Source organism: Tenuifilum sp. 4138str (assembly GCF_041102575.1).
Taxonomy (GTDB): Bacteria; Bacteroidota; Bacteroidia; order Bacteroidales; family Tenuifilaceae; genus Tenuifilum; species Tenuifilum osseticum.
This window is the reverse complement of record NZ_JBGCUE010000004.1, coordinates 1-230,686: the sequence shown is the minus strand read 5'-3', so window position 1 is coordinate 230,686 and position 230,686 is coordinate 1. Positions and strand designations below refer to the sequence as shown.

At 42.3% G+C, this 230,686-nt stretch carries 164 protein-coding genes, 5 tRNA genes and 1 pseudogene (1 of these 170 cut by a window edge); 74 read left to right on the top strand and 96 right to left on the bottom strand.

The genetic code is table 11. The features are described from left to right. Nucleotides 1–999 carry the 5' portion of an MATE family efflux transporter gene (locus AB6811_RS05950; protein WP_369489525.1) on the bottom strand. The gene continues 441 nt to the left of window position 1, outside the view, so only the first 999 of its 1,440 coding nucleotides appear in the window; its start codon is at nucleotides 997–999; its stop codon lies beyond the left edge, outside the window. A 145-nt stretch (nucleotides 1,000–1,144) separates the two neighbouring features. Between AB6811_RS05950 and AB6811_RS05945 the strand changes: the two genes are divergently transcribed. The 3 genes from AB6811_RS05945 (at nucleotide 1,145) to AB6811_RS05935 (ending at nucleotide 5,973) form a co-directional block, all read left to right on the top strand. Continuing rightward, nucleotides 1,145–1,217: transfer RNA gene (locus tag AB6811_RS05945), tRNA-Met, on the top strand. Nucleotides 1,218–2,197: 980 nt separating this feature from the next. Continuing rightward, on the top strand, nucleotides 2,198–3,322 hold the full coding sequence (locus AB6811_RS05940; protein WP_369489524.1) for a hypothetical protein: 1,125 nt from the start codon (nucleotides 2,198–2,200) through the stop codon (nucleotides 3,320–3,322). A 128-nt stretch (nucleotides 3,323–3,450) separates the two neighbouring features. Continuing rightward, nucleotides 3,451–5,973 (top strand): ATP-binding protein, encoded by a 2,523-nt coding sequence (locus tag AB6811_RS05935; RefSeq protein ID WP_369489523.1) that lies wholly within the window; start codon nucleotides 3,451–3,453, stop codon nucleotides 5,971–5,973. Here AB6811_RS05935 and AB6811_RS05930 read toward each other — a convergent pair. The 8 genes from AB6811_RS05930 to AB6811_RS05895 all read right to left on the bottom strand — a co-directional run bounded on the left by AB6811_RS05930 (nucleotide 5,970) and on the right by AB6811_RS05895 (nucleotide 29,765). Further along, complete coding sequence (locus AB6811_RS05930) at nucleotides 5,970–9,284, bottom strand: SpoIIE family protein phosphatase (protein ID WP_369489522.1); 3,315 nt, start codon at nucleotides 9,282–9,284, stop codon at nucleotides 5,970–5,972. The genes AB6811_RS05935 and AB6811_RS05930 overlap by 4 nt on opposite strands. Before the next feature lie 423 nt (nucleotides 9,285–9,707). Further along, a complete protein-coding gene (locus tag AB6811_RS05925) occupies nucleotides 9,708–12,119 on the bottom strand; it encodes a hypothetical protein (RefSeq protein ID WP_369489521.1) in 2,412 nt (803 codons plus the stop codon). Nucleotides 12,120–12,455: 336 nt separating this feature from the next. Continuing rightward, nucleotides 12,456–15,554 carry a SpoIIE family protein phosphatase gene (locus AB6811_RS05920; protein ID WP_369489520.1) on the bottom strand — a complete coding sequence of 1,033 codons (3,099 nt, stop codon included), beginning with the start codon at nucleotides 15,552–15,554 and terminating at the stop codon, nucleotides 12,456–12,458. Between the two features lie 172 nt (nucleotides 15,555–15,726). Further along, on the bottom strand, nucleotides 15,727–18,942 hold the full coding sequence (locus tag AB6811_RS05915) for a tail fiber domain-containing protein (RefSeq protein ID WP_369489519.1): 3,216 nt from the start codon (nucleotides 18,940–18,942) through the stop codon (nucleotides 15,727–15,729). 158 nt (nucleotides 18,943–19,100) lie between these two features. Then, nucleotides 19,101–21,386: an autotransporter outer membrane beta-barrel domain-containing protein gene (locus tag AB6811_RS05910; protein WP_369489518.1), complete on the bottom strand. Its 2,286-nt coding sequence runs from the start codon at nucleotides 21,384–21,386 to the stop codon at nucleotides 19,101–19,103. 35 nt (nucleotides 21,387–21,421) lie between these two features. Then, nucleotides 21,422–24,514 carry a tail fiber domain-containing protein gene (locus tag AB6811_RS05905; protein ID WP_369489517.1) on the bottom strand — a complete coding sequence of 1,031 codons (3,093 nt, stop codon included), beginning with the start codon at nucleotides 24,512–24,514 and terminating at the stop codon, nucleotides 21,422–21,424. 127 nt (nucleotides 24,515–24,641) lie between these two features. After that, complete coding sequence (locus AB6811_RS05900) at nucleotides 24,642–29,216, bottom strand: tail fiber domain-containing protein (protein WP_369489516.1); 4,575 nt, start codon at nucleotides 29,214–29,216, stop codon at nucleotides 24,642–24,644. 48 nt (nucleotides 29,217–29,264) lie between these two features. After that, a complete protein-coding gene (locus tag AB6811_RS05895) occupies nucleotides 29,265–29,765 on the bottom strand; it encodes a T9SS type A sorting domain-containing protein (protein ID WP_369489515.1) in 501 nt (166 codons plus the stop codon). A 124-nt stretch (nucleotides 29,766–29,889) separates the two neighbouring features. On the opposite strand from AB6811_RS05895, the gene AB6811_RS05890 reads away from it, so the two are divergent. After that, the gene (locus tag AB6811_RS05890) at nucleotides 29,890–30,597 is read left to right on the top strand and encodes a phosphoadenylyl-sulfate reductase (RefSeq protein WP_369489514.1); all 708 of its coding nucleotides are present in this window, start codon (nucleotides 29,890–29,892) and stop codon (nucleotides 30,595–30,597) included. A gap of 26 nt (nucleotides 30,598–30,623) precedes the next feature. Here the strand turns inward: AB6811_RS05890 and AB6811_RS05885 are convergent. The 3 genes from AB6811_RS05885 to AB6811_RS05875 all read right to left on the bottom strand — a co-directional run bounded on the left by AB6811_RS05885 (nucleotide 30,624) and on the right by AB6811_RS05875 (nucleotide 32,227). After that, nucleotides 30,624–30,694: transfer RNA gene (locus tag AB6811_RS05885), tRNA-Cys, on the bottom strand. 54 nt (nucleotides 30,695–30,748) lie between these two features. Next, on the bottom strand, nucleotides 30,749–31,105 hold the full coding sequence (folB, locus tag AB6811_RS05880; protein ID WP_369489513.1) for a dihydroneopterin aldolase: 357 nt from the start codon (nucleotides 31,103–31,105) through the stop codon (nucleotides 30,749–30,751). A gap of 30 nt (nucleotides 31,106–31,135) precedes the next feature. Further along, nucleotides 31,136–32,227, bottom strand: a complete 1,092-nt coding sequence (locus AB6811_RS05875; protein WP_369489595.1) for an SPOR domain-containing protein — start codon at nucleotides 32,225–32,227, stop codon at nucleotides 31,136–31,138. Between the two features lie 452 nt (nucleotides 32,228–32,679). On the opposite strand from AB6811_RS05875, the gene AB6811_RS05870 reads away from it, so the two are divergent. After that, complete coding sequence (locus AB6811_RS05870; protein WP_369489512.1) at nucleotides 32,680–32,928, top strand: hypothetical protein; 249 nt, start codon at nucleotides 32,680–32,682, stop codon at nucleotides 32,926–32,928. Nucleotides 32,929–33,042: 114 nt separating this feature from the next. On the opposite strand, the gene AB6811_RS05865 is transcribed toward AB6811_RS05870, so the two are convergent. The 3 genes from AB6811_RS05865 to metG all read right to left on the bottom strand — a co-directional run bounded on the left by AB6811_RS05865 (nucleotide 33,043) and on the right by metG (nucleotide 38,078). Further along, nucleotides 33,043–34,344, bottom strand: coding sequence for an OmpP1/FadL family transporter (locus tag AB6811_RS05865; protein ID WP_369489511.1), 1,302 nt, complete (start codon nucleotides 34,342–34,344; stop codon nucleotides 33,043–33,045). A gap of 795 nt (nucleotides 34,345–35,139) precedes the next feature. After that, nucleotides 35,140–35,322 carry a hypothetical protein gene (locus AB6811_RS05860; protein WP_369489510.1) on the bottom strand — a complete coding sequence of 61 codons (183 nt, stop codon included), beginning with the start codon at nucleotides 35,320–35,322 and terminating at the stop codon, nucleotides 35,140–35,142. 722 nt (nucleotides 35,323–36,044) lie between these two features. Then, complete coding sequence (gene metG / locus AB6811_RS05855; protein ID WP_369489509.1) at nucleotides 36,045–38,078, bottom strand: methionine--tRNA ligase; 2,034 nt, start codon at nucleotides 38,076–38,078, stop codon at nucleotides 36,045–36,047. A 241-nt stretch (nucleotides 38,079–38,319) separates the two neighbouring features. On the opposite strand from metG, the gene AB6811_RS05850 reads away from it, so the two are divergent. Further along, nucleotides 38,320–39,243, top strand: coding sequence for a S66 peptidase family protein (locus tag AB6811_RS05850; RefSeq protein WP_369489508.1), 924 nt, complete (start codon nucleotides 38,320–38,322; stop codon nucleotides 39,241–39,243). On the opposite strand, the gene AB6811_RS05845 is transcribed toward AB6811_RS05850, so the two are convergent. Continuing rightward, nucleotides 39,235–39,873 carry a hypothetical protein gene (locus AB6811_RS05845; protein WP_369489507.1) on the bottom strand — a complete coding sequence of 213 codons (639 nt, stop codon included), beginning with the start codon at nucleotides 39,871–39,873 and terminating at the stop codon, nucleotides 39,235–39,237. The genes AB6811_RS05850 and AB6811_RS05845 overlap by 9 nt on opposite strands. A 62-nt stretch (nucleotides 39,874–39,935) precedes the next feature. Between AB6811_RS05845 and AB6811_RS05840 the strand changes: the two genes are divergently transcribed. Continuing rightward, nucleotides 39,936–40,313 (top strand): YraN family protein, encoded by a 378-nt coding sequence (locus AB6811_RS05840; RefSeq protein ID WP_369489506.1) that lies wholly within the window; start codon nucleotides 39,936–39,938, stop codon nucleotides 40,311–40,313. Nucleotides 40,314–40,333: 20 nt separating this feature from the next. Then, entirely contained in the window at nucleotides 40,334–40,666 is a 333-nt protein-coding gene (locus tag AB6811_RS05835) for an MmcQ/YjbR family DNA-binding protein (RefSeq protein ID WP_369489505.1), read from the top strand. Nucleotides 40,667–41,008: 342 nt separating this feature from the next. On the opposite strand, the gene AB6811_RS05830 is transcribed toward AB6811_RS05835, so the two are convergent. Continuing rightward, the gene (locus AB6811_RS05830) at nucleotides 41,009–41,185 is read right to left on the bottom strand and encodes a hypothetical protein (RefSeq protein ID WP_369489504.1); all 177 of its coding nucleotides are present in this window, start codon (nucleotides 41,183–41,185) and stop codon (nucleotides 41,009–41,011) included. Between the two features lie 524 nt (nucleotides 41,186–41,709). On the opposite strand from AB6811_RS05830, the gene AB6811_RS05825 reads away from it, so the two are divergent. Continuing rightward, nucleotides 41,710–42,555, top strand: coding sequence for a hypothetical protein (locus AB6811_RS05825; RefSeq protein WP_369489503.1), 846 nt, complete (start codon nucleotides 41,710–41,712; stop codon nucleotides 42,553–42,555). 80 nt (nucleotides 42,556–42,635) lie between these two features. Here the strand turns inward: AB6811_RS05825 and AB6811_RS05820 are convergent, their stop codons facing one another. The 9 genes from AB6811_RS05820 to asnS form a co-directional block, all read right to left on the bottom strand. Continuing rightward, nucleotides 42,636–43,631 carry a DUF4837 family protein gene (locus AB6811_RS05820; protein ID WP_369489502.1) on the bottom strand — a complete coding sequence of 332 codons (996 nt, stop codon included), beginning with the start codon at nucleotides 43,629–43,631 and terminating at the stop codon, nucleotides 42,636–42,638. Nucleotides 43,632–43,697: 66 nt separating this feature from the next. Beyond that, nucleotides 43,698–44,807 (bottom strand): lytic transglycosylase domain-containing protein, encoded by a 1,110-nt coding sequence (locus AB6811_RS05815; RefSeq protein WP_369489501.1) that lies wholly within the window; start codon nucleotides 44,805–44,807, stop codon nucleotides 43,698–43,700. Between the two features lie 105 nt (nucleotides 44,808–44,912). Next, a complete protein-coding gene (locus tag AB6811_RS05810; protein ID WP_369489500.1) occupies nucleotides 44,913–45,086 on the bottom strand; it encodes a Sec-independent protein translocase subunit TatA/TatB in 174 nt (57 codons plus the stop codon). Between the two features lie 11 nt (nucleotides 45,087–45,097). After that, entirely contained in the window at nucleotides 45,098–46,417 is a 1,320-nt protein-coding gene (gene rseP / locus AB6811_RS05805; RefSeq protein ID WP_369489499.1) for an RIP metalloprotease RseP, read from the bottom strand. Continuing rightward, nucleotides 46,402–47,574: a 1-deoxy-D-xylulose-5-phosphate reductoisomerase gene (locus tag AB6811_RS05800; protein WP_369489498.1), complete on the bottom strand. Its 1,173-nt coding sequence runs from the start codon at nucleotides 47,572–47,574 to the stop codon at nucleotides 46,402–46,404. Before AB6811_RS05800 ends, rseP begins: the two co-directional genes overlap by 16 nt. A gap of 8 nt (nucleotides 47,575–47,582) precedes the next feature. Beyond that, on the bottom strand, nucleotides 47,583–48,443 hold the full coding sequence (locus AB6811_RS05795) for a M23 family metallopeptidase (RefSeq protein WP_369489497.1): 861 nt from the start codon (nucleotides 48,441–48,443) through the stop codon (nucleotides 47,583–47,585). Nucleotides 48,444–48,590: 147 nt separating this feature from the next. Continuing rightward, nucleotides 48,591–49,196, bottom strand: coding sequence for a hypothetical protein (locus AB6811_RS05790; RefSeq protein WP_369489496.1), 606 nt, complete (start codon nucleotides 49,194–49,196; stop codon nucleotides 48,591–48,593). Between the two features lie 15 nt (nucleotides 49,197–49,211). Further along, nucleotides 49,212–50,669, bottom strand: a complete 1,458-nt coding sequence (rpoN, locus tag AB6811_RS05785) for an RNA polymerase factor sigma-54 (protein ID WP_369489495.1) — start codon at nucleotides 50,667–50,669, stop codon at nucleotides 49,212–49,214. A 6-nt stretch (nucleotides 50,670–50,675) separates the two neighbouring features. After that, nucleotides 50,676–52,073 carry an asparagine--tRNA ligase gene (gene asnS, locus AB6811_RS05780; protein ID WP_369489494.1) on the bottom strand — a complete coding sequence of 466 codons (1,398 nt, stop codon included), beginning with the start codon at nucleotides 52,071–52,073 and terminating at the stop codon, nucleotides 50,676–50,678. 106 nt (nucleotides 52,074–52,179) lie between these two features. Here asnS and AB6811_RS05775 point away from each other — a divergent pair, with 106 nt between their 5' ends. Beyond that, the gene (locus tag AB6811_RS05775) at nucleotides 52,180–53,667 is read left to right on the top strand and encodes a hypothetical protein (protein ID WP_369489493.1); all 1,488 of its coding nucleotides are present in this window, start codon (nucleotides 52,180–52,182) and stop codon (nucleotides 53,665–53,667) included. A gap of 2 nt (nucleotides 53,668–53,669) precedes the next feature. On the opposite strand, the gene AB6811_RS05770 is transcribed toward AB6811_RS05775, so the two are convergent. Then, on the bottom strand, nucleotides 53,670–54,533 hold the full coding sequence (locus tag AB6811_RS05770; RefSeq protein ID WP_369489492.1) for a universal stress protein: 864 nt from the start codon (nucleotides 54,531–54,533) through the stop codon (nucleotides 53,670–53,672). Between the two features lie 177 nt (nucleotides 54,534–54,710). Between AB6811_RS05770 and AB6811_RS05765 the strand changes: the two genes are divergently transcribed. Continuing rightward, nucleotides 54,711–55,781: a patatin-like phospholipase family protein gene (locus AB6811_RS05765; protein WP_369489491.1), complete on the top strand. Its 1,071-nt coding sequence runs from the start codon at nucleotides 54,711–54,713 to the stop codon at nucleotides 55,779–55,781. Between the two features lie 31 nt (nucleotides 55,782–55,812). Beyond that, nucleotides 55,813–56,802, top strand: coding sequence for a tryptophan--tRNA ligase (gene trpS, locus AB6811_RS05760; protein ID WP_369489490.1), 990 nt, complete (start codon nucleotides 55,813–55,815; stop codon nucleotides 56,800–56,802). Here trpS and AB6811_RS05755 read toward each other — a convergent pair. Next, nucleotides 56,780–57,004 carry a nucleotidyltransferase substrate binding protein gene (locus AB6811_RS05755; RefSeq protein ID WP_369489489.1) on the bottom strand — a complete coding sequence of 75 codons (225 nt, stop codon included), beginning with the start codon at nucleotides 57,002–57,004 and terminating at the stop codon, nucleotides 56,780–56,782. The two genes, trpS and AB6811_RS05755, sit on opposite strands and share 23 nt — an antisense overlap. A gap of 50 nt (nucleotides 57,005–57,054) precedes the next feature. Continuing rightward, entirely contained in the window at nucleotides 57,055–58,524 is a 1,470-nt protein-coding gene (gene cysS, locus AB6811_RS05750) for a cysteine--tRNA ligase (RefSeq protein WP_369489488.1), read from the bottom strand. 342 nt (nucleotides 58,525–58,866) lie between these two features. On the opposite strand from cysS, the gene AB6811_RS05745 reads away from it, so the two are divergent. The 3 genes from AB6811_RS05745 to AB6811_RS05735 are packed head-to-tail and all read left to right on the top strand — an operon-like array spanning nucleotide 58,867 to nucleotide 61,505. Then, on the top strand, nucleotides 58,867–59,970 hold the full coding sequence (locus AB6811_RS05745) for an AI-2E family transporter (RefSeq protein WP_369489487.1): 1,104 nt from the start codon (nucleotides 58,867–58,869) through the stop codon (nucleotides 59,968–59,970). 47 nt (nucleotides 59,971–60,017) lie between these two features. Beyond that, nucleotides 60,018–60,947, top strand: a complete 930-nt coding sequence (locus tag AB6811_RS05740; RefSeq protein WP_369489486.1) for a T9SS type B sorting domain-containing protein — start codon at nucleotides 60,018–60,020, stop codon at nucleotides 60,945–60,947. A 6-nt stretch (nucleotides 60,948–60,953) separates the two neighbouring features. Then, complete coding sequence (locus AB6811_RS05735; protein WP_369489485.1) at nucleotides 60,954–61,505, top strand: hypothetical protein; 552 nt, start codon at nucleotides 60,954–60,956, stop codon at nucleotides 61,503–61,505. Nucleotides 61,506–61,510: 5 nt separating this feature from the next. Here the strand turns inward: AB6811_RS05735 and AB6811_RS05730 are convergent, their stop codons facing one another. The 3 genes from AB6811_RS05730 to AB6811_RS05720 are packed head-to-tail and all read right to left on the bottom strand — an operon-like array spanning nucleotide 61,511 to nucleotide 64,432. After that, on the bottom strand, nucleotides 61,511–62,107 hold the full coding sequence (locus AB6811_RS05730) for a hypothetical protein (RefSeq protein ID WP_369489484.1): 597 nt from the start codon (nucleotides 62,105–62,107) through the stop codon (nucleotides 61,511–61,513). 8 nt (nucleotides 62,108–62,115) lie between these two features. Then, complete coding sequence (locus AB6811_RS05725; protein WP_369489483.1) at nucleotides 62,116–63,465, bottom strand: ABC transporter permease; 1,350 nt, start codon at nucleotides 63,463–63,465, stop codon at nucleotides 62,116–62,118. Nucleotides 63,466–63,490: 25 nt separating this feature from the next. Continuing rightward, nucleotides 63,491–64,432, bottom strand: coding sequence for an ABC transporter ATP-binding protein (locus AB6811_RS05720; RefSeq protein ID WP_369489482.1), 942 nt, complete (start codon nucleotides 64,430–64,432; stop codon nucleotides 63,491–63,493). 914 nt (nucleotides 64,433–65,346) lie between these two features. Here AB6811_RS05720 and AB6811_RS05715 point away from each other — a divergent pair. The 5 genes from AB6811_RS05715 (at nucleotide 65,347) to AB6811_RS05695 (ending at nucleotide 72,337) form a co-directional block, all read left to right on the top strand. Next, a complete protein-coding gene (locus AB6811_RS05715; RefSeq protein WP_369489481.1) occupies nucleotides 65,347–66,228 on the top strand; it encodes a Cbp1 family collagen-binding glycoprotein adhesin in 882 nt (293 codons plus the stop codon). 120 nt (nucleotides 66,229–66,348) lie between these two features. After that, a complete protein-coding gene (gene porW, locus AB6811_RS05710; protein ID WP_369489480.1) occupies nucleotides 66,349–69,027 on the top strand; it encodes a type IX secretion system periplasmic lipoprotein PorW/SprE in 2,679 nt (892 codons plus the stop codon). Between the two features lie 4 nt (nucleotides 69,028–69,031). Then, a complete protein-coding gene (porX, locus tag AB6811_RS05705) occupies nucleotides 69,032–70,582 on the top strand; it encodes a T9SS response regulator signal transducer PorX (protein ID WP_369489479.1) in 1,551 nt (516 codons plus the stop codon). A gap of 1 nt (nucleotide 70,583) precedes the next feature. Continuing rightward, nucleotides 70,584–71,009, top strand: a complete 426-nt coding sequence (gene tsaE, locus AB6811_RS05700) for a tRNA (adenosine(37)-N6)-threonylcarbamoyltransferase complex ATPase subunit type 1 TsaE (protein WP_369489478.1) — start codon at nucleotides 70,584–70,586, stop codon at nucleotides 71,007–71,009. A gap of 113 nt (nucleotides 71,010–71,122) precedes the next feature. Further along, nucleotides 71,123–72,337, top strand: a complete 1,215-nt coding sequence (locus tag AB6811_RS05695; protein WP_369489477.1) for an alanine dehydrogenase — start codon at nucleotides 71,123–71,125, stop codon at nucleotides 72,335–72,337. A 5-nt stretch (nucleotides 72,338–72,342) separates the two neighbouring features. Here AB6811_RS05695 and AB6811_RS05690 read toward each other — a convergent pair whose 3' ends face one another. After that, nucleotides 72,343–73,119, bottom strand: a complete 777-nt coding sequence (locus AB6811_RS05690; RefSeq protein ID WP_369489476.1) for an energy transducer TonB family protein — start codon at nucleotides 73,117–73,119, stop codon at nucleotides 72,343–72,345. Nucleotides 73,120–73,379: 260 nt separating this feature from the next. On the opposite strand from AB6811_RS05690, the gene AB6811_RS05685 reads away from it, so the two are divergent. From AB6811_RS05685 to AB6811_RS05675, 3 genes are read left to right on the top strand one after another with little or no spacing between them, the layout of a single operon-like run. After that, the gene (locus AB6811_RS05685) at nucleotides 73,380–74,180 is read left to right on the top strand and encodes a DNA adenine methylase (protein ID WP_369489475.1); all 801 of its coding nucleotides are present in this window, start codon (nucleotides 73,380–73,382) and stop codon (nucleotides 74,178–74,180) included. 7 nt (nucleotides 74,181–74,187) lie between these two features. After that, nucleotides 74,188–76,206 (top strand): ATP-binding protein, encoded by a 2,019-nt coding sequence (locus AB6811_RS05680; RefSeq protein WP_369489474.1) that lies wholly within the window; start codon nucleotides 74,188–74,190, stop codon nucleotides 76,204–76,206. Then, nucleotides 76,206–77,543, top strand: a complete 1,338-nt coding sequence (locus AB6811_RS05675; protein WP_369489473.1) for a hypothetical protein — start codon at nucleotides 76,206–76,208, stop codon at nucleotides 77,541–77,543. Before AB6811_RS05680 ends, AB6811_RS05675 begins: the two co-directional genes overlap by 1 nt. Before the next feature lie 203 nt (nucleotides 77,544–77,746). Here AB6811_RS05675 and AB6811_RS05670 read toward each other — a convergent pair whose 3' ends face one another. The 9 genes from AB6811_RS05670 to AB6811_RS05630 form a co-directional block, all read right to left on the bottom strand. Beyond that, nucleotides 77,747–79,000 (bottom strand): aminotransferase class V-fold PLP-dependent enzyme, encoded by a 1,254-nt coding sequence (locus AB6811_RS05670; protein WP_369489472.1) that lies wholly within the window; start codon nucleotides 78,998–79,000, stop codon nucleotides 77,747–77,749. A 13-nt stretch (nucleotides 79,001–79,013) separates the two neighbouring features. Then, the gene (locus tag AB6811_RS05665) at nucleotides 79,014–79,373 is read right to left on the bottom strand and encodes a four helix bundle protein (protein WP_369489471.1); all 360 of its coding nucleotides are present in this window, start codon (nucleotides 79,371–79,373) and stop codon (nucleotides 79,014–79,016) included. 120 nt (nucleotides 79,374–79,493) lie between these two features. Next, complete coding sequence (sufD, locus tag AB6811_RS05660; RefSeq protein WP_369489470.1) at nucleotides 79,494–80,861, bottom strand: Fe-S cluster assembly protein SufD; 1,368 nt, start codon at nucleotides 80,859–80,861, stop codon at nucleotides 79,494–79,496. A 27-nt stretch (nucleotides 80,862–80,888) separates the two neighbouring features. Next, nucleotides 80,889–81,641: a Fe-S cluster assembly ATPase SufC gene (gene sufC, locus AB6811_RS05655; protein WP_369489469.1), complete on the bottom strand. Its 753-nt coding sequence runs from the start codon at nucleotides 81,639–81,641 to the stop codon at nucleotides 80,889–80,891. 70 nt (nucleotides 81,642–81,711) lie between these two features. Continuing rightward, nucleotides 81,712–82,122, bottom strand: a complete 411-nt coding sequence (locus tag AB6811_RS05650) for a four helix bundle protein (protein ID WP_369489468.1) — start codon at nucleotides 82,120–82,122, stop codon at nucleotides 81,712–81,714. An 85-nt stretch (nucleotides 82,123–82,207) separates the two neighbouring features. Further along, nucleotides 82,208–83,656 (bottom strand): Fe-S cluster assembly protein SufB, encoded by a 1,449-nt coding sequence (gene sufB, locus AB6811_RS05645; protein WP_369489467.1) that lies wholly within the window; start codon nucleotides 83,654–83,656, stop codon nucleotides 82,208–82,210. A 230-nt stretch (nucleotides 83,657–83,886) separates the two neighbouring features. Further along, on the bottom strand, nucleotides 83,887–84,135 hold the full coding sequence (locus tag AB6811_RS05640; protein WP_369489466.1) for a NifU family protein: 249 nt from the start codon (nucleotides 84,133–84,135) through the stop codon (nucleotides 83,887–83,889). A gap of 20 nt (nucleotides 84,136–84,155) precedes the next feature. Beyond that, entirely contained in the window at nucleotides 84,156–85,262 is a 1,107-nt protein-coding gene (locus AB6811_RS05635) for an Mrp/NBP35 family ATP-binding protein (protein ID WP_369489465.1), read from the bottom strand. A gap of 349 nt (nucleotides 85,263–85,611) precedes the next feature. Continuing rightward, nucleotides 85,612–86,874: a phosphoglycerate kinase gene (locus AB6811_RS05630; protein ID WP_369489464.1), complete on the bottom strand. Its 1,263-nt coding sequence runs from the start codon at nucleotides 86,872–86,874 to the stop codon at nucleotides 85,612–85,614. 181 nt (nucleotides 86,875–87,055) lie between these two features. Between AB6811_RS05630 and holB the strand changes: the two genes are divergently transcribed. From holB to AB6811_RS05600, 6 genes are all read left to right on the top strand, one after another. Beyond that, nucleotides 87,056–88,204, top strand: a complete 1,149-nt coding sequence (holB, locus tag AB6811_RS05625; protein ID WP_369489463.1) for a DNA polymerase III subunit delta' — start codon at nucleotides 87,056–87,058, stop codon at nucleotides 88,202–88,204. A gap of 55 nt (nucleotides 88,205–88,259) precedes the next feature. Next, the gene (locus tag AB6811_RS05620) at nucleotides 88,260–89,420 is read left to right on the top strand and encodes a PSP1 domain-containing protein (protein WP_439655712.1); all 1,161 of its coding nucleotides are present in this window, start codon (nucleotides 88,260–88,262) and stop codon (nucleotides 89,418–89,420) included. Beyond that, complete coding sequence (locus AB6811_RS05615; RefSeq protein WP_369489462.1) at nucleotides 89,407–89,883, top strand: gliding motility lipoprotein GldH; 477 nt, start codon at nucleotides 89,407–89,409, stop codon at nucleotides 89,881–89,883. Before AB6811_RS05620 ends, AB6811_RS05615 begins: the two co-directional genes overlap by 14 nt. Before the next feature lie 14 nt (nucleotides 89,884–89,897). Then, nucleotides 89,898–90,608, top strand: coding sequence for a tRNA (guanosine(46)-N7)-methyltransferase TrmB (gene trmB, locus AB6811_RS05610; protein WP_369489461.1), 711 nt, complete (start codon nucleotides 89,898–89,900; stop codon nucleotides 90,606–90,608). Further along, nucleotides 90,580–90,942: an MGMT family protein gene (locus tag AB6811_RS05605; protein ID WP_369489460.1), complete on the top strand. Its 363-nt coding sequence runs from the start codon at nucleotides 90,580–90,582 to the stop codon at nucleotides 90,940–90,942. The genes trmB and AB6811_RS05605 overlap by 29 nt, the downstream gene beginning before the upstream one ends. Nucleotides 90,943–91,164: 222 nt before the next feature. After that, the gene (locus AB6811_RS05600; RefSeq protein WP_369489459.1) at nucleotides 91,165–92,145 is read left to right on the top strand and encodes a LuxE/PaaK family acyltransferase; all 981 of its coding nucleotides are present in this window, start codon (nucleotides 91,165–91,167) and stop codon (nucleotides 92,143–92,145) included. A gap of 1 nt (nucleotide 92,146) precedes the next feature. Here the strand turns inward: AB6811_RS05600 and AB6811_RS05595 are convergent, their stop codons facing one another. Continuing rightward, nucleotides 92,147–93,295 (bottom strand): C1 family peptidase, encoded by a 1,149-nt coding sequence (locus tag AB6811_RS05595; protein ID WP_369489458.1) that lies wholly within the window; start codon nucleotides 93,293–93,295, stop codon nucleotides 92,147–92,149. 81 nt (nucleotides 93,296–93,376) lie between these two features. Here AB6811_RS05595 and AB6811_RS05590 point away from each other — a divergent pair, with 81 nt between their 5' ends. The 3 genes from AB6811_RS05590 (at nucleotide 93,377) to AB6811_RS05580 (ending at nucleotide 96,142) form a co-directional block, all read left to right on the top strand. Then, entirely contained in the window at nucleotides 93,377–93,679 is a 303-nt protein-coding gene (locus AB6811_RS05590; RefSeq protein ID WP_369489457.1) for a hypothetical protein, read from the top strand. 116 nt (nucleotides 93,680–93,795) lie between these two features. Next, entirely contained in the window at nucleotides 93,796–95,382 is a 1,587-nt protein-coding gene (locus tag AB6811_RS05585; protein WP_369489456.1) for an OmpP1/FadL family transporter, read from the top strand. Between the two features lie 58 nt (nucleotides 95,383–95,440). Further along, nucleotides 95,441–96,142: a tetratricopeptide repeat protein gene (locus AB6811_RS05580; RefSeq protein WP_369489455.1), complete on the top strand. Its 702-nt coding sequence runs from the start codon at nucleotides 95,441–95,443 to the stop codon at nucleotides 96,140–96,142. Between the two features lie 40 nt (nucleotides 96,143–96,182). Here the strand turns inward: AB6811_RS05580 and AB6811_RS05575 are convergent, their stop codons facing one another. Together AB6811_RS05575 and AB6811_RS05570 are read right to left on the bottom strand one after the other, a co-directional pair. Further along, entirely contained in the window at nucleotides 96,183–97,145 is a 963-nt protein-coding gene (locus tag AB6811_RS05575) for an NAD-dependent epimerase/dehydratase family protein (protein WP_369489454.1), read from the bottom strand. Nucleotides 97,146–97,298: 153 nt separating this feature from the next. After that, a tRNA-Ile gene (locus AB6811_RS05570) sits at nucleotides 97,299–97,372 on the bottom strand. An 83-nt stretch (nucleotides 97,373–97,455) separates the two neighbouring features. Between AB6811_RS05570 and AB6811_RS05565 the strand changes: the two genes are divergently transcribed. Beyond that, complete coding sequence (locus tag AB6811_RS05565) at nucleotides 97,456–98,115, top strand: HAD family hydrolase (protein ID WP_369489453.1); 660 nt, start codon at nucleotides 97,456–97,458, stop codon at nucleotides 98,113–98,115. A 998-nt stretch (nucleotides 98,116–99,113) separates the two neighbouring features. After that, on the top strand, nucleotides 99,114–99,335 hold the full coding sequence (locus tag AB6811_RS05560) for a hypothetical protein (protein WP_369489452.1): 222 nt from the start codon (nucleotides 99,114–99,116) through the stop codon (nucleotides 99,333–99,335). A gap of 442 nt (nucleotides 99,336–99,777) precedes the next feature. Here AB6811_RS05560 and AB6811_RS05555 read toward each other — a convergent pair whose 3' ends face one another. Further along, nucleotides 99,778–102,564: an AsmA family protein gene (locus tag AB6811_RS05555; protein WP_369489451.1), complete on the bottom strand. Its 2,787-nt coding sequence runs from the start codon at nucleotides 102,562–102,564 to the stop codon at nucleotides 99,778–99,780. A 191-nt stretch (nucleotides 102,565–102,755) separates the two neighbouring features. Here AB6811_RS05555 and AB6811_RS05550 point away from each other — a divergent pair, with 191 nt between their 5' ends. The 6 genes from AB6811_RS05550 to AB6811_RS05525 are packed head-to-tail and all read left to right on the top strand — an operon-like array spanning nucleotide 102,756 to nucleotide 108,024. Further along, a complete protein-coding gene (locus AB6811_RS05550; RefSeq protein WP_369489450.1) occupies nucleotides 102,756–102,971 on the top strand; it encodes a DUF4492 domain-containing protein in 216 nt (71 codons plus the stop codon). An 8-nt stretch (nucleotides 102,972–102,979) separates the two neighbouring features. After that, the gene (locus AB6811_RS05545; protein WP_369489449.1) at nucleotides 102,980–104,542 is read left to right on the top strand and encodes a cytochrome ubiquinol oxidase subunit I; all 1,563 of its coding nucleotides are present in this window, start codon (nucleotides 102,980–102,982) and stop codon (nucleotides 104,540–104,542) included. A gap of 2 nt (nucleotides 104,543–104,544) precedes the next feature. Then, nucleotides 104,545–105,696 (top strand): cytochrome d ubiquinol oxidase subunit II, encoded by a 1,152-nt coding sequence (locus AB6811_RS05540; RefSeq protein ID WP_369489448.1) that lies wholly within the window; start codon nucleotides 104,545–104,547, stop codon nucleotides 105,694–105,696. 12 nt (nucleotides 105,697–105,708) lie between these two features. After that, nucleotides 105,709–105,831, top strand: coding sequence for a hypothetical protein (locus tag AB6811_RS05535; protein WP_369489447.1), 123 nt, complete (start codon nucleotides 105,709–105,711; stop codon nucleotides 105,829–105,831). A 30-nt stretch (nucleotides 105,832–105,861) separates the two neighbouring features. Then, a complete protein-coding gene (locus tag AB6811_RS05530) occupies nucleotides 105,862–106,863 on the top strand; it encodes a radical SAM protein (RefSeq protein ID WP_369489446.1) in 1,002 nt (333 codons plus the stop codon). Nucleotides 106,864–106,914: 51 nt separating this feature from the next. Then, nucleotides 106,915–108,024 (top strand): chorismate mutase, encoded by a 1,110-nt coding sequence (locus AB6811_RS05525; protein ID WP_369489445.1) that lies wholly within the window; start codon nucleotides 106,915–106,917, stop codon nucleotides 108,022–108,024. A gap of 3 nt (nucleotides 108,025–108,027) precedes the next feature. Here the strand turns inward: AB6811_RS05525 and purS are convergent, their stop codons facing one another. The 9 genes from purS to AB6811_RS05480 all read right to left on the bottom strand — a co-directional run bounded on the left by purS (nucleotide 108,028) and on the right by AB6811_RS05480 (nucleotide 116,528). Beyond that, nucleotides 108,028–108,285 carry a phosphoribosylformylglycinamidine synthase subunit PurS gene (gene purS, locus AB6811_RS05520; RefSeq protein WP_369489444.1) on the bottom strand — a complete coding sequence of 86 codons (258 nt, stop codon included), beginning with the start codon at nucleotides 108,283–108,285 and terminating at the stop codon, nucleotides 108,028–108,030. 47 nt (nucleotides 108,286–108,332) lie between these two features. Then, nucleotides 108,333–109,091, bottom strand: a complete 759-nt coding sequence (pssA, locus tag AB6811_RS05515) for a CDP-diacylglycerol--serine O-phosphatidyltransferase (RefSeq protein ID WP_369489443.1) — start codon at nucleotides 109,089–109,091, stop codon at nucleotides 108,333–108,335. A gap of 24 nt (nucleotides 109,092–109,115) precedes the next feature. Continuing rightward, entirely contained in the window at nucleotides 109,116–109,679 is a 564-nt protein-coding gene (locus AB6811_RS05510) for a phosphatase PAP2 family protein (RefSeq protein ID WP_369489442.1), read from the bottom strand. 2 nt (nucleotides 109,680–109,681) lie between these two features. Further along, nucleotides 109,682–110,674 (bottom strand): GTPase ObgE, encoded by a 993-nt coding sequence (gene obgE, locus AB6811_RS05505; RefSeq protein WP_369489441.1) that lies wholly within the window; start codon nucleotides 110,672–110,674, stop codon nucleotides 109,682–109,684. Nucleotides 110,675–110,934: 260 nt separating this feature from the next. After that, entirely contained in the window at nucleotides 110,935–111,330 is a 396-nt protein-coding gene (locus tag AB6811_RS05500; RefSeq protein ID WP_369489440.1) for a hypothetical protein, read from the bottom strand. 690 nt (nucleotides 111,331–112,020) lie between these two features. Then, nucleotides 112,021–112,782, bottom strand: coding sequence for a PepSY domain-containing protein (locus AB6811_RS05495; protein ID WP_369489439.1), 762 nt, complete (start codon nucleotides 112,780–112,782; stop codon nucleotides 112,021–112,023). Between the two features lie 8 nt (nucleotides 112,783–112,790). After that, on the bottom strand, nucleotides 112,791–115,160 hold the full coding sequence (locus AB6811_RS05490; protein WP_369489438.1) for a TonB-dependent receptor: 2,370 nt from the start codon (nucleotides 115,158–115,160) through the stop codon (nucleotides 112,791–112,793). A gap of 116 nt (nucleotides 115,161–115,276) precedes the next feature. Then, complete coding sequence (locus AB6811_RS05485) at nucleotides 115,277–115,864, bottom strand: LuxR C-terminal-related transcriptional regulator (protein ID WP_369489437.1); 588 nt, start codon at nucleotides 115,862–115,864, stop codon at nucleotides 115,277–115,279. Beyond that, nucleotides 115,857–116,528 carry a hemerythrin domain-containing protein gene (locus AB6811_RS05480; protein ID WP_369489436.1) on the bottom strand — a complete coding sequence of 224 codons (672 nt, stop codon included), beginning with the start codon at nucleotides 116,526–116,528 and terminating at the stop codon, nucleotides 115,857–115,859. Before AB6811_RS05480 ends, AB6811_RS05485 begins: the two co-directional genes overlap by 8 nt. 163 nt (nucleotides 116,529–116,691) lie before the next feature. Between AB6811_RS05480 and AB6811_RS05475 the strand changes: the two genes are divergently transcribed. Continuing rightward, complete coding sequence (locus AB6811_RS05475) at nucleotides 116,692–117,858, top strand: IS4 family transposase (protein ID WP_369489435.1); 1,167 nt, start codon at nucleotides 116,692–116,694, stop codon at nucleotides 117,856–117,858. Nucleotides 117,859–118,531: 673 nt separating this feature from the next. On the opposite strand, the gene AB6811_RS05470 is transcribed toward AB6811_RS05475, so the two are convergent. From AB6811_RS05470 to mtnP, 3 genes are all read right to left on the bottom strand, one after another. Beyond that, complete coding sequence (locus AB6811_RS05470) at nucleotides 118,532–119,107, bottom strand: adenylate kinase (RefSeq protein WP_369489434.1); 576 nt, start codon at nucleotides 119,105–119,107, stop codon at nucleotides 118,532–118,534. A gap of 342 nt (nucleotides 119,108–119,449) precedes the next feature. After that, nucleotides 119,450–119,878: a GNAT family N-acetyltransferase gene (locus AB6811_RS05465; RefSeq protein WP_369489433.1), complete on the bottom strand. Its 429-nt coding sequence runs from the start codon at nucleotides 119,876–119,878 to the stop codon at nucleotides 119,450–119,452. A 5-nt stretch (nucleotides 119,879–119,883) separates the two neighbouring features. Further along, entirely contained in the window at nucleotides 119,884–120,630 is a 747-nt protein-coding gene (gene mtnP / locus AB6811_RS05460; RefSeq protein ID WP_369489432.1) for an S-methyl-5'-thioadenosine phosphorylase, read from the bottom strand. A gap of 410 nt (nucleotides 120,631–121,040) precedes the next feature. Here mtnP and mtnA point away from each other — a divergent pair, with 410 nt between their 5' ends. The 3 genes from mtnA (at nucleotide 121,041) to AB6811_RS05445 (ending at nucleotide 123,537) form a co-directional block, all read left to right on the top strand. After that, complete coding sequence (gene mtnA, locus AB6811_RS05455; protein WP_369489431.1) at nucleotides 121,041–122,135, top strand: S-methyl-5-thioribose-1-phosphate isomerase; 1,095 nt, start codon at nucleotides 121,041–121,043, stop codon at nucleotides 122,133–122,135. 7 nt (nucleotides 122,136–122,142) lie between these two features. Next, nucleotides 122,143–122,658 (top strand): hypothetical protein, encoded by a 516-nt coding sequence (locus tag AB6811_RS05450; protein ID WP_369489430.1) that lies wholly within the window; start codon nucleotides 122,143–122,145, stop codon nucleotides 122,656–122,658. 279 nt (nucleotides 122,659–122,937) lie between these two features. Further along, the gene (locus tag AB6811_RS05445) at nucleotides 122,938–123,537 is read left to right on the top strand and encodes a class II aldolase/adducin family protein (RefSeq protein ID WP_369489429.1); all 600 of its coding nucleotides are present in this window, start codon (nucleotides 122,938–122,940) and stop codon (nucleotides 123,535–123,537) included. Here the strand turns inward: AB6811_RS05445 and AB6811_RS05440 are convergent. From AB6811_RS05440 to AB6811_RS05425, 4 genes are read right to left on the bottom strand one after another with little or no spacing between them, the layout of a single operon-like run. Then, nucleotides 123,534–124,157, bottom strand: a complete 624-nt coding sequence (locus AB6811_RS05440; RefSeq protein WP_369489428.1) for a hypothetical protein — start codon at nucleotides 124,155–124,157, stop codon at nucleotides 123,534–123,536. The two genes, AB6811_RS05445 and AB6811_RS05440, sit on opposite strands and share 4 nt — an antisense overlap. Then, a complete protein-coding gene (locus AB6811_RS05435) occupies nucleotides 124,154–125,155 on the bottom strand; it encodes a GSCFA domain-containing protein (RefSeq protein ID WP_369489427.1) in 1,002 nt (333 codons plus the stop codon). Before AB6811_RS05435 ends, AB6811_RS05440 begins: the two co-directional genes overlap by 4 nt. Beyond that, entirely contained in the window at nucleotides 125,142–125,969 is an 828-nt protein-coding gene (locus AB6811_RS05430) for an alpha/beta hydrolase (protein WP_369489426.1), read from the bottom strand. The genes AB6811_RS05435 and AB6811_RS05430 overlap by 14 nt, the downstream gene beginning before the upstream one ends. Nucleotides 125,970–125,993: 24 nt before the next feature. Further along, complete coding sequence (locus tag AB6811_RS05425; RefSeq protein WP_369489425.1) at nucleotides 125,994–126,452, bottom strand: YybH family protein; 459 nt, start codon at nucleotides 126,450–126,452, stop codon at nucleotides 125,994–125,996. 145 nt (nucleotides 126,453–126,597) lie between these two features. Between AB6811_RS05425 and AB6811_RS05420 the strand changes: the two genes are divergently transcribed. The 9 genes from AB6811_RS05420 to AB6811_RS05380 all read left to right on the top strand — a co-directional run bounded on the left by AB6811_RS05420 (nucleotide 126,598) and on the right by AB6811_RS05380 (nucleotide 144,540). Further along, nucleotides 126,598–128,490, top strand: coding sequence for a methyl-accepting chemotaxis protein (locus tag AB6811_RS05420; RefSeq protein ID WP_369489424.1), 1,893 nt, complete (start codon nucleotides 126,598–126,600; stop codon nucleotides 128,488–128,490). A gap of 10 nt (nucleotides 128,491–128,500) precedes the next feature. Next, nucleotides 128,501–129,388, top strand: coding sequence for an aldo/keto reductase (locus AB6811_RS05415; RefSeq protein ID WP_369489423.1), 888 nt, complete (start codon nucleotides 128,501–128,503; stop codon nucleotides 129,386–129,388). 960 nt (nucleotides 129,389–130,348) lie between these two features. Beyond that, complete coding sequence (locus AB6811_RS05410; protein ID WP_369489422.1) at nucleotides 130,349–130,894, top strand: hypothetical protein; 546 nt, start codon at nucleotides 130,349–130,351, stop codon at nucleotides 130,892–130,894. 60 nt (nucleotides 130,895–130,954) lie between these two features. Continuing rightward, nucleotides 130,955–139,603 (top strand): DUF8696 domain-containing protein, encoded by an 8,649-nt coding sequence (locus AB6811_RS05405; protein ID WP_369489421.1) that lies wholly within the window; start codon nucleotides 130,955–130,957, stop codon nucleotides 139,601–139,603. 21 nt (nucleotides 139,604–139,624) lie between these two features. Beyond that, nucleotides 139,625–140,566, top strand: a complete 942-nt coding sequence (locus AB6811_RS05400; RefSeq protein ID WP_369489420.1) for a PorP/SprF family type IX secretion system membrane protein — start codon at nucleotides 139,625–139,627, stop codon at nucleotides 140,564–140,566. A gap of 106 nt (nucleotides 140,567–140,672) precedes the next feature. Next, a complete protein-coding gene (locus tag AB6811_RS05395; protein ID WP_369489419.1) occupies nucleotides 140,673–141,506 on the top strand; it encodes a DUF4296 domain-containing protein in 834 nt (277 codons plus the stop codon). Continuing rightward, entirely contained in the window at nucleotides 141,503–142,687 is a 1,185-nt protein-coding gene (locus AB6811_RS05390) for an amidohydrolase family protein (protein WP_369489418.1), read from the top strand. The genes AB6811_RS05395 and AB6811_RS05390 overlap by 4 nt, the downstream gene beginning before the upstream one ends. Nucleotides 142,688–142,696: 9 nt before the next feature. Beyond that, complete coding sequence (locus AB6811_RS05385; protein WP_369489417.1) at nucleotides 142,697–143,470, top strand: radical SAM protein; 774 nt, start codon at nucleotides 142,697–142,699, stop codon at nucleotides 143,468–143,470. Next, nucleotides 143,470–144,540 (top strand): glycosyltransferase, encoded by a 1,071-nt coding sequence (locus tag AB6811_RS05380; protein ID WP_369489416.1) that lies wholly within the window; start codon nucleotides 143,470–143,472, stop codon nucleotides 144,538–144,540. The genes AB6811_RS05385 and AB6811_RS05380 overlap by 1 nt, the downstream gene beginning before the upstream one ends. Before the next feature lie 47 nt (nucleotides 144,541–144,587). Here AB6811_RS05380 and fdxA read toward each other — a convergent pair whose 3' ends face one another. The 4 genes from fdxA to AB6811_RS05360 all read right to left on the bottom strand — a co-directional run bounded on the left by fdxA (nucleotide 144,588) and on the right by AB6811_RS05360 (nucleotide 161,309). Then, nucleotides 144,588–144,755 (bottom strand): 4Fe-4S ferredoxin, encoded by a 168-nt coding sequence (gene fdxA, locus AB6811_RS05375; RefSeq protein WP_369489415.1) that lies wholly within the window; start codon nucleotides 144,753–144,755, stop codon nucleotides 144,588–144,590. 117 nt (nucleotides 144,756–144,872) lie between these two features. Then, the gene (locus AB6811_RS05370) at nucleotides 144,873–145,760 is read right to left on the bottom strand and encodes a PorP/SprF family type IX secretion system membrane protein (protein ID WP_369489414.1); all 888 of its coding nucleotides are present in this window, start codon (nucleotides 145,758–145,760) and stop codon (nucleotides 144,873–144,875) included. Between the two features lie 11 nt (nucleotides 145,761–145,771). After that, complete coding sequence (locus AB6811_RS05365; protein WP_369489413.1) at nucleotides 145,772–159,364, bottom strand: Ig-like domain-containing protein; 13,593 nt, start codon at nucleotides 159,362–159,364, stop codon at nucleotides 145,772–145,774. 961 nt (nucleotides 159,365–160,325) lie between these two features. Then, a complete protein-coding gene (locus AB6811_RS05360; protein WP_369489412.1) occupies nucleotides 160,326–161,309 on the bottom strand; it encodes a metal-dependent hydrolase in 984 nt (327 codons plus the stop codon). A gap of 65 nt (nucleotides 161,310–161,374) precedes the next feature. On the opposite strand from AB6811_RS05360, the gene rlmD reads away from it, so the two are divergent. Beyond that, the gene (gene rlmD / locus AB6811_RS05355) at nucleotides 161,375–162,775 is read left to right on the top strand and encodes a 23S rRNA (uracil(1939)-C(5))-methyltransferase RlmD (protein WP_369489411.1); all 1,401 of its coding nucleotides are present in this window, start codon (nucleotides 161,375–161,377) and stop codon (nucleotides 162,773–162,775) included. Nucleotides 162,776–162,929: 154 nt separating this feature from the next. On the opposite strand, the gene AB6811_RS05350 is transcribed toward rlmD, so the two are convergent. Beyond that, entirely contained in the window at nucleotides 162,930–163,946 is a 1,017-nt protein-coding gene (locus AB6811_RS05350) for a hypothetical protein (RefSeq protein ID WP_369489410.1), read from the bottom strand. Nucleotides 163,947–164,085: 139 nt separating this feature from the next. On the opposite strand from AB6811_RS05350, the gene AB6811_RS05345 reads away from it, so the two are divergent. Further along, nucleotides 164,086–164,454, top strand: a complete 369-nt coding sequence (locus tag AB6811_RS05345) for a VanZ family protein (RefSeq protein WP_369489409.1) — start codon at nucleotides 164,086–164,088, stop codon at nucleotides 164,452–164,454. Nucleotides 164,455–164,746: 292 nt separating this feature from the next. Here AB6811_RS05345 and AB6811_RS05340 read toward each other — a convergent pair whose 3' ends face one another. Both AB6811_RS05340 and AB6811_RS05335 read right to left on the bottom strand, forming a co-directional pair. Then, the gene (locus AB6811_RS05340; protein ID WP_369489408.1) at nucleotides 164,747–164,905 is read right to left on the bottom strand and encodes a hypothetical protein; all 159 of its coding nucleotides are present in this window, start codon (nucleotides 164,903–164,905) and stop codon (nucleotides 164,747–164,749) included. Between the two features lie 1,282 nt (nucleotides 164,906–166,187). Beyond that, a tRNA-Ala gene (locus AB6811_RS05335) sits at nucleotides 166,188–166,261 on the bottom strand. Nucleotides 166,262–166,442: 181 nt separating this feature from the next. On the opposite strand from AB6811_RS05335, the gene AB6811_RS05330 reads away from it, so the two are divergent. The 3 genes from AB6811_RS05330 to hflX all read left to right on the top strand — a co-directional run bounded on the left by AB6811_RS05330 (nucleotide 166,443) and on the right by hflX (nucleotide 169,214). Then, entirely contained in the window at nucleotides 166,443–167,129 is a 687-nt protein-coding gene (locus tag AB6811_RS05330) for an energy transducer TonB (RefSeq protein WP_369489407.1), read from the top strand. A 119-nt stretch (nucleotides 167,130–167,248) separates the two neighbouring features. Next, nucleotides 167,249–167,929 carry an energy transducer TonB gene (locus AB6811_RS05325; protein WP_369489406.1) on the top strand — a complete coding sequence of 227 codons (681 nt, stop codon included), beginning with the start codon at nucleotides 167,249–167,251 and terminating at the stop codon, nucleotides 167,927–167,929. Between the two features lie 67 nt (nucleotides 167,930–167,996). Continuing rightward, nucleotides 167,997–169,214, top strand: a complete 1,218-nt coding sequence (hflX, locus tag AB6811_RS05320; protein ID WP_369489405.1) for a GTPase HflX — start codon at nucleotides 167,997–167,999, stop codon at nucleotides 169,212–169,214. On the opposite strand, the gene AB6811_RS05315 is transcribed toward hflX, so the two are convergent. Next, nucleotides 169,195–170,187: an aspartate-semialdehyde dehydrogenase gene (locus AB6811_RS05315; protein WP_369489404.1), complete on the bottom strand. Its 993-nt coding sequence runs from the start codon at nucleotides 170,185–170,187 to the stop codon at nucleotides 169,195–169,197. The genes hflX and AB6811_RS05315 overlap by 20 nt on opposite strands. 72 nt (nucleotides 170,188–170,259) lie before the next feature. On the opposite strand from AB6811_RS05315, the gene AB6811_RS05310 reads away from it, so the two are divergent. Further along, nucleotides 170,260–175,887 carry a lamin tail domain-containing protein gene (locus tag AB6811_RS05310; RefSeq protein WP_369489403.1) on the top strand — a complete coding sequence of 1,876 codons (5,628 nt, stop codon included), beginning with the start codon at nucleotides 170,260–170,262 and terminating at the stop codon, nucleotides 175,885–175,887. A gap of 3 nt (nucleotides 175,888–175,890) precedes the next feature. Here AB6811_RS05310 and AB6811_RS05305 read toward each other — a convergent pair whose 3' ends face one another. Next, the gene (locus tag AB6811_RS05305) at nucleotides 175,891–176,379 is read right to left on the bottom strand and encodes a PD-(D/E)XK nuclease superfamily protein (RefSeq protein ID WP_369489402.1); all 489 of its coding nucleotides are present in this window, start codon (nucleotides 176,377–176,379) and stop codon (nucleotides 175,891–175,893) included. Continuing rightward, nucleotides 176,379–177,368, bottom strand: a complete 990-nt coding sequence (locus AB6811_RS05300; protein ID WP_369489401.1) for a DNA adenine methylase — start codon at nucleotides 177,366–177,368, stop codon at nucleotides 176,379–176,381. Before AB6811_RS05300 ends, AB6811_RS05305 begins: the two co-directional genes overlap by 1 nt. Nucleotides 177,369–177,459: 91 nt before the next feature. Between AB6811_RS05300 and AB6811_RS05295 the strand changes: the two genes are divergently transcribed. From AB6811_RS05295 to AB6811_RS05285, 3 genes are all read left to right on the top strand, one after another. Then, entirely contained in the window at nucleotides 177,460–178,248 is a 789-nt protein-coding gene (locus AB6811_RS05295; RefSeq protein WP_369489400.1) for an alpha/beta fold hydrolase, read from the top strand. 216 nt (nucleotides 178,249–178,464) lie between these two features. After that, a complete protein-coding gene (locus AB6811_RS05290) occupies nucleotides 178,465–178,923 on the top strand; it encodes a deoxycytidylate deaminase (RefSeq protein WP_369489399.1) in 459 nt (152 codons plus the stop codon). Nucleotides 178,924–178,937: 14 nt separating this feature from the next. Next, complete coding sequence (locus AB6811_RS05285; RefSeq protein ID WP_369489398.1) at nucleotides 178,938–180,569, top strand: S41 family peptidase; 1,632 nt, start codon at nucleotides 178,938–178,940, stop codon at nucleotides 180,567–180,569. 700 nt (nucleotides 180,570–181,269) lie between these two features. On the opposite strand, the gene AB6811_RS05280 is transcribed toward AB6811_RS05285, so the two are convergent. The 15 genes and pseudogenes from AB6811_RS05280 to AB6811_RS05210 form a co-directional block, all read right to left on the bottom strand. Continuing rightward, nucleotides 181,270–181,821: a GyrI-like domain-containing protein gene (locus tag AB6811_RS05280; RefSeq protein WP_369489397.1), complete on the bottom strand. Its 552-nt coding sequence runs from the start codon at nucleotides 181,819–181,821 to the stop codon at nucleotides 181,270–181,272. A gap of 5 nt (nucleotides 181,822–181,826) precedes the next feature. Continuing rightward, nucleotides 181,827–182,315 (bottom strand): annotated as a pseudogene (locus tag AB6811_RS05275) (isochorismatase family protein); the annotation flags it as partial. 21 nt (nucleotides 182,316–182,336) lie between these two features. After that, entirely contained in the window at nucleotides 182,337–182,747 is a 411-nt protein-coding gene (locus AB6811_RS05270; RefSeq protein ID WP_369489396.1) for a YybH family protein, read from the bottom strand. Between the two features lie 4 nt (nucleotides 182,748–182,751). Beyond that, nucleotides 182,752–184,221, bottom strand: a complete 1,470-nt coding sequence (locus AB6811_RS05265) for a serine hydrolase domain-containing protein (protein ID WP_369489395.1) — start codon at nucleotides 184,219–184,221, stop codon at nucleotides 182,752–182,754. Between the two features lie 12 nt (nucleotides 184,222–184,233). Further along, on the bottom strand, nucleotides 184,234–186,549 hold the full coding sequence (locus AB6811_RS05260; protein ID WP_369489394.1) for a TonB-dependent receptor: 2,316 nt from the start codon (nucleotides 186,547–186,549) through the stop codon (nucleotides 184,234–184,236). A 129-nt stretch (nucleotides 186,550–186,678) separates the two neighbouring features. Then, nucleotides 186,679–187,857 (bottom strand): hypothetical protein, encoded by a 1,179-nt coding sequence (locus AB6811_RS05255; RefSeq protein WP_369489393.1) that lies wholly within the window; start codon nucleotides 187,855–187,857, stop codon nucleotides 186,679–186,681. Between the two features lie 10 nt (nucleotides 187,858–187,867). Beyond that, nucleotides 187,868–188,293: a nuclear transport factor 2 family protein gene (locus AB6811_RS05250; protein ID WP_369489392.1), complete on the bottom strand. Its 426-nt coding sequence runs from the start codon at nucleotides 188,291–188,293 to the stop codon at nucleotides 187,868–187,870. Nucleotides 188,294–188,356: 63 nt separating this feature from the next. Beyond that, nucleotides 188,357–188,734: a VOC family protein gene (locus AB6811_RS05245; protein WP_369489391.1), complete on the bottom strand. Its 378-nt coding sequence runs from the start codon at nucleotides 188,732–188,734 to the stop codon at nucleotides 188,357–188,359. Between the two features lies 1 nt (nucleotide 188,735). Further along, on the bottom strand, nucleotides 188,736–189,710 hold the full coding sequence (locus AB6811_RS05240) for a TolB family protein (RefSeq protein WP_369489390.1): 975 nt from the start codon (nucleotides 189,708–189,710) through the stop codon (nucleotides 188,736–188,738). Between the two features lies 1 nt (nucleotide 189,711). Continuing rightward, complete coding sequence (locus tag AB6811_RS05235) at nucleotides 189,712–190,473, bottom strand: TolB-like translocation protein (RefSeq protein ID WP_369489389.1); 762 nt, start codon at nucleotides 190,471–190,473, stop codon at nucleotides 189,712–189,714. Nucleotides 190,474–190,932: 459 nt separating this feature from the next. Beyond that, a complete protein-coding gene (locus tag AB6811_RS05230; RefSeq protein ID WP_369489388.1) occupies nucleotides 190,933–191,847 on the bottom strand; it encodes a CPBP family intramembrane glutamic endopeptidase in 915 nt (304 codons plus the stop codon). A gap of 43 nt (nucleotides 191,848–191,890) precedes the next feature. After that, a complete protein-coding gene (locus tag AB6811_RS05225; protein WP_369489387.1) occupies nucleotides 191,891–192,583 on the bottom strand; it encodes a hypothetical protein in 693 nt (230 codons plus the stop codon). A 4-nt stretch (nucleotides 192,584–192,587) separates the two neighbouring features. After that, a complete protein-coding gene (locus AB6811_RS05220; protein ID WP_369489386.1) occupies nucleotides 192,588–193,730 on the bottom strand; it encodes an acyltransferase family protein in 1,143 nt (380 codons plus the stop codon). Nucleotides 193,731–193,794: 64 nt separating this feature from the next. Further along, nucleotides 193,795–194,847 carry a helix-turn-helix domain-containing protein gene (locus AB6811_RS05215; protein ID WP_369489385.1) on the bottom strand — a complete coding sequence of 351 codons (1,053 nt, stop codon included), beginning with the start codon at nucleotides 194,845–194,847 and terminating at the stop codon, nucleotides 193,795–193,797. A gap of 9 nt (nucleotides 194,848–194,856) precedes the next feature. After that, nucleotides 194,857–196,110: a serine hydrolase domain-containing protein gene (locus tag AB6811_RS05210; RefSeq protein ID WP_369489384.1), complete on the bottom strand. Its 1,254-nt coding sequence runs from the start codon at nucleotides 196,108–196,110 to the stop codon at nucleotides 194,857–194,859. 262 nt (nucleotides 196,111–196,372) lie between these two features. On the opposite strand from AB6811_RS05210, the gene AB6811_RS05205 reads away from it, so the two are divergent. Both AB6811_RS05205 and kbl read left to right on the top strand, forming a co-directional pair. After that, nucleotides 196,373–196,927: a DUF3267 domain-containing protein gene (locus AB6811_RS05205; protein ID WP_369489383.1), complete on the top strand. Its 555-nt coding sequence runs from the start codon at nucleotides 196,373–196,375 to the stop codon at nucleotides 196,925–196,927. Between the two features lie 162 nt (nucleotides 196,928–197,089). Continuing rightward, complete coding sequence (kbl, locus tag AB6811_RS05200) at nucleotides 197,090–198,286, top strand: glycine C-acetyltransferase (RefSeq protein ID WP_369489382.1); 1,197 nt, start codon at nucleotides 197,090–197,092, stop codon at nucleotides 198,284–198,286. Between the two features lie 96 nt (nucleotides 198,287–198,382). On the opposite strand, the gene AB6811_RS05195 is transcribed toward kbl, so the two are convergent. The 3 genes from AB6811_RS05195 to AB6811_RS05185 form a co-directional block, all read right to left on the bottom strand. Further along, a complete protein-coding gene (locus AB6811_RS05195; protein WP_369489381.1) occupies nucleotides 198,383–198,997 on the bottom strand; it encodes a deoxynucleoside kinase in 615 nt (204 codons plus the stop codon). 140 nt (nucleotides 198,998–199,137) lie between these two features. Continuing rightward, on the bottom strand, nucleotides 199,138–200,664 hold the full coding sequence (locus tag AB6811_RS05190; RefSeq protein ID WP_369489380.1) for a GH3 auxin-responsive promoter family protein: 1,527 nt from the start codon (nucleotides 200,662–200,664) through the stop codon (nucleotides 199,138–199,140). 54 nt (nucleotides 200,665–200,718) lie between these two features. Further along, entirely contained in the window at nucleotides 200,719–201,663 is a 945-nt protein-coding gene (locus AB6811_RS05185) for a DUF3078 domain-containing protein (protein WP_369489379.1), read from the bottom strand. Nucleotides 201,664–201,759: 96 nt separating this feature from the next. Between AB6811_RS05185 and typA the strand changes: the two genes are divergently transcribed. The 5 genes from typA to AB6811_RS05160 all read left to right on the top strand — a co-directional run bounded on the left by typA (nucleotide 201,760) and on the right by AB6811_RS05160 (nucleotide 206,373). Further along, entirely contained in the window at nucleotides 201,760–203,559 is a 1,800-nt protein-coding gene (gene typA, locus AB6811_RS05180; RefSeq protein WP_369489378.1) for a translational GTPase TypA, read from the top strand. Between the two features lie 87 nt (nucleotides 203,560–203,646). Beyond that, nucleotides 203,647–204,177 (top strand): YceD family protein, encoded by a 531-nt coding sequence (locus AB6811_RS05175; protein WP_369489377.1) that lies wholly within the window; start codon nucleotides 203,647–203,649, stop codon nucleotides 204,175–204,177. A gap of 25 nt (nucleotides 204,178–204,202) precedes the next feature. Continuing rightward, the gene (gene rpmF / locus AB6811_RS05170; protein WP_369489376.1) at nucleotides 204,203–204,388 is read left to right on the top strand and encodes a 50S ribosomal protein L32; all 186 of its coding nucleotides are present in this window, start codon (nucleotides 204,203–204,205) and stop codon (nucleotides 204,386–204,388) included. 27 nt (nucleotides 204,389–204,415) lie between these two features. Beyond that, entirely contained in the window at nucleotides 204,416–205,360 is a 945-nt protein-coding gene (locus AB6811_RS05165; protein WP_369489375.1) for a phosphate acyltransferase, read from the top strand. 2 nt (nucleotides 205,361–205,362) lie between these two features. Beyond that, entirely contained in the window at nucleotides 205,363–206,373 is a 1,011-nt protein-coding gene (locus tag AB6811_RS05160; protein ID WP_369489374.1) for a beta-ketoacyl-ACP synthase III, read from the top strand. Nucleotides 206,374–206,442: 69 nt separating this feature from the next. On the opposite strand, the gene AB6811_RS05155 is transcribed toward AB6811_RS05160, so the two are convergent. From AB6811_RS05155 to AB6811_RS05145, 3 genes are all read right to left on the bottom strand, one after another. Continuing rightward, complete coding sequence (locus AB6811_RS05155) at nucleotides 206,443–206,970, bottom strand: FMN-binding protein (RefSeq protein ID WP_369489373.1); 528 nt, start codon at nucleotides 206,968–206,970, stop codon at nucleotides 206,443–206,445. Nucleotides 206,971–206,979: 9 nt separating this feature from the next. After that, nucleotides 206,980–208,185 (bottom strand): hypothetical protein, encoded by a 1,206-nt coding sequence (locus tag AB6811_RS05150; RefSeq protein WP_369489372.1) that lies wholly within the window; start codon nucleotides 208,183–208,185, stop codon nucleotides 206,980–206,982. A 719-nt stretch (nucleotides 208,186–208,904) separates the two neighbouring features. After that, entirely contained in the window at nucleotides 208,905–211,262 is a 2,358-nt protein-coding gene (locus AB6811_RS05145; RefSeq protein ID WP_369489371.1) for a GAF domain-containing protein, read from the bottom strand. Nucleotides 211,263–211,447: 185 nt separating this feature from the next. Here AB6811_RS05145 and AB6811_RS05140 point away from each other — a divergent pair, with 185 nt between their 5' ends. Both AB6811_RS05140 and AB6811_RS05135 read left to right on the top strand, forming a co-directional pair. After that, entirely contained in the window at nucleotides 211,448–213,739 is a 2,292-nt protein-coding gene (locus AB6811_RS05140; protein WP_369489370.1) for a tetratricopeptide repeat protein, read from the top strand. Nucleotides 213,740–214,207: 468 nt separating this feature from the next. Further along, nucleotides 214,208–216,673 (top strand): tetratricopeptide repeat protein, encoded by a 2,466-nt coding sequence (locus AB6811_RS05135; protein WP_369489369.1) that lies wholly within the window; start codon nucleotides 214,208–214,210, stop codon nucleotides 216,671–216,673. Nucleotides 216,674–216,722: 49 nt separating this feature from the next. Here AB6811_RS05135 and ychF read toward each other — a convergent pair whose 3' ends face one another. After that, complete coding sequence (gene ychF / locus AB6811_RS05130; protein ID WP_369489368.1) at nucleotides 216,723–217,814, bottom strand: redox-regulated ATPase YchF; 1,092 nt, start codon at nucleotides 217,812–217,814, stop codon at nucleotides 216,723–216,725. Between the two features lie 79 nt (nucleotides 217,815–217,893). After that, on the bottom strand, nucleotides 217,894–218,925 hold the full coding sequence (locus AB6811_RS05125; protein ID WP_369489367.1) for an OmpA/MotB family protein: 1,032 nt from the start codon (nucleotides 218,923–218,925) through the stop codon (nucleotides 217,894–217,896). 164 nt (nucleotides 218,926–219,089) lie between these two features. Between AB6811_RS05125 and dxs the strand changes: the two genes are divergently transcribed. The 3 genes from dxs (at nucleotide 219,090) to AB6811_RS05110 (ending at nucleotide 223,183) form a co-directional block, all read left to right on the top strand. Continuing rightward, entirely contained in the window at nucleotides 219,090–221,009 is a 1,920-nt protein-coding gene (gene dxs, locus AB6811_RS05120) for a 1-deoxy-D-xylulose-5-phosphate synthase (protein ID WP_369489366.1), read from the top strand. Nucleotides 221,010–221,075: 66 nt separating this feature from the next. Continuing rightward, a tRNA-Leu gene (locus AB6811_RS05115) sits at nucleotides 221,076–221,162 on the top strand. A gap of 917 nt (nucleotides 221,163–222,079) precedes the next feature. After that, entirely contained in the window at nucleotides 222,080–223,183 is a 1,104-nt protein-coding gene (locus AB6811_RS05110) for an Ldh family oxidoreductase (RefSeq protein ID WP_369489365.1), read from the top strand. Nucleotides 223,184–223,416: 233 nt separating this feature from the next. Here AB6811_RS05110 and AB6811_RS05105 read toward each other — a convergent pair whose 3' ends face one another. Then, the gene (locus AB6811_RS05105) at nucleotides 223,417–229,608 is read right to left on the bottom strand and encodes an SGBP N-terminal domain-containing protein (protein ID WP_369489364.1); all 6,192 of its coding nucleotides are present in this window, start codon (nucleotides 229,606–229,608) and stop codon (nucleotides 223,417–223,419) included. Nucleotides 229,609–230,686 lie beyond the last annotated feature (1,078 nt).

Below are 230,686 nucleotides of genomic sequence, written 5' to 3'. Positions count from 1 at the left end.
TGCTTTAGATGAAACATCGATATGCTCATGGTATAGAACGCTCATTACCGGACGGTTATAAATCATAGATGGAACTGCAACGGTAACAACGGGAACTAGAATTAGGTTAAACGAAAAATTAAGTAATTCCGTAATATCTTCCTGGTTACTCATCATGCGAGAGAAAATTGGAAGCATAAGCGCAGCAAACAGGTATGAGTACATGTTAAATGCATCAAATAATCTAAATGCCTGAGCATAAATGCCTGCCGAAACTGCTCCCTCAGGGCATAAACGTTCCACCATCACTGTATCGAGCCTGCTGTAGAGTGTCATAAGAAGAACCAGCGCGGCAAATGGCAAGCCCTTTTTAATCAGTGTTACTATAGTAATCCTGTCAAACTCCCTATAAATTGCAATACTATATTTCCCTTGAAGCAACCAAATTGCAATAAATATTGCAACTACATAAGCTAAGGTTTGTGATAGTGCAAATACCTCAACTGTTAATTGTATTTTAAGGTTTCCCCATAAAAGTAACGATACCAAAACTATAACAATTGCTTTATCCATAACACTTAACACGCTATCGGCCTTAAAAAGATGTAAGCCATTAAGGTTTGATCGGATAAAAAGTAATAGCGATGCTAAAAATTGGTTAAGTGTTAGCACGGCTAAAAGGACTATATGCCTTTTCCCAAAACCCAATGAAACCCCAATACCCAATGTAACCATAAAATACACCAATGCCAACACTAACTTGATTACCAGTACATTTGCAAACTGTTGCGATATCAACTGTGGGTTGTAGCTGATTTCGCGGTTATTGAAATTGGTTATACCAAGATCGAGTAAAAAATTGAAAAGAAGTGAGAAGTTAAAGAGCGCAAAGTAAAAACCATACTCCTGAGCACCAAGTACAATTTGCACATTGCGGTCAATGGCAAATATCCAAAGCGGTTTTACTACCACATTTAAAAGCAAAAGGAAAATTAAATTGGTGGCAAATAATTTTCTCATTTATAGCAAGTATAGTAGCGCAAGATATTTTAAATGTAGCAAAATGCGATATGCAAAGCTCAAAAACATCTGTTTTTGTTAAAAAAAATTAATAGTTTTTTGTTGATTAGGTGAACTTGACTATATTTGCACACGCAAACTGAATTGCGGGGTGGAGCAGTTGGTAGCTCGTTGGGCTCATAACCCAAAGGTCGCAGGTTCGAGTCCTGCCCCCGCTACAAAGAAGTAAACCCCGCTTTTGGCGGGGTTTTGTATTTTTAACCTTCAATTAACTGCTAAATCTAATTTTTTACCGAATAACCCCCTGTTGATTTTTCACTCGCAGGTTCGTGTTCCCGCTTGGCGGGACTGGCTCTGCACCCGCTACAAAGAAGTAAACCCCGCTTTTGGCGGGGTTTTATGTCATTACTCCCCACTTAACCGATAATCCCATTTTTACCGCATAATCCCCTGTTGATCTATTCACTCGCTGGTTCGAGTTCCCGCTTGGCGGGACTGGCTCTGCCCCCGCTACAAAGAAGTAAACCCCGCCAATGGTGGGGTTTTGATTTTTAATCCTCACTTAACTGCTAAATCCATTTTTTTACCGCATATTCTCCTGTTGATTTATTCGCTCACAGGTTCGAGTTCCCGCTTGGCGGGACTGGCTCTGCCCCCGCTACAAAGAAGGAAACCCCGCCAATGGCGGGGTTTTGTATTTTTAATCTTCACCTAATTGCTAAATCCAATCTTTACCGCATAATCCCCTGTTGATTAATTCACTCGCAGGTTCGAGTTCCCGCTTAGCGCGGGACTGGCTCTGCCCCCGCTACAAAGATGTAAACCCCGCCAATGGCGGGGTTTTATGTTTTAATTAACCACTTAACCTATAATTCCAATTTTTACCGCATTACCCCCTGCTGAATTATTCACTCGCAAGTTCGAGTTCCCGCTTGGCGCGGGACTAGCTCTGCACCCAGTTGTTAATAGGATGAAACTAAACAAAAGGGGAACTCAATTTGATTTAATGCTATGGCTTAGTTCACCAATAAAAGAGGTTCTTAATTAAAGCCTTTGTCTATAAATATTAGCTGTTGATATTCATTTATTTCTGTACTATCAAACAAAAAAGTTATCTTATCAAATTCCAGACCCAATAGATTGACAAAACATAGAATATACATTAACTTGACCAACCAAACTAAACCAACCACAGGCCATGAAAAAAATTCTATTTGCATTTATTTTGCTCGCAAGCCAAACAATACTTGCACAGGAAACTGTAACCATAAAATTTATTAGACCATCAAAGGTTCAAGGGTCAGCTGCAAAAATCCGAATTATCATTAATGATAACGAATATGTTCTTAAAAATGGAGCCGAAACCACGGTAATTATTCCTCACGATTACAGCAAACCTCTACTAGTTGAAGCATCGGCTGGTGGTACTCGTCAATCGTACAGATTGAGAGCTATTCCTAGCGAGAAGTATGTGTTTGAAACAGGTTTTGAGTTCAAAGGGATTTACCTGAAACTCCTTGAGGGGAAAGAGCTTGCAGTAGGAGAAGTGGTACATAAATTAGATACTGCAAAAGCAGGGGGTGAAACCACTCTAAAGGTTGATAAGGATGGGCGAGCAGTGGGGTTTACCATTGAGCGGATTGATGAGTCGGAAGCCATAAGGCAGGAGTGGCTTTCACGGGGCGGAAGAATTAAAAACGAGTCAGTCCTTTTAACAGGAACTTACTTCGGAATGGACCTGAAGGATTTTGACACCCACGTTGATGGTTACGGTGGGGGTATATCGGCCTACCAGAACTGGATTAACCTTAAAATCCCAGAGTTCAAATCGGGAATTTCAACCTGGAACAGTTTCAACTACGGATGGGGCATTGACATGCTACTGTATAGGTACAAATTAAATATGGACCTTTCCCCATCGGGAAGTGTGGATATGTCGGTTCTTACCCTATCGTATCCAATCTCTGCAAACCTAGGTTGGACTTTTGGAATAGGCAAGTTTCTTGACCAAGGAAACTGGAAAGGGGTAGCACTAACCCTCAAGTATAAACCTTCAGTAACGCTAAACATGGTAAGCACTACCTCAACCATTAAAATGCCAGAACCACTAAACACCACCCAAACCGATTACAGCAGCGATACAAATGCAAGCATCAACCTTGGCGGTTTTGGCGTTGACTTTGAATTTTCAAACTTCACCGCAACAATGAATAGGTTAGCCCCCACCCCAAAAACTAAGTTCTCATTCTTTGTATTACCACCAGTTGGCGACACACCGCTATTTGTATCAATAAGTTTAGGTATCTCGTGGTACTCACGGTAGTTTGAGTAAAAAGTATAATAAAGACCGAACATTTGTTCGGTCTTTATTTTTATTACACCCTAAATGTCAAAGGCATAGTCAAAAAAGGGAATAATTTTCTTTAACTTTGGTTGCTAATTACAACCTCAATGCTTCAAGGAATACAAAACAGAAATTACTGGATTAAGCCAAAGGTAATTGGTGGTTTCTTACTGATAATTATTTTTTCCGTTACAGCAATTGTTATGACCTACCAGGCGGTTAGCGATCTAAAAACTACCCGCCAAGGGCTTGGGCTTCCCGGACAAAAAATTACTGTTCTGAACAGGTTGCTTGCATCAATTTATACTGAGGATAGCGATTTTAGGATGTATGTACTGACCTCAAACGACGATTACATTAAAACCTACAACAACAATCACCAAAAAGTTACTGCTGCAATAAAATCGCTTCAAAAACTGGCATACAGTAACCAATCGCAGCTAAACTCAATAAAAAAGATTGAAAAGCTACTTCAGAACAAAAGGGAAATTGAGGGCGAAATACTACAAATGCGACAAAGTATTAATACCAGCATCTTTTACGACAGGGCAATGCAACGAATTGCCCGAGCAGGGTCGGAAACCCAGCGTTACCATGAGGTTTACAAGCAAAAAACAGTAACCCAAGTAAGACGCGATACCGTAATTTACAAAAAGGTAAGCAATGAATCGATGGCCGCCAGGATAAAACGATTCTTCCTGGGACCAGAAAGAATTGACACTATTGCTACCGATACCCTTGTTGAATTTACGTACGATACCATACCTCACATCACCTACATATCGGACTCAATCATTCAACGGCTTTTACTAATTCTGGACAACATAAGGAATGATCAGCAGAACCAACTTAGGCTTATCGACGAAAAGGAGAAAGAACTGCTTAACAGGAATAGAGCCATCCTGAATCAGGTTCAGCTTATTGTAACCAGTATTGAGAAACAGGAACAGGCTGAAGCCGTTAGCCAAGCATTATCGGTACAAGAAGTCTTGACCAAAAATCTCCTAATAATATTCCTGCTTGGAACCATTACGTTTATTGTGCTGGTTATACTTATAGCAATTATAATGAGGGATATATCGCGCAACAGTACATACAATGCTCAACTTATTGAGGCAAAACAGTATGCTGAAAATCTTTTGCGTTTGAAAGAGCAATTTCTGGCAAACATGAGTCACGAAATTCGTTCCCCATTAAGTGCAATTGTAGGAGTTTCGCGTCAACTATCAAAAACTGAACTTAATGGCAAACAAAAGGAGTACGTTGATGTGCTTAATAGCTCATCGAACCACCTGATGGCTGTAATTAACGATATTCTGGACTACTCAAAACTAGCCACTGGTAAACTACGATTAGAAAGCAGAGAGTTCTCGCCACGCGAAGTGGTAAACGATACGGTTAAACTTTTTGAGGCAAGGGCAAATGAAAAAGGGTTACAAATTCTTTCGAATATTGATCAATCGTTACCGCACATTGTTGTTGGCGACGACTTTAGGTTAAGACAGGTACTTATCAACCTGCTTAGTAATGCCATTAAGTTCACTGAACAGGGCAGCATAATAGTATCGGGAGCAGTACTCCGCAAAACCGACGATTCGGTAAAAATTCAATTTACTGTTGCCGATACCGGTATTGGCATCTCTCCTGAAATGCAGTCGCAAGTATTTGAGGAATTCACCCAAGCCGATGGCGGAATATCACGCAAGTTTGGTGGAACAGGGCTGGGTTTAACCATTGTAAAGAAACTTGTTGAGCTACAGGGTGGTGAAATATCGCTTACCAGCGAACCCAATGAAGGTACCATTATAAGGGTGGTAATACCCTACAGTATCAAGGAAACCAGAACTGCCAATGTTGACCAAGAAACCCATTACAGAATAAAAGCTGGCACTTCAATCTTGATCATTGACGACGATGAGGTTAACCGGTTAATAGTTACCGAAATTGCCAAAAACGTTGGTCTAGAGGTTGATGCCATAAGCGATGCAAAAAATTTAATTGATCAGCTTAAAGCAAAGAAGTACGATGCAGTTATAACCGATATTCAAATGCCCGAAGTTTCAGGCTACGAGGTGGTTCAACTAATTGAAAATGCTGGTTATAGCATTCCGGTTTTTGCAATTACTGCAAACGATATGATTGACAATCCTGAACATTTTAGCAGTTTGGGATTCTCCGGATACCTCATAAAACCATTTACTGAAGCAGACCTCATTCGACTGCTTGGCCCTGTAATTGGAGCAACTGGGGTTGTTACGGGCGATAAAAGAGAGAGGGCTGATACTTACAATAAATTCGATATCGAGGAGATATACAGATTCACTGGGGGAAATAAAGAAAGCGTTAAGCTAATTTTAGAGTCGTTACTTGAAAACACCCGAAAAAATGTTGAAGAGCTAAATCAACTCATTAAAAGCAAGAATTTAACTAAGGCTTCAGCGGTAGCCCATAAGATGAAATCGGCTTTTAACCAGTTTAGGGTTTACGACATAGCAAGTATACTTCAACGAATTGAAACGCTCCCCCCCGACAAACACAAGGCAGCCACACTATACTTGGATAGACTAAACCGAAGAGTAAAGAGTTTTACAGTTGAGCTGCAGGAACAAATTGACAACTTATTGAACTAGACATTCCGCACTCCCATAACAACAACATCGTCGATTCTTGGGGTATTACCATGCCAGTTCTTAAGAGTTTCGTCAAGGATTTGGCGCTGTTCACTCATGGGTTTATGATGGATTTCAAGAAGAAGCTCCTTAAAGTGTTTTATCATAAACTTACGGCCATCTTCGCCTCCAAACTGGTCTACATATCCGTCGGAGAAAGTATAAATTACATCCCCCTTTTGGATTTGAATAACATTATTGGTAAACGAAAGTTCACCGCGCAAGTGAATGCCAATAGGCATTTTATCGCCCTTAATATGGGTCAACTCGTTGTTGCGGATCAGAATAAGCGGATTGTTTGCCCCGGCAAACTGAAGGGTTTGGGTTTCCTCATCAATAATGTAAATGGCAATGTCCATCCCATCCTTGCTTCCACCTATTTCACCGGTTTGGTGAAGTGCAGTTATAACCAGGTTTCGTAACTCATTTAGCACTTCATTTGCTTTCAGATCGGTTTTTGTACCAATGATCTGAGTTAGGAAGGATATGCCCAACATGCTCATGAAGCCACCGGGAACTCCATGTCCGGTACAATCGGCAACCACTGAAACCTTTAACTTGCCTACCTGAGTGATGTAGTAGAAATCGCCGCTAACTATGTCACGGGGTAGGTAAAGAATAAAGTTTTCAGGAAAGATTCGGTTAATCTGATCGGTGGGGGTAAGTAAGGCCGATTGAATGCGGCTTGCATACTGAATACTACTGGTTATCTCCTCATTCTGGGCAGCAATTTTTTCCTTTTGCTGTTCTATTTCTTCCTTTTGAGCAACAACCTCGGCCGTTCGTTCGCGAACAATTTGTTCAAGATGTTCTTTTTCAGCAATGAGTCGGCGGGTATTCCATTTAACTATACCCCAAACCAAACAAACTGCAAGAATAAAGTAGAGTATGAATGCCAAAATAGTACGGTACCAGGGCGGGCGAATTTCAAAAGAGTAGGTTGCCTCTAAGCTCTCATCCCCATAAATATTCTTCGCCTTAACATGGAATGTATATTTGCCCTCCCTAAGATTAGTATATGTAGCTTCGGTTCGTTTATCCCACTGGGTCCAAGTGGTTTCGTCTGAACCTTCAAGGTAATGGCTATAAACTATATCCTCCTCACGTTCGAAATATGGAGCAGCGAAAGTAAACACCATGGCATTAAAATGGTAACCCAGTCGTGGCATTTGGTAGGGTTGTTGCTCTAACGATAATTTTCGAACCGCGGAATCCACTTGAGTATAAAAGGCTCCACCGAACAGTAACGAATCCTTTGATACCACTTCGCGAATTACGGCACGGAATGGAGCGTTAAAACTTCGTTTTACATGAGGATTGTAAACGTAAAGTTCTTTTGACATGCCAATCCAAAGGGTTCCGTCAGGATCAGCATATATCGCATCGGCCCACTTATTGGGGAGTCGCTTTAGATCGCGGTTGTCAGTTACCCAGTTCCCAGCAGAATCCTTAACAACTCGTTCAATCCAGTTCTTATTGTTACTATCGTAGCATAGGAAGGCATAACCATTGGAGAACTTTGTGGCTTTATAAATCCCAAATCGCTTTGAAAAAGCGCTACCTACTAAACCTCCCGGCTCAAACAGGTTGTTTTCATAGTTAAAGTGGTATATTCCATTTGAAGTAAGGATATATAGTGAATCGTTAACAGGGAAAAGAATAATATACTGAAGGTTTTCTAGCCCCTTTATGCTCTCCTTGCCAAACTTAGATAATTTGGTAAAACTCTTGTTAACCATATACACACCAGAGTAACCTGTGGCAAGCCAAAGGTTCCCTTTACTGTCTTCAACAATTGAGCGTATTTCAAAATTAATGGAATCGCGAAATAAGTTATCAGTGTGTTTCCATTCGCCGTTTGCCCAGTCTATATATGCAACACCTGAATTTAACCCAATATACAATCTACCAGGTATGCTTTTAGATGGGTATAAAGCAAAACAACTATGTTGAATTTGTTTTGATAATTCAAGGTTTGCATTTAAAGGATTGCTAATACTTATGGCTTTACTTCCCTTTATTTCAAAAACACCATCGGTATAGCTGCCTGCAAGAAGCATTTTGGGTGCATTTGGTGGTGAAAAAATAGTTAACGCCCATACATTTCCATTAATACCATCTACAGGTATAAACTTTGGAACTCCATTGCTGTCGTAAGCCAAATAATAAACCCCGTTGAAAGTAGCAAGATAAATAGTATTATTAAATCTAACAATGTCAACAATAATTTCCGATAAGCCACACTCCTGACCAAATCTTCCTATGGCAGAGTTCAACTCAACCTTGGCAATACCACCATCGTATAGTGTTGCCCAAAGGGGTGCATCGCCATTTTGAAACACTTCGGACACTTGGCCTGCGTGCATTCCCGTTTGTTTGTTAACCAGATTTATGGTTTTTAAGTCCGGGGCTAGCGTAACAACTCCAAAAAAGTCGGATTGAACAACCCCCAAAGCAATATTGCCATCATTAAGTTTAGTTGCGCTGTATGGTATTGCTGACTCGGTGGCCATTCTTTTGGCAAGGAGCGTTGGAGTGTCAACGCTTTCGACCTTACCGTTTGAATAGGTATAAAACCCATTATCAGTAAAAATAAAAATTTTGCTAGAGTCAATTGCTACAATTGAGAATACATTTTTATGAATAAAAGCCTGACCACCGGGGATAACTTCAAGGGTACTGTCGCTTGTAAAAGTCCTTAAACCTTGAAGATAACTGTTAACATAAAACTTATCGTTAGCCTTTAATGTAAAAAAGTTAGCATATTCACTTTGCTTTCCCAATGAAATAGGTTTTATAGTATTACCATCGAAAATAAAAATATTAGAAAGAGAGCAAAAGTAAGTCTTACCTTCATACCAGTATGTTTTGTAAATGTAAGAAAGGCTAGACTGAATGCTATCGGGTATGTTTTTGATAAGTGAATAATATTGTAACCTCCCGTTTGCAGTAGGTTGAAGGTAGCCTAACTCACCTGTTGAACCAACATATATAACCCCATCGGCACCCTTACAAAGCGAACGAACCGACTTGTTTTCAGGCATAGGGATGCTACGCCAGGTTTTGCCATCGTATTCCAGAATGCCATTATCGTTTGTACCAAAGTACATCACACCCCTATCGTCCTGTGCGATACACCAAACCTGCTCGTTTCCACCGTATGTTTCAGGGGTATAGTTTGTAATAAGCGGATTGCCATACTTATTGAATTGCTGGCCACTCGCTTGTAAAACACTTATAAACAAAAGACCAAGAAATAGAAGTTTTTTCATGGCAAACCGCTATACAAAGATTTGATAAATATATTAAAAAAACGTTTAATCAGTCAATATTTTTTACTAAATACTCCAATTTGTTGCTTGAAATGAAAAATCATATTTCAAAGTTGTAAAGATAAGTTTTTTAATCATATCGAAATAAAATCTACCAATTTCACTACTGTCCGATTAAAAAAATCTTTATCCACTACGCGGGAATAGGAGAACTTTACGCTGTTGGCGATGAGGTATTGCTAGAAAAACCAACCTTAACATTTAATATTCCTCATGGAGGATATTGACTAAGTTCGGTATAAACTAACTCTAAAAAATTTTTGCCGAACGGTAGTGATTCTCTATACAGAATCAATCACCTTTAATTGGCATATAGCAAAAAAAATGCCGGTCGTTGGCCGGCATTCACAAAAAAGTAAACGATTACTGCTTTATTAACTTTTTTAAAGTTTCCAGTTCAGCCTTTAAGTTCTCAATTTCCTTTTGCTGCTGAATAATTTGCAACTGAAGGTTTTCAACGGTTTCAACCGTTTCAAACTGCATGCGGGTTAGGTTAATGCCATCCCTTTCCTCCGATGCTTTTGTTAGCCAGGGTAAGTGGCCATTACGAGCAATGAACCGTTCAACGCTCAGGGGATCGAGCCGCTTGGAGTAATCGGGTTTGAATACATAGTCGGGTTTGTTGTAAATATCTGTACCCGTTCCATAATAAAGATCACCAGTTATTCGTGCATCACCCACTACGTGTAGCTGTTTATCGGGATTAATTGTCCCTACTCCAACTCTGGCGTTAAGCGCAATTTCTTTACTATCAAATCTACCGTAAATTAGAGCCTGGGTTGAGTCGACTCCTGAGTTGGAAATATAAAGCCTATTACTTTTAGTCTCAGAGAAACCAGCCCTATAGCCAATAAAAACATTGTAATCGCCTGAATTGTTTTGTCCGGCCTGATGCCCAACGATAACATTAGCAAATCCGTTATTAGTTCCAGTTTGTTGTCCAATAAAAATATTGTAGGAGCCATTGGTTAATCCAGTTCCACTAGTGTAGCCAATACATACATTACTACTAGCAGTAAAAGGACCAGTGTTGAAATTTGCAGCGCTTTGAGTACCAATAAAGGTGTTGTTGTTGCCATTAATATTGTACCCTGTAAAACGCCCAACCATTACATTGCCCGATCCATTAGTATTACCCCTACCAACATTGGAGCCCAAAAAGGTATTATCTCTTCCTGTTTCGTTGGAGGCTCCTGATGCCTGACCCACAAAAGTATTTTCACTTCCTGATGTATTGCTAGAACCTGCCATATCACCGAGAAACGAGTTGTCAGAACCATCAACATTCCTGTAGCCTGACCGATAACCTAGAAATAGGTTTCTGAAACCATTCACATTATAGTAACCACTCTCCAAACCAAAAAATGTATTGCCAAAACCAGAAGTGTTTGAAAAGCCTGAACCGTTTCCGAAAAACATATTTCGGTTTCCATCGGTATTACTTTTACCAGACTCATTACCGATAAAAATATTGCTGTAGCCACTGGTGTTGCTATATCCGGCCATATAGCCTATAAAAATATTCTTAAATCCTGTGGAAGTACTAAACCCTGATTGTTCGCCAATTGCGATATTTTGCACACCGTTCAATGCATTTCCTCCCGCCTTACTCCCTAAGTAAACATTACCACCTCCAAATTGGTGAAGCATTCCTGCCTGATAACCAATGAATGTATTATCGCTTCCGGTATTATTTAAGCCAGTCTGATAACCAAGGAAGGTATTCCAATTCCCGGTGCTGTTTGCTTTCCCGGCCTGAAATCCTAAAAAGGAGTTAAACTGTCCGGTAGTAATGCTTGCCCCAGCTTCGTATCCAATCAGGTAGTTATCCTTGGTTAGCTGGATGAGTTGAGCACTAGTCTTCCCGTTGGTGAGTCCACCCACAGCAAAGCCACCCTTGGCGCCCTTACTCGGATTCTCGTTAATGTAAAACCTAGCAGAATCGGGGTTGACAAACAGCAGGTCCTGCGATACAACCTCCTTAGCTCCGGTCAGCCCTCCCACGGCAAAGCCGCCCTTGGCACCCTTGATGCCGGTGCTCTGCTTAACATATACCCTGGCGCTATCGGGGGTTATACGCAGGTACTCAACCGGCTCTCCCTTTGCGCCTGTCAGGCCGCCCACTGCAAACCCACCCTTGGCCCCTTTGGTTATGGCGCTGTCGGGGATATTTACCCTTACCCCCTCCTGGTATACGCCAAAGAGCACCTCTCCCTTGCTGTTCTTCACCTCAAATATCGGATCATCGGGGTTGGCGGGTTCGTTGCCCACCACCACTAAGTTGCGCGAAAAGCGCAGGTTAATACTATCCGCATAACCAGCCCGAGCCGCCGAATCGGCGAAAAGGGAGATAGTGCTCTCGGCCGAACGATACGACACCCTAGCGCTGTCCGAGAAGATTGTATACGGTACAGGTTGTACTGCTTTAGATCCCATATCGCTATAGTTAACCCCATCGGTACTCACCTCTACATGTAAATGGATGGTTTGGGTTGACCATGGAACATCGCCCAGCCCACCAGATAACACTGTCCCTCCGCCAACGGTTAGGCTTACCACACCCTGGGCGGTAGTCTGTAGTGCGTGGCTCTCGGAGTAGTATGACGTTGAGCCGCTGACATCGGTCAGGCTGAGCCTGAGGGTTACGTTCTGGTTAGCCAGCACCTGCCCGCTGCTGTTGCGGAGCACGGCCTGATAGCTGAAACCGGTGGGAGTTTGCGCTAACGAAAATATCGCAATGCAAACTACAGCAAAAAGTAGGATAAACTTTTTCATATACTTGCAGTTTTTGAAAAGGATTTAACTAATTAAGTGCTAACTCATTTACCTAACTAATAGGCAAGCAAAGGCAATCAAATAACAGTAAAAGCTATTTTCTGGCAAAAACTGATACGTTGGTGAAATAACCTATAAATAGGCAAGCTTTCACAAATGCAAATAAAAGAATGAACTAAAAAGCTATGCTAAATGATAAACTATGCATTAACTACTACTATCAAAACTGAATTATTAAAACTGGCAATTTGAAAGAATAGCAAATTTCAATAAAGCGTATCAGTTATGGTAATAACATCTCAAAGCAATTATGGTTTACCTGCTATAATTAGAAAATCAAACTCTTACCCCAATAACCAAGATATCATCAACCTGGCTTGTGTTTCCCATCCATTTCTTCAGGGTTTCTTCCAGAAACTCTTTTTGTATTGCCATTTCCAGGTGTTGAATATTCAGGAGGAGGTTTTTAAAGTTTTTGGAAAGGAACTTTTTATCGGTTTCGCCGCCGGTTTGATCGGCAAAGCCGTCGGAAAAGATATAAATTGTATCGCCTGGACTTAGATCGATCTCGTGGTTAGTAAATTCAATGTTATCGTTAACATGAATGCCAATGGGCATTTTATCAGCCTTGACTTCTATCAGGTAGTGGGTGTCCGATTCAATAACGCAAGGGGAACTTGAAGGATTCGGAAATTCCTTTCTACGGTACAGGTATAATGGATTGTATGCTCCGGCATACTGAAGTTTCATGATTTTGCGGTTCAGAACACAAAAAGCTATATCCATTCCATCCTTAGCTTCGCCCTCCTTGCCTGTTTGCCTGAGCGATTGCTTAACCTGATTGCGAAGCTCGTTAAGTATTTGGTTCGCGGTAAAACCATTACAACGACTGGCAATTTCATTTAGTAATGCAACACCAAGCATGCTCATAAATGCACCGGGAACCCCATGCCCAGTGCAGTCAGCGGCGGTAATCAGGGTGAAATCACCTATCTGTTTCATCCAGTAAAAATCGCCACTTACAATATCTCGGGGTTTGAATAGGATGAAATGTTCGGGAAGATGAACGGAGATTAATTCAGGCGGAGGAAGAACCGCGGTTTGGATCCGTTTGGCATACTTAATACTATCGGTAATCTCTTCCTTCTGCTTTTCGATTTTTTCTTTTTGTTGACGGATTTCAGCTGTTCGTTCTAGCACTATGCCCTCAAGCCTCTCCTTTTCTTTCTCAAGCCGGCGTATGTTTAGCTTAACAACAATCCAAACAAAAACAGATAAAACTACTAAGTAAAGAATATAAGCAAAAATAGTACGGTACCATGGCGGTTTTATTCTGAAAGAAAATTGGGCCTCCAAACTCTCAATACCAAAAATATTTTTTGCTTTTACCTTAAAGGTATAATTCCCTTCAGGAAGGTTAGTATACTCCTTTTTGGCTTCGTTTGCCCAATTTGACCAGCCCAATTTTTCTGAATCGAAACCCTCCAGGAAATAGCTGTATTGGGTTTCATTCTCTTCAATGAAATAGGGAGCCGAAAAATGAAAGGTAAGCCCATTGTTCCGATATTTCAAAACAGGAATAAGGTGTTGTGGCTGGAAATCCAAAACCTTACCCTTATCTGTAAAGGTGCCTGAAAAAATCAAAGAGTCCTCACCTAAATATACTTTTCGTATTAAAGTCCTACAAGGATCGCTAAAGTTTATGGGAGTTTTGGTGTTAAAGGTAATTAAACCCTCGGAAGTGCCTAGCCAAGTAACTCCATGACTATCGGGAAAAATTGCATTAAATATGCATGGTGGAAGCCTTTTGAAAGGAGTGCTGAGAACTTTAAATTTACTTTCTCCCTGCTTTTCGAGTAAACTTATTTGGTTTGCCCCATTTTTCACAGATACTAACCAGATATTACCCAACAAATCCTCAGCATAATGGGTTAATCCCATTGCAGCGGCTATAAAGGATGAGTCTAAATCTTTTGCAGGGACTAACCTATCAGCATTCTCGTCGTAAAGTAATAGGCTATTTGATGTGACAAAGTACATGTTATTTTCAAAACAAAATGGGTAAAGTGTATGAGGTTCAGTCGTTGCTAGGCTATCAGTAAAATTTGTTATGATGGTACTTTGAGGAGATATCGAAACCTTTATAAGCTCATTCTTTATAGTTGTTAGCCACAGATTACCCCTTTTATCCTCTATGATGTTTGTAACCCTTTCAGTAATTTTATCCAGCTTACTAATTCTATAAAGTTTTCCTCTTTCGAAATTAAAAACAGATAACCCTTTGTTCTCGCCTACGTAAATTTTATTTGGATACTTTTTTGAGGAATAAACCTTAAAAATCATGTCATTTGTTTCTACCCTTGTGGTTTTTTGCCCATTATGAATATAGAAATTATATGCCCCTCCAATAATTAAACTTCCACTACATTCAGTAATGCTCCAGCACTCCCCTTCGGTTTGCTCTATTTTTTTAAAAAAGGGCTGAAAACCATTACTTTCAAGTGTATAAACTCCATTAATTGTTGCAAAGTACAATTTTTGGTTGTACTGAAATATATCAAGGATTTCTTGATTTAAACCCTGATTCTCATTAAAAACCCGGAAAGGGTTATTTATTTCAACCTTAGATATGCCATTGTTTAAGGACATCCATAAGGGCTCACTTACAAAACCCTGTCGGGCTAATAAAACTCCGAGAACTACCTCATCCTGCAAACCTCCAGCCTTGCTATATATCTCTTTAATCTGAAATGAGGAATCAACAACTACTGCTCCACCGTAAAGTGTATTAATAATGAAACCATTATTTAGAATAGAAATACCATACAGGGTTTTGTCGGTGATGATTTTATGTAAACCTGAATAACCTGATTGTTTGGGCCTGTCCGTTATACCTGTAAAGGGGTTGTATAAATAAAGCCCGTTATTACTTGTAGCAATTAGGAGTAAATCGTTTCCATAAGGGAGTACTCCAAACACGTCCTTTTTTGCAAAAAATTTTCCTCCTTTACAGGGTACAAATTTGTCATATTCCAACAACATTAAACCCTCCCAGTAGTCGCCCATAAACAGTTTATTGTTCACCATAAATGATAGAAAACCTCCTTTGGGAAGGTCAATAACACTAATTTTGCCACTATGATACCTAAATATTTTTTTGTTGGAACAAAAAAGGACCCCCGAATTGGTAATGTACACCTTGTTTATGTCTGAAAAACCTTGGCCCTGCGACGGCAATAGATCGGAAAAGGAACTATAATACAATTTACCCAACCCATCGGGTTGGATGCATCCAAATTCATTTTCGGCACCCACATATATTGTGCCTGTTGAGTCAATAGCCAAAGAGCGGGCAATTGCTCCTTTATTTATTCCAATAAGTTCCCAGTTCCGCCCATCGTACTCCAACACGCCATCGTTGTTGGCAAAGTACATTACTCCTCGGGAATCCTTTGCTATTGCCCAATTTTGACTTTTTGCCTTGTAATCCTTTAACGTATAGTTTTTAATAAAAGGCTGCCCTAAGGAATTAACCTGAGAAAAAGAATAGCTTATTGTAAAAGCTAGAAAACAAAAACTATAAACCAACTGCTTCATTTTAAATTCTCTATTTAGCTTGCAACATAAGTAACTTTTCAATGGCATCGAGCCTTGCTTTGAGCTCTTCAATTTCTTTTTCTTTATCACTTAACATTTTTTGCTGCTCCTTAATGGCCTCAACCAACAAGGCAGTAATTGGTGCATACTGCATTGAGTATAACTCTCCAACATCAACCACTTCCGGTAATACCTTAACAACCTCCTGGGCAATAAACCCAATTCGAACTCCCTTCTCACGGTTATCTCTCCATTTGAAGTTAACGCCTCTTAAACTCATCACCTTACTAATAGCATTCGAAATTGTATTAATTTCAGTTTTAAGGCTTACATCAGAGTCATTAAACCAAGCCGTGGTTCCTCCGGCAGATCCATTTGAAAAGAATGTTCTTCCGTGTACGTTGTGAGTATTGTTCCCATTAATTACTATTCTATTCAAAGCAAAATCTCCCCAAATTAAAGGGCTAACTGTTGATGAGTTATCAATATAAAGTTTATTATTGCATGCACCGACATTCTTTGCTGCTTCACAACCAATAAATACATTGCCATAACCAGTCATGGTTTCACCTGCACAAGCACCTATCAAAGTATTATTTCCAGCATTATCTCCTGTGTTTTGTCTGCCAGCCTTATATCCAACATAAGTATTGTTATAACTATTCGTGTTCCAACTACCACACCAACCACCAATAAATGTATTATAAAAACCATTATTATCAACACCCGCCCCCATTCCAATAAGAGTGCACCAACTATATTGGGTTCCATACTTTCCAGCGGCCTGTCCAATTACTACATTTGTTTGTCCTGTTGAATTCATATTGCCAGCTTCTTCTCCAATATATACATTTGAAGATCCGCTTGTTATTTTATTCCCAGCTGAAAAACCTAAAACTACATTATAACTTGCTGTTGTAAGTGTATTTCCCGCTTCATACCCCATTACTGCATTCCTTTTACCCGTTGTAATATTTGGAGCTACGTTATGCCCAATAAGGTAGTTCTCCTTTTTTAAATTCACAAAGTTGGTTTCACCCTTCGATGTTCCCCTACCGCTTACCACAAAAGCACCCCGTTGGTTGCTCTTGGCATCGTCGGGTACAATAACCTGCACCGCATCGGGGTAAACAATAAACACGTTGTTGCCCAACCTATCCTTTACTGCAAACAGGGTATCACTATCGGTAACAGCCTTCACGGTTAATCTTGCGGTTGGAACTGTTTCACCAATTCCCACACGGCCTGAATAATGGTCAATTTTAAAGTATGTTTTTGAACCATCGGCGCTTCGTGTGCTAAATCCTCCATCGGTATCAACGAAAAAGGTTTTATTGGCGCCAACAATATTTCTTAAACGCAATGTTGTACCAGCTCCAGTTCCTTCTTGCTGAAAGGCCCAAGCACGCTCTGTGCCCAAGCGTAATAGGGATACTCCATCGCCAATTGAGGTGATATCGAGTTTGGCTTCAGGGCTTGTAGTGCCAATGCCCACATTGCCAGACGTATTGGCAAATAATACATTTGATCTATATGCAAAATTCCCTCCGTTTGGCACATTAAGTGTACTACCATTACTTCCTACCTGAAATGTTCCATCGGTTCGCATAGTACCAGAATTATGGTAAATACTTTTGTTATTGTAGGTTCTGATCCATGTGGCATCGGTCATATACCAACCTCCACCCCAGGACTGAAAGTATAACCCAGCGTTACCTGAAACTCTTAACCATCCACCATTGGCATAAATGTCACCAATTGTATGAAGTTTATATTCAGGGCTAGTTGTTCCTATGCCCACATTGCCGTCGGCGGCAATTCTCATACGGTTTGAAAAACTGGTGGAGAAATCGATGGGAGCCGCTTCGTAGGTAAGTAGTTCCAAAGGGCCAAGCCCTCTATGCCATATTTGCGATTTAGCATCAACCCCTGTATTGTAGCGAAATATCCTAAGAGCAAAATCAGTATATGTATCATCGCCGTGAAAATCTATTCCTGCATACCTGTTGCCTGTACCCAGTTGATTGACCTCTATCCACCCAGGTATAAGGATGTCTACTTTGGCAGTCCCAATTACATCGAGCTTAGCAGCAGGACTTGTTGTACCAATACCAATGTTTGTACCGTTGTTGAATAGCACGCTGTTGGCCACCCAGCTGGTGCCGTCGTGCCGGAGGGTTTGCCCCGAGATTCCTGGAACCAATGGCCCTTCGGGGCCCGGAGGGCCCTCGGGGGCCTCAAATTCCACCCAATTGGCCGCATCGTCCTTGGGGTGGTTGGCCGTTGGCCCAACGGGGTTCTGGCATATCCACATGGAGTTCGTCCCGGGCGTCGAGGAGGACTCGTCGAACACGTAGTCGCCCCCGGTGTAGGTGGAGTCTGGGCTCCAGTTCCCCCTGAGCGTTAACCCTACCCCGGCTGGTCCCTGAGGGCCCTCCGGCCCCTGGGGGCCGGGTAAACCCTGTGGCCCCTGGGGGCCTGGCTCACCCCTGGCTCCCCGCTGGGCGAGTACCTGCCATGCCGTTCCATCCCAGATGTACGATACGCTATCGGCGGTGTTGTGGTAGGCCTGGTTGGGTGTTGGGTCAGGGGGTTCAACCGGGAAGGACCCCAGCCACTGAACCGAAAGCCCGTTCGCCCCGGGAACACCCTGGGGACCAGCCTCTCCCTGAACGCCCTGGGGGCCCGGTTCACCCCTGGCTCCCCGCTGGGCGAGTACCTGCCATGCCGTTCCATCCCAGATGTATGATACGCTATCGGCGGTGTTGTGGTAGGCCTGGTTGGGCTGCGGGCTCGGCGGCGGGCTGCTCAGGCTGCCCAGCCACTCCATGGCGTTGCCGGCCACCAGCGCGTAGGGAACCGCCTGCAGGGGCTGATTGCCCATGTCGGCAAAGGAAGCACCACCGTCGGTGCTCACCTCCACCCGCAGCCGGACTTCCTGCCCCTGCCACGGTACCGCGCTGTAGGTTCCGGATACCACGGTGCCCCCACCCACGGTAAGGCTCACCACGCCCTGGGCGGTGGTCTGGAGCGCATGGCTCTCGGTGTAGTAAATGGTTGAGCCGCTGGCATCGGTCAGGCTCAGCCTGAGGGTTACGTTCTGGTTGGCCAGCACCTGCCCGCTGCTGTTGCGGAGCACGGCCTGGTAGCTGAACCCGGTGGGTTGCTGCGCTGCGGCGGTGATAGAGGCTACCAAGACCAGCAGCAGGGTGTGTAACTTTTTCATGTATGTGCGATTTTGATTTGCAGTTAAAAAGGCACGCTAAAAGTACAAGTTAGACCTTTCCCTTTTCATTGTCAAATATTTATATCGATTTTTGACAGAAAAGTTAAAAAAATCTGCCCCTTTTTGGGGGCAGACACTGTTGTATTACTTGGCTTTTTTTACTTGGCCTGAAGAAGCGCTTTGAGGGATTCAAGTTCGGCCTTGAATTTTTTTTCCAATTCGCTGTTCGCTCTTTTTAACTCCTCTATCTCTTTTTGCTGCTGAATAATTTGCAGTTGAAGGTTTTCAACAGTTTCAACCGTTTCAAACTGCATGCGGGTTAGGTTAATGCCATCCTTCTCCTCCGATGCTTTTGTTAACCAGGGTAAATGACCGTTTAAGCGTATAAAACGCTCAACCGACAAGGGATCGTAAAATTCTTTGTAATCAGGGTTAAAAACGAAATCAGGCTTTGTATATGTTGATGTTCCTGTTCCGTAGTAAATACTTCCAGTAACACGGGCATCACCCACTACATGAAGTTTTTTGTCAGGAGAAACTGTACCTAGTCCAACGTTCCCAGTAGAAAAATTACCGTATATTAACGGTGGGCTCGACGACGAATTGGCTATGTAAAGTACGTTGGAAACATTACCAGAATAATATCCAGCTTGATATCCAATTAGTACATTATTTGAGCCAGTATTACCTTCACCCGCTTGGTAACCAAGGAATACATTGTTAGACCCGTTGCTACCCTGTCCACTCCTGTAACCTAAAAAAGCATTCTTTTCTCCATCTATATTATCACCCCCAGCCCAGTATCCAATGAAGGTATTGTAGCTTTTAGTGTTATCCATTCCAGCAAACTGTCCAAAATATGAATTTTGCCCACCCGTAAGGTTATTCTGCCCAGCAAAAAAGCCTACAAAGGAGTTTCTTGTTCCTGTAGTATTCTTTTCACCTGCATACTCCCCAATAAATAGGTTTTGACTTGTTGTATTTGAGTATCCAGAATAGTTTCCAATGCAGATATTTTGCGAAGCCCACTGGCCAGAATATCCAGCCTCAAACCCTATGTAAACATTATTATCGCCTCCTGTATTATTCAAACCAGCATAGTTACCCAAAAAAACATTTTTACTACCATATGTATTTTTAACGGCAGTACTGTCGCCAATATAAACATTACTTCTTCCGGATGTATTGGAAAATCCAGTCCTAGTCCCCATAAAAACATTATTGTAGCCTGTTGATGTATTATACCCCGTTTCATACCCAATAAAAACATTTTTAGTACCCGAGGATAGAGAATAACCCGCCGATTCACCAATAAGTACATTTCGTTCACCATTAACAGCATTTGCCCCAGCTTTACTACCAATGTAGACGTTCCCTCCTTTTGAGGTATGCATCATCCCTGCTTGGTACCCAATAAAGGTGTTGTCGCTACCCTGATTATTTAATCCTGCCTGATACCCCAAAAAAGTATTAAGGTTTCCTGTACTGTTGTTTTTCCCAGCCTGATAACCAAGAAAGGAGTTATAGATACCTGAACTCATGCTTGCCCCGGCTTCATAGCCTATCAAATAGTTATCTTTGGTTAGCTGAATGAGCTGAGCACTAGTCTTCCCGTTGGTGAGTCCACCCACGGCAAAGCCACCCTTGGCACCTTTACCCGGGTTCTCGTTAATGTAAAACCTAGCAGAGTCGGGGTTGACAAACAGCAGGTTCTGCGATACAACCTCCTTGGCTCCGGTCAGCCCTCCCACGGCAAAGCCGCCCTTGGCACCCTTGGTGGTAGTTTTCTGCTTAACATATACCCTGGCGCTATCGGGGGTTATACGCAGGTACTCAACCGGCTCTCCCTTTGCGCCGGTCAGGCCGCCCACTGCAAACCCACCCTTGGCGCCTTTGGTTATGGCGCTGTCGGGGATATTTACCCTTACCCCCTCCTGGTACACGCCAAAGAGCACCTCGCCCTTGCTGTTCTTCACCTCAAATATGGGGTCGTCGGGGTTGGCGGGGTCGTTGCCCACCACCACCAGGTTCCTGGTAAACCTCAGGTTGGCGCTATCGGCGTACACGGCCATGGGTACGGGCTGTATCCTCTGGCTGCCCAAACTGCTGAAGGTGCTGCCCCCGTCAGTGCTCAGCTCCACCTTTAGCCTGGTTTCATTACTTCCCCAGGGCACCTCCCCTAAGCTGCCCGATAGGGGCGTTCCCCCGCCCACGGTGAGGCCTACCAGCCCGTAGGGGCCGGTGTTCACGGCATGGCTCTCCGCGTAGTAAGTGGTGGAGCCATCGGGGCTGGTTATGCTCAGCCTGAGGGTCACGTTCTGGTTGGCCAGCACCTGCCCGCTGCTGTTGCGGAGCACGGCCTGGTAGCTGAACCCAACGGGTTGCTGCGCTGCGACAAACGTTACAATAAAAGTAAATAGTGCAGTGTTTATTATGGACTTCATAGCCGTTGACATTTTAAACGTTTTACCCCAAAAAATCATTTCATTAAACCAGACACAATTTCTTTGAGCTGCTGAATCTGCCCTTGCAATTCATTTATTCTCTTCTCCTGTGATTCAATTATAGTTTGTTGTTCTTTTATTGCTTCAAGGAGCAAGGGTGTTACCTTTCCGTAATCAACTGAAAGGAAACCATCTTCGCCTTTTAACACAACCTCTGGAAGAATCTTTTCAATATCCTGAGCAATGAAACCTATTTGGTGTCCCTTTGAAAATTTTCGATCGGGGTACGCACTATAATCCCAGTCATAGTAAACACCTTTTAACCCTTTAACTAGTGTAATTGGGTTTTCAATAGGCGTAATGTTCTTTTTAAAACGAGCATCTGACCATGTGGTTGATCCAGCCACTATTGTAGAGCCATTTGCCCAAATTGTGCCGGCTACTTCAAGGGCATAGGTTGTTGGCATTCGGCCTATCCCTAATCGTTTATTAGTAAAGTCACCACCAATAAGGGGTGAAGCAGTATTTGAGTTGTGTATCATCAGGATATTATCAGCGTTATTGTACGATGCCTGGTTTGAACATACATTAGCACCTATAAAAACATTACCGGTACCTGTATTATGATAACCTGCGCCTACTCCAACAAAAACATTATTATCAGCACCAGCATCAATATTAGTTCCAGCATATGCGCCAATTAATACGTTTCCTGAAGACGATCCAGCGCCGCCAGTACCATAGCCCAAATAGGTATTGTTAACCCCTGTAGGGTTATTGTAAGCCGCCCAATACCCAACATAGGTGTTATTTTGGGAATAAGTAGTATTAGTACCTGTTCCATGACCTATAAAGGTATTTCCATAGCTGTTCCCATCGGTAAGATATTGCCCCGAAAAATTTCCAATAAAGAATTGGTTTGTTGCCGTTTGATTACTTGCTCCCGCAAGGTAGCCAATAGCCAAATTTTGATATGCGGTTGTGTTCGATTTGCCAGCAGAGTGACCAATGAAAATATTCCAATAACCAGATGTATTATTAAGACCCGCATTATATCCAATATAGGTGTTTATACTTCCGGTAGTATTCATCTTTCCAGCTTCGGTTCCAATAAATACATTGTTGCTTGCGGTATTTGAATAACCAGCGAGGTTTCCAAGAAAAACATTGTTTACACCCGTTAAATTTTTATGTCCTGCCTGAGTACCAATAAATATATTTCTTGCTCCAGATGTATTAGCTTTACCGCTACCCTTCCCTAAAAAAACATTGTAACTGTTTGTGTTGCTATAACCGGCTGAGTCGCCAATAAAAACATTACTTGAACCAGTTGAATTACTTTTTCCTGCTTCGTTTCCTATAAAAACGTTACTGCTTCCGCTTGTGTTTGCTTGTCCGGCTAAGTAACCCATAAATGCATTATTTGTCCCTGTTGAGTTATAGCGCCCCGATTCATTACCTAGGAAAACATTATTACTTGCCGAAGTATTTGAGTATCCTGCTCGGAGTCCAATAAAGATATTGCTTGAACCATCGATATTTGCATAACCCGCTTGGTAACCCAAAAAGGTATTGTAAGTACCAGAAGTATTTGCATAACCGGCCCGATAGCCCACAAATAAGTTGTAACTTGCAGTATTTGAGTAGCCAGCATTGAAACCAAGAAAAGTGTTGTAGTTTCCGGAAACATTGCTCAATCCACTACTGGTACCCAAAAAAACATTGTTTGCTCCTGTAGTATTGCTATAACCACTTCCAATTCCAATAAACACATTGCTGGAACCCGTTGTATTTGACCTACCAGCCGTTGTCCCCAAGAATACATTGTAAGCGCCATCGGTGGTGAGGTATCCTGATTCGAAACCGACGAACACATTCTTAAATCCTGTGTTAATAGAAAAACCAGCCGACTCTCCAATAAAAACATTTCGCTCACCGTTTATAGCATTCGATCCCGCTTTGCTCCCAATGTAAACATTCCCTCCCTTGGTGGTATGCGCCATGCCTGCCTGGTAGCCAATAAAAGTATTATCGCTTCCAGTATTATTCAATCCTGCTTGATAACCAAGAAAAGTGTTCAAATTGCCTTCATTGTTCAACCTCCCTGCTTGATACCCTAAAAAGGAATTGTATAACCCTGAGGTAATTGACATACCAGCCTCATAGCCAATAAGGTAGTTATCCTTGGTTAGCTGGATGAGTTGAGCACTAGTTTTCCCGTTGGTGAGTCCACCCACAGCAAAGCCACCCTTGGCGCCCTTACTCGGATTCTCGTTAATGTAAAACCTAGCAGAATCGGGGTTGACAAACAGCAGGTCCTGCGATACAACCTCCTTAGCTCCGGTCAGCCCTCCCACGGCAAAGCCGCCCTTGGCACCCTTGATGCCGGTGCTCTGCTTAACATATACCCTGGCGCTATCGGGGGTTATACGCAGGTACTCAACCGGCTCTCCCTTTGCGCCTGTCAGGCCGCCCACTGCAAACCCACCCTTGGCCCCTTTGGTTATGGCGCTGTCGGGGATATTTACCCTTACCCCCTCCTGGTATACGCCAAAGAGCACCTCTCCCTTGCTGTTCTTCACCTCAAATATGGGATCGTCGGGGTTGGCGGGTTCGTTACCCACTACCACTAAGTTGCGCGAAAAGCGCAGGTTAATACTATCCGCATAACCAGCCCGAGCCGCCGAATCGGCGAAAAGGGAGATAGTGCTCTCGGCCGAACGATACGACACCCTAGCGCTGTCCGAGAAGATTGTATACGGTACAGGTTGTACCGCTTTAGATCCCATATCGCTATAGTTAACCCCATCGGTACTCACCTCTACATGTAAATGGATGGTTTGGGTTGACCATGGAACATCGCCCAGCCCACCAGATAACACTGTCCCTCCGCCAACGGTTAGGCTTACCACACCCTGGGCGGTAGTCTCTAGTGCGTGGCTCTCGGAGTAGTATGACGTTGAGCCGCTGACATTGGTCAGGCTCAGCCTGAGGGTTATGTTCTGGTTGGCCAGCACCTGTCCGCTGCTGTTGCGGAGCACGGCCTGGTAGCTGAACCCAGCGGGTTGCTGTGCTGCAGTAGTTATTGCAACCACCATGAAAAGCAGCAAAACCTTAAGTTTATTCATTATCTTTTCAATTTAGGGTTATAACTAAAAGGCAGGGAAAGTTTAATGTCACAAAAGGGAACGCTTAAAATATCTTATAAAAAAAGATTTAGGGGTGAGCCTTTGCATTGCTCACCCCTTTGATAAATCATTTATTCTGTTTTACTACTTCAATCAAAAGCCTTTGTAATTCATTAATCTGCTCCTGAAGGTTGTTTATTTGCTGTTGCTGTTCTTTAATCGATTCTATTAAAACCGGAACTAACTTAACATAATCGACCGACTTAACCCCATTTTCATCGGTTTGAACTAGCTCAGGAAAAACTTTCTCAACATCTTGAGCTATCACGCCTATCTGGGTTCCAACGGGGAAATTGAATTTTTCAATCCCTTTATTAGACTCTTTGTCGGAAACAATTCCCTTTATTTCCTCATTACTCTTCCATTCAAAGGTAACGCCTGTAATTTTACTAAGCTTTGCCAATGAACCTTTCAATGGAGTAATATTGTTTTTCAATCTCTCATCCGATGGATTTGTGAATGTTCCTGATACATAAACATTTCCGGAAAAATAACCAGCATAGTTGGTAGTTCCATTTGCACCATAGCCATAAACACCGTATCGTGTTCCTGTGCCGGCTACACTTGCTACACCGTATACTCCCATATATCCACCATCGCCTTTTACGCCTATACCCCAACCAGTAGTGTTAAGTTTATGTTCACCTAGTACAGCTGGATCGTCAACTGCATTAGTTCTATCGTCATAAGAAAAAAGTTTGGAGCCGGTTGGATCAACATTAACCCCAACATTTGCATTAAACTTTAATTTTTTATTGTCAAATTCGCCATAGATTAAGGGAGTGCTAGGGTTAACATCGGTGCCAATAACAAGAGCATTAGATACGTTCTGGAATGTCCCATAACCAATTTTGTATCCAATAAAGACATTCTTTGACCCGGTGTTACTCCAACCGGCAGAGGTTCCTAAGTAAATATTCCCTGAACCAGTTGAATTTATTGAACCAGCATTAGTACCAATTATTACATTCTCATTACCTGTTGTTAACGAACTACCTGCTCCACCGCCAATCAATATCTGTTGATGTCCTGTGGTGTTGTTTTTCCCTGTCCACCTACCTATCATAATATTGAAGTAACCTTCAGTATTATTCTCACCAGCCGATGTACCAATGAATATATTTTGGCTTGAGGTATTCTTGAATCCAGCTAAATCGCCAATAGCGATGTTATTTTGGCCGGTTATACAAGAGTAACCTGCTTTATTACCAATGTAAACATTATTATAGCTGTTGTTGAAGCGACCTGCTGCATAGCCAATGAACACATTAGTAGTTGCATAAGTTGATGATGTTGAGTACCCAGTGCTATCGCCAATAAAAACATTGTACTGAAGATTAGTACCTGTGTAACCAGCAGCTTTGCCCAAAATAATGTTACTAACACCAGTTTGATTGGAATAACCTGCATAATCACCTATAGCTATATTAGAATTTCCAGTAGTATTACTCCGTCCACTCTGATTACCTATAAATACGTTGCTATTACCTGTAGTATTAGCTCTACCAGCATAATTGCCAAGAAAAGAGTTGTTAGTGCCAGTGGTATTATATCTGCCGCTTTCGTTACCAATAAATACATTATTACCAGCTGATGTGTTTGACATCCCGGCCCTTAAGCCAATAAAAATATTATTGGAACCATCAACATTTGCATACCCCGACTGGAAGCCCAAAAAGGTATTATAAGTACCTGAAGTGTTTGCTCGACCAGCTTGATAGCCTACAAATAGGTTGTAGCTTGCAGTATTTGAGTAACCCGCATCGTAACCAAGAAAGGTGTTGAAATTTCCGGAAATATTGCTTAAGCCGCTGCTAGTACCCAAAAAAACATTATTGGAACCAGTTGTATTATTAAATCCACTTCCTATACCTACAAATACGTTGCTGGAGCCTGAAGTATTAGCTCTACCCGTTGTTGTTCCTAGAAAAACATTGTAGTTTCCGGTAGAGGTTGAGTATCCCGACTCAAACCCAATAAAGACGTTCTTTAAGCCACTTACAATTGAGTACCCTGCTGACTCACCAATGAAAACGTTACGTTCACCGTTTGTGGCATTGGAACCTGCCTTGCTCCCAATGTAAACATTCCCACCCTTGGTGGTATGCGCCATACCCGCCTGGTAGCCAATAAATGTATTATCGCTTCCAGTATTATTCAACCCTGCCTGGTAACCTAGGAAAGTGTTCCAGTTTCCTGCATTGTTCAGCTTGCCAGTCTGGTACCCCAGAAAAGAGTTGTATAGCCCTGTGGTAATTGACATCCCCGCTTCATATCCAATAAGGTAATTATCCTTAGTTAGTTGAATGAGTTGTGCGGTGCTTTTCCCGTTTGTGAGCCCACCTACAGCAAAACCGCCTTTCGCCCCTTTGGTGGGGTTCTCGTTCAAGTATATCCTGGCCGAGTCGGGGTTGACAAACAGTAGGTCCTGCGATACAACTTCTTTGGCCCCGGTCAGCCCTCCCACGGCAAAACCGCCCTTGGCACCCTTGATGCTGGGGCTCTGCTTAACATATACTCTGGCGCTATCGGGTGTTATACGCAGGTACTCTACCAAACCGCCCTTCGCTCCGGTAAGTCCCCCTACCGCAAAGCCACCCTTGGCTCCTTTAATGGCCTCATCCCTTATATTTATGCGTACCCCTTCCTGGTAAACCCCAAAAATTACCTCGCCATTGCTGTTCTTCACCTCAAATATTGGATCATCGGGGTTTGCTGTTGGGTTACCTACCACTACCAGGCCTTGGGCAAATGTAAGGTTTGGCAGGTTTGTGATGCTGCTTGCACCATTCCACACCGCCATCTGGCCGCTTACGCCGCTTCCTGTCACCCAGCTAGGGGTTTGCCATACCACCCCACTTGTCCCTCTGCTAAGGTACTGCCCCGATGTACCGGAACTATTACCGTAATCAACAAGCAATCCCCGCAATCTCATATTTCCATTAACGTCGAGGCGCTGGGTTGGTGTAGTGGTATTTATACCAATATTTGTAGCGTTGTTATATATCAGGCTACTGGCCGCCCAGGACGTCCCGTCGTGGCGTAGGGTTTGGCCTGTGGTCCCGGCAACCAGGGGACCCGGGGGGCCCTGTTCTCCATCCTGTGCCAGGATTTCCCACGAATCGCCATCCCATATGTATGCTTTTTTGTCGGCAGAGTTGTAGTATGCTTGGTTGGTTGTTGGTGAGGAGGGGGAGGCAGGAAGCGTTCCTAACCACTGTATCGATATACCATCCTGGCCAGCAGGGCCAGTTGGAGCCTCAAACTCTACCCAGTGGTCGGGATCCACTCGGGGCTGAAGGGTAGAAAGGTAAGGTGAGGAGCCCTCTAGAATCCACATGCTGTTTGCAGTCCCGCCAGAGTTCAACGCAAATACGTAATCTCCCGGATCATAGGTAGTCCCGCTTACCCAGTCGCCTCGATTATTTAAACCCGTACCCGCTGGGCCCTGAGGTCCTTCTGGGCCCTGAGGCCCCTGAGCGCCTGGCAAACCGTCCTGGGCAAGTATCTCCCACGAATCGCCGTCCCAGATGTACGATATCTTGCTGGTGGTATTATAGTAGGCCTGGTTTAGCTGAGGGGATCCAGGAGCGCTTGCGAGGCTGCCCAACCACTGGACAGAAATTCCATTTACGCCGGGATCACCTTGAGGGCCTTGTTCTCCTTGCGGCCCCTGTGGCCCAATGGCACCATCCTGAGCTATAATATCCCACCCCACTCCGTTATAAACGTACGATTTCTTTTCGGTGCTGTTGTAATATGCGTGATTTATACCTGGATTAGAGGGTGCATCAGCTAAAGCTCCTAACCAAATCAACGAAATACCATTTGAACCAGGCTGCCCTTGTGGGCCCTGTAATCCCTGAGGCCCTTGGAGGCCAACTGGTCCAACTTCGCCGTCTTGAGCAATAATTTCCCAGGAATCGCCGTCCCAGACATATGATTTTTTTGTAGTAGTGTTATAGTAAGCATTATTTAAATTAGGTGCAATTGGTTCATTATCAAATGAACCCAACCAAACAATCGAAATGCCATCTAACCCAGGTTCTCCCGGTTCGCCCTTTGGCCCCGCAGGCCCTTGATCGCCCTGAGCACCTTGAATCCCGGGCAAACCATCCAGTGCCAGTATTTCCCATGAATCGCCATCCCAAATGAATGAAGCCTTGTTCATAGTATTGTAGTATGCCTCATTTCGCGATGGGAAAGCAGGAGGGTTTGGCAATGAACCAAGCCATTTCATCGATATACCATCGGAAGCAAATAATGCATAAGGAACCGATAACAATCGCTGTATTCCCATGTCGGTAAATCCTGCAGCACCCTCAGGCATTATTTCAACTTTTAAGTAAATATCTCCACTTTCCCATGGAATCTCTGAAAAATTTCCTTGAATAATATCGCCTAAACCAATTGGAACGTTTACAATGCCCAGCCCATTTGTGGCTGAAATCCTACTCTCTGAGTAGTAAACTGTGCTGGCATCATTATTTGTTAGGCTAAATCTAAAAGTTACCTGTTGGTTTGCTAAAACCTCTCCACTAGAGTTTCTTATTACACCTTGGTAATTGAATGCTCTTGGAGATTGCGACATTGCGCCAATGGTTATCAGAAAAGATAACAACACCATGCCAATATTTTTCATGGCTAAAAAGTTTTGGTTAGACTTTTAAAAGGCTATAAAAAGGGTAAGTTACTCCTTTACCAGTTTAACAATCCGATTCAGATTATCCTTCTCCAGCGTTACTTTTAGCAGATAAATGCCTGAACGCATCTCCGATAGATTTAGCTCAGTGGGTACCGATTGCTCAACATTCATAACCTTTGAAATAACCTTGCGTCCAGTTATATCATATAAGTCAAATGTTGCTTTACCGCTCGCATTGGGTATTTCAAATTTAACCTTTACGTAATCCCTTACCGGATTAGGGTATATGGTAATGTCGTTTTGAGTAATTTCAGGTTTATCAACCGATGTGGCAAACAGGTTTCCCTGCTGGAATCCCTGAGTCAAAATAAAATCAGCTGATGTGAGGGTAGTATAGGCAACCTCGCCCAGTGTCCAACTAATTGATAGCCCTGCTGATGAGTTTTCAAAGTATCCACCTCCAGCGGCAATTACCTGCATTGGTACGTCCTGCGACCATGCCGTTAGTGTGAATAGCGATAAAATTAATGTGTAGATTTTCTTCATTTTGTATTATTTTAAATTTGCATAATGAGCAAGTTAGTAAATTATAATACCAAAGTCAATTTTTTTACATTAATTTGAAGTTTTGTGTTTCTAATTTATCGTTTGGAGTGTTAAAATCAAAACAATGAGAGAGAGAGCATTAGTTTTAAACGAAGAGTTCAAAGGGAAAGATGCCCTTCAGGTGCTTACATGGTTCCTGAATGAGTATAAAGGGAGAATTGCTCTGAGTTCCAGCATGGGTGCGGAAGATCAGGTGCTTACCGATATGGTAATGAGGATTGACCCTGAAGTAAAAATTTTCACCCTTGACACGGGACGATTATTCTACGAAACCTACGAACTTATTGAGCGCACCTCGCTGAGGTACAAAAAGAATATTGAAATATACTTTCCATCGCCAGCCGAAGTTGAGAGAATGGTCACCGAAAAGGGAATTAATCTGTTTTACCAAAGTATTGAGAATAGGAAGGAGTGCTGTAGGATTCGCAAAATAGAGCCCTTGAAAAGGGCTTTCAAAGGGTTAGAGGTTTGGATATGTGGTTTGCGCCGCAACCAGTCAGCTACCCGAACCGAAAACCAAATGGTTGAGTGGGACGAGGCTAACGGCCTTATTAAGCTTAACCCGCTTATTGATTGGAGCGAACAGGACGTTTGGGAGTATATTAAAGCTAATGGGGTGCCCTACAACCCCTTGCATGACAAAGGTTTTCCAAGTATTGGCTGCCAACCTTGTACCAGAGCCATTGAACCCGGTGAGGATGTTAGAGCCGGCCGTTGGTGGTGGGAGAACCCCGAGACCAAAGAGTGCGGTTTACACAATCGGAAGAAATAAAAAAAGCCCCTTTGGGGGCTTTTCTGAGGTACCGAGCGGATTCGAACCGCTGTACGTGGTTTTGCAGACCAGTGCCTAACCTCTCGGCCACGGTACCCTTTGGCACTGCAAAGATACAAAAAAAATTAATCCTGCAAATTTTTGTGGGCTTTCAAAACTTGCGTTCAAGCGAAACGCTCACCTTTTCAACTTTTCCTCCGAGTGGTGGGTTTAACTTTGAAACTTTTACCCATACCCTTTCCACGTTTTTGAATTTATTGTGTATAGCTGAAACAATACGCTCCGCAACATGCTCAAGCAGCTTAGATTTTAGCTGCATTTCCTCTTTGATCAGATTGTAAACAACCTGATAATTCACAGTATCATTTAAATTATCGGTAAGTTGAGCCGCTTGTGTTTCGACCTCAATTAAGATGCTTACCTGAAAATGATTCCCTACAACTTGTTCCTCTTTGTAGCATCCATGGTAAGCGTAAAACTCCATGTTCTCAATCTCGATAATTGCCATCGGTTAAGATATTATGTGTGTGGAGTATAACTAAAGGGTTAAAAGCCAGGCTTGTGAGGTTAAGTGCAAACCACGCACTCGCTCCAATTCCCTCAAGGCTCTATCGCGATTAGTAAATTGGTATATTATCACTCTGTAAACATTGTTGCCCGGTAAAATGAATGGTTTATAGCCCAAACGCGATACCTCATCAATTAACTTTTGGGCGTTATCGCGGCTAGCAAAACTGCCAATTACAATATAGAAAGTCTTACTCTCCTCGATAGGTTTATCCTGAAATAAAAGGGCACTTTTTTTATCAATTGGAACTATTACACTTGTGTGTTGTTTCACTTCGCTCCTTGAAACAGCATATATGGAACTATCGGTTGATTGATTTTGAACTGAAGCCGAATCGGATTTGACTACATTTAACGGCTCCTCATGATTGCTAGGTGGATTGCTTTCATCAGGAACAACTACTGCCACTTGCGAAACGTTTTCGGACTTGTTCCCTTCCCAGAATCTTAATTCAGGAATAAAGATAAATGCTGCAACAACACCTATAACCATAACAGCAGCAAATAAACCTGCTGCAAACGACCGCTGAGACTTTTTGGGAGTTGCAGGAATATTTGATGGTGCTGATTCAACATTAACTGTAGGAGTGGATTTATCTTCCTTGCGATAAGTTGGCATGGATGTACCAAAATCCTGATTAGCTTCAACCTTTGCAGTTCCTTGATGGCTAACAACAATATCAACTGGTGGTAGGAATGTTGTTGCTAGAGTATCATCGGCAATCAGTTCAATTCCTCCATCAACCCCAGTTTTGAGTGAACCTATTCCGGGAATAGAAACTGTTTTATTCTGTTTTACGCTATTCAAAAGAGTTTGACAAAACTCTTCAACTCTTCTACTTGCCTCGCTTTTTGAAAGACCATAACTTGCTTCAAGGTAATTCTCAAGTGCCTCATCGTTAAATGTTCGGTTAGGGTCAAAAACAAAGTATTCCTTAGGAGGCAGAAGCGTTTTGCCATCGTTGGCTAGCCGAGCGGATTCGTACTTCCGTACAATACTGCCAAGCCCCGGAAGGCTAACATAATCGTTGGTTTGCAAAATTTTTTGCACTATAGCATTCAATTCCAATGCTGTAGGGTGTTTGGGGTTTAACTAACAAATGTATAAAATTATTTGGGTTAAATCAAAATGGTTGGGTTATGGTTTTCAAAAAAATACGTTCAACTTTTTTAAAATAAAGATAAATGTCGTTTAGCTAAGAAAAATATACATACCTTTTGTCATTCTGAGTGAAGCGAAGGAACCCTAATCGATCCCATGAGATGTTTCGCTTAGCTCAACATGACAATAGTTTCACGAGCAACGAACAACGTTTCCAGCCCCGTAGGGGCTAAACATTTGTAACACCGTGGCTACTCCCACACGTATAGCGATGCACGCAATGCATATGCCAAAGAGCAAGGGTGAGGCTTTGCATCGCAAAGGAAAAACATTGCAAAAAGTGATTTACACGTTCTTTCTTGTCTTGATACAAGAAAGAACCAAAGAAAATCAAGGCTGAAAAGCCCGACCCGATGGGTACCCCGCGTGTGGAACTGCCACGCGATACAATTCGCCACGCCTTCGGCGTGACTCATGTGGTATCGCTTACAAAACCCACCGCCACGTTCCACCCCCGACCCATTGCCGGGTCTGGCTTTTATGCCATTGCTAATATCATTCCTTTGGGGTTGAGGAATTTCATTAACAGAAGGAATGAAAATACAAAGAGATGCTTCGGCGAAGTCTTTCCCGGTAAATCGGGACTCAGCATGACAGCGTAATGTTTCGCTTGCGCGCAACATGACTAATAACCTTAACTAAACAACACTGAAATAAAGATAGAAATAGAGGTTGCCCATTAGGACAACCTCTATTACATAGACTATCTACCCTTCCTAAAACTTGTACCAGAAACCAATTCCCATAGAGTATGATGGTCCGTTTTCATATTTCTGATTAAAAGGAACAACCCATTCGGTTGATTCTACTTTACGCTCTTGTGTAGCCAAACCAACCTGGAACCCTAAGTCGAAACCTAAGTTTTCCTTTAGCTTTAAGCTAGCGCCAGTGTTGAGCCAAATGGTGTTATTCTCAAATTCCATTTCCGATTGATATTGCCTTTTCATCTTATAGGGAGCATATGTACAGCCAACACCCCAGTTGAACTTTTCGGTAAACTGGTACTCAGCAGCAACCCCAAAATCGATACCATTATGGTAGTATTCGGCAACGTTAACTCCATCAACATCCTCATCGAGTGAGAGCATGGAGTATAGTGAAACATTCATGTTATAGTGCAAGGTTAGCTTTTCGTTAGCATTATAGGCCACGCCAAGGTTATATGTTGGGACATAGGTTGATTTCACCGTATCGCCATCGGTAAATAATCCACCACTTTTGTTATCATTAACCCTGGTTTCAAGTTCCATTTCAGTGAAGTAGCGGAAAGTATTTGCTATTAGTAGATTTGGCATAGGTTTTAGGTCAACGCTTCCAATAAAACCAAAACTTTGACCTGTAAAATCTACATCTATTTCAGTCCGTGGAATAGGTACAGCAGATGGTGTAGGGGTATAGGTGATATCCAACCAACCCTCCTGATGGTTCATCTGGCGGGAATACTGAAAAGCGCCACCAACCGATAACCAATCGTTAACACGATAGGCTGCACCTAGCCAACCCCCTACACCATAAGCAGAACCTTTAAAACTAGTTTTAACACCATAATCGGTTACTGCGCCAGGCAGCAATCCACCCATTATACCAGTAATCACATTGAAATAACCCAAACGCTCAAATGTTGGTAATCCATCGTTATAATTGCCGGCGCCACCACCATTGGTGATTCCTGCAAACATAAATAGCGCAAACCTATCCTTTTTATAGGTAAGATTTAGTGCTGGATAAAGAAGCGAACTGGTTTTACTCTTGTACTCTAAATTATTAGCGGTAAAATTACCATTATCGAAAATGCTTTTGGTGGAGTAGAAAGGAATTGTAGAGAACTCAAGGGTAAACCCGTCGTTTCCCCAAACGGTTCCTGCTGGGTTGTAAAAGGGAGCATCGGTTGTGGTTGATGCATTTCGGTTTCCGGTCTTCATTTTGGAAGCACTACCATTATTGGCAGGATTGTAATCGGCCATAGCCACCATGGTTCCAAGCACAAAAATGCTAAGCAATAAAATGTTTCTTTTCATATCAGTTTGGTTTAAGGTTTGATTTTCAAAAAATTCAGTTCAACATGTAGGGCAGGTAGAAATTTCACCCCTAACCCAATTGTTAATGAGCGTTAACAAAAGTTGTTTTTAAATGGTGATTATTCGTTCAAATAAAACTTTGAACCTCCGAAATGTTGTTCTTTTAAATTATGAACAATGCATTGAACAGCTCTTTTTGGCAGGAAAACTCGTTATTGCCACGGTATGTTTGGTACTAGTTAATGACCATTGCTAATTCAATGTTGTTTAGTTAAGGTTATTTGTCATGTTGCGCGCAAGAGAAACATTACGCTGTCTTGCTGAGTCCTGATTTATAGGGATAGACTTCGCCGAAGCATCTCATTGCTCATTTTCCTCAATCTTTCGAAGAGATCCCCCGACTTTGCTCGGGATGACAAAAAACCTATCTTCCTTTCTGCTCACTTGTCATGCTGAGCTAGCCGAAGCATCTCTATCTCCCTTAATTCCTTTTGATTGGTTTTACGACAATCGCTCTTTGCCATGCTTTTCTGTTGCGATGCAACGCTTTCCCCTTACTCTTTGGAAAATGTATTGCGTGCATCGCTATACATGTGGGAATAATCATGGTGTTACAAATATTACGCCCCTACGGGGCTGGAAGCGATGTTCTTTAGTCGTGGGAAATGACCTCACCCCCTCCCCTCTCCTGATAGGAGAGGGGATAAGCATTTAGGAGACCTTTTTGCAGAGTTAAAGTCTCCCCTTTCAGGGGAGATTTAGAGGGGTCGTCTAGGTTAAATATAGAAAACGGCATCATCCCAGCCCTATTTCCTGAGAAGGAATGGGGCCGAAGAAGCAAGCAGTGGCATAAAAGCCTGACCCGGCAATGGGTCGGGGGTGGAACATAGCGGTGGGCTTAGTAAGCGATACCACATGAGTCACGCCACAGGCGTGGCGAATTGTATCGCGTGGCAGTTCCACCCGCGGGGTACCCATCGGGTCGGGCTTTTCAGCCTTGATTTTCTTTGGTTCTTTCTTGAATCAAGACAAGAAAGAACATGAAAATCACTCTTTGCAATGTTTTTCCTTTGCGATGCAACGATTCAATTTCGCTCTTTGGAATATCATAGCGTGCATCGCTTTACATACGGGAGTTCCATAGTGTTACAAATTTTACGCCCCTACGGGGCTGGAAACGGTGTACGTTGTTCGTGTATCGTTGTTCGTAAATGCCATTCTGTGTAACACCATGTTACACTTTGAAATCCTGTGAAACTTATTTAGTTGATGGCTGACAGTTGATGGTTGTTAGTGAGGGTAATGTCATGTTGAACTAAGCGAAACATCTCATGGGAACGATTAGAGATCCTTCGCTGCGCTCAGGATGACAGGCATGTATATGTTTGTTAACTAAACGACATTGATTGCAAATTACCGTGTTTGCCAGAAACTATGAATATCTTTCTCTGCAAGGTTAGTTATGTGTTTAGCTTCGCTCAATTTGACAAGTAACCATATTTAAGATTGATTGAAACACATGAAGGCAAAAGGATCCTTTTCATCAATAGGAGTACGTTACCATTTAACTCGTGAACTATAGCTTTACAGCAATCAATAATTGTTTTTAGGAAATGGTAAACCAATATTGCTAAGCTGTAATGAATAATAACAAAAAGGCCGCCAAAAGTGGCGGCCCTGATAACCATGCATGTTCAGGTTTACTTTACTGTTGAACCATTTGATACCGAATCGGCCGGTATAACCAGCTGTAACCTTCCATCTACATCCTCGGCCATAAGAATCATTCCATGCGACTCAATTCCTCTGATGGTTCTTGGCTCAAGGTTTGCCAGAACTACTACCTGTTTTCCAACCATTTGCTCGGGCGTAAAGAACTCAGCTATGCCCGAAACAATAGTACGGGTATCGACTCCGGTATCAATTTTCAGCTTTAACAACTTTTGTGTTTTCGGTACCCTCTCTGCCTCAAGAACCTTAGCAATGCGAATGTCCATTTTGGAAAACTCATCGTAGGTAACTGAATCTTTCAAGGGGGTTACCTTGATATTTGCCCTCTCGTTAGCCTCTTTAGCTTTCCGTAACTTTTCGAGCTGCCTCTCAATAACGTCGTCTTCAATCTTATCAAACAGAAGCGATGGCTCGTTCAGCTGGTGACCAGGCAACAAAAGATTATCGCCACCTGCCAAATTCCAGTCCTTCCCATTTAGGTTTACCATTGCTCTAATCTTTTCAGCGGTAAATGGAAGGAAAGGCTCTAATAATACTCCAAGGTTAGCAGTAATCTGCATGGAAATGTTCAGTATGGTTGCAACCCTTTGTGGGTTTGTTTTGTAAACCTTCCAGGGTTCAGTGTCGGCAAGATACTTATTACCAAGACGGGCAAGGTTCATTGCCTCCTTCAATGCTTCGCGGAAGCGGAATTCATCAAGGTTTTGCTCTATGGACTGTTTAAGCTTGGGTATCTCGGCCAGGGTTTCGCGGTCGTAATTGTCAAGTTCGGCAATTGCAGGCACCTTTGAATCAAAATACTTCTGTGTAAGAACCATTGCACGGTTTACAAAGTTACCCAGAATTGCAACCAATTCACTGTTATTACGGGTTTGGAAATCCTTCCAGGTGAAATCGTTATCCTTGGTTTCGGGCATGTTGGCGGTAAGAACGTACCTGAGCACATCCTGTTTACCGGGAAACTCATCGAGGTACTCATGAAGCCATACAGCCCAGTTACGCGAGGTAGATATTTTATCGCCCTCAAGGTTAAGGAACTCATTGGCAGGAACGTTATCGGGTAGTATATAGCTACCCTCTGCCTTAAGCATAGCAGGGAAAATGATGCAATGGAAAACAATATTATCCTTTCCGATAAAATGGATTAGCCTGGTTTCAGGATCCTTCCAGTACTTCTCCCAGTTTGGTGTTAACTCCTTTGTTGCAGAAATATATCCAATTGGAGCATCGAACCATACATATAGCACCTTTCCAGTAGCCCCTTCAACCGGCACGGGAACACCCCAATCTAAATCGCGGCTAACGGCACGTGGCTGTAGGCCTTGATCGAGCCAACTCTTGCACTGTCCGTAAACATTTGGTTTCCATTCCTTATGCTCTTCCAGAATCCATTTTTCCAAATCGGGTTGGAAACGGTCTAGTGGTAAGAACCAGTGTTTGGTTTCCTTCATCACAGGCTTTGACCCACTGAGCATGGACCGGGGGTCTTTTAAATCGGTTGGACTAAGGCTTGTGCCGCATTTTTCGCACTGGTCGCCGTAGGCGCGGTCGTTTCCGCAATGTGGACAAGTTCCCATGATATACCTATCGGCCAGGAATTGACCTACCTCCTCATCGTAGTACTGTTCCGTTGATTTCTCAATGAATACACCCTTATCGTATAGCTTCCGGAAAAATTCACTGGCAGTGTCATAGTGCACCTTTGAGGTTGTTCGGGAGTAAATGTCGAAGGCAATGCCAAACCTCTCAAAGGAATCCTTGATGATTGCGTTATACTTATCAACAACAGCTTGGGGTGAGGTGTTTTCCTGACGTGCCTTAATTGTAATAGGTACCCCATGCTCATCGGATCCGCACACCGAGATTACCTCAACTCCTTTAGCTCTTAGGTAGCGGGTAAAAATATCGGATGGTATGTAAACTCCGGCAAGGTGACCTATATGAACAGGTCCATTTGCGTAGGGCAAAGCCGATGTAATCAGGTAACGCTTAAATGAGTTCATCTGTCTTGTATTAAATATCTTAGTATTTCAATGGTGTTTACTAAAAAAGCTGTAGGTGTGACTTTGTAGGCAACCAATGCATATGTATCCATACCCAGCTATTTAGTGCCACAAATCTAATTGATTTTCTTTAAAGAACCGAAAAGTATTTCAAGGTGAATAAGTAAAACCTTAATGACAAAAATGAGATTTATTTCAAAAAATAATCTAACTTTAAAGTCCATTTTTTTACAACAGGTGCATGGAAAACATAACACCCCCATACCTACAACCAGGCGATACAATAGGGATTGTTGCTCCAGCTCGATCAATAACCCGTGATGAGCTACAGCCGGCCATTAGGTTTTTAACATCACAGGGTTTTTTAGTTAAAACAGCACCACACCTTTACTCTAAACACTACCAGTTTGCCGGCACCGATGGCGAGAGAGCTCAGGATTTAATGGAGATGATTGAAGATCAATCCGTGAAAGCTATTCTTTGTGCTCGCGGAGGATACGGCACGGTAAGAATATTGGATTTATTAAACTTACGGAAGCTTCAACATAACCCAAAATGGATTATTGGCTATAGCGACATCACCTTCTTGCACAGCTTAATTACTGGCTGGTTTGGCATTGAAACGCTCCATGCCACCATGCCCATCAATTTCCCCGATTCTGTTCAAGGAAACCAATCGACCATGGCGCTGATTAGCGCTTTAAAAGGTGAGGCCCTGCACTACGAATTAAAACACCATCCCTTAAACCTTCCTGGACATGCCACTGGGGTTCTCATTGGCGGAAACCTTTCCATCCTTTCATCGCTCAGTGGCACAACAAGCGAGATGTCCTATAGCGGTAGAATTCTATTCATTGAAGATGTTGATGAGTACCTCTACCATATTGACCGCATGATTATGCAGCTAAAGCGTTCAGGCAAGCTTAAATCAATTGCCGGGCTTATTGTAGGACACTTTAGCGACATGAAGGATAACAGCGAACCTTTTGGTTCCGATGCCTACGAAATTATTTACAGCGCTGTTAAGGAGTACCGAATACCTGTTTGCTTTGGATTTCCTGCTGGACACGCAGAGCCTAACCTCCCTTTAATTATTGGTAGAACCGTTGAATTAAAGGTTAGCGATGAAGGGGCAAAAGTAGGATTTTACAGGAGTTTAACTTGATATTAGCTCATTAAACCCAACCGGAATAGTAAACAGGGTTTGCGAAATCTGCATGGGTGTAATACTTAAAACCTTTATGCTGCTTCGCAGTTTCCGGAACCGGGTACGGTCAATTACCATCAATGGCAATATCCCTTCGGGTTGTGGTAAACTTACCAATTCTTCAATAGCTGATCCAGCATTGGCCAATGCACTGAAAAGTTTAGGAGCAAAGTCGTACTTTGTTTCCGAGACCCAATATGTTGTTTCAGTTTGAGTGGCTACGTTTTTTACCCTCCTCTGGTAACACCTGATACCATTAATTTCAATATAGTTCTCTGACTTTAGAATACTAACATTTGAAATTGCGGGAGAATTATCTACCTTAACTTTGGAGTACATCCTATTGCTGAATGATACCAGGTAGGTTGATCCACTTTCCACATTGGCAATGTAGGACCGTATCAACTTACCACCTTTACTAAACTCGTTAACACGTATTAAGTTGCCCTTAATGTAAACCTCAACCTCTATGGTATCGTATGCACCCTCGCGAACAATATTGACTTTACCCTCAAAACCGCCTACCTTTGAGTAGGCGTTTGTGGATAGCAGTAAAGTGAAGAATGCTATGTAGCAAATAAACCGCAAGCCCAAAAAAGAGTTGATCAACAAAAATTTATATCGATTTTTGTTAAAAATTGTTTCATAGAATGGTAGAAAAAATTGGTGGCAACAAGGATTTAGGCAGTAAGGGCGAAGAAATTGCTGCGAGTTACTTGGCTGCAAAGGGATATAAAATTTTACACAGGAACTGGCACTTTGGCCACAAGGAACTCGATTTGGTGACACAGCTAAACGACACCCTTGTTATAGTGGAGGTTAAAACCCGAAGTACCCACTACTGGGAGGAGCCCAAGGAATCGGTTAAACGGAAAAAGCAAAGAATGATTGTTGAGGCTGCCGACGAGTATGTCCAAAGGCATAACCTTGATTGTGATGTGCGATTCGATATTGTTTCAATTGTAATCAACCATGGCTTACCACCTGAGATTGAGCATATTGAAGATGCATTTTACCCAACACTATAATCTTCAGCAATTACAGACCCATGAATATTGAACTGATTAGAGAGCATTGCATATCAAAACCAGATGTCACTGAAAGTTTTCCGTTCGACGACGACACCCTGGTTTTCAAGGTGAACGGGAAAATCTTTGCCATGGTTAACCTTAGTGGGGACACACAGCTTAACCTTAAATGCGATCCTGAACTCGCCATAGAGCTGCGTGAAAAATACATGGCTGTTCAACCCGGCTATCACATGAATAAACGCCACTGGAACACTATAGCAATAGATGGGTCAATACCCGATGCATTGATTTTGGATTGGATTGACCATTCCTATAATTGTGTTTGCTTAAACAAGGGGAAACGTAAATAAGGTAGTAGAAAGAAGAAGTGATTCAAGAATAAATTTCCTATATACGTAGTTAAGGATATATCATTTTGAGCGTTAGGGAAAAAGCCCTTTGTCATGCTGAGCCCAGTCGAAACATCTCATTGAACTTACAACTCTTTATTAATTGAGATTCCTCAACCAGCTCGGAATGACAATATCCCTAACACCCTTTGTCATGCTAAGCCATGTCGAAGCATCGCTTTGTACCTTTTACCATTTGATGAAAACCCTCGACTGCGCTCGGGATGACAAAACGCTTACTTTTTCTACTCCGTTGTCATGCTGAGCTAACTGAAGCATCTCATTGTCCCCTCATCCCCTTTATTAATCAATGAGATTCCTTAACGAGTAAGGAATGGTGTAAGCAGAGGCATAAAAGCCTGACCCGGCAATGGGTCGGGGGTGGAACGTGGCGGTGGGCTTAGTAAGCGATACCACATGAGTCACGCCGCAGGCGTGGTGAATTGTATCGCGCAGCAGTTCCACCCGCGGGGCACCCATCGGGTCGGGCTTTTCAGCCTTGATTTTCTTTGGATCTTTCTTGTAACAAGACAAGAAAGAACATGTGAATGGCTCTTTGCAATGCTTTTCCTTTGCGATGCAACGTTTCAGTGTTGCTCTTTGGAATATGTATTGCGTGCATCGCCCAAAATTTTGAATACAACAATACCCAGGGTTAAAACCCTGGGCTGGTTTGATTTGCCCTTTCAGGGCGATTAATGTGCGTGTCCAAAGACGTGTGATAACTGTTGAGTTTTTAAATCTTAAATTTTAAATCTTAAATAAATCGAGATTCCCCGATTAGCTTGGAATGACAAACCGCTGGCATTCACACGCGATGAAACGTTGAGATAAAACAAACTCTAACTTTTTCTATTCCTCATGGAGGATAGACTAAACCAAGGTTAAAGTAATTTCAAAATTTTAGTTGGATAGTAGTGATAATTAATGGAAAAACGGTAAGAGTTAATTTGAAAAGTGTAACTTTGGTATATTATTTGATTATGTAACTAAAAAATTTAGCCATGAAACCAGTAGTTCACCTTTTAACAGTCCTTTTGCTTGCCATATCGGTTAGTGTGCAGGCACAGGAATCGTTTATTGTTACAAGAATAAACGGTGTGGTAACCAACAACAAAACAGGAACTCAGCTTAAAGCTGGCGATGTGCTTCAACCATCGGACAAGGTAACGTTCGACTCGTTTGACTCCTACGTAATATCCATTGGACAAAACATGGGGCGTTACATGATTAAGCTGCATGAGCCACCAGCTCCTGAAACCATTCAACAGCTATCGGCCATGGTTAAGGATATTGCTGTTCCCACCAAGCGCAGAAGCCTTATGGCTGAGCGTTACCGCCCCGATGAAACCACCGTTTCCGACCTCCGTTCCTACTTTGGCAATGACAAGTTCACCATTATTGGCGATAATATTGCTGTTCCAATTAACCCCCAATCCTACCCCATTGATGAAAATAAGTTCGTGGTATTCTACTACCGGGTGAATAACAATCCGGTTTCAAAAAAGATTGGATATGAAAACACAACGCTTTTCATTGAACGCGATAAGCTTGTAAACACAAATGCCGGCGTAATTACCCAAAACGAGATACCTTCGGTTGCAGTTTACCTATACGAAAGGAACACAAAAACCAGCGAGGAGATTACAAAGTTTAATCTGGCCTTTGTTGACAAGGAAACTGTAACCAATGAGTTTATGACCATTATTCCAATCCTTGTAAAACAGAAAATGGGCAAGGATGAAATCAAAAAATACTTAATTGAATACTTCTACGACTTTTATGGTGCTACCGATTCGCGTTCCATAAAAGCCTTTGTTGATGAACTGGTTGATACGGCTATTAAATAAATATTCGCAAAGTAAAGGGGTGCATTATCTGCACCCCTTTTTTTAGTGGTTAAATTAAAAGTAATTTAATTGAAGAAGATTTACTTTTTAATAATCTCCATGGTGTAGAGCAAAGCCTCAACCTGTCGGAGGTAATTACGTTTCTCCTTTGATGGAGCATAAACGTATGCCTCAGCAACAATAACCCTTTGGCGTTCCTCATCAACAGTAATATGGCTGATGAATGGTCCACCCATTGGATGCTTATATACATCCCACAAACCACGCATAACTCCGTAATAACGATTTTTGAACATCATATCGGTAAGTTGCGGAACAATAACGCTGCTGGTAGTCATATACGAGCCCTGAGTTGGACCACTAATGGTTTTAACAAACTCATTGCGCTTAGCCAAAAGGTAGTCAACCGTAAAGGTATTTTTTGCTGTATAGGGGAATGTGTAAAGAATAATGCCCTGGCTTGTAAGCGGAGTTTCATAGGATATCCAAGCAATAGTGTCGTGGTCAAAGTTCAGCCTGTAGCCTTTAGGGAAATACATCGAAACACCATACTTCTTTTCAAGTGCTTCCCTAATGGGCTTTTCTTCATAAGTAATGGCATTCTGTATCACCCTATCGCGTTCAGCCTGCTCAAAAATGCTTACAACTTTATCGCGCTCCTTTAGTAGGAGGTCGTAAATTGATTTATAGCTAGGCCCCGAGATGTAAAGAATGGTTTGAGGTGCAGCCCAAACATCTCTTTTAAGAGACATTTTTGCCTCCTTGGCACCCTTAACTATATCGTTAAAAATTATGTTACGATGTGGCTTAAAGATATCGGTAAACGCTTCGGGTGGAATCATCACCATATCGAACCTAGGCTCGCTTTGAGGCAAAAAGGGAACATCCTCAGTTAAAATATCGCTATACAGCTTACCCAGTGAATCGCCATGAAGTGCTTTTGGCAGTATTACCACAAGCTCATTAGCACTTCCGGTTACATTGGGTAAAAGCGACCGCTCACTCTTGCTCCCCTTTTTGCATGATGGGCTAAGTGCAACTGCAGCCGCAAGTATTATTATCCACCTACTTTTCATAATATTAGTTTTGATTTTCAAGATAAACGCCTATAAACAATATTTATTGCTAACGCCTAAAACCTTTCAGAGATTTTTAGGGTTAACCCAAATAACAATGTTTTGGCCTGCAGTTATTGTGCTATCCAATCCGGGATTCCACCTGTAAATATCCTGGAGGGTGCAACCAAACTGCATTGCTAACTTATGCAGGCTATCGCCATTCTTAACGGTGTAAACCTTACGGGTTAAAGTGCTATCGACAGCTAACGCAGGCAAAACCTTAGGTTTTGATGTGTTCAGGTAAAGTTCCTTTGATTTCCTGATAAATAAACCAGTTTTATCAGCAGGCAACCGTAACACCTGAGGGGAAGGGCCCTCAGGGATATAATCGTAACGATAGGTTGGGTTTAGAAAGCGAATAATATTGATATCAATATCAATGGCTTTAGCCATAAGGTTAAGATCGAGGGGCTTATTTACGCAAACTGTATCGGTTTGGCTTTGAGCTAAAGCTACAGGAGCAGGCGTAATGCCATGTTCATGGTAGTTATTCATTACATAAGCAGCGGCAATAAATGCCGGCACATAGTTTTGCGCCGATTCAGGGAGGAGTGGATAAAGCTTCCAAAAATTCCTTTCGCCGTTAGCTCGCTCAATGGCATTCCTAACGGGCCCAGGTCCAACGTTATAGGCTGCCAGTGCTAAACTCCAGTCGTTAAAAGTTCTGTAAAGGTATTGCAGGTACTGAGCGGCTGCCTCAGTAGATTTCAAGGGGTCCATTCGCTCATCAACAAAGTTGTTTACCTGAAGGTTAAACATCTTGGATGTATTAATTTTAAACTGCCACAACCCTACTGCTCCGGTTGGGGATATTGCCAATGGGTTTAATGCCGATTCAACTACTGCAAGGTACTTTAACTCCAACGGCAACTGGTATTTGCTGAACACATCATCGAAAAGGGGGAAGTAGTAATTGGCTAAGCCAATCATTTTAGAAATTTGCTCACGACGCTCAATTGTAAAAATGTCGATATATCGCCTTACATGGGGATTGTAATCAAAATCAATGGGCGAGTTCCGGCCAATCTCCGCGAGCTGGCACTCAAAGTAAAGGTCAGGTTTTAGCCTGGCTGTGTCGGTTTGATTTGTGGGGACGAAAATGGGAAGATTTTCAATAGCATCAATTAAAGACACTATAGGGTTTTGTCCCCTATTTAATTTAACAGGGTTTGAAAACCCGTTTAAAAAGACAAGTGAGAAAAGTGATAAAAGACACCACCTAAATCGTAAAAACATAAATCATTCCTTTTCTTTATCCTCTTGATTCTCGGCTTCTTTTATACCTTTTTTAAACTCACCTACGCCTCTACCCAGGTTACGCATGAAAATGGGTATTTTGCTTGCGCCAAAAATTACCAGGATAACTATGGCAATAACAAGCAACTCTCCACCCCCAATAAATAATGTTAGCATACAGAACTCTTTTACCTGAAAAGTTTAACAATATCGTTTATGTTGGCATATAAAAGCAAGGCTAAAAGGATTGCCATGCCAACAAGCTGAGCGTATTCAAGGAACTTATCGCCGGGTTTCCGCCCAGTAATAATCTCGTAAAGCAAGAACATTACATGGCCACCATCGAGCGCAGGTATTGGAAGAATGTTCATTATGGCGAGGATAATGGATAGGAATGCAGTTAAGCTCCAGAATGCCTGCCAATCCCAGGTTGAGGGAAAAATTTTACCAATTGTAATAAACCCGCCAACCGATTCGTATGCTTTGGTTTTGGGCGAGAAAATTAGCTTAAGCTGTTTTAAGTAGCTCGAAATGGTTGCAAAACCCTTTTTAACACCGGCAGGAATTGAGTGAAGGAACGAATACTCCCTGTGGCTGAGCTCAAAGAACTTTCCTAAATCGGCAACAGGGTAAACCCCAATAATGCCAGTTTCGGGAACATCAACATTCAGGTCGATAGGGTTTCCGTTGCGCTCAACGGTTACTTTTACATTTTTCCCCTTACTACGCTGCATTTCGGATTTAAACTCATCAAAAAACTGTGCAGGTTGTCCGTTTAAGGCAAGCAGCCTATCGCCTTTTATAAACCCTGCCTTTTCAGCAGGTTCTCCTGACTTAACTTCATCTACTACAAATGGGATGCGCGGGAAAAAAATAATAGGGCTTTTGACAAGCTTAGCCACATAATCCTCATCTATTTTAATGTTCAATGTATCGGTGCCACGTAGAACGGTAACGTCACGATTCTCATTTAGCAGAATATCATGAGCAATTTGCTGAAAGTTTTCAATCTCCTTACCACCTACATACAGTATTTTATCACCATTCCTAAAACCTAACTCTGTGGCTAAGGAATCGCAGGAAACACCGTATTTAAGACTTTTCGTAGGAAGGTAATCTTCGCCCCATGTGTATAGAACTGCGCTATAAATGAACAAGGCCAGAATAACATTGACAAGCACTCCGCCAATCATTATTAGTAAGCGTTGCCATGCAGGTTTAGAGCGGAACTCATAGGGCTGTGGGGGTTGCTCGAGCTGCTCCTTATCCATGGACTCGTCAATCATCCCTGAAATTTTCACATAACCACCCAGCGGTAACCAACCCACTCCGTACTCGGTTTCGCCACGCTTGATTTTAAAAAGCGAGAACCAGGGGTTGAAGAAAAGGTAAAACTTTTCAACTCGGGTTTTAAAAAGCTTTGCAAAAAGAAAGTGCCCTAGCTCATGAAGAATAACCAGGATTGAAAGGCTTAAAAAGAATTGACCAGCTTTTATGAGTATCTCCATTTTATGATGTTTTTATTAATGAGTTCAACTGATTTTATTCGAGTTTCGGAATCGGTTTGAATGTAATCGGCAAAGGTAGGTTGCCCAATAAACGGTATGGCTTGCATAGCACCTTCAACAACCTTTGGGATTGCCATAAAGCTAATCTGCTCCCTCAGAAAAGCATCAACAGCTACCTCGTTGGCAGCGTTAAGCACGCAGGGCATATTACCCCCTGCCCTTAACGATTCGAGAGCCAGGGCAAGGCTTGGAAACCTATTGGTATCGGGTTTTTCAAAGGTAAGGGTGTGACTCATGGAAAAATCCATGCGCGGGAAACCTGAGTTTACTCTCTCAGGGAAGGTGAATGCGTACTGTATGGGTAGTTTCATATCGGGTAAGCCCATTTGGGCTTTTATGGCCCCATCAATGAACTGTACCATTGAATGTACAATTGATTGCGGATGAATAACCACCTTAATTTGCTCCGGGTTAAGGCCGAAAAGCCACTTGGCCTCAATAACCTCAAGTCCCTTGTTCATCAGGCTGGCTGAATCGATAGTTATTTTTTGCCCCATACACCAGTTAGGGTGATTAAGTGCATCGGTCTTGGTAACATGCATGAGTTGCTCCAGGGAATGGTTGCGGAATGGACCACCCGATGCAGTAAGTATTATTTTTTCAATGGGGCTGCGCTCGCCTACCAGGCATTGAAATATGGCGGAGTGTTCGGAATCGACCGGGATTATTGGAACCCTTTTTTGCATTGCCGCTTTAGTAACCAGCTCGCCGGCAACTACCAGGGTCTCCTTATTTGCCAATGCAATGGCCTTGCCTGCCTCAATGGCGCTAAGCGTGGGTTCAAGCCCGGCAAATCCAACCATGGCTGTAAGAACCATATCGACCTCGGACGACACGACCGATTCCACTATTGACTGTTTGCCGGTATATACCTTAATGGGATGATTTGCTAGGGCTTCTTTTACTCTTTGATAATGACTCTGATTTGCAATAATTACGGTGTTTGGCTGAAATTCAATGGCTTGCTGCACTAAGAGCTCCCAGCTGTTTTGGGCTACGAGTAGCTCAACGCAAAATATATCGGGATGCTCCCTAATAACATCGAGCGCTTGAGTACCAATTGAACCGGTAGAACCTAGTATTGCAATTCTTTTCATACCGGCCACTAAAATTTAATATACTTAGCGGGATCAACGGTGGCTCCGTGGTGCCAAAGTTCAAAATGTAGGTGGGGTCCAGTGGTAAGTTCGCCTGAATTACCAATTATTGCTATCACATCGCCTGAATTAACAAATTCACCCTGCCTTTTTAACAGTTTACTGTTATGCTTATATACCGAAAGGAATCCCTCCTCGTGCTGAATGGCAATTGTGTAACCCGTTTCCAACGACCAGGTTGAGAGTATTACGGTTCCCTTTGCAATGGCAAGTACCCCCTCGTTTGGCCCGGCAACCAGATCGACTCCGTAATGATTTTTTGAAGGGTTATACTTGTTAGTGATAATACCCTTAACGGGTGGAATAAAAAAGGGTATATTACTTTTCTTGGTTGTACTTGATCCCACCGACAGGTTAAACATCTCATCCGATTCAATTTGCATACGGAGCAATGAATCCTCCTCTGAAGGGGATAGCTCAACCTTTGCGGTAGGCTTTACCGTATCGATTGCGGTTTGGCGGCCAGTAAGGGGTTCTCCTCCGTTAAGAAGGATATTGATATCCTCATAGTAACGCTGCCATTGGGCTACCACCCTCTCAAGCGAATCGACCTTTAGGGCATTTTTAACATAACCTTTCCGGGTTTGGCTATCGGGGTAACCGGGAATGAACTCCCTTAGGGGTGTAAAGGCAATTAGGACACTCACAAGCGCAATAAGCAGAATAGAAAATCCGCCAAAGAAAACTATTACATTCATTCTGGAAAGACGAAGTTGCCAAACCTCTTCATAGTTCTCCTCATTGAAGATACTCAACCTGTACTTATTCCACAGGTTCTTAAATATTTTAACCTTTTTCTTAGCTGCCACAGGTACAAGGGTTAGATTCTAAAATCACAAAGATAACAAAATGAGTAATTAGTTGTTTGGTGTTTCTTTTTGATGATAAAGGTCAGAATATCAAGAAGCAACCTTCATCAGTAAACAATGCAATGCGTAATAGGTATATCAACTTACCTATTTAAAGAAAATCAAAAAAACCAATGTAAAACCTGTAAGGAACCCAGCGTAAACTTGAGTTGGGTTATGATCGCCTTTAATAAGACGGGCCGAGGCTAAAAGACCTGAAAGCAATATACTCACAATAAAAATTGGTATTGCAGCCTGGTTCCCTTGCAGGGCCGAAGCCAAAAGAAACCCCGAGATGCCCCCTATTCCAGTTAAATGAAGGCTTATCTTCCAAAAGTAAGAAATGGCTGCCGAAACCATCAGTGTATAAATTCCTGCCTGAAGTATTTTGATTAAAACAAATGGAACCTGAAGCCTGGAAAAAAGAAAGATGGTGAAAAGGTAAGGTAAAACTGATATGGCTAGGGGGAAAACCCTATCCCTGCTGGCTTTTAGAGTATAATCGTGAATAATTCTAAGACGATGAAGGAAAACAATTAGTAGTAATGGCAGAAAAATAGTATTTATAGCTACAAACACAGTAAGCATCACCTTAAACCTTACAGGTAGAAAGGCAACAAAGGAGTTGGACGAGAAAATCACTATAAAAATATAGGTGGTAGCCAGTATAGGGTGAAGAATAATTGAAAGTATAAGCGATAGTCGTTGTAGCATTTTAAAAAAAATAGATTAGTTAAGTTCTTTTCTCAGGCGAGCAACCGGAATTCCAAGCTGTTCACGGTACTTGGCAACGGTCCGACGGGCAATAGGGTATCCCTTCCCTTTTAGTATTTCCATTAGCTCCTCATCGGTAAGGGGATTGCGCTTATCCTCATTATCGACACACTCGGCAAGTATTTTTTTAATTTCACGTGTTGAGACCTCCTCGCCGGAATCGGTTTGCATGCCCTCGCTAAAGAAGTGCTTGAGAGGGAATATCCCGAAATGGGTTTGAATGTACTTGCTGTTAGCAACGCGCGATATGGTTGAAATGTCGAGCCCTGTTTTTTCAGCAACATCCTTCAGTATCATGGGCTTAAGCTTACTTTCGTCACCATCGCGAAAATACTCTTTCTGGTAATCGAGTATGGCCTGCATGGTTGTCAGAAGGGTATTCTGGCGCTGTTTCAGCGCATCAATAAACCACTTGGCCGATTCAATCTTTTGCTTTACAAAAGCGATGGCCTCGCGTTCCTGGCTATTGCTAAACTCCTTATTGTAAGAATACGACTCGAGCATATCGGCATATTCTTTGCTTATTCGTAGTTCCGGCACGTTGCGCGAGTTTAGGTTTAACCTAAACTCACCATCCTCGTAATCGAGAATAAAATCGGGGATGATATGCTGTGCCGACTGGTCGTAAGGGTCAGCAAAACTACCGCCGGGTTTGGGATTTAACTTTAAAATTTCATCAATTGCCTGCTTAAGCTTTTCGTCGGATAGATTAAGCTTTGAAGCAATCTTATCGTAATGCTTCTTGATGAACTCGTCAAAGTGGTACTTCAGTATTTTGTAGGCAATTTTAGTTATCTCGTTTTGCTGCTCCTTGGCCTTAATCTGAATAAGTAAACATTCCTGGAGATCGCGTGCACCCACTCCGGGCGGGTCAAATTCTTGAATTACGTAAAGTATTCGTTCCAGCTCATCCTCATTGGTTTCAATACCTAACGAGAAGGCAATATCATCGGCAATTGCGGTTAGCTTACGACGTATATAACCGTCCTCATCGATATTACCAATAAGGTAAAGCCCAAGCTGCTTTTCGCGTTCGGTGAGGTCGGCCATTCCGAGCTGGTTTTCAAGATGCTCGTGAAATGAGACTCCGGTGGAAAAAGGGATTTCCTCCCGCTTATCGTCGGGCGATGCGTTGCTGGAGTATAGCTTGTACGAAGGAATATCGTCATCGTTCATGTAATCCTCAATGGAGAACTCATCGTCGTTACCCTCCTGGTTATCGTCGGGTAAAACAATTTCAGGTTCCGTTTGAGGTTCCGTTTGTTCAACCTCCTCGAGAATGGGATTTTCCTCCAGTTCCTTTTTAATACGCTGCTCAAGCAACATGGTAGGTATCTCCAGCAGCTTTATCATCTGAATTTGCTGCGGCGATAGCTTCTGAAGCAGTTTTTGCTGTAACCGTTGCTTGAGCATAGACTTTTAGAAATCGCAGTTCTTGGGAGTTCTGGGGAAGGGTATTACATCGCGAATATTGGTCATTCCTGTTACAAAGAGCAGCAAGCGCTCAAAGCCAAGCCCAAAACCACTATGCGGAGCTGAGCCAAACTTGCGGGTTTCAAGGTACCACCAAACATCCTTTTCTGGAATATGTAGTTCATGGATACGACTTAGCAACTTATCGTAAACCTCCTCACGCTGGGAACCGCCAATTATCTCACCAATTTTTGGGAACAACACATCCATGGCACGAACGGTTTTGCCATCGTCGTTTTGCTTCATGTAAAAGGCCTTTATCTCCTTGGGGTAATTGGTAAGAATAACGGGTTTTTTGAAGTGTTTCTCAACCAGGTAGCGCTCATGCTCCGACTGTAAATCGGCACCCCAGAATACTGGGAATTCCCACTTCTGGTTAGCTGCTTCCAGTATTTTAATAGCCTCCGTGTACGTTAACCTTTCAAATGGATTTTCAATCACAAACTTAAGCCTGTCGATAAGCTCGTTGTCGTACATCTTGTTGAGGAATTCCAGGTCGTCGGCACAATTCTCAAGGGCATACCTAATTAGGTATTTTAGGAAATCCTCGGCCAAATCCATGTTATCCTGGATGTCGTAGAAAGCCATTTCAGGCTCAATCATCCAGAACTCAGCCAGGTGTCGGGGAGTATTTGAATTTTCGGCACGGAAGGTTGGTCCAAAAGTGTAAACCTCCGATAGGGCTAAAGCGCCCAGTTCGGCCTCAAGCTGTCCCGAAACGGTTAGCTTTGCCTCCTTGCCAAAAAAATCCTCGTTCCAGTCAATCTTTCCATCCTCGGTGCGGGGTAGATTCTCCAAATCGAGGGTGGTTACGCGGAACATAGCCCCAGCCCCTTCGGCATCGGAACCGGTAATGATGGGTGCGTGAATGTAAAAGAAACCCTTGTCGTTAAAGTACTTGTGAATGGCATATGCCATGGCATGCCGGATACGGAGAACTGCTCCAAAGGTATTTGTGCGAGGGCGGAGGTGCGCAATCTCGCGCAGAAACTCCATACTATGGCCTTTCTTCTGGAGCGGATAGGTAGTGGCATCGGCTTCACCTAATACCTCAAGGTAGTTAGCCTGAATCTCCACGCGCTGACCGGAACCTGGCGACTCAACCAGCAATCCCCTCACCGCAATACAAGCCCCGGTGGTAACTCCCTTAAGCTGTTCCTCGGTAAAACGGGTCATATCAAATACAACCTGGATATTATGGATGGTTGAGCCATCGTTTAACGCAACAAAGGCTACATTCTTATTCCCACGCTTGGTACGTACCCATCCCATTGCCGCTACCTCAGCGCCAACAACTCCACTCTCGAGTAGTAGTTTTACTTTTGTTCTTTCACTGTTCCTCATGCCTGTATGATATCTTACTCAAAAACAATACTTTTATACACTGTTTTAACCACACAAAAATAGTAACTTTTATCAGATTTCATGAATCTTAGTAGTTTTCGTTTGTATGAATGAAAAGTTTTTTGAGCGCTGGGGGGCAACAATTGTTGCTACACTCCTATTCCTAATATACATACTTGGAATATCAAACCTGAGTACAATTGATGGTTGGGGTTATGCTGCTGACATTGTAAATAGCAGTAATCTACTTCGTCCACATCACCTGTTATACACCATTACAGGATTTTACTGGGTTAAAATATGGCACGTTTTTCTGCCAAATGCCGAAACCATTTACCTGCTCAAGCTGATGAATACCCTTTGCGCATCGGTTAGCGCTTTCATTTTATTTAAGCTACTCCGACTTGTTAAGGTTGATGCCATTCAAGCCACAATCTATACCATTATTGCGGGGCTAAGCTGGGGATTCCTTCGGTTTTCAATTGAAAACGAAACATACACTATTCCAGTGATGCTGGCAATTTGGGCTAGCTACCTTTTCCTAAAAGCTGAGAATAGCGCCAAAACCTCAAACATGGTTTATTCAGGACTACTGTCGGCATCTGCTTGTCTTTACCACCAAATAATGTTTTTTTGGTGGATTGCCCTTGCAATTGGAACCATAAGGAAATTAAATCGCAGGGATTACAAACCCCTGCTTTTCCTTGCACCAGCAGCAATAGTGCCTGCCGCATACATTCTTGCCATGCTATCAATGGGTATTGAAATCAATTTTACTAGCTTTTTCCGGTTCATATTTAGCGACTATTACACTGGAAACGCATCAATTGAATTGAACTCCACGATTCTTATGGTTGGCATAATCAACCTATTCAGAACATTTTTCCAAATGCATGGGTATATCAACTATCTTCTTGCACATTCGTGGCTTTGGTGGATTCCTCTAGTTGTATCGGGTATTGCATTTGCATTTTTTTCTTTTTGGTTTGTTAGGTATACAAAACCTACCAGACTTGAAAAATTTCATAAAATTCACTTGCTGGCTTTAGTATTACAGGTAGGTTTTGCCTTTATGGCGGGCGGAAACGCTGAGTTTATGGCCATGGTTCCTTTCCTTACAATTATCACTGCAACCGGTTTGACAATAAAACGGAATGCCACTGTTTGGTTTGCCATCTCAGTTTCAGTATGGAACATCTCCTTTGGTGTTCTTCCACAAAAGATTTACCAGGCCGATGGTTCCGAATTGGTTATAAAGTCGATTACCCAAAATACCAATGAACGGAGAGCCTATATCCTTACCGATGCTCCAAAAGTTATCAATAGGCTTGAATATCTGCAAATTCAAAAACCTTTAATCGTTAAGGAGGTTAGCATAGAGCCGCAAAAACTTTATGTCACACTCGATAGCCTACAATTGAAGGGGTATACCATCTACACTGACTGTATAAACCAGCCACGTGTTACCTCAAGGGCTACGTTAATTACAGATGTTAGCCTAGAATGGGATAATCTAGAGGGTTACAAAACAACCACTATCGATTCGTTGGAAATGCTTGGTGGTAAAGTTTATCTCACTAAAATATCAAGGTAAGCCTAGTAGCCGCTACCGTAAGTTTTAAAGCTGCCCATGATAAATATCTCCTTGGGGGTAACGCTAAGAACAGGGATTGGGCTTCTACTCAGCATCTGTTGGGCTTGACTACCAAGAACAAAATCGCTAAGGGCAATGTTTTGCTCGGTCATAATGCTAATAAGGTCGGCATTCACATCAAGGGCATACTCAATGGTAATATCGGTGATATTATCACCACGTAGGCTTGCCTTTTGGAAACGCACCTCGTGCTCCTTTAGGTAGCTGCAAACCTGCTTGGTATAGGCGTTGAGTTTGAGGTCAATTTCATCGGTTTGCATGGTAGCCACTGCAATTACATGCACCTCGGCATCAAAAACCTTAGCAATTTCAGTGGTAATGGGAACTTTCTGACGAGTATCGGCAGTAACGTCGATAGGCAAGATAATTTTTTGGATATCGCGCGGCATGGCACCATGCCTTATGGTTATTACCGGACATTGCGTAGCCGAAATAATCCTAAAAGCATTGCTACCAATAAAAAACTCCTCAAAACCTGAGGCTCCATGAGTAGAGCAAATAATGGCTGAATCCTCAAAAGCATGCGCCTGGTTAACAACCTCGCGGTAAATTTTGCCCTTTTTAATGATATAGGATAGATTGGCGCTGTTTGACATCTTGGTAGAATATTCCTCCACCAAAGCTTCCAGCTTTTTTTCAATCTTTTTATTCTCCTCCTCGAACTGCCCTGGTGTTAAATCGGTGGGGTATTTCTGAACATGCACCATTTGTACCATGCTGTCGAACCTATTGGCAAAAATTATTGCCAGTCTTAACCCGTTTAACGATTCCTTTGAAAAATCGATGGGCACTATTATATGTTTCATGGCTTTGGTGGTTGGTTATAAGCAAATCTAACTAAAAATTGAATACCATTTCAAGTTCAGTATGTTAAAATGATTAATTATTGAACTCTTTTTATTCAATTTAACCTTAATAAACAGATGTTTACACTTAACTCGCGTAACTTAGCAACATCAGGTAGCTAACTAAACCTCATTGGAATGATGACACGCAAACGGATTGGCATATGGATTTTGCTGTTTTCAGTTGCATTAGCAACTTTAGCATTGGCCAGTAGGCCAAACCCTACGAAGGATTCCGATAAAGAAAAACCCGCTAAGGGTACGGCCATCATCATTACAGGTGCTGCTGCTAAAATAGCACAGGAGGCCGCTTTACTCGAAAGCCTTTACGAGCGTGGCGAACTTAACGATGTTGTTTTCATTTCAGGGGCAAGTTCAGGTGCGCTTAATGCTGTTATGCTGAACGCAGTGCTCGAGAAAAAACTTACCTGGAAAGAGTATCGCGAACTTTTTGGCGATATTAAAAACGATAATGTTTTCAGAACCGATAAAAAGGGCTTGCCGGTTAGCAACGAGCCTTTACGAAAACTGCTGGAAGAAATTGTGGTTAACCGGCTAGGATATAAGACCTTGGCCGATTTGCCTTTTCCTACTGCCATATCAGTGGTTAGCTTACGGCCTTCGCCATTGAGTGAAGGGACATACCGTTTCTGCAACCGTAAAATCAACCGTGAAAGCGATTCAACCCTAAGCCTGGTGGACGTATTAATGGCATCAACGGCCTACCCGCTTGTTTTTCCCCCATCCCGAATTAACGGTATAAAAACCATTCCCGATATCCCTTACTATGATGGTGGCATTGGCGACGACCGTGTTCCCTTTCAGGCACTCATTGAGTTTGAGAATTACAGGAAACAACCCGTTGAGCGTGTAATCATTATTTCGCGCAAGCGCGATACGGACATGACCCTTGCCGATGAGCTAAAACCTTTTGGGTATGAGCTAAAAACTAAATTAAATAATGGTTTATCGCCCGATGTGCTAACATCGCTAGGTTTCTGGCGGAGGCTTGAGCACATTAAGAAACGCTACCCCGAACTTGCTGCCAAAACCCTAGTTTTTGTTCCCAGCTATAGGTATAGCTTCCCAATGTTCGATTTTAACAACCTCAAAGAACAGTATGAGCTAACCTACCAATGGGCAAAACAAAACAAACCTATCCCCCTGAACGAGTTCCTGAAACAAAAACCATCGCTTAATAAACTCTAAAAAATGTTATTTTTGCAAAAAATTTAGGAAAATGGATATTGTACTTAGCGGAATACGTTCAACCGGAAAACTTCACCTTGGCAATTACTTTGGAGCACTGCGCAACTTTGTTCGCATGCAGCATGAGAATAAATGCTTCTTTTTTATTGCCGATTACCATTCGCTTACCACACATCCTACCCCCGAGGATTTACATGGTTCTGTAAAACAGGTGCTTGCCGAATACTTAGCCTGCGGCCTTGACCCTGAAGTAGCTACACTTTACATACAAAGCGATGTACCCCAGATTCCTGAGCTTTACCTCTTGCTTAACATGAACGCATACAAGGGCGAGCTTGAGCGGTGCACATCGTTTAAGGAAAAGGTTCGCAAGCAACCCGATAACATTAATGCAGGACTACTCACCTATCCCACCCTAATGGCTGCCGATATTCTTATTCACAAGGCAACTAAGGTACCTGTGGGCAAAGACCAGGAACAGCATCTGGAAATGACTCGCACCTTTGCCAACCGATTCAATAGAATGTATAAGGTTGATTACTTCCCTGAACCGGTTGCCTTTAACTTTGGTGAGGATTTGGTTAAAATTCCCGGTCTCGATGGCTCAGGTAAAATGGGTAAGTCCGAAGGGAATGCCATTTACCTTTCCGATGATCCCGAGACAATCCGAAAGAAAGTGATGAAAGCGGTTACCGATGCAGGCCCAACCCAACCAAATCAACCTAAACCTGAGGCCATCCAGAACCTTTTCACTATCATGAAAGCTGTTTCATCGCCCGATACGCTCCAGTACTTTGAGGATAAGTATAATGCCTGTGAGATTCGCTACGGCGATATGAAAAAGCAGCTGGCCGAGGACATAATCACTTTTACAACACCAATCCGCGAGCGGATTGAGGCTATACTTGCCGATAACGATTACCTAAGAAAAGTAGCCCTAATGGGGGCTGAAAAAGCTCGCGAAAGCGCCTCAAAAACCATTCGCGATGTAAGGCACATTATTGGTTTCCGAGAGTTTTAATAAAAAAGGGTGTTGCTTGGTCAACACCCTTTATCAGTAGGTAATCCTTCAGTGTCTTCCATCCAAGTTCAAAAGTAAACTCAAAGTAATGTACAACTCCAGCTTTCTCCAGTTCGGATAGATTTTTTCTTCTTAAAGCATCTTTTAAAAGTAAAAACGCTTTTTCAAAGTTGACAAAACTTTGATTCCTCCTAAAATCCAATTCTTGTTGATTTTAAATATAAATTTCAAAATAGATACTTAATCGAAACTCTACTCCAGTTCCCAGTCGAACCCATCCTTACGGTCACGAACAATTACCCCTAGCTTTGCAAGTTCATCGCGAATCCGGTCGGATGTGGCAAAGTCCTTTCGCTGTTTTGCCTCCATGCGCATACTCAGCAGCATCTCAACCAGCTTTGCTGTTAGCTCAGCATGCTTTGAGCCCGACGTATGCTCATCAACAAGTCCAAGGATATCAAAGATAACTGTTCTAAAGAACGATTTTAGCTCATGTAAATCGGATTCGCTAATGGTTTCCTTGCCCTCGGCAAGCAGGTTAATTTGCCTAACCCAATCGAAAAGAACCGCAATGGCAACTGGGCTGTTGAGGTCGTCGTTTAAAGCTTCGTAAACCTTTTCCTTTAGCAAATCGACCCTTACACTTGAGGTTGCCGATGGTTTAATGCGATCGAGCTGGCGGTTTGCCGCCATCAGGCGGGCAAGGCCCTTATCGGCAGCCTGTAGCGCTTCGTTCGAGAAATCGAGGGTGGAACGGTACTGAGCCTGAAGCATAAAAAACCTTATGGTCATTGGGCTATAGGCCTGCTCAAGCAACCTGTGTGTACCCGTAAAAAGCTCCTCAAGGGTGATAAAATTCCCAAGGGATTTACCCATTTTCTGACCGTTAATGGTAATCATGTTGTTGTGCATCCAGTACCTCACTGCTTGCTTGCCGTTGGCCGCTACGCTCTGGGCAATCTCGCACTCATGGTGCGGAAAAAGCAAATCCATGCCACCCCCATGAATATCGAAAGGTTCGCCAAGGTACTTGGTACTCATTGCCGAGCACTCCAAATGCCAACCGGGAAAGCCTTCGCTCCACGGCGATGGCCACCGCATAATATGTTGTGGTGATGCTTTTTTCCAAAGCGCAAAATCGAACGGATTCTGCTTCTCATCCTGCCCGTCGAGCTGACGGGTATTGGCTATTAAATCGTCAATATTACGGCCGGAGAGAATGCCATAGTTATGCTTTTTGTTGTATTTAATCACATCAAAGTAAATAGAACCATTCCGCTCGTATGCAAAACCGTTATCAATGATTTTTTTAACCAGCTCAATCTGTTCAATAACATGCCCCGATGCCCTGGGTTCAATACTTGGTGGCAATACGTTCAGCAACTTCATGGCGCTGTGGTACCTATCGGTATAGTACTGAACCACCTCCATGGGTTCAAGCTGTTCAAGCCTAGCTTTCTTGGCTATCTTGTCTTCACCCTCATCGGCATCGTTCTCCAAATGCCCTACATCGGTAATATTCCTTACATAACGAACCTTATACCCCAAATGCTTGAGGTAACGGAAAAGCAAATCGAAGGTGATTGCCGGACGGGCATGGCCCAGATGCGGATCGCCATAAACGGTAGGTCCGCAAACATACAAACCAACATGAGGCGGGTTAAGCGGCTCAAAAACTTCTTTTTTGCGGGTAAGTGTATTATAAATAGCTATTTGGTTCATATCAAACTAGTAAGATTTAGTAAGACAAAAATTGCATAGAATTATTGAATTGCCCTAAACTAAAGGCAACATCGGAAAAAGTGATGTATGTAATTTGATCGGTTCATGATTTGCAAAAGTAATGATTTTTAGATTTTTCATGAAGAAGTCAGGAATCAGAAATCGGGAGGCCGAGGCCAAGGGCCAGTATAGCCCTGTTTAACGGGTTCTAACTTCCATTACCCCCCATTTTCGTTTAACGATTCACTGCTAACGAACCCCCATTAACTATTTACCTTTAACCTTCTCCCCCCAATTTTGATTTTTCAGCATTTTGTATTAGGTTTGATAAATTTTAGGAGTATGAACCAGCTTGTGCGGTATATCATTATTGGATTTGTAGTAGCACTGGTTGCTTTTTTGGTTTGGTACTTTTCATCAATAGTAGCCTACATACTCATATCGGCAGTGCTTAGCCTAATGGGTAAGCCCATTGTCGATTTTATTTCTTCAATCAGAATCAGAAACTGGTCACCACCCCGTTTTTTGGGAGCCACCATTGCCCTCATTACAATCTGGATACTTTTCATAGCATTCTTCAGGGTAATGATTCCACTTGTAATTGCACAGTTCAACGAGTTGGGGTCAATTGATGTACAAAGCCTAGTGGCATCGTTTGCCGAACCTATTAATTCCATTCAACAATTCATTCAAAACTACTTGCCGGCAAGCGCCCAAGGATTTGTGCTGCAGGATTTTTTGATAACAAAAATATCGGGGATTTTTACGGTTTCAATGATAACTAATGCCTTCTCATCCACGGCTAACCTGCTAATCAGCCTGATTATTGCCTTGTTTTCCATAAGCTTCATAACTTTCTTTTTCCTTAAGGACGACACGCTTTTTTTTAAAAGCGTAATTCTGCTATTCCCTGAAAAATACGAAATGCAAATAACTCGAGCGCTGGTTAGTATAAACAAGCTCCTGCGTCGCTACTTTGTGGGTATAGTAATTGAGAGCACTGCAATAATGGTGCTCGACACCATTGGGCTTACCATTATTGGCGTTCGATTTCAAACAGCAGTGGTGGTTGGATTAATTGCAGGTATAATGAATGTAGTACCTTATGTAGGGCCACTTACAGGAACAGTGCTTGGTACGCTCATAGTATTGGCTACACAGCTTCACCTAGGGTTTACAGCCAACATGCTTACATTTACAATCCTGGTAGTTTCGGTATTCCTAATTACCCAACTTATCGACAATGTTGTTTTTCAACCATTAATTTACGGAAACAGTGTAAAAGCTCATCCCCTTGAAATTTTTATTGTTCTTCTGGTTGCTGGTAGTGTTGCTGGAATACTTGGAATGTTGCTTGCCATACCAAGCTATACAGTAATTCGTGTTTTTGCTAAGGAATTTTTTAATAATTTTAGGGTTGTTCAAAAATTAACCGAAAAGATATAGACAGAATATCGATTTTGCTTAATTTTACATGATAAACCATGCCGGCGATGATTAAAGATATTACCTCAACTGCAGCAACCATTGCAATAGCAATGCTTTTACCATGCCTAAGTTTTTCACAAAATTTTGAAGCCGATTCGGTTTTCACATGGCAACTAGTTGAAACAAACAACATCGGAAGCCAATCAACCCTAAAGTTTATACCCAGAACAGGCGTAACACCAACAGGTTGGGATTTTGGGGACTCCAACACATCGACCGAGGTTGCGCCCACACACACATACTCCTATACAAGCTGGGACGATAGTGTAACCGTTACCCTGAACTATACCCTGAATGGCGAAAGCCTATCGCACTCACGCGAGATTCCTGTTAGCCCTGCTTTCTTTTTTGTTTTCCCCGATAGAAATTTAGGCCGTCTTGCCTCGTACAAACGCATTTTCCTTAATGCTTACCGAATACCCAACCACCCCGATAGCTTGGGAAACCTCCGCTTCACCTGGACGGTTGATGGTAGCCCTTTGGCCGGAAACGCTTTCGACGATGTAGCGCTCGACCAGTGGCCAAACATTTACTATACCTTTACCACTGCAGGGTTACATCAGGTAAAGCTTAATGTGCGTAATTCAAACAGCGGACAAACAGCCGAGTTTACTCAAACAATAAGAGTCCTGCCCGACTTTACTAGCGGAAAGGTTCCGCTTGAAAATATCCCTAACGTATTTACCCCTAACTCCGACGGGGTAAACGATAACTTCATTGTACCCACCAGCGGCACGGCATGGTTCGATTTTCGTATATTTTCCCGTTCAGGTGGGTTAATTTACAAGGCTGAATCGAGTGTTCTGGTTTGGGATGGCAAGAACAACCAAGGTACCGATATGCCCGAAGGGGTTTACTACTACGTTATCGAAGACCTTTCCGGGCAATATGAAAGCGCTAAAGGTTTTGTATACCTATTTAGAGGGAAAAAGTAAAGTTTAATGAAAAGAATTCCTCAATTCATACTGTTATTTGCACTTTTTTTTACCTCGTGCAATAACATTGTATTTAACAAGCCTCAGCCAGTTGACGGGAAAAGTATCAGTAACCTAAACAATGCATTTCCGGGAATTTTTATCAGTTCCGATAACGACACGCTAACTATCACCAGGAATACCATATCGCTTGGTAGTGGAAATAAATTTACTGTAACCGGAACCTTAGGAAAGAACCTTGATGTTAGGGAATACTCCAGTGGGTTTGTTGTTAACTTTTCCGATAGCGTTAAGGGTCGATTGGTATGGATTGCTTACATTTTTAAGCTAAGCAACGATTCACTTTATATTAGCTTTTCCGATTTCGACCCAAACAAGCTTACTGAGGTTGAAAAGGAAATAGGCAACATAGTGCCTTACGAGAAAATTAAAGACGAAAACAAAGAGAACTCGAAGTTTATCCTAAAACCGAGGAATTCGCGAGAGTTTGACAAACTTGTCAGCGCAGGAATTTTCAACAAAACCATCTCGATGAAGATGGAAAAACCCAAGCCATAAAGGGCTTACTGTTCCACCCACTTAAACCACACCCGTTGGTCGAAATAGGGGATTCCATTTTTTTCACATACACGCATGGTGTGCCCAGTGCCACCCGTTTTGGGTTTCGATAAATCATCGTAAAAAATGGCTAAAGTTGCAGGCTGCAACTTAGAGGTACCCACCACCTTTATGGTATCGCGGAGTAAATATCGGGCCTTAACGGTTAAAGCATTATCGCCAAGTGAAAGAAAGCTATCGATAAGCTGCGATACATTGCTGGTGTTCTTGGTGTGAAATATTACGTTAGGTTCACTTGCCAGGTCAACATCGTCGAGCGAAACCGTTTGCCTGCCTAAAGTCTCTTTAGTTCTATGGCCGCGGTACGGGGTTACTTGCTGTAAGCGCGATGGGTTAACCATCGAAACTCCCTGCGAAAAGAAGTAATCGGCGCCTTTGGCATTTCCGCTCCTGAAAACAATATGTTTACTGCTGCCTGCGAGCAGCTTACCAACCTCAATTAGCTTGTGCTGGTCGGTAGGTAAAACGGCACGTTTACCCTCAAGGAGGATAACCGTGCCGGGTTTATCGTAACTTTCAAGTAGCTGTTCAATGGTAAGCATTGTAAACTCTACCCTCTGTAGCTAATCCACTTAATCATTTCCTTCCAGGTGTACTTTTTACCGTACATTAGTATGCCCACCCTGTATATTTTGGCGGCTAGCCAGGTAATAAGGATAAATGTACCCACAAGCAGAGTAGCCGATAGTGCCAATTGCCAGGTTGGAACGCCAAAAGGCAAACGGGTTAGCATAATAACCGGCGAGGTAAAAGGAATTAGCGAGAACCAGAAAGCTAAAGGCCCATCGGGCGACTTAATTCCGCTAATCATCACAATTATTGCCAGTATCAGCGGTAGGGTAATTGGCAGTGTGAGCTGTTGGGTATCGGTTATACTTTCCACTGCTGAGCCCACGGCTGCAAACATAGCCGCATAAAGTAAGTACCCAAAAAGGAAGTAGAATATAAATCCTCCAATGAGTAATGGGAAGTTCTGGTTCTTGAGGGCTGTAAGGAAACTCATTCCCTCACTGTTTGCTACTGCAGTAGCCTGTTCCTGAACCTGTGCCATTTGAGGGTCAGCCTGGGCCATGGCCTGCATTTGCTCGGTAGCGGGTTTTGTGGTCATTTTACTGCTTATGATGTTGATACCAACCCCGGCAAGCGCAGCGGTCATTACCACCCATATCAGTATTTGCAGCAGGCTCACTGAGGCCATCCCAAAAATTTTACCCGCCATCATCTGAAACGGCTTAACCGATGAAATGATAACCTCAACCACGCGGTTTGTTTTCTCCTCAATAACCCCCTGCATAACCTGGTTACCGGTTATAAGCACCATCATATACATCAAAAAGCTCATGATGTAAGCTATTGCCATAGCAATTAGGGTGTTACTCTCCTTTTCCTCCCCTGTTTGGCTTACCTTTATCGATTTTATTGAGATACTGGTTTTAACATCGGCAAGTATCTTATCTAGATTATCGATATTATAGGTTTTAAGCTTGCGCGCCTCAATTTCCTTTTCTAAAGTATTCTCCAGGTGCTGCATAACATCAATGGCAGGCTGTTTCTGGGAGTAAATGGTGAAAGCTGCCTGATTAGGTGTGGAGGTAGAGTCAATCACCAATAGGGCATAATAGCCTGTTTCATTTAAGTTTTCCTTAACCTTTTCGGCAGGAGTATCGGTTACGTAAGTAACCTTGATATACTCAGTTGAGGGAATTACATCAATAAACTGTTTGGTATTATCAACCACGGCAACGGTTCGTACCTCGGTAACCTCAAGCGAAGCTAGGTAGCTTGGAAGTATGGCTATGGCTGCAAAAAATATTGGCGAGAGCAGGGTGGTTATGATAAACGATTTTTTCCTGACCCTGGTCATGAACTCGCGCTGCATTATGAGAAATATCTTGTTCATACTATTTTCTAGTTTAAGTTTTAACCTAACTGATTACTAAACCGTGCTTTTGGTTATACTCCTTCACTACCTGTATAAAAATATCGTGCATGCTAGGCACAATGGGGTTGAAGGAAACTATTTCAACAGCTGGAATTAATTCCTGCAAAAGGCTATTGGCATCGGATTGCGATTTTAATCTAACCTGCGCCTTAGGTAGCGAGTTGTCGGTATCAATCTTCAACAGTTCGAACCTACCTTCAACCTTTTGCCTTAGTGAATCGGGATTTCCACGGAAAGCTATTTCGAAAACATTGCTACCGTAACTCTGGCGCACCTCATCAATTTGCCCGCTTAGGATGTTACGCGACTTGTTGATTAGGGTGATATGGTCGCAAAGCTCCTCAACCGATGCCATATTGTGGGTTGAGAAGATAATGGTTGTCCCTTTACGTTTCAATTCCAGTATTTCGTCCTTTACGAGCTGAACGTTTATAGGGTCGAACCCGCTAAACGGCTCATCAAAAATGAGCAGCTCAGGCTCGTGAACAACGGTAACCATAAACTGAACCTTTTGAGCCATACCCTTAGAGAGCTCCTCGATTTTTTTATCCCACCAGGCCTGAATTTCGAATTTCTCAAACCAGGACTTTAAACGCTTCATGGCCTCAGCACGGCTAAGACCTTTGAGCTGTGCAAGGAAGAGGGCCTGTTCTCCCACCTTCATCTTCTTGTAAAGTCCCCTTTCCTCGGGTAGGTAACCAATACGGTAAATATCGTTAGGTTGCATTTGCCGACCATCAAATAGCACCTCGCCCCTATCAGGGCCAGTAATTTGGTTTATGATACGGATAAGGGTAGTTTTACCCGCTCCATTTGGCCCCAAAAGGCCGTAGATACTACCCCTTGGCACCGATATGCTAACATCGTCGAGCGCCAAATGGTTGGAGTAGCGTTTCTCTATTCCTTTAGCTTCAAGTAAATGCATCGCTTTTCAATGATTTTTGTAAATACTGTTTATTTTGACACGTAAAGATATAAAGTTGAAGGATTCCTGCAAAAAATGTAGGGAAAAATAGCTTTTTTATTAATGAAGCATTATTATACAATACTGTCCAATCAAAATTTTTTGTCCAATGTCGTCTAGAATACAAAATAGCCCCTCCTTTTGTCATGTTGTGCAAAGTGAAGGATATAATTCTTAGTGTACAGTGTACAGTGTACAGTATGCAGTTTACAGTTGGGTGGTGTTTAGTGTTTCGTATTTAGTAATTGGCGTTTGGTAAATAATTTGCAAAAATTGCTTCATTCAGTATAAACTAGGATCAATTGCATTAACTATCAACAAAACCAGTATCACAATGTTAAACAGTGTCACATGGAGTCACACAGAGCACATGGAGTGATATTTACGAACAACGATTCACGAACAACGAACAACGAATCCTATCATTCCGAGATAATCGGGGAATCTCGATTTATTTAAGATTTAAAATTTAAGATTTAAGAACTCACCAGTTATCACACGTCTTTGGACACGCACTTTAATCGCCCTGAAAGGGCAAATCAGTTAAGCCCAGGGTTTTAACCCTGGGTATTGTTGTATTCAAAATTTTGGGCGATGCACGCAGTACTTTTTCCAAAGAGCAATGGTGAATAGTTGCATCGCAAAGGGAATGCATGGCAAAGAGAGATTGCCGTAAAACAATCAAAAGGGTTGAATGTTCCAAGAGATGCTTCGGCGATGCTCAGCATGACAAACACTAAAAATCTTTAGCAGAACAGTAGTGATTCATAAAAATTTTATGCTATACAGTTTATTCCCAAAATTCCTGCTCCCTAAAACTCAACTAAACAAAGTTTTACCTAAATTGCACACTTCAAACCAATTATTTTACACATATGAAAGCACAGGGTATAGCAAGAGTAGCTATTGTAATTACGTTTGCCTATTTGCTGGTATCGTGCGATGGTTCAAGCAAGAAAAAGATTGAACTACTAACCAAGGAAAACGAGGCCTTACGCAACGAGGCAAGAATTAAAGATTCTACCATTAATCAGTTTTTCGCCTTTATGGGTGAGATTGAGCAAAACCTGAGTGTTATTAAGCAGAAGGAGCAAACCATTAGCAAGAATGCCATTGCTGGTAGTGAGCTAAAGCCCGATGTGCGCCAACAAATTGATGAGGATATCCAAACCATCAACATGCTGATGGATAAGAACCGCCAAACCATTGCGGCACTCCGAAAAAAGTTGAAAGAAGCTAACCTTAAGGTGGCTGAGTTTGAGCGAATGATTGCCAATGTTACCCAACAGCTTGAGGAAAAGGAACATGAAATTGAACAGCTTAAGGAAAATCTTACCCAACTTAACTTTACGGTAACCCAGCTAAATGCGCGCATCGATACGCTAATGGAGGAAAAGGTCGAGATGAGTGTAAAAATTCAAAGCCAAACCGAACAGCTCAACACAGCCTGGTATGCCATTGGAACAAGGCGGGAGCTGATTGATAATAAGGTTATCGACAAAACCGGTGGTTTCCTAGGGATTGGCAAATCGAGCAAAATGAAAGCTGAATTTAACCAGAACTACTTTGTACGTATCGATATAACTAAAACCGTGAGCATCCCCCTCTCGGCCAAAAAAGTTACTGTTGTTACAACCCATCCCAAGGAGTCATATACCCTAACAACCAACGAGAAGGGAATAATTGAAGAGCTTAAAATTACCGATACCCAAAAATTCTGGTCGGTTTCAAAGTATTTGGTAATTGAGGTAGAGTAGCGTTTTTCCGTTGAAGAAGGTAAAGGAATTAAACCCAAAGTCCACAATTATTTGTAATATTGTGCCCCTGTATACTTTTTGGGGCTATTATCCGTTTTTGTAATGCAAAATTGTTTTGAATTGATAAAATCTAGTTACACCCGATTGCTGCTAGTTTTGGGCATTGTTTTACTATTAGGGGTATGGTCGTGCTCAACACAAAAGAATACGTTTGTGAGCCGAAACTACCATAATCTAACCTCATTTTACAATTACTACTACAACGCCTACGATAGCTACAAAAGCGGTACCTATAAAGCCGAAAAAGGGATAAACTACAATTACACCCTGCCATTACCTGTTTTGCTGATAGGCGAAAGCCAAGTGCCCGGAATTGTATCGAGCGATATGGAGCGCGCTCTCAACAAGTGTACCATGCTACTGGCGCGGCACTCAATAACCGTAAAACCGGCACGTACCAAGAACACCCTAAGCCCTAAAGAAAAGGAATTCATGAGCCTTAACGAGTATGTTAAATGGGCAAGGGAATCGTGGCTGCTGGTTGGTAAAGCTCATACATGGAAACAGGACTTGACTAAAGCCCGCTCAACATTTGAGTTTGTAATCAGGCAGTTTCCGGGATTACCCATATGGTTTGAGGCACAGGTTTGGTTGGCACGAGTTGCAATTCTGGAGGGCGATTTTGTTGATGCGCAGGATAGGCTAAAATCGGTTGAAAGTAACCGTAAGCGCCCTCGTGACAAGGAGTTTAACCATCTTCTTTCATCAACATGGGCATACTACTACCAAAAGCAGCAGCAACCCGAGGCAATGCTCCCACACCTTAGGAAGGCCATTGAGCTCGCCCCCAAAAGGAACGATAAAATTAGGTACACCTACATTCTTGCCCAAACCCTACAGCAGGTTGGGAAAAACGGCGAAGCCCTGGTTGCTTACCAAAAAGTTTTGAGGTTGAATCCCGCCTACGATATGGCCTTTAGCGCACGCATCCAAATGATTGCGCTTAGCCAAAAACAGGGCGACGAGCTTAAGCGTGAACTTATCAAGCTTTCCAAGGACGCTAAAAACGCCGATTACCTTGACCAGCTCTATTTCACTCTTGGAAATCTGGAGAAAAAAGATGGCAATATCGATAAAGCAATTGAGTACTATACCCTATCAGCAAAGTATAGCAAAAGCAATAGCAACCAAAAGGGGATGTCGTACCTGGTGCTGGCCGACTACTACTTTTCAAAAAACGATTACACCCGCGCCCAGGCTTACTACGATAGCTCATACAACTCGTTGGATAATACCTACCCCGAGTTTGAACGAATTGAGCAGAAAGCAAAATACCTCAACTCACTAGTTGAAAACATTACCACCATTAAAACCGAGGATAGCCTGTTAAGGGTTGCAGCCATGCCCAAGGAGGAGCGCGATACCCTTATCAAAGCTATTATAGCCAACATTGAAGTTGAGGAACAGCGAGCTCGCGCAATGGAGCAGGAAGAAAGAAACCAATCCCTGCTTTACCAGCAAACCCAGCGATACCGAACCGAGAACACCCAGGAAAGTGGCAAATGGTATTTCTACAACCAGGCATCGCTAAGCTATGGACAATCGGAGTTTCAGATGAAGTGGGGCAAGCGTAAGCTTGAGGACAACTGGCGCCGAAAAAACAAACGGGTGCTCAGCAGCGACGAGGTTGCAGTGGCTGGAACCGGGAACACCTCAGGACAAGAGCCCCAAAAGCAACTATCGCCTAAAACACCCGAGTACTACCTGGTTAACCTACCTTTCAGCGACTCGCTAAAACAGCTTTCCGTTGAGAAAATTAAAAATGCCATGCTCAGGGTTGCTGAAATTTACGAGGTTAACCTCTCCGATTATAACGAGGCTAAAGCAGCATACCTAAAACTTGCGCAACGATTTGCTGATCAAGATATTGCTGCAAATGCTTACTACAGGCTATACCGTATGGCATCGCAGTATAACCGGCAGGACGATGCAGCCCTTTTCCGGAGTACGCTTATTACAAATTACCCCAAAAGCCCTTATGCAATACTCCTCTCAAACCCGGCCTACTTTGAGCAGCTGAGCAAGCAACAGAATGAGGGCGAAGCCCTTTACCAAAAAGCGTATGAGCTTTACTCCAAGGGTCAACTCTCCGAGGCCCTGAGCATCGTACAAGGGGGCATAGCAAAAACTAAGAACACTCCCCTTGAGCCAAAGTTTATGCTGCTTGAAGCGCTTTGCCAGGCAAAAACTGCAGAGTTGAAGGTGTTCAAAACCTCTCTTTCCAATCTGGCTGCAAACTTCCCCAAAACAGAGGAGGGTCATTTAGCTGAAGTGATGCTGAAGCAGGTTGAGCAGCGCGAGCTACAGCTCATTTCCGGGCAAACCGATTTGGATATCGCGCCGGTAACCCCGCAAACCGAAATACAAGCATCAATTTATTCAGCTACCGATGGCGAGCACATGTTTGTGATGCTGGTTCCCAAACGCTCCAACATCAACCAAACCAAGTTTAACATCATCTCATTCAATGTTGATGAATTCCTTGAGGCCGACCTCAATGTAGCCAATCAACCCTTTACCGATTACATTGAGATGATTACCTGTACTGGTCTTAAAGATAAGCAAACGGCCATTAAGTACTTTAAAATGATAAGCAAGGAGCCGAAAGTGTTTGCAGGCCTTAAACCCGCCGATTACCAAATGTTCGTGATAAGTATCGATAACTTTGCACGCTTTTTGAGCGATAAATCGATACCCGATTACCTGAACTTCTTTAAGGCAAACTATAAAACAGAGTAGAACAATGCAGCCCACCATTCTTTGGGTAGATGATGAGATTGATTTGCTCCGTCCGCATATCATTTTTCTGGAGCAAAAGGGCTACCATGTTCTTACCGCCAGCAACGGACACGATGCACTTGAACTGGTAAGCCAGAACCCTATCGATTTGGTGTTCCTGGACGAAAACATGCCCGGTATTGGAGGACTTGAAACCCTCCCAAAAATTAAGGCGATAAAATCGGCGCTGCCTGTGGTTATGGTTACCAAAAGCGAGGAGGAGAATATCATGGACATGGCCGTGGGTGCTCAAATATCCGACTATCTTATTAAACCCGTTAACCCCAAGCAGGTACTGCTGGTTGTAAAAAAGTTTGTTCATGGCAAGGAGCTAGTAACCGAAAAGCAGCTTGCCGACTACCGAAATGAGTTTAGGTTGATATCGGACTTAATTTCGGCCGCTAAAACCCACCTGGACTGGACAGAGATATACCGAAAGCTTGCCATGTGGCAGGTAAAGCTATCGGGCAATCCGGACTCAAACCTCAAGCAAATGCTCGAGATGCAGTTCGAGGAAGCCAATCAGGTTTTTGGTAAATTTGTTAAGGCAAACTACCTGCAATGGTTCCAAACACAAGGAGACAAACCCTTGCTCTCACCATCGGTTCTGAAAAGCAAAGTTTTTCCCATTATCAGCTCCGGCAGCAAGGTTCTGCTACTGGTAATTGATAACCTCCGCTACGACCAGTGGAAAACCATTGAACCCATAATTGCCGAAAGCTGGCAGGTTAGCAGTGAGGATACCTATTTCAGCATACTCCCTACTGCCACGCAGTACGCCCGCAATGCGCTTTTTTCAGGTTTGATGCCACTCGAAATCCATAAAACCTACCCCGAGTTGTGGGTTTTCGACGAGGAGGATGAAGGTAAAAACCTTTTTGAGAAACAGCTACTAACTGCACAGCTTCAGCGGCTTGGACTAAACACTAACTTCACTTATATAAAAACCGATACCCTGAAGGGTATTGCCGGAGGCCTAAACATCAAGGAGTTTTTAGGAAGCAACCTTGCGGTGCTGGTTTACAACTTTGTGGACGTAATGTCGCACTCCCGAACCGATTCCGAGATGATGCGCGGGTTGGCCGCCGATGAATCGGCTTACCTATCGCTAACCCGCTCGTGGTTCCTGCACTCCGACCTAAAGGGGTTTTTGGACCAGGCCGCAAGCCAGGGCGTACAGGTAGTACTCACAACTGACCATGGAGCAATTCGAGTAAAAAATCCTGTGAAAGTAATTGGCGATAGAGCCACATCAACCAACCTCCGCTATAAGTTGGGACGAAGCTTAAACTACAACCCCAAAGAAGTTTTTGAGATTCGCAAGCCCGAGGAGGCGCATCTGCCCAAACCCAACATTAGCTCCTCGTTTATCTTTGCTCTGGGAAACGATTTTTTGGCCTACCCCAATAACTTTAACTATTACGCATCGTACTACCGCGACACATTCCAGCATGGAGGTATATCGCTTGAGGAGATGATAGTTCCGCTTGTAACCCTTAACCCCATAAAAAGGTAACATGACCACCATTGAAATAAAAAGCATACAGCAGATTGACGAGGCAGCCCAAAGGGTATTAAACGCTATTCATGGTAAAAACATAGTTTGCTTTTACGGCACAATGGGAGCCGGCAAAACTACCCTTATAAGGGCAATCTGTAAGGCGCTTGGCGTTGCCGATGTGGTTACAAGCCCATCGTTTGCGCTGGTAAATGAGTATACCGACCGAAACGGCAAGCCCGTGTACCATTTCGACTTTTACCGCATTAAACGTATTGATGAGGTTTACGATTTTGGTTACGAGGAGTACTTTTACAACCCCGAAGCCCTATGCCTGATTGAATGGCCGGAACTCATTGAGCAGATTCTCCCAACCCAAGGGGTTGTAAACATCCAAATTGCTGTGAATGCCGACGGAAGCCGCACATTACAAATATCGGATTAGCTATAACCTTAAACCTTTGTAAATCGTAAAAATCTTACATATTGCTTTTATACCCTAACAGGTTTGTGCATAAGCTAATATGTGCTAACTTGCATTTTTAAAAACTAACGGGCATGAACAGTCCTAAATTTTCCGAGTTTCCTCATGCAAAGGGATTGCTAGTTCAGGAGGAACGCATTGAATATAAGAAGAAGTACAAACAACTTATAATTGGAATACCCAAAGAGGTTGACCCCACCGAGAGTCGAATTCCGTTAACGCCCGAAGCCGTTGAGATACTTGTACAGAACGGGCATCAAATCATCATTGAAAAGGATGCCGGTAGGCAGGCTAACTACTCCGACATGGAGTACAGCGAGAAAGGTGCACGCATAGTAGCCACGGCATCGGAGGTTTACCAAAGCGATATTGTACTCAAGGTAGCACCCCTTACCCCTAAGGAGTATGAATACCTGCGCGAAAACCAATCGGTACTCTCATCGCTACACCTGAACAACCACACCGGCGACTACCTCAAAAGCCTTATCCAGAAGCGTGTTACGGCCATTGCCTTTGAGAGCATATCCGATGCTGACGGCGAATTCCCGTTTGTTCGGGCCATGAGCTCCATTGCCGGGAGTACATCGGTGCTGGTTGCCGCCGAGTACCTTAGCAACGTGAATAAAGGGAAAGGTGTAATGCTAGGTGGGCTAACCGGAATATCGCCCACTGAGGTGGTTATTCTGGGAGCAGGCACTGCCGGTGAGTATGCTGCACGTGCAGCGCTTGGACTCGGAGCCACTGTAAAAATATTCGACAACTCCATCAAAAAGCTGATGGATATTCAAAATATACTAGGGCAACGCCTTTTCACCTCAATATATCATAAGCAGGTGCTTGACAAGGTTCTAAAAACAGCCGATGTTGTAATTGGAACCTTAGCCCCCGATGAAACCAACCTAAACTACCTGGTATCGGAGGACCAGGTTAGGTTAATGAAACGTGGTGCTGTAATTATTGACCTAGGAATTGACCGTGGGGGATGCTTTGAAACCTCGGAGATACGCGACCATAGCAACCCCTCGTATGTTAAGCATGGCGTAATCCACTACTGTGTGCCAAACATCACTGCCCGTGTGGCCCGAACAGCCTCAATTGCCATGAGTAACGTTTTTGTTCCTTTAATGCTACAAATTGCACAGAGTGGCGGTTTGCTTTCGCAGCTCAAGGAGGATAGCGGCCTACGCCATGGAGTTTACCTGTTTAACGGTATTCTTACAAACGAGTATCTGGGCAAACTTTACGATATCCCCTCGCGCGATATCAACCTGCTTATGGCTGCCTTTTAGGAACATTACTGGGGGACAAAAAGGTAGGTAATACTACCCCGCTGGCGCGCAGTTCCCGAAACGGAAGTAAAAATACTTGCCATGGCTGCCTGAATGGCTGCCTGGTTAATGCAGTCGTCGTTTACCGAGTTGGCCCTGTCGATAACCGCATCGGCTACCCGTCCATCGGGCTTTACCTCAATGTTAACCACAACCTGCCCGCCAAGCTCGCATTTATACGAAGGGACAGGCAGGTGCAAGGCCTTACGGCCTAAGAGGTAGTACGAAACCACGGTTGGCCCCTTATACTGGCCCTCCTTCGATTTTGGGACTGTCTTTTCGGGTGTATTAGGTATGTTTGCCTCAATATCCTTTTGCGACTGCTCGTAAAGCTCCCGGTTCTGCTGCATGCGCTCGTACACCTGGTTGGCCTCGCGGTAAAGCTCATCGGCATCAGTATTCTTTTCGTCGCTCAGGCCAGCGTTCAAATCGGTTTTTGAGGCATCAACAGCAAAGTTTCGTATGGCCTCAGTCTCATACTCCGGTTTTAGCACATCGGGCGGAAGTGTGGGCTCAAGCTTTTGCTGAACAATTGCCTCCTCCTTGGGCTCCTCAAACTCCATCTCGATGGTTGAGCCGTAGTACTCCTTGCGGGTTTCAATCTTTAGCACCAAAAAAACAACAATCAAAAGCAGGTGCACAACAATAGTGCTCAGTATCCCAATCTTATGGTGGTTAACACCCACCGTTATGGCCGAGTAAAACCGTTCAATGGCATCCTCTATTTTCTGGGCAAAGGGCATTATGGAGGCAGCTATACTATTTACCTCACAAATATAGTGTCTTAGCGGGAAAATTGGTTAGCGATAATGAAAATTAAAGTTCTTTAGTTCTCTGTGTAAACATTTATTATATTTGTTTTAATAAAATTCAACTTAGGGTTTATCCAAAAAAATGTATATGATTTTTAGTTACAGTTATTAACAAGTTATTGGTAACCCTAATGAGGACTTAGTAAACAACATACGACAACATAAAACGACTTATAAATTTAAAAATACTAATGAAGTTTTTAAGATACCCAGGGGGAAAATCAAAATTACTTTCATATTTAGTAAACTTTTTACCAACAAAAAAAGACATAAAAGGGACTTACATTGAACCTTTTGTTGGTGGTGGCTCTGTGTTCTTTCATATAAATCCTGAGACTGCTTTGATTTCTGACTTGAATTCTGAACTTATTGAGCTCTATAAGGGAATTAAATTATATCCTCACAAAGTGTGGGAAATTTTTGAGTCTTTCCCATCAGGCAAAACTGCATACTACGAAATTAGAGATAAGCAAATGGATGGGAAGCCATTGTATTACAAGGCTGCCCGAATACTATACTTAAACAGAACTTGTTTTAAAGGAATGTGGAGACACAATAGCAATGGTGTTTTTAATGTGGGTTATGGCGGAGAAGAAAGACGCTGGGTTATAACTCATCAAAATATTCTAGAACTTTCTAAAACACTTCGAAAAGCAAATATCCATAACAGTGATTTTGAAGAAATTATATTAAGTGCCTCAAAAAACGATTTTATTTTTCTTGACCCTCCTTACAAACCTGGTGAAAAAGATTTAATGGAATTACATTATCGCAACGGAAAATTTCTTTTTGACGAACAAGTGCGTTTATCTGAAACTCTCAAAAGTTTACCAAAATCAAAAAATATTCGGTGGGCAATGACTAACTCATCACATAAAGACATTTTGAAATTATACCAAGATTTTAAGATAAGAAAAATTCCTTTTGGAACAAGTGATAAGCCTGGTATTCAAACAAAGGACTCTAAAGAAGTTTTAATCACCAACTATTAAAAATACTATGGACCAATTTTTAGATGCAGCAGCAAATCAGAATCATCCATTAAGAATTCTCTCCGATTTTCTTAAAACAGAGGAGAGTGTAGAAACTGCAAAACGATATAACGAAAGCCGTTTCGTTGGCTATGTGTTGGAAATTGGCTATGATGAAATTACAATAATTACTTGCGATCCATTCAAAGTAAATGTTGGTGGCATTCCAAGAAACTCTTTGCTAATTATGGTTCCAGATTCATTTGAACAAAATGGCAAAAGTATTCCATTACACTTTACATTGCTTCGGGTTTTAGATTCTGCACCAACCCCCCTATCAAAAGAGGTGCAACAAACATATTTTGAACTTCAAAAGAAATCTATGCCCGAGCTCGATATTTTTACTCAAAGTGAACTGCAATGGGGTGCATTAAAAACCAAAGTTCTTGGGATGTTTTATCCACATCCAACGCAATTAGACACAATTGAGTTTTCGGGGGACTTAAACAATTATGTGAGTGCTCATAAATATAAAATATATTCTCCTGATGATAAGTTGTTAGATTTAGTTAGCAACGAACTTGTTCCGAAAGAAAACAGATTTGCTATTGGGAAACTTCGTTTAACAGAAAATAGATTACCTCTTCCAGGAAAAAAACTTCCTGATGTAGATATATTTCTCTCAACAAATGATTTCAAAGGTTGCAGAACGGCAATGTTTGGGAAAACAAGATTAGGCAAAAGTAATGTTGTAAAACTAATTGTTCAAAGTTTATTAGAAACAACAAGAGATACAAGAAACGTGGGGCAATTGATTTTTGATATTAATGGCGAATATGCAAACGATAATCCACAAGATGATAATCTATCAATAAGAGGGGCATATCCTGATAGATGCACGGTTTATGCTTTGACTCCAAAAACAAATACCCCTTCACAGCCACTTAAATTGAATTTCTATCATACGCCTTTTTCCTCAAAACAAGTTTTGAATACACTAATTCGTCAATCAGGGAGAAGTGGCTCTGATTATGTTGATGCATTTATTTCCGTTGATATTCCGGATTTTTCAGAGGTAAATGCTATTCCAAATAATCGTATGAATGAAAAAATTCGAGCGATTAGAAAAATACAGTACTACTTTGCACTGCTTCACAAATGTCAATTTGCTTGTGATGAAAATACTGTAAGGAATTCTATTCCGAGTGCCAACAGTGTTCGTGGTTTTAATCCGGGTTTTTCGGATGCTTTGAGAAACGCAGCTTATTCAGCATTTCAATTACAAGTGCCTCAAGCTCCAAACTCACTTGATACTCTTCAAAGAGAATTGGAAGTAATTCATAGATTTAAAAAAGCTAACCCTGCCGACCCAAATTTACGTTCAGGTAGCGGCAATCCTATTTTCGACCAAGAGGACAATGCTCTTTTAGAAATGCTTGAACCTAACCCTGGCAGAAGTGGTTTTTCAATTTTATTAAGATTTAGGAGTTATCATGACCATCGAGCAGGAGATTACACAGCCAACATTTTACACTTACTTGATGAGGGACAAACTGTAATTCTTGATTTAGGGAACGCTGATGAAATTTTAATGACATATTTTTCACGTCAATTATCAGAAGCAGTATTTTATCATCAAACCGATAAATTCACAAATAATCAATTAGGCAATCACTTTATTCAACTATATTTTGAAGAGGCACACAATCTTTTTGGGTATAACGACAACAGTGATGAAACAAGAATTTATAGACGTTTTGCAAAAGAGGGTGCAAAATATCATATCGGAATGGTTTACTCAACACAATCACCATCAACTATAAATTCAGATCTACTTGCACAAACAGAAAACTTTTTTGTGGCACACTTAGCATCTCAAGAAGACGTAAATAAGCTCGCAAAAGTCAATATAGCTTACGAAAGTATTAAAAATGATATCCTGCAAGCAAAAACACCCGGATATATGCGAATGCTTACACGTTCACATAGGTTCGTAGTTTCTATGCAAGCAAAAAAATTTACTCCACCTTCAAACACTAATAAATAATGCCATATCAACGAGGACACGATAATAGACTTCCACCCGAGCGTGCAAGCAAGCTCGGGCATTTAGAGGTAATTCAAAGCGAACTTGTTCAAAAACTTTGTAAAAGCTTTAATGATCCCGAAATTGTTGAACACACGGGTAGTATTTCTAAGTGGGAACCTTTGCCAACGGGCGGTGAGGAATTAAAAATTGTTTTTTCAACCGATGGCTCTATACAAGTAATTGAAAATCCAAATCCACCGTTTAAAGCTATTGCCTTTGTTAAATCAGCACTTTTACGTATTGACCAATTTGCTATTTCAAAGATTGATAAAGACAATCCACATCCTTTCGCTTTACGTGATTTAATGAAAGAATCTGCACTGTATCATTCAACTGCGTTTCCATTGCGTAACGTTTACATTGAAGGGAAATCAAATTATGATGCAATCCGAGAAATAATGTTTGAATCTGTTAAAGATAAAGGTTTGAACAATTCTCTTGATGGTGCAATGATGGAAACATTAAAGTGGATTGCTTATGAAAAATGGTTAGACACACCAAAATCAGAACTTGAAAAGTTTGGTTGTCCACATTGCGAAAAAAATGTAGCAACTCTTCCATTTGATGAGGAAAAAGGAAATTGTCCTGAATGTAAGGGCGAAATCTATATCACAGATATGTTCGGTCTACATCAATGTATGACAGACGATTTTGCTCCAAATCAAGTCGCTTCTGATTATATGAGTGTTAGCGAAACATTAATGATTTTTACCCCAATACGATATTTTTGGGATAACAAACGAGAAGTTTTAAAAAATTGTCTTTTTGTGAAAGACGGCCCACTTTCCTTACGTGCCACACTTGCAAAGTTATCCGCACCAATCAGGCGATTTTTTGAATTTGCAAAATCGAAAGGCTTTGATATTGCAATGATTGGACAAGAAAAGACGGGACAATTTTATGACCATTTACAATTAATTGGTAATTCTGCACCAGTTGGGCATTGTTTCATTCCAGATAACAAATATATACAGGAACAAATCAAACATAACAATACAACAACTGTATATGGAGCAGATACAAATTACGGTGCGAAATTATTTGTAAAGATTAACGATTATCACAAAATGGTTCTCAATATTCCAACAGGACAACGAGGCGAATTTGTATTAAATCCCTCTCAGCAGCATCTTATAAACTTCAAAAACATTGTAGCGACTTTACCTAAAATTTTAAGTAACAAATTTGAGGGTGCTTTGCTTCCAATTGAACTTGCAAATAAAATTGCTTCGCTTTCAACTTATCCTTCAGCAAAAGCATTGGAACTATTTGCAAATGAATTAAAAGGAAAATAAAACTAAATTTGGGCAATTAAACGAAAGACTATTAATAATATAAAAAGCAGATTCCCAGCACCCTTCGCTCGCACAGAGATGTACTTCGTGTAGGCATTCTTATAGTAATTATTTGTCACAGAATATAATCCACGCAAGATTTAGTGTGGATTTTAATATTCAAGCCTTTATCTGAAACTTACGCACACAAACAATTGTGGAACCTAGCCAAACATCTCCTTTACCTTATGGAGGGCTTCCACCAGTCGGTCAACTTCCTCAAAGGTGTTATAGAACGCCAGCGAGGCACGCACAGTGCCATCGATGCCGAAGTGGTCAATAACGGGTTGGGTGCAGTGGTTGCCTGTACGAACGGCTATGCCCATCTTATTGAGTATCATGCCGGTATCGTACGGATGAATTCCGTTGAGCAAGAACGAGATGATGGCTGCCTTTTCCGGTGCATTTCCGTAAATGGTTAGCCCATCTATCTCTTTTAGCTTTGTGGTAGCGTATTTTAGCAGCTCATCCTCGTATGCGGTGGCAATATCGGGGCCAATGCTTGAATAGTAGTTAAGCGCGGTAGCCAATCCGGCTGCACCGATGTAGTTGGCTGTTCCCGCCTCAAACTTGAACGGTAGCTCGTTGAAGGTGGTTTTGGCAAACGATACGGTTGCAATCATATCGCCACCGCCCTGCCAGGGCACCATACGCTCAAGCCATTCCTCCTTACCGTAAAGCACACCTATACCGGTTGGGCCATAAATCTTATGCCCCGAGAAGGCATAAAAGTCGGCATCGAGCTGCTGAACATCAATTTTACCATGCTTTACCCCCTGAGCGCCATCAACCAGCACGGGGATGTTTTGGCTGTGCGCTATGCGCACAATCTCGGCTATAGGATTAACCGTTCCCAGGGTGTTTGACACCTGCGTTACAGCAACTATACGGGTTTTTGGGGTAAGTAATTCGGGTAGCTTATTGAGCATTAGCGCGCCATTGCTATCAAAGGGAAGCACCTTTAGGGTTGCGCCCTTACGCTCGCAAAGCAGCTGCCAGGGCACAATGTTGGAGTGGTGCTCCATTTCGGTTACCAGCACCTCATCGCCCTGGTGGACAAACACCTCGCCAAACGAGTATGCCACAAGGTTGATTGATGCGGTAGTCCCGGAGGTAAATATTATCTCGGATGTTTTTCGGGCATTAAGGAATTTCCGAACAACCTCGCGAGCATTCTCGTACTCACGGGTCGACTCCTCGCTAAGCTTATGAACCCCACGGTGAATATTGGCGTTTATCTCCCTGTAGAACCGCTCAATGGTTTGCAGCACGCAAAGGGGTTTCTGGGTTGTTGCCCCATTGTCAAAGTAAACCAAAGGCCGCCCGAAAACCTCGCGGGATAGGATTGGGAAGTCAGAGCGACGCTGAATTAAGTTGATGGTTGATGGTTGATGGTTGTTAGTTGAATTGAAGTCCATTGGTTTAATTTTATTATGCATCAAGGGTTTTATAGTAGTTAATGAAACCGTTTAAAATTCTCTTGCAGGTTTTAATTTTCTCTAAAATCGAATTGAACTCATCGCCGTTTAAATTGAAAAGTTCATTCGATATTAACAACTGTGTCTCAAGTTCATAAAGAGAGCCTCTAGAGATATGAAGAAATTGAATTGTTTCCTTTGTATGCATGCGCCCAATTCCTTCAGCAATATTTGAAGGGATAGAAACCGCAGCACGACGAATTTGAAGTATCAAACCGAACTGTTCTGTGGCAGGGAATTTATTGGTGAAACTATAAACTAATTTTACCAAATCCTTGGTCTCCTTCCATACCTCAAGTTCCTGATAATCCATATTTTTAGTTGTTTTTATCCTTAACCTTCATCAAACCATCAACCATCAACCATCAACTATCAACTATCAACTATCAACTATCAACGAACCTTCCCCTCTTCAACCCCTTTCAGTCCCTCCCTAACAGCAATGCATTGGACAGTTGTGGCAGCGCGATAGTTCACCGCGAAGGCGTTTGTTGACCATATCGTCGATGCGTTCCCTGAGGGTGTCAATGGAAATTCGCTTAACTACCTCATGTGCAAAACCGAACATCAGCAGCAGCTTTGCCTCGCGCTCGCCTATGCCACGAGCCCGCATGTAGAAAAGGGCTTCGTTGTCGAGCTGACCAACCGTGGCTCCATGGGAGCATTTAACATCATCGGCGTATATCTCAAGCTGTGGCTTGGTATTCATACGGGCATCGGCTGTGAGCAGCAGGTTGTTGTTCGACTGGTAGGCCTGAGTTTTTTGGGCATCGCGCCTAACCATGATCTTGCCGTTAAAGGCACCGGTAGCCTGATCGTCGAGTATTCCCTTGTAGAGCTCATTGCTTGTGCAGTTGGGAACAGCATGGTCAATGAAAGTAAAGTTATCGGTATGCTGGGTGCGGTCAGTAAGATAAAGACCGTAGAGCTGTGCATCGGCACCCTCACCTGCAAGTGTAACAGCAAGATTATTGCGAATAAAACCACCGTGAAGCGAAAGAACGTTGGTAACCAATCTGGAATCGGCCTGCTGGTGTGCATAGGTGTGGGTAAGCTGAGCTGCATCGTTATGCTCATTCTGCATCTTCACAAACTCGAGCTGGGCGTTGCTGCCCACAAAAATCTCCGTAACCACGTTTGATAGGAACCGCTGGGGCGAGAGGGTGTGGTCGCAAATAAGGACATTTGCCTGAGCGCCTTCCTCAACCACAATAAGGTTGCGATACTGCACCAGCTGATTCATATCGGACATGAGCAGGTTGATAATCTGAATGGGCTTGCTCTCCACCACATTCCGGGGGATGTAAATAAAAACACCATCCTGGGCAAATGCTGTATTCAGAGCTACCAAACCATCGGTGTTATTCTCAGCCAGTGAGTTATACCTGCCATTTACCAAGTTGGGAAACTTAATAGCAGCTTCGGCCAGACTCCCAAAAATAACACCATTGGGCAGAGTGGTTAGCTTTTCGCCCTTTGGCAGGTAAAATCCGTTAAGCACCAATGCCAGGTGGGTATCGAGTTCAGGAATATCACAGCGGAATATATCATCAACGTTAAAAGCTATGCGTTTAGGGGCAAAGTGCTTTTGATACTCATGGGCGAATAGCGGTTCAATGCGGGAATACTTATACTTCTCATTTTTCTGCGATGGAATTCCTAGTTCCCTAAAGTGCTGCATGGCCTGTTCCCTATGTCTATTCAGGATATCGGCACTACCCTCGGTAATTAACTTGAGGTTATTCTGGTAAAGGCTAACCAGTTCCTCGCGTATGGGTGTTGCTATTGTTTTATCGGACATATCGTTTACATTTTATCACCAGGGTGATTAGGCATTTTCACCATTCTTAATCCAATCGTAACCCTTTTCTTCCAGCTCAAGGGCAAGTTCCTTGCCGGCGCTTTTCACAATGCGACCATTGTAAAGGATATGTACATAATCGGGAACTATGTAGTCGAGCAAGCGCTGGTAGTGGGTAATAACAATAACTGCATTATCGGGTCGTTTGAGCTTGTTCACACCATTTGCCACCACGCGTAGCGCATCGATATCAAGTCCTGAGTCTGTTTCGTCGAGTATGGCGAGCTTGGGTTCCAGCATGGCCATCTGAAAAATTTCATTTTTCTTCTTTTCGCCACCGGAAAAGCCCTCGTTCACCGAGCGGTTGGTAAGAGCCGAATCAATTTCGACCAGTTCCTTACGCTCACGCATCATCTTCAGAAAATCGGAAGCCGATAGGGGCTCTAATCCCCTGTACTTGCGGTGCTCGTTAACGGCAGCTTTCATGAAGTTAACCATGCTCACACCGGGAATCTCAACCGGATACTGGAAGCTTAGGAAGATTCCTTCGCGTGCACGCACCTCGGGCGACATCTCCAACAAATCCTTACCATTGAAGGTAACGGAGCCGTGAGTAACCTCAACCAGCTCACGACCGGTTAAAACCGATGCCAATGTGCTTTTTCCCGAGCCATTGGGCCCCATAATAGCATGAACCTCCCCGGCTTTTACCTCAAGGTTGATACCCTTGAGAATCTCTTTATCGTTGATTTTGGCGTGTAAATCCTTGATTGTTAGCATATGTTTTACTTTTGATTATTTACTACAATTGTTGTTTAAAATTAAATGAATTTGAGGAAGTTAAAGGAAGTTAAAGGAAGTTAGAAGAAGTTGTTGAAGATTTATCATCGTTTTTGGCAATTGTTGAACAATAAGAGTTTAACAGAAAACTTACTTCATTAATACTTTCATTCAATAGTTCAAATGTGCTTAAATCTATATATCCCAAATCCTTACTCAAAATAGTGTAATATCGGGTTTCTTCTAAACTACCTTGAGCGTAATTTAGAAATTTAAGCTTATCCAATCTACCTTTTCTTTTATATCCTTCAGCAATATTTGCTGGAATTGAAATTACAGATCGTCTAAACTGGGATGTTAATGAATAAATCTCCTCGTGAGGAAACTTTTGGGTAATGGAATAAACCAAAAGCGTAAGTTTATGGGCTTTTTGCCACACTATAAGGTCAGTAAATACGCTCGATTTATAACTTGAATCCATGATGTATTAATCATTAATTCCTCTAACTCCATCAATTCCCTCTAACTTCCTTTAACTTCCTTAAACTTCCTCTCATATAACCATCCTACCCTACACTCCCCTCCAAGCTTATCTGCAGCAGTTTTTGTGCTTCAACGGCAAACTCCATGGGTAGCTTGTTGATAACTTCCTTGGCGTAGCCATTAATTATCAGCCCAACAGCATCCTCGGTTGACAATCCGCGCTGGTTGCAGTAGAATATTTGATCTTCGCCTATCTTTGAGGTTGTGGCCTCATGTTCCACCACAGCCGTTGGATTATCTACCTCAAGGTAGGGGAAAGTATGTGCTCCGCACTTATCGCCAAGCAGTAGCGAGTCGCACTGTGAGAAATTGCGGGCGTTTTCGGCACCTTTGAGTACCTTAACCAGTCCACGGTAGCTGTTATTGCTATGCCCTGCCGATATACCCTTTGAAACAATGCGGCTACGGGTATTCTTGCCAATATGAATCATCTTGGTTCCCGTGTCGGCTTGCTGACGGTTGTTGGTAACGGCCACGGAGTAAAATTCGCCGTATGAGTTATCGCCAAGCAGAATACAACTTGGGTACTTCCAGGTTATGGCCGAGCCTGTTTCAACCTGTGTCCACGATATTTTACTGTTTCTGCCCTTGCATATGCCGCGCTTGGTAACAAAGTTGTAAATACCGCCCTTACCATCCTTATCGCCAGGGTACCAGTTCTGTACTGTAGAGTATTTAACCTCGGCATTTTCCAGTGCAACAATCTCAACAACCGCAGCGTGTAGCTGGTTCTCATCGCGCATGGGTGCGGTACATCCCTCAAGGTACGATACGTAGCTATCGTCGTCGGCAACAATGAGCGTACGCTCAAACTGGCCTGTATTAGCTGCATTTATACGAAAGTAGGTGCTAAGCTCCATGGGGCAGCGCACACCCTTGGGAATGTAACAAAACGACCCATCGCTGAATACAGCCGAGTTGAGAGCCGCAAAGTAGTTATCGGTCACCGGAACTACCGACGCCAAGTACTTGCGTACTAAATCGGGATGCTCACGAATGGCCTCACTCATTGAGCAGAAAATGATTCCCTGCTCAGCCAGGGTCTCACGGAAAGTAGTTTTAACCGAGGTGCTATCCATTACTGCATCAACAGCAACTCCGGCAAGCACCTTTTGCTCGTCGAGTGGGATACCAAGCTTATCGAATGTTGCCTTAATTTCAGGATCAATCTCATCCAGGCTGTTTAGCTTTGCATTTTGCTTTGGCGCAGCGTAGTAAATAATGTCCTGATAGTTAATTTCAGGAATCTCAAGGTGTGCCCACTTGGGCATTTCCATGGTTTGCCAATGCCTAAAAGCCTTAAGCCTGAATTCAAGCATCCAGTCGGGTTCCCCTTTCTTTTCCGAAATCATTCGGATTATATCCTCACTAAGTCCTTTAGGTATGGTTTCGGTTTCAACGTTGGTTACAAAACCGTATTTATACTCGGAACCAGTAACCTCTTCAAGTATCTTATCCTGTTCTTCTGCCATATCGGTTTAACACTTTAACAAAATAGCAACAAACTACAAATGCTAATGTTTAGCGATTCACAGTTAAATTAGATTTAATCTAAATTAGGTGCAAAGATATTTGCTTTAAGTTGAATATGAAAAGGAAATGACCTAAAATAATGGTATGTTTTATATCAACTTGTATATTTCAGAATGCCAGTAAAATAAAAAGCCCCAACTGGGGCTTTAATCAAATAACTGGAATACCATTAAAAGTTAAGGTTCACGGCAACCACTTCCTTAATTTCAGGAACATCGCGAATAATAGCTTGTTCCACACCATTCTTAAGGGTCATAATGCTATATGGGCAACTGCCGCAAGCACCATGAAGTTTAACTTTAACAATGTAATCGTCCGTTACCTCAACAAGTGAGATATCGCCACCATCGTTCTGGAGGAATGGTCTGATTACTTCAATTGCCTTTTCTACTTTGGCTACAACTTGTTCTTTGGACATGACTTGTATAATTGATTTGGTTATTTATGTTGAACATTAACTATTTGAGTGGGAGGTAACTCCCTGTTGCGCCACTCAACGCGCTCAATCAGGTTTTTAGCAAGCTCATCGAAGGCCTTACCGGTGATTGAGGCATGAATTGCCACGGGCTCACCGTAATCGCCACCCTCACGGATGCTTTGAACTATGGGAATTTGACCAAGTAGGGGTATTTTCATTCTATCGGCCAGCTTCTTGCAACCCTCCTTGCCAAAAATGTAGTATTTATTGTTTGGCAGCTCCTCAGGGGTGAACCATGCCATGTTCTCAACTAAACCAAGCACGGGTACATTGATGCTTGGGCTGGCAAACATGCTTATTCCTTTCACCGCATCGGCTAAAGCTACATCCTGTGGGGTGCTAACAATAACTGCACCAGTTACCGGAACTTCCTGAACTAAAGTAAGGTGAATATCGCTGGTTCCCGGAGGCATATCAATGAAAAGGTAATCGAGCTCACCCCAGGCCCCTTGATGGATTAGCTGCTTAAGCGCACTGGTAGCCATTGGCCCACGCCAAACAAGAGCGCTATTGGGGTCAACAAAAAAGCCAATGGAAAGCAATTTAACACCGTAATTCTCAACCGGAACTATAAGTTCCATTCCCTCTTCCTTAACAATCTCGGGCTGGGTGTGCTCCATGTTGAACATCTTAGGGATTGATGGGCCATAAATATCGGCATCAATCAAACCAACCCTGGCTCCTGTTTTTGCAACGGCAACAGCAAGGTTTGCCGCAATGGTCGATTTACCCACTCCACCCTTGCCAGAGGCAATGGCTATGATATTCTTCACCTTACTGATTGATGCCTTCTGCTTCAAGGGCGATACTTTGGGTGCCACATCGGCAACTACCAAAATATCTACCTCTACATTCTCGCCAAACTTCTGCTGGATGGCTTTGGTGGCAGCTTTTTTCAACGACGATGCGAATGGGTCGTTACTCTTTGTTAGCTTAAGGGTAAACGATACCTTACTGCCTTCAACGTTTAACCCCTGCACCATTCCCATGCTTACAATATCCTTACTGGTTTCGGGGTGCAAAACAGTAGAAAGCACCTCATTGACCGAATCCAACGATAAAACCATAGTTTTTATTTAGTTTAAATTAACCGCAAAGTTAGCTTTTAAATTGAAACATCGAAAGTTAAACAGCTAAAGTTGTAAAAGGTTGATGAAGGGAAAAGGAGATATAAGTTTTACTCCGTGAAACGTGAGCCGTGAAACGTTTAAAAAGTTAAATGTGTGACTTTAGGTGGGAATGAGCCGGAGTAGAATGAATATTTTGAAGTTAGAGGAAAAGTAAAAAGCAAAAAGCGAGGCCGAGATGGCATTAATCAACAAATTCAACTAGATTGATATCAATTTTATGAAATATACGAATAAAAATGCCCTAAACTTTTTATGTTTAGGGCACAATATGGATTTTAAAGTAATGTTAGCCTCTGATGGCTTTAATGCCTGGAAGTTCCTTGCCTTCCATATACTCAAGCATGGCACCACCGCCGGTTGAAACGTACGATATTTTGTCGGCAAGCTTATTCTTGTTTACTGCGGCTACTGAATCGCCACCGCCAACAAGGCTGAATGCCCCTTTTGCTGTAGCCTCGGCAATAGCCTTAGCAATTTCCGATGTGCCCTGGGCAAACTTATCCATCTCAAAAACACCCATAGGGCCATTCCAGAGTATGGTTTTGGATTTTAGGATAACATCGCTGAAAAGCTTAACGGTTTCAGGACCTATATCGAGCCCCATCCACCCCGCAGGGGTTTGGTCAATCTTGCTGATATTGGTATTAGCATTTGCATCAAACGCATCGGCATTTACGGCGTCAACAGGCAGGTACACGTTAACCCCTTTGGCCTTGGCCTTGGAAAGCAGCTCGCGAGCAAGCTCAAGCTTATCGTCCTCGCATATGGATTTTCCAATTTCTCCACCCTGAGCCTTGATAAACGTGTAGGTCATTCCACCACCAATAATCAGGTTATCAACGCGCTCAAGCAGATTCTCAATTATCAAAATTTTATCGGACACCTTAGCTCCTCCCATAATGGCAGTGAAGGGCTTTTCAGGAGCTTTAAGAACCTTATCCATAGCCTTTAGCTCGCTTTCAATCAGGTAACCAAACATGCTATTGCCGGGGAAATGAGCAGCAATTAACGCAGTGGAAGCGTGGGCACGGTGTGCAGTACCAAAGGCATCGTTAACGTAGCAATCGGCAAGGCTGGCAAGTTTTTTTACAAACTCTTTTTGACTCTCTTTAACCCTTGCCTTGGCTTCCTTTTTTTGCTCCTCGCTAGCATCTTCGGCTAAGCTATAGGGCTTGCCCTCTTCCTCCTCATAAAAACGAAGATTCTCGAGCAAGAGTACCTCTCCGGCCTTGAGCTCAGCAGCAAGCTTTTTAGCTTCATCACCTACACAATCGGGAGCAAACTTGATGCTCATCCCTAAGTTCTTTTCAATTGCGGGAATAACATGCTTTAACGAATACTTATCTTGTGGTTTCCCATCGGGGCGGCCAAGATGCGACATCAGAATGGCAGCACCGCCGTCGTTCAGAATCTTCTTGATTGTTGGCAATGCGCCACGAATACGGGTATCGTCAGTAACCTCAAAGGTTTTCTTATCCAGGGGCACATTAAAATCAACCCTAACTATGGCTTTCTTCCCCTTAAAGCTGTAACTGTCAATGCTTATCATATTGAATTGTTTTTAGTGGGTTTGAAACAAAAATACAAAATTCGAAGTGAATTGCAGAGTCTAAATCAATATTTTTCACGCAAACGGTTGAAAACAAAGCCTTGGGAAAGGCTTTCAAAATATAAGTTGACTATACCATAAAATTGTTAACTTTGGAGTTTAGCCAATAATTTGGAACGATATGTTTTTCAGCGATATAGTTGGGCAGGAACAGGTTAAGGAGCGGTTGCTATTGCAGGTAAAGGAGAACCGTGTGCCACATGCTATGCTGCTTGCAGGACCTCCGGGTACAGGGAAACTTGCGTTAGCAGTTGCCTTTGCACAATACCTAATGTGTACTAACAAAACCGAGAGCGATTCGTGCGGGGTTTGTCCGGCCTGTAAAAAGGTTTCGAAACTTATCCACCCCGACCTGCATTTTGTATATCCCGGCAAGGCAGGCAAGGAGAAATCCGATACTGCCGATGGCGCTAAGGAGGCCGGCACCGATGTGCTTGCCATTTGGCGTAAAATGTTACTGGAAAACCCCTACATGGGCGAAACGGACTGGTACGACGCCATTGACCTTAACAACAAGCAGGGTATGATCAACGTGGCTACTGCCTCAGAGGTAATTCGCAAGCTCAGCCTAAAAAGCTACGAGAGCGATGTTAAGGTTATGATTATTTGGCTGGCTGAACGTATGAACGTGCAGGCATCCAATAAGCTTTTAAAACTCATTGAGGAGCCCCCCGCAAAAACCTTTTTCATTCTGGTTAGCGAAAACACAAACCTCATCCTCAAAACTATCATTTCCCGCACCCAACAGGTGTATGTACCTCCCCTAACAGCAAGCGAAATAGCCGTTGTTCTTACTGAGAAACATGGTATAGCACCTAATAGGGCTGGGGATATTGCACGAATTTCCAATGGTAGCTTCTATGAGGCTCTTAGGTTGATTAACCAGAACACCGGAGAGTATTTTGAGCAGTACCGAAACCTGATGAGGCTATGTTACGCCAAGCGTTACATTGATTTGCTCGACTGGGTTGATGATATCTCGCGCCTTGGGCGCGAGGAACAAAAGGAGTTCCTAAGCTACTCCCTAAAGCTTACCCGCGAAAGCTTAATGCTTAACATGGGACTCGACGATATTACCTACCTGATAGGCGACGAAGCCGATTTTGGCAAAAAGTTCTCCCCTTTTCTGGGGCCAGCAAATGTTAACCAGGTCACCAAAGCATTTTCCCATGCCTACGAGTGCATTGCCCAAAACGGTAATCCCCAAATCACCTTTGCCGACATGGTGTTTAGCCTGAGTAAGCATATTGGACCCAACCCTAAAACATAGTAGTTGGTATTACGTTTAATTAGTTAACTTTGCAAGGTTTAGCTTGATATTGAATATGGAAAAAATATATACCCCAAGGGGCAACGCAGTTTACATAAACGAGGTTACTGACCATAGTTCCTGTGGCAATTGCTGCTCCAAACTTGGTGTTTACGATTGGGTTCAGGACCTACCGGAAACGCTCCAGGAATACGATATTGTTGAGATACAGTTCAAGAACACCCGTAAGGGGTTTTACCGCAATGTAAATCAGATAAGCTTACAGAAAGGCGATATTGTTGCCGTTGAGGCATCGCCCGGTCACGATATTGGTGTAGTATCGCTAACAGGATGGCTGGTTGAGCGCCAGATGAAGCGCATGGGCGTTGATCCCAAAACAGCAGAGCTAAAAAAGATATACCGCCGGGCAAAAAAGGCCGATATTGAGAAGTGGGTCGAAGCCATGGCGCTTGAACACGATACTATGATCCGCTCCCGCAAGATAGCCGAAAGGCTTAAGCTCGACATGAAGATTGGCGATGTTGAGTATCAGGGCGATAAAACCAAAGCCATATTCTACTACATTGCCGATGAACGTGTCGATTTCCGTGAGCTTATCAAGGTTCTTGCGGAGGAATTTAAGATACGTGTTGAGATGCGCCAGATTGGTGCCCGACAGGAAGCTGGTAGAATTGGAGGCATCGGCACATGCGGCCGCGAGCTTTGCTGCTCTACCTGGATTGCCCAATTCGATTCGGTTACCACAAATGCAGCAAAAATTCAGGAGCTATCACTTAACCCCCAAAAATTAGCTGGCCAATGCGGTAAGCTCAAGTGTTGCTTGAACTACGAGCTTGCAAGCTATGTTGATGCCCGTAAGGACATACCCGAAGGAAACATACAGCTCGAAACCAAAGATGCCACTTACTATCACTTTAAAACCGATATTTTCAAGCGTAGTATGTGGTTTGGCTCAGAGCCATCGTCATCGGTAAACCTTATTGAGGTTCCGGTGGAACGTGTAAATGAGATAATTGAGTTAAACCGAAGAGGCATTAAGGTGCCCAGCCTGCTCGATTCTAATGTTGCCCCCCAAACTGCGGTTACCCATATCGATTTTACCGATGGTTTGGAGGATGATAGCATCACCCGCTTCGATAAGAAATCGAAACCCAAGCTGAAAAAACGTCGCAAACCCAAAGGACAAAACAAACATAAAAACGATGACAAAGCATAAGCTCTTAGTCGTTTCGGCCATAACCATTGCGCTATTTGCCGCATGTTCCGATAACTATGTTTACAACGGATACGTTGCTTTACCGCAAGAGCAATGGCATGCCGATAGCATTGCCAGTTTCCGAATTCCCGTATCGGATACAATGACCTACTACAACCTTTACGTGAACGTTAGGAATACCACCGATTACCCATTCCAAAACCTTTACCTGTTTATAGATATAGCTGCGCCCAATGGCGCAATTGCACGCGACACATTTGAATGTTACCTTGCCGATGACCATGGCAAATGGTTAGGGAAAGGAAGGGGTAAATACCGCGATAACCGCTTTACTTACAGGCAAAATGTAAGGTTTGGTGCCGAAGGTGAGTACAGGATTACCCTGCAGCAAGCCATGCGGGTTGAGCAGTTAAAGGGTATCTCCGAAATTGGATTTAGGGTTGAGCTGGGAAGTAATAAATAAAGTTTGATTTTACTGTGGGGAAAAATAAGCTACGTCGTTTTGCCGAGAACGAAACTTTTGAGAACCTTTTCCAACCTTCGTTTCAGGAGGTTTTCAACACCGATTACAGATTAAAGGGACAATGGCAATCGGGTTTCTTTAAAAACCAAAACCCTATTGTTCTTGAACTTGGATGCGGAAAGGGCGAGTACACCGTGGGTTTAGCCCGAATGTTCCCGGATAAGAATTTTATAGGTATCGATATAAAGGGAGCCCGAATGTGGCGGGGTGCAAAAACAGCCCTTGAGGAGGGCTTGAAGAATGTGGCTTTTATCCGAACACGCATTGAGCATATTAAGTCATTCTTTGCCCAGGACGAGGTTGATGAAATATGGGTGACCTTCCCCGATCCCCAGCCACGCCCATCGAAGGCAACCAAACGGTTAACATCGAGCCGATTTTTGAATTACTACATACAATTCCTAAAACCAAATGCCATAGTTCACCTTAAAACCGATAGTCAACCCTTACATGCCTACACCAAAGCATTGGTGGAGCAGAATAACCTTAAAATGCTGGTTTGCACCAGTAATCTTTACTCCGAGGTAAGCAACGATCCCATTCTAGGCATTAAAACCTTTTACGAGCAGCAGTTCCTTGACCAAGGGTTGCCTATTACTTACATTAAATTCCAAGTAAACCATTCAGGCCCTTTCCATGAGCCAAACATCGAGGAACAACGATAATTTCTTTGAACGGGTATACCAGGTAACCCGGTTGGTTCCCTTTGGTCGTGTAACCACCTATGGAGCCATTGCCCGATACCTGGGAGCAACCCGCTCAGCCCGAATGGTTGGTTGGGCGCTAAACTCATCATCGAGCCAGGAGGAGTGGGTGCCTGCACACAGGGTGGTAAACCGAAAAGGTTTGCTAACCGGAAAAATCCACTTCCCCGGTAGCAATACCATGCAGCAGCTGCTTAAAGCGGAAGGCATAAGGGTTGAAGATAATGCTGTGGTTGATTTCGATATGCACTTCTGGGATCCTAACGTTGAGTTAGTAAAAGAAAGCAAAAAATAGAATAAAGTCGCATATTTGATCAGGTTCTTGAACTCCATAAACCAGAGCAGGCACTTGAATCTCGCTAACTCGGGACGAGTTTTGGAATCTTAAATTTGAAATTTGGAATGACCCACCAAACTCAAAAATTTGGGTTTGCATGATTAAGGAAGTCATCATTTTAGCTATATAAACCAAACCCCGTTTAACGATTAACGATTAACGGTTCACGATTCATAAGCAATGGAAATAGAAAAGATTTTTAATATAAGTTCTGATGCTGAATTTGAAAACCTTGCCCTTGAGGTATTTAGGTTTCAGTATAAAAATGTTGATATTTACCGAACCTATGTCGATTTACTAAAAGTTGACCCCAATAAGGTTATGGAAATCAATCAGATTCCATTCCTTCCCATCCAATTCTTTAAGAGCCAGCAAATACTTGCCAATGGGCTTTCGCCCGAAATAGAGTTTACAAGCAGCGGAACCACAGGTTCCGAAACCAGCAGGCATTATGTGGCTAAGGTTGACATTTACAAACAAAGCTACACCCTGGGTTTCCGCCACTTCTATGGTAACGAGCAGCAATACTGCATACTAGCTCTACTACCAGCATACCTGGAACGCACCGGATCATCGTTGGTTTACATGGTCGATGGGCTTATCAGGCAGTCGGGCAACCCGCACGGAGGCTTTTACCTCAACCAGCTAAACGAGCTAGCGGCAAAGCTTCAGATGCTCGATGAATCCGGTCAAAAGTGCCTGTTAATTGGAGTATCATTTGCCTTGCTTGACCTTGCCGAGATACACAGCCTTAGGCTTAAGAATACTATTGTTATGGAAACTGGCGGCATGAAAGGCCGCCGTAGGGAAATGGTTCGCGATGAGTTACATGGAATACTTACCGCAGCATTTGGCGTTGATAGTATCCATTCCGAATACGGCATGACCGAACTACTATCGCAAGCCTACTCAAAGGGAAAAGGAATTTTCAGCTGTCCACCCTGGATGCGTGTTTTAATTCGTGAAACTAACGATCCGCTTACCATAGCGCCTGTAGGAGCTACTGGAGGAATTAACATAATCGATTTAGCAAACCTGTACTCATGCGCTTTTATTCAAACGCAGGATTTAGGTCGACTCCATCACGATGGAACATTTGAGGTGCTTGGCCGTATGGATTCTGCCCCCATTAGGGGCTGCAACCTACTTGTTTACGGGTAGGCTACAATGCTAACTTTTTCTTTATTTCCGCAGGAATGGCATTTTTGTGAACCATCACAGCTATGGTTTTCATACGCACATACGATTCGGACATGTATAGATAGCCATCGTACACCCCCTCTGTTCCCCAGCTGTTCTTGGTTAAAAAGTAAACCGTTCCGTTCTGATCGGTAGCCATACCGGTTAGGTGCATTAAGTGGTCGTCGGTGGAGGTAAGGTTGTCAAAATTTGCCTGACGATTTTGCTGAGTAACCTTAATTTCAGGAACAGGTGCGTCAAAATTTGCCATGCGTGCGGTAAAATCCTTTTCAGTAATACCAGTCCATCGCTCCTTATCGGACCCACTAAGCTCTTCAAATTTTGATAGGGGCAATAGAGCCACACCCTTGCGGTATGCAAAACTTTTTTCGCTCACATCGCCATCCCAGCAAACGGAATAGCCATTCCCCAGGGCATAGGTTATTACCTGCATCATCTCATCGAGCGGTAGATTGTAGTATAGGTCGTGCGACCAGTTATCGGGAATTTCAAGCGATACCCTTTTGTAGAACGGATGATGGTTGAATGAGGTAAACTCAATGTAATCGTCAGGATTAAAGGGGACTTTTGATAAAGGCGAATTTCCTTTATCGGGAACAGTTCCAAGGTAAGCATCAAGAATTCCACGGTATGCTGGGAACCAGGCGGTAGACAATTTTTTGTTTGGGTTTTTCACCACAGCATCCAGAAATGCTTTAAGCACAGCCTCAAGCTCAGCATGGGCGTGAACCTCGGAGCCGTAATTCAATCCCGGATATTCCTTTTCGGTTACCATACCATACTTACGGATAATATTCATTACATCGTGCGCTTGTCCACCCTGACCAAAATTGTTGGCCCCCTGGAATCTAACATAGTTCTGTGCCTTACCCTCATAGGCATAGCGCACAAAATACATCTCGGAGATATCAAATACGGGCTGTCCCATTCGTATTAGCTCAGTTTCAACAAACGACGTGGTTGCAAAACTCCAGCAGGTGCCAGTACGTTGCTGATCCTTTATAGGCGAAGTAGGTATCTCATACTTTACCGTAAACTGAAAAGAATCGGTTTGTGCATTTACTGCCTGACAGAGCATAAGCAGGAATGGTAGAATTAACTTTTTATACATACAGCTCGGATTTACTTATGCAAGTTATACAAAAGCAATTAAAACCAACAAACGTTTTCATGTAATTATTTACAAAAAGATGTGATAGTTGAAAATATATCGATAATTATCTATATTAGCACCAAATATTCACCCTACTCGATGCGCAGGGCAAAAATTTATCTGGCAATTGTTGCATACTTTACTCTAGTAAAGCGGTTCTTAAGCAAACCGCTCTATAGGTTTGTTATGCGCATCAAACAAAAACTTGGCATAAAGTCGGTCACCAGTTGTTCATACGATGGTAGGGTTTTACCGGCTGGATTTGAATTTTTCTTTAGTGGAGGTAGCCACCTCAACCTTGGCCTTGAGCAAGGCTTTTTAAATCAGTACCTAAGGAATTGATTTCCATCGTTTAGCCTATCAACAGGGGAACATTTTTTGTTCCACTTTCAAACCTTCGTTTAATACATACGTTTAAATCAGAATATAATCTATTACTAACCTAAACAATGCGAAGTATGAGAAAACAACTACTAACCATTATTGCAACCGGAATTACCACGCTGGTAATGGCCGGTGGTATTGTAACTAACACTAACCAAAGTGCATCGTACGTGCGTATGCCCGCACAGGATGCCACACTGGGAATAGATGCTGCATACTATAACCCTGCTGGGTTAGCATTTATTGCCGATGGCTTTTATGTATCAGTTAATAACCAGTACATAACCCAAACCAGGGAAATTACCAGCACTTTCCCAGGAATGAACCGCACAAAATTTGAAGGTGGCGTAACGGCTCCTCTATTTCCAGGCCTATATATGGTTTTCAAAAAGGAAAGAGTTGCATTTTCACTTGGAATAAATCCCATAGGTGGTGGTGGTAGCGCTATGTTTGAAAATGGGCTGCCCTCCTTTGAGCAGCAAGTTGCGGTTCTTCCTTCATCACTCACTGCAGCTGGAATTAATACTACTGCCTATGAGTTTTCCTCTGAGTTTGAGGGCCGTTCGCTCATGTGGGGCTTGCAGGCAAATGGATCGTATGCAATTAACGACATGATCTCATTTAGTGTTGGAATTCGCTACGTTATTGCTCAAAATTTTTATACAGGGTACATGAAGGATATTCGAATTAATCCTATGCATCCACTAAACCCTGCTGGTGCAGGACAAATGACCTCCGCTCCTGAGTTTTTTGGTATACTTTCAACTGCCGCCACAAATGCTGCAAATAGTTTAACACCTTTAGTAACTGGTGGTGGCGGTGAACTCACCCTTAATCAAGCTGTTACGTTAAGTTACTTAACCCCGGCTCAAGCCACCCAATTGGCTGCAGGTTTGGGTGTTGCCGACTATACAACCTATCCGGCTACAATTTCACAAATTCAAACCGCTTACCAAACCAATGCTGCAACTATGGCTGCATACTCAGCCATGACATCGGACAAAGAGGTTGATGTTGAACAGAACGGTTATGGTTTAGCTCCAATTATTGGGGTGAATGTAAAGGTTAACGACCGGTTAAATATTGGATTTAAGTATGAGCACAAAGCCAGCCTGAACGTTAAAAATAAAACCAAGAAGGATGATGCTAAGCTTTACCCCGACGGGGTATCATATCCAAACGATATGCCAACAACCCTTTCATTAGGTGTTAGCTATAAGGCTACCGACAAATTGGGAATCAGCGCTGGCGCTCACTACTACTTCGATAAAACAGCCGCATATGGTAAAGTTGAATCGCGCGATGCCAATGGATTCCCAACATTCTATGAAAACAAAGAGGTTATTGATAACAACTTCCTAGAAATTGCACTTGGGTTTGAGTATGAACTCAACGATAAGATTTTGCTCAGCGCTGGTTACCTTAGAACACAATCGGGGGTTAACATGAAGTACCAAAGCGACCTAAGCCATAGCCTTTCTACAAACACCGTTGGCCTTGGTGGACGCTATAAGGTTTCCGATAAAATTGGTGTAAATGTTGGTTTCATGAAATCATTCTACCTGATGAAAACTAAACCCTTTGACATTCCTGTTGTTTATGACGAAACCTATAAACGTTCAGCAACTGTATTTGCTTTAGGCGTTGATTTGAAATTCTAGTTTTTTAGTAACTTAGTCGGGACTGGAAATTTCCGGTCCCGATTATTTTTTAAGCAAAATGAAAAATATTTTTTCTCTTCTACTTCTTCTTTTTATATTTCAACTAAACCATGCACAGGTAATTATTGAAAAACCCTTTGCGGCTGAACTCTCGCACCCAGAGCTTACCATTGAACAGATTGCCATTTATCCGGATTCAACGGTAGTAAGTCTAACGGTTGTGAATAACGCCGATAGCAATGGCTGGTTTTGTGCCGATAAGAATATCTACATTGAAAACCTGAATACCCGCCAACGGTATTACAGGATTGGCTCACACGATATTCCAACATGTCCTGCAACCCATAACTTTAGCCGTAAGGGCGAAACCCTATCGTTTGAACTTATTTTTCCTCCAATTCCAAAAAACCTAAACAGTATCAACCTTATTGAGGATTGCAATAAAGCCTGTTTCTTTTTTAAGGGCATAATACTAAGCAATAAGTTAAACTCCGATATAAGGTTATTCAACCTGGGCATGGAGTATTACACCAAAAACGATATTGCGCAAGCAGTTGAATGTTTCAGCAAGGTAGTTGAGGAAATACCTGCTAATCCTACCCATGTTTATGGGTACGCCTACTACCATTTGGTAATGATTTTCTATACTAAGGGCGATAAGCTCACTGCTAGCTTCTGGCTAAACCAACTAAAAACATCAGCTCTTCCTAACAAGGACTACTTTATTAGAATGGTTAAACGCGATACGGGAATGGAATAAAAAAGGAGGCTCAACACCTCCCTTTGTATCATTATACTAATTATTTTAGTAACCCTGCCTTATACTTTTCGCCAATCACCTTAAGCATATCGTCGGTCATGGTTTCCAAGTTCCACTTGGGGTTCCATCCCCACTCCTCACGGGCGCAACTATCGTCCATGTAGTTGGGCCAGCTATCAGCTATGGCTTTCTTTACGGGGTCAATATTATACTCCATGGCAAAATCGGGGATACGCTTTTTAATGGCAGCATAAATTTGTGAGGGCTCAAAACTCATTGCAGTTACGTTAAAGCTGTTACGGTGCTTGAGCTTTGATGGGTCCGCCTCCATGAGCTGAACGCAAGCATCAAGGGCATCGGGCATGTACATCATATCGAGATATGTACCTTGGGGCAATGGGCAAATGTAATGCTTCTGTTGAATTGCTCCATAGTAAATCTCTACTGCGTAATCGGTAGTACCGCCACCGGGGAGAGTAACATTTGAAATAATTCCGGGGAAACGTACACTGCGAGTATCTACTCCATACTTTAGGAAGTAGTAATCGCTCAGCATTTCGCCTGTAACCTTACAAATACCGTAAACAGTAGTTGGACGCATAACGGTATCCTGAGGGGTGTTGTCCTTTGGCGATGTTGGGCCAAAAGCGCCAATGGAACTGGGGGTAAACACAGCACAATGGTTCTCGCGAGCAATCTCAAGCGAGTTCATCAGTGCTCCCATGTTTATCTTCCAGGCCAGCTGCGGATTTTTTTCGCCAGTAGCAGAAAGTAATGCAACCAGGTTGAAAATAGTATCAACCCTATACTTCCGCACCAATTCAGCAAATTTTTGGGTATCAAGGGCATCGAGCACCTCAAACGGACCATTCTGAAAGTGATGGGCGCAACTTGTGTTGATATCGGCAGCCACAACATTGTTGGTTCCGTATATCTTTTGGAGATGCGGCACCAGCTCTGAACCAATTTGCCCACCGGCACCAACAACCAATATGTTTTTCATGCTTTTATTTTTAGAAGGCGATTATACTTATGATTTTTCGCAAATGTATAGCATTTGTCTAACACTTCAAACCCAAAACCCACGTTTAAATTTATATTTTTAAGCAGATTTTTTGATGGAGTGAATAAAAAAAAACCGCCTTGCGGCGGTTTGTGGGCCCAGCTGGGCTCGAACCAGCGACCCTCTGATTATGAGTCAGATGCTCTAACCTGCTGAGCTATGGGCCCAAAAAACAGTTTTTACTGTTTTTATTTTGGTTTGCAAAATTACATATTTGCATTTGAATTTTCAAATAGGGAGTTCAAAAAATATGAGTATTAGCAGCAATACAAAACCTGACAATCTGATTATCAGAAACATAATACTTGATTTAGGTGGAGTGGTTCTTGATATTGATTATAGCCTTACCCTAAAAGCCTTTGAAAACATGGGTGTTTACATAGGTAATCATACTACATTCACAGGAAGTAACGAGCTTTTTAATCAGTTCGATTGCGGTTTGATTAACCCTGATACCTTTAGGCAGGAGTTCAACCAAATGTTTATGGTTGCTCTCAGCCCCAAGGAGTTCGATAAAGCATGGAACGCTTTGCTTCTGAGTTGGGATACCGAAAGGCTCAAATTAATTGAACGATTAAAAAAGAATTATAGGGTATACCTGCTAAGCAACACAAACGTTATCCACTTTAACCACTACAACAGGCTGCTTGTTGAGGAAACAGGCAAAGAGCTTAAGGATTACTTCCACAAGGCATACCTCTCCTTTGAAATGGGCATCAGGAAACCACAAGTTCAAATCTTTCAGCGTGTGTTAAGCGAGAACGGGTTAATACCCTCAGAAACACTTTTTGTTGACGATACCCATGAGCACATCGATGCTGCTAAAGGGTTAGGGATACGTACAATCCACCTGAAAGGCGGAAATATGGCTAAACCGCTTGCTGAGGTGCTTAAGGGGCTAGTGGGCTGAAATGGCAAGGTTAAAGGATAAAGGATAAAAATTTAAAATTTCAGATTTAAGATTTCAGATTCAAGATTTTAGGTAATCTCTTATAAACTATCAACTATCAACCAACAACCATCAACTAAATTGGTATCACAGGGTTACACAGAGTTTACATGGTGTTTCACAGAACTTGTGACGTGATATTCACGAACAACGATTCACGGTCAACAAACAACGTTTCCAGCCCCGTAGGGGCGAAAAATTTGTAACACTATGGCTACTCCCACTCGTAAAGCGATGCACGAAATGCATATGCCAAAGAGCAATACTGAAACGTTGCATCGCAACAGAAAAGGATGACAAAGAGCGATTGCCAAAAAAAATCAAGAATTAAAGGTTAAAAGATGCTTCGGCTAGCTCAGCATGACAAAGGGAGCGTGGATGCCAAAGGTATTGTCATTCCGAACTAGTCGAGGAATCTCGAAATATTTAAGATTTAAGAACTCACTTGTTAGCACACGTCTCTGGACGCGCACATTTATCGCCCTGAAAGGGCAAATCAAATAAGCCCTGGGTTTTAACCCAGGGTATTGAAGTATTCAAATTATTTGGCGATGCACGTATTGTATAATCCAAAGAAAAACCGAGAAACGTTGCATCGCAACTGAAAAATATGACAAAGAGCGATTGCCGCATAACCAATCAAAAGAGAGATAAAATACAAAGTGATGCTTCGACAGCGCTCAGCATGTCAAAGGAAGCGTGAATGCTAAAGGTATTGTCATTCCGAGCCAGTCGAGAAATCTCCTTCATGTATCCCTTGAACAGCCCTGTAGGGGCGTAATATTTGTAACACCATGGCTTTACACACGTATAGCGATGCACGCAATACATAATCCGAAGAGCAATCCTGAAAAGTTGCATCGCAAAAGAAAAATCATTACAAAGAATTATTTACATGTTCTTTCTTGTCTTGATACAAGAAAGAACCAAAGAAAATCAAGGCTAAAAAGCCCGACCCGATGGGTGCCCCGTGGTTGGAACTGCCACGCGATACTATTCGCCACGCCTGCGGCGTGACTCATGTGGTATCGCTTACAAAACCCACCGCCACGTTCCACCCCCGACCCATTGTCGGGCCGGCTTTTATGCCACTGCCTGCATCCTCCGCTCCATTCACTCTCAGGGAAAAGGGCTGGGGTGAGGTCGTTTCTCACGAACAACGGCTTACGAACAACGAGTAACATTCCCAGCCCTGAAGGGGCTAAATATTTGTAACACTATGACTACTCCCACTAGTATTGCGATGCACGTAATGCTTTTTCCAAAGAGCAAGGGTGATGCGTTGCATCGCAACAGAAAGCATTGCAAAGAGCGGCTTTCGCAAAACCAATCTAGGTATAAAAAATGAATGAAAGTACAAAGTGATGCTTCGACAGCGTTCAGCATGACAAAGGGAGCGTGGATGTTAAAGGAATTGTCATTCCGAGCTAGTCGAGGAATCTTATTATAATCGAGTTAAATACAATGAGATGCTTCGGCTAGCTCAGCATGACATGAGGGCTAAATTCTCTTTTACAAACAACCACTAACTGTCAACTATAAACTAAATCATCTGCGTGATTTGCGCTCCACATCAACTGCTAAATACAAAATTCCAAAAGTAATCAACCAAAATTCAAGCTACTACAGCTTAGCTGCTTCGGCCTTAGCTTTGGCTACAACAGCATTGGCTTTTTCATCGGCTTCGGCAATAACCTTTTGGGCAGCAGCCTCGCCGTTCTGCCGTATCTTTTTTGCAGCCTCCTTTGCTGCCCGCTCGGCAATTGGGCCCTTTTTTTGACCCTCAGCCTCAGTTTTTTTTGCTTGAGCCTCAGCTTCAGCCCTTATCTGCTCTGCACGCTTTGCTGCTTCGGCCCTAATTTGCTCTGCTTCCTTCTCGGCATCAGCAATTAACTTATCGGCTTCAGCCTTGGCTTTCTGACGTGCCTCAACCTTGGCTTCATCAACCTTTTCCTTAACAGCCTCCTTGGCTGTTTCCTTTACCGAAGATGAGCTTTCTGCAGAACCACCGCCGGAATCGAGCTGTACATCGGGTTTAGATGAAGTTCCTAAAATCTTAAGATTTACATCGATAGTTTGGGGCAGCTTTGCACCATACTTACCGAGCAAATCGTTGGCAAGATTAGCCACCCCGCCTAAGTACGACGAGGGAACCGAAACTTTTGCCTTGAAGTTAAGGGTTTGGTCAATACCCATATCACCACCAAAGTTCATTTTGGCCTCGGCAATTTTGGTGTCGAATGGTTCAATGTAAATCCTTCCGTTATTTATACTGAAGCTAACATTCACATCCTTAAGGCTTGGATTGCGGAACTCGTCCTTTTTCAGAAAATCGGCTAGCTTGGCAAATGCCTTAGAGTTACTAACCCCAATGCTTTTTGACTGCAACTTACCGTAAGCATTTATGCTATTCAAAACCGGCATCATAGTGGTGTCGAGCATGGAAGTAAACTTGAATTGGGTCGATACATTTCCTGTCATATCCTTAACCGTAGGTGCTATTTTCTGGAGCGTTGTAAACGATTTGAAAGCCGTGGGTATATCAATGTTTCGCATGTCAAAATCAAAATTAACCATAGGGGCCTTTACATCCCTTGGGTCATAGGTTCCTGACATGCGAACATCACCCTGTAGCATATTCATCGATAGATTTTTTAGGTCGGCCACGCCACCAGAGAGCGCTACATTACCTGCAAGATTTTCGATATTTAGCTTATCGTAAACTATTTTTTTCATATCAACCCGGGTAGAAAAGTTGATGTTACGGGGCAATTCAATAACACTTAGGGCAGTGGTATCGGTAACTTCCTCCTCGGGAGCACTTTTACCAGTAAGCAGCTCATTAACATCGAGCAAATTCGAGTTAACGTTAAGATTTCCGCTAAGGGTTTCATCCTTAAAAACGTAAGGAATAAAATTTTCCAGTCGGCCGTTCATGCGTATATCACTCGAAGCAATTGACATATCGAAGTTTGCAAGATTAACGTACTGGGGTGTAAAGTTGAGCGTAACCTCATTTAATTTTACCTCAGCAGGTATATCGGGCGACTTGAATTTGAAACGCGACAGCTTAAGCAAGCCATCGGCCTTAAAGCGCTCATACTGCTCCTTCTCGATAAACGAGAGTTTTCCACCAAAATCGAGGTTCGACTCCAGCAATCCTTCCATGTATGTGCTATCCATCGGAATTACGTCCGAAAGGGTTGAAAAATCAATATTACCGGTGATGCTACCATCAACCTGCATATCGCTGATTGGGGTTGCCACACGCATGCGCATGCTGAATGGGTTTCCGCCTAGGTTCAAGGCAAATCTATCAACATTCACCGATGTATTATCCATGTTCACGCCATCGAACCAAATCTTTGTGCTAATATTTACATCGGTTACCGATTTGGGCAAGTCGGGATATTTAAACATTCCGTTATCAACGTTTATGGCAACAAATGCGCTTGGCATTTGGCTATTGTTATAGGTTCCGCGAACATACCCCTCAATTCCAAACTTACCAGAGGCCTGAAGTCCTTCAAAATCGGTCATGTACACTGCTGGCACCATTGATAATAGCGCCTTGAAATCGGTTGAAGGAGTTTTAAAGTTTAGGTTGATATCGATATCGTTACCGGGCATTCGAACTGAACCGTCGAATAGCAGTTTTAGGTGATTGATGCTAAACGCATTCTCCTTAAACGCGTAGTAGCTGCTATCGATATTTGCTGCAATAATGGCATCGAAACCAACTGCTGAATTTTTCAGATATCTGATTCCATCCATCCAGAAGTTGAGCGATTCAATGCTCGTCTTCAGTTTGAGCTCGGTTTGACTCATGCCCATGTTACCTGAAAGGGTAAAGTTAAAGTTTTGAATGGTTGCCTTCATGTTCGACGAATCGTCGATGTATGCAATGTTGGCATTGCGAATCTCAAACCTTTTAAGTGATACCTTTGTGCTAACGGTTGTAGCTGCAGCAGTGTCTTCCATCTCGGTTTCGGGCGTTTCCGATGGCTTCATGATATCCCAGTTAACACGGCCATCGGGCAACACGTGCGCATTTACCCTTGCCTCATCGAGCAAAATTGATTTCACCTCAATATCGGTCATATCAATTACACTCCAAATGTTAACCTTAACGCCAAACTCCTTGAATGCTACAAGAGTATCGTTAGCAAAACTATCGATTCCCACTACGGTTAAGCCTTTCATGCCGACATAAAGGTTAGGGAATCCCTTAATTAGCGATACCTGAAAATCGGTAAAGTTAACCTTTGCATTAAGCATGCTGTTAGCCTCTTTCTTGGCAACTTGCATTAGCTGGGGCTTAAATATTATTGGCAATACAATTGCTGCAGCTATAAATAGCGTAACCAACGCAGCCAATACCTTTAGAGTGATACTGAGAATCTTTTTCATGGCTGTATAATTATTTTAGCAGTATAATCAATGTTTGAACTATTTATACAAATTTAGTGAATCAAACTGAAAGGTGGCAATTATTTATCATTCTTAACAGATACATAGCTTGAACAAACTCCAAATACAAATGTTTCTGACAGCGTTGTGCCATACTAAAAAAAGTTTAAATTTGCTTAATATAGAATGCCATGAACCTCATCAAAAGAATTTTTCGATTCTACTACGAAGGTTTTAAAAGCATGACCATTGGGAAAACGCTTTGGTTAATAATCCTTATTAAACTCTTTGTGATGTTTGCCGTACTAAAGGTTTTCTTTTTCCCAAATATTCTTAAACGCAACTTTAAAACCGATGAGGAGCGGAGCAAGTATGTAATTGAACAGCTAACAACTAAACCTAAATAGCAATACGCATGGAACATTTCGACCTATCGTTAGTCAACTGGTCGAGGGCACAGTTTGCCCTTACGGCCATGTACCATTGGGTATTCGTCCCTCTTACGCTGGGGTTGGCTTTCATAATGGCGTTCATGGAAACGCTGTACTACAAAACCGGCGACGAGGAGTGGAAACGGATAACCAAGTTCTGGATGACACTCTTTGGAATCAATTTTGCCATTGGTGTGGCAACCGGCATTATTCTGGAATTTGAATTTGGAACCAACTGGAGCAACTACTCCTGGTTTGTAGGCGACATTTTTGGTGCACCCCTTGCCATTGAGGGTATCATGGCGTTCTTCATGGAGTCGACCTTTATTGCCGTGATGTTCTTTGGGTGGAATAAGGTTAGTAAAAAGTTTCACTTACTCTCAACATGGCTTGTGGCTCTAGGAGCCAACCTATCGGCACTATGGATACTTGTGGCTAATGCCTGGATGCAATACCCTGCCGGGATGTTCTTTAACCCCGATACGGCTCGTAATGAGATGCATAATTTCTGGGAGGTATTGCTTTCGCCTGTGGCTGTAAACAAATTCCTCCACACCATATCGTCGGGGTATGTGCTAGCTGCCCTTTTTGTTGTTGGAATTAGTGCATGGTACCTTTTGAAAGGTCGAAATGTATTGCTGGCCAAACGAAGCATTATTGTTGCCTCAGTGTTTGGCTTGATAACATCTGTTTTCCTTGCCCTTACTGGCGATGGCTCAGCGTATCAGGTAGCACAAAAGCAACCCATGAAATTGGCTGCCATGGAAGGTCTTTACGAGGGCAAAGAGGGTGCCCCACTAATTGTAATTGGTGCTCTTACCCCCGGTAAGCAGTATAACGACGATAAAGACCCATACCTATTCCGGATTCAAATTCCAAAACTCCTCTCGTTCTTGGGTTACCGTTCAGGCGATGCCTTTGTTCCGGGTGTGAAAGATATTGTTGAAGGTGGGTATACCTACACCGATAAGGACGGCAACCAGAAGGTTGCCCTTTCGGCTGAACAGAAAATTGAACTTGGACGAATTGCTATACAGGCGCTTGCCGACTATAAAAATGCTAAGGAACTTGGCGATACCACAGCCATGGCCTACCACCGTAAGTTACTGGATGCGAACTTTGAGTACTTTGGCTATGGTTACCTGAACGACCCCAAGAGCATTATACCAAATGTTCCACTTACCTTTTATAGCTTCCACATCATGGTTGGGTTGGGTTTTCTGTTTATCGCCTTCTTTATTCTAATACTTTACCTAATCTTTTTCAAGGGATTTAAAATTAACAAGTGGTTGCTTCGTACGGCAATTCTCATGATTCCCCTTGCCTACATTGCCAGCCAGGCTGGCTGGATTGTGGCTGAGGTTGGCCGCCAACCCTGGGTAATTCAGGATATTCTGCCAACGGTTGCAGCAGTATCACGTATCGATGCGAGTGCCGTTCAGGTTACATTCTTCCTGTTCTTCATAATCTTCACTACACTCCTCATAGCGGAACTACGAATTATGTTCACCCAAATTAAAAAAGGACCTAAAGATGGAGGGAAATAGCCATGGTTGACACAACATACATTTTCTTACAACACTACTGGTGGTTTATCATATCGCTACTGGGTGCGCTGCTGGTTTTCCTACTTTTTGTTCAAGGCGGACAAACCCTGATTTATACCCTTGGGAAAACAGACATGGAGCGAACAATGATAGTTAACGCTCTTGGCCGGAAGTGGGAGTTCACGTTCACCACGCTGGTTACATTTGGTGGTGCTTTCTTTGCTTCGTTTCCCCTATTCTACTCTACCAGTTTTGGTGGAGCATACTGGGTTTGGATGGCCATACTGTTCTGTTTTGTTGTTCAAGCTGTTTCCTACGAATACCGCAGTAAGCCCAACAACTTCTTGGGCCCTAAAACCTTTGAGGTATTCCTTTTCATAAACGGACTTTTTGGAACCGTGCTACTTGGAACTGCGGTGGGTACATTCTTCACGGGTTCGCAATTCTCTGTAGCAAAAATCAACCTCACAAACATCAGCAATCCGGTTATTTCATCGTGGGAAACGCCTTGGCATGGACTTGAGGCAGCCCTAAACTTGCATAATGTTGCCCTTGGTCTTGCAGTATTTTTCCTGGCAAGGGTGTTGGCAATTCTTTACTTCATGAACCATATCAATCACCCTGAAATTTTTGCCCGCTCCCGCAAACACTTGCTGTATAATGCCATTCCGTTCCTTGTTTTCTTCCTAACCTTTGTAATCTGGTTGTTTGTACGCGAAGGTTTTGCAGTAAACCCCACCACAGGCGATGTTTTTATGCAAAAGCATAAGTACTTGCTAAACCTAATTCAAATGCCTGTTGTTCTGGTGCTTTTCCTTGGCGGAGTGGTTCTTGTGCTTTGGGGTATAGCAAAATCGCTGGCTAAGCCATACACCATAGGGATTTGGTTTACCGGTATTGGTACTGTGCTAACTGTACTCTCGCTCTTCCTGATAGCTGGTTATAACAACACAGCCTACTACCCATCTACATTCAACCTGCAGCATTCACTTACCATTTTCAATAGTTCATCCAGCAAGTTCACTTTAACCGTGATGAGCTTTGTTTCGTTGCTTATTCCATTTGTTGCAGCATATATCTGGTACGCATGGAAGAGCATCAATGTTAGAAAGATAGATGAGGAAGAGATGAAAAACGAAACCCATGTTTACTAAAACCTACTGACTATGAGATTTTTAAATGAAATACTTTGGTTTGCCAGCTGGCCGGTACTCATTTACGTGAGTTACTTGTTATCGGTTTGGGCTGTAAAGTTGTGGGAAAAGAAGAACCCCGATCAGGTAAAATGATGTAGATTTGCCTGCATCAACAATGGTTTAATGAACATTTATAACTTACTTAAGCTTAACCGCGCTATTAGGAGTAACCGTTTAAAGTTACTCCTAATCTTTATGGCTCAGCTGCTGAACAGGCGATACTACTCAGTTAGGATTGACCCCATATTTGCCTGCAACCTACGCTGCCTGATGTGCTACTTCAGTAAAAGTAGGAAAGCGCAACCCAAAACATTTTCAAAAGTAGAGCTTGAGCTACTGGCAAAAAATCTGTTTGGTAATGCCCTACAGGTAATGGTTGGATGCGGTGCCGAGCCTACCATTCATCCTGATTTTATCTATATAGTTGAGTTGGCCAAAAGGCATAATGTTCCCCACGTTGGAATTGTTACTAACGGGCAGCTGCTTTCAAAAAACGACCTGATAACCCTTAGCAGTGCTGGGTTAAATGAGCTTACACTCTCGGTTCATGCTACGCAAAAGGAAACCTATGAAAACTTTATGGTGGGCGCCAAATGGGAAAAACTTATAGGCCTTCTTGAAAATATTAAAACCCTTAAGGATGATAGTAAAATTGCTTTTTCAATACGTATGAACTTTACGGCTAATCCTGATAACATTCAAGAGCTGGAGCAATTTTTTGATGTGTTTGGGAGCTACCCTATTGATACCCTTCAGGTTAGACCAATAATGGAAATTGGAGGTGCCTATTTTAAGCCGTTTAGCGGCGAGAGCATATCATTGTATAACCGTGTAATTGAATCGCTGCGCACTACGTGCAAAAAACATGGCATCACTTTACTTGCTAATACACAAAATCCTAGTAGTCAACAAAAAAGTAATCCAGTAATTGCACAAACATACAAGTATGTATCGCCACAAGTTGTGGTTGACAACAATTTCAGATGGAAAACCGAAACCTACAGGCAATTCTTAAAACGAACAGGTTGGCATAAAGCTTTACTTAAATCCATTTTCTCAATCCGGCTGAGTAATTCATCTACCGACCTTGCAGAACGTTACGGTGGGCAATACGATGTTTTGTAAACAAAACATAAATTTTGTGGTTAACTTTGCTGCTTGAATACTAAAACTGAATTGGAACCCAGAATTGAAATATCGCCCTTAACCGAGTGGGGATTAAACCTAAATTACCCCCTAATTATTGCCGGGCCATGCAGTGCCGAGAGCGAGGAGCAGGTGCTTACAGCGGCCCATGCGCTTGCCCGCAATGGGAACGTTAGGGTTTTCCGTGCTGGTATATGGAAACCACGAACCCGCCCGGGAGGCTTTGAGGGTGCCGGCGAAAAGGGTTTGCAGTGGCTTAAACGTGTAAAAGATGAAACTGGCTTGGCCGTTGCCACAGAGGTGGCTATGCCTCAGCACTTGGAACTGGCACTTAAGTATGGAATTGATATGGTTTGGGTGGGTGCACGCACAACCACAAACCCATTTCTGGTTGAGCAGCTGGCCTCGGTACTTGCCGGAACCAGCATCCCGGTACTGGTAAAAAATCCCATTACTCCTGACCTTGAACTATGGATTGGAACCCTTGAACGCCTTTGGCGTTCAGGCATCACACGCCTAGCTGCCATACACAGGGGTTTTCATCCATACGAACGTTCACGCTTACGCAACATCCCCAAGTGGGAGCTTGCCATCGACCTTAAAAGTCGTATACCCAGCCTACCCATTATTTGCGATCCCAGCCATATTGCAGGAGCGGCTAACCTTGTACCCGAAATTGCTCAGCATGCACTCGACCTGTCCATGGATGGGCTAATGGTCGAGGTTCACCCCAACCCAGCAATTGCCCTTAGCGATGCCCGTCAGCAGCTTACTCCCGATGCCTTTACAAATATGCTTTCGGAATTAACTTTCCATCAGAACACATCGGTTAATAACGAGTTTGCCAACTTCCTTGAACAGGTTCGCAACAAGATAGACTCCATTGACCAGCAAATTATTGAATTGTTAGCTAACCGTATGCGGCTGGTTGAGCAGATTGGTGAGTATAAACGGACTAATAACGTTACAATTTTTCAGCTACGCAGGTGGGAAAAAATTCTTGAGTCGCGCATTGAGTGCGGGAAGCGTTTGGGGCTCGATGAAGAGTATATAAAAAGCCTGCTTCAGCTGGTTCACAAGGAATCCATAAAGAAACAGGCCGAAATATTACGTGGCAACCGTTTAACCAACGGCGAGTAAGCCCTATTCGGTTATCTCGGTTAGCTTAAAATCGTACCCTTCCATTACTGGGTTCGAGAGCACCTTTGAGCATATTTCGGTTACCTTTTCCATGGCCACCTCACGGTTTGCTGCTTCAATTTCAAGGTTGATGTGCTTCCCAATTCGAACATTGGATACTTCCTTGAACCCAATCCCATGTAGGGTTGCATTAACTGCCTTCCCCTGGGGGTCGAGCAGAGCCTTAAGCGGCATCACATTGATTTCTGCTAAAAACTTCATTTTATATCGATTTTACTTCGGACAAAATTAGCCAAAATTTGCATTAATCAGCTCTGAAAATCTTTATTTATCAACTTATCCCATAAATAGTAGATAGTTGATAGAACGATATACCAAGCAATGATAATTGAAAGTGCTGCCTTTTGAAAAATGGCAATAAATACAACAGCTCCAGCTAGAAAGGTAAGCTGTTTGTAGGCTACCGATGGTTTTAACGACTTGATTTTAAGTGAGAACATGGGTAATTCACAAACCATCAAAAACGAGGATATAATTGCTAGAACAATCAGGACTACTGGCGAACCAACAATTGGGTTAAACAAACCACTCCAGCTACTGTTTGCGCCAAAAACCAATCCAATTATCAGAAAAGCATTTGCTGGTGTTGGCAATCCAATAAACGAACTTGTTTGTCGCTCATCAATATTGAATAAACCAAGACGAAGCGATGAAAATACAGCCACAAGAAAAGGAATTACTAATACAAAGTGCCCCTCAAAAATGCCATGACAATCACTAATTCCAATGCTCTGGCGAAGCATGTGATAAAGAATTACGGCTGGCGCAACCCCAAAGCTAACCACATCCGAAAGCGAGTCAAGTTCCTTGCCTAGCTGGGTATAAGCACCAATCAACCTTGCCGTAAAACCATCCAGGAAATCAAGAACACCGGAAATTATGATGAGCAAACCAGCAAGTTCCAGTCGACCTTCGAATGCTGCCACAATTGAAAGGCTACCCGAAAATAGGTTTAGCAGAGTAATTCCATTGGGAATATGTCTTATAACGCGGGTTATTCTGTTCATATACAAAATTAATTCATTCAAATTTTAGCTTTTGGTATATCGCTCCATCAACCAGGTTGCTGGTTTCCATAATGCAAAACCCACTACGCTGCCAAGTAATGCACCTACAATTACATCGGCAGGGTAATGCACCCCAAGGTATATACGGCTATACGAAACAAACGCTGCCCAAATGAGCAAACCAACTCCTGCCCAACGGTTCCTGTATAGCATACTCAAAAAGACTGCAACACCAAATGTATTGGCTGCGTGCGACGAAACAAAACCAAACTTACCCCCACATCTACCCACAAGATGGATTACACCACTTAAATCGGGGTTGTGGCATGGCCTTAACCTTTGAAAAACATTTTTAAAGAGATGTACTGAGAGCTGGTCGGCTACAAGAACAACAACTGCAATTGCCAGCAGCCACCAAAGGGTTTTCCACTTATGCTTTCGGGCAATGAAGTAGATTAACAACAGGTAAAACGGTAACCATGTGAGCTTTCCCGATGCAAAAAGCATAACACTATCCCAGAAAGGGCTGTGCAACCCGTTAAGGAAGAGAAATAGGTCGGTGTCGAGTTTTACCAGGTAATCAATCATAATTACTGTTGGTTTAGGTTATCCCAAAGCACATCCTTTAACCGCTCAATACCCTCGCCGGTTACCGACGAGATAAACACAGCAGGTATTTCGGGCAGATGCTTTGAAATTTTCTTTTTAGCCTGTTCGTCCACCAGGTCGCATTTAGTGATGGCAAGAGCCCTTTTCTTATCGAGCAGTTCCGGGTTGTACATTTTTAGTTCGTTCACCAGTATTTGGTATTGCCCGTAAATATCGTCGGAATCGGCTGGCACCATGAAGAGTAGCATGGAGTTGCGCTCAATGTGGCGTAAAAAGCGAAGTCCTAACCCTTTCCCCTCATGGGCACCTTCAATAATACCAGGGATATCGGCCATTACAAACGACCTATCGTCGCGGTATCGAACAATTCCAAGGTTTGGTACCAAGGTAGTAAAAGGGTAGTCGGCAATTTTGGGTTTGGCCGCACTCACCACCGACAGCAATGTCGATTTACCGGCATTTGGGAAACCAACCAGTCCCACATCGGCCAGTATTTTTAATTCCAGGATAACGTAGCCCTCCTGTGCGGGTTCGCCGGGTTGAGCAAACCGCGGGGTTTGCAGGGTTGCCGTCCGAAAGTTCCAGTTACCCAAACCTCCGCGCCCACCCTTCAAAATCATCTCTACCTGGCCGTGCTCGGCAATTTCAGCAATCATCTCATTGGTTTCGGCATCGCGGGCAATGGTGCCAATGGGCACCTCAATGTAAACATCCTCGCCATCCTTACCCGTACAACGGGCACCACTCCCCGATTCACCATCGCCTGCAAAAATATGACGTTGATATTTCAGATGAAGTAAAGTCCATAGCTGGCTGTTCCCCTTCAGGTAAATATGGCCTCCGCGGCCACCATCGCCACCATCGGGGCCGCCTTTGGGGACAAACTTCTCCCTGCGGAAGTGTATGCTCCCCGCACCACCCTTGCCCGAACGGCAAAATATCTTAACGTAATCTACAAAGTTCGAGTTTGACATGTCCTGCAATAAACTACCCGCAAAGTTACTTTAAAAAGGTGGAATGGGAAAGCAGAACAAAAAAATGATACTGGCTAATAGCAAAACAACCATCGCATGGAATTCTATTCCGCGCGAACGGGTTGTCATAGCATAAATGATACAGTATTGAAAAGAGCGCACGCTTCCCCCAATGCGCACGAACAGTAGAACACCGAAAACTTATTTAACAAAAATCGGGTTGTTCAATTATCCCAATTTAGTTGAAATTGACCATAAAATTAAGGGAACGATAGACCTGTACATGTTAAAATGGTTAATAGCAAGTACATTCTAATCAGCTCATATCTGTCGGATGTTTTGTTTCGGGATTTTAAAATGGTTATTATAATGCAAAAGGCAAAGTAAAGCAAACTCAAAATCCTGCCTGTATTAGGGGTGAAAAATGTTATTACAAACGCAATGGGGAATAATGAAAGCGCCCAGCGGGTTGTTATGTTTAATAATTTACTATCGCCGCTTATGTTATTCCTGTAGAAGAATAAATAGTAACCAGACAGTAGAATTGAAAGAAAGATAATTACTAGTAGGAACGTAGCGCTGCTGGTAATACCTTTAAGAATTCCTGCTAAAACTAAACCTAACACTAGCAGAATTTCAGTAAACTTTGGCTTCATATTTCGTATAAATTAGATTGGTTAAATGTATTAACATTATAATCAATTTTACAAAATTCATACCCACGTTGGTGCGAGCCACAATATGCGTGCGATGTATACAAAACCCTCCCAAAAATTTCAGCAAATCTAGTAAAAAAAATTTCTCGCTCGTGCTTTCGATCAGTTTTTCATCTATACCGGCCAAGGCGCAATGTTAGGTTACGCTCAAACTTGCCTTTGGAGGTGCAACCAACTAAAATGGACGGTCGACTTTGAAAAAACTCACATGGAATACAATAACACATGGGGGCACATCATAAATGATACAGTATTAAAAGAGCGCACGCGTCCCCCGATGCGTGCGAACAAGTGTATATTCTTTCCATAATAGTACCACTTTGTCCATTTGTCGTCATTTAGGCTGACCGCCAATGGCTGGGTGGAGGGGGAATGTGGGAGAGCGTGTTACGTTTTTGACCCCCAATGAAAAAGACCCTGTGTACGAAATCGCTCTGAAGTTCAACCTTTTTAACACATGGTAATTAATTATTTCCTTGTGGTTTCATTTTGTATCAACCTTTGCTGCACAGTCATACCGTATCATTCTTCCCTGTTCGGGATGGGTAGAAAGGATATTTGGCTATGTAGGCTTGTAGTATGGCTATGTGAGTTTTGCCAAAGTGCCTGAAAGCGAAGGGATGGATAGTGCTAAGTTTTTATTTTCATTCTTGTCTTTTTCTTTATCCACATATAAAGACCTGTGAGGGTTAGAAATAATAAACTCAAACTAACAAATACAATCCATAACCAGTCAAATTTTTTGCCAAAAAACGCTTTTCCTGTGTGTAAATCTAAGTTTAATTTATGCAACGGTATTTTGTACATTTTTGGATTCTCTGTTTTGAATTGTTTGCTATCAAAGGCTTTGCTGAATTTAATATTCTTCCAGAAAGAGCCATAATCATTCGAAACGTATAAATTTTTTTTATCCGATACTATTAATGTTGAATCATTGGTAAGACAAATGGAATGAATGTCTTTGCTTAAAATTGTTGTTACACTTTGATCAAATAATTGTACCCTGAAAAGCCCTTGCTTCCCCCCAGCAAACAAGAACAAATCACCAACAACAACACAACGGATTTCTAACCCTGCAAGTTTAGAAAAAAATCCAGTGCTGTCGTTTTTGTTGTAAAACACACCAGCTCCAGTCCCATAATAATAGGTTGAATCTTTTGAAATAGCAATAGAAAAAACTTCATTAATCTTATTCTCAAATTCATTTCTTAATGCTTTTTCGGAATAGCCAGGTAGCCACTTAACATTAATCTGCGGCTCTTTGGATGTGTTTTTAAAACTATCCTGAAAAGCAAGGATAATCCCAGTTATTGAAATAATTATTAAGGGTAAGGTGAAAACAACTCCAATCCAGCTATGCCATTTTCGGAAATAATATGCAATTCTTCTCATTTTTGAAATTAAAAATTATACTTTAAACCTAACATAAAAATTCTACCTTCGGTTGTTTCAATGGCACGAGTAGTTGACTTGTCGGTAATTTCAATTTTCTCTTTTTCTAAGCTGTTTAACAAATCACTGACTCTAAATATGATAGACCCTTTATCGGTTATGTTTTTTTCTATCCCCAAATCAGCAAACCAGATGGTATTCTCTTCTTTCTCATTAGATATTTTTGGGCCTATTGCGTTAAATGCAAACTGAATCTTTGTGCTGTATGGTAATTTAAAATCGTTGATAACCTTGGCCGACCACTTAAACTGGTCTTTCAACGCATCACCCTGATACTCGCCAGAGGTTATTTCAGAATGGAAAATTGAGTAGTTTGCATTGAATTCCCAGAAACGAAAGGGTTTAACTGCACTCATAAATTCAACTCCCATTAACTTTGCGTGTCCAGTATTTTGTGGCGTTTCTGTTCTATTTCCAAGGTTGTCTTCGGTGATATTCTTTTGAATAACGTCGTTTATATCACGGTAAAACACATTTGTCCCAAAATTGAAACGTTTGAAGTTTTTAAAATATCCAACCTCGTAAGCCCAAGCCGTCTCGGGCATAAGGTCAGGATTACCTTGCTTGAACTCACCAGGGTTCTTTTCTTCTAGGTAAGGATTTAAGTCTTTATACCCTGGGCGGCGAATACGCCTTCCGAAGTTTACGCTAAAGTACTGGGTTTTATCAATATTTAGTGTAAGTGATAGGTTTGGGAGCAGAATATTATTTGCCCCTTTGCCGTTATAAACATTCCCCTCTGCATGTCCAACAAGCTCAGAATACTCGTACCTTAGCCCTGCTTTAGCGCGTAAGAAATCAAAGCTGAACTCGTCACTAATAAAGAAGGCGTGGTTTTCGTATGTTAGATTAAAATTGTCGAATCCACTTGCTTGGGTAATCCAAAGCGTATCGCTATAGTTGTATTTATCAACCGACAACCTGAAATCGCTTACCTCATACTTCCCTGAATAGCCTAGTTTGATATTATGATCATAAATTTTAATGTCGTTAATTGATACATTCCAATTATAATCATCTACCATTTTCGATTCATTTTTGTTTTCAAGTTTAGGTTGAAAATCAAGCAAACGTCCAGTTTCATCTATGTTGTAAAGACTTTTATAATCCTCTAACTTTTGAAGGCTGTTCATATACGAGAAATCTGCTTTCACTGAGCGGTTCTTCCAGGTATGAACAATGGATGTAACTATTTGTTGATAAGTGTTTGGATTTAATTCAGGCTTTTTTTCTTGCTGTGCTGATTTAAAAGACCCATCGGCATTTTGTTTAGTTATTATTGTGTTCTTGCTCTTTTCCTCCAGTTGATAACCATAGATATATTCAGCTCTAAAGAATGTTTTTGGTAATGGGTTGAATTCAAAGCCTGTTCTAAGGAAGTGATTATTGAAAGATTTTTCTTCAAACTCCACTTTTTCATCGTAACCAGTAATGTTAACATTATTAAAATTGGTTTTAAATTCCGTTTTCTCCTTGGGCAAAGTTCGTTGCTGAAAATCGTACTGTCCAAATATGGAATACTTAGATGTTTTGTGGCTTAAACCCACCTCTCCTTGCAGCCCGTTGAAATTCCCTGCAAGTATCTGTGCGCTTCCTGAAGTCCCATAAAATTTATTCTCTTTGAGTGTTATGTTTACAATCCCATTTATCCCTTCCGAGCTATATTCTGCACTTGGCACAGAGAGAATCTCAATGCTCTCAATACTACTAGCAGGAATTTGGTCGAGAACCGTTTCTAGATTATTCCCTTTTAATCCTGATTCTTTGCCATTGATTAGCACTTTTGTATAGGCATTACCCAAACCACGAAACCGTATGTCGCGGTTGTGCCCTGGGCTACCACCCATCGATACTGAAGGCATATTCTTAAGAATATCACCAACACTCCCACCCTGCTGGGAAACCAACGCATTGGCTTTGTACTTAATCGTAGTAGGTTTTATTTCGCTAACAATGGCACTTCCAATAACGATTACCTCGGAAAGTTGCGTATTGTTTGATACAAGGCTAATGTCATTAAAGGTATATGTATCGCCATTCTTTATTTCAAAAACATCACTTTCAAAAGTTTCAAAGCCTATGTACGTAATCTTTATTTTATACCTACCCTTTACCATATTTTCATCACAGAAATAGCCGTAACTATCCGTAACAACGCCCTTCACAACTCCATTTGATATATTTATAATCTGTACAGTTGCAAATTGTAATGCTTCACCATTTTGGTCAACAATATTTCCTTTAATTTGGCACTTGTCCTGTGAGTAGGTTTGGGATACTAATAATGCACCTACCATTGCTAAAAGAATCTTCCTCATTTTACCATCAAGTTTTAGTGATTTAACAGATGGCAAAGTAACTAACAAAGCAACGCCTGTGTAATAGCTATTAGTTGGGTTTTTGATGGCATCTTATCCCCTTTTGTAGGGATAGATTAGTAACCTGGAGGAATGATTTTTTTTGATATGGCATAAATTGTAAGACCGGGCAAACTCTTGATGCCAGTTTTTTCGACAATGTTTTTTCTGTGGCTAATAACGGTATGGATACTGATGTTTAATTCTTCGGCAATTTCTTTATTTGAAAGGCCTTTGAGTAGTTGAACCAGTATATCAATTTCTCTTGCAGTCAACTCTTCACGAATATTAATTGACTCTTTCTTGCTACCTTTTCCATTATGTAACTTTGCGATAACATCACCTGTTTTGTCGGTAATTTGAATTATCTCGTCAAAAATATCTAATGTTGCCCTATCAAAGACAGAATATACAATACCCAATAGGTAAATATCACTATGTTCTCTTCTGAACCTGTTGAAATCATCCTGAATATTGACCAAAAGAAGAGGGTTAACAATAGCTATGTCGATTTTGTGTTTAAAACAATAGTGGTTAAGTGCTTCAATACTATTACAATGATAGTAGTTATAATTGCTATCGGTTTTCGAAAGTAAAGAAACTATGCCTTCAAAAACAATTGAAGAAGATTCTAAAATAGCAATATTTATTTTAGCCCTACTCATTTCTCATAGTACTTTCAATATCGGCAACTATTGGCAGTAGAATTGATTCTTCAATCATTGCGTGTAACTGTAAATCAAAATCTAGCTCAAACAATGAAAGGAACAATTTTCTTCTTAAGGGCAGCTCGTTTGAAATCTTTATGTGTTTTAATAGCAGGTTTTTCAGGTCGGTAAGTTTTGTTTCAATGTCAGTATGGTGTTCTCGATATTCATTTGCTGAAAAATCTGAATTTACTTGCTTACCCTTTTGCTCAACAAGATTAACAATGTAAGGAAAGGCTATTGTCTCTTCATAATCCAGATGTTCGAGCACTTCGGTAAAGTAGTCTTTAAAAAAGTTCTCAATAAGTTTAATCTCACTATTATGCGTTTTATCTTGAATCTGTTTAATGTAACTAAGTATTTCAGGGTATTTTTCTTCTTTATAGTATATGTGACTGTTTCTTAGAAACATAATAATGGTTTTTATGTCTTCAGGCGAACCTATATGACTCACTTCTGGTTGATAACCATTGTAAAGATTTCCAAAGAGTAGAAATAGTTGAAGAGGTATTGAATTCTCGTCACATAGCAGAGAAACTGTTTTGTCGCTTACCACAAAATCTAAATTGAAATGTTCCAAAAGAATTAATAGCCTCGGGTTTTCGACTATCAAATCCGACATTTTCATATCGGGTTTTATATATGCTCTATTCGTCAGATACATAGCAAGAATATTTTATTCAAAAATCACATCCGTCCAAAATAGAATTTAGTAGCTAAAAAATGGGAGTTGGAAATATCCCCGTTAAGGGATAGTTTTACATTGACCAAAAAAACCAACTCCCATGGTAAAGTTAACACTTTTTTCCCAAATCACCAGCCTTATACCCCGACATATATTCTCCGATATCGTAAAGAGGTACAACGGGGACAAGTACAGTAAGGGGATTGATAGCTGGACACACCTCATCAGCATGGTGTTTTGCCACCTGGGGCAGCTTAGCTCGGTACGGGATATCTCGAACGGCTTAAGGAGCATAACGGGTAACATAGTCCACCTGGGCTGCACGCAGGCCCCATCCAAGTCGAGCATATCCTACATTAACGGGAGGCGGCCCAGCAAGCTATTCGAAGAGTTTTACTACGCCCTGGCGGCGCATTTCAGGGCGCATTTCAGGTTTGCCAAGCCGGCCCTGCGCCAGATACGGCGAAAGGTTTACCTGTTGGACGCCAGCGTCATATCGCTGTCGCTGTACGACTGGGCGAAGTTCAGGACGCGCAAGGGCGCTGTCAAGCTGCACCTGCTGCTGGACTACGAGGGATGCCTTCCGGCCTTTGCCGACCTGACCCGGGGCAGCGTGGCCGACATTACCGCCGCCAGGGGCATGAGCTTGCCCTCGGGTAGCATTTTGGTATTCGATATGGGCTACTACGACTTTTCCTGGTGGAACAAGCTGGACAGCATGAACACCTGGTTCGTCACCCGCTCCAAGGATAACCTGGACTACGAGCTGGTCGAGGACTTTGACGTGTCGGGGGAAAGGGATAGGAATGTGCTGCAGGACTCCAACATACGCCTTTCCGGGGTAAAAAGCCAGCACGATTACCCCAGGCTGCTCCGCCGGGTGAGGTACTGGGACGAGGTCAATAAGAACGAGCTGGTCTTCATTACCAACAACCGTTCCTGGACAGCAACCACCGTGGCACGCATCTACAGGGAACGGTGGCACATCGAGTCGTTCTTCAAGCTAATCAAGCAGAACCTTAGGATTAAGTCGTTTGTGGGCACATCCGAGAACGCTGTGCAGATCCAGATCTGGACGGCGCTGATCACTATACTGCTGCTCACATTCCTGAAAGCCAAGGCCAAGTACCAGTGGCACATGTCGAACCTGGTTAGCTTTGTCCGGTTGAACCTATTCGTGAAGATTAACCTGTGGGAATGGCTAAACCAGCCCTTTGTCCGTCCCAGAAAGGAGGATGCGGTACAGCTAAAGCTTTTTGCAGGGTAGGGTTTAATTTTAAAATGGTTGCTTTTGAATCCTAACTGCCTGATTAACTGATAGGCATTTTTTGATTTTAAATTATTTTGGACAGCTGTGTTCAAAAATAGCAATTATTGCCGATTTAATCAATTGCAGATTTAGCGGGTGGGCGAAAAGAGCAAGTGTGTAGCAGCGAAGGGACGGTTGCAGAATGGACAATCATAGTATTGCATTTTTGTGTGGAGGGGTTTCATTTGTTTTTTACAGTCAACTTGCAGCAAAGGTTGTCTTACCCTTTTTTTCATTGTTTGGTGTTATGTCGTTTATTTATCCTAAAAAATCATCCCTATGCAACTGATTTAGGTGTATAGGTTTAATAACTGCCAGGTCAATTACAAACAAATAAAAAAATATTTAATGTACATCAAACGGACTTTTATTTAAATTTCAGAGTTTAATTTGTCATTTTTAAATATCTCTGGATTTTAGAACCTTTACTCCTATAGTATCCAAATGTCATACTAAAACCTTAGTCAATCTTGAGTGGGAGTAAATATTCCCAGATAGCCTAAGGTAAATGCCAGTAATAAAATCTCTCTAAAAAGAAATTCAATGACGGGGGTGCTTACAGTTTATTATTATATGGAACAAGAAAGGCCATCGACTACCTCGATGGCCTTGATGTATTAATTAGGCTTTGTTACCGGCTACTGTCAATCACCTGGCAAATTCGCTCAAATATTTCATCGATAGTACCCATTCCGTTAACGCCACGGTACTTGCCCTGCGCCTTGTAGTAATCCATTACCGGCAGGGTTGTTTTGTTGTAGATATCGAGCCGGCCACGGATAATACCTTCGTCCTGGTCATCGCTGCGGTCGCTCATTTTTCCCCGGTTTAGCAGGCGAGCTAAAAGCTGATCGTACTCAACCTCCAAGGCTAACATTATGGTAATGGGAGCTTTTTTGGCATCGAGCATTTCGTCGAGTTTCTTGGCCTGTACGGTAGTTCGGGGAAATCCATCGAAAACAAAGCCCGGAACATCGTGGTGGTTATCGAGTTCTCCGGTAATCAAATTGATTACCATCTCATCGGGAACCAGCTGCCCTTTATCGATATACTTTTGAGCCTCTACTCCAATTGGCGATTGTTCACGTATTGCAGCCCTAAGCATATCGCCAGTAGCCAGATGCTGCAGCTTGTATTTCTCAATTATTTTTTGGGATTGAGTGCCCTTGCCTGCGCCCGGGGGGCCAAATAAAACAATGTTAAGCATTTTACGATATATTGTGTTTTGGTTTATTGCTGTTTAGTTTCCAACCTCTTACCTGCTAAAATGCTTGAACAAATATAGGTAAACAATTGTCACAGCCAAAAAAATATTGGACAATTTGCGGGTTGACTTAAAGCATTTCCACAGAAAAATATTCCACGCTTTTTAAAGTTCATTGAGTTTTGTCAAATTTGATTTGCAGTATATAGATTATTTTACCATGCAATTTTTAATATATAGAATTTTAGTAACGGTTCAGAGATAGTAACAGTTTAATTGAATGTAACTAAAACGGCCTAACAAGATGTTGTGCATAAGCAATGTATCCATGGCTAATATTGCTCTCTAAAGCTTTTTCACATACTTGAGATGTGTTTGCTCGTATCCCAACCGTTTGTAAAATTCCTGTGTTCGCACCCTGTAATTTCGGGTGGTAAGTTCAACCTCTTCAAGACCGAGGTCTTTGGCAAGTTTCTCCGCTTGCTCCTTCAGCATGCTGCCAACCCCCTGCGAGCGATACCCGGGCAAAACGTTTAGCTCCTGGAGCTCACAGGTTAACCTCACGTGATGCAGAATACGCTGAACATGCATGCTCAAGAAACCTATAACCTTTTCGCCATGGCAGGCTACCCAGTAATGCACCGTGCTATCTTCAAGATTCCTTCGGTAATTCTCAGCAAAGTATGAGTAATTGAGGCTCTCACCCTCAAGGTCGCAAATTAGCTGGTAAACCGGTTCTATATCGGCAGGTGTTGCCTTTCGAATTGTAAACATGGGCTTTACTTTAAGGTTTCAACTACCATGCGTAGTAGCGCAATCATGCGTTGAGCATTTTGTTCAAAAATGCGAACTATCTTCTCCCAGCTCACGGGTGGTTCATCGGTTTTCCAGCAATCGTAATCGGTGCTCATGGCAATGGCAGCATAGGGAATGGCCAGCTCGTTGGCCAGGGCCACCTCGGTGGCAACCGACATGTTAATTACATCGGCTCCCCAGCTGCGAAACATCATTGATTCGGCACGGGTGGAAAAGCGCGGCCCCTCAATGGTTACCACGGTTCCCCGTGGATGACACTTAACCCCTACCCTGCCGGCACAATCAAGGATATGGGCACGCAATGCCGAGTCGAAGGGATCGGCCATGGGGGTATGAACCGCACCACTGGCAAAGGATTCATGGTAAGTATTAATGCGCTTTCGGGTAAAATCAATGAACTGGTCAAGTAAAACAAAGTCACCCCGTTCAATCTCTGCTCGTAAACTTCCGCAAGCAGTAGTGGCTATAATGCAATCGGCACCCTGATGCTTGAGCGCGTAAATATTTGCCCGGTAGTTTACCTCAGTTGGGCTATACTCATGGCTATGTCCATGGCGGGCAATAATAATCACCCTGTTACTGCCAATAGTCCCAACCCTCAGCAGCGACGATGGATTCCCGTAGGGGGTATCTACCCTAAGCGTGGTGGCATCTTTAATAATATCAGGGTTATCGAGCCCGGAGCCGCCAATAATTCCAATTGTAGGCATATACATTAGTATTAAACATCATTGCCGTGTAGTTAGATTATTTGTCATGCTGAGCTCGCCGAAGCATCTCTTTACTCTTTTTCTCTTCAGTCCTTTGATGAGATCCCTCGACTTTGCTCGGGATGACAAAAACCCTTACTTCCCTTCTGCTCCATTGTCATGCTGAGTCCCGATTTATCGGGATAGACTTCAACGAAGCATCTCCATGCACTTTTTCTCTTTTAGCATTGACTGAGATCCTTCGTTTCACTCAGGATAACAAAAGGCATGTTTATTTTTATTAACTGAACGACTTTTTAATTTAACATAGTAAATTTAATGCAAATCAGTCAAAAAAAGCATTTCCGACTACAATTACATTGATTTTTTCAAACAGCTTTTTACCTTTGACACTAAGTTGAGTAAAAACAATGCGTGTAGCAGACCAATACTACAGAACCATTTGGGTTGATGAGGGCCAACTGCCCGATGTTCAAATAATTGACCAACGCTATCTACCACATGAGTTCCATATTGAAACAATATCGTCCTATAAGCAGATGGCCATAGCCATAAAGGAGATGCACCTGCGTGGAGCCGGCCTAATTGGTGTGGCTGGAGCATTTGGTGTGTACTTGGCTTACCGCGATGCGTTTCAGGCCAACCAACCGATGGTATTTGTTGATGGAGCCATTACGGAAATTCTAAACACCCGACCCACCGCGGTTAACCTGAAATGGGCTATCGATAAAGTTTGTCCCAGGGTTGCGAGCGGTTTAACTTTAGAAGAAAAGGCACACATAGCCCTTGATGCGGCAAAGCAGCTTGCCGACCATGATGCTGAGAGCTGCCGGCTAATTGGCCTACATGGGTTGCCATTAATTGAAGAGATTAGTGAGAGAAAAAAGGGCGGTGTTGTCAATATCCTCACCCATTGCAATGCCGGTTGGCTTGCCTTTACCGATTACGGTTCAGCCCTATCGCCCATATACCTTGCACACCGTAAAGGTATTAAGCTGCATGTTTGGGTCGATGAAACCCGCCCCCGGAACCAAGGGGCAGCCCTTACCACTTGGGAACTGCTTAACGAGGGCGTTCCACATACGCTGATAGCCGATAATACTGGTGGACACCTTATGCAAAATCAAATGGTGGACATGGTGATTACCGGTGCCGATAGAATAGCCGCGAATGGTGACACCGCCAATAAAATTGGCACCTACCTGAAAGCCCTCGCCGCACACGATAATGGTATTCCCTTTTACGTAGCTGCACCCACCTCTACCATCGACTTCGCCCTAGCCGAAGGCCTAGGGAAAATCCCAATTGAGGAACGATCGGGCAACGAAGTGCGCTACGTTAGGGGCTTGTATAATGGGAATATAGTCGATATGCTGATTTGTCCAGAAAATACCCCGGCTGTAAACTACGGATTTGATATAACACCAGCCCGGCTGATAAGCGGTTTTATTACCGAGAAGGGCGTGGTAAACAACATTAAATTATTAATGAACCTAAATAGATAACAATAAAATGAAAGTCAGTAAATCAATTCTAGGAATAACTGGAGAGTATTATGTTGCAGCAGAATTGGGCAAACGAAATGTTTATGCTCAACTTACACTTGGAAATCAAAAACGAACAGACTTAATAATCTTTTCTGAGGATTCAGATACACTTTTAAAAATTGAAGTTAAGTGTAAACAAGGCCCTGCTTGGCCTAATTGCAAAGGTATTAATGATAATAACTCATTTATTGTTTTTGTAGATATGGAGGAAATACATGATAGACAACGACCAGACTTTTATATTCTAGACCGAAATGATTGGAATAGTGTTATTCAAAAAGCTAGAAATGAATATTTATCAAAACACCCAACTCGAAAGGTTAATATTAAAAATAATGTTTTAATATATATTGATGAAGTAAATAAACAAGGTAAGTCTTATGAAGGATTTACTGTTGAGCCAAAACACATTAAAGAATTTAAAGAAAATTGGGATAAAATTATTGAAAGGTTCAAATGCAATAATTCAACATCCTTTTAAGACTCATATTGCTTGGAACTTCATATTAAGTCTTAGGAAATAATGTAATTCTAATATAATGAAAGACATACCAACGACAAGAATTTCAGAAAATACTTAAGTTTATAAGTTCTTTGTTACTCATAATAATTTCTCAAACTTTTATTTTCTCAAATTTAGTTTGTTTACTCTACCCGATACTTGGTTAACAAATTATTAGTAGATCTTTTTAATTTTGTTATCTAATTACTTAATCCCAGAACCAATCCAAACTTTTAGTTTATTGAATTTTCGTAACCCATGAAAGACGGTATAATCAAATTCAACTGCAACTGGACAAAAACCGACCCTATTGAATCGCCCCTTACTGAGGAACTGATATACTGGCGTCAGGTTTTATATAAAAAGGGATTTGTGGGGGTTGATAGTAAGGGAATTGGTTACGGGAACCTAAGCTGCCGGACAAGTGGTAATGAGTTTCTGATTACCGGTAGTGGAACGGGTGGGTTTGCCGAGATTGGCAAACAGCACTTTGCCCTGGTTACCTCGTTTAACATTCATAGGAATACTGTTGATGCTACTGGCCCAGTCATAGCTTCGTCGGAATCGATGACACACGCAGTGCTTTATCTTTGCGATCCCAAAATTGGTGCAGTTATCCATATCCACAACCTAAACCTGTGGCGCGCACTGCTGCGCCGTGTTCCTAAGACAGGGAAACAAGCAGAGTATGGAACCCCTGAAATGGCTAAGGAGGTAATTAGGCTCTACAGCCAAACCGACCTCAAAAGCAAGGGCATACTTGTTATGGCTGGGCACGAAGAAGGTATAGTATCCTTTGGGCCCGACATTGCCAGTGCTGCTCAAACCCTACTGAACTGGAAAGAACAATCGCTCTAGAATTTATAGTCAACCCCTACTCTGATGGCATGTAACAGGTAGAAATTTTTGTTGGCATGCCCTCCGGGTGGCAGGAATATCTCAACGGCATACTTGCTTTTACGAGGAGCTATGCGAATACCGTATGCTAAATAGACTGAAGGGTACCACCTATTGAACGGTTCATCTTGGATGGTTTGACCAAAATTCTCATTCCACCAGCTTAAAGTAATTCCTCGGGAATACGATAGGCCAGCCCCGGCACCAAGGACAACCGAAAAGGAGTAATACCTGAGTATGTCGAAATCTGAATATATGCCTAAAGTAGTTACCCTGTAGTAGCTATCGGGGACATCGGTAATAGCAAAGGTCCTGTATGATGCTGCCTGTATGGAGGTATTTACCCTCCAGCGTCCGTTTAGGTAATGCTTTTGGAATCCTATGCCTAAAGGGATGCCAAACCCCTGCTCACCCCGCCCTTCCTGATACGCTATTAAACCAAAAAACTTAAGGCTACTGCTACCCTTCTCACGCCAAACCCATGTGGAATCCTGCGAAAAGGCATTAGTAGCAGCAAAAAACAAACAGGCAGTTACGGGAAAAACATTTAGCAACACTCTTAAACTCTTGAATAAAATCATACTATATAACTTTTTAATTTGTTTACCTCTTCGTAAAAGTTAAGAAAGGGGTATTGCTTTTGAATGCTATTTACCTCATTCAAAATTTTATCTACAAACCTTTTAAATTCTTGGGATTTGGGATTAACCGGTCTATGGCTTAAGGCCTGTTGTATTCTATGAACCTTTTCCGTCACTTGCATTGCCTGGCGCTCAATAAGAGCATCGGAGAACTTTTGCCAGATGTAATCGACCGCAAGCTGCGATGGGTGAAGCATATCCGTATCGTAAAAACGGTAGTCCCTTAAATCATCCATCATGATTTCGTATCCAGGGAAATAGAATGCTTTGTCAGAATAGATTTCAACTAACCTGTGTACAGCCAGAATAAGAGTCGATTTACTAAGCTGGTTGCCAATTGCTCCATCCTTCCAGTGCCTGATTGGACTAACTGTAAAAAGAAACCGAGTGTTCGGACTTACCGCCAAAACCTCGTCAATCAGTTCCGACCACTCGGTTACAATCTCGTCAACTGAGAGCAGGGTATGGGTAAATTCCTTTGCAGGAATTTTATGACAGTTAGCCACTACCTGACCCGTTGTTACAAGCCTGTAAACCCGTGCAGTACCAAATGTTACCGCTATCAAGTTTGCCTTTTTAATGAATTCATGGGCGCTACTGCAAGCATCATTAATTTTAAGCAGGCATTCTTCTTGACTCTCGGACGAGAACCGGGTGTAGTGATCAAAGCTGAACCATAAGCCATTCCTGTGATTTAAATCGTTACCAGTATACTGCTTATTTTGCAGAATGTTCCTCAACACCTTTGCAACCGATAAAGGATTGTAAACCACCCCGAACGGGTTAACCTGTACTGGCATTTTATAGCTTTGCATAATTCCACCTATATTCTCGGCAAAGCACGAACCGCAGAAAAGTACAGGTGTTTGGTAGCTAATACGGAAAGGATAATCGCTTACAGTAACCTCAGTGCGGAAATCAATTTTAGAGCTGCTCATTAATCCAGTTCAGTATTGAATTGAAAACCTCATCCCTTTCCCGCTCATGATGCAATTCATGGTAACATCCGCTCCACTCAATGTATGTTGCCTTAGGAATTTTATGCGATAACTCATTGGTAGCTATATGCGAGGTAATTGAATCGCCGCTGCCATGCATGAGTAGAGTAGGAATACTAATCTTTTGGGCATTGCCAAAAATGTACTTGGTGGAACTTGTGATTGATGTATAAAGCCTAGGAGTAATAAGCCCATGATTGAGTGGATCGGTTGCATACTTCTCCACCTCCTCAGGAATTTGGGAGATTTGCTCAGGCTTTACGGTCGATTTTATTTGAATAAATGGAGCAACCAAATTCATGAACTCACTAAGAGCCTCCATTACAGGTGATGGAGGAACTGCCAATTTTAACCAAGGAGAGGTTACAACCAATAGATCAAGTTTGGTTGGTCTATTTATGGCATAGTTCAGGGCAATGTTTCCTCCCATGCTGTGCCCGTAAAGTATTATTGGCAGTTTTGGATAATCGTGGGAAATTTTTGTAATAGCCAAATCAATTTCAAAGAGCAGCTGCTCAAAGTATTTGATATGCCCTCTTCTACCTTCGGATTGGCCATGCCCAATGTGGTCCCACGACTGAACTAAAAAGCCATGGTATGCAAATCGTTTTGCCCAGGGCACATACCTTAGCGAATGCTCTCCATGCCCATGTACAATTAGGATGATTGCCTTTGGTGCAGCAACGGGTTTAATTTGCCATGCAAAAATGTTTTTCCCGCTCGACGATTGCCAAATCTGTTTTTCGGGTTCCATATCTTTTAAAAATTTTCAATATAATTAATCCCAAACGTACTTCCATGTTCCATCGGTTTGGCGCTTCCATACCGTATGGAAAATTCCTTTAACAACCAATGTGTCGGCATTGCTTTTGGGAACCTTCCAGGTATAATGGCCATAAGTGTAAGCTAAGTCGCCACTTTTTGAAACCTCTACAAAATCAGGCTTCCAATCGACTTTTGCCCCTAGGTACTGAGGGTTTGAGTAGTAGTGGTAAATAGCATTTTTCCCTTTAATTAGGCTATCGCGGCCACGAAGAATTGTTGCCGAATCATCGGCAAAAAATGCAAAACCTTCAGCAATACCATGCTGCCTGACATAATCACAAAACTGTGATTCTACCTCAAATATCTCGGATTTCAAACTTTCCTTAGTGGGCAACGCTTTACCACACGATAACATCGTAACAGTGTAGAGTATGCTCAAGTAAATGGTAAAATTGGTTAGTCTGTTTTTCATTGAATATTAACTTTATAGATTCCTTAATCTGTCAATAAATGCATTTTACAAATTACAAAAAAATCGATTTGTTTGCTTAAGTTATGTTAAAAATTTATTTTGCCAAGGATATTTACCTATCTCACCTGGTATTAAATTATTGACTATGAAATTATTAAACTTAAGGCGTTTACAAAGCAAGATGCTTCTCCTCCTTGTTGGCATCTCAGCCATTGTATATCTGATAGTTTTCGTATTCATCATTAAGAGCATACAGCACGATAACCTTAAGGATGCTCATAGCTATGTTAACACGCTGGTTAATGAAACAGCCCGCAGTTTCGAGGATCAACTCAACCAGGAACTGAGTATAACAAAAACACTAGCCGAGGCTTTTCGTGCATTCAACAATACAAACCAAAAGGATTGGATTGAACTGCAAAACAGAATGGTTTCCGACGTCCTTAAGGAGCATCATAACATAAAATCGCTTTGGGTAAACTGGGACTTGTCCAAGATTGACAGAACCGGCAAAAGCAAGGGGCGTTTGCGTTGCACATTTTACTGGGAGGACGATATTCTAAAATATCGGCAGGATACCGTTACGTTCGAGAACCTCTCAAGTAAAAGCCTCTGGGTTACAAAAAATTTAAAAGGCAACACCATTCTTGAGCCTTACTACTGGAAATACACCAACGCCGATAGGGTAAAAATTCCCATGACCAGCCTGGTAAGCCCAATCTCGTATGGGAACCAACTAGTGGGTACAGTTGGCTGCGACATTACCCTGACAGAAATCAAGGAACGTGTTGATAAGCTAAAGCTTTTTAAAAACAGCTATGCCTTCCTGCTATCCAACGGCAGCGTTTACGTTTCACACCCCGATACAACTGTTTTGGGAAAAACAATGAGGGAAATAAATGCCGAAGAGGATAGTATTCACCATATCTCCGATAAAATTGCCAGGGGCGAAGCCTTCACAATTTCAGCCAAGCATTCCGACACAGGCAAGGAGGTGGTAGCCTACTTTAACCCCATTACCATGAAAGGATCGGACTCACCCTGGTGCCTAGGCGTAATTGTGATAATTGATGATGTTTTAACCGAATCGCGTTCCCGTACATATTCTCTAATTATCATTGGAATTATCGGTTTAATCCTGATTAGCGGGGTAATAAGCATAATCTCCAATCAAATATCGAAACGTGTAACTCGTGGGGTTGAATTTGCTCAGGAAATTAGCAAAGGAAACTTACAAGCAGCTTTTAACGATAATTCCGATGATGAGATTGGAACGCTCTCGAAATCGCTTACCGATATGGCTGCCAGGTTACGCGATACGTTCAGGGGAATAGGGCAGGTTTCCGAAAGCATTATGGATACCGGAAAAACCATGAACACCAGCTCTGAAACGCTCACCTCTACTGTAGGCGAGTTAACCCTAACCACCGATGAGGTTTCGGACTCCATCCATCGAATGGTTAAGTCCATTGGGCAGAGCACAAAGTCGGTTCAGGAACAGCTCGACATATCGAACAAGGCTGTTGATACCATAAAGCAAGGTAGCCAAACCTCAGCAAAAGCGCTCGATGCAATGAAAATGGTTGCCGATAGAATACAGGTTGTAAACGATATTGCTTTCCAAACCAACATTCTCGCACTAAATGCTGCCGTTGAGGCAGCAAGGGCTGGCGAGCACGGACGGGGTTTTGCTGTGGTTGCTGGCGAGGTGCGCAAGCTTGCCGAACGGTCGAAACAGGCTGCACAGGACATAGTAAATCTGGCAAACTCAAGCCTTGCCACAGTGGAAGAGGTTCGTAACGTTATGGAAAAGTTAGCCCATGAGGTTAAGCGAATTGCCGAACATGCCAAACAGCTCTCGTTTGAATTTGATGATCAACAGCAGGAAACAAACCGGATAGGCGATTCCATGCAAAAACTTTCAGATGTTAGCAAGTTCACCAGCGACACAGCTAACGACCTTAGAACCTATTCCGAGCACCTGTTAAAGCTTGCCGCTGACCTTAAAGATGCATCATCGTTCTATAAAATTGATTAATCGCTGTAAAATGAGATCTGACAGGATATCGCTTTCGCCTTTGGTATGGGGTCACTGGCGACTACCCGAATGGAATTTGAGCCAGCATGAACTCCTTTACCTAACCCAACAATGCATCGATATAGGTATTACTACAATTGATAGTGCCGATATTTATGGCAACTACTCCTGTGAAAAACTTTTTGGCGATGCCCTGGCTCTTAAGCCCGAGGTCCGTAATCAAATTCAGATAGTTACTAAGTGTGGGATACGTCTTATTTCTGAAAGGTTTCCCGATGTAACCACAAAGCATTACGATTACAGCTATGATCATATTGTTAGCTCGGTAGAGCAATCGCTTAAGAATTTTAGAACTGACCGTATCGATCTTTTACTGCTTCACAGGCCATCACCCTTACTTAACCCTGAAGAGGTAGCTACAGCATTTAACCATCTAAAAAGTACCGGAAAGGTTTTGCACTTTGGGGTTTCGAACTTTTTGCCACATCAAACAGAGCTATTGCAATCATTCCTTAATATCCCACTGGAGGTGAATCAAATTGAGGTGTCGCCACTGCAGCTAGAGCATTTGCACAATGGTAACCTGGATTACCTGATGCAAAAAAGAATTATCCCTATGGCTTGGTCGCCTTTAGGTGGCGGAAGCATACTCAATCCAAAATCTGAAACCGAAAAACGTATTGCAAAGACCATACACAAAATTTCGGAGGAAACTAACCTATTGCCCGAACAGGTAGCAATTAGCTGGCTCGTCACTCACCCCGCAGGGATTATTCCTGTAGTAGGTAGCGGAAAATTTGAAAGGATCAAGAATGCTTTTTTGGCGCTAAAAACTAAACTTACCACACAGCAATGGTTCCAGGTTTATTCTGCATCTATTGGTAAAGAGGTGCCCTAATATTGCTAGTATTGACTAACCTAAAATTATCTCATTTTATCCTAAACACCAATTTCTGCATTGGAAATAATAATGAGTTTTTCCCATTTTAAAAACAGGGGGATCTTAAACTTAAACTCGTAAATTGAAAAATTTAATTGACGAATTTTCTCAATAAATTTTACTACGTTCTTTCAGCTCGATTTGTAATCCATGATATTTTGATTATGCTTTTTATTTTCCCTCTAACTTTCTCTATCTCTTTCATATTCTGTCTATTCCGACTCATTCCCATCCCAATTCATGCATTTAACTTTTAACATTTCACGGCTCACGTTTAACGGACCTGAACTTCATCTAAATTCCTCTAAATTCCTCTAACTCCCTCACATTCCGACTCATTCCGGCTCATTCCGATTTATTCCCACTCAAATTCAGGCATTTAACTTTTTAACGTTTCACGGCTCACGTTTCACGGACTTGAACTTCATCTAACTTCCTCTAACTCCCTCATATTCCGACTCATTCCCACTCATTCCCACTCAAATTCAAGCATTTAACTTTTAACGTTTCACGGCTCACGTATAACGGACTTGAACTTCATCTATCTCCCTCACATTCCGATTTATTCCGTTCTAACCCATTCAAGTCCTAGTTTAAGCACACCAATTAATTGCCTTTCCCAAGTTCAAATTCGGTCATAAATCAAGACTTATTTATTCTTAATCGCTGTTTTACTGATTATTAAATGTTTTGGCAGATTTTTTGATAGTTTTGTAATAGGGTTGAAACATCATTGCAATCAACGCCAATGAAAGGAAATATCGTATTTGTTTGTTTATCAATGTATTAAATATTTTTTATCGTTAAAACATTAATTTTATTGACTTTACGTGTTGATTTAACAAAAAAATGCTTTACATTCGAATTAAATTTGGGTTAAGTGTTTTTTATAGTTTCCATTAATAAAACAATTATATCATGCGTAACTTTATCAGTTTCATAGCTATAACAATATTACTAACTTTGAGTATTAACCTATTAAATGCTCAGGGTTTAGCGGTTAAAGTAGTTACACCAAATAACAAAACCAATTTTTGTGCAAATCAACCTATAACCCTGGTGGCCCAAACCGATATGGGTACCGATGAAGGAATAAGTTACAAATGGGAAGGCGATTTATCGATTGTTGAGAAAAACCTTGGCAATATTCTTATTCTTAAGCCCAATAGCAAAGGCATTTACACTTTTACAGTTTTCCTAAAGGATAATGAGGGTAATGAGGCTTCAAGCTCGGTTACAATAAGTGTTAATCCTATTTTTAAACCAATTTTAAAGCTTAAAAACAACAAGGTTGAAATTGAAACTAAAGGGAACTTTTCGGGTTGCAGCCTTAAATACTACATCGGGAACCAAATGGTTAACGAGGATGCATTTAAAAATGCAAAACAACCTGGTAAATACTACGTATTAACCACAAGTCCCGATGGATGTACCGCCTCAAGTAACATTGTTGAAATTCAGTAATATTTTGACAAATATTTAAACTGAGAATATCAAACTCTAACGAGTGAAAAATATAAGCAGATGAAAGCATATAATACTTTCCGAAAGATATTACAGGCAGCAGCCATGCTACTTGTAATATCGGCATTTGAAATTACCCCAGTTTTTGGACAGTTCACCGTAACCATAGTTCCATCGGGTGGGCAAACACAGGTCTGTCAGGGTTCCGGTTCGTTTACTCTTACTGTTCAAACAGAGAATGGTGTTGGCGACCCTGGTAATTATACCTACACCTGGTCAGGTGACACACACGTACTTACCATTGTTCCTCCAGGTGATGTAGCCATTCTTAATACCAATTCTCCTGCTGGCATCTATAATTTCACTTGCGATGTAGAGGACGAGGGTTCCAATACTGCTTCTGATAATATTAGCATCGAAATTCTTCAATCACCTACTGCATCAATATCTACCACTGACCCAACTACATTCTGTCAGGGCGGCTCTGCGCTTCTTGAAGCCGTTACCGGCGTGAACTATGCTTACCAATGGCGTAAGGACGGGGCTGATATTAGCGGTGCTACGAGCGATCAGTACAGTGCAACCCAAACTGGTTCATACCGCGCAAGGGTTACATTAACCACTACCGGGTGCTCAAGGCTATCTAATGCCATTAACATTACAGTAAATCCATTACCAAACGCTACGGCAAGTAACGATGGTCCTTCTTGCTACAATGGAACCATAAACCTCTCCTCCGCTCCCAATGGTATGGTATCGTACAGCTGGTCAAGTAACTCAACGATACCCTTCAGCTCTACCGACCAAAATCCATCCATAACTAACGTCACACCTGATAATTCAGGCGATTACACCGTAACCGTCCAGGATGCTAACGGTTGTATCAACTCCGCCCAAACCACAGTGCTGGTTTATGACCAGCTCAACGGGGGGACAATTGGTAGCGATCAAACCATATGTTACAATGGCGATCCCGACCCATTTACCGATATCGCTTCACCTACAGGAGGAGATGGGAGCTGGACCTATCAATGGCAAGAAAAAGTGGGTGCTGGTAGCTGGACCGATATTTCCGGGGCAACCGGTTTAACTTACGATGTCCCTGCTGGACTCACACAAACCACAGATTATCGTAGAGCCGCAACCAACGGATGCGGTACCGTTTACTCTAACACTATCACTGTAACCGTATATGCCGATTTAAATGGCGGTAGTATTAGTTCAAACCAATCAATTTGTTATGCAGGCGACCCGGCAGCTTTCAATAACGACGCCCCGGCATCGGGTGGTGATGGCGTTTTCACCTACCAATGGCAAGAAAAAGTGGGTGCTGGAAGTTGGACTGACATTAGCGGTGCAACTGGGCTAACCTACGATGTTCCTGCCGGTTTAACCCAAACAACTCAATACCGAAGGGTTGCTAACAATACTTGCGGAATAGCTTACTCCAACGAGCTAACCGTGACCGTTTACGATCAGGTTACAGGTGGAACAATAGGTTCCGACCAAAGTGTTTGCTACAGCGGCGACCCCGCTGCATTTATCGATGTAGTGTCTCCCGCAGGGGGTACTGGTGCTTGGACATATAGCTGGGAACAAAAGGTTGGCGCAGGATCATGGACATCAATTGCCGGTGCCAATGGTTTAACTTACGATGTTCCCGCTGGAATTACACAAACTACCCAATACCGCAGAAAAGCAGAGAATGCCTGTGGTTTTGCATACTCAAACGAGATTACCGTTACCGTTTACCCACAAATGAACGGAGGTACAATTGCAGGTGATCAATCGTTATGCTATAACTCTGACCCAAGTGCTATTACAAGCACAGTTGACCCCTCAGGTGGCAATGGCCCCTGGACTTACAGCTGGGAATACCAGTCCAACTGTGCAGGTCCCTGGATTGTTATACCTGGAGAAACAGGCTTAACCTACGATCCTCCTGCAAACCAGACCGAAACCCGCTGTTACCGTAGGGTTGCAACAAACGACTGCGGAACAGTTTACTCAAATACAGTAACCATAACCATTTATGCCGATATCAATGGCGGAGTAATTGCGTCGGATCAAACGGTGTGTTATGGCGACGACCCTGCTGCATTTACAAGTAGTTCAGCGGCAAGCGGTGGTAATGGGGCATTCACATACTTCTGGGAACAGGATACAGGAAGCGGTTGGACAAGCATTGCAGGGGCTAACGGTTTAACCTACGACCCGCCAGCCGGCATTACCCAAACCACAAGCTACCGTAGGGGTGCAACCAATCTCTGTGGTACTGGATATTCCAATACACTAACAGTAACCGTTGCTCCAGCTGTTGATGGTGGTACAATTAGTACCCCTGCACCAGTTTGCTACAATGGCGATCCCGATGCATTCACTAACGTTACCTCACCAAGCGGTGGTAGTGGTGCATGGACTTACGACTGGGAATACAGGGAAGGTGCTGGACCATGGACTTCGCTGGGTGTTAATAGCCTAACCTACGATATTCCTGCCGGTCAAACAACAACCCGAACCTACCGTCGGGTTGCAACCAACAGCTGCGGTACAGGATATTCCAACGAGGTAACAGTAACGGTTTACCCCGATATAACAGCTGGTTCAATTGACGGTAACCAAACCCTATGCTACAACAGCGACCCACTACCCCTTAACAACGTTACTTTACCCTCAGGTGGAGATGGTAGCTGGACTTACACATGGGAATACCAATCGAACTGTGCGGGCGGCTGGACTACCATTACCGGTGCTACCGGTTCAAGTTACGACCCGCCTGCTGGTCTTACCGAGACCCGCTGTTACCGTAGGGTTGAAGTAAACACATGTGGCATTACAAACTCAAACACTGTAACCATAACTATTATTCCTGAGATTACTGGGAATACAATTGGAAATGACCAAACCATATGCTATAACGATACTCCAGCTCAACTTACTGGAGCTGCTCCCGGAGGAGGTTCCGGTGTTTACTCTTACCAGTGGCAACGTAGCACTACAGGAGTATCGGGTCCATTCAACAATATTGTAGGAGCAACTGCACAAAACTATTCGCCTCCTGCATTAACGGCTAATACATGGTACAGAAGGATAGTAACATCGGGCTCATGCGTTAGCATTAGCAACGTAGTGGCAATTACCGTTCTTCCGGCAATTGGGAATAATATTATTAGCGCCAATCAAACCATTTGTTACAATACCTCACCCGCTCAACTCGACGGTTTAACCCCAACAGGTGGCAATGGAACTTACACCTACCAGTGGCAAAGTAGTACGGTTGGCGCTGGAGGTCCATTCAGCAATGTTGCTGGCGCAACCAGTATTAACTACCAACCCGGTTCGTTAACCCAAACCACATGGTTCCGTAGGTTAGTGAACAGTGGACCGTGCGTTAACAACCCCAGCAATGTTGTTCAGGTTACTGTAGCCCCTGAACTCAAGGTTGATGGATTTACAACATCTGACCCCACCTGTAACGGATATAGTAACGGACAGGCCACTGTAAACGTATCGGGTGGTACACCCGGTTACGGCTATAGCTGGGACACATCGCCCGTTCAAACCAACCAAACTGCCACTAACCTAAGCGCAGGCGTTACCTATACTGTTACAGTTACCGATGCATTGGGCTGCCAGGCTCAGGGGAACGTTGTGCTAACTGAACCCACAGCCATTGGACTTGCATCAAAAACAGTGGTTCCTGTTAGCGGGTGTTCAGGTGATACCAATGGGTCAATCCAGGCACTTGCAAATGGCGGTACGCCTAATTACGTTTACACCCTTTACCTTGGTGCAAGCCTAATTGGAACACAGAATCCAGCTCATCCAACCCCAGCAGATTTTACAAACCTAGCTGCGGGAACATATACCCTGAATATAACCGATGCAAACGGATGTCCCGCATATTCTGAAGATATCGATGTTGCGGAACCCGCTCCCATTGTAATATCGGATGTAACTACTACGCCTATCTCATGTAGTGGTTACGCCGATGGAACAATTACCATTACCGCCAGCGGTGGTACCGGTACACTGGAGTACTCCATCGACAATGGATTAAACTTCCAGCTAAGCAACACTTTTACTGTTGGTGATGGCTACTACGACATTGTAGTACGCGATGCCAATGGCTGTACAGCAACCTGGCCAACAACTGTGGAAATGGTTGATCCCAACACTATCTCTTTCACCTATGAGATAACACAGATAACTACATGCTACGGCGATAATACAGGTAAAATTACTATTAGCAATGTTGCGGGAGGATCTGGAAGTGGTTACGAATTTTCAATCTATCAACCCGAGGTTTGGGGTACCAACCCTGTATTTGAAAACCTACCAGGCGGACCAACCAACCCTTACTACATTAAGGTTCGCGATTCGCATGGCTGCGTTGTTGCTGCAAACAATGGTAACCCAATCTATATTAATCAACCTTCGCCCATTAACTTTACGGTTCAAACCACTAACGTAACAGGTTGTTGGTACAACACAAACGGAACAATTAAGGTTACTGGCGTTTCGGGAGGTACTGGATTAAAGCAGGTTTCAATTGATGGGATTACATTCTACCCAACAACCTATACTTTCAATGTTGGGGTTGGTTCTTACACTGTTTATGTTCGCGATGCAAATGGGTGTATTGTTACTAAACCTGCTGATATTACAGGTCCTCCTGCTATTGTAATTAACACCCTCACTGTTACCGACGTTACTTGCTTTGGTGGAAACAACGGTGAGGTTGATGCAATCGCTAGCGGAGGTACTGGTGCTCTTGAATATTCAATTGATGGAATTAACTACTTTGCTAGCGGAAACTTTACCGGTTTAACTGCTGGGGACTACACAATGTATGTTCGCGACATCAATGGCTGTATTCTAACACAGGACTTTACCGTTGGTCAACCCCCTGCATTGTTCTTTACCACCCGAACAAAGACCGATATCACCTGTAATGGTCTATCCGATGGAACAATTACCCTTGTTGCATCGGGCGGTACTGCTCCTTACAACTACAGTATTACAGGAGGCGCACCGTTTGGTAATGCAACAGGTCTATTTACCGGACTGGGTGGTGGAACCTATACCCCTGCTGTTCAGGATGCTAATGGATGTATAACTATTGGAGAAGACCTTACTATAATTGAACCAGCCCCATTATCAGTAGGTTCTCAAACTGCTACCGATATAACATGCTTTGGAGCAAACGATGGTACAATTTCCGTAACTGGTTCAGGGGGTACAGCACCTCTGACCTATTCCCTGCTCGATGCTGGTTCAAATGTTTTGGCTACAAATGGAACAGGAACCTTTACAAATCTATCGGCAGGTACCTACACTGTTGAAATTAACGATGCTAATAGCTGCGGACCCATTGTTGCCGGACCATTTACCATTGTTGAACCTGCTCAACTCACGTTCACCTACACCACTGTTGATTTAGTATGTAACGGCGATGGAAACGGAGAAATTAACGTAACTGCATCCGGTGGGACTCCACCTTACGAGTACTCGTTCGATGGTGGATCTACATGGCAGGCCCTTAGCCTAAAGACCGGCCTGAGCGGTGGCATTTACAATGTTGTAGTGCGCGATGCCAACCTTTGTACAACATCGCAAGATGTAACTATAAATGAACCCGCACCAATAATTTTGAACGTTACAACTACCAACATTTCATGTAATGGACTATCAGATGGTCAAATTAATGTAACAGTTACTGGCGGAGTTGCTCCTATACAATACCGTATCAATGGCGGAGCATGGCAGGGTACAGGATTATTTACTGGCCTTGCTGCAAATAACTACCTTATTGAAGTAATGGACAACAATGGCTGTATGGCCAGCTCTAGCACAACCATCAGTGAGCCTCCGGCTATAACTATCGATAATATTACCACTGTTGATCCTACCTGCACTTCATTTGGAAGCATAACGGTTGTTGCCAGCGGTGGTACAGGTACTTTGACCTATACGCTTAACCCAGGGGCAATCACTAACACAACTGGTACTTTCAATGGGTTAGGCGCTGGTACCTATACCGTAGATGTTACCGATGCAAACAGTTGTGGACCTGTATCAACAGGGCCTATCACCCTTAACTCTCCATCGCTTATCAGTATCGATAACATAAATGTTACCCATGTTACCGGATGCTATGGCGATAATAACGGTAGTATCGAGATTATTGCTTCAGGAGGCACGCCACCGTTGCAGTACTCAATTGATGGTGGCACAACCTTCTACCCATCAAATATTTTCACCAACCTCACTGCAAACGATTATGTTGTTGTTGTAAATGATATCAATAACTGTCCGCAATCGCAACTGGTTACCGTTACTCAACCTGCACAGCTTGTAATTACTAATGTAAACGTAGTTCAAGAAAGTACTCCGGGAGCTAACGATGGGGAAATACATGTAATAGCCACAGGTGGCACTGGTGCACTAACCTATACTTTACTCCCCAATAATATCTCAAACGGTACAGGTGATTTTACCGGACTAGGTACAGGAACCTACAGGGTTAGAGTAACAGATGTAAATGGTTGTAACGTAGAAACAGGCGATTTGGTTATTAGTGGTGTCAATATCGATATTACCTCAAACGATGTAAGCTGTAATGGATTATCCGATGGGTTAATCACCATAACCATAACTGGTGGATTCCCTCCATTTACAGTTCTGTGTACAAGATTATCGGACATGACTCCGGTTCCGGTTATCGACCAGGGAGGTAATATCTTTACCGTCGAGAACCTACCTGCTGATTCCTACCTGATAGCAATAACAGACAATATTTCAACGGTATTCCCCAACCAACAGGTTGATATTGCTGAACCCGCACCTCTAACTGCAACATTTGTAAGCCTTGAAAATCCATTGTGTAACGGACAAGCAAGCGGCTCAGTAACTTTCGATATAACCGGAGGTACTCCCGTGTATACAATAACTTGGGATGGAGGCTCATCCACTGGGAACGTGGCAACTGGCGTTGCAGTTGGTTCCTACACCAACTTTACCATTACCGATTCGCACGGATGTACAACTGAGGTAACCGATGTTCCTCCAATGACTGAACCTAGTGCAATCCAGTTAGTTGAACTTGTTCAATTTGATCCTACCTGTAATGGCCAGGCCATTGGGGCTATTAACATTACAGCTACAGGTGGCACTGGTGCTCTAACCTACTCAATAACCGGTACTGTAACATCATCTAACAATACTGGCGTATTTGAGAATCTACCTGCAGGTGTATATGATGTTGCGGTTACGGATGGAAATGGTTGCTCTGCCAACTTTGATCCGCCTTTAAGGGTTACATTATCAGAACCCCCTGCAATAATAATAACCGGATTAACCCCAGCCGATTCGCTGGCTTGTCCAAATGACCCATCGGGATATGTACGCGTACAGGTTAGTGGTGGTCAACCCGACTACACCTTCCTTTGGTCAAATGGCCAAACCACAATGGATCTTGAGAACATTGTTGTTGGTAAATACTGGATACAAGTAACCGATGCTCTTAACTGCTCCGTAACCGATACCTTTGAGGTTAAAGGCCCTGCCATGCTTAAGCTAAATGCCAATATCCAAGATGCATACTGTAGGGAAATAAATGGTACCGATAAGGGAAGTATTACCATAGATAGCAAAACAGGTGGTACAGGAGACTTTAGCGAGCTAACCTTTGAATGGCTAGGCTTAGGCGATACCGATAATAGTTTAACCAACATTTCATCGGGCAACTACACTCTAAGGGTAACCGATACTAAAGGCTGCGTTTACGACACTACATTCTTTGTTGGAATTGAGGACAGGTATAATTTCAGAGCAATTGCTGGCAACGATACCACCGTTTGCTTCAATAACCCTGTTACACTTGTTGGTTCAGTAAGTGGTGGCGATCCAGACCTTGCATTCCTTTATTACTGGAACGAACTACCAAGCAATACTCAAATTCAGGAAGGAAACACTTTATCGGTTTCGCTAACCGAGAGTAAATCCTATGTTTTGAGGGTTTACTACGTTGGAACGCCTCAGTGTATTGAAAAAGACACCATCAACCTAAATGTACTTCCTGAAATAGGCCTACATGTTCCACTTTACATTTCAGCAGTTCAGGATACTATCATATCAATCCTGATGGGTAAAGAGTACAATATCGACGTTATAACCAAGAGCGTTGATTATGCTACCACTTTTGAATGGAAACCTGCCGAAATGTTCCTACCATCTAACAGCTGGAACTCACAAATTCTATTCAACCAGGAGATCAAGAACCAAATCCCACAGGATAGAATTGTGAAAATCCAAGACCCAATAACCAAGAGAATAAATGAGTACATACTGGTTGATGTGATAGCCAGAACCGAGGCAGGATGTACCGATTCCATAAGGCTATACACCAAGGTGGTTGACGATCTTGCATTTGGTAATGTATTCTCACCCAATGGCGATGGTATTAATGATATATGGCGAGTTCCAAAGAGTTACCTATTCCCCGACCTCTCCATAGAGATTTTCAACCGTTGGGGTTCGCTGGTTTGGTCAGCCACAGGCGATAAGGCCGCAAAGGGATGGGATGGTAAGTCGAATAGTGGTCATGAGTTACCAATTGGCACTTACTACTACGTTATTAAGTTTAACATTGAAGCACAAGGAGCAAACTGGAAACCAATAACCGGTTCTGTTACCATTGTAAAGTAACAGCCCAAAAATATTACGGTTATGAAAATGATATCATCACTTAAACCCGGGAAACTAATTCTAGCATTACTGCTAATTATTTCTATCCCATTTACAGGGAATACCCAGCAGGTTCCCCACTTCTCCCAGTTTATGTTCAACCCATACCTGTACAATCCGGCCATTGCTGGGACCCTGAATCACTACCAGATTAGGGGAAACAATCGTAATCAGTGGGTGGGAATAAACGATGCGCCTTTCTCGGTTAGCGCCAGTGTTTATGGTCCATTCACCAAGTACGACATGGGATGGGGTGCATACATCACAAACGATGTTACGGGGCCAACCGCAAAAACAAACTTCATGGGTACTTATGCCTATAATATGATGCTTGATGAATCGGGACTCAGGATATCAGGAGGTATTTCGTTTGGCATGATGCTTTACAGGCTCGATGGTACAAAACTTAGTTTGGGCGAAGAACCTGATCCACGGTACGATCCCGCAATAATTCAGGCCACCAAAACGGTAGTATCACCCGATGCTTCAATTGGTTTTTACCTATACAGTACCTCTTACCACGTTGGAATTGCCGCTCACCAACTCTTTGGACAGCGTTTGAGGTTTTACCCTGAACCAGTTGGAACAAGCCGATTGAAACAGCACTTGCTACTTAGTGGCGGTTACTGGGTAAACCTAAATCGAAACATGGAGGTAGAAACATCAGCATTATTAAAATACATGTTCGGTAGCCCTATGCAGTTCGAGCTGAACGGGAAATATACATATATCCAAAAGGGGTATAATGTATGGGGGGGATTATCGCTTCGTTGGAAGGATGCACTTTCTGTAATGGTTGGGGTTACATGGCAAAAGCGTTATTTGCTGGGGTACTCGTTTGACTGGAGCTTGCTTGGGATAAAAAAGTATAACTCTGGTTCACATGAGGTGATGTTTGGTTACAACTTCGATAAGCTAAAATAAACTACTAAAACCGGGCAATGCCCGGTTTTTTATCTAATTCTGAAAAAAGTAATAGATTTGCAGTGAATTTTGCGTTTTACATTACACCTGGTAAATAGTTATCCCAATGAGAAGAACGGTCTCCCTTATTTTAGTTTCAATATTCTCTTTACTTTCCTGTAATAAAGGCTACATCATTCCTGAAAGGGACATGGTAAAAATTCTCACAAAGATTTTTATAACCGATGGCGTTACAAGTTCACCACCCCACAACATCCTTTATGGCCATGACTCAATTGATTACTACGAGCCCATCCTAAAATCGTACGGCTACACAACCGCTCAGTTCGACAGTTCCGTTAAGTACTACTCAAGGAATACGGAAAAATTCGATATCATTTTCGACAAGGTGGTGATGGAATTGACCCGAATGAGAGACAAACTAGAGGAAACCTCAAAGTCCGACACGCTTGATAGGAATTCGGATAGCAGCGACAACCTATGGCCCCATAAAACACGCTGGAATATGGCTATAGAGTATTCCACTAACCCATCGCTGGGGTTCGATATACCTGTGGTTGACCTTGGTGATTACACCATTTCGTTCGATGCCCAGTTCTTTCCCGATGATGAAGGGGTAAACGTACGACACTACATCTTTTTCTACTTTGACGATGGTACGCCGATTGGAGTGAGAGAAAATCCCGTTTTTGCCACCTATGTAAAAGATGGAAACGTTCATAGCTATAGCTACAAGCTAACGCTTACCGACAAGCAAATTACTCACCTCAAGGGTTGGCTGTACGACTCAGGCAACTCAACCTCAAACTTTAAGCGTAATGCAATTTTCAGTAACCTAAAGGTTACATACTCGCCCCGAAATTTTGACAAGCTTGATTCCATTGATACCCGAAATGTCAAGGTAATTAAAAAGTTGATTAAGAAGGCTCAACCGTTATGAAGCGTTTTGGGGCTAACTATATTTTTCCGGTATGTGGTCCACCCATTCGTAACGGGTTAGTTGAAACCAACGACACTGGTGAAATTTTAAGGATAATTGAGCCCGATTCAGATTTCCGTGAAATACACTCCACTCAGTTCTTCAACGGGGTAATTGTTCCTGGCTTTATAAATGCCCACTGTCACCTAGAACTGTCACACCTTAAGGGGCTTAAGGCAAAGAAACCCGGCATTGCAGGGTTCATTGAGGCTGTAACTGAACAGCGAGAATCGAACCAAGAGCACATTTCCAAAAGCATTGCCGATGCCATAAATCAAGCATATAAAAGCGGAACGGTTGCTATTGCCGATATTTGTAATTCTGCTTCAACTTTACCCCATAAGCAAAAATCAGATCTATACTTTCATAACTTTATTGAGCTCTTTGGTATTAATCCAGATGTGGCTGAGAAAACATTTAGCCAAGGGCTAATTGTTTATAACGACTTTACTAAACATTACCCTGAAAGCACTAGCTTAACCCCTCATTCAACCTATTCACTTTCAGAAAAACTCTGGGAAATTATTTCCGAATATTTAAACGAAAAAGGGGGGGAAATTGTAAGTATCCACTACGGTGAAAGCAGAGCAGAATACGAATTTTTAGCCACAGGAAACGGCCCGCTTTTTCATCGGTATAAAAATTCAAACATCCCCTTTATAGTTCCTTCAGGTAAAAGCCCAATATCCGTAATCACTGGTTATATCCCTAAACAAGCTCAAGCATTGCTCGTGCACAACACTTTTGCAAGCCCCGATGAAATCTTATCGCTAAACAGATGGTTTCACAGTTTAACCCTAGTCACTTGCCCCGAATCGAATCTTTTAATTGAAAACGCAATTCCACCGCTCGATAAGTTTGAATTGAAGGGCCTTAATATTGCCATTGGCACCGATAGCTTAGCGTCGGCAAGTTCGCTCTCAATTCTCAACCAAATACTGATTATTCAAAAACAATTACCCTCCGTTGATTTTCATACTACCATAAAGTGGGCAACAATTAATGGTGCAAAAGCGTTAAACATTGACAACAAGTATGGTACTATTGAAGTTGGTAAGAAACCCGGTTTAGTTTTAGTTGACCACTTTGACTTTACCAAAATGCGACCAACGGAAAAGAGTGTAGCAAAACGTCTAATATAGATTTTAAAAATGGGTACTTTCCTTTTCGATAGTATTGTTTTTGGACCTGTTAAAAGCCGAAGGCTTGGGGTTTCGTTGGGAATTAACCTTTTGCCTACAAACCAAAAAATTTGCTCATTCGACTGTATTTACTGTGAGTGTGGCTGGACCGACTCAATGGCTACCCTTGACTACCCAACATTATCGGAGGTTGAGCAATCGCTTGAATCAAAACTGGTTGAAATGATGAAAACGGGCGAACTACCCGATGTTATAACCTTTGCTGGCAACGGGGAACCTACTCTACATCCCGAGTTCCCATCAATAATTGACTCTACTATTACCTTACGGGATAAGTATTGTCCTTCGGCAAAAATTGCTGTTCTATCAAACTCAACCCTAATTCACGATACTCACATTTTTGAGAGCTTACTAAAGGTTGATCAAAACATTCTGAAGCTCGACTCAGTTTTTCCTGAAACCATTGAAATTTTGAATCAACCCTTGTACAAAATAGAGATTAGCAGTTTAATAGAAAATCTAAAACGATTTAGCGGTCGTTGTACCATACAAACGCTTTTTGTGAAAGGGACATTTAAGGGCAAAGCTATTGACAATACAACCGATGCTGAGGTGGATGCCTGGCTTAAAGCCATTCAGGAAATTAAGCCAAAGGATGTGATGATATACACCATTGCTCGCGAAACACCCACTGATACCCTTCACAAAATTCCACTATCAACATTACAGGGTATTGCCAGAAAAGTTGAAAGATTAGGCATAAAAACTCAGGTGTCGGGTTGATGGAACCGGAAACACAAAAGAGAGTATTGCTATCGCCACTTGCATGGGGATTAGGCCATGCTACAAGAATTATCCCTGTCATTCATGAACTTTCACATAAGGGTTATTTAATAACTGTTGCTACAAATAATGAACTTGGTGCGCTAATTAAAAATAATTGCCCCTATTCTGAAATAATTAACTTTTACTCTCCCAAAATGAAACTGGGAACGGGGAGGGCAAGTGTATTAAATCTGCTATCATTTCTCGTAAAACTTCCGTTTGTAACAATAATAGAGCATTTCAAACTGAAAAGGCTTTTAAAAGGTAAAAGCTTTACCCTCATCGTTTCCGACAACCGGTATGGGTTCCGATCGTCCAAAACTAAATCGGTCATAATCACACACCAGCTTAGAGTTATACCACCTAAACCGTTTGGTTTTCTTAAACATTTGGGTGAAAACGTTATTCGACACTTACTTAGCAGATTCGATGAGGTATGGGTTCCTGACTTTAATAATACTACCCGTATAGCCGGAATGCTCTCAGAGCCAAATGGATTAACTAATTTACGATATATTGGTCCTATTTCAAGGTTCAATGGGATCACCGTAAAACAGTTGAACCCTCAATGGGATGTAATGGTTATTGCATCGGGCCCTGAGCCACAAAAAACTGAGTTCATTAATTTTCTTATATTCTGTTTAAGTGAACTTAATTTTAAAACCCTAATACTAAAGGGTAATCCTCTTAAAATAAACAGCTGGGAAACTATTGGAAATTTAACATTTGCAGGAAGTCTAGGTAACGACGAAATGGCTATGGCCATTAAAAACTCCAAGTATGTAATAAGCCGAAGCGGTTACAGCACCATTATGGATTTAGTATACCTAAACAAGGGAGCCATTTTGATCCCAACTCCGGGACAAACAGAACAGAAGTACCTAGCACACAGAATGAATGAGCTGGGTTGGTTTAAAACAGTTAACCAAAAAGAACTTTCAAAAGAATTACTGTTAGCCCTCCTAGATCAAACTATTCCAACGCCACCACACTTTACCCCTAATAAAGTTCTTGCCTTTATTGAATAAAAAAATCCGTGCATATAGCACGGATTTTATAATTCATTTATCACCAACTATGCGGGGTGAATTGCCTCAACAGGACAAACGTCAGCGCATGAGCCACAGTCAGTGCAAATTTCAGGGTCAATCTTGTAAATATCACCAGCTGAAATCGCTTCAACAGGGCACTCATCGATACAGGTACCGCAAGCGGTGCAATCGTCAGAAATTTTGTATGCCATCTCTGTAAAATTTAGTTTAACGTATCCTAATTAGTTTCTTTGAACTCAACGCAAATTTATAGACATAAATTTAACTTGCCAAAAAAATCAATTCAAATAACCCTTATTTAGAAAACTTTAAAACTTCCACTTCGGAGCAAATGAGTATGAAATCATTAGCTCATGGGTACCTGTATTGATTCTTGATAGTTTATTCAACGAGAAGTCGAATGCATAGCCAACGGAGATATCGTGTTTCAATTTCATATCGAAGAAGATCCCAAAAGCATCGCCAATGCGGTAATGGGCTCCAAAATAGAATTGTCCCTTATAAAGAGCCTGAGCTGTAATATCGCATGTCATTGGCACTCCAATCATTGCACCGGCCAGCATTGAGGGCATAAGTACCCAATCGGAATTAAGCTCATAATTATACCCTCCTATGATATATAACGGGCTTTTAAGGGTTTTATCGAATTTACGGTTGAAGGATGTTTGGAGCATTCGAGGAAGCGATAGCCCTGCATAGAACTGGTATGAGTAAATGTAAGCCCCAACTCCGATATTTGGATAAAAGCGTTTTTCATTCTGGGTAAACGCAGGGTCATCGGGGTTAACCACATCGAGATTGGTAACCGATGCATGGTAATAGGTGAAGCCCCCTTTTATACCAAGCGAAAGTGTAATATCGTCAGTTACCCTGAGGCGATAAGCATAGGAGCCTGAAAAATGGGTATTACTCAAAGGCCAAGTGTTATCGCTCATAAGATTCAGCCCAACGCCAATTTTTTTATCGGGCCAGGGCATATGTGCAGAGTAGCTCAGAGTGGTAGGTGCACCTTCCAGTCCTACCCATTGCAGTCGCGATAACATGCTCATATTCAGGTTACGGACGGTACCTGCAATGGCTGGATTTATTGAAACCGGGTTATGCAGGTAATGGGTAAAAATTGGTTCCTGTTGAGCTTTTAGAGTTGCTGCCCCAAAGGCAGCAACTCCAAAGATCACTAAAAATATCTTTTTCATAAACATAACTTTTAGTATGAACGCTTAATAAATACGCTTCCCTTATACAGCTTGCCGGTATCCTTAATTTCCAACAAGTAGTAATAAGTTCCATCGGGAAGTTTTGAACCTATAGCCATCGAAACATTAGAGGTGCCATCCCAGTCGTTCTTATAGTTATCACTCTTGTAAACCAGGTTGCCCCAGCGGTTGTAAACATATAGGGTAACCTTTTGGAAGAACTCTATGTTTTGAACCTCGAACGTATCGTTGATATTATCGCCATTGGGCGAGAATGCTTCAGGTATTTCTACTTTCTTATTTGGATCGACACTAACGGTTACTGTTACAGTTGCAATATCGCATTCATCGTCGATGTCGCAAACCCTATAAGTGAAACTTTCGGTACCCTTATAGCCAGCTAAAGGTGTGTACTGTAGCTTGTAATCGGCGGTTACAATTATATTAGCATTTGTGGCTGGTGTAACAAGCTCTACCGATTTAACCCCATCGTTTAGGTAAAGGTCGTTCTGTAGAACATCAATAAGGATAGTAGTATTGGCGTATGTTTCTGCCTCATCGTCAATGGCATCGGGGGTGTAGTTTTCACGGTTCAGAACATTAATTACCACCTTAGCCAATGTGTAATCGCCATCCACATCCTGAATGTAGTACCAGAGCGAATCTACTCCATAAAAATCAGTGCCGGGGGTATACCGTACCTTGGTTGCAGCCGTATTTGCTGCGGTGCCATTGGTGGGTTGAGAATAAACCACTACCATAATACCACCATCTGTTTTATTTAGGTCATTAAAGGTTGGGTCAAATTCAACAGAACGGTTCTTGTAGGTAGTAACGGTATCGTTAACCGCATACGGTATAAGGTTGGTATTTTTAACCCTTATGGTAACGGTTGTGGTAGAACAATCGTTATCGAAATCGCAAACCTGGTAACGGAAGTAATCTTCGCCAAGGTAGTCAGTAGCTGGTGTATAGGTAACAGTATTATTGGCCTCAAGTACTGCATTACCATGAGTAGGCATTTGGGTTAACAGCAGTTTAATTCCACCATCCTCAAGGCCTGTATCGTTAAAGAGCACATCAACGTTAACTGGGGTGTTCTTAACTGTTCCTCTACCGTCGGGGTTAGCCTTGGGTTTGTGATCTAACCGCTCACCCACCTCAATATAAATCTTAGCAATTCCGTAATCGCCGTCTTCATCAACCACCATATACGAGAGGGAATCCTTGCCTACAAACCAGCTCGATGGGATGTAACGGATATTGCGGCTATCGAATACGTAGGCAAATCCATGGCGAGGTTTCGACATTACTTTGATGTATGACAGACCATCCTCAAGGCCAGAATCATTCTTAATAACATCAACCAGAACAGGTATATTCATGGTGGTTGTTGCAGTATCGTTAACGGCAACTGGTACAAAGTTAACCTCCTTAACGTTGATGGTAACAGTTGCTACATTACTGGTGTCGTTATCCCTATCGGTAATGTAGTAGGTAAATGTAGCTAATCCAAGATAATCGGTTACAGGGGTAAATGTAACAGTATTATCAGCGTTAAGAACAGCAGTACCTGTTAATGGATCGGGGTTCTGATCGAGATGAACAGCAATCCAGCCATCTTCTAGTCCGTCGTCGTTAATGAGTACATCTACGGTAACTGGCGTATTCTTTGATGTAGCGCGGCGATCGTCGTTAGCTACTGGTATGTTGTTCTGTTTATCTACTACGGTGATATAAACTGTAGCAAGGGAGTAATCGCCATCAACATCCTCCACGTAGTACTTGAACTCATCGTTACCCACAAAGAAATAGCCAGGAGTGTAAGTGATTGTATTATCGCTGTTAATAACCACAGTACCCCAGTTGGGTTGGGTGTGAATTTGCACACTCTTAATACCCTCAAAGAGTAAGGTGTCGTTGGCAAGTACATCAACATCAACAGGAGTATTTACAATTGTGGTAACATAATCATCGTGGGCTTCGGGAATCATGTTAAATGGCTTAACATTGATGTAAGCGTCTGCTTCATCTGATTCACCATCAACATCGGTTACCCTATATGTTAACTTATCGGTTCCCAGGTAACCATTATTTGGTTCATAGTAAATGGTATTATCGGGGTTAACCGTGGCAATACCATTACTCGGGTTATTAACGATGGTAATGGTTAAAGGAACATCCTCAACTCCAGTGTCGTTAAACAGCACATCAATTACTCGAGGAGTGTTATACGATGTTCCTCGGTAATCGTCGTTTGCAACAGGAATATGGTTAATTCTCTCAACAACATTTATGGTGACAGTTGCAACGGAGTAATCGCCATCAACATCCTCAATTAGATACTGGAAAGAATCGGTACCAAGGAACATGTACGATGGGGTGTACATAATGGTACGATTGGAGTTTACCACCACGGTACCAAACATCGGTTGAACCAGTACTCTTAAATCAGCAAAACCATCTTCAAGACCTGAGTCATTAGCAAGTACATTAATGTCAACCGAGGTGTTCATTGGTGTAGTTACCTCATCGTCAACAGCAAGGGGGACAATGTTCACTCCTTCCTTAACCCTAATTGTAACAAGAGCGTCGTCGCTATCGCCATCGGCATCGGTAACGGTATAACGGAATGTCATTGCTCCAATAAACCCGGTTTCCGGCGTAAATGTTACAGTATTATCGGAATTAACTATGGCTGTACCCTGTGCAGGAGCTTCAGAGATAGTTACGGCTACAGGAGCATCATCAAGTCCGGTATCGTTGAACAACACATCAACCACAACAGTTTGGTTAAAGCTGCAACCACGATTGTCGTCGTTGGCAACAGGTTGAGCATCGGGTCGATCGGTTACGGCTACGGTTACGGTTGCCAATGCGTAATCGCCATCAACATCCTCAACTACATACTGGAATGTTTCAGTACCAACAAACATGTAACTCGGTGTGTAGGTAACCGTACAGTTTGCGTTAACCACCACGGTTCCAAACTGTGGTTGACGGTATATGTTAAGTGAGCCAAATCCATCGTCGAGGCCGCTATCGTTGGCAAGAACGGGGATTGTAACAGGGGTATTAACATAGGTTGAAGCCGCATCGTTTACTGCTACTGGAACAACATTTGTTCCCGATTTTACGGTTATGGTTACTAAGGCATCATCGCTATCGCCATCGGCATCGGTCACGGTGTAACGGAAGGTCATTTGGCCAATAAAACCGCTTTCAGGCGTATATGTAACCGTATTATCAGCATTAACTATTGCCAATCCCTGTGTGGGTGCCTGCGAAATAGTTATGGTAAGTGGTGTATCGTCAAGTCCTGTATCGTTGAACAATACATCAACGGTAACAGGTGTATTGAAGCTGCAACCACGACGGTCGTCGTTAGCAACGGGCTGTGCGTCGGGTTTCTCAGTTACATTAACTGTAACGGTTGCAACGGAGTAATCGCCATCAACATCCTCAATTAAGTACTCAAAGGTATCGGTACCCAGGAACATGTAGCTTGGGTAGTAGGTTATGGTTCGGTTTGCATTAATGGCTACTGTTCCAAATAGGGGCTGAGTTCGGATGGTTAGATTACCAAAACCATCTTCCAATCCTGTGTCGTTAGCAAGTACATTTATGTCAACAGGTGTGTTGATAATGGTATTGGCAACATCGTTTTGAGCTACAGGCACATTGTTTGCACCAGGTTTCACGGTTATAGTTAACAGTGCATCGTCGCTTTCACCGTTAATATCGGTAACCACATACTGGAACGTAGATTGTCCAACAAAATCAGTTGCTGGTGTGAATGTTATGGTGTTGTCGGCATTAACCACAACATTGCCAACGGCTGGAGGTTGGCTGATTGTAACAGTTAACGGTACATCATCGAGGCCAGTATCGTTGAACAGCACATCCACCACAACGCTTTGGTTGAAACTGCAACCACGATAATCATCGTTTGCAACAGGGATAGCATTTTGCTTGTCGAGTACAGTTACAGTAACAGTTGCAAGCGAATAATCGCCATCAACATCTTCAACCACATACTGGAAGGTTTCAGTTCCCACAAACATGTACGATGGGGTGTAAGTAACTGTTCTGTTTGCGTTAACCACAACTGTTCCAAACTCAGGCTGACGGTAAATGTAGAGTGAGCCAAAACCATCGTCGAGGCCACGGTCGTTTGCCAGTACATTTATGTATACAGGAGTATTCACCTTAGTGGTTGCATCATCGTCGGCAGCAACAGGAACAATGTTGGTTCCACTCTTAACCGTTATAGTTACGGTTGCATCATCGCTATCGCCATCAACATCGGTTACAGAGTACTTGAAGGTCATCTGACCAATAAAACCGTTTGCCGGAGTAAATGTAACTGTGTTATCGGCATTTACTATTGCTGTTCCCTGAGCTGGACTTTGAGTTATAGCAACTGCAACGGGAGCATCGTCGAGACCGGTATCGTTGAACAGTACATCAACAACAACGGGAGTATTGAAGCTACAGCCACGACGATCGTCGTTTGCAACAGGTAGGTAATCGGGACGGTCTATTACGGTTACCTTAACCTCACCAATGGCCAAATCGCCGTCAACATCGGTAATCATGTAGTAGAATGTTTCAGTTCCTACAAACATGTATGTTGGGGTATAGGTAATGGTGCGGTTAGCATTTACCTGAACGGTACCAAAGTCGGGTTGACGATAGATTTCAATACTACCAAAGCCATCATCTAAGCCACTATCGTTCTTAAGAACATTGATGTTAACAGGCTTATTAATAATGGTTGACACTGAGTCCTTATTAGCAACAGGCACATGATTAATGCCATCCTTAACAGTAATAGTTACAGCAGCAACTGAGCAATCGCCATCGGTGTCGCAAACCTGGTACTGGAATACATCGGTTCCAACATAGCCATTATTTGGTGTATAGGTTATTGAATCGTTTGTAGCATTAACCAAATAGGTTCCATTGGAAGGATCAGTAATTACGGTAAGCGAGGCAACGCCATCATCTAAGCCGGTATCGTTTGTAAGAACATCTACCTTAACAGCGGTGTTCTTGGAGGTTGCACGACTATCAGGATTAGCTTTAGGCAGTGAATTTGGTTTGGCACTTACAGTAACGGTTACAGTAGCCAAATCGTAATCGCCATCTATATCCTGCAACATGTAAACAAACTGGTCGGTTCCGGTGAACCCGTTATTCGGAGTATAGGTTATGGTTCTATTGGCATTTACTGTTACATTACCATTTGCGGGTTGAGTGAAAATGGTTATACTGCCAAATCCATCGTCAAGTCCGCTATCGTTAGCCAATACATTGATTGCCTTTGACGTATTTTCTACAGTTGTTGCAGCATCATCGTTGGCAACTGGAACATGGTTAATAGGACGAACGTTTATGGTTACAGTAGCAATGTCGCAATCGCCATCGGCATCGCATACCTTATACTTAAAGGTAGCAATACCAGTATAACCGGCGGCCGGAGTAAACGTTACGGTATTGTCAACATTAGCAACTGCCGATCCCTTGGTAGGTTCAGGTTGTTCCTCAATGCTTACAACAATACCACCATCCTCAAGTCCTGTATCGTTTATGAGTACATCGACGGTGCGAGGAGTGTTTAATGAAGCACCACGGTTATCATCTACGGCTACTGGAGTATCGTCAATAGCAGTTACATCAACAGTTACATTCGCTTCGGCCCAGCTATCGTTGTTAAGGGTAACACGGTAGCTAAAAGTAACAGGTCCATTGTAAGTCTTAACCGGTGTAAACCTGATTGTGTTATCGGGGTTAACTGTAACGCTACCCTTGTCGGAATCGGGTTGGGTTGCAATAGATACTGATTTAACTCCCTTATCGAGACCCTTATCGTTGGCAAGTACATTGATGTTAACTGATGTTTCCTCATCTGTTGCAGTATTGTCGTCAACTGGTCGAGGACTCACATCATCTTGGTTAGTAGCGGTTACGGGATCAATGGCAAGGTTATTGTAATCGCCATCGGCACTAGCTGTGGTTATTGTAACCTGATAGGGTTGATCGCCATCCTCAATGTCATCATCAACACCTGTTAGGGTTACTGTTACAGGAGAGTTCCAGTTACCTGCATTGAAAACATGCGATGCAGGTGATACTGTTCCTTCGTTAGTATTGCTTGAAACAAAGTTAACGGTTACATCGGCTGTAGGAGCAGTGTTAAGCTGCATTTGGAACGTTGCAGTTCCACCTGCTTCGGTAGTTATTAGCCCACTTACCGGGAAGATGTTAACTCCAGCTTGGTCGTCATCGATATTTTGCAGTGATAAATCGTCAGGATCAATGCCATTATAGTTGGTATCGGCACTTACAGCTGGATGAAGGATGATGGTGTAGGTTTGATTTCCATCGGCCACCACATCATCGACACCGGTTACGGTAATGGTTTGAGGGGTATTCCAATTGGCACTTGTAAATGTTACACTAGCTGGAGATACTGTACCTTCAGCAGTATTTGATGACTCAACGTCGATGGTAACATCGGCAGTTGGTTCAGTATTAAGAACTATCGTAAAGGTTGCTGTTGTACCATCCTCACGGGTGTTACCGCTAATAGCCGATACAGTTATACCCGCCACATCATCGTCGGTACAGGTTACCTGAATATCGGGCGGGTTCAGGCTATTATACTTACTATCGGTACTGGTAGCATCCGATGTTGTAACAGTAAAGGTAAAATCGCCATCGTCAACTGAATTGTTAACCGGGGTAATGGTTAGCACTTGGTCAGTATTCCAGTTAGCTGGAGTAAAGGTAAAGCTGGCTGGTGAAACCGTACCTTTATCGGTATTTTCAGAGGTGATGGTAAATGAAACATTAGCTGTTGGCTCAGTAGCAAGCCTAAAGTTAACGGTTACAGGGCTTCCGCTTTCAGAATACGATACCGTTGTGGGCGATACAATATAACCGGCCACATCGTTGTCGCGATTGGTAACTGAGACATCAACAGGGTTCAGGTTGTCGTACTTGGTATCGGAGCTAACACAGGGCTGGGTTTCAATGGTGTATGCAATATCGTCATCATCCACATCATCGTCTACACCAGTAATAGTAATGGTTTGTGGCGTATTCCAATTTGATGATGTAAATGTAACGCTTGTGGGTGAAATAACACCCTCATCGGTATTTGTTGAATTAAGAGTGATAGAAACATTGGCGGTGGGTCGGCTATTGAGTTTAATGGTAAATGTAGCCTGTGCACCAGCCTCGGTTGTTACCAATCCACTTGTAGGATCAACTGTTACTCCAGCCACATCATCGTTAAGGTTGGTAACCGAAACATCCGATGGATTTAAACCATTGTACTTTGTATCGGTACTGGTAGCAGCAGCGGTTACTATAGTGTAAGTAACATTTCCATCGTCAACAAAGTCGTCGACACCGGTAACCGTTACAGTTACTGGGTTGCTCCAGTTGGCAGGGGTTATAGTTACCGATGTGGGCGAAACTATACCTTCGGCAGTATTGCTCGAACTTAGGCCAATGGTTACATTGGCTGTTGGACGGGTATTTAACCTTATGGTGTAAGTTGCAGTACCTCCGGCTTCAGTAGTTGTTAACCCCGAAGTTGGGTTAACGGTAATGCCTGCTGTATCGTTGTCGGTATTGGTAACCGATACATCGCTTGGATTCAATCCATTGTACTTAGTATCGGTGCTGGAAGCAACACCTGTAATAATGGTATAGTTAACGTTGTCATCATCAACATCGTCATCAACACCAGTAATAGTTATGGTTTGAGGAACATTCCAGTTAGCAGGTGTGAATGTTACGCTCGAAACACTAACTGTACCCTCGGCGGTATTGCTCGATGATATTGGAATAGTTACATTAGCCGTTGGACGGGTGTTGAGCTTGATTGTGAACTGAGCAGTTCCACCAGCTTCAGTTGTGGTTAATCCCGATGTAGGCGCCACAGTAAATCCAGCCGTATCGTTATCGATATTGGTTACCGAAACATCAGGTGGGTTAAGGCCGCTGTACTTACCATCGGTGCTGGAAGCCGGGTTGGTTACAATGGTGTAAGCTACATTATCGTCGTCAACATCATCGTCAACTCCTGTAATGGTAACCGTTTGAGCGGAGTTCCAGTTCGATGTGGTAAAGGTTAATGTGGTTGGTGAAGCTGAACCCTCTGCAGGATTGCTTGAGGTTAACGTGATTGTAACATCTGCAGTAGGTTTAGTATTAAGGCGAATGGTAAATGTAGCGGTTCCTCCAGCCTCGGTGGTTTGTAGACCTGAGGTTGGGGTAATTGTGAAACCGGCCACATCATCATCGATATTGGTTACTGAAACATCGTCGGGATTTAAGCCATTATACTTTGTATCGGTACTGCTGGCAGCCGAAGTAATTATAGTGTAACCTACATTATCGTCATCAACATCATCGTTTACTCCTGTTACCGTAATGGTTTGAGCTACATTCCAGTTGCTGGGAAGGAAAGTTACGCTTGCAGGCGAAACGGTACCCTCGGCAGTATTGCTTGAGCTCAAGTTAACTGTAACATTAGCGGTTGGCCTAGAAGTTAAACGAACAGTAAAGGTTGCAGTGCCCCCAGCCTCGGTGGTTTGCAATCCCGATGTTGGAGTAACTATAAAGCCAGCGTTATCATCATCAACATTGGTTACAGAAACATCAGCTACAGCTAGGTTGTTGTAAACCGGGTCGGTGCTTACAGCGTTGGATGTAACTACGGTATAGGTTATATCACCATCATCCTCATCGTCGTTAACGGGAGTTACAGTCACTGTTTTTGGTGTGTTCCAGTCGGAAGTTGTAAAAAGTAAGCTTGCAGGCGATACCGTACCTTCAGTAAGGTCGCTGCTTGATATGTCAATGGTAACATTGGCGGTGGGTTTGGTGTTAAGAACAACCGTAAATGTTGCTGCGCTACCACTTTCGTTTGTTGATAACGAAGTGGGAGTAACAGTTACCCCAGCCACATCGTTATCATTATTGGTTACCGAAACATCGGTTGGGTTAATGCCGTTGTATAACGGATCGGTGCTGGTTGCTGCAGCAGTAATTATGGTATATGTCTGAGGACCATCGGCTACAGCATCGTCAACTCCGGTAATTGTAACAATTTGAGGAATATTCCAGTTACCGGTGGTGAATGTTAACGAAGCAGGACTTACAGTGCCCTCAGCGGTATTGCTCGATGAAAGTCCAATAGTCACATTAGCCGAGGGTTGACTGGTTAGTACAATAGTAAAGGTAGCCTGTCCACCCGACTCACTGGTTACTAAGCCCGAAGTTGGATTTACAGTAATTCCAGCCTCATCGTCATCGATATTGGTAGCGGAAACGCTAAAGGTTTGTCCGTTGTATTTTGAATCGGAGCTTGAGGCTGTTCCGTTTACGCTATATGCTTGATCTCCATCGTCCACCCAATCGTTTTGGCCTGTTAAGGTAACAGTTTGAGGTGTATTCCAGTTGGCAGCGGTAAAGGTTAATGAAGTTGGCGAAACTGTACCCTCGGCAGGTTTAGTTGAGGTTAAACTGATTGTAACATTGGCTGTAGGACGACTGTTGAGCCTTACTGTGAATGTTGCGGTACCTCCTGCCTCAGTGGTTTGAAGACCTGATGTTGGATTTACGGTAATTCCAGCATTATCGTTATTTATGTTAACTACGCTTACGTCGGCCGGATTAAGATTATTATACTTTGTATCGGTGCTGGTTGCCGGCGCAGTTATAATGGTGTAGTTGATATTTCCATCGTCAATATCATCATCAACACCAGTAATTGTAATGGTTTGCGGGGAATTCCAGTTAGCAGGAGTAAAGGTAACCGATGTTGGGCTAACTGTTCCCTCAGCGGTATTGCTCGAGCTCAATCCAACTGTAACATTGCTCAGCGGTTGGCTATTTAGCCTAATGGTAAATGTAGCCTGACCTCCTGCCTCGGTTGTTGTAAGCCCACTGGTTGGGTTAACCACGATACCGGCAACATCGTTGTTAGTATTGGTGACAGTAACATCGGCAACGGCTATGTTGTTAAATACTGGATCGGCGCTGCTGGTGTTAGATGTAATAATGGTATAAACCACGTCGCCATCATCAACCTGATCGTCGACACCGGTAACGGTAATGGTTTGGTTTGTATTCCAGTTTGCAGAGGTAAATGTAACCGAAGTGGGATTTACAGTACCCTCGGCGGTATTGCTCGAAGTAAGTGTAATGGTGACATTAGCTGCAGGCTGAGCGGTAAGTCGCATGGTAAAGGTTGCTGTTCCACCTGCCTCGGTTGTGGTTAAGCCACTGGTTGGACTAACATTAACTCCTGCAACATCGTTATCAATATTTAATAGGTTGATATCGGCAGGGTCGATACCATTATAATAGGTATCGGAGCTAGTTGCAGGACCAATATTTATGGTATAGGAAATATTGCCGTCAACAATGTAGTCGTCAACTCCGGTAACAGTTACAGTTTGTGCCACATTCCAGTTAGCCGAGGTAAAGGTTAACGATGCGGTTGAAACAGTTCCTTCGGTTAAATCGGAACTACTAATAGGTAGGGTAACGTTAGCGGTGGGTTGAGTTTTAAGAACAACTGTAAAGGTTGCAGTACCACCAGCCTCGGTTGTATTACCCGAAATGGCTGAAATAGTAAAACCCGGGGTACGAACAACTATAGTTGCGGTTGAGCTGAGCGCAATTTCGCAGTTCCCGTTATCGGCTTTAACCACAAACAGGTTGTTGCCCACCTCGAGGTTAGCAGCAGGTATGGTAATTACAATATTACCGCCTGTTCCCACACCTGAAGTTACGTAAACATCGTTTTTATATACATTGTAGGTAACTCCATTTTGTGTTGAGTTAACGGTAATTGTACCATTGTGACCGGGATCGACAGTGCTACCGGTAACTGTTAAACCGGTACTTGGGGGGTTAACTACGCTTATAGTAAATTCTGCTGAGGTTGCTGTACATCCAGCCTTGGTTACCTTGAGGGTATAGTTAGTACCAGCATCGGCAAGAACAGCGCTTGCCTTATAGAATTGCTTAGCAGTAGAAACCACTATAGTTCCCTTCTTCCACTCATAGGTGGCGTTGTTTTCAACAGCGGTTAAATCAATGGCCTCACCAACACATACATTCACATCACCTGTAAACGAAGTATTTGGTGATATATCAACAGTAAAGTAACGGGTTGATGTACAGCCACCCTTTGATACAGTAAGCGACCATTGACCCACGTTAAAATTACCCCAGGTACGGCTTAGGGTTTGAGTTGTGGAAATTGTTGTGGCTCCGTACTTCCATGTATAGGATGTAGCACCCTGTTCCTGAGCCACCAGGTACAAGTCCTGTCCTACGCAAACAGTTGTATCGCCCGAGAATTCCAAATCGGGACCAACGTAAACGGCAAATTCTTGAATGGTTTTTGAGTAACCATCGTCAGCCATAAGGTAAATAATGGCATGGCCACTCTTATTAGCAACAGGGGTTACCTTAACCCAACGGTTAGTACCTGTACCTCCTACCTCAATATTCCCATTTAGTACAAAGTTGGGATCGTGTGAGTATGCTGTAACAACAATATTGTCAGCAGGTGTTTGTGAACCATCGCTCACGGTAAATGGTAAGGTTGATGGTTCGCTATTGGTACAAACGCTCTGGTCCGATGGAGGTGTAATGGTTGGTGGAGTGTTTACAGTAAGGTAAACCTGCTCGGTATTGTTGGAGTAAAGGTTATTGTTATTGCGCCCCTCATAGGTAAACGATGTACGACCCCACCAGTTGGAAGTAGGCACAAAGTTTAGGTTTGCAAGATTTGCAGCAGTAACAGTGTAAGGCACAGTACTAATTGGAGTTGCACCAACCCGCAAGGTACCATTTGAAGGAAGAGTAGTAATACGAATCTCCTTTAGGGCAACCCCTGTAGGATCGAAAAATTTACTGGTAAAGTCGGCCTGAGTAAAGGTAATGTTGGTATTAAGAGGACCTTCCTTGTATATATCGCCCACCCAGGGTGCAAGCCCGTTTATACACTTGGTGGCACTTTGGGTAACATGTATTTTAATGTTTGAGTAACCAAGGTCAATGGCGTTGAACCAGGTGTTCATGGTATTCATGTTTCCATTGAAATTGGTGTTTTGTAAATCAGCATTCCACGACCAGATACGTGGAACGCTTGCACCATTAACTAATTGCACTCGTTGGGTTCCGTCCATGAGACCCTGACCTGTCTCATCGCCCCAGCGTGATATAAATGTATCGTCCCAGTAAATGGTTGCATTGAGCTTGCGGAACGGGCGAACAGAGGAGGTTCTTACCCCATCGCACTGTTCCACATCGTAAACGGGGAAGTTGGTTGGTCCGCGGCCCATAAAGGTTGCCGATGCATTGTAAACACCAACCGGAACCTCAGCCCCTGCATCGTTCTTAAAATCCCAAAGTATGTAGTTTATCCCTTTCTTTAAATCCCGGTAAATAACCCTGTCGCTTCCACTGGTTGAGTAACCATTCCCGTCAATATCGATAAGTATGGCGACAAAGGCATCAATATTCATCTCCATTTTAAAAATGGCAACCGAACTATAGGGACAGCCAACTCGATTCTTTTCCAAGTACACATCGTAATCGGAAACGGGTAGCTGCATGGGGGTACGCATGTAATCGTAGTCGTAGAAGAGGGTGTCCTCAGCCCATACTTGAATTTTGGGAGGCGCCAAACGAGTTGTTGGCCAAATGCTCCTGTCAGGGTCATTCAAATATACCCTATACTCCATGGCATTGGCTGTTTGGTCATTATCCTTGCTCTGGGCGCGTTTAATATAGTGCGGTTCCGAAGCTACTGGAATTATACCATAGGAGTTTGACTGGAATTTGAATGAGAAAGGGTAGTACTGGAAATTGATTTTATTAACAAACTCATCGGAAGTGAAAACGTAAAAGAAATTGTTAACAGGATACTCAGTGAAACTTGTTGTGGTCATCTGCCACCCCTTACTATAAATTCTACCAGCAGGTATATTGGGCTCACCTGGATTAGTAATAATATTATTGCTGGCATCAGTAACAGTGATATCAAAAAATTCAAGAGCCCAACGTCTGTTATCAAGATGTCTGAATTCAATATAGTAATCACCTGTTTGATCCGCAGTAAAGGAAAGAGGGGAATAACCAGCTGTAATAGTAACGCCATTTAGCTTAGCGCCATTTGGACCGTTAATTGCCTGTGTGTAATTTGTAATGTACCCTGCACCAGAAGTAGGCATTGCAGTTTCGGCGTATGCAATGGTTCCATCAGGTTTTCTAATTCTAAACCTTACCCTGGCCGGATCAGTATTAACATTTCCCCCATAATTTACCGTGTTCATCTTAAACCCGAAGAACACCTTTTCGCCAGCATTCAACCTAATGTTTAAACGTTTTTCCACAGGACAATCATAACCTGCAAAATCGTTACTACCTGTTTGAAATACGTTAAACTCCAGCCAAAGCCTATCGCTTGAGTTAGGCATAAGCTGTTTGGTTCCTTCAGGGTAAGCGGTTTTAACGCATAAAACTAGTAGCGCTAATAACCCAAGAAAATTAATCAGTCGTCTCATATTCATATTTATTACACCATTTATCGAGTTGATACTAATAAAAAAGCTAAGGCATAGTACAACACCTTAACCTATACTAAAACCTATACTGTTAATTTTAACTAAATTCCTCCTCCTCATGAAACCCAAATACAAAATACACCGTATAAAAGCCTTTAAATCTTTTAACTTATTGATTATTAATATTTTACCTTGTTTTTTACTACTGTTATTGGTATAGCAATTTACGGCGATTTTTTAAAATACAAATTTTTTTCTTAAAAAATGTTAGGAGAGGGGGTAGGTTATATGGTGTGGGAGTGAGAAAAGGTTAGCTGATTGTTGTTGGTTATTGGTTGATGGTTATTCATGTGAATGTTTTTCATGTTGAGCGTTAGGGAAACATCACGCTGTCGTGCTGAGTCCCGAATTATCGGGATTGACTTCGCCGAAGCATCTCTTTGCTCTTTTTTCTTCAATCCTTTGATGAGATCCCTCGACTTTGCTCGGGATGACAAAAACCCTATCTTCCCTTCTGCTCCCTTGTCATGCTGAGCTAGCCGAAGCATCACTTTGCTCCTTCATTCCCTTTTGACTGGTTTTTCGGGAATCGCTCATTGCATTGCCTTTCTGTTGCGATGCAACGCTTCACCAATATTCTTTAGAGAAAGAATTGCGTGTATGACAATTCATGGGGAGTAGTCATAGGATTACAAATGTTACGCCCCTACGGGGCAGGAGGCGTTGTTCGTTGTTCGTGTGTTGTTGTTCGTGAATGCCATTCTGTGTAACACCGTGTTACACTGTGGAACCCTGTGATACTAATTTAGTTGATAGTTGTTGGTTGATGGTTGATAGTTGTTGGTTGATGGTTGTTAATTGTTGGTTGATGGCTTGAAACAATCTTCAATCATGAATCTGAAATCTTAAATCTGAAATTTGAAATTTTTATCCTTTAACCTTATCCTTTACCCATTTGGTCTTAAAAAATCTTCCGCACTAGCTTGCTAATATTCGTTGGATTTATCCCTCTTTTGGGATGGGTGCGCCCTACCCTACAATTTTTCTCGTCAATCCTAAAACGTAATACATAGGCTGCAGGATAGCTACTTTCCAGGCTTGAAAATCGTAAATCGTTTACATAAAAGTAACCTTGATCGGAGTAATCAATGGTAAAGTAGTTTTTTGTAAACTCCTTTATTCGTTCTAAAGAACAAGTAGTAATACTATTTTCCTTACCTTTTAATAATAGGGTATGGCTCACTATCTGTTTCTTAACGATATTTACCTGCGACACCCGGTAACCCGACGAATCCTCAACCACAACCATCCAAACTAGGTTTGTAAGCGGTAATGGTGTTGAATGAATCCGGGTAAAATCAATTCCAGCTGTTGTTAACCTATCCCTAACTTCCCTCTCAAGCGATAATTTAATGTAAACATTCAACAAAAAGTAAAGCAAAACCACTGATAGCCACAAAAGTGCTATAAACCTTTTTTGAAAGCGAGATTTTTCCCTTAAGAAAAGGAGTGCAGCAAGGGTTAGCACAAGTATAACCAGCAAATTTATATCAATTATTGCCATGGCATCGAACGATATTCTTACACTACTAAAGGGTTCAAGGATACCGGTTCCGTATGTGTTAAAAATATCCATAAGTAGATGCGAAAGCCATGGTATCAATACCAGAAGCCACCAAAAACCAAATGGATGTCGGCTTTTGTAGTACCTATTTAAAAGATATCCCAGAAAAGCTGAACCTATAAACATTAGCAGAAGCGAATGGCTAAAACCTCTATGGATGTACATAGCCTCCACGGGATCAAAGAAAGGGGTAAAAGCAGCATCAAAATCGGGGATGTTTGCGGCAATAGCACCAATCACCATTGCTTTAGTTCCCAACTTACCGTTACCTAAAGCATGGCCAATAATGGCACCGGTTAGTGCGTGTGTTAACGAATCCATACAATTTAGCTACCTTTGCAAAACAATACGATGCTTCATAAAGTTCAAATTTACTTAAAATAATCGTGGGACGAAGAAGTAAGCCTCTGCTTGAGCAAATCCTGATTGAGGATATTGCTGCCGAAGGGAAAGCCATTGGAAAAGCCGATAACAAAGTTGTTTTTGTGCCTTTTGCCGTACCCGGCGATGTGGTTGACATACAGGTTACCAACAACCGAAAAAACTTCATGGAAGGGCACGTGGTTAAGTGGCACAAGCATTCACCTAACCGTATTGAACCCTTTTGTTCTCATTTTGGCCTTTGCGGTGGTTGCAAATGGCAAAACCTACCCTATGAGGAACAGCTAAAATTTAAGCAGAAACAGGTAACCGACCAGCTAAAACGCATTGGGAAACTTGAATTACCAGCTATATTGCCAATAATTGGATCAAAAAATATTACCCACTACCGTAATAAGCTGGAATTCACTTTTTCCGATAGCCGTTGGTTGACTCGCGAGGAAATTGAGCAGGCTGGCGAGATAGAAAGGGTTCCTGCACTGGGATACCATATTCCTGGTAGGTTCGACAAGGTTTTTGATGTAAGCAACTGTTACCTTCAACCCGAACCATCCAACTCAATCAGGCTGGCCGTTAGGAATTATGCTATCAAGCATGGAATTCCTTTCCTTAACCTTTACACCAAACAAGGGTTACTGAGGAATCTGATTATTCGCACAGCAAGCACAGGTGAGGTAATGGCAATCCTATCGGTAACCCGATACAATAATGAGGTTCAGGAATTGCTGGAGTACATGCGTATCAGTTTCCCTCAAATTACCTCGCTGATGTACGTTGAAAATAGCAAGCTAAACGAAACCATAAGCGATTTGGAGGTTAAACTCTTTGCGGGTAAGGATCATATTACAGAGGTGATGGAGGATTTAAAGTTCAGGGTTGGACCTAAATCGTTCTATCAAACCAACTCGGAGCAGGCACTAGCGCTATACAGGGTTGCCCGCAGCTTTGCTCAACTTTCAGGTAGTGAACTGGTTTACGATTTGTACACAGGTACAGGTACTATTGCCAACTTTGTGGCCAGGAATGCCAAAAAGGTTGTGGGTATAGAGTATGTGCCTGAAGCTATTGATGATGCCCGAATCAACTCGAAGCTAAATGGAATTACAAACACAATTTTCTTTGCCGGCGATATAAAAGATTTGCTTAGCGATAAATTCATGGACGAGCATGGCAAACCCGATGTGGTAATACTTGATCCACCCCGTGCAGGAATCCACCCTGATGTGGCTAAAGCGCTGGTGGCTGTTCAGCCAGTTCGTATTGTTTATGTTAGCTGCAACCCAGCCACCCAGGCGCGTGATATTGCCCTAATGTCTGACATTTACAAGGTATCCCGTATTCAACCTGTTGATATGTTCCCTCAAACCCACCACGTGGAGAATGTGGTGCTTCTGGAGAAGCGCTAATTGCAAGTTGTTGGTTGATAGTTGATGGTTGATGGTATAGGAACCACCTATAATCTTAAATCTGAAATTTGAAATCTGAAATTTAAAATTTTTATCCTTTATCCTTACCTTGAACACCAAACACTAAAAACGAAACACGCCTTACTCATGGGCGCTATTTCTTCCTCTGGTAGTAAAGTTGCAATTTCTTGCGGAAAACGCGTTCGTTGGCCTCGTTTATCCGTTTGATAAGTGCTTCGATTAGTTCTGTGCGGCCTTCAAGTTCATAGCCTGAAACCACCTCGCCATCGGAGTAAACAATTTTTTCAATCTTATACCCATCAACACCCAGCGAGAGCGCCACGGCGGCATTGTAATCGTCGAAGATGATTACGGAGGGCATGGTGTTCACATTATACTTAAGCACTGCTATCAAAACACGAGAGCTGATATACCTTATTTGGTCTTCACCCAGGTACTTGGCTCCGAGTAAGAGTTTTACCAGATCGATTTGAGCAACCTCCCGCATCCGGCGGTTGGCAACCATATTGTCGTAATCGGATTGGTTTGTTGAAAGGAATAAATCGATAAAGGGTTGGGGTACGCCCTGCAGGTCTTTCAAATCGCCCTCTCTCTTACGGATTTTATACTCCTTGTGTGCCAGGGGTTGGGTGTTTGGGTAGAAATATGTCCATTTCCGGGTACGCTTGTACGATTGGGTCATGGGTTTAGGTTTCCACTTAGTTGCCGGACGCATCAGAATGGGGTCAGTTAGCCTGAGGTTTTGTGACTCCAGAGCATAAACCATGCAGTTGATAAAATGGATGTAACCACCTCCTAAATTCCCATGAAGTGCAGACCACAACGTTTTGTAACTGGGTTGGGTCGAACTGTCAGCCCTGGTTTCATCGTTGTATATTCTCTTGCTTTTGATGTAATCAACAAATTCCTTATCGAGGGTAACAGGATAGTAGGTGGCTGAGTTATCGGTAGTGTCAATGAAAAGATCCTTGCCAGTGTGGTAAAGACCACGAACATCAACCACATAATCGGAGTCGTTAGCAAGCTTTACATGGAGCTTGTAGTCGGCACCCCAGCGCATAGCCGCTATGGTTGGCTGTAACCCATGCTGTGAATAGGCAACTACTGTTGCGGATAATACTATGATTACTACCGATATTAATCTTTTCATACCTTTTGGTTTTCCTTCCGTAAAGTTAGCAAAATTGATAACTGAAAGATTCATTTTGAAATTTTTTGTAGGCTAAAATTTTAGAGGGGGCATTAACCAATATTTATGTAAATTTGGTTTCTTAATACACAAATCAAATATGCGTTTGCGTCGTTTTACTATACTTTTTCTTACATTAGCCCTTTGGGTAACGGCAATACTGGTTATTCCCACTCTGCTGCCTATCAACTTTCCCAAATTTAAGTGCCTTGGGATTACTATTCATACCGACTATCTGGTTCACGTTGTGCTATTTGTTCTACTTGTAATTTCACTAAAAATAGTGGGAATTAAAACCTCTAGTATTGGCGTTCTTATTTTACTATTAGTGGCATCAGCGCTGGCTGAAGTTTGGCAACTATATATCCCCCATAGAACATTTAATACCTACGATTTAATATCGAACATAATTGGAGTAATAATTGGTTATGGGGTTGGGGGAAGGGTGAAGATAAAGGATAAAGGATAAAAATTTCAAATTTCAGATTTAAGATTTATGATTTCAGATTCAATGTCGTTTAGTTAAGGTTATTTGACATGTTGCGCGCAAGCGAAACATTACTCTGTCGTTCTGAGTCCCGATTTATAGGGATATAGACTTCGCCGAAGCATCTCATTGCTCTTTTCTCTTCAATCCTTTGAAGAGATCCCTCGACTTTGCTCGGGATGACAAAAACCCTATCTTCCTTTCTGCTCCCTTGTCATGCTGAGCTAGCCGAAGCATCGCTTTATACTTTCATTCCCTCTATTAATGAAATTCCTCAACCAACAGGAATGCCATTAGCAGTGGCATAAAAGCCTGACCCGGCAATGGGTCGGGGGTGGAACGTGGCGGTGGGCTTAGTAAGCGATACCAAATGAGTCACGCCAAAGGTGTGGTGAATTGTATCGTGCGGCAGTTCCACCCGCGGGGTACCCATCGGGTCGGGCTTTTCAGCCTTGATTTTCTTTGGTTCTTTCTTGTATCAAGACAAGAAAGAACATGTAAATAATTCTTTGTAATGATTTTTCTGTTGCGATGCAAAGCTTCACCTTTGCTCTTTGGAAAATGCATTGCGTGCATCGCTATACATGTAGGAATAATCAGGGTGTTACAAATATTGCGCCCCTACAGGGCTGGAAGCGTTGTTCGTTGTTCGTGAAACTATTGTCATGTTGAGCGCAAGCGAAACATCTCAATGGGTCGATTAGAGATCCTTCGCTCCCCGCTAGGGCGGGACAGGCCGCTCAGGATGACAGGCATGAATATTTTTGTTAACTAAACGACATTGATTTCAGATTCATGATTTTAGGTAATCTCATATACCATCAACCATCAACCATCAACTTTAACAACCTTCCCGCTACCTGCGGGACGCTCTGGCCAACTGAGGCGGGGTGGAAAATAAAAAAGGAACACGCTTCCCTGCGTATCCCTTTAACCGTGGAGGTAAGGGGAGTCGAACCCCTGACCTTCCCGCTTCCTGCGGGACGCTCTGGCCAACTGAGACGGGTGGAAAATAAAAAAAGGAACACGCTTACCTGCGTATCCCTTTCAGCCGTGGAGGTAAGGGGAGTCGAACCCCTGACCTTCCCGCTTCCTGCGGGATGCTCTGGCCAACTGAGGCGGGGTGGAAAATAAAAAAGGAACACGCTTCCCTGCGTATCCCTTTAACCGTGGAGGTAAGGGGAGTCGAACCCCTGACCTTCCCGCTTCCTGCGGGACGCTCTGGCCAACTGAGACGGGTGGAAAATAAAAAAAGGAACACGCTTACCTGCGTATCCCTCTCAGCCGTGGAGGTAAGGGGAGTCGAACCCCTGACCTTCCCGCTTCCTGCGGGACGCTCTGGCCAACTGAGACGGGTGGAAAATAAAAAAAGGAACACGCTTACCTGCGTATCCCTCCGCTTCCTGCGGGACGCTCTGGCCAACTGAGACGGGTGGAAAATAAAAAAAGGAACACGCTTACCTGCGTATCCCTCTCAGCCGTGGAGGTAAGGGGAGTCGAACCCCTGACCTTCCCGCTTCCTGCGGGACGCTCTGGCCAACTGAGGCGGGGTGAAAAATAAAAAAGGAACACGCTTCCCTGCGTATCCCTTTCAGCCGTGGAGGTAAGGGGAGTCGAACCCCTGACCTTCCCGCTTCCTGCGGGACGCTCTGGCCAACTGAGGCGGGGTGAAAAATAAAAAAGGAACACGCTTACCTGCGTATCCCTTTCAGCCGTGGAGGTAAGGGGAGTCGAACCCCTGACCTCTTGCATGCCATGCAAGCGCTCTAGCCAACTGAGCTATACCCCCATGAAATAACGCTGCAAAAATAAAAACTTTTTAATTATACTGCCAATTTCACGCAATTTTTTTTAACATGATTTAAAAAACTACGTATAATCATTGGAAGATAAATAAAATTTTTATTGCTTTGTAGCTCAAAATAAATTAGGAAATTAACCGTTATACCAAGAGCCAAATACGCAAAAATATGGAACTAAAGAAAAATCCCAAGGCTGACCTGCAAAACAAGAAACTCCTATTCTTTGAGATAGGACTTGCTTTATCGCTGGGTATTGTTTTGCTGGCCTTTGAATGGACAACCACCGACACCGTAAACGTTGACCTTGCCCAAACCACAGAAGTAAAGGTTGAGCAGGAAATTATTCCTATTACCAACCGCGATGAGGTTAAACCCCCTGAACCACCCAAGCAGATTACCGTTTCTGACGTTATCAAGGTAGTTGAGGATAACGTTAATATCGACGACAATACCGACATCTTTGATAGCGAATTCTCCGAGGACAAGGCTGTTACAATTATGGCGTTCAAGGATGAAGAAGAGGAAGAGGAAGAGTACACTCCATTCGTTATTGTAGAGGATATGCCCTCGTTCCAGGGTGGCGATATCAATAACTTCCGCGTTTGGGTACAGAAAAACCTCAAGTATCCCGATGTAGCTGCTGAAAACGGTATTCAGGGTCGCGTAATTATCAACTTTGTAGTTGAACCTAACGGAAAGGTTACCAACGTTAAGGTTATGCGTGGTGTTGACCCCTCTCTCGATAAAGAGGCTATACGCGTGGTTTCATCGTCACCTATTTGGAAACCTGGTTCACAACGCGGTAAAGCCGTTCGCGTTCAGTTTACCATTCCAATTATCTTTGTGCTTCAGTAGTTTATTAAATAAGATTAGAATACTAAACCCCGCTTTTTGCGGGGTTATTTTTTTATTATACACAATGAAAGGGGTATGATTATCGTTTTATTACTAGAAACCCTTTAACATAAAAAGTTATGGAAGCAAAAAAATCGAAAAAAGCCGACCTGGAAAGCAAGCGTATCCTCTTCTTTGAGGTAGGATTAACAGTATCGATCCTACTTGCTATCCTGGCCTTTGAATGGAAAAGTCCTGCTGGTATCAATACTAGCCTGATTGCTGAGCTTGGTAACAATAATGGCACTATTGAGTTACCGCCTATCACCACTGACCCTAAGGAGATGGTAAAACCAGACCCGCCCAAAGTAGTAATCTCCGAAAAAATTATTGTGGTAGATAACAATGTAGAGCCAAACTATAATACCGATATTTTTGAGGAACCCAAGGATGCTTATGTTCCTCCAGTTATTCGGATTGAGGAAAAAGAAGTTGATGAACCCTTTGAACGTGTTGAGGTGATGCCAACCTTTGATAAGGGCGATGCCAACCATTTCCGTAACACATACGTTATTCCAAATATCCGTTACCCACAAGAAGCAATTGACAATGGGGTAATAGGAGTTGCCTATGTTGAATTTGTAGTTGAGCGCGATGGCAGAGTAACAAACGTTAAGGTATTAAACAAAATAGATAAAAGCCTTGAACGGGAGGCCATAAGGGTTGTTTCGAGTTCGCCCCGCTGGGAGCCAGGAATCAATAATGGTGTAAAGGTTAGGGTTAAATTCGTAATTCCTATTAAATTTGTGCTCAATAATTAAACCTTTACTTTGATATAATCGTTAAAGAAAACCCTGATTATTCAGGGTTTTTTATTGATACAGCCAAATGATAAACCCAATTTCGACAGCAAAAAAACAGGAAAAAGCAGTACTGGTTGGTGTTTTGCTCCCTTTTCAGAAAGAGCAGGAGATAACCGATTACCTCGATGAGCTGGAATTCCTAACGGAAACAGCAGGGGCCATAACCCTAAAAAGGTTTATACAGAAGATAGATGAACCCAACCCACGCACATTCATTGGTAGCGGTAAAGTTCAGGAGATTGCTGCTTATATTGATGATAACGATGTGGACATGGTAATTTTCGACGATGAGCTCTCTCCTACCCAACTCCGTAACCTTGAGCACGAATTTAAACGCAAGGTGCTGGATCGAACCAACCTAATACTCGATGTGTTTGCCCAACGGGCAAAAACGGCTTACGCCAAAACCCAGGTTGAGCTGGCACAGTACCAATTCTTGCTTCCCCGCCTAAAACGAATGTGGACTCACCTTGAGCGTCAGCGCGGAGGTATTGGGCTACGAGGCCCTGGCGAGCGTGAAATTGAAACCGACCGCCGTATTATTCGCGACCGAATAGCCAAGCTAAAGGAGGAACTCAGCAAGATTGACCGCCAGATGGCTACACAACGTAAGAGTCGAGGGAGCGTGGTTCGTGTTGCGCTGGTTGGCTACACCAACGTGGGTAAGTCCACCATTATGAACCTCATCAGCAAATCGGATGTGTTTGCTGAGAATAAACTTTTTGCCACCCTCGATACCACAGTGCGTAAGGTGGTAATTGGCAATCTGCCTTTCCTGCTATCCGATACCGTTGGTTTTATCCGAAAGCTACCACATCAGCTGGTGGAGTCGTTCAAGTCAACCCTCGATGAGGTACGAGAGGCCGACCTGCTGCTGCATGTAGTTGATATAGCCCACCCCAACTTTGAGGAGCAAATCAATATTGTTAACCAAACATTACACGAGATTGGCGGCGGCGACAAGCCAACCATACTTGTGTTTAACAAGATTGATGCCTACACCTGGACCCGCAAACCCGACGATGACCTTACACCGTCAACCCGCGAAAACATTAGCCTTGAGGAACTGAAACGAACCTGGATTAGCAAAAAGGGAACCCATACCATTTTCATTTCCGCCAAGCAAAAAATCAATATTGATGAGTTCCGTGCGCTACTGTATAAGATGGTTAGGGAGATTCATGTAACGCGGTACCCCTACGACAATTTCCTATACCCCGATATTACCGAAGCCAACCTTTAGCATTTAAGTACTCGGCAATTTGAATGGCATTGGTGGCAGCACCCTTGCGAAGATTGTCCGATACTACCCAAAGATTGAGGCTTCGCGGCTGGGAAACATCGCGTCGGATACGACCTACAAACACATCGTCCTTGCCCTCGGCAAAACGTGGCATGGGGTAATGGTTAGTGGATGGATTATCCTGAACCACAACCCCCGGAGCCATGCGCAAAATTTCATTTACCTCATTGATATCGAATTCACTTTCAAACTCAAGGTTAACCGACTCGGAGTGGCCACCAATAACCGGAATGCGAACAACGGTTGGCGATACCATGATAGACTGATCGCCAATTATCTTGCGGGTTTCATCAATCAGCTTTTGCTCCTCGGTAGTGTAGCCGTTATCGAGAAATGTTCCGCCATGCGGAAAACAGTTTAAGTCGATGGGATGAGGGTACGCCATATCGGCCTCGTGCCCTTGGCGCTCAGCAAAAAGCTGGTTTACCGCTTTTACGCCGGTTCCTGTAACCGACTGGTAGGTTGAAACAACAATCCGTTTAATACGATACTTAAGGTGAATGGGGTTTATGGCTACAACCAGCTGAATGGTTGAACAGTTCGGGTTAGCAATAATTTTATGGTTTGGGGTAAGAACTCCTGCGTTAACCTCGGGAACAACAAGTGGAATTTCGGGGTACATACGCCAGCACGATGAGTTATCGATAACGGTAGTGCCCACCTCGGCAAACTTTGGAGCCCATTCCTTTGATGCGGCTGAACCTGCAGAGAAAATTGCAACGGCAGGTTTTTGCTTCACAGCATCGGCAACGGAGCAAACTTTTACCTCGGCATCCTTAAACTTTACGGTTTTACCAACCGATTTCTCTGATGCTGCAACAATTAACTCATCAACAGGGAAATTGCGTTCCTCCAGAACGCGAAGCATAACACTACCAACGAGGCCTGTTGCCCCTACTACTGCCACTCGCATAAATAAATATTTTACAGGTGATTAATTGATTTTTTTCGTAAATTTTGATTGTAAAATTATACAATAGTTTAAATGCGAGTAACGGTCATAACTTTTTTAACACTACTTGCGAGCTTGACTTTTGGGCAGCAAGTGGTAACCTTCAACTTTGAATCGGGTGATTTATCGGAATGGTCTCAGAAACCCGAAAACCGTTGGTCAATTAGCACAAACAGTCCACTCTCGGGGAGCGCCTCGCTAAGGCACAGCTTTGACAATAGCATTGCATACACCGATACCATTTATAGGACTTTACCGGCGTGGGATATTGAAAAAGGTGATGTTACATGGCGATTTTTGATACGTCACGGTTACGACCCTTCGGCATCGAATAGCTGGTGGGTTTACCTGATGGCAAACGATGAAATTGCAAATTCAAATGAATCGGGGTACGCTGTGGGTGTTAACCTAACCAGCAGCGATGACCTATTAAAGCTTTGGCGAATCGATAATGGTTCGGCTCAGGTTATACTAACCTCCACTCTTAACTGGCAAACACAAATTGGCACCGGGAAAGCAGGAGCAATTGAGGTTACCAGAACTTTTGACGGAAATTTTACCCTCCGGGCATCAGTTAGCGGTAACTTCAGCACCTTAACCACCTACGGAACAGTTTATGATTTTAGCTACAAGAACTTTAACATTTTCGGGATTGGTTACCGTTACTCATCGGCACAGGACATGAAGCTCTGGGCCGATGATATTTCGTTCATCTATCAGCCAATTAACCCAAACGACCGAACAACAGCAGTGTTAACCCCATCGCAACAGGTTGTACCAACCGATATCATATCTACATCAACATCAGAGGAAAATTGCGTGGATGTTTTACGCTTTCGTATTACCGATGCGGGGTCTGGTGATGGTTTGCCTACATATGTTAAGCGAATGACTATCAAAAATCCCGACCCTGAAAACGCATCGTGGAGTAGCCTGCTTGGTGGAATAACCCTGAAGAAGGATGGGCAACTTATCCCAACTCAAACCGTGAGCATAACCGACCAACAGCTAACCATTGAGGTGGATAGCTCGCTTGCCACAGTCCCCGACGGCCAGCATACGGAGTTCACACTTGGTGTTTATCTTAAGGATAGCAACATTCCCGATAACCTCAACCTTTTGTTTGAGATAGATAACGAAAACCATGGTTTTCAATCGAGCCTGTGGGGGTCGGGATTTGCTCATACCTTCCCGGCCATGGTGCAATCGGGAATCTTCACCATTAGGGTAAACGCTACACAGGCTATGTTCCGCAACATATCGCCTGTTGCCATTATTGGCAAACCCTTTGGTCTGGAAGTAGCCGCTACCGATACTAATGGTAATACCGATGCCGACTATGGAGGTCAGATAACCCTGAGCCTTGCAGAGGGCAACGGAAGTCTTAGCTCTTTAAATGGGCTTAGCCGAGTAGCTATACAGGGCATTGCCAAATGGGACAGCCTTTTATACGACAGGTTCGGTAGAATCCGTATTATGGCCGCTGGTGAAAACATAAACACGGATATTAGCGATGAAATAGTTATTGGTTACGATACCACCTCGTATGCGGCAGTTCCGGGAAATCAGGTGTCATCGTTCGATATCAGTTCAATGGCAACAAGTCCCTCACAGGCTAATGAACTAATGCGATTTCGTATTACCGATACCGGCAGCGATGGTGCACCAACCCATCTCATGAAAATGCGTTTGTACAGGGCAAATACGGTAAATGCGGCAACGCTAAACAAAGCAATTGAGGGCGTTATAGTAAAACTAGGAGTCAACTATATCTCATTTTCCAATGTCGATATAAAAACTTCAACCATCGATATTACATTCCCACCTGGCGCATTAACCATCCCCGATGGTCAAACCGTCGAATTGGGTATATGGGTGTACTTGAAGAATAGCGGTATATCCGATAATCAAACCATTCAACTATATATCGATAAGTTAAATCCGGGTTTTGAGGCCTACGATATAGGAAGCCGATTCGCTACTAAATTCCCAACCAATATTAACTCGGCAATAGCCACAATTAGGGTAAGTGCTACAAAGCTAAGCTTTACCTCGACTCCCACCCGTGTCGGGGTAAACGAACCATTTACTGTTAAGCTTAAACCCACCGATGCAAACGGGAATGCAGATGTTAACTTCGCTGGTAACGTGGAATTGCTTCTTGGTTCGGGCATTGGTGAACTTGAGTTGATATCGGAAAATCCAGCGCCAATTATAAATGGCGAAGCTCTGCTTGAAGCCAACTATTCCACTCCCGGGGTATTCACCCTCACAGCACGAAACCCAAGCCTTAACGATGCTGTATCGGGCAACATCACCTGTGGCGATGCCGATGGTTTTGCTGCACCTTTAATTCAGCCTACCGATACGGTTATTTTTACCCCAAATAACAGCTACGCTGCAGCAGCACAGGAAATTATTCGCTTTAAACTGAAAGACCCCGGTAGTACTGACGGTCTGCCGTTAAATGTTAGCCGAATAAAATTACTCGCATTCAATCCAAGCAGTTTACCAGAGCTAGCCCGAATGGTTCAAGGATTTGTTTTGGATAATGGCACAATAACAATTGCGCCAAAATCGTACTCGTTTAGCGGTAATGTTCTTCAAATCGATTTCAACGAGGGTGACGTTGTGGTAAGCAATGCCGACTCGGCCAACATTATTCTCAAATTCTTTTTAAAGGACAGAAACCTGGAGGATGCTTTTCGGTTTCAGTTCTATATTCCATCTAGCAATCACGGCTGGACTGCCTTCGAAAACAGCACAGCATTTAACAGCACCTTCCCTTCCACCATTTACGGTAGACCCTGCCGTATTGAGGTACAGGCCGACAGGCTAAAGTTCTTAACCCAGCCCTTTGGGGTTAATCCCAATGAACCCTTTAGCGTTAGCGTAATGGCCTGCGACTCACGTGGTAACGTTGACCGTGAATTTCAGGCTTATGCAGCCCTTGAAGTTTATAATGGTACGGGCAGCCTTATTGTTAACCCACTCATACAACCTCTGGACAATGGTATTGCCTCTTGGAACGGCGTAAAACTCACAGCCACTGGAACATACCGGCTTAAATCGTACTTTGGCTGGTTGGCCGACGCCATATCGGAAAATATCTACTGTGGGTACAACCACGCATGCCCAGTTAGTGAGTCCTTTGAGAGTATTCTTCCTGCATGGAGCGGTATTGAAAACTGGACAACCTCGCGAACCGATCCAATAACCGGGGAATACTCACTTGCCCATGCCGGCGACCCCGCTGCAAATCAATCGGTACTGAGCATTCCTATTGAAACAACCCTGCTGGGGAAAGCCTCTGAGTGGAGCATAACCATCAGAAATGGGAGCTGGGATCCATCGTCGGAAAACTACTTTTACCTGGCGTTTGCCTCAACGCATGAAAATCCGATGGATACACAAGCTGAGGGTTATGCCGTAGGCATAAACCCATCAAGTGGGAACGATAACATTGCGGTTTGGCAGTTTAAGGAAGGTAAGCGAACCAACATTATTCTATCAGCTTTTGACTGGAACGAAAATGACCAGGTTAAGATTACCGTTACCCTGTCGCCCAACGGAACCATAAAACTATGGTTTACACCAAAATCAACAGGGCTTAAAACCTTTGGAGGCGAAGCTAAGATTGCAGTACCTCAGTGCAGCTACATGGCATTTGTATTTGTCTACACAGCAAGCCGCGCTGGTCAACTTTGGATTGATGACCTGAGCCTTTGTACTACCGATTTTGCACCAGTTATCAGCAGCGCTCGGGCTACAAACCTAAACACAGTTAGAGTTAGCTTTTCCAAACCTGTTTCAATTCAATCGGCACAGAACATTCAGAACTATCAACTTAAAACGCTAACAAACCAAAATATCGGCATATACTCCATAAGGATTGACGGTAACCAAATGGTTTCAATAACCACACAAAAATTGCCTTTTGAAAAGTTAAAATTGGTGGTAAGGAATATCGAAGATGTGAATGGATACAGCCTCCCCGATAGCATTGAACTTGGTTTCACAGCCCAGGGTAACATGGGAAGGTTGATTTTTAACGAGATAATGGCAAACCCTGTACCTTCAAATGGCCTTCCGGAGTACGAATACATTGAACTTTTTAACCCTGGAACCGATACTGTTTTTACCGAGGGTTGGAAACTTACCCTAAACGATAAAACTGTTACAATGCCCGCCGATACAATTCCACCAAAATCGTATGCGCTGGTTGGCGGAACAACCGCCATGAATAACTTTAATGTGTACGGTAAAACCATCGCCATTACATCGTTTCCTGCATTACTCAACGATGGTATGCTACTAAGGCTGTACGATCAGCAAGGGAATCTGATAGGATTTGCAAACTACACAAAGGAATGGTATAACGACTCTACCCGGAACGGCGGTGGTTACTCGCTTGAGTGTATCGACTATTCAAACCTTGCCGAGGGCAAGAACAACTGGCGTGCAAGTATAGCAAGCGAGGGAGGAACTCCCTGTGCACCAAACTCGGTAATGGCAATAAATCCCGATGTCACCCCGCCTCAACTATGCTATGTTGAAGTCCCCGATGCTAAAACCATTCGGTTATCCTTCAGTGAGTCAATGGATAGCCTAACTGCAACGCTTCACGAAAACTATATAACAGAGCTTGGTATAAATAACATAAACATCGGAGAACTTTATACGCGGGTTACCGTTGAACTAACAGAACCGTTGGAAGCTGAAAAAAAATACGAGATATCCATTTCTGGTTTAACCGATTTTGCAGGGAATGCTATTCCCGACACAACAATACGGATAGGCTTACCTCAACTTGCCAGTGAGGGCGATATTGTGATAAACGAAATACTATTCAACCCCTATGTTAGCGGAACCGATTTTGTTGAGCTATTCAACCGGTCAAGTAAATGTTTTGACCTATCGCAGGTAAAAATTGCCAACCGAAACGAAACTGACCTTTCCCTAAAAGACCCCAATAGCGCATCACCTATACCCTGGCTTTTTTCCCCAGGCGATTATGCCCTAATTACTACAAATCCTAACCAAGTGACCCAGTTCTACTCCTGCCAAAACCCTTCGTCTTTTATCAAAACTTCCAGATTAGCTGCCTTTAACAACGATAAAGGTTACGTAGTGTTATTAAATTCAGAAAATGAAGTGATTGATGAATTGCGATATACCGAGAAAATGCACAACAAATTGCTTAACGATTATAAGGGAGTGTCGCTTGAACGCATAAATCCCAGCATGCCAACCAACCAATCAAGCACATGGCAATCGGCTGCACAGACAGCCGGATTTGCCACACCAACATACCGTAACTCACAGTACTCTGAGCTAAGCGGAGGAAAAAGCAACTTCAGCTTAACACCTGAAACCTTCTCGCCCGATGGCGATGGCCGTGATGACTACCTCCTCATCAATTACCAGCTACCTGAACCCGGATATGTTGCAAACATCAGGGTTTTCAATGCTAACGGCATTGAAATCAACAGGCTTGCAAATAATATGACCCTTGGAACCTCGGGGCAACTCCGATGGGATGGAACCGATACCAAAAACCGACGGGTAAATTCAGGAATTTACATTGTTTACTTTGAATACTTCAATCTTTCGGGCGAGGTTAAACGCGAAAAGAAAACCTGCGTGGTTGGATATAGGTAGAATTTATTGAAACGTATTGTTAGCCCAAGTAAAAAATTCAGTTAGGTTGAAGACATGGATTTGCTTTGAACTGTTTGTTTCATTAGAATATTTTTTTAATGCAACAGCATCTTTTAACCATTTAATTGCACCTTGTTTCCAGCCCTGTCCATCAATAATAATGATAATTGTATTTTCTGGCATTGCTTCAATAGCATTTAGATACAAGTAGGGTAATTTTTCATCAACAGAACCTGACACTTGTTGCCATTTACATTCTATTCGTGCACAAATATCATATCTTTCTGAAAGTAATAAGAATTCTGTATTACCATCGTGATTATAGATTGTAGTAAATGGAACATTCACCAATAATAACTCTTTTCCATATCTTTCTCTGTTTTTTTCCCAATCCCTATATTTTACTACTTCAAACCCCTTTCCACTAAAAACAGATACTACGGTTCTTTCTAATTGATTTCCTGTTTTATTGCTTTTACTTCCTTTTTCCATCAAGCTATAGAATAATTAGTTACAACTATTTCGTTTATTAACCCACGCTTTAGTGGATTGGAATTTATCATTCTTTTGGCAGGAACTCTAATAATATTGAAATTTTGGTAAATGGAATCAAAAAAATCATCATTAGGATCTACATTTTTAGGGTCGGAATTGCTTAACATTTGCATCACACCTTGTTCATTCAATATGTAAAATAGTTTTGAAAGCCTAATTTGTTCTGAATCGGAAAAATCATTCTTACTATAATGTTTGAAATTGGCGGTTTTACTTATTGGACGGTAAGGGGGATCAAAGTATATGAATGCATTTGATTTAATATCCTGTAAAACTGAATAAAAATCTGCTTTTTTTATTTCGGCTATTTGAAGCACCTTATGAACGGCCAATAAATTTTGCTCATCGCAAATTGTGGGATTTTCATAATCACCCACGGGGGAGTTAAATTCACCCTTGGAGTTAACCCTATATAAACCGTTAAAACAGGTTCGATTTAAAAAGATTAGTTGAGCAGCACGTGGAACCCAATTTTCAGAATACTTATCGTAGTCAATATTAAATCTTTGAAGATTATAATTTGTTCTCTGTTCATAAAAGTATTCTTCTCTACTTTTTCTGTCTAGACTGCGATATGTTTTTTGATATCTATAAAGAAATTCAAGTAATTTGGATACATCCTTCTGAATTACTCTATAAGTCAATACAAGTTCTTCGTTTATGTCGTAAAGAAAAGCACTTGCAACATCATAGTTTTGTGCAATATCAAAAAACACAGCACCACTCCCAAGAAACGGTTCGTAATAGTTTTTTATCTTTTTTTGTTTCAAATCTTTGGGGTATAAATCTTTAAACAAAGGCAATAACTGTGTTTTACCCCCTGCCCATTTCAGGAAAGGTTTTGCTTCAAATTGTTTTGGGTTGAAAAGATCTTCAACCACCGAATCATTTTCTATGTCGGTTTTATAGTTCCGCTTCTTAGTCATAGAATATAATTATCATACAAATTTAGTGTTTTCTTTATTTTTTTTTAGGCATAATGTTGATATTTTATACTTTTGACAAAAGCAATTTGTTATGGAAGGCTATATTGAACTCCCCAAGTGTACCCTAAGGTACCGGATTAGCGGAAGTGGTCCGGCAGTGGTGCTTTTACATGGTTATCTGGAGAACCTCACCATTTGGGAGGAGTTAACCATGGAACTCGAACCCGATTACACTGTCCTTGCAGTAGACCTACCGGGTCATGGCAAATCCATTTGCAAGGAGGAGGTGATTGGCATGGATTTCATAGCCGATAGCGTTAGTGCTGTAATGCGGGCGGTGTCAATTAGCAAAGCACATCTAGTTGGACACTCCATGGGCGGATACGCAAGCTTAGCCTTTGCCGAACGATACCCAAACTGGCTCACAGGGCTTTGCCTGCTCCATTCAACCCCCAATGCCGATACTCATGAGAAACGTTCAGCTCGCATGGCCGATATCAAACTTGTAAAAGAAGGTAAAAAGGAGCAAATTGTTGAAAACAACATTCCTCGCTTATTTGCCAACCATAACCAACAGAAACTTATGGGCGAAATAAATCATATGAAATCAATCGCCCGCAGCACAAGCGATTCAGGAATTGTTGGAGCACTTAACGGTATGGCTCAGCGTCCCGACCGAAATCACATTATTGAACAAGCGCTGTTCCCCGTTACAATGATATTTGGCAAGCACGATAACCTGATATCAATGGAAGTGGCTCAAACCCTTGAAGAACGCCATAGAAAAGCAAGAACAATTTACCTTGAAAATTCGGGACACATGGGCTTTATTGAGGAGCCAGAACAAACTTTCTCAGCAATTAAATCGATACTAAAGTAAGATTTAAAGAAACTTAAGTGTTGGATTAAAGGAAACCGCTCCACGTATTAGAATTATTAGCTTTACTGCTAATGCACTTAGGATAATACATTAATGCTAAGCACTAATTGGAGTCAAACAAACATTTTGCTTGTTTACCTGCACTTGTAACTGTTATTTTTTAATAAATTTCGACATTGTTTAAAATCGCAGTTTCCTTAAAGTTATCTTTATAGCATGGAAAAAAGCAAGTATCCATACGGAACCAAGCAGCCCCAATTTGATAGGCGTTACATGCAAATGGCAAAAATTTGGGCTAAAAACTCATACTGCAAACGCAGGCAGGTTGGTGCACTCATTGTTAAGGAACGTATGATTATTTCCGATGGTTATAACGGAACGCCATCGGGGTTTGAGAATATTTGTGAGGATGAGACCGGTAAAACCAAGCCTTACGTTTTACACGCCGAGGCAAATGCAATAACCAAAGTGGCAAAGTCGAGCAATAGCTCTGAGGGAGCCACCCTTTATGTTACATCATCACCCTGTATGGAATGCTCCAAACTGATTATTCAGGCAGGCATACGCAGAGTGGTTTACTGCGATGAGTATCACAATCTTGATGGAATTGAACTCTTGAAACGTGCAGGCATTGAGGTTGTGAAAATTGAAATTGACGATATTAATGAATTTTGACAAGCTGAAATACCATGAGCTACCCAAACTCTAGGAAAGATATTATTTACCCAGTAGTCATAGCCATTGTGCTAGTTATTGGAGTTGCCCTTGGGCTGATTCTAGGCGGAAGAGTTGAGAAACCCAACCTACTCGTTTACCCACGCACCGATAAGCTCAGCAACGTTATTCGTTACATTGCCGATGAGTATGTCGATACCATTTCAACGGAGACTTTAGTTGAGAATACCATACCAGCAGTGCTTAAAAACCTCGACCCTCACTCGGTTTACATACCGGCTAAGGATTTACAATCGGTAAATGAACCACTGGAGGGAGGCTTCGACGGTATTGGTATCCAGTTTAATATGAACAACGATACTGTAGTGGTTATTAACACCATTCCCGGTGGCCCATCGGAAAAATTAGGAATACTGGCCGGCGATAGAATTGTTAAGGTAAACGGGAAGAACATTGCCGGTGTAAAATTCCCCATGGATAGTGTTCCTAAGCTGCTTAAAGGACCTACCGGAACAAGAGTAAAGGTAAGCATTAAGCGAACCGACGTTCCTGATCTAATAGATTTTGACATTGTCAGGGATAAAATACCCATTTATAGCGTTGATGTAGCCTATATGCCCACAAAGGATATTGGTTATATCAAAATCAACACCTTTGCCAAAACCACCTACAAGGAGTTCCTTGAGGCAATGGTAAAGCTAACCGAAAAGGGCATGACCAAGCTTATTCTCGACCTACGCAGTAATAGTGGAGGCTACATGGATGCAGCCATTAACATTGCCAATGAGTTTCTTCCTGCCAACAGGTTGATTGTTTACACCCAGGGGAAAAACCGTCCACGACAGGAAGCAAAATCGAACGGAAAAGGTTTCTTTCAGGATTTACCACTCACCATTCTTATCGATGAATTCTCGGCATCGGCGAGTGAAATTCTTGCTGGTGCAATACAGGATAACGACCGTGGAATCATAGTTGGTCGTCGTTCGTTCGGTAAAGGATTGGTGCAGGAGCAGGTTTACTTTTCCGATGGCTCAGCCCTTAGGCTAACCATTGCCCGCTATTACACCCCTTCGGGGCGTAGCATCCAAAAACCATACAAACCTGGCGACGAGGAATACTTTTACGAAATTGGAAACCGTTACCTGCATGGAGAGTTTCAGAATGCCGATAGCATTCAGTTTGCCGATTCGCTCAAGTATTACACCGTTGGCGGCAGAACGGTTTACGGCGGAGGCGGAATCATGCCCGATTTCTTTGTTCCACTCGATACTGCTGGAATCACCCCCTACTATCAGCAGGTTTCGCGCCGAAACCTTATTTACCGCTACGCCTTTAAGTTTGCCGATGAGCACAGGAAGCAAACCCGTGGCATGAAGAGTTTCGACGAGGTTGACCGTTACCTCAAAAAGTTTAATATTATGGCCGATTTTGTTGCCTTTGCTAAACAAAATGGGGTTGATCCTGATTCCAATGATTTAGCCAAATCAAAGCTGATTATTGAAACCCAACTAAAGGCAACCATTGCCCGAAATATCATCGACAACGAGGGCTTTTACCCCTACATTCGATATATTGACGAAACCCTGATTAAAGCCATAGACCTATGCGAGAAAGGCAACTGCATTTTGCCCTTAAATAGGAATTAGTTGATGGTGTAATGGAATGGAACACAGATAACGCAGATTTTGCTGAATTACACTGAGAAACACCGTGTAACTTTGTGTAGTACTGTGATACTGGTATAGTTGATAATTGATGGGTTAATAAAGTTGATAGGATTCTTAAGAGAATAAATTTAGGCTTAAGGGACATTTTTCAGGATGGCATAGTATTTACTCCAAGAAATATCAAACTTTGGAGGATTTGAAGGTTATGAACAAAAAATTTTGCTTTTACTAAAGGGAAGGATAATGAATAAAGGGATGGAAACCAAATTTTTAAATGCAACCTTTACCATCAACTTTTTTTTTGGAGGGTTAGGTCGCAAACAAAATAATTGTACTTTATAAAAAGCATTTACTCTTGAAATAGTCAATAAATATGGGTTTATTAGCGGTAAGCCTTCTAGACCATCCCAAACTGTTAAGGTATTACTAACATGTAGTTATAAACAGATTCTTTCTGATTCTGCTTACCTGACAAACAAAAATATTAATTAAAGATGCTTCTTTTGTAAAACATTAAAAAAATAAATGAGCTAAATGTGTCTATTAGAATAAACCATCTAAATAAACTGAATTTTGTCTATTATGTTGAGAATTTTTATAAAACAGGGGGATCGTTATTTTGCGAAAACACCCCCTCGATTTTTCACCTTTACATAAAAATTTAAATTTTTAAAATCCTTTACAAAATTGCTTTTCTATATTCAATTTTCTTTTTTGGTATATCATAAATTTCCATAATTGCTCCTTCTTCATCGAATCCATTCTCCTTAACGTATTTGTTCAATGCAGGGTAAACCTTCATAATGCCAAATATTACCGATAGCTTTCCCCTGTAGGGGAACTCTGCCACAATGTACTTGCCTTTGGGGCAGGTTTTGATTTTGAAGTTGCCCTCTAGTTCGCTTACCCTGTGAATGTCAGATTCTTCCAAGATACAACCTAACTCGGAGCGCAACTTGCTGGTTTCAACTTTTTGCGGATTATCGTAATAGATTCCAAAACCCTTGAAGGTTTCGATTTTGTAATCGTTAAGCAGAGAGTAGTAAACCCTATCCATAACCACACCGCTTTGGCGGTAATCGCCCGTCATCTCTTCGTATACAAGGGTTTCGCCACCCTGTTCAACCACACTAAATTGGATGCTCCTAAATACACCCCAGTAGGCTGCAAAGCCTAAAACAAATGCAACTATTGCTGCAACAACAATGATGATGATTTGAAAAGTTTTCATAACGATTATGATTTGAGTTGTAATTGATTATTTTTTAGTTCAAATATTTTAACGCCCATCAAGGTGAGTTCATTCTCTGTTTTCTTAACCAGCTCTGCGGCATTCTTTGCCCAGTTGGAATGACCATTTTTAAGGATTGAAACACCGAAACCATTTTTTACTCCGCCTAGGCAGGTGAACTTTAAGCAGTGCTGCGTTGATAGGCCACAAACCAAAATTTCATCAACGTTTTTTGATGACAATATACTATCAAGATCGGTATTTGTAAAAGCATTCCCGTGATTTTTTTGTAGAACGATCCTCTCTGAACACATATTTACCCTGTTATCAATTTCCCAATCGGTGGTGTTGGGAGTTAGCATCTTGTTAATATGCTGAATGTAAATTATTGTAAAGCCCTTGCTGCTGTATTGCTCAATGGCAGCATTTACTGTTTTAAAGAATAGATCGGTATTGTAAAAACCTCTCCGCCTTGTTAGCCCTTTCAGAATATCGACTAAAAGTAATCAATTTTTTTATAGCGCTTCAACAGCTTTTGTCAACGACCAATGGGTTTGAATAATCTTCCAATTATTATCATCTTGAAGTTGATAAACCTCGGTGCAGTTCCACCTTACAACCTTTTCCTCTATGCATGATTCTAAATTGTAGGTTAATACGGCCATCCTATCGAGCCATTGCACTTTGGGATTTATCATTTTGTACTTTTCAACAAATACCTTTCCTCGGATATTTTCGTACAGTTCCGTTAGGTTTTCCAACCCGTCAATTCGCTTCTCTGACATAGGGTCGAAGTAAACAACGTCTTCATCGGATATTTCGATGAACCCGCTGGGATCGCCATTGTTCCATCGTTCAAGGGCGTTTACCTCCATCGTAATTATTGTTTTTGTTACATCGGTAACCATTTCGTTAAATTCAGTCACATTTTTATCTAGTGGTTTTTGGGAATAGTACAAGTATTAGTAAGCTTAATGCTAGTGCAGGGGTAACATACACCAGCAAGCTGGCAATTCTTGGGAAAATTGATGTAAAGAAAATGTAATCCTGACTCACCGCCCAGATATAAATTGTAGAAATAAGTAACAAAAGTAAGGTGAGCACAATTCGGTTTTTGTATTCTCTTTTCGAAAACGGAGCGAAGTTTCGGAAAGATTGGCTAATGCCAAATCCAACTTGTATTGCCAGCCATAAGATTAGTAGGATTAGAAGGCCTAACGCTACCCAAAGAATCTTTTCGCTGGTGTAAATTATGCTCATCCCAACTCGCTCATATCCTGCGTATTGCACCCAGCGGGTTAGCACTTTTGCAAAGAATGGCCAGCTTCGCTGGCTATTGGTAAGAATTACAATAGCATCGCCTGTTTCGGGAATAGCGTGGAAGTGGGTCATCCACCCCGTTCCCTGCCCGCCGTGTGCAACCGCCAGCTTTCCATTGGGTAAGTCCTCTAAAAAATGACCAAATCCGTAGGAATCGAATGCAAGTCCATAGAAACCAAGCCTATTTACCGAGGATGCGTGGAGCTGAAGGATGCTTTTTTGGTTTAGCACATTGCCAATATTTTCAGAATTCATCATTCCAGCACAAACAAATTTGGCAATATCGTCAACGGTGGAAAATAGCCCACCCGAGGCCTTCTCGGGGTAAACATAGGGAACAATTGGATTGCTCAGAAAATCGTATCCGTTGGGAATACTGTTGGCAAAACTGCTACGCCATTCGAAGCTGGAGTGCTTCATTCCCAGGGGAAGCAAAACCTCTTGCTCCATATATTGGGAGAAACTCATACCTGTTACCTCTTCAATTAGCAACTCAAGGAGATGGTACCCCACGTTAGAGTATTCAAATCGTAAACCAGGTTCGCAATTTGACAGAGCATTCTGGGTTAGGCTTTCCTTTAGCGATGGCATTTGCTCTGTTGGGACGTATCGCACACCAATTGTACCCAAGGACAAACCCGAAGTATGGTTAAGTAAATGTCGAGTCGTTATTCTGGTTGTGGAAAAGTTCGATTTTGGGAATTCCCAAGTCTTTAAATATTCTACAACTGGTGTGTCGAGATCAATTTTACCCTGCTCAACCAGCTTCATTACACCCCACGCCGTTACCGATTTTGATATGGATTCAACACGACAAATATCAGATGTTGACATTCTTCGGCCTGTTTCAACATTGGCATACCCATAGGCGTTTGTAAATGCCACTTTCCCATTCTTAATAACCGCAACAATTGCGCCCGGGATCTTGTACAACGACATAAGAGAAGGGATTTCCTTGTTAAGCTGTACAAAAAATTCGGTTTCAGAATTCTCTCTGGGGCTTGCTATTCCTTTGGCAATATTTCCAAAGTCCAGTAGGATTAAGAAGATGAATATTAGTATGTTTTGAACTTTACTCATACTAACCAATATTTAAAACTCTATTTTGTAGCTAACAAAAGGCACTGGACTAGTAAAAAAATCGTCCTCTACCTCTTGGGTTTGCAGATTGTACTTCTTTCCCAAGTACTGCTTGCCAATTATATTCTTTACCTGTAAGGCAAATACCGAGGATGCTTCCATGTGATTGATACGGTAAGTTATCGTTAAATCGGATATGGTTTCGAGTGTTGAATGCCGATAAATGAATGGCATTTGCTCGTTGTAAACAATATCGCCCCTTAACTGGGTTTCTTCAATATCAACAGGTTGGTGCCAGTAGGGACCAAAAAAAGCTACTTTGAAATTTATCCCTAGCAGATTTTTTCCCCCTATTGTCCATTCTTTCCCTCCAACCAGATTTATTACATAGCCACCGCTATATCTTGATTTACGTTTGACGCCGTTACCATCTGTGTATTCCGACTTATATAACGAAGAAGTGATAAGGTAATAGCATCTATCTTTTAGGAAACGTTCTAGAGTTACATCAATCCCAATATTTTGGCCTTCCCCTTCATTTGCTAACGATTTATCGAACGTCCAGTCGCTCATGAAGTTTATCATCGAGTACATTTCCCCAACAACAACCGGAACATTATAAAGGTATTGGTAGTATGGCTCGACCTTAATGCGAAGATGTTGAACTGGCGAGAAATCGTAACCCAGCACAAAGTGGTGCGCCCCCATTCTCTTCAGTTTCATATTGGGGAAGTACGATTCTCCTGTTTGGGAATTGGTTTTAGTTACAAAGTAAACGAATAGCGGCTCTATCTGACTATGGTTACCGTATCCTACAGATAGCCGATTTTTAGGGTTTGCCTGCCAACTGGCCGACAGGCGTGGTTCAACCCGTAGTACATTATTCAGTTCAAACCACGACACGTTTGCCCCGGCGTTGAAGTAGAAGTTTTGAGTTACTGAATACTTTGCCTGAGCAAATGCCTTTACAACGGTACAGGCTCCATCACCACTCAAAAAGTTTCCGTAATCGCCAGTTTGGAAATCTCTTGAATCGCCATTTAACGAATAGAAATGCAGGTTGGCATCAAAACCAGTTTTAAAACTTAAACGAGATGATGATGCAATGGATAGTGTTGAGTTTATTGTTACCATTCCCTCTGTACTCTCAACATAAAACAGGGGATGCAAAACCGATGGTGTTTCTTCAAATAATCTAGACTCCTCTTTGTACTTATGTTGCCCTGAATTTAGGGCGAGGGTTGTTCTTAGATGTGCCTTTGTGGTAAGGCCTTGGGTGTGGGTAATCCCTGCAACTCCCATATTGTAGTTGAACTTCATTTTCACCCTGTTTTCGGGGTATATCCATTCATCAACCTCGTTGTAGCCTTTCATACTACTTTCGCTTAACCCTCCTATTCCCCATATTGAAAACTGCCCAGCCTTTGCCGTTGGCAAATGAATTTTAAATGATAGATCCTGATAAATTGGTAGTTCGTTGGCCCCCTTCACCTCAGGCAGAAGTGGGAAGATTAGAGCCATTGTTGAGTAGCGATAGTTGATGAGGAATGAACTGCCTTGATTCTTTTTAAATGGCCCCTCGGCTGCGGCTTCAATTCCCTGAACACCAACTTGGAAAGCGTACTCGTGCCTTTGGCTATTGCCATTACGCAACTTCATATCGAAAACACCTGCTGAGGCGTTTCCGAACTCGGCGGGGAAAGCGCCCGTATAGAAATCGGAGTTGGCCAGCAGCTGGCTACTAAACATTGTTAATCCACCGCCACCCGCAATATTTGAGCCCGAGAAATGGCTTGGCACAGGAATATCGACCCCTTCCAACCTCCAAAGCAATCCCTTTGGTGCATTGCCTCTAACCACAATGGCATTTTGGTGAGCGGCAACAGGAGTAACCCCAGCGAAGTTACCGGCCATTCTACCCGGATCATCGAGCGCACCTGCGTATCGCCTTGCCTCCTCAACCGAGAATGTGCGGGCGCTTACGGTTGCCATGCTGTTTATGGGCTTATCCTTACGGATGGTTGCCTTTACCACTATGCCCTCAAGTTCCGATACGGATTGCTCCAAGCCTAAATCAAGCACAACCTCTCTTCCCGATCCAACCAGGAGTTCAGGAATTATCAAAGGTTCATACCCCATAAAGCTAACTTGTAGGTTATATCGACCCACCTCAACCTTTTCTAGTAGAAATCTGCCATCCAAATCGGAAGTAACCCCTCTGTTTTTATCAATAAGAATAATATTTGCACCAGGAAGTGGTTTTTTGGTAATTACATCGTAAACTACCCCACGTATTGTTTGGGTTGGATTTTGCGCTAGACATGACATTGTTGAAGTTACTAATGATAACAAACATATTAGAGATGCTTTCATGACTTAACTATTGTAATTTTTATGAACATGTTTGGTTAAGTTTAATGGAATTAACATTAGCTATTATTTAATTATGTAATAAAACTATTTAATCATTCTTAATAAATCTTCTAAATATAGGTTATCAATCAATATCTTAGTCTTCCAATTCTTATCAAATCTATCCAAAATCAACGATTGAATTAATCCTGAATAGTAAAATTTGTTTTCGTCCTGTCTATTCATATTTCTTGAGATTTCATTAATTTGCTTTTTAAAAAAAATAACCCTATTTTCATAATAATTAAATTTTTTAAAATCTTTAATTTGGGGAAATGGTGTATATTTTTTACTTTTTGCAGCCTCAACTCCAATTGATAACTCAGCATATTTAGCAGTACCCTCTAACCATTCTCTTTGCTTTTCAAATAATACACACTGATCTGAAATGTGTGCTAATTCTCTTCTTTTATCTCTAGCCTCGATGAATTTATTTAAATACAACTTTGCTAATGAATCATCAGAAGTTTCATATGCAAGCATTAGGAATTTTGCCTCGTTATTCCATCCATCAATATTTGATTGATTATTCCAAGGATATGAATCAGTTTGGGCGTTTGAAAATTCTGCATTATTGAATTTTTTTTCATTGCTTTCACCTTGTAATGCATGAAAAGCCTCATGAGATAATGTACTAATGTAATCCTCTGGTGTTCCCATAATCATTTTCCAAAAAAAACGGTATGGGAAAATTTGCTTTAATACTGAAGGCAATTCCTCCTTAAAGCCATTATAAAACGCAACAGCAGAATACTCATATGTTTGAAGAGAGGCAACCCATCTGTCACCTACTTTTACAACAAAGTTTTCGGGAACAACTTTAATATCAGTTGTTTTTTGACGATAATAAGAATTTCCAAAAAAAAGATCATTATCAACAATTTCCCATTCTCCCCCTAATTGAATATTTTGAGGTACTTTAAACCACCCTTTCGGCGGTTTATCATAACCAATAAGAAAAATAAAATATTCGTTATATACAATTATTGGAATTTTCATTGCGCTCCAACCGGGGTATACATTTTCACCAATGCTTCTTTGTAAGTTTTGAAATTCTGCAATATATATTTTCTGTTCATTATCAAGATGATCCTGATATTTTGATTGTTTAGGTAAATTAATATTAGTTATTACTAATATGATGATTACTGAAAAAACAAAAAATAATAACAACATTAATGTTTTAAAAAATAACCTAAACATTATTTTAATAATTTTTATCATATGTTAATGATTATGAATGTTTATAAAATATCTTAGTAGCAATCCTCCACCCTTCCTCAAACTTATACATACATATATAATCAGTGTATAAATGCGTTCCAGAAGTATATACTTCAATAATTGCAACTGCAGCGTATCCAGTTACTTTTACCTCAGTAAATTTGAAAGTCACATTAGGATCTAAAGGTCCTGGTTTTTTTTCAAATTTCTCAACCCAATATTTGGCAGGAAGCTTTGTTAATGTTCCATTTTTAAAAATAACAATGTCGCATTCAGGATGCCATCCTTTACTAACTAATGATGCATCTCCTTTAAGAAATATTCCCTCAATATAGGATTGAACAATTACATCTTTAATTTTTTCAACATCATCTTGTTGTGAAAAAGAGAATAATGGAGTAATCAAAATACTCATTATTAGAATTTGTGTTTTCATATTTATACTTTTAATTTATTAATTATGTTTGTAAATACGCATTGACATTTAAGATTTCGCACATTAATTATGTTGTCCTATCAGCAAGATATACCCATTTACGTCTTTAATGGCAAACTGCTTAAATGGTGAATCAATCAAGGGAACAATTACATTAACCGAATCTTTAATTTCGGCATACATTCCCTCAATATTTTCAACTTCAATGTAAATATTGAAGGAGCCATCGATAGTTTTCTCTTTAAGCTCAGGTATAACCATCCCGATGCTTTCGTTTGTTTCAAACATTATAAAACTATCTCTTACACCAAACTTCACCCAAACAGGTTTCTCCTTCGGGTATTTTGATATAATGTTCAACTTCAAAATACCATTGTAAAACTCTATAGTTTTATCAATATCTTTTGTAACAAACTCTGGGATAATACTTTTAACGTACATCTTATTGCTTTAATTTAATTATTAAACTACTATCTATAGTATATACATCTCCATTTCCGTTTTGTGGGCGATTAAGTATTTCAATTATTTTCTCATAAGATAAGGGTGTCTCCGTAAAGTCTAGGTTATATCTATAACTTGAGAATATAATGTGCTTTTTATCTGGGGTTAGATTTGGACAATAATCCATTCCGTTTGAGTTTACCTCACTTCCCATATTCAATGGCTTACTCCAGTTCCCATTAATTGACCTAAAGCTGATGTACATATCTCCTCCTCCAAAACCTCCAGGTATTGTTGTTGTGAAAATCAAGTAGTCCTCATTTGGCGAGATGAAAGGATCCCATTCAGGAAAATCATTTGAACATATTGGCAACTTCTCGTAACCAGAGTAGTTCCCATTATTATTAATAGAATAGTACAAATCTGTTCTATTAAAATCAACGAATTTATTAGGACTTAATAAATCTGAATGGAAATATACATTACCATTTAACGAAACGGTTGGATACATTTCATTTTTGTTTGGGGTATTAAACTCTAATAATTTAATATTACCCCAGCTTTTACCAACCCTTTCAAGCCTCCAGATATTCCAGTCTCTTAATGTATCCTCATCATTTATTGGCCTATCTGAACAGAAATAAAGATACTTACCATCTTCACTAATAAATGGATCGGCATCGTTATAAAAGCCTGAAAAATTTGCTACCTTAGGATTTGACCAAGATCCATTTGAAAAAATACTTGTTAGTATAACAAACAAATCAGATCTATGTCTAATACAATAGTACAGTTCGTCTTGCGTAGGAGTTAATGTACATCCAAATTCATTTAAACCAGTCGACACAATTCCTGGTAAAAAAAGTTCAGGCGACCGTTTTGAAGCCGAAACTTTAGTTTCAATATTTTGTGACTGGGAATGTAAATTTCCAATAAATAAAATTATTGGGATAACAAAAACAATTCTTTTCATATTATTTGATTTTTAGGGTTTTTAGTGCCTCGATATAATCTGTTTTCACAATATAAATATTTGTACGCCCATTGTTATATGATCTCAAGAAATTATATACATCTTGTGTGCTTTTAAAAGCATTTTCAGGCATATCGTAAGGTTCAATCCGATTGCTAACAAAAAATAAGTATTCAAAATTTGAACTCATAAAGGGCGAGGAATCAAAGTTTTTGGAATTTACCTTTTCTCCAAGGTTTATTGGGTTTGTCCAACCTTTGTTTGGATCTTTGTAACTTATATAAATATCTCCATTGCCAAAGTCTCCTTCTCTATAACTTTTGTAAAGAAGAAACGACTCATCGGGAGCAACATATGGGCTCTCGTCGCTTTGCTTACTATTTAATGGTTCTGGCAAACATTGAGGTTCACTATAAACACCATTTATAAACTCTGAAAAATAAATATCGCTATCACCAACTCCTGATGGTTTATCGGAACAGAAATATAGGTTACCATTATTTGCAATAGCTGGACAATATTCATAATTTGTCGTATTAATTATTTCGTCCAAAGGTTTTGGCTCTGCCCAAACATCATTTTCTTTTTTTGAATACCAGATATTAAAATCCTTGTTGGGAAAGTTTCCTTTAATTGGTCTATTTGAACTAAAGAAAAGGTAGGCTCCGTCAGGACTTAAGTATGGGTCACTATCTTTGAACAAACCTGAAAAGGGAAGGACATAAGCATCCGACCAAGTATTTCCATCAAATCTCATCGACATAAGAACTGAAAGTTTGTAGGGTGGACTTGTAACTGAAAAACAAGCTCATCACCTTTGCTATTTATTGTTACTTTACAGTCATTTAAATCTGTCGAAAGAGTATTGGGAGCAAAAACCCGAGTTCTATCCATGTTTTTAAGATTATTCGACTCCAATAGTAAAAATTGGTTTTGTGAATATGACAGTTTAAATGATAAAAGCAAACATAAAAACATTATACTTTTCATAATTTAAATTATTAATTAAACAATCAATTAACTTTAATTTATCTTGTTTTAACGTTAGTAAATGAATAAATACACACTAAACGTTTTTATAGTCTTTAAATCAAATCATCTCACCATGCATTAAATCTGAAACGCTTCGCACTTCGTAACGAGCTCTTATCAAGTTATTAAACGCCTGATTAGAATTGTTCTGTTTGTATTTTCATTTTCCGCTAGTAAATAATGGTTATTGCTACAAATATTTGTTTACCTTGTTTGTCATAATTTTTTCCTTGCTTATGTTATTGTCATAAATAATAAGGCCTAACAATACCAACAACAAGGATATTAATCCTGATAAACCAGTCATTCCAACGGTCAAGTCGTTGCCACCATCAATTACCATAACAGCTATTACTGCTGTCGCATTGAGTGCTCCGTGCATTATTGCAGCAGCGATTACCGATTTTGATTTAATTGTAATATAGAGGAATATTGGGGTAAGCAGGATACACCACAAGGTCATCATAAAGACTCCGATTTTTGGATGTTGAGGATAGTTGTGCCCCATTAGGATTAAAGGTGAATGCCAAATACCCCATATAAAGCCAATAAGGATTGATGCTTTTAAAAATTTCATATCGCTAAATGCTTTTAGTAAAAAGCCACGCCAACCTAGTTCTTCACCAAACCCAGTAACTGCATTTACTGTCGTTCCTGCAATTAATCCTTGAATAACCGACAACCATATAGGGTGAATTGGAAGTGTTTCTATTGAGTATTTCATTTGTTCTATCTGTTCAGGTTTTAAAACATTTTCAAAACGTTTTATCATCCCAGCCATCTCTGGGCTATATGAAACATCGAAGAATAACAGACTCACTCCGAGTGACATAAAACTAAAGATAGGTGCTAATAACCATGCAATGAAAAACCACTTATTGATTTTAAAAGAAATAAACAGATTTGACCAAATTCTTTCATTTTTTATTACCTTTTTAACAAGAATTACACAAATCATAGGTATAAACATATATGTAACCGCTAAAACAATCCCACTAATTTTATAATCATACTGACCCCCGAACAATTTGTATAGTCCAACCAATGAGAAACTAATTACAAATGTGAGTATAAGAAATAATGTTGTACCGCTAACTTTTTTCACAGTTATTTAGTTTTTAAGTTAATTGTTACGTTTGATTGAATAGTTAAAATACCAGCCTTTGAATTAGTCTATTCCTTATGTTTAAGGTTAGGTCTAAAAGAATATATTTCATTTGATTGAGTATAATTGTATCGATGAATAACTTTTTAAACCCGCACCCTTTAACTATTATCATCGATTGCTTATAGGTATCAAAATCACTATTTTCATTAAAAGCATCTCCTTTTCCAATATAGTAATGAGTTTCTCTATAATCTTTAGAATAGTATGTACACATAGCGTTTACTTTTTGAATTTCTATTAAATATTCATCATTAATTGAAATTTCATAGTACATATTATTATTAAAAAAGTTTATTAGAAGAAAATATATTTGACCTGATTGTTTCTTATCGTAAGTCTTCCAATATTCAGCTATAATATCTAATTTTTCGAACTTGTTAAAAAATAGTTTAACTACAGTCTTTTTTAGATTTAAGTCAATTTTGAATGTTTTTAAATAAGCATTATAGTTTGTTAATTTTTTTAATGTTGATAATGCATTGTGATAATCAGAATGGTCTTTTTTTAAGAATTTTTCAGACCAGACTTCAAGCAAAATATCAAACCTCAAACTGACCTTGGATATATTACTGTAATATATATTCAATGATTTTTTCTCAAAATACAAATTAGTTACTGAGTAATAATTTGTTATTGAAAACAATAATATTAATAAAATATAATACATTTTCATGAGTTTATTTCTTTAACTTTTTTAGACCAAATATTACTCTTAGAACGTTTATACGTTTAATTATAAGATGATATAATGCCACACAAGAAAATAACGATATTATTGTGATTAAAACTGATTTAAGTGCAACACCAATATTCAATGATATTACGAGGTATGCAACAATTACTATAACTGGTTGGTGCAGTAGATAGAATGGATAAATAGCTTCTGTTGCATATTTTCGAAATTTAGTATCGAGATTTAAGTATTGCGATGAGTAACCTATTGCAACCATACTACAAGCCCAAATCAATAAAATATCAGCATAACTATTTATTAATCTTAAAAGATATAAGTTGTCAGAAGATCCATTTTTAATAATTATTATGATTGAAAAAACGATTACCGTTAAAAAAATGGCTTGAATAAGGAACTTTCTTCTTTCTCTACTTATATTATTTCTAACAATATTGCTTGATATTATTGCGAAACCTAAAATGAAAAAAGTAAAGTAAAAGACGAGCCAAGCCCAATCGTTAATAATGTCATTTGTTTGATTTGGATAATATTTTAGTAAAATAGGATGAATAATTAGTGTAGGGATGATTAATAAATTGATTCTATAAAAGTTATTAAAGAAACACTCACTCTTAGACTTCAACTTAAGAAACTTGTCACTTTTAAAGTAATTGATGAGAATACTAAAAACTAAACTAATTATGAATAAATAAGCAATAAACCATAAATGATGCCAAGATAAATTACCCTGAGGATAAATTCCGTTAAACATATCCTTATAGAAATCCAATAGACTGTTGTAACTGTTAATTCTTTCGATATACACTTGAACTGGTACAAGTAAAAACATACCAACAACTAAAGGTAGCAGCAACCTTAAACTTCGTTCTTTTATATAATCAAATGAATTCCTGGAGCCTATAGCATAATAAGTAGCAACTCCCGAGATTAAAAAAAGTAATGGCATTCTCCATAGATGAAGAAAATGCATAGGTTGAATTAACCAATTCAATGTTTCCTGATTTTTAATGTGCCATGCCCAAGGTACGAAGACCATCCCAATGTGGTAAAAGAATACACTTAAAATGAGTATTATTCTTAACCAATCAATATCAAACTGTCTTGTTTTTACTTCAATATTTGCCATCTTTTGCTAAAAATTTTTAGCAAAACTATAGCGAAGCGTTTTTTTTATCTACCTAATGTATACATTAGGAACTCTTTTTAGAAATAATTTTTCTATACTCGCTCGGTGAATGTTTGGTAAACTTCTTAAACGCTGCATTAAATGCAGAAATACTATTAAATCCTGATTCAAAAGCAAGAGCCGCAATTTTTTCATCACTATATTTATCTAACCTCATCAAGTTACAACAATGATTAATCCTATAAGAATTCAAGAACTCTGAAAAGTTCATTTTATAGTGCTCATTGATGATCCTTGAAAGCGTTTGATATCTAATACTTAGCACACTTGAGAGTTGCGTAAGCGTTAAATCTGGGGACAAGTAAAGTTTCTCATTCTCAAATTTTTCTAAAATTTTTTTAAGGTACATATCCCTTTCCTCTACACTCAAACTCTGATCAGAGTATTTTTCAATCTTTTTTGATTGTCTATAGAATAAAGAGTACCTGTATATAAAGAAAATACTGAAGTACAAAACTAAGGAATATACTGTTGGTCCAAGTAAATTATGTAGATTTTCACTAAAAATTGAATAAAGCAAATACGATAACCACACTACAAATGTACCAATTAAAACACTTTTAATTACTAGTTTATCAATGTCATTATTTTTAAGGCTTGTTGATTTAACTAAGTAATTATAAATCCTGAAACTTAGAACCCAATAAATTAGATAAAAAACCAATAGGAAGATAAAAGAATAGTCCCAAAGAATACTTTGGGTACGGAAAAAATATCTAAGAATAAAAGCTACATTAACAACAGGAAAAACAAAGTGAAGAAGACTAAAAGCCAACTTTCTTGCTGTAAAATCAGGTTTGTAGGATTGAATAAAAACGTAAACACAAGGTCCAATGCAATAAAACGCAAGAATACCTATAACAACAATATCAATGGGTATATTGTATACATAAATGAGAACAGATTTGCCTATTTTTAAGGAAAGTAGTAAAATTAAAAATGCCAGAATTCTATTAGAAGTTCTATTTCCTATAGGGAAAAAAAATACAAATATTGAAAGTATTAAACTATTAATAACGCCTATACTACTAAGTATAATAATCAAATCTCTACTCATTATAAAAGATTATAATTTACTTTTCTCAAATATAAATATATTTCCATTATCATTCATTTCTATAGATATCGAATTATTTGGCATTGTACTAAAGGTTAAAGTTACATAACCATTTTGGAGAAGTAAAAATACATTCTGCGATACTTGGAGTGCATGCATGTTATTTACGAATAAATTTCCTTCTTTTTCAGTAACTACTATTTCTATTTTTCTATGAAATCTCTCTGCTGAGTATTTGCCTGTAAAAGAAGTACATGAACTCTTTATGACGTTTTTAGAGATTTCTTCAACAATATAGTTTAAAGCGGAATTAAGAATAATATCAGGATTGAAATTCCCATTGTTTGAAAGTACAACAATTGTAATCCCAAGTTCAGGTATAGATTTCAGTAAAGTTCTATATCCTAGATAGTAACCCGTATGCTGAATTAACTGTTTGCTATACTTAGGATTTAGACCATTTTTAACATTAATCATATATTTATACAAATCGTACGGGGTTGAATATGCATTTCCTGTTCCCCAAAAGTTTTTAAAGTTAAAATCTGGCAACCAGACAGTTTCATTATTGTGACGATAAAAACCCTGTGCATGCCCCGGAATTGAACTATGTTCTTTGTATAATCCCGTGCTTTTCATACCATAAGGAGTAAAAATGTTTTTATCTAAAAAAATGTCAAGGGACATTCCACTTATGCTTTCAATTATGTCTGCTAAAATCAAATAGTTACTATTAGAATATCTTGAATTTGTGCCTGGTTTAAAATGAATATAATTAAGGGACTTAATTAATGAGAAAAGATCTTCGGTGTTTACTTGTTTATTCAAAGACCATGGGTCATTAAACATCGCAATTTCATTGTGGATGTCTGGTAGCCCTGATGAATGAAATATCAAATCGGATATAGTAATGGAATCAGAGTATTGAATATCTGACCTAAACTTGCTTAACTTATCGTTCAAACTTAATTTTCCTTGCTCCTCAAGCAAAAATATTGAATGTTTCACAAACAATTTTGTAATTGAAGCTATTGCTATTGGAGTTTCGGTTGTTATCTCCTCTTTTTTATTACTATTCAGATATCCTCTAGCATAGTTTACAATTACAGAGTCATTAAATGCTATTAAGAGTGATCCCGAAAAATTATTTTGCTGAGCAAGTTTGACAATTTCGGAATGTATCGTCCGTTTAGTTAAAGCATTTGTACCGCAAGCACTAATCAAAAAAGAGTTGATCATTAAGGATAACATAAGAAGTTTCATAGAAATTTTTACTTAAAATCCATTAATAGACTCAAGAAATATGTAATATCGTACAATATAAATAACTCAATTAATTAGATGATTTTAACGAACCATGGTTTAAAGATTATAAAAATCTCATTACTTTTTCCAGAGTACATAGTTTTGTAAATTTAAAATATTTTAGGATTTTAATAATCCAAATTTCTATTAAAAATTTTATCAAAATAGTTTAATGATAGAATAATTGAATTTAACTTTGAAATTATTGTTATATTCATTAATGGAAATAGACACCAATCAAACAGAAGAGGTTATAGAGGTTGGCAAGGCTAACAGGCTAGCCCTTTTAATGCTCTTCCCAATTGCAGCAATTGCAATTATCCCCTTTGTTCTTATTTATGGTTTTGAGCCACTTGCCAACGGTGTGATTTTTTTGAAAAATCACCAGCTGCAAATTTTGGTTGCATTCGTTCTGCTTATATTCATACACGAGGGATTACATGGTGTAACGTGGGCTTTTTTTGCAAAAAACGGATTCAAGTCCATACATTTTGGGATTAAATGGTCATACCTTACTCCCTACTGCCATTGCAACGAACCAATGAAACGCAAACACTACATGCTAGGAGGCATAATGCCAGGGCTTATTACTGGCGTAATCCCAATAATTATCGCCATGGTAACAGCTAACGGCTGGTTACTAGTTTCAGGTATTTTTCTTACCTCAGCAGCCGGCGGCGATATCCTAGTTCTGATACGGGTGCTAAAATACCCTTCAAATCTCATATTTATGGATCATCCTAAGGAGATTGGGTTTATAGTATTTAAAAGCTGAAACGGATTAAACAATTACCCATCGTCCCATTTTAGTTTTGGGGAATGCATTTAACTATTGCCTACATTCATCCTCCGCAACAGGAATGGTTTTGATTTCATCACCTGAGAATCACCATAAACTTTTTCTGCTAACTTTGTGCGTAATAAAAAAATCACAGCTATGTACGGAAAAATCAAAAACGATTTACAGCAACAGCTTGAGAATATCAAGGCCGAAGGGCTTTACAAAACCGAACGCATTATCACTACCCCACAAGGAGTTGAAATAGTTGCCAACGGCAAAAAGGTTTTAAACTTCTGCGCCAATAACTACCTTGGCCTTTCGTCGCATCCTGCAGTTATTGAGGCAGGCAAAAAGGCTATTGACGAGTGGGGCTTTGGCATGTCGTCGGTGCGCTTTATTTGCGGTACGCAGGACCTACACAAGCAGCTTGAGCGTAAGCTAAGCGAGTTTCTTGGGACCGAGGATACAATTCTTTACTCATCGGCATTCGATGCAAACGGTGGTATTTTTGAGCCCATACTAGGCGAGGAGGACGCAATTATTTCCGACGAACTTAATCATGCATCAATCATTGATGGTGTTAGGCTTTGCAAAGCTCAGCGATTCCGCTACAAAAATAACGATATGGCCGACCTGGAGGCCAAACTTCAAGAGGCCGCCAACTGCCGTTACAAAATGATTGTTACCGATGGTGTATTCTCAATGGATGGAATTATTGCTCAGGTTGACAAGATATGCGACCTAGCAGATAAGTACGACGCCATGGTAATGGTGGACGATTCACATGCTACAGGTTTTGTGGGCAAAACCGGTCGTGGTACTGCTGAGTACTGCAATGCACTAGGCAGGGTCGATGTTATTTCAACCACGTTTGGAAAAGCACTTGGAGGTGCATCGGGTGGTTGCATCTCTGGTCGTAGGGAGATTATCGACATGCTCCGTCAGCGTTCGCGCCCCTATCTTTTTTCAAACTCGCTCATGCCTTCCATTGCCGGAGCAACACTTAAGGTTCTTAACATGCTTACCGAAACTACCGAACTACGCGATAGGCTTTGGGAAAACACTCAGCTATTCCGTAAGGGAATGGCAGATGCAGGCTTCCGTATTGTAGAAGGGGTTCACCCAATTACTCCAATTATGCTTGGACATTTACCTAACGATGCGAAACTTTCACAGGATTTTGCTGCGGCACTGCTTGATGAGGGAATCTATGTAATTGGATTCTACTATCCTGTTGTTCCTAAAGGTAAAGCCCGCATAAGGGTTCAGATAAGTGCAGCTCACACCCGCGAACATATCCAGTTTGCCATTGAAAAGTTCACAAAGGTGGGCAAGAAATTGGGTGTGATTTAAAGAAATCATCCTTTCAGAAAGATTGATACCTTTATCAACCTGTCAATCTCATAGATAAAAATTGAAGGGAGTCTTTTTTTGACTCCCTTTTCTTATCTAAAACAACCCATGTATTTGCGCATCGATCTTATTGATGATAAACCTGAGGTCTTCGGGTCTATCGGGAAAATTCAGATTGTCAACGTCAATTATTAGCAGCTTGCCTAACTTGTAGCCTTCAATCCATGCCTCGTAGCGTTCATTAAGGCGCTGGAGGTAATCGAGGCGGATATTTTTTTCGTAATCGCGTCCGCGTTTCTGGATTTGCCTTACCAGCGTTGGCACTGTGGCACGAAGGTAAATTAGCAAATCGGGCGGCTTAACCAGTGAGGTCATAAGGTTGAACAGGGAAAGGTAGTTGTTAAAATCGCGGGTGCTCATCAATCCCATGTCGTGGAGGTTTGGAGCAAAAATATGGGCATCCTCGTAAATGGTTCTGTCCTGAATAACATCGTGGCCGCTACGGTGAATCTCCACTATTTGACTAAACCTGCTGTTTAGGAAGTAAATCTGGAGGTTGAAGCTCCAGCGCTGCATATCCTCGTAAAAGTCGTTAAGGTATGGGTTTTCATCAACATCCTCGTACTGGGGTTTCCACTTGTAGTGCTTGGCCAGTAAACCCGTTAGGGTTGTTTTGCCAGAACCAATATTACCCGCAATGGCTATATGCATAACTTAAAATAATTACTTAAGGTTGGTAATTCGCGTTTTCGTTTCTAAAGATACAAATTGGATTTCAATCGGCAAGGTAAAACAGCTTGTAGATTGATGAATGTGTCAAAAATGTAAATAAATCCTATCTATTTTGATGACTACTTACTTTTTAGCTGGTTATGAATGGCAAGCAGCTCATCGATATACTCGCGAGTATTCGAAAGCCGAGGAACTTTATTCTGCCCACCCAATTTACCGCGCTGGCGCATCCACTCAAAGAATGTCCCCTGAGCGGCCTGCGTAACCACTGGAAAATCGAGAGTTACATTTTTAGCGCGTTTTGCCTCATAGTCGGAATTGACCTCACAAAGCGTTGAGTCAAGAACTCGAGCAAACTCCTCGATGCTGCTTGGCTGTTTTACAAACTCAATGAACCATTCATGGCATCCCTTACGGTCAGTTCCCATGTAAACGGGAGCAGCTGTGTACTCAGCAACCAATGCTCCGGTAGCCTTACAGGCTTTTTCAAGCGCACGCTCAGCGTTTTCAACAATAACCTCTTCGCCAAAAACATTGATGAAGTGACGGGTTCTGCCAGTAATCCTGATTTTATGAGGATGTTTTGAGGTAAAGGTAACAGTATCGCCAATTAGGTAACGCCAAAGGCCAGAATTGGTGGTAATGACCATGGCATAATTCCTTCCAACCTCAACATCGGCAATGGTAAGGGCTGTAGGATTAGGTTTGGTAAGCTCATCGAGAGGAACAAACTCATAAAAAATACCGTAGTCGAGCATAAGCAACATGCTATCCGACGCAGGGTCGTCCTGAATGGCAAAGAAACCCTCGCTGGCATTATATGTTTCCATGTAGTGCATGTTAGGCGATGGGATAACTTTTTGAAACTGCTCCCTGTATGGGGCAAAACTTACTCCGCCATGCATGAAAAGCTCAAGGTTTGGCCATATCTCAAGCAAGTTACTTTTGCCTGTGTAGTTCAGTAGGTGCTTAATCATTACCAGATTCCATGAAGGGACTCCTGCCAGGCTGGTAACATTCTCGTTAAGGGTCTCGTGAGTGAGTTTCTCCAGTTTCTCCTCCCAATCGGGTATTAATGCCACTTTTTGGCTTGGGGTTCTGATAAACTCAGCCCACCAGGGTTGATTTTCAATCAGAATAGCCGATAAATCGCCGTAAAAGGAATTCATATTAAAGTTATCAACCTGGTGGCTACCGCCTAGGGTAAGTCCTTTTCCGCTTAACAAATTGTTTTCAGGATAAAGGTTCATGTAAATGGCAAGTACATCGCGAGCGCCTCTGAAATGGCAATCCTCCAACGCCTCGTTGCTAACTGGTATAAACTTACTCTTGCTCTGGGTAGTTCCCGATGACTTGGCAAACCACTTAATATCGGTTGGCCAAAGCAACTTTTCCTCGCCCTGCCTCAACCGTTCAATGTATGGCTTAATGGTTTCGTAGTCAACAAGGGGTACTCGCTTCTGAAATTCTTCAATGGTTCTGATGCCATCAAAGCCATATCGTGCTCCATACTCCGTTTTTGAGCCTTGTTTTAAAAGCTCAAAAAGCACATCGCGTTGCACCTCAAAAGGGTATTTCCGGAAAAGATCGATGCTGTATAAGCGCTTAGTATTAACCCAGTTCAGGATAGAGTTGAGCAAAGGCATAAACAAAAATTTATCAACTCAAAGCTAAGTCATTTTGCCCAAAAATCAAAAGGGCTAAAGCTTGAAGGTAATACCCACGCCAAAAATCTCCTTAAACTGAACACGTGGCCCACTGCTATCAATTACACCATCGCCGTTGTTATCCTTACTAATCTTAACCTTGTCATCGTAGATTAGCTGGGTCGCCAGGTTAACATTGATGTACTTGTTAACCTTCATAATTACAAGCGTTTCCCAGTTAACTACAACGTTTTGAGGGTTATCAAGGTAGTTTGAGAATAGGTCGAGTTTAGTGGTAAAGGTGAGATTTTTGAGCCATTCGGCCTTAAAGTCATTCTTGGTGTAAACCACTCTCACGTAACCGCCAATTTCCTCTCTGAGTGTTTCCCCTTTTTTCACGCCAAATGCACCTGCATTCGATAGCATGGTGTCCGTAACAAAGGTTAGCTTTCCGGTTAACGGCGCTGCAAAAACACTCAGGTGGGTGTTCGGTTTATAATCCATACCCAATGCCCCAACCAGGTATGCCGGAGCAAAAAAGTTCGAAATTTTCAGTCGGGTACTATCGGTTGGGTACTTATAACCAGTAGTGAATTGTGTTTTAAAGTTCAGCAAAATGGCATAGTAAAAGTTTTTGAAGACCTCACGTCCAAATTTTGACATTAAGTCAATTTTATCGTCGGTTTTTTTGGTATACTTAACATCCTCCTGGCTCAGAAATCCGTAGCCCAAGTCAATAGTGTTATCCCAAGCAGTTTTGGGACTTTTGTAGCTAACAAACCCTGTAAAAACGGTATTTAGTGCAAATGAGCTTTGTCCGCCAGCCGCCCAATTGGTTAACGAGGTCTGGTTGGCATTAATTCCCAGGGCCAGCCCTTTCTTCCATCCGGAAAGCGAATCGGTTTTAATCTCTTTAAGCTGATTTTCAGCGTCGGTTACCTGAGCGTTTACAGAAATGGTAAGTATTACTGACAGGATAGTGGTAAGTAATTTAGTCATGGCTGTTTGAATTATTCATTAATTTACGCTAAAATACTAATTATATGGAAAAATATTCATTTCAAAGCTGTAACTTTGCGGGCTAATTTTTTGGGGATGAAGGGTATCAGAAACATTGCAATTATTGCACATGTGGATCATGGGAAAACCACGCTGGTGGATAAAATGATCATTCAGGGTAAACTTTTTAAAGATCATGAGAACCCGGGCGAGCTGATTTTGGATAGCAACGACCTGGAGCGTGAGCGTGGCATAACCATTCTGGCCAAAAACGTATCGGTAAACTACAAGGGTTACAAAATCAACATAATTGACACCCCCGGCCACAGCGATTTTGGAGGCGAGGTTGAACGCGTTCTAAACATGGCCGACGGTGTACTGCTTCTGGTAGATGCCTTTGAGGGGACTATGCCCCAAACCCGTTTTGTTCTTCAAAAAGCCTTAGCCATAGGCTTAAAACCAATTCTGGTGATTAACAAGGTTGATAAGCCAAACTGTCGCCCTGAGGAGGTTCAGGAGCAGGTTTACGAACTAATGTTCAGCCTCGATGCCTCAGAGGAACAGCTCGAGTTCCCTACCATATACGGAAGCGCCAAACAGGGATGGATGAGCAACGACTGGCGGAAGCCATCAAACGATATAACCCCTCTGCTTGATTGTATTATTGACTATGTGCCAGCCCCAAAACAGCTAAAAGGCACGCCTCAACTTCTTATTACATCGCTCGACTACTCAAACTATGTTGGCCGGATTGCCATAGGCAAGCTGCACAGGGGAACCCTAAGGGCAGGCCAAAACGTATCGTTGGCAAAGCGAAACGGACAAGTAATGCGTACAAAGATCAAGGAACTACTCGTTTTTGAAGGTCTTGAACGCAAAAAGGTTGACGAGGTAAGCTCAGGCGATATTTGTGCCCTTGTTGGCATTGAAGGGTTTGACATTGGCGATACCATAGCCGATTACGAAAACCCCGAGCCACTTCCTACCATTGCCGTGGATGAGCCTACCATGAGCATGCTATTTACCATAAACAACTCTCCGTTCTTTGGTCGCGACGGGAAATACGTTACCTCGCGTCACTTAAAGGATAGGCTAATGCAGGAGCTAGAAAAAAACCTAGCCCTTCGGGTTGAGGAAACCGATTCGGCCGATGCCTTTACCGTTTACGGTCGTGGAGTACTCCACCTTTCCGTGCTTATTGAAACCATGCGTCGCGAAGGGTATGAGCTTCAGGTTGGTCAGCCCAAGGTAATTATTAAGGAGATAGATGGAGTAAAGCACGAACCCATTGAGTACCTAACCATTGATGTTCCTGAGGATGTATCGGGAAAGGCTATTGAGCAGGTTACCCGCCGCAAGGGTACACTAATCTCAATGGATCGCCGCCACGACCGTGTTCATCTTGAGTTCGAGATACCCTCGCGCGGTATTATTGGGCTCCGTAACATCATTCTAACGGCTACTGCCGGCGAAGCCATCATGGCGCACCGCTTTAAAGCATTTGAGCCCTACCGGGGCGAGATTGAAACCCGCACCAATGGTTCACTAATTGCCATGGAGAGCGGTACCGCTTATGCTTACGCCCTGGGCAAGCTACAGGACAGGGGTAGGTTCTTTATCGATGAGCATGAGGAGGTTTACACAGGCCAAGTGGTTGGCGAGAATAACCGCTCAGGCGATATTGTTGTTAACGTTACCAAGTCCAAAAAACTTACCAACATGCGCGCCTCAGGTTCCGACGAAAAGATTTTCCTTGCTCCCCCCATCAAGTTTAGCCTTGAGGAGGCACTTGAGTACATCCAGGAGGACGAATACGTTGAAATTACCCCTAAAGCCATACGCCTACGAAAAATATACCTCGACGAAAACGAGCGTAAACGTAGGGCTAAAGCATAGCGGAACGGTACTTTTTTGATGAATATTTTTAACTTTTTTTGGGTTGAATTGATTTTTTATAACTTTGCACGTTGATTTTGTGAGAAAGTGGCAAGCATTTTAGGCGCATATTCAATTAGTTACAAGGGACTTAAGCTTGGCAAACACTCGTTTGATTTTGAAATAAACAACGATTTTTTTGCTGAGTTCCCTGAGGGTGAGGTTAAGGAAGGCACGCTCACAGCAAAAGTTATGATGAACAAGCAGAATAACCTGCTTGAATTTGACATAGTGATAAAAGGAAAGGTAAAGGTTACCTGCGATAGGTGCTTGGAACAATTCTTCCTGCCAATTGAGTACAAGGGTTTTCTTGTGGCAAAAATTGGAAACGAGGAGGTTGAGGATCAAGCCGATATAATCTTCCTAACCGAGGATGACCATGAGGTAAACCTTGCCCAGTACCTGTACGAGAGCATTCACCTGAGTTTACCGCTAAAGCGGTACCATGGGTTAAAAGGATCCAGCATTGAGGATTGCGACCAGGAAATGCTAAAGTACATCAAGTTTGAAGACGATGACCAGGCTGAGGTTGACCCTCGCTGGCAGGCTTTAAAGGATTTGTTGAACAATAATAACTAAGTTGGACTATATAATTTGTTGAAAAATGGCACATCCGAAATCACGAATCTCTAAACAGAGAAGAAACAAGCGTAGAACTCACTACAAAGCCGAAGCTCCAACCCTTTCAACATGTTCAAACTGCGGAGCAGCAGTTGAATATCACAGGGTTTGCCCTGAGTGCGGCTATTACCGTGGTAAGTTAGCAATCGAGAAGGCAGTTAACGCCTAAAAATGAATTTTATAAACCCCTGCATTGATGATTAGAATTGGCGTTGATGCAATGGGCGGCGATTTTGCACCCGATGCTGTTGTATCGGGTGCAGTTTTAGCCCTCAAGCATCTTAATGCCGATGAGCGCATTGTGCTTTTCGGTGACCAGCAAAGGATTCTTGAAATCCTTGCCCGTGAAAATGCAAATCCTACCGATTTTGATATAGTTCACACCTCTGAGGTGATTGAAATGGGCGATCTCCCATCGAAAGCATTTGCAAAGAAAACCGATTCCAGTATAGTTAAAGGCTTTATGGCTTTGGCAGCTGGCAAAATTGATGGTTTTGCCAGTGCTGGCAGCACTGGAGCCATGATGGTTGGCGCCTTCATGGTGATAAAGCAAATACCCGGTATTATACGTCCCGGAATTGCCGGTTTTATCCCTGTTTCCGAAAGTAAGCTTAATGTTATTCTCGATGTGGGTTTAAACCCCGATTGCCGTCCCGACGTACTTTACCAGTATGGTAAACTGGGTTCAATTTACGCCCAGCGAGTGCTTGGCATTGATAACCCAAGGGTTGCCCTACTGAATATTGGCGAGGAGGAGGAGAAAGGCAACCTGGTAACCAAAAGCGCCTTTGAGATGATGAAGGACTCAACCGACTATACCTTTGTTGGAAACGTTGAGGGCCATCACCTATTCCACGATAAAAAGGCCGATGTGGTAGTTTGCGATGGGTTTGTGGGTAACGTAGTACTCAAGGAGGCTGAGGCGTTCTACCACCTGCTTAAGAAATTTAGCCCTGAAAATAAGTTCATTGAGCGTTTTAACTCCGAGAACTACGGTGGCACGCCAGTTCTTGGGGTTAATAAACCCGTTATAATTGCCCATGGAGCATCGAGCCCCGTGGCTATAATGAATATGATTAAACAAACCCGCGAGGTTATAGTATCGGACCTTTGCGAAAAAATTAAACAAGCATTTATGTAGCTATGGGAAAAATTACTGCCGCAATTACTGGCGTTGGAGGATATGTGCCAGAGTATATCCTCACCAACGAGGAGTTAAGTAGAATGGTCGATACCACCGATGAGTGGATAATGACCCGTATTGGTATTAAGGAGCGCCGAATACTAAAGGGCGAAGGGCTTGGAACTTCCGATATGGCAGTTCATGCCGTTAACGAGCTGCTCCGTAAAACCAACACCCACCCCGATGAGGTGGACATGCTAATTTGCGGCGTAGTTACTCCCGACATGCAGTTCCCAGCTACCGCTAACATTATAAGCGATAAGTGCGGGATTAAGAATGCTTTTGGTTACGATATGAATGCAGGCTGTTCAAGCTTCCTGTATGCTTTGGTTACAGCATCAAAGTTTGTGGAGTCGGGTTCACATAAAAAGGTTGTGGTGGTTGGCGCCGACAAGATGTCGTCCATAACCGATTACACTGACCGCACCACCTGTCCCATTTTTGGCGACGGAGCAGCAGCTGTGCTCCTAGAACCTAACCATGATGGCTTTGGCGTTATAGACGCCAAGATGCAGGTTGATGGGTCAGGACGCAAACACCTTCACCAGGTGGCCGGTGGTTCATGCTACCCTGCTTCGTTCGAAACTGTAGCCAAGCGCCAGCACTACATTTACCAGGAAGGCCAACCCGTTTTCAAAGCTGCTGTTTCAAACATGGCCGATGTGTCGGTTGAGATGATGGAGCGCAACAATATCAAGCCTGAGGATTTGGCTTGGCTTGTTCCACACCAGGCAAACATGCGAATAATTGAAGCAACCGCAAATCGCATGGGAATTGACAAGGATAAGGTGATGATTAACATACAGCGCTACGGCAATACAACCAGTGCCACAATTCCTCTATGCCTTTGGGAATGGGAATCGAAACTTCGCAAGGGCGATAATATAATTATTGCAACCTTTGGTGCAGGGTTTACCTGGGGTGCAGCCTATGTAAAGTGGGCGTACGATGGTGATAAAATTGCAAAGTAAAATATTGTTTTCAACAAAAAAGCCGGGTTAAGCCCGGCTTTTTTTATTATTTGGTGTTAGAGTCTAACATTACTGATGCAGTATTTCCTGAAGTTTTCGGGTTTTATCAATTACATCATCTGTTAAGCGATGAACCGAAGTGGTAGCGCCTGATATTGCATCAATTTCTTTGCCTACTGTCAGCGTATTTTTTCCGTTGTAGCCAACAAATTGATTTAACCAACTCTTTAGGGTGATTTCCTGGCCGTGAGTGGCCTCAAAGCTATAAATCTGAAGTGAGAGAATTTTACCCGACCTGTCGAAAAGGATAAAGTAATCAAAGTACTCAGACCCATTGGCATTAACATTATCATCGGAAGCCTTGCAACCTTCGGTTCTGCATGTAAATACCCTTCCTACATAGGAAAATGAAACCGGGTTAGCATTGGTATAAGTGAAGAATTTACCTGTTTTATAGGCCATAATCTCCTTGGCAATGGGCGTTTGACTCCCGCTAATTCTCTTAATCTCCCTACTAAGCTGTTTGGGCTCAAAGTTGATATCAGAGCCAACCTGCAAGCTTAATAAAACCCAAAAAATTGCCATCAACAGTTTCATACAACAAGATTAAAAATTCACTCCTATACCCGCATTAAATGTCTTGTTAAATGAGTTTTCGGCTTTGGATTTATAGAACTGTAAATCTGCCTTAAGTACTACTCCTTTTTCTAAAGCGTAGGTCAAGCCTGTGGTGATGATAGTATTACTATAACTTTTATTTGTTACAACTGGTGCCTCAACTGAATGGTGAGTGTTGTAAGCCTCATAACGAATAAAGGGCATTAAGCTTTTCTTAGTGTCAGCCATCATGTGAAATATATCATACCCAACCTCAACGTAGTAACCGAGCATAGCACTTCCTAAATCGTTAAGCTTGGTACCAGTCTTGGTATATACATTATACTCATTGGTATTAGAAAGTGAAATGTAGTAAAGTTGGCCAGTAAGCTTAACGCCTTTGAAATTGTAACGAGTATCTAAACCAACCATTGATATTCCAACAACCGATGAGTCGGCCCTTTGGATTTTTGCGAGGCTATCCTTACTGAGGTTCGAGTAAAGTTTGCTATTCGATTTTCCAAAATAGCCCGATAATCCAACATTAAGATTTCTAACCCCATAAAACTCCAGTTTACCAGTAAATGCAGGTTGGTTCATGTAAGCCTTTGAGGCTTTTTGACGTCCCTCCCTAAGTCCCTTACTACCGGAAAACATAGCATTGGTTCCATCGTAACCATTTAACCCGTTTACTACATAGAGCTGATACCTGGTTTTGGCCTGAGAAACATTTCCCTGGAAGCCTAGCCCTACCTCGCGCCAGGTTGTGGGCGCAATTTTGTTGTCGATAATCGGGCGTTCAACACCATTGAAAGCGGTTGGTTCATGGTACTCATTAATAATACCCATTGGCACAAGCAGTACTCCAGCTCTAAAGTTTGCATACCTGTTTAACCTGTATTGAATAAACATTTGCTCAACCCAAACCTCCCTGGCATACTCAATTTCAACCTCGGTTACAAACTGCGTTTTACTGGAAAAATTGTAACCAAAGAACAGCACCATACGATGAGCATCGAGCGTACCTAGGTTGTGGGTGTTGCTCTTTAACGGTTGATTATAGTGAACCTCACCGTATCCCCCAATTTGAAGCCCTGGTTTACTGCTCATTAGTGTTTGAGCAGTATTTTGCTGCTGACTGGGAATGGTGTCGGTTTGGGCCTTAAGACCAAACGAAATCACAAAAAAACCAAATACATACAAAACTCTTTTCATAACGGCATTATTATTAATTGTTTTCGCCGCAAATTTATTTAGACTAATTCTATTTTAAGCAAAAATAGTATTGATGTTTATCAATCAATACTATTTAGAATTATGTCTCCAATAACATCCTGAACTTGCTAAAGAATAATATTCTAGGTGTGCAGAGTGGTGGTGTTTGTTTTTTTAGGTTAAAGGATAAAATTTAAAATTTCAGATTCAAGATTTTAGGTAATCTCTTATGCTATCAACCATTAACTATCAACTATCAACTAAACTGGTATCACAGGGTTACACAGTGTAACACGGTGTTACACAGAATGGCACTCACGAACAACGATTCACGAACAACGAACAACGCATCCTGCCCTGTAGGGGCTAAACATTTGTAACTCCTTAACTACTCCCACCCGTATAGCGATGCACGCAATGGTATACCAAAGAGTAAGGGTAATTCGTTGCATCGCAATAGAAAGGCAATGCAAAGAGCGATTTCTGAAAAATCAGTCAAAAGGGAATAAAGGAACAAAGTGATGCTTCGGCGAGCTCAGCATGACAGAGATATTTTGTGGCGGATTTTAAAAAGAAAAATGGGTATATTACAAAATAAATATTCCTAACAATTAGTCATTGATTCAAGTTTTTGGTTTGGAAATGATGCTTTATTTGACAATTAAAAAAGGGGTAAAGCATTGGCTATTACCCCTTAAATGAACGATGAAATAAAAAATCTATTTCTGCCTAAAAATACCAAGTACCCCAATTATACTTCCAGCGTCAGAGGTTAATGGGTATAAGCTTACAGAGCCTTTCATCTCCTGACCGTTGGCAAAGGTGAGTGAAATCTTGCGGTCAACTACCGGGCTTTTCTTGCGAGCAACATCCTCGGTTAAATCCCAAAGTTTACGGGCAGTATCCTCAGGCAAGAGGTCAAACTCGCTTAAACCAATTGCCTCCTCAACGGATGATAGGCCAAGTAGCGAAACTAATGAATTGCTAATCCGGCGGTAGCGACCGTCGGCATCCTTCTGGAAGATGAGGTCGCTTGAATTCAGGAGTAAACTTTCAAGAATAGTTTTATCCTCGCGAAGTTGGGCTTGGATTGTTTCCTGCTCGTGACGCTTGCGCTCCATCTCCTCCTGGGTAGCATGTAACTCTTCCATGTTCTGGCGCATCTCCTCTTCCTGCGCCCGCATTTCCTCAGCTTGCTGTTGGGTTTGGGTTAAGAGTTGAGCCGTACGCATGTTTATTTTAACGCTTGCAAGGGTTGCGGCAATGCTAGCAGCTAGCTTCTCAATAAAATCAATCTGATATTTCTGGTATGGTGTGAAAGTGGCTAGCTCAACTACTCCCTGAACAATATCGTTTGCTATAAGGGGTACTATAAGCACACAACGCGGATTTTCCTCGCCCAGCCCTGAAGTTATTTTGATATAGTCGCGCGGCACATCAACCATTAAAATGGTTTTCTTCTCAACGTAGCATCGTCCAACGAGCCCCTCGTTCGGTAGCACTGTTTTTTCCATCAACTTACGACGGTTATATGCGTAGCATGCAGTCATTTCAAGAACTGTATTGTTGGGGTCGTTCTCGTTAACAATAAACATACCCCCCTGAATTGAACCGGTGTAGCTTACCAGATTCTTTATTATCAGGTAGGACAGTTCGGTGATATTATCGTTATGCTGGCGGAGTACTTCACCGAAAAGGGCCATTCCTTGGGTAGCCCATATCTGCTGCTGCTCTTCTTCCTTGCGCTTTTCCTCCTGCTCGCGGGCTTTAATTAAGCTCCGCTGCATCTCGGTTAATGCTTTTCCTAGCTTGTCCTTCTCACTGAGCAACTTGAACTCGGTATCGAGTTTTCCCTCACCAATCTCGCGGGCAAATTGCTCGGTATAGTTTAATCCGTCAATTAGCTTGTTAGCCGAACGCGACATCTCCTCAAGCTCATCGCCGGTATGCAGGTATATTTTTTTATTCACATCAATATCGCATTGGGCTATACTGTTAAGCAACTCAGTGGTGCGCTTTATAGGTTTTGAAATTCGAGCTGAGATATACCAAATGGCAAAAGCTTGTAGGATAATGCCGAGAATAAAAACAAGAATTGTGGAGAACACTGACCGGCGAGCGTCTTTAACAATTTCCGACATGGGAATGGAAAGTATTAGCCCCCATGAGTTGGGCGATTCACCCGGCTGCAATATGCTAAGTATGTTGAGGTATTCCGTTCCGGAATTGTAGGAGAAAAAGAAATGGTTTTGCTTATCCTTTACCTTTTGGGTAAGCGCAAACTTCGACTCAAGCTCAGGGTAAATATTAGCAAAGTATTCCTTAGCGTTTTCAGGGTTTGAATCGGCAATTATACGACCATCTCCAGCAATCAGGCTAACATTTGTGCCCGGATAGGGTTTAATTTTTTCAATATCGGTTTGGAACTTCTCCAGCGAGATATCAACGCCGCCAAGGCCAGCAAATTTACCTTTTACCCTAACCGGCACACTAAGGCTGGTTGCCAGTACTTCCTTACCACCATACACAAAGGTGTATGGGTCGAGCAACATCTCACAGTTGCAGGTTTTTGATGCGTAGTAGTTGCTGGTAACAATATCACCTGTAATATTTTTATGCTCAATATCAATGCCTACCTGTCCGTTGCTAAGGTACGCTGTTACTGAGCGTCGGCCGTAATCTTTTGTATAACCTGGACGGAACGCAGAGTATTCAATTGAATTCCATACCGTAAGGTATCGGGGATTGTTTGAAACCTGATTTCGCAGAATATTGAAAAAGATGGAATCGAGGGTAACAGTATCGAATTTAGGGTAGATGTAAAGGGCATGAGCCAGGGCTCTTGAAAAACCCATATCCAAATCGAGTTCCGATTTTAATCGGAAAGCCGATTTTTGGGCTTCGGCCTGGGCAATCTTAATGGCATTATCGCGAGCAATACTGTTCACCCTTATGCTAATGAATGAACCTATTACAATCATTATTGCTGCCGAGGTGGTTAAAACCCAAAGCAAAAGCTTGGCACCTATTCGCATCTTTATTTTGTCGGCACTAATGTTCAATTTTCCAATTCTCATGTTGCCTAGTATGTTTTACGATTACAATTTTAATGCTAAAACCGCACAATCGTTTGCAATGGTTAAAAATACGAAAATGTTTTAGCACTATACAATTTTTTCAAAATTTCGTAATAGTTCATCAGTAAAAATTAGCCCATCAAATTTTTTTTGGTAAATTGCTCCTGGTAGAACAGGACAGCACTATGAGAATACTGAATATTAAAAAGTGCATCACTTTTTTGGTGTTTTTGGCAGTTAGTATTTTTGCGGGTTTACATGCACAGGAAATCGATAGCCTTTTAAGGCTATCAGAGCATTACCGGACAGTTAACCCCGATTCGGCCGTTAGCGTTGCTAGGCAAGCTTTGGCAAAGGTCGATGCAGTAAATCAACCCGGTATTGCGGCCCGGGTTTACTTTAGTTTAGGGTATGCCTACTACAACCGCAACGACTTTGAGCTTGCTCTTGAACATTTCAATAAATCGTTGATGCTTGCAGAGCAATCGGATAATATTCAGCTTAAAGCGTTACTACACAACCGTATTGGTAACGTTTATCAGTTAAAAAGCTACTACAGCCAAGCCATTGATGAGTATAAAAAAGCACTGGACTACAACTACAAGATAGGAAGCAAGGTAGAAATTGCCCGCACATTGGTTAATATTGGAACGGTGTTTGCAATTACGGGTAATTTCTCAATTGCCTTGCAGTACATGCTCGATGCCCTTGAAATTTTTGAGCAATCGGGCGAAACTGAGGGTATGGCCTGGACATCGTTAAGCATTTCGCGCCTTTTTAGCCGATTGGAGATTAACGAAAGGGCTTTGCAGTATGCCGAAAATGCCTTGAACCATTACCGCAGGCTTAACAATCAAACCGGCATAACCCTGGCACAAACCGAGTTGGCCAATATTTACTACCATACCGGCATGCACGACAAGGCGCTCGATTTACTGGGTAAGGTAATTGATGAGAATTCACGCACCCGAAACATACACGCACAGGCAGCTAACTACCTGCTGATGGGAATTATCTACTTTGATAAAAAACAGTACCAGCAGTCCGAATACTACCTTAACCTATCGCTATTGCTGAAACAGCAGGTAAACGATAGTATTGATATGGCAAAGCTTAACCGATACATGGGTGAACTTGAGCTGCAAAGGGGAAACTTTGCCAAAGGAATTACTCTACTGAATAAAGCGTTAAACGATGCACAAAAGCAAAAGATTACTACCGATTTACGCGATATATACTATAGCCTATCGGACGCCGAACGCAGGAAAGGTAATTACAAAAAGGCATACGAGTACTTTACCAGCTATTCGGCACTTAAGGATAGCGTTAATGCCAGCCAAATAGCCAAGATGGAGATGCAATACGATTTTGAGAAAAGGGAAAAGGAACAGGAGTTAATCTCGCGCCAGCGCGATGCCATGCAGCAAGCCAGGCTTGAACGGCAGCGAATGGCAACCCTGCTTATTTCAATAGCTTTAGTTTTGAGCCTTGCTCTGGCGGCTGTAGTATTCAGATTCTACCGCGAAAAAAAGAGAACCAACCAAATTCTCATCCTGCAGAACGCTGAGATATTAAGGCAAAAGAACGAAATTGAAAACCAGAAACAGGAGATTGAGGCCCAGCGCGATTTGGCCGAAAGGCAACGTGACCAAATAGCCGAACAACAAAAGCAAATAACCGATAGTATTAAGTATGCGAGCCGTATTCAGGCTGCTGTTCTTCCGCGTAGCCAGCAAATCTCCACACTGCTGCGCGATCACTTTGTGCTCTACCAACCCAAAAACATTGTTAGTGGCGATTTCTTTTGGGTAACACAGCTAACCGATGGTAGAATTGCGATAGCAGCAGCCGATTGCACTGGCCACGGGGTTCCCGGAGCTTTTATGAGTATGCTTGGCATTACCCTGTTAAAGGAACTAACCGCAACACAACGTTTTGAGAATGCCGCCGATATCCTTTTGCGCCTCCGCCGCCTTGTTATTGCCTCGCTCAACCCGGCCGAAACCGATAACGATTCACACGACGGTATGGATATGGGTATGCTCATAGTTGACCGAAAAAGGATGGAGGCCCATTACGCAGGCGCTTATTTCCCTTTGCTACTCATAAGGGATTCCTCCGTGCAGGCCCCTCCAACGCACTCAAACCCCGTTATAGCTGACGGAAGTACTCTTTACGAAATTAAAGGCGATAAAATGCCTATTGGGCATCACATTATTGAGGAACGAATGTTTACTAACCACACCTTTACTATCTTTGAAAACGACCTGTTCTACCTGCTTTCCGACGGATACTCCGACCAGTTTGGCGGCCCCAAAAACTCAAAATTTATGATGGTGAACCTTAAAAAGCTTCTGCTCGATATTCATCACCTGCCATTAATCACCCAGCAAAGTATTCTACAGGAAAAATTCGATGAGTTTAAGGGTAACGAGAAACAGGTTGATGATATACTTATAATGGGATTTAGGATTTGACAGCCACAATTCCCTCATTTCATAAAATTATCAACCTAATACAAGGGTTTCCTGATACCCTCTTCTTATAAACCGAGATTAGTAAATAGAAACACAATAAAATATTTTTCACATCTTGTTTCTATTGACTTATCGAGGCAATCCCGACTTTTCATATTCTGTTTGTTCCGAATCATTCCGACTGGTTGCTCAAAAATTAGCCCGGTTGAATTTGCTAATTCATGTCATTTGGTTTAGCCGTTCACTTTTTACAATTCCTCTAACTTCATCTAACTTCATCATATTCTGCTTATTCCGAATCATTCCGATTCATTCCTCTAAAATTAGTCTGGTTGAATTTGCTAATTCATGGCACTTTTAGGTGCCTATAACTGCTGAATCCGTCATATAGCACTAGCAGTAAATCGCATTAAACTTTTCTTTCAATTTAACGTAAAGTATTTTATGTTTGCATGATAAAGTCCAGCTATGCAAAGCTCAAATTTTTTACATAGAGTTTTAATTCTTTGTTCTGCAGCTTTGCTCATGCATTATCCATTCTCAGTATTCTCCCAGTCAAAATCCGACAGTATTGCTGTTAGGGCCTTAATCGATTCTGCTGCAAATGCAAAATCGCCACAGGTAAGGATAGCGTTTGCTCGCGAGGCATACCATAAGGCAAAAGCCACAAATAGCAAGCACTTGCTTGCTGATGCAACTCACTCAATGGGTAACGCTCTTTTTAGGCTAAACAGCTACGATGCCGCCATCGATAGCCTACAAAGGGCATTGGTTCTTTACAATATTGTTGGTGATAGTGCAGGAACGGCAAAAACTTACTATACCCTGGGTTCTTGCTATGTTCGGAAATCGAACTATGTAAAGGCAATTCAACTAATTGAGGAAAGTGTAAAGCTTGCTACATCGATTAACGATAGTGCCTTGCTAGCAAATTGCTATAACTCACTTGGAATTATTTTCTACACCCTTGAGAACTTCACGGCATCGATCGATTTCTTTGAGAAAGCAGCAAACTACTATGAAAAAGCTCACAGCTACAAAAACTATGTAAGGGTTAAGGGAAATATAGGTTTAAGCTTAACCAAAATTGGGAACTTGGAAGGTGCAAGACAAATCTTTTTTTCCACACTTAACAGCTATGGCAAGTACATGGATTCGCTAATGCTTGCCTCGTTTTACGATAACATTGGTTTTTTCTATGAGAGCTTGGGTAAGGTTGATTCCGCTTTGTACTACCATAATCAATCATTAACCATAAGCAAAGCGCTCAGCTCCACTCGCGGAATTGCTCTAAGCAATTTGGCAATTGGCCGGTGTTATAATGGTTTAGCGCAATTTGGGCTTGCCATTAAATACTTGCTTGAGGCTAAACGCCTAGCCAAACTCAATGGCGAGGAAGATATTTCAGCTCAAGCTAACAGGCAACTATCAACCTGCTACGAGGCAACCGGCGATTTTAAGAACTCCCAAAAATGTTTAAAGGAATTTTTGGAGTATACCGATAAAACATTCACCAAGAAGCTCATAACTCAGGTTGCACAGCTACACTCAATGTTGCAGATTGAGAAGCAGGAAAGGGAAAACCAGCAGCTACAAATGCAGCTGGAACTGAAATCGTTAAATGAACAGAAGGATAAAAAGATAATTACCTTGTACACAATCTTTTCAATTCTTTTGCTCCTAACCCTCAGCGTAATTGTTTACTTTGCCATACAGCTCTCCCAAAAGAAAAAGCTTTTAGAGCATACAAACTCTCAGCTGTTCAAGTTCAATAATGAACTCGATTCCCTGGTAAAACATAGAACCAGGGAGTTGAATAATGCTATTGACAAAATAAGGGAACTTGAAAGAATTAAATCCGCTTTCATGGCAAATATCAGCCATGAAATCCGGACACCTCTGAATGGAATACTAGGACTCTCCTACTACCTTTCGGCACCAGAATGCACTGCTGAAGAGCGTTCGCAGCTAGGCGAACAGGTTAAGCGTTTGGGCAATAAACTTGTAAGAATAGTTGACGATATCCTTGAACTTTCAAAAATTGAAACTAACCAGGTAAACCTACTGCTATCCGAGGTCAACCTAAATCAGCTGCTCGATGATGTTTACAAGGAGTTTGACGCCATTGCTGAATTTGATGATAAAAATCTCTTTTTTAGGGTAAATAAATCGTTGCCCGAAGATGGGGCAATAGTAATATGCGATTACTACCGTTTGCGTAGCATTATTATTCATCTTTTAGAGAATGCCTTCAAGTTTACCCACCAGGGTGGGGTTGAAATGGGTTACTCCATAAACGAGAACTCGTTGCTATACCTATACGTAAAGGATACAGGGGTTGGCATACCTAACGATATCCAGAAGAAAGTTTTTGAGCGTTTTTATAAGCACTTAGATGATTCCAGCCCAATTTTTTACGATGGTCTAGGAATTGGATTAACCATAGCCATGGGGTATGCCATTGCGTTAGGGGGTAGCATCAAGCTTCAATCCTCACCAGGTCAAGGATCAACCTTTACTCTTGTGCTACCTATAACAGTGCCCAACTCCAACGCCAACAAGGAGGCTTTCAACTTTACTGGTAAAAGAATACTGGTGGTAGAGGATGATCTGATAAACTACCAGTACCTACACGCTTTGCTTAGCAAAACGGGCGCTACTGTTATTCATGTTAAAAACGGCGAAGATGCCATTGAGGCAGCAACCATTGAAAGGGCAGCCGATTTAATTCTACTTGACATTCAGCTACCTTTTAAGAGCGGAATAGAGGCTGCCATTGAGATACGAAAGATAAATAAGCAAATCCCTATTATTGCCCAAACTGCTACCGATTACGAATATGTGAGTGCCTGTAGGGATGCTGGTTGTAACGCATTTGTTACAAAACCAATTGACCCCGATGAACTACTAAACCTCATTAAACGTTTCCTATAAAAACAAAACCCCAACTTGAGTTGGGGTTTACCATTAATTTGTCAGTTCTTTATACGTTGAAACGGATATGCAGAATATCACCATCCTCAACAACGTAGTTTTTACCTTCAACAAATAGTTTTCCCTTTTCGCGGCAAGCGTGCTCTGAACCAAGGGTAATAAAATCGTTATACTTCATAACCTCGGCCCTAATAAAGCCGCGTTCAAGATCGGAATGGATAACTCCAGCAGCCTGTGGGGCTGTCATCCCTTTTTTGATTGTCCAAGCCCTAATTTCCTTGGGCCCAACGGTAAAAAAGGTTTCGAGGTTTAGCAGGGAGTATGCCGCTCTAATAAGCTTGTTAACGCCGGGCTCAGTAAGCCCTACATCGGCCAAAAAGGCTTTGCGGTCATCCTCACTCTCAAGTTCCGATATTTCTGCCTCAACCTTACCGGCTATAATCAGTATTTCCGTTTTTTCATCCTTTAGGAACTCCTTTACCCTATTGGAATACTGGTTGCCATTTACAGCCGATTTTTCGTCGACATTGCATACGTAAATAACCGGTTTTGTGGTAAGCAGGAAAAGATCGTCAACATACTTTTTATCGTGCTCATCAACTGGGACAGTTGAAGCGTTTTTGAACGACTCAAGATGGTTTTTGTACACCGATAGAACCTCAAAAGCTTTTTTTGCCTCCTTATCGCCTACCTTTGCAGCTTTTTCAACCTTTTGTAGCTTTTTCTCAACCGATTCCAGGTCGCGAACCTGCAGCTCGAAGTTCACCGTTTCAATATCGCGAACGGGGTCAATGGAACCGTCGATATGGGGTAGCGAGGGATCGTCGAAACAGCGTAGCACGTGGATTAATGCATCGCAGTTACGAACATCGGCCAGGAACTTATTGCCATCGCCCTTACCAGTTGTTTTGGATAAACCGGGAATATCAACAATCTCAACGGTGGTGTGAACTATACGCTCAGTGGGTTGGAACTTTTCAAGTTCGTAAAGCCGGTTATCGGGGACGTTAATTGTACTGATGTTCGATTTTCCTGTGCCGGTAGCCACATTGCTGGTTAAGGCTTTAGTGCTCGACATGCAGTTGAAAATAGTAGTTTTGCCCACGTTGGCAAGACCAATTATGCCACATTTTAGACCCATTGCTATTCAAATTATTTGAGCACAAAATTACAGCAAATAGGTCAGATAACAAAAAAAGCGGCTACTGCCGCTTTTGAGTTTAGTTGCTTTCCAGCAGCTGGAGTATTTCGTCCATTTTTGGGGTAAGAATAATCTCAGTGCGCCTATTTTTTTGTCGAGCTTCGGGTGTTTTAGCCCTATCGATGGGAAGGTACTGGCTCCGCCCTGCTGCAGTTACACGCACAGGGTCAATCCTTGAACCTGAAATCAGTAGGCGTACAATGGTGGTGGCACGTTTTACGCTTAAATCCCAGTTATCCTGAAGCCCTCCTGTTCCTCGGTATGGGACATCGTCGGTGTGACCCTCAACCATTATGTTAATATCGGGGTTCTGTTCAAGAACCGGGATTAACTGCTTTATTGCAGCAGCACCCTTTGAGTCAATCTCGTAGCTTCCCGATTTGAACATCAGCTTTTCCTCCAGCGATACGTAAACCTTGCCATTCTGAATTGAGACTGTGAGACCCTTGCCCTCAAACCCAAAAAGCGCATCGGCAACCTTTTTCCGCAGGGCTCTCATAACTGAATCCTTGGCATTTAGCATTCGTTCCAGCTCAACCAACCGGGCATTGCGTGCATCAAGCTCACGTTTCATGCTATCGAGGTTTGCCTGCACCTTATCGAGCCCAAGTTTACGCTGGTATAGCCTCCGCTCAAGTTCTTTAAGGGCATCTTCCTTTTCCTGCAACTCTTCCTGGGTTTTCTGTATTTGAAGCAAAAGCTTTTTGGTTTCATCCTTGCTACCCGAAATTACCCCATCCTGTAGGCTTTGAAGCTCTGAGTAACGCTCCTTAAGCGTAGTTAGCTCCTCATTAATGCGGTTGAAAGTAACTGCACGGTTTATGCTGTCGCTTGTGAGGGCGTCAACCTTTGCCTGAAGAATACGTGTTTTACTATCGAGTTCCGAGTTTTTAGTTGTAAGGGACTCGTTTTCCACCGTTAACTTTTCACGCTCCTCCTCGCACTTTGCGTTTTTGTCCTGTAGCAATTGGAATTCCTTGGCTGGCACGCATGCAGTTAGAACTGCTAACCCAAGGATCAGGGCTTTAGAGTATTTTGGACATTGCTTCATGTTGCAATTATTTTGAACAAATATAAAAATTTAATTGCACCCTCGCATTTTGAAACATTCTTAAAATATCAACATAAAACTACTATTTAGACAGAAAAGATTTGGAAAAATATGTAACAAAGTGCTATTTTAGCTGTTAAGGTATAGTGAGGGGATTGGTGTTTATGGAGAAAAAGTACACATTGCTAAGCAATATCGATTCGCCCGAGGATATTAAAAGGTTAAAACCTGAGCAGCTGGTTGATTTAAGCGCTGAGCTCAGGCAGTTTATCATTGATATTGTTTCGGAGAATCCGGGCCATTTTGCATCGAGTTTAGGGGTGGTTGAGCTAACCATTGCCCTCCACTACGTTTATAACACTCCTTTTGACCGTATAATTTGGGATGTTGGCCATCAGGCCTATGGCCACAAAATACTTACCGGCCGTCGCGATGTTTTTCACACAAACCGTAAGTACAAGGGGATTAGCGGATTCCCCAAGCGTTCCGAGAGTCCGTACGATGCCTTTGGCGTTGGCCATTCATCCACATCCATTTCCGCAGCCCTTGGCATGTCTGTAGCATCGAGGTTGAAGCTTGAAAACCGAAAAGTAGTGGCTGTAATTGGCGATGGTGCGCTTACCGGCGGAATGGCCTTTGAAGCCCTTAACCACGGGGGTGGTATCAACCCAAACATGCTAGTTATCCTTAACGACAACAATATCTCAATAGATCCTAGTGTTGGGGCTCTGAAAGAGTACCTGCTCGATATCACCACATCAAAAACCTACAACAAGATAAAGGATGAAGTGTGGGATATTCTGGGACGATTCGATAGGGTTGGCCCCAAGACCCGAAGCCTTATCCAGAAAGTTGAGAACGCCATCAAAGCAGCCTTGCTCAAGCAAAGCAACCTGTTTGAATCCATGGGTTTCAGGTATTTTGGCCCAATTGATGGCCACGACGTGATTTACCTTACACGCGTACTCCAGGATTTGAAGGATATACCCGGGCCAAAGTTGCTGCACATTGTTACCGTTAAGGGCAAAGGGTATGCGCCCGCTGAGAATAATCAAACTGCATTCCATGCTCCGGGATTATTTGATAAGGAGACCGGCGAGAGGATTAAGGTGGATTCCAATAAGCCCACCCCACCCCGCTACCAGGATGTTTTTGGCGAAACCCTAGTTGAGCTTGCTGAGCAAAACCCGAAAATAGTTGGGGTTACACCGGCCATGGCAAGCGGATGCTCCCTCAACATCATGATGCAAAAGATGCCCGATAGGGCTTTTGATGTGGGCATTGCTGAGCAACATGCTGTAACCTTCTCGGCAGGTCTGGCGGCTGAAGGGCTGATCCCATTCTGCAACATCTACTCTACCTTCATGCAGCGGGCGTACGACCAGGTAATACACGATGTTGCACTACAAAACCTACCGGTAGTTTTCTGCCTTGACCGCGGCGGTTTAGTAGGCGACGACGGCGCTACACACCATGGCGCTTACGACCTGGCATATATGCGCAGCGTTCCTAACATGACCGTTGCCGCACCAATGAACGAGGAGGAGTTGCGTAACTTAATGTATACTGCACAGCTTGAGCCCAAGGGTCCTATCTCAATCCGCTATCCTCGTGGCAATGGCGTTATGGTGGATTGGCGTAAACCTTTCAAACGTGTTGAATTGGGTAAGGGTAGAGTTCTTAGAACTGGAACCGATATAGCAATTCTGTCCATTGGACACATTGGAAACCTTGCGGCTAAGGCGGCCGACATGCTCGAGGCCGATGGCCACGCAGTTTTTCATGCCGACATGCGCTTTGTTAAACCACTCGATGTTGAAATACTTGAAGCTGTTGGCAAGGAGTTTAAAACAGTTATTACGGTTGAGGACGGTTGCCTGCCCGGCGGTTTTGGTAGTGCCGTACTGGAGTGGTTCAACGATAATGGCTACAGCATTAAGGTAGTGCGCCTGGGTATTCCCGATACCTTTATTGAACAGGGAACCCAGCAAGAACTCTACGCCGAATGTGGCTACGATATTGAGAATATCTACAAAACGGCCAAACGCTACATCACAAAAAAGGTGAAGCTGAGGGCAGGCTAAGATATTGCCCAAAACTGTTTTGACAAATTAAATAAACTTATTATCTTCGCACCGATTTTCTACAGCGCCCGGGTGGCGGAATTGGTAGACGCGCTGGTCTCAAACACCAGTGGTAGCAATACCATGCCGGTTCGACCCCGGCCCCGGGTACCAAAGCCTCGAATCATTCGGGGCTTTTTTCATTTCCAGTATCGGGTTCAATGCCGAACGGTTAGGAAGGTCTTTCGAAGGGTTCAGGATGATATGGGGAGTTGTTCGTTGTTCGTTAATCGTTGCTCGTGAACTGAGATGGAACGCAGATGATTTAGTTGATAGTTGACAGCTGTTGGTTGTAAGCAGAAGAGAATTTAACCCTTATGTCATGCTGAGCTCGCCGAAGCATCTCTTTGTACATTCATTCCCTTTATCCCTTTTGATTGGTTTTCCGATAATCTTTCTTTGCAATGCTTTCCCTATGCGATGCAACGTTTTACCCTTGCTCATTGGTATATGCACTGTGTGCATCGCCTAATATCTTGAAACCACAATACCCAGGGTTAAAACCCTGGGCTTAACTGATATGCTGCCCCTACATGGCTGTTCGCTATACCTGAGAGAGATTCCTCGACTAGCTCGGAATCACAATACTCCTAGAATCCTTACGCCCTTTGTCATGCTGAGCTCGCCGAAGCATCTCTTTGTACTTTCATTCCCTTTATCCCTTTTGATTGTTTTCCGATAATCGTTCTTTGCAATGCTTTCCCTATGCGATGCAACGTTTTACCCTTGCTCATTGGTATATGCACTGTGTGCATCGCTATACTTGTGGGAGTAGGCATGGAGTTACAAATGTTTAGCCCCTACGGGGCAGGAAGCGTTGTTCGTTGTTCGTGAATCGTTGTTCGTGAAACTATTGTCATGCTGAGCTAGTCGAAGCATCTCTTTGTACCTTCAACTCTTTTTTAAAGTGATTCCTTGACGTAGTTTATCCTGATACACGGGGCTAAGGATGAGAGAAGGAAATTTTTGTTTTGTGGCAGGAATTTAATTTCCGTAATTTTGGGTTCTGAAAAGCAAAAAAACTAAAACCTATGGCGCAAAAATTTATTCCCTTTGAAGTTATTGAAAACTTCATGGTTAGTGTACTGGTTAAAGCCGGAATACCTGAAAACGATGCAAAAATTGTAACCGATGTTTTAATTCAGGCCGATAAGCTTGGGTTCGATTCACACGGTGTAAACAGGCTAAAACCCATTTACCTCGATCGAATAAAGGACGGTATTCTAAACCCCGTTACCAACTATCAAATTGTAAAGGAGGGCCCAACCACTGCCGTAATTGATGGCCAGAATGGCATGGGGCATGTAATTGGCTACAATGCCATGAAAATGGCAATTGAGAAAGCCAAAAAGCTTGGAATGGGAATGGTTGCCGTACGTAACTCAACTCACTACGGTTTTGCAGGCTATTACGCTTTAATGGCAGTAAAGGAGAATCTGATTGGTATTACCGGAACCAATGCTCGCCCATCAATAGCACCTACCTTTGGTGTGGAGAATATGTTAGGCACAAACCCATTAACATTCGGAATGCCTACCGATGAGCCTTTCCCCTTCCTTCTGGATTGCGCCACATCAATTACCCAGCGGGGTAAAATTGAGCTCTACGAAAGGGAAGGTAAAATATTGCCTAAGGGTTGGGTGATTGACGAGAATGGCGAAAGCAAAACCGATCCCAAGGAGGTACTCGTCGATTTAACTAGCGGCAAAGCTGCATTAACGCCACTTGGAGGTATAGGTGAGGAAACCGCAGGTTACAAGGGATATGGTTATGCCACTGTTGTGGAAATACTTTCTGCAGCGCTACAGCAGGGAGCTTACCTGAAAATGCTCACCGGCTTTAAGGATGGCAAAAAGGTTCCATACAACCTGGGTCATTTCTTTATTGCTATTGATATTAGCGCGTTTACTGAGGTTGATGATTTTAAGCGGACTACCGGGAATATCCTACGTGAGCTAAGGGCATCGAAAAAGATGCCGGGACAACCCCGTATTTATACCGCTGGCGAAAAAGAGTATGAGGTTTGGAAAACCCGTAAGGATAAAGGCGTTCCTTTTGGCGACGAACTCCTTAAGGAGTTTCAGGGAATTTGCAAGGAGTACGGGCTGAACGAGTTTTTGCCCAGCTTTGAGTAAAAAGGTTCAAGTTTAAGGTTTAAAGTTCAAGGTTTAAGGTTCAAGGTATGAGGTTTGAGGTTCAAGGGTTGAAGTTTAAAGTTCAGGGGTTAAGAGCCTGTTCCGTTAACCATCAACTATCAACTATCAACTATCAACTATCAACCATCAGCCGTCAACCGTCAACTATAAACCAACAACCAAAAAGAAACCCCGCATTAGCGGGGTTCTTTCGTTTTATTGCAATGGGAATGTTATTCCTCTTTTACAAGCTTGCGTAGTACCGATTCGCCCTTGCTATTGTAGAAGCGTACCAGGTAAATACCGCGGTCAAGTGAGCTAACATCAACCGATTCAGTATTCTCAACCTGACGATCCATTACTACCTGACCAATTACCGAGGTAATGGTTACACGGGTAACCTCAGCTCCGGTGAAGTAGATACGATCAGTGAACGGGTTGGGGTAAACACTTAGCTTAGCAATGGGGTTAGCAGGTATACCGGTTTGTATCAGGGTGATGTTAACAGCAAGATCTGCACCATTTACAGTGAAGTTACCGTTCTTGGTATCAAATCCGTCCTTAACAACCACGTAGCTGTAGTTGCCATCGGGCAACTGCATGGTGGCAACTCCGCTAGCATCGGTGGTTACATTGCCTTGACCGGTAACTGTGATGGTAGCGCCATCAACTGCTGTTGTTCCATCGGAACGTTTAACGGTGAAGGTAACGGTGTACTTAACCTGGGCGCTTTCCACATCGCTGGCGCTGCGTGGCAGAAGCTTGAATGCACCAAAGCTGTAATCAATTACACCGGTGATGTTGTAACGTGCACCCTGTGTTGGGGTATACTTGTACAGGAAGTCGTCAACATTAATGGTGTTTGTTCCATCGCTAACGGTAAACTCGCCATATCCTGCATCGGCTACGGTACACTCTACGTTGTTGAGCTTAACCAGAACCCCCTCGTATGCCTCGCTGGCTGCCTGTGCAGGCGTTACATCAACAGGGGTTGGCAGTGTGTTACCGCTATTAATCTTGTTCAGATAGCTTACGCTCTTAATCTCGGTAAGGTTATTGTACTCATCAACAGTACCAATAACTTCAACGCTATCGCCCTGAGCAATTGTTCCAAGGGAGTTGTTTACGCCGTAAACATACACTCCATTCCAGGCTTTAGCGCTATCCTGCAACCACATGTTGAAGGAAGTTGAACCCGTTTTAACGGCAGTTACAACACCCTTGGTACGAACCTGCTGTAGCTTGAGCGGTGAATCGCCGCTAGCATCGGTGGTGTACTGGATGCTGTAAATCTTAGTTAATGGAATATCCTGAACGGTAACGGTTACAGTCCAGGTCTTGGTGCTGTTATCCTGAGCGGTTACTGTGTAGGTAACAGGGTTAGTGAAGTCCTGAGCCACGCCGCTGGCGGGGTCGATGGTAGCGTACTGCGATATGGTAATGGTTGGGGTTAAGCTGGTAACGTTGGTGCCAAATGGCATAACCACGGTTACAGTTCCAGCAACAGCGTCAATGGTTGACGATACCTGACCGGCAATGGTGAAGGTAAGGATATCCTTCTCAGTGCTTGCAGCGGCTAGGTTAACGGTTACCACCCAATCCTGTGTTGAACCATCCTCGGCAGTTACGGTGTAGGTTACGGGGCTGGTAAAGTCGTTGGAAGTAGTTCCGCTCACCTGAACGGTTGCACCAACCTTAGCGGTAGCAGCAGCTGATAGGGTAAATGTAGCAACCAGGTTGCTCCTATCGGTGCCGTAGGGTAAGGTAAGGGTTACGGTGTGGTTAACTGGATCAATTGTACCGTTAACACCGTTGATACTGTAGCTGAGAATAGCCTTCTCGCTGCTCAGGGTGGTGTTCAGGGTAATGGTGTAGGTTTTCTTGGTTACTCCATCCTCGGCGGTACAGATCAGCTTGTAGCCGGTTTGCAGATCGGTGGCAACGGTGGTGCCGTCGGCCTGGTAAACCTCAAAGGTAGCACCTGCTGCAGGAGTGATGTTAGCCTTAAAGTTAGCCAGCGTTTCGGTTTGCGGAACGTTGGTAATGGTTCCGGCATTGCTGTCAACGGTGTAAACCGTTGAGGTAACGGTGGCGTCGTTGCTAAGAGCTCCCGCTGGTGTAACCTGTGCCCAGGTATCACCAATTCTAAGTTCATCGAGTTCAATTGCAGGTGTCTCAGTATCGGAATCCTGACGTATGAAAATTCTCTTCACTGATGTAAGATCAGTTCCGCCTGTATTGGTAATGCTTAGAGTTGATGCAGGCTCATTGGCGGCACCAAAATCTTGTGGAGCAGGATTAATCCATATTTTGGCTACGTCGTTTCCAGTACCATCGACTACTTCATACGATGCTACAATGAATACCTCTGCATCCTTAGCGTAGCTACTTGATGTGAACACAGTATTTGCTGTGTTGGTTCTGCTGTTAATACCAATCTGGTAGCTATTATCATCAACACGTTTAGTCCAAACAGTTGCACCAAAGTTAGTATTGTCATAGGCAAAACCTATAAAATATCCACCATTTACTTCGGTTGCAGCAGTTAAATCGGTCACTTTAAGGATAAATGAGTAGTAAACTTTTCCTGAAGTGATTCCGCTGGCGTTAAATTCTTTATACGCATCTATACCACCACCAGCAAACGATAGCTTATTACCGGTTGACGGAGCCAGATCGGGATAGGAAAGATTACCAGTAGCAATTAAAAGATCATCTCCAGAATTAATTGCAGTCCATCCACCCTGTCCTTGTAGTGCAGTACCAACAGTATAATCAAATGGTTCGTAAACTATTGGAGTTGCAGGAGCAGGGTTTAAAGTAATTGTGTAGGTCTTTGTGGTAGTACCATCCTGAGCTGTACAAATCAGTTTGTAACCGGTTTGAAGGTCGGTAGCTACGGTTGTGCCATCGCTTTGGTAAACCTCAAAGGTTGCACCGGCAGCAGGTGTGATATTTGACTTAAAGGTTGCAAGTGTGGCATTGTATGGCACATTAGTAATAGTACCATCAACATTGCTTACGGTGTAAACGGTTGAGCTAACTGTTGCGTCATTGCTGGCAGGCTGAACCGTTACAGTTACTATCCAAGCCTTTGTGCTGTTATCCTGAGCGGTTACTGTGTAGGTAACAGGGTTAGTGAAGTCCTGAGCCACGCCGCTGGCGGGATCGATGGTTGCGAACTGCGATACCTCAATGGTTGGGGTTAGTGCAGTAACGTTAGTGCCGTAGGGCATAACCACTGCTACGGTACCGACAACGGCATCAATGGTTGACGATACCTGTCCGCTTATGGTGAACGAGGTTATGTCCTTTGCGCTGCTGGCAGGGGTAACGGTTACTGTTACAACCCAATCCTGAGTGCTGGTTCCATCCTCAGCGGTTACGGTATAGGTAACGGGGTTGGTAAAGTCGTTAGGGGTTGTGCCGCTCACCTGATCGACACCACCCACCTTGGCGGTGGCATTGGTTGAGAGGGTAAATGTGGCAACCAGGTTGGTTACATCGGTGCCGTAGGGCAGCGTTACGCTAATGGTGTAGTCGCCTGAGTTGATAACACCGTCAACACCATTGATGCTGTAAGCGGTGATATTGGCCTCGTGGTTGGGTTCGGCAGCCTTAGTAATGGTTACCACCCAATCCTGGGTTGTTGTACCATTCTGAGCGGTAACGGTATAGGTAACCGGGCTGGTGAAGTCGTTGGCGGTAACGCCGCTAACCTGATCCACTGCTCCCACCTTAGCAGTAGCGCCATCGGATAGGGTAAAGGTGGCTACCAGGTTGGTGATATCGGTGGTGTACGGAACGGTGGCGGTAATGGTGTGGGTACCATTATCAATGGTAGCATTAACACCTGCCACGGTATAGGTTAGGATGTTAGCCTCGGTGTTGGGTGCTGCAATGGTAAAGTTAATGGTATAGGTTTGGCTAACCAGGCCATCCTCAGCGGTAACTGCAACGGTGGTTGAGCCCGGAAGCGCAGCTGCATCGGTCTTGATGGCTGTAGCCTTGGCATCGTTCAGGGTGTAGGTTACGGTTGGAACGGTTGTGGTACCATAGGGTAGCTCCACATCGTAGGTTAGGGTTGCGGGATCGAATCCGGTTACGGTTACGCCGTCCACCTTGAGGTCCGATAGGGTGGCATCGTTACCGTAAAGGTATATATCATCGGCGCTGCGGGGGTACAGCTGGTACAAGCTCGATGAGTTGAACCAACCCATTACACCGGTAATATCGTACTTACGGCCTATTTCAAGGGTAAGCCCTGTGTAAATGCTCTTATAAACAACAAGCGCGCCAGAGCCATCGTTTACGGTATAGTTACCGCTGCTTCCGCTTTCGCAGGTTGCACCGGTTACCTTAATAAGAACACTCTCGTAGTCCTCGGAGTTAGCCGCCGAAGTGGTAAGCGATGTAACTGCAGGTAGTGCGTTTCCAGTGTTTACAACGGTTGCAGCCTTACTGGTGGTTAACTCGGTAAGGTTATTGTACTCAACTACCTTTCCAACTACGGTTAAGCTATCGCCTACCTGGTAGGTGTGAGTTGTATTGTAGTAAACATAAATGCCACTCCAAGGGCCTGTACCTGCCTGTAAGTAGTAGTTTTTAGCATTTGAGGTAACAGCGGTTACTATACCACCAATGCGAACGCTATCGTCAGCCCAGTTGCTGGCTCCAGAAGTGTTATTGCTCTGAATGTCATAAATAGTAGGTGTAGCAATTATAGTGAATGCAGCATCGCTCTCATCGGTAGCGCCGCTGGTGTTGCCGGTAAGGCGAATCTTGTACTGGGTGCCGTATGTGGCATCGGCAGGGATGGTGAAATCAAGCGAACCGGTATTGGGTAAATCAGTTACTTCCTCCACCCAGGCCCAGTTGGTGGTAAGACCCTGCCTAACGTAGGCCTCGTACTTAAGGGTTTCGGAATCCATATTGGCCGAGGTCCAGGTAATGGTTACCTGGTCACCGGCAAAGAATGTTTCACCGCCGTTGGGGGAGGTAACGGTAATATGGGCGTTTAAGGTAATAGTGTATGTTTTTGTGGTAGTACCATCCTCTGCTGTACAGGTAAGCTTATAACCGGACTGGAGGTCGGTTGCAACTGTGGTGCCATCGGACTCGTAAACCTCAAAGGTTGCACCAGCTGCAGGTGTAATGTTTGATTTGAATGTTGCTAGGGTTTCGTTCCATGGAACGTTAGTGATGGTTTCGGCTACATTATCAACAGTATATACTGTTGAGCTAACGGTAGCATCGTTGCTGGCAGCAGTGTTAAGGGTTATGATGTATGTTTTCTTTGTAGTTCCATCCTCTGCTGTACATGTAAGCTTGTAACCGGTTTGTAAATCGGTGGCTACAGTTGAACCATCGGACTCGTAAACCTCAAATGTAGCACCGGCTGCGGGAGTGATGTTTGATTTGAATGTTGCAAGCGTTTCGCTTGAGGGTACGTTGGTTATGGTTTCGGCTACATTATCAACAGTGTATACCACCGATGAAACTGTTGCATCGGTGCTAGCAGTACGAGTAGTAAAAGTAATGCTTTGAACACTAGTAGCATTGTTCGATTCATCCTCAACTGGCGCAATGGCCAAGTAATAAACCTGGTTGAAACCAAGTAGTGAACTTGGAGTAATGGTTATTACCTTTTTATCGGCACTAATTGTTGCAGTAAAAGGAACATCGGCTCCTGAAGCATCGGTTTCCTTCAGTGTAAGTAACAATGCAACATTGGCATCGGTTATTTCGCTATCATCAATATTTCGGATGGCTTCGTCAAAGGTAATAGTAGGTGTAACATTAGGTTCAATATTTGTTGCTGCATCTAAAGGGTTGAAGGTTGCTTGGGGAGCCTGGGTGTCAGTAAAACCGAACCATGAAAAATCGTCTATCATAATTCTTTCAGTGGTTCCAGTATTTGCAATCTCAATTTTAATATTGTTTGCTGCACTATTAATAGTGCCATTATATGTTTTAAAATCACTATCAGTAAGTAATGTTCCATCTATACTTACGAGGCTAGTCCAATTTGTACCACCATCAACTGAATACTTAACAGTATAGTTAGGCATAGGTGAACCATCCCACCTTCTTACCTTTATTGAAAACGTAGCAACACCACCTGATGATACAGTAATCACAACTTTTGATGATGCAGTGTTTCCAATTCTCATTGAATAAGTACCTAATGCTCCCGGAAAACCATCTTGAGCGCTAGTAGTATTTCTCAATACATTTGTTCCTTGAACTAGTACTCCAGATTCTTGATAGGCGTGGTTTGCATAAGAAGTTAATGCTGTCGTTCCATCTTGAATCCAATTTGCATCAGTATCAAAATTGATTGTTGTTTGCCCCCACCCGACCTTACCTGCGAGCAGCAGGGTAAGCGTAAGGGCCATGGTTGTGAGTAGATTTTTTGTTTTCATAGGCATATAGTTTAGTGTTTAGTGTTTCGTGTTTAAGGTTTAAGGTTCAAAGTTCAAGGTTTAAGGTTTAAGGATAAAAATTTCAGATTTCAGATTTCAGATTTCAGATTCATGATTAAAGGTGGTTTCTTAAACCATCAACTATCAACCATCAACTATCAATGAGCAAAGGTTAAAAAAAAGATTGAAAAGGGGTGTTAAGTTACAGTTATTTTTGGGGGTTGTCAATAAAAATGTTGGAATCGTTTGCGGAAATTTTAGTTTTTAATATTTGTTTGGTGGTTTATTCTATATTGAGCAGGTTTTTGTAGTTGTATTTTCTTTTTATTGAGTGTGTAGTGTACAGAGTGCAGAGGGGTGTTAAGGATAAAGGTTAAAGGATAAAGGATAAAGGTTCAAGGTTTAAGGTTCAAAGTTCAAGGTTAAAGGATAAAGAATAAAAATTTCAGATTTCAGATTTCAGATTCTTAATTGAAGGTGGTTTCTTAAACCATCAATTATCAACCATCAACCATCAACTAAACTGGTATCACAGGGTTACACGGTGTAACACGGTGTTACACAGATTGGCATTCACGAACAACGATACACGAACAACGAACAACGAACGCCGTTTCCAGCCCCGTAGGTGCTAAACATTTGTAACACCATGCCTACTCCCATATGTATAGCGATGCACGTAATGGCATTCAAAAGAGCAAGGGTGAATCGTTGCATCGCAACAAAAAGGCAATGCAAAGAGCGATTTCCGAAAAAACAATAAAAGGGGATGAAGGAACAAAGAGATGCTTCGGCAGCGCTCAGCATGACAAAGGGAGCAAAGATGCAAGGGGTATTGTCATTCCGAACTAGTCGAGGAATCTCTCTCAGGTGTAGAGAACAGCCCTGTAGGGGCTAAACATTTGTAACTCCATACCTACTCCCACAAGTATAGCGATGCACGGATTGCATTTACCAAAGAGCAAGAGCGAAGCATTGCATCGCAACAGAAAGGCATGGCTAAGAGCGATTTCCGAAAAAACAATAAAAGGGGATGAAGGAACAAAGAGATGCTTCGGCAGCGCTCAGCATGACAAAG

Excerpts from the sequence above, each read along its gene's own strand:
- metG (WP_369489509.1), bottom strand. The coding sequence starts at position 38,078 with ATGAACTCATTTAAGCGTTACCTGATTACATCGGCTTTGCCCTACGCA.
- AB6811_RS05290 (WP_369489399.1), top strand. The coding sequence starts at position 178,465 with ATGGAAAAAAGCAAGTATCCATACGGAACCAAGCAGCCCCAATTTGAT.
- AB6811_RS05830 (WP_369489504.1), bottom strand. The coding sequence starts at position 41,185 with ATGGGTGCCCCGCGGGTGGAACTGCTGCGCGATACAATTCACCACGCC.
- AB6811_RS05550 (WP_369489450.1), top strand. The coding sequence starts at position 102,756 with ATGAACCTCATCAAAAGAATTTTTCGATTCTACTACGAAGGTTTTAAA.
- AB6811_RS05485 (WP_369489437.1), bottom strand. The coding sequence starts at position 115,864 with ATGAGTAGGGCTAAAATAAATATTGCTATTTTAGAATCTTCTTCAATT.
- AB6811_RS05160 (WP_369489374.1), top strand. The coding sequence starts at position 205,363 with ATGGGAAAAATTACTGCCGCAATTACTGGCGTTGGAGGATATGTGCCA.
- AB6811_RS05155 (WP_369489373.1), bottom strand. The coding sequence starts at position 206,970 with ATGAAACTGTTGATGGCAATTTTTTGGGTTTTATTAAGCTTGCAGGTT.
- AB6811_RS05740 (WP_369489486.1), top strand. The coding sequence starts at position 60,018 with ATGATTAAAGATATTACCTCAACTGCAGCAACCATTGCAATAGCAATG.
- AB6811_RS05745 (WP_369489487.1), top strand. The coding sequence starts at position 58,867 with ATGAACCAGCTTGTGCGGTATATCATTATTGGATTTGTAGTAGCACTG.
- AB6811_RS05635 (WP_369489465.1), bottom strand. The coding sequence starts at position 85,262 with ATGGTTTTATCGTTGGATTCGGTCAATGAGGTGCTTTCTACTGTTTTG.
- AB6811_RS05220 (WP_369489386.1), bottom strand. The coding sequence starts at position 193,730 with ATGGCAAATATTGAAGTAAAAACAAGACAGTTTGATATTGATTGGTTA.
- rpoN (WP_369489495.1), bottom strand. The coding sequence starts at position 50,669 with ATGCTCAAGCAACGGTTACAGCAAAAACTGCTTCAGAAGCTATCGCCG.
- folB (WP_369489513.1), bottom strand. The coding sequence starts at position 31,105 with ATGGCAATTATCGAGATTGAGAACATGGAGTTTTACGCTTACCATGGA.
- AB6811_RS05370 (WP_369489414.1), bottom strand. The coding sequence starts at position 145,760 with ATGAAAAAGATATTTTTAGTGATCTTTGGAGTTGCTGCCTTTGGGGCA.
- AB6811_RS05330 (WP_369489407.1), top strand. The coding sequence starts at position 166,443 with ATGGAACTAAAGAAAAATCCCAAGGCTGACCTGCAAAACAAGAAACTC.
- AB6811_RS05260 (WP_369489394.1), bottom strand. The coding sequence starts at position 186,549 with ATGTCATGTCTAGCGCAAAATCCAACCCAAACAATACGTGGGGTAGTT.
- AB6811_RS05500 (WP_369489440.1), bottom strand. The coding sequence starts at position 111,330 with ATGAAGCCAAAGTTTACTGAAATTCTGCTAGTGTTAGGTTTAGTTTTA.
- AB6811_RS05765 (WP_369489491.1), top strand. The coding sequence starts at position 54,711 with ATGATGACACGCAAACGGATTGGCATATGGATTTTGCTGTTTTCAGTT.
- AB6811_RS05305 (WP_369489402.1), bottom strand. The coding sequence starts at position 176,379 with ATGGAAAAAGGAAGTAAAAGCAATAAAACAGGAAATCAATTAGAAAGA.
- AB6811_RS05425 (WP_369489425.1), bottom strand. The coding sequence starts at position 126,452 with ATGAAAAACAGACTAACCAATTTTACCATTTACTTGAGCATACTCTAC.
- AB6811_RS05900 (WP_369489516.1), bottom strand. The coding sequence starts at position 29,216 with ATGAAAAATATTGGCATGGTGTTGTTATCTTTTCTGATAACCATTGGC.
- asnS (WP_369489494.1), bottom strand. The coding sequence starts at position 52,073 with ATGAGGAACAGTGAAAGAACAAAAGTAAAACTACTACTCGAGAGTGGA.
- porX (WP_369489479.1), top strand. The coding sequence starts at position 69,032 with ATGCAGCCCACCATTCTTTGGGTAGATGATGAGATTGATTTGCTCCGT.
- AB6811_RS05860 (WP_369489510.1), bottom strand. The coding sequence starts at position 35,322 with ATGGGTACCCCGCGGGTGGAACTGCCACGCGATACAATTCGCCACGCC.
- AB6811_RS05940 (WP_369489524.1), top strand. The coding sequence starts at position 2,198 with ATGAAAAAAATTCTATTTGCATTTATTTTGCTCGCAAGCCAAACAATA.
- AB6811_RS05790 (WP_369489496.1), bottom strand. The coding sequence starts at position 49,196 with ATGCTACAACGACTATCGCTTATACTTTCAATTATTCTTCACCCTATA.
- AB6811_RS05300 (WP_369489401.1), bottom strand. The coding sequence starts at position 177,368 with ATGACTAAGAAGCGGAACTATAAAACCGACATAGAAAATGATTCGGTG.
- AB6811_RS05215 (WP_369489385.1), bottom strand. The coding sequence starts at position 194,847 with ATGAGTAGAGATTTGATTATTATACTTAGTAGTATAGGCGTTATTAAT.
- AB6811_RS05510 (WP_369489442.1), bottom strand. The coding sequence starts at position 109,679 with ATGATTGATTACCTGGTAAAACTCGACACCGACCTATTTCTCTTCCTT.
- ychF (WP_369489368.1), bottom strand. The coding sequence starts at position 217,814 with ATGGGTCTAAAATGTGGCATAATTGGTCTTGCCAACGTGGGCAAAACT.
- AB6811_RS05495 (WP_369489439.1), bottom strand. The coding sequence starts at position 112,782 with ATGAGAAGAATTGCATATTATTTCCGAAAATGGCATAGCTGGATTGGA.
- AB6811_RS05325 (WP_369489406.1), top strand. The coding sequence starts at position 167,249 with ATGGAAGCAAAAAAATCGAAAAAAGCCGACCTGGAAAGCAAGCGTATC.
- AB6811_RS05165 (WP_369489375.1), top strand. The coding sequence starts at position 204,416 with ATGATTAGAATTGGCGTTGATGCAATGGGCGGCGATTTTGCACCCGAT.
- AB6811_RS05450 (WP_369489430.1), top strand. The coding sequence starts at position 122,143 with ATGAAAGTCAGTAAATCAATTCTAGGAATAACTGGAGAGTATTATGTT.
- AB6811_RS05255 (WP_369489393.1), bottom strand. The coding sequence starts at position 187,857 with ATGATAAAAATTATTAAAATAATGTTTAGGTTATTTTTTAAAACATTA.
- AB6811_RS05585 (WP_369489456.1), top strand. The coding sequence starts at position 93,796 with ATGAGAAAACAACTACTAACCATTATTGCAACCGGAATTACCACGCTG.
- AB6811_RS05775 (WP_369489493.1), top strand. The coding sequence starts at position 52,180 with ATGAATGAAAAGTTTTTTGAGCGCTGGGGGGCAACAATTGTTGCTACA.
- AB6811_RS05935 (WP_369489523.1), top strand. The coding sequence starts at position 3,451 with ATGCTTCAAGGAATACAAAACAGAAATTACTGGATTAAGCCAAAGGTA.
- pssA (WP_369489443.1), bottom strand. The coding sequence starts at position 109,091 with ATGAACAGAATAACCCGCGTTATAAGACATATTCCCAATGGAATTACT.
- AB6811_RS05385 (WP_369489417.1), top strand. The coding sequence starts at position 142,697 with ATGGGTACTTTCCTTTTCGATAGTATTGTTTTTGGACCTGTTAAAAGC.
- AB6811_RS05580 (WP_369489455.1), top strand. The coding sequence starts at position 95,441 with ATGAAAAATATTTTTTCTCTTCTACTTCTTCTTTTTATATTTCAACTA.
- AB6811_RS05240 (WP_369489390.1), bottom strand. The coding sequence starts at position 189,710 with ATGAAAAGAATTGTTTTTGTTATCCCAATAATTTTATTTATTGGAAAT.
- AB6811_RS05540 (WP_369489448.1), top strand. The coding sequence starts at position 104,545 with ATGGTTGACACAACATACATTTTCTTACAACACTACTGGTGGTTTATC.
- AB6811_RS05895 (WP_369489515.1), bottom strand. The coding sequence starts at position 29,765 with ATGAAGAAAATCTACACATTAATTTTATCGCTATTCACACTAACGGCA.
- AB6811_RS05825 (WP_369489503.1), top strand. The coding sequence starts at position 41,710 with ATGAAACCAGTAGTTCACCTTTTAACAGTCCTTTTGCTTGCCATATCG.
- AB6811_RS05545 (WP_369489449.1), top strand. The coding sequence starts at position 102,980 with ATGGAACATTTCGACCTATCGTTAGTCAACTGGTCGAGGGCACAGTTT.
- mtnA (WP_369489431.1), top strand. The coding sequence starts at position 121,041 with ATGCGTGTAGCAGACCAATACTACAGAACCATTTGGGTTGATGAGGGC.
- AB6811_RS05930 (WP_369489522.1), bottom strand. The coding sequence starts at position 9,284 with ATGAAAAAACTTCTATTTCTTGGTCTTTTGTTTATAAGTGTTTTACAA.
- AB6811_RS05890 (WP_369489514.1), top strand. The coding sequence starts at position 29,890 with ATGAGAGAGAGAGCATTAGTTTTAAACGAAGAGTTCAAAGGGAAAGAT.
- AB6811_RS05530 (WP_369489446.1), top strand. The coding sequence starts at position 105,862 with ATGAACATTTATAACTTACTTAAGCTTAACCGCGCTATTAGGAGTAAC.
- AB6811_RS05150 (WP_369489372.1), bottom strand. The coding sequence starts at position 208,185 with ATGAAAAGAGTTTTGTATGTATTTGGTTTTTTTGTGATTTCGTTTGGT.
- AB6811_RS05925 (WP_369489521.1), bottom strand. The coding sequence starts at position 12,119 with ATGAAAAAGTTTATCCTACTTTTTGCTGTAGTTTGCATTGCGATATTT.
- mtnP (WP_369489432.1), bottom strand. The coding sequence starts at position 120,630 with ATGCCTACAATTGGAATTATTGGCGGCTCCGGGCTCGATAACCCTGAT.
- AB6811_RS05410 (WP_369489422.1), top strand. The coding sequence starts at position 130,349 with ATGCGTAACTTTATCAGTTTCATAGCTATAACAATATTACTAACTTTG.
- AB6811_RS05140 (WP_369489370.1), top strand. The coding sequence starts at position 211,448 with ATGAGAATACTGAATATTAAAAAGTGCATCACTTTTTTGGTGTTTTTG.
- AB6811_RS05415 (WP_369489423.1), top strand. The coding sequence starts at position 128,501 with ATGAGATCTGACAGGATATCGCTTTCGCCTTTGGTATGGGGTCACTGG.
- rpmF (WP_369489376.1), top strand. The coding sequence starts at position 204,203 with ATGGCACATCCGAAATCACGAATCTCTAAACAGAGAAGAAACAAGCGT.
- AB6811_RS05475 (WP_369489435.1), top strand. The coding sequence starts at position 116,692 with ATGGTAAAGTTAACACTTTTTTCCCAAATCACCAGCCTTATACCCCGA.
- AB6811_RS05195 (WP_369489381.1), bottom strand. The coding sequence starts at position 198,997 with ATGCATATAGCCATTGCGGGTAATATTGGTTCTGGCAAAACAACCCTA.
- AB6811_RS05810 (WP_369489500.1), bottom strand. The coding sequence starts at position 45,086 with ATGCTAACATTATTTATTGGGGGTGGAGAGTTGCTTGTTATTGCCATA.
- AB6811_RS05440 (WP_369489428.1), bottom strand. The coding sequence starts at position 124,157 with ATGATTTTATTCAAGAGTTTAAGAGTGTTGCTAAATGTTTTTCCCGTA.
- holB (WP_369489463.1), top strand. The coding sequence starts at position 87,056 with ATGTTTTTCAGCGATATAGTTGGGCAGGAACAGGTTAAGGAGCGGTTG.
- AB6811_RS05420 (WP_369489424.1), top strand. The coding sequence starts at position 126,598 with ATGAAATTATTAAACTTAAGGCGTTTACAAAGCAAGATGCTTCTCCTC.
- AB6811_RS05265 (WP_369489395.1), bottom strand. The coding sequence starts at position 184,221 with ATGAGTAAAGTTCAAAACATACTAATATTCATCTTCTTAATCCTACTG.
- AB6811_RS05365 (WP_369489413.1), bottom strand. The coding sequence starts at position 159,364 with ATGAGACGACTGATTAATTTTCTTGGGTTATTAGCGCTACTAGTTTTA.
- AB6811_RS05620 (WP_439655712.1), top strand. The coding sequence starts at position 88,260 with ATGGAAAAAATATATACCCCAAGGGGCAACGCAGTTTACATAAACGAG.
- kbl (WP_369489382.1), top strand. The coding sequence starts at position 197,090 with ATGTACGGAAAAATCAAAAACGATTTACAGCAACAGCTTGAGAATATC.
- AB6811_RS05675 (WP_369489473.1), top strand. The coding sequence starts at position 76,206 with ATGCCATATCAACGAGGACACGATAATAGACTTCCACCCGAGCGTGCA.
- AB6811_RS05190 (WP_369489380.1), bottom strand. The coding sequence starts at position 200,664 with ATGCCTTTGCTCAACTCTATCCTGAACTGGGTTAATACTAAGCGCTTA.
- AB6811_RS05630 (WP_369489464.1), bottom strand. The coding sequence starts at position 86,874 with ATGATAAGCATTGACAGTTACAGCTTTAAGGGGAAGAAAGCCATAGTT.
- AB6811_RS05390 (WP_369489418.1), top strand. The coding sequence starts at position 141,503 with ATGAAGCGTTTTGGGGCTAACTATATTTTTCCGGTATGTGGTCCACCC.
- cysS (WP_369489488.1), bottom strand. The coding sequence starts at position 58,524 with ATGAACCAAATAGCTATTTATAATACACTTACCCGCAAAAAAGAAGTT.
- purS (WP_369489444.1), bottom strand. The coding sequence starts at position 108,285 with ATGAAGTTTTTAGCAGAAATCAATGTGATGCCGCTTAAGGCTCTGCTC.
- AB6811_RS05560 (WP_369489452.1), top strand. The coding sequence starts at position 99,114 with ATGGGTGCCCCGTGGTTGGAACTGCCACGCGATACTATTCGCCACGCC.
- rseP (WP_369489499.1), bottom strand. The coding sequence starts at position 46,417 with ATGGAGATACTCATAAAAGCTGGTCAATTCTTTTTAAGCCTTTCAATC.
- AB6811_RS05865 (WP_369489511.1), bottom strand. The coding sequence starts at position 34,344 with ATGAAAAGAAACATTTTATTGCTTAGCATTTTTGTGCTTGGAACCATG.
- AB6811_RS05595 (WP_369489458.1), bottom strand. The coding sequence starts at position 93,295 with ATGTATAAAAAGTTAATTCTACCATTCCTGCTTATGCTCTGTCAGGCA.
- AB6811_RS05465 (WP_369489433.1), bottom strand. The coding sequence starts at position 119,878 with ATGTTTACAATTCGAAAGGCAACACCTGCCGATATAGAACCGGTTTAC.
- dxs (WP_369489366.1), top strand. The coding sequence starts at position 219,090 with ATGGAGAAAAAGTACACATTGCTAAGCAATATCGATTCGCCCGAGGAT.
- AB6811_RS05125 (WP_369489367.1), bottom strand. The coding sequence starts at position 218,925 with ATGAAGCAATGTCCAAAATACTCTAAAGCCCTGATCCTTGGGTTAGCA.
- AB6811_RS05285 (WP_369489398.1), top strand. The coding sequence starts at position 178,938 with ATGAGCTACCCAAACTCTAGGAAAGATATTATTTACCCAGTAGTCATA.
- AB6811_RS05685 (WP_369489475.1), top strand. The coding sequence starts at position 73,380 with ATGAAGTTTTTAAGATACCCAGGGGGAAAATCAAAATTACTTTCATAT.
- AB6811_RS05395 (WP_369489419.1), top strand. The coding sequence starts at position 140,673 with ATGAGAAGAACGGTCTCCCTTATTTTAGTTTCAATATTCTCTTTACTT.
- AB6811_RS05295 (WP_369489400.1), top strand. The coding sequence starts at position 177,460 with ATGGAAGGCTATATTGAACTCCCCAAGTGTACCCTAAGGTACCGGATT.
- AB6811_RS05245 (WP_369489391.1), bottom strand. The coding sequence starts at position 188,734 with ATGTACGTTAAAAGTATTATCCCAGAGTTTGTTACAAAAGATATTGAT.
- AB6811_RS05210 (WP_369489384.1), bottom strand. The coding sequence starts at position 196,110 with ATGAAACTTCTTATGTTATCCTTAATGATCAACTCTTTTTTGATTAGT.
- typA (WP_369489378.1), top strand. The coding sequence starts at position 201,760 with ATGAAGGGTATCAGAAACATTGCAATTATTGCACATGTGGATCATGGG.
- sufB (WP_369489467.1), bottom strand. The coding sequence starts at position 83,656 with ATGGCAGAAGAACAGGATAAGATACTTGAAGAGGTTACTGGTTCCGAG.
- AB6811_RS05405 (WP_369489421.1), top strand. The coding sequence starts at position 130,955 with ATGAAAGCATATAATACTTTCCGAAAGATATTACAGGCAGCAGCCATG.
- AB6811_RS05565 (WP_369489453.1), top strand. The coding sequence starts at position 97,456 with ATGAGTATTAGCAGCAATACAAAACCTGACAATCTGATTATCAGAAAC.
- AB6811_RS05400 (WP_369489420.1), top strand. The coding sequence starts at position 139,625 with ATGAAAATGATATCATCACTTAAACCCGGGAAACTAATTCTAGCATTA.
- AB6811_RS05470 (WP_369489434.1), bottom strand. The coding sequence starts at position 119,107 with ATGCTTAACATTGTTTTATTTGGCCCCCCGGGCGCAGGCAAGGGCACT.
- AB6811_RS05280 (WP_369489397.1), bottom strand. The coding sequence starts at position 181,821 with ATGAAAACTTTTCAAATCATCATCATTGTTGTTGCAGCAATAGTTGCA.
- AB6811_RS05340 (WP_369489408.1), bottom strand. The coding sequence starts at position 164,905 with ATGGGTACCCCGCGGGTGGAACTGCCGCACGATACAATTCACCACACC.
- AB6811_RS05770 (WP_369489492.1), bottom strand. The coding sequence starts at position 54,533 with ATGAAACATATAATAGTGCCCATCGATTTTTCAAAGGAATCGTTAAAC.
- fdxA (WP_369489415.1), bottom strand. The coding sequence starts at position 144,755 with ATGGCATACAAAATTTCTGACGATTGCACCGCTTGCGGTACCTGTATC.
- AB6811_RS05840 (WP_369489506.1), top strand. The coding sequence starts at position 39,936 with ATGGTAGAAAAAATTGGTGGCAACAAGGATTTAGGCAGTAAGGGCGAA.
- AB6811_RS05535 (WP_369489447.1), top strand. The coding sequence starts at position 105,709 with ATGAGATTTTTAAATGAAATACTTTGGTTTGCCAGCTGGCCGGTACTC.
- AB6811_RS05315 (WP_369489404.1), bottom strand. The coding sequence starts at position 170,187 with ATGCGAGTGGCAGTAGTAGGGGCAACAGGCCTCGTTGGTAGTGTTATG.
- AB6811_RS05310 (WP_369489403.1), top strand. The coding sequence starts at position 170,260 with ATGCGAGTAACGGTCATAACTTTTTTAACACTACTTGCGAGCTTGACT.
- sufC (WP_369489469.1), bottom strand. The coding sequence starts at position 81,641 with ATGCTAACAATCAAGGATTTACACGCCAAAATCAACGATAAAGAGATT.
- AB6811_RS05680 (WP_369489474.1), top strand. The coding sequence starts at position 74,188 with ATGGACCAATTTTTAGATGCAGCAGCAAATCAGAATCATCCATTAAGA.
- AB6811_RS05445 (WP_369489429.1), top strand. The coding sequence starts at position 122,938 with ATGAAAGACGGTATAATCAAATTCAACTGCAACTGGACAAAAACCGAC.
- AB6811_RS05480 (WP_369489436.1), bottom strand. The coding sequence starts at position 116,528 with ATGTCGGATTTGATAGTCGAAAACCCGAGGCTATTAATTCTTTTGGAA.
- AB6811_RS05360 (WP_369489412.1), bottom strand. The coding sequence starts at position 161,309 with ATGGATTCGTTAACACACGCACTAACCGGTGCCATTATTGGCCATGCT.
- AB6811_RS05670 (WP_369489472.1), bottom strand. The coding sequence starts at position 79,000 with ATGGACTTCAATTCAACTAACAACCATCAACCATCAACCATCAACTTA.
- AB6811_RS05665 (WP_369489471.1), bottom strand. The coding sequence starts at position 79,373 with ATGGATTATCAGGAACTTGAGGTATGGAAGGAGACCAAGGATTTGGTA.
- AB6811_RS05135 (WP_369489369.1), top strand. The coding sequence starts at position 214,208 with ATGCAAAGCTCAAATTTTTTACATAGAGTTTTAATTCTTTGTTCTGCA.
- AB6811_RS05800 (WP_369489498.1), bottom strand. The coding sequence starts at position 47,574 with ATGAAAAGAATTGCAATACTAGGTTCTACCGGTTCAATTGGTACTCAA.
- AB6811_RS05905 (WP_369489517.1), bottom strand. The coding sequence starts at position 24,514 with ATGAATAAACTTAAGGTTTTGCTGCTTTTCATGGTGGTTGCAATAACT.
- AB6811_RS05715 (WP_369489481.1), top strand. The coding sequence starts at position 65,347 with ATGAAAGCACAGGGTATAGCAAGAGTAGCTATTGTAATTACGTTTGCC.
- AB6811_RS05820 (WP_369489502.1), bottom strand. The coding sequence starts at position 43,631 with ATGAAAAGTAGGTGGATAATAATACTTGCGGCTGCAGTTGCACTTAGC.
- AB6811_RS05920 (WP_369489520.1), bottom strand. The coding sequence starts at position 15,554 with ATGTACTTTGCCAACAACGATGGCGTGTTGGAGTACGATGGGCGGAAC.
- AB6811_RS05835 (WP_369489505.1), top strand. The coding sequence starts at position 40,334 with ATGAATATTGAACTGATTAGAGAGCATTGCATATCAAAACCAGATGTC.
- AB6811_RS05575 (WP_369489454.1), bottom strand. The coding sequence starts at position 97,145 with ATGAAAAACATATTGGTTGTTGGTGCCGGTGGGCAAATTGGTTCAGAG.
- AB6811_RS05650 (WP_369489468.1), bottom strand. The coding sequence starts at position 82,122 with ATGGATTCAAGTTATAAATCGAGCGTATTTACTGACCTTATAGTGTGG.
- AB6811_RS05730 (WP_369489484.1), bottom strand. The coding sequence starts at position 62,107 with ATGCTTACCATTGAACAGCTACTTGAAAGTTACGATAAACCCGGCACG.
- AB6811_RS05640 (WP_369489466.1), bottom strand. The coding sequence starts at position 84,135 with ATGTCCAAAGAACAAGTTGTAGCCAAAGTAGAAAAGGCAATTGAAGTA.
- obgE (WP_369489441.1), bottom strand. The coding sequence starts at position 110,674 with ATGTCAAACTCGAACTTTGTAGATTACGTTAAGATATTTTGCCGTTCG.
- AB6811_RS05915 (WP_369489519.1), bottom strand. The coding sequence starts at position 18,942 with ATGAAAAAGTTACACACCCTGCTGCTGGTCTTGGTAGCCTCTATCACC.
- AB6811_RS05910 (WP_369489518.1), bottom strand. The coding sequence starts at position 21,386 with ATGAAGTCCATAATAAACACTGCACTATTTACTTTTATTGTAACGTTT.
- AB6811_RS05110 (WP_369489365.1), top strand. The coding sequence starts at position 222,080 with ATGGCGCAAAAATTTATTCCCTTTGAAGTTATTGAAAACTTCATGGTT.
- AB6811_RS05435 (WP_369489427.1), bottom strand. The coding sequence starts at position 125,155 with ATGAGCAGCTCTAAAATTGATTTCCGCACTGAGGTTACTGTAAGCGAT.
- hflX (WP_369489405.1), top strand. The coding sequence starts at position 167,997 with ATGATAAACCCAATTTCGACAGCAAAAAAACAGGAAAAAGCAGTACTG.
- AB6811_RS05490 (WP_369489438.1), bottom strand. The coding sequence starts at position 115,160 with ATGAGGAAGATTCTTTTAGCAATGGTAGGTGCATTATTAGTATCCCAA.
- AB6811_RS05870 (WP_369489512.1), top strand. The coding sequence starts at position 32,680 with ATGGGTACCCCGCGTGTGGAACTGCCACGCGATACAATTCGCCACGCC.
- AB6811_RS05695 (WP_369489477.1), top strand. The coding sequence starts at position 71,123 with ATGAACAGTCCTAAATTTTCCGAGTTTCCTCATGCAAAGGGATTGCTA.
- AB6811_RS05235 (WP_369489389.1), bottom strand. The coding sequence starts at position 190,473 with ATGTCGATGAGATTTGATGGAAATACTTGGTCGGATGCTTATGTCCTT.
- AB6811_RS05350 (WP_369489410.1), bottom strand. The coding sequence starts at position 163,946 with ATGAAAAGATTAATATCGGTAGTAATCATAGTATTATCCGCAACAGTA.
- AB6811_RS05430 (WP_369489426.1), bottom strand. The coding sequence starts at position 125,969 with ATGGAACCCGAAAAACAGATTTGGCAATCGTCGAGCGGGAAAAACATT.
- AB6811_RS05555 (WP_369489451.1), bottom strand. The coding sequence starts at position 102,564 with ATGAAAAAGATTCTCAGTATCACTCTAAAGGTATTGGCTGCGTTGGTT.
- AB6811_RS05690 (WP_369489476.1), bottom strand. The coding sequence starts at position 73,119 with ATGCCCTTTGCCCAGAAAATAGAGGATGCCATTGAACGGTTTTACTCG.
- trpS (WP_369489490.1), top strand. The coding sequence starts at position 55,813 with ATGGATATTGTACTTAGCGGAATACGTTCAACCGGAAAACTTCACCTT.
- AB6811_RS05850 (WP_369489508.1), top strand. The coding sequence starts at position 38,320 with ATGGAAAACATAACACCCCCATACCTACAACCAGGCGATACAATAGGG.
- AB6811_RS05105 (WP_369489364.1), bottom strand. The coding sequence starts at position 229,608 with ATGAAAACAAAAAATCTACTCACAACCATGGCCCTTACGCTTACCCTG.
- tsaE (WP_369489478.1), top strand. The coding sequence starts at position 70,584 with ATGACCACCATTGAAATAAAAAGCATACAGCAGATTGACGAGGCAGCC.
- AB6811_RS05735 (WP_369489485.1), top strand. The coding sequence starts at position 60,954 with ATGAAAAGAATTCCTCAATTCATACTGTTATTTGCACTTTTTTTTACC.
- AB6811_RS05250 (WP_369489392.1), bottom strand. The coding sequence starts at position 188,293 with ATGAAAACACAAATTCTAATAATGAGTATTTTGATTACTCCATTATTC.
- sufD (WP_369489470.1), bottom strand. The coding sequence starts at position 80,861 with ATGTCCGATAAAACAATAGCAACACCCATACGCGAGGAACTGGTTAGC.
- AB6811_RS05345 (WP_369489409.1), top strand. The coding sequence starts at position 164,086 with ATGCGTTTGCGTCGTTTTACTATACTTTTTCTTACATTAGCCCTTTGG.
- AB6811_RS05720 (WP_369489482.1), bottom strand. The coding sequence starts at position 64,432 with ATGCATTTACTTGAAGCTAAAGGAATAGAGAAACGCTACTCCAACCAT.
- AB6811_RS05600 (WP_369489459.1), top strand. The coding sequence starts at position 91,165 with ATGGAAATAGAAAAGATTTTTAATATAAGTTCTGATGCTGAATTTGAA.
- AB6811_RS05605 (WP_369489460.1), top strand. The coding sequence starts at position 90,580 with ATGAGCCAAACATCGAGGAACAACGATAATTTCTTTGAACGGGTATAC.
- AB6811_RS05225 (WP_369489387.1), bottom strand. The coding sequence starts at position 192,583 with ATGAAAATGTATTATATTTTATTAATATTATTGTTTTCAATAACAAAT.
- AB6811_RS05185 (WP_369489379.1), bottom strand. The coding sequence starts at position 201,663 with ATGACTAAATTACTTACCACTATCCTGTCAGTAATACTTACCATTTCT.
- AB6811_RS05725 (WP_369489483.1), bottom strand. The coding sequence starts at position 63,465 with ATGAACAAGATATTTCTCATAATGCAGCGCGAGTTCATGACCAGGGTC.
- AB6811_RS05615 (WP_369489462.1), top strand. The coding sequence starts at position 89,407 with ATGACAAAGCATAAGCTCTTAGTCGTTTCGGCCATAACCATTGCGCTA.
- AB6811_RS05380 (WP_369489416.1), top strand. The coding sequence starts at position 143,470 with ATGGAACCGGAAACACAAAAGAGAGTATTGCTATCGCCACTTGCATGG.
- AB6811_RS05205 (WP_369489383.1), top strand. The coding sequence starts at position 196,373 with ATGGAAATAGACACCAATCAAACAGAAGAGGTTATAGAGGTTGGCAAG.
- AB6811_RS05145 (WP_369489371.1), bottom strand. The coding sequence starts at position 211,262 with ATGAGAATTGGAAAATTGAACATTAGTGCCGACAAAATAAAGATGCGA.